The organism is Bradyrhizobium sp. LB13.1 (assembly GCF_054056815.1).
The window spans coordinates 4,217,054-4,447,739 of sequence record NZ_JBSRYQ010000001.1; the positions used below are offsets into that span (position 1 = coordinate 4,217,054).

The 230,686-nt window shown below is 61.5% G+C and carries 192 protein-coding genes, 3 tRNA genes and 29 pseudogenes (2 of these 224 cut by a window edge); 112 read left to right on the top strand and 112 right to left on the bottom strand.

The window, feature by feature from the left end; all coding sequences use genetic code 11:
- The 3 genes from ACVWYI_RS20025 to ACVWYI_RS20035 all read left to right on the top strand — a co-directional run.
- Nucleotides 1-82, top strand: partial view of a YidB family protein gene (locus tag ACVWYI_RS20025; RefSeq protein ID WP_231190556.1) — the 3' portion only. It extends 377 nt beyond the left edge of the window; the window shows 82 of its 459 coding nt (coding positions 378-459); the start codon falls outside the window, past its left edge; the stop codon is at nt 80-82.
- 25 nt (nt 83-107) lie between these two features.
- Entirely contained in the window at nt 108-371 is a 264-nt protein-coding gene (locus tag ACVWYI_RS20030) for a GlsB/YeaQ/YmgE family stress response membrane protein (RefSeq protein WP_247353812.1), read from the top strand.
- Nucleotides 372-436: 65 nt separating this feature from the next.
- A complete protein-coding gene (locus ACVWYI_RS20035; protein ID WP_456662973.1) occupies nt 437-775 on the top strand; it encodes a hypothetical protein in 339 nt (112 codons plus the stop codon).
- 942 nt (nt 776-1,717) lie between these two features.
- Here ACVWYI_RS20035 and ACVWYI_RS20040 read toward each other — a convergent pair.
- Nucleotides 1,718-1,981, bottom strand: a complete 264-nt coding sequence (locus ACVWYI_RS20040) for a hypothetical protein (RefSeq protein ID WP_456662974.1) — start codon at nt 1,979-1,981, stop codon at nt 1,718-1,720.
- 755 nt (nt 1,982-2,736) lie between these two features.
- Nucleotides 2,737-3,180: a GNAT family N-acetyltransferase gene (locus ACVWYI_RS20045; RefSeq protein WP_456662975.1), complete on the bottom strand. Its 444-nt coding sequence runs from the start codon at nt 3,178-3,180 to the stop codon at nt 2,737-2,739.
- Nucleotides 3,181-3,314: 134 nt separating this feature from the next.
- On the opposite strand from ACVWYI_RS20045, the gene ACVWYI_RS20050 reads away from it, so the two are divergent.
- The 3 genes from ACVWYI_RS20050 to ACVWYI_RS20060 are packed head-to-tail and all read left to right on the top strand — an operon-like array spanning nt 3,315 to nt 7,716.
- The gene (locus ACVWYI_RS20050) at nt 3,315-5,735 is read left to right on the top strand and encodes a condensation domain-containing protein (protein WP_456662976.1); all 2,421 of its coding nucleotides are present in this window, start codon (nt 3,315-3,317) and stop codon (nt 5,733-5,735) included.
- A complete protein-coding gene (locus ACVWYI_RS20055; protein WP_456662977.1) occupies nt 5,732-6,568 on the top strand; it encodes an ABC transporter permease in 837 nt (278 codons plus the stop codon). The genes ACVWYI_RS20050 and ACVWYI_RS20055 overlap by 4 nt, the downstream gene beginning before the upstream one ends.
- A 2-nt stretch (nt 6,569-6,570) precedes the next feature.
- Entirely contained in the window at nt 6,571-7,716 is a 1,146-nt protein-coding gene (locus tag ACVWYI_RS20060; RefSeq protein ID WP_456662978.1) for an ABC transporter ATP-binding protein, read from the top strand.
- Between the two features lie 481 nt (nt 7,717-8,197).
- On the opposite strand, the gene ACVWYI_RS20065 is transcribed toward ACVWYI_RS20060, so the two are convergent.
- From ACVWYI_RS20065 to ACVWYI_RS20085, 5 genes are all read right to left on the bottom strand, one after another.
- A complete protein-coding gene (locus ACVWYI_RS20065; protein ID WP_456662979.1) occupies nt 8,198-11,485 on the bottom strand; it encodes a non-ribosomal peptide synthetase in 3,288 nt (1,095 codons plus the stop codon).
- A 1,352-nt stretch (nt 11,486-12,837) separates the two neighbouring features.
- On the bottom strand, nt 12,838-13,080 hold the full coding sequence (locus ACVWYI_RS20070) for a hypothetical protein (RefSeq protein WP_456662980.1): 243 nt from the start codon (nt 13,078-13,080) through the stop codon (nt 12,838-12,840).
- Between the two features lie 480 nt (nt 13,081-13,560).
- Nucleotides 13,561-13,848: a hypothetical protein gene (locus ACVWYI_RS20075; protein WP_456662981.1), complete on the bottom strand. Its 288-nt coding sequence runs from the start codon at nt 13,846-13,848 to the stop codon at nt 13,561-13,563.
- A gap of 294 nt (nt 13,849-14,142) precedes the next feature.
- Nucleotides 14,143-14,268, bottom strand: coding sequence for a hypothetical protein (locus ACVWYI_RS20080; protein ID WP_456662982.1), 126 nt, complete (start codon nt 14,266-14,268; stop codon nt 14,143-14,145).
- Between the two features lie 60 nt (nt 14,269-14,328).
- Nucleotides 14,329-14,733, bottom strand: a complete 405-nt coding sequence (locus tag ACVWYI_RS20085) for a hypothetical protein (RefSeq protein WP_456662983.1) — start codon at nt 14,731-14,733, stop codon at nt 14,329-14,331.
- Between the two features lie 47 nt (nt 14,734-14,780).
- On the opposite strand from ACVWYI_RS20085, the gene ACVWYI_RS20090 reads away from it, so the two are divergent.
- Both ACVWYI_RS20090 and ACVWYI_RS20095 read left to right on the top strand, forming a co-directional pair.
- Nucleotides 14,781-15,971, top strand: a complete 1,191-nt coding sequence (locus ACVWYI_RS20090; RefSeq protein ID WP_456662984.1) for a sensor histidine kinase — start codon at nt 14,781-14,783, stop codon at nt 15,969-15,971.
- A 677-nt stretch (nt 15,972-16,648) separates the two neighbouring features.
- Complete coding sequence (locus ACVWYI_RS20095) at nt 16,649-17,359, top strand: family 16 glycoside hydrolase (RefSeq protein ID WP_456662985.1); 711 nt, start codon at nt 16,649-16,651, stop codon at nt 17,357-17,359.
- A gap of 315 nt (nt 17,360-17,674) precedes the next feature.
- Here ACVWYI_RS20095 and ACVWYI_RS20100 read toward each other — a convergent pair whose 3' ends face one another.
- The gene (locus tag ACVWYI_RS20100) at nt 17,675-17,866 is read right to left on the bottom strand and encodes a CsbD family protein (protein WP_456662986.1); all 192 of its coding nucleotides are present in this window, start codon (nt 17,864-17,866) and stop codon (nt 17,675-17,677) included.
- A 231-nt stretch (nt 17,867-18,097) separates the two neighbouring features.
- On the opposite strand from ACVWYI_RS20100, the gene ACVWYI_RS20105 reads away from it, so the two are divergent.
- On the top strand, nt 18,098-18,436 hold the full coding sequence (locus ACVWYI_RS20105) for a hypothetical protein (protein ID WP_456662987.1): 339 nt from the start codon (nt 18,098-18,100) through the stop codon (nt 18,434-18,436).
- Between the two features lie 217 nt (nt 18,437-18,653).
- Here ACVWYI_RS20105 and ACVWYI_RS20110 read toward each other — a convergent pair whose 3' ends face one another.
- The 3 genes and pseudogenes from ACVWYI_RS20110 to ACVWYI_RS20120 form a co-directional block, all read right to left on the bottom strand.
- Nucleotides 18,654-19,094, bottom strand: a complete 441-nt coding sequence (locus ACVWYI_RS20110) for a hypothetical protein (protein ID WP_456664554.1) — start codon at nt 19,092-19,094, stop codon at nt 18,654-18,656.
- Nucleotides 19,095-19,842: pseudogene (locus ACVWYI_RS20115) on the bottom strand (IS5 family transposase).
- A 713-nt stretch (nt 19,843-20,555) separates the two neighbouring features.
- A complete protein-coding gene (locus ACVWYI_RS20120) occupies nt 20,556-20,831 on the bottom strand; it encodes an ATP-dependent DNA ligase (RefSeq protein ID WP_456662988.1) in 276 nt (91 codons plus the stop codon).
- 187 nt (nt 20,832-21,018) lie between these two features.
- On the opposite strand from ACVWYI_RS20120, the gene ACVWYI_RS20125 reads away from it, so the two are divergent.
- From ACVWYI_RS20125 to ACVWYI_RS20135, 3 genes are all read left to right on the top strand, one after another.
- Nucleotides 21,019-22,395: an adenylate/guanylate cyclase domain-containing protein gene (locus ACVWYI_RS20125; RefSeq protein WP_456662989.1), complete on the top strand. Its 1,377-nt coding sequence runs from the start codon at nt 21,019-21,021 to the stop codon at nt 22,393-22,395.
- Between the two features lie 346 nt (nt 22,396-22,741).
- Nucleotides 22,742-23,158 carry a hypothetical protein gene (locus ACVWYI_RS20130; RefSeq protein ID WP_456662990.1) on the top strand — a complete coding sequence of 139 codons (417 nt, stop codon included), beginning with the start codon at nt 22,742-22,744 and terminating at the stop codon, nt 23,156-23,158.
- A gap of 58 nt (nt 23,159-23,216) precedes the next feature.
- A complete protein-coding gene (locus tag ACVWYI_RS20135; RefSeq protein WP_456662991.1) occupies nt 23,217-23,519 on the top strand; it encodes a hypothetical protein in 303 nt (100 codons plus the stop codon).
- 42 nt (nt 23,520-23,561) lie between these two features.
- Here the strand turns inward: ACVWYI_RS20135 and ACVWYI_RS20140 are convergent, their stop codons facing one another.
- The 4 genes from ACVWYI_RS20140 to ACVWYI_RS20155 all read right to left on the bottom strand — a co-directional run bounded on the left by ACVWYI_RS20140 (nt 23,562) and on the right by ACVWYI_RS20155 (nt 27,351).
- Complete coding sequence (locus tag ACVWYI_RS20140; protein WP_456662992.1) at nt 23,562-23,927, bottom strand: response regulator; 366 nt, start codon at nt 23,925-23,927, stop codon at nt 23,562-23,564.
- The gene (locus tag ACVWYI_RS20145) at nt 23,920-26,103 is read right to left on the bottom strand and encodes a PAS domain-containing sensor histidine kinase (RefSeq protein ID WP_456662993.1); all 2,184 of its coding nucleotides are present in this window, start codon (nt 26,101-26,103) and stop codon (nt 23,920-23,922) included. The genes ACVWYI_RS20140 and ACVWYI_RS20145 overlap by 8 nt, the downstream gene beginning before the upstream one ends.
- A gap of 770 nt (nt 26,104-26,873) precedes the next feature.
- The gene (locus tag ACVWYI_RS20150; protein WP_456662994.1) at nt 26,874-27,035 is read right to left on the bottom strand and encodes a hypothetical protein; all 162 of its coding nucleotides are present in this window, start codon (nt 27,033-27,035) and stop codon (nt 26,874-26,876) included.
- A gap of 70 nt (nt 27,036-27,105) precedes the next feature.
- Nucleotides 27,106-27,351 carry a DUF3551 domain-containing protein gene (locus tag ACVWYI_RS20155; protein ID WP_456662995.1) on the bottom strand — a complete coding sequence of 82 codons (246 nt, stop codon included), beginning with the start codon at nt 27,349-27,351 and terminating at the stop codon, nt 27,106-27,108.
- A 321-nt stretch (nt 27,352-27,672) separates the two neighbouring features.
- Here ACVWYI_RS20155 and ACVWYI_RS20160 point away from each other — a divergent pair, with 321 nt between their 5' ends.
- The gene (locus ACVWYI_RS20160; protein WP_456662996.1) at nt 27,673-27,879 is read left to right on the top strand and encodes a DUF6894 family protein; all 207 of its coding nucleotides are present in this window, start codon (nt 27,673-27,675) and stop codon (nt 27,877-27,879) included.
- On the opposite strand, the gene ACVWYI_RS20165 is transcribed toward ACVWYI_RS20160, so the two are convergent.
- The gene (locus tag ACVWYI_RS20165; protein ID WP_456662997.1) at nt 27,863-28,618 is read right to left on the bottom strand and encodes a Crp/Fnr family transcriptional regulator; all 756 of its coding nucleotides are present in this window, start codon (nt 28,616-28,618) and stop codon (nt 27,863-27,865) included. The genes ACVWYI_RS20160 and ACVWYI_RS20165 overlap by 17 nt on opposite strands.
- 130 nt (nt 28,619-28,748) lie before the next feature.
- The gene (locus ACVWYI_RS20170; protein WP_247338771.1) at nt 28,749-29,018 is read right to left on the bottom strand and encodes a DUF2934 domain-containing protein; all 270 of its coding nucleotides are present in this window, start codon (nt 29,016-29,018) and stop codon (nt 28,749-28,751) included.
- 209 nt (nt 29,019-29,227) lie between these two features.
- On the opposite strand from ACVWYI_RS20170, the gene ACVWYI_RS20175 reads away from it, so the two are divergent.
- Both ACVWYI_RS20175 and ACVWYI_RS20180 read left to right on the top strand, forming a co-directional pair.
- The gene (locus ACVWYI_RS20175; RefSeq protein ID WP_456662998.1) at nt 29,228-29,443 is read left to right on the top strand and encodes a hypothetical protein; all 216 of its coding nucleotides are present in this window, start codon (nt 29,228-29,230) and stop codon (nt 29,441-29,443) included.
- A 108-nt stretch (nt 29,444-29,551) separates the two neighbouring features.
- Nucleotides 29,552-29,905 carry a response regulator gene (locus tag ACVWYI_RS20180; protein ID WP_247351209.1) on the top strand — a complete coding sequence of 118 codons (354 nt, stop codon included), beginning with the start codon at nt 29,552-29,554 and terminating at the stop codon, nt 29,903-29,905.
- Between the two features lie 20 nt (nt 29,906-29,925).
- Here ACVWYI_RS20180 and ACVWYI_RS20185 read toward each other — a convergent pair whose 3' ends face one another.
- Nucleotides 29,926-30,270, bottom strand: coding sequence for a response regulator (locus ACVWYI_RS20185; protein WP_456662999.1), 345 nt, complete (start codon nt 30,268-30,270; stop codon nt 29,926-29,928).
- 754 nt (nt 30,271-31,024) lie between these two features.
- Here ACVWYI_RS20185 and ACVWYI_RS20190 point away from each other — a divergent pair.
- Nucleotides 31,025-31,204, top strand: coding sequence for a hypothetical protein (locus ACVWYI_RS20190; RefSeq protein WP_456663000.1), 180 nt, complete (start codon nt 31,025-31,027; stop codon nt 31,202-31,204).
- 1,475 nt (nt 31,205-32,679) lie between these two features.
- The gene (locus tag ACVWYI_RS20195) at nt 32,680-32,847 is read left to right on the top strand and encodes a hypothetical protein (RefSeq protein ID WP_247351205.1); all 168 of its coding nucleotides are present in this window, start codon (nt 32,680-32,682) and stop codon (nt 32,845-32,847) included.
- Nucleotides 32,848-32,913: 66 nt separating this feature from the next.
- Here ACVWYI_RS20195 and ACVWYI_RS20200 read toward each other — a convergent pair whose 3' ends face one another.
- The gene (locus ACVWYI_RS20200) at nt 32,914-33,777 is read right to left on the bottom strand and encodes a formate/nitrite transporter family protein (RefSeq protein ID WP_247351203.1); all 864 of its coding nucleotides are present in this window, start codon (nt 33,775-33,777) and stop codon (nt 32,914-32,916) included.
- A gap of 570 nt (nt 33,778-34,347) precedes the next feature.
- Here ACVWYI_RS20200 and ACVWYI_RS20205 point away from each other — a divergent pair.
- The gene (locus ACVWYI_RS20205; protein ID WP_456663001.1) at nt 34,348-35,097 is read left to right on the top strand and encodes a hypothetical protein; all 750 of its coding nucleotides are present in this window, start codon (nt 34,348-34,350) and stop codon (nt 35,095-35,097) included.
- 1,606 nt (nt 35,098-36,703) lie between these two features.
- Here the strand turns inward: ACVWYI_RS20205 and ACVWYI_RS20210 are convergent.
- Both ACVWYI_RS20210 and ACVWYI_RS20215 read right to left on the bottom strand, forming a co-directional pair.
- Entirely contained in the window at nt 36,704-36,967 is a 264-nt protein-coding gene (locus tag ACVWYI_RS20210) for a hypothetical protein (protein ID WP_456663002.1), read from the bottom strand.
- A 456-nt stretch (nt 36,968-37,423) separates the two neighbouring features.
- Nucleotides 37,424-37,597: a hypothetical protein gene (locus tag ACVWYI_RS20215; RefSeq protein ID WP_247351193.1), complete on the bottom strand. Its 174-nt coding sequence runs from the start codon at nt 37,595-37,597 to the stop codon at nt 37,424-37,426.
- Between the two features lie 1,080 nt (nt 37,598-38,677).
- On the opposite strand from ACVWYI_RS20215, the pseudogene ACVWYI_RS20220 reads away from it, so the two are divergent.
- A pseudogene (locus tag ACVWYI_RS20220) lies at nt 38,678-39,425 on the top strand (IS5 family transposase).
- Between the two features lie 78 nt (nt 39,426-39,503).
- Here the strand turns inward: ACVWYI_RS20220 and ACVWYI_RS20225 are convergent.
- A complete protein-coding gene (locus tag ACVWYI_RS20225) occupies nt 39,504-40,292 on the bottom strand; it encodes an outer membrane protein (RefSeq protein ID WP_247342418.1) in 789 nt (262 codons plus the stop codon).
- 76 nt (nt 40,293-40,368) lie between these two features.
- On the opposite strand from ACVWYI_RS20225, the gene ACVWYI_RS20230 reads away from it, so the two are divergent.
- Nucleotides 40,369-41,028, top strand: a complete 660-nt coding sequence (locus ACVWYI_RS20230; protein WP_247342416.1) for a helix-turn-helix domain-containing transcriptional regulator — start codon at nt 40,369-40,371, stop codon at nt 41,026-41,028.
- A gap of 608 nt (nt 41,029-41,636) precedes the next feature.
- On the opposite strand, the gene ACVWYI_RS20235 is transcribed toward ACVWYI_RS20230, so the two are convergent.
- Nucleotides 41,637-41,966, bottom strand: a complete 330-nt coding sequence (locus ACVWYI_RS20235; protein ID WP_247342414.1) for a PilZ domain-containing protein — start codon at nt 41,964-41,966, stop codon at nt 41,637-41,639.
- Between the two features lie 488 nt (nt 41,967-42,454).
- Between ACVWYI_RS20235 and ACVWYI_RS20240 the strand changes: the two genes are divergently transcribed.
- On the top strand, nt 42,455-42,658 hold the full coding sequence (locus ACVWYI_RS20240; protein ID WP_247342407.1) for a cold-shock protein: 204 nt from the start codon (nt 42,455-42,457) through the stop codon (nt 42,656-42,658).
- A gap of 209 nt (nt 42,659-42,867) precedes the next feature.
- Here ACVWYI_RS20240 and ACVWYI_RS20245 read toward each other — a convergent pair whose 3' ends face one another.
- Nucleotides 42,868-43,113, bottom strand: a complete 246-nt coding sequence (locus ACVWYI_RS20245) for a helix-turn-helix domain-containing transcriptional regulator (protein ID WP_346730933.1) — start codon at nt 43,111-43,113, stop codon at nt 42,868-42,870.
- 192 nt (nt 43,114-43,305) lie between these two features.
- A complete protein-coding gene (locus ACVWYI_RS20250) occupies nt 43,306-43,947 on the bottom strand; it encodes a hypothetical protein (protein WP_456663003.1) in 642 nt (213 codons plus the stop codon).
- Between the two features lie 178 nt (nt 43,948-44,125).
- Here ACVWYI_RS20250 and ACVWYI_RS20255 point away from each other — a divergent pair, with 178 nt between their 5' ends.
- Nucleotides 44,126-44,284, top strand: coding sequence for a hypothetical protein (locus ACVWYI_RS20255; RefSeq protein ID WP_247342409.1), 159 nt, complete (start codon nt 44,126-44,128; stop codon nt 44,282-44,284).
- Between the two features lie 1,047 nt (nt 44,285-45,331).
- A pseudogene (locus tag ACVWYI_RS20260) lies at nt 45,332-45,536 on the top strand (cold-shock protein).
- A gap of 82 nt (nt 45,537-45,618) precedes the next feature.
- Here the strand turns inward: ACVWYI_RS20260 and ACVWYI_RS20265 are convergent.
- Nucleotides 45,619-45,855, bottom strand: a complete 237-nt coding sequence (locus tag ACVWYI_RS20265) for a hypothetical protein (RefSeq protein ID WP_456663004.1) — start codon at nt 45,853-45,855, stop codon at nt 45,619-45,621.
- Between the two features lie 390 nt (nt 45,856-46,245).
- A complete protein-coding gene (locus ACVWYI_RS20270) occupies nt 46,246-46,428 on the bottom strand; it encodes a hypothetical protein (RefSeq protein WP_247342401.1) in 183 nt (60 codons plus the stop codon).
- A 281-nt stretch (nt 46,429-46,709) separates the two neighbouring features.
- Between ACVWYI_RS20270 and ACVWYI_RS20275 the strand changes: the two are divergent.
- A pseudogene (locus ACVWYI_RS20275) lies at nt 46,710-47,590 on the top strand (IS3 family transposase); the annotation flags it as partial.
- A 7-nt stretch (nt 47,591-47,597) separates the two neighbouring features.
- On the opposite strand, the gene ACVWYI_RS20280 reads toward ACVWYI_RS20275, so the two are convergent.
- Entirely contained in the window at nt 47,598-49,004 is a 1,407-nt protein-coding gene (locus tag ACVWYI_RS20280) for an IS30 family transposase (RefSeq protein WP_456663005.1), read from the bottom strand.
- 43 nt (nt 49,005-49,047) lie between these two features.
- Here ACVWYI_RS20280 and ACVWYI_RS20285 point away from each other — a divergent pair.
- Nucleotides 49,048-49,308, top strand: a pseudogene (locus tag ACVWYI_RS20285) (IS3 family transposase); the annotation flags it as partial.
- Here the strand turns inward: ACVWYI_RS20285 and ACVWYI_RS20290 are convergent.
- From ACVWYI_RS20290 to ACVWYI_RS20300, 3 genes are read right to left on the bottom strand one after another with little or no spacing between them, the layout of a single operon-like run.
- A complete protein-coding gene (locus tag ACVWYI_RS20290) occupies nt 49,261-50,853 on the bottom strand; it encodes a recombinase family protein (protein WP_456663006.1) in 1,593 nt (530 codons plus the stop codon). The pseudogene ACVWYI_RS20285 and the gene ACVWYI_RS20290 overlap by 48 nt on opposite strands.
- Nucleotides 50,807-51,349, bottom strand: a complete 543-nt coding sequence (locus ACVWYI_RS20295; protein ID WP_456663007.1) for a recombinase family protein — start codon at nt 51,347-51,349, stop codon at nt 50,807-50,809. Before ACVWYI_RS20295 ends, ACVWYI_RS20290 begins: the two co-directional genes overlap by 47 nt.
- The gene (locus tag ACVWYI_RS20300) at nt 51,339-51,509 is read right to left on the bottom strand and encodes a hypothetical protein (protein WP_247349117.1); all 171 of its coding nucleotides are present in this window, start codon (nt 51,507-51,509) and stop codon (nt 51,339-51,341) included. Before ACVWYI_RS20300 ends, ACVWYI_RS20295 begins: the two co-directional genes overlap by 11 nt.
- Nucleotides 51,510-51,936: 427 nt before the next feature.
- Here ACVWYI_RS20300 and ACVWYI_RS20305 point away from each other — a divergent pair.
- Nucleotides 51,937-52,014: pseudogene (locus ACVWYI_RS20305) on the top strand (IS3 family transposase); the annotation flags it as partial.
- 490 nt (nt 52,015-52,504) lie between these two features.
- On the opposite strand, the gene ACVWYI_RS20310 reads toward ACVWYI_RS20305, so the two are convergent.
- The 5 genes from ACVWYI_RS20310 to ACVWYI_RS20330 form a co-directional block, all read right to left on the bottom strand.
- Nucleotides 52,505-53,044 carry a hypothetical protein gene (locus ACVWYI_RS20310; RefSeq protein WP_456663008.1) on the bottom strand — a complete coding sequence of 180 codons (540 nt, stop codon included), beginning with the start codon at nt 53,042-53,044 and terminating at the stop codon, nt 52,505-52,507.
- 103 nt (nt 53,045-53,147) lie between these two features.
- Nucleotides 53,148-53,612: a hypothetical protein gene (locus ACVWYI_RS20315; protein WP_247353484.1), complete on the bottom strand. Its 465-nt coding sequence runs from the start codon at nt 53,610-53,612 to the stop codon at nt 53,148-53,150.
- 80 nt (nt 53,613-53,692) lie between these two features.
- Nucleotides 53,693-53,941, bottom strand: coding sequence for a hypothetical protein (locus tag ACVWYI_RS20320; protein WP_247353482.1), 249 nt, complete (start codon nt 53,939-53,941; stop codon nt 53,693-53,695).
- A gap of 9 nt (nt 53,942-53,950) precedes the next feature.
- A complete protein-coding gene (locus ACVWYI_RS20325) occupies nt 53,951-54,241 on the bottom strand; it encodes a hypothetical protein (protein ID WP_247353480.1) in 291 nt (96 codons plus the stop codon).
- Nucleotides 54,238-54,630 carry a hypothetical protein gene (locus ACVWYI_RS20330; protein ID WP_354106230.1) on the bottom strand — a complete coding sequence of 131 codons (393 nt, stop codon included), beginning with the start codon at nt 54,628-54,630 and terminating at the stop codon, nt 54,238-54,240. Before ACVWYI_RS20330 ends, ACVWYI_RS20325 begins: the two co-directional genes overlap by 4 nt.
- 88 nt (nt 54,631-54,718) lie before the next feature.
- On the opposite strand from ACVWYI_RS20330, the gene ACVWYI_RS20335 reads away from it, so the two are divergent.
- The 4 genes and pseudogenes from ACVWYI_RS20335 (at nt 54,719) to ACVWYI_RS20350 (ending at nt 56,653) form a co-directional block, all read left to right on the top strand.
- A complete protein-coding gene (locus ACVWYI_RS20335; RefSeq protein ID WP_456663009.1) occupies nt 54,719-55,033 on the top strand; it encodes a hypothetical protein in 315 nt (104 codons plus the stop codon).
- A 237-nt stretch (nt 55,034-55,270) separates the two neighbouring features.
- Nucleotides 55,271-55,531 (top strand): helix-turn-helix transcriptional regulator, encoded by a 261-nt coding sequence (locus tag ACVWYI_RS20340; RefSeq protein ID WP_247353475.1) that lies wholly within the window; start codon nt 55,271-55,273, stop codon nt 55,529-55,531.
- Nucleotides 55,532-55,650: 119 nt separating this feature from the next.
- Nucleotides 55,651-55,953 (top strand): annotated as a pseudogene (locus ACVWYI_RS20345) (phage integrase central domain-containing protein); the annotation flags it as partial.
- Between the two features lie 274 nt (nt 55,954-56,227).
- Nucleotides 56,228-56,653 (top strand): tyrosine-type recombinase/integrase, encoded by a 426-nt coding sequence (locus tag ACVWYI_RS20350; RefSeq protein ID WP_456664555.1) that lies wholly within the window; start codon nt 56,228-56,230, stop codon nt 56,651-56,653.
- Here ACVWYI_RS20350 and ACVWYI_RS20355 read toward each other — a convergent pair.
- A tRNA-Arg gene (locus tag ACVWYI_RS20355) sits at nt 56,612-56,688 on the bottom strand. The two genes, ACVWYI_RS20350 and ACVWYI_RS20355, sit on opposite strands and share 42 nt — an antisense overlap.
- 403 nt (nt 56,689-57,091) lie before the next feature.
- Here ACVWYI_RS20355 and ACVWYI_RS20360 point away from each other — a divergent pair.
- The 6 genes and pseudogenes from ACVWYI_RS20360 to ACVWYI_RS20385 all read left to right on the top strand — a co-directional run bounded on the left by ACVWYI_RS20360 (nt 57,092) and on the right by ACVWYI_RS20385 (nt 68,211).
- Nucleotides 57,092-62,297: pseudogene (locus ACVWYI_RS20360) on the top strand (alpha-2-macroglobulin family protein).
- Between the two features lie 35 nt (nt 62,298-62,332).
- Nucleotides 62,333-64,441, top strand: a complete 2,109-nt coding sequence (pbpC, locus tag ACVWYI_RS20365) for a penicillin-binding protein 1C (protein WP_456664556.1) — start codon at nt 62,333-62,335, stop codon at nt 64,439-64,441.
- A 50-nt stretch (nt 64,442-64,491) separates the two neighbouring features.
- Entirely contained in the window at nt 64,492-66,234 is a 1,743-nt protein-coding gene (locus tag ACVWYI_RS20370; protein WP_456663010.1) for an ArnT family glycosyltransferase, read from the top strand.
- 1 nt (nt 66,235) lies between these two features.
- Complete coding sequence (locus ACVWYI_RS20375; protein ID WP_456663011.1) at nt 66,236-67,081, top strand: phosphatase PAP2 family protein; 846 nt, start codon at nt 66,236-66,238, stop codon at nt 67,079-67,081.
- 63 nt (nt 67,082-67,144) lie between these two features.
- Nucleotides 67,145-67,876 carry a glycosyltransferase family 2 protein gene (locus tag ACVWYI_RS20380; protein ID WP_456663012.1) on the top strand — a complete coding sequence of 244 codons (732 nt, stop codon included), beginning with the start codon at nt 67,145-67,147 and terminating at the stop codon, nt 67,874-67,876.
- Complete coding sequence (locus tag ACVWYI_RS20385; protein ID WP_247353463.1) at nt 67,873-68,211, top strand: lipid-A-disaccharide synthase N-terminal domain-containing protein; 339 nt, start codon at nt 67,873-67,875, stop codon at nt 68,209-68,211. Before ACVWYI_RS20380 ends, ACVWYI_RS20385 begins: the two co-directional genes overlap by 4 nt.
- A 10-nt stretch (nt 68,212-68,221) precedes the next feature.
- Here the strand turns inward: ACVWYI_RS20385 and ACVWYI_RS20390 are convergent, their stop codons facing one another.
- Together ACVWYI_RS20390 and metC are read right to left on the bottom strand one after the other, a co-directional pair.
- Nucleotides 68,222-69,913, bottom strand: coding sequence for a Na/Pi cotransporter family protein (locus ACVWYI_RS20390; RefSeq protein WP_456663013.1), 1,692 nt, complete (start codon nt 69,911-69,913; stop codon nt 68,222-68,224).
- 178 nt (nt 69,914-70,091) lie between these two features.
- Entirely contained in the window at nt 70,092-71,276 is a 1,185-nt protein-coding gene (gene metC, locus ACVWYI_RS20395) for a cystathionine beta-lyase (protein ID WP_456663014.1), read from the bottom strand.
- Nucleotides 71,277-71,693: 417 nt separating this feature from the next.
- On the opposite strand from metC, the gene ACVWYI_RS20400 reads away from it, so the two are divergent.
- The 8 genes and pseudogenes from ACVWYI_RS20400 (at nt 71,694) to ACVWYI_RS20435 (ending at nt 83,933) form a co-directional block, all read left to right on the top strand.
- Entirely contained in the window at nt 71,694-72,704 is a 1,011-nt protein-coding gene (locus tag ACVWYI_RS20400; protein WP_456663015.1) for an amino acid ABC transporter substrate-binding protein, read from the top strand.
- Nucleotides 72,705-72,730: 26 nt separating this feature from the next.
- On the top strand, nt 72,731-73,936 hold the full coding sequence (locus ACVWYI_RS20405) for an amino acid ABC transporter permease (protein ID WP_354050621.1): 1,206 nt from the start codon (nt 72,731-72,733) through the stop codon (nt 73,934-73,936).
- Nucleotides 73,933-75,453, top strand: coding sequence for an amino acid ABC transporter permease (locus ACVWYI_RS20410; protein WP_456663016.1), 1,521 nt, complete (start codon nt 73,933-73,935; stop codon nt 75,451-75,453). Before ACVWYI_RS20405 ends, ACVWYI_RS20410 begins: the two co-directional genes overlap by 4 nt.
- A gap of 11 nt (nt 75,454-75,464) precedes the next feature.
- Nucleotides 75,465-76,202, top strand: coding sequence for an amino acid ABC transporter ATP-binding protein (locus ACVWYI_RS20415; protein ID WP_249811694.1), 738 nt, complete (start codon nt 75,465-75,467; stop codon nt 76,200-76,202).
- 100 nt (nt 76,203-76,302) lie between these two features.
- Nucleotides 76,303-78,519, top strand: coding sequence for an O-linked N-acetylglucosamine transferase family protein (locus ACVWYI_RS20420; RefSeq protein WP_456663017.1), 2,217 nt, complete (start codon nt 76,303-76,305; stop codon nt 78,517-78,519).
- Nucleotides 78,520-78,637: 118 nt separating this feature from the next.
- Nucleotides 78,638-80,881 (top strand): O-linked N-acetylglucosamine transferase family protein, encoded by a 2,244-nt coding sequence (locus ACVWYI_RS20425; protein ID WP_456663018.1) that lies wholly within the window; start codon nt 78,638-78,640, stop codon nt 80,879-80,881.
- Between the two features lie 137 nt (nt 80,882-81,018).
- Nucleotides 81,019-83,264 (top strand): annotated as a pseudogene (locus ACVWYI_RS20430) (O-linked N-acetylglucosamine transferase, SPINDLY family protein).
- Nucleotides 83,265-83,399: 135 nt separating this feature from the next.
- A complete protein-coding gene (locus ACVWYI_RS20435; RefSeq protein ID WP_456663019.1) occupies nt 83,400-83,933 on the top strand; it encodes a DUF805 domain-containing protein in 534 nt (177 codons plus the stop codon).
- Here the strand turns inward: ACVWYI_RS20435 and ACVWYI_RS20440 are convergent.
- Nucleotides 83,930-84,965 (bottom strand): annotated as a pseudogene (locus ACVWYI_RS20440) (cysteine synthase A). The gene ACVWYI_RS20435 and the pseudogene ACVWYI_RS20440 sit on opposite strands and share 4 nt — an antisense overlap.
- Nucleotides 84,966-85,700: 735 nt before the next feature.
- Between ACVWYI_RS20440 and ACVWYI_RS20445 the strand changes: the two are divergent.
- The 5 genes and pseudogenes from ACVWYI_RS20445 to ACVWYI_RS20465 all read left to right on the top strand — a co-directional run bounded on the left by ACVWYI_RS20445 (nt 85,701) and on the right by ACVWYI_RS20465 (nt 95,639).
- Nucleotides 85,701-87,186: pseudogene (locus ACVWYI_RS20445) on the top strand (efflux transporter outer membrane subunit).
- Nucleotides 87,176-88,572 (top strand): annotated as a pseudogene (locus ACVWYI_RS20450) (efflux RND transporter periplasmic adaptor subunit). Before ACVWYI_RS20445 ends, ACVWYI_RS20450 begins: the two co-directional pseudogenes overlap by 11 nt.
- A gap of 36 nt (nt 88,573-88,608) precedes the next feature.
- Nucleotides 88,609-91,758, top strand: coding sequence for an efflux RND transporter permease subunit (locus tag ACVWYI_RS20455; protein ID WP_456663020.1), 3,150 nt, complete (start codon nt 88,609-88,611; stop codon nt 91,756-91,758).
- Nucleotides 91,758-94,863: pseudogene (locus ACVWYI_RS20460) on the top strand (efflux RND transporter permease subunit). Before ACVWYI_RS20455 ends, ACVWYI_RS20460 begins: the two are co-directional and overlap by 1 nt.
- A 41-nt stretch (nt 94,864-94,904) precedes the next feature.
- Entirely contained in the window at nt 94,905-95,639 is a 735-nt protein-coding gene (locus tag ACVWYI_RS20465; protein ID WP_247445679.1) for a tRNA-uridine aminocarboxypropyltransferase, read from the top strand.
- A 312-nt stretch (nt 95,640-95,951) separates the two neighbouring features.
- Here the strand turns inward: ACVWYI_RS20465 and ACVWYI_RS20470 are convergent, their stop codons facing one another.
- Nucleotides 95,952-96,122 (bottom strand): hypothetical protein, encoded by a 171-nt coding sequence (locus ACVWYI_RS20470; RefSeq protein WP_456663021.1) that lies wholly within the window; start codon nt 96,120-96,122, stop codon nt 95,952-95,954.
- Between the two features lie 158 nt (nt 96,123-96,280).
- On the opposite strand from ACVWYI_RS20470, the gene ACVWYI_RS20475 reads away from it, so the two are divergent.
- Nucleotides 96,281-96,354 (top strand) — tRNA-Cys (locus ACVWYI_RS20475).
- Here the strand turns inward: ACVWYI_RS20475 and ACVWYI_RS20480 are convergent.
- Nucleotides 96,323-96,475 (bottom strand): hypothetical protein, encoded by a 153-nt coding sequence (locus ACVWYI_RS20480; RefSeq protein WP_247353429.1) that lies wholly within the window; start codon nt 96,473-96,475, stop codon nt 96,323-96,325. The genes ACVWYI_RS20475 and ACVWYI_RS20480 overlap by 32 nt on opposite strands.
- A 68-nt stretch (nt 96,476-96,543) precedes the next feature.
- Here ACVWYI_RS20480 and ACVWYI_RS20485 point away from each other — a divergent pair, with 68 nt between their 5' ends.
- Nucleotides 96,544-96,690 carry a hypothetical protein gene (locus tag ACVWYI_RS20485; RefSeq protein ID WP_354106216.1) on the top strand — a complete coding sequence of 49 codons (147 nt, stop codon included), beginning with the start codon at nt 96,544-96,546 and terminating at the stop codon, nt 96,688-96,690.
- 85 nt (nt 96,691-96,775) lie between these two features.
- On the opposite strand, the gene ACVWYI_RS20490 is transcribed toward ACVWYI_RS20485, so the two are convergent.
- A complete protein-coding gene (locus ACVWYI_RS20490) occupies nt 96,776-96,970 on the bottom strand; it encodes a hypothetical protein (protein ID WP_456663022.1) in 195 nt (64 codons plus the stop codon).
- A gap of 257 nt (nt 96,971-97,227) precedes the next feature.
- Between ACVWYI_RS20490 and ACVWYI_RS20495 the strand changes: the two genes are divergently transcribed.
- The 8 genes and pseudogenes from ACVWYI_RS20495 (at nt 97,228) to ACVWYI_RS20530 (ending at nt 105,525) form a co-directional block, all read left to right on the top strand.
- The gene (locus ACVWYI_RS20495) at nt 97,228-97,488 is read left to right on the top strand and encodes a hypothetical protein (RefSeq protein ID WP_456663023.1); all 261 of its coding nucleotides are present in this window, start codon (nt 97,228-97,230) and stop codon (nt 97,486-97,488) included.
- Between the two features lie 570 nt (nt 97,489-98,058).
- On the top strand, nt 98,059-98,427 hold the full coding sequence (locus ACVWYI_RS20500) for a hypothetical protein (RefSeq protein ID WP_247353421.1): 369 nt from the start codon (nt 98,059-98,061) through the stop codon (nt 98,425-98,427).
- A 133-nt stretch (nt 98,428-98,560) separates the two neighbouring features.
- Nucleotides 98,561-98,635: transfer RNA gene (locus ACVWYI_RS20505), tRNA-Asn, on the top strand.
- A 211-nt stretch (nt 98,636-98,846) separates the two neighbouring features.
- Complete coding sequence (locus ACVWYI_RS20510; protein WP_247353419.1) at nt 98,847-99,026, top strand: hypothetical protein; 180 nt, start codon at nt 98,847-98,849, stop codon at nt 99,024-99,026.
- A 134-nt stretch (nt 99,027-99,160) separates the two neighbouring features.
- Nucleotides 99,161-99,823, top strand: coding sequence for a protein-L-isoaspartate O-methyltransferase family protein (locus ACVWYI_RS20515; protein WP_456650054.1), 663 nt, complete (start codon nt 99,161-99,163; stop codon nt 99,821-99,823).
- Between the two features lie 214 nt (nt 99,824-100,037).
- A pseudogene (locus tag ACVWYI_RS20520) lies at nt 100,038-101,424 on the top strand (TolC family outer membrane protein).
- A gap of 305 nt (nt 101,425-101,729) precedes the next feature.
- Nucleotides 101,730-102,506 (top strand): PopZ family protein, encoded by a 777-nt coding sequence (locus tag ACVWYI_RS20525; protein ID WP_456650053.1) that lies wholly within the window; start codon nt 101,730-101,732, stop codon nt 102,504-102,506.
- Between the two features lie 141 nt (nt 102,507-102,647).
- Nucleotides 102,648-105,525, top strand: a pseudogene (locus ACVWYI_RS20530) (valine--tRNA ligase).
- 2 nt (nt 105,526-105,527) lie between these two features.
- Here ACVWYI_RS20530 and ACVWYI_RS20535 read toward each other — a convergent pair.
- Nucleotides 105,528-106,130, bottom strand: coding sequence for a DNA-3-methyladenine glycosylase (locus ACVWYI_RS20535; RefSeq protein WP_456663024.1), 603 nt, complete (start codon nt 106,128-106,130; stop codon nt 105,528-105,530).
- A gap of 130 nt (nt 106,131-106,260) precedes the next feature.
- On the opposite strand from ACVWYI_RS20535, the pseudogene lipA reads away from it, so the two are divergent.
- Nucleotides 106,261-107,220, top strand: a pseudogene (gene lipA / locus ACVWYI_RS20540) (lipoyl synthase).
- 6 nt (nt 107,221-107,226) lie between these two features.
- The gene (locus ACVWYI_RS20545) at nt 107,227-107,697 is read left to right on the top strand and encodes a type II toxin-antitoxin system RatA family toxin (protein WP_456663025.1); all 471 of its coding nucleotides are present in this window, start codon (nt 107,227-107,229) and stop codon (nt 107,695-107,697) included.
- 18 nt (nt 107,698-107,715) lie between these two features.
- Here ACVWYI_RS20545 and ACVWYI_RS20550 read toward each other — a convergent pair whose 3' ends face one another.
- The 6 genes and pseudogenes from ACVWYI_RS20550 to ACVWYI_RS20575 all read right to left on the bottom strand — a co-directional run bounded on the left by ACVWYI_RS20550 (nt 107,716) and on the right by ACVWYI_RS20575 (nt 112,856).
- Nucleotides 107,716-108,531: a c-type cytochrome gene (locus ACVWYI_RS20550; protein WP_456663026.1), complete on the bottom strand. Its 816-nt coding sequence runs from the start codon at nt 108,529-108,531 to the stop codon at nt 107,716-107,718.
- Nucleotides 108,531-110,154: pseudogene (locus tag ACVWYI_RS20555) on the bottom strand (b(o/a)3-type cytochrome-c oxidase subunit 1). Before ACVWYI_RS20555 ends, ACVWYI_RS20550 begins: the two are co-directional and overlap by 1 nt.
- Nucleotides 110,141-110,717, bottom strand: a pseudogene (locus ACVWYI_RS20560) (cytochrome C oxidase subunit II). Before ACVWYI_RS20560 ends, ACVWYI_RS20555 begins: the two co-directional pseudogenes overlap by 14 nt.
- Nucleotides 110,714-110,890, bottom strand: coding sequence for a hypothetical protein (locus tag ACVWYI_RS20565; RefSeq protein ID WP_354050583.1), 177 nt, complete (start codon nt 110,888-110,890; stop codon nt 110,714-110,716). Before ACVWYI_RS20565 ends, ACVWYI_RS20560 begins: the two are co-directional and overlap by 4 nt.
- A gap of 8 nt (nt 110,891-110,898) precedes the next feature.
- Nucleotides 110,899-112,140, bottom strand: coding sequence for a c-type cytochrome (locus ACVWYI_RS20570; protein WP_456663027.1), 1,242 nt, complete (start codon nt 112,138-112,140; stop codon nt 110,899-110,901).
- An 8-nt stretch (nt 112,141-112,148) separates the two neighbouring features.
- Nucleotides 112,149-112,856, bottom strand: coding sequence for a c-type cytochrome (locus tag ACVWYI_RS20575; protein ID WP_456663028.1), 708 nt, complete (start codon nt 112,854-112,856; stop codon nt 112,149-112,151).
- A gap of 889 nt (nt 112,857-113,745) precedes the next feature.
- Between ACVWYI_RS20575 and ACVWYI_RS20580 the strand changes: the two genes are divergently transcribed.
- Nucleotides 113,746-114,525, top strand: coding sequence for a mechanosensitive ion channel family protein (locus ACVWYI_RS20580; RefSeq protein WP_354050579.1), 780 nt, complete (start codon nt 113,746-113,748; stop codon nt 114,523-114,525).
- A gap of 6 nt (nt 114,526-114,531) precedes the next feature.
- Here the strand turns inward: ACVWYI_RS20580 and ACVWYI_RS20585 are convergent, their stop codons facing one another.
- Nucleotides 114,532-115,140, bottom strand: a complete 609-nt coding sequence (locus ACVWYI_RS20585; RefSeq protein ID WP_456663029.1) for a CinA family protein — start codon at nt 115,138-115,140, stop codon at nt 114,532-114,534.
- A 4-nt stretch (nt 115,141-115,144) separates the two neighbouring features.
- The gene (locus tag ACVWYI_RS20590) at nt 115,145-116,326 is read right to left on the bottom strand and encodes a bifunctional 2-C-methyl-D-erythritol 4-phosphate cytidylyltransferase/2-C-methyl-D-erythritol 2,4-cyclodiphosphate synthase (protein ID WP_456663030.1); all 1,182 of its coding nucleotides are present in this window, start codon (nt 116,324-116,326) and stop codon (nt 115,145-115,147) included.
- A gap of 281 nt (nt 116,327-116,607) precedes the next feature.
- Here ACVWYI_RS20590 and dusB point away from each other — a divergent pair, with 281 nt between their 5' ends.
- Genes dusB through ntrC form a run of 3 tightly spaced genes read left to right on the top strand, consistent with a single transcriptional unit; the run spans nt 116,608 to nt 120,233 of the window.
- The gene (gene dusB, locus ACVWYI_RS20595; protein ID WP_354106198.1) at nt 116,608-117,609 is read left to right on the top strand and encodes a tRNA dihydrouridine synthase DusB; all 1,002 of its coding nucleotides are present in this window, start codon (nt 116,608-116,610) and stop codon (nt 117,607-117,609) included.
- A complete protein-coding gene (locus ACVWYI_RS20600; RefSeq protein WP_247353395.1) occupies nt 117,606-118,781 on the top strand; it encodes a two-component system sensor histidine kinase NtrB in 1,176 nt (391 codons plus the stop codon). Before dusB ends, ACVWYI_RS20600 begins: the two co-directional genes overlap by 4 nt.
- 9 nt (nt 118,782-118,790) lie before the next feature.
- Complete coding sequence (gene ntrC, locus ACVWYI_RS20605; protein WP_007610301.1) at nt 118,791-120,233, top strand: nitrogen regulation protein NR(I); 1,443 nt, start codon at nt 118,791-118,793, stop codon at nt 120,231-120,233.
- 169 nt (nt 120,234-120,402) lie between these two features.
- Here the strand turns inward: ntrC and ACVWYI_RS20610 are convergent, their stop codons facing one another.
- The gene (locus ACVWYI_RS20610; RefSeq protein ID WP_247353393.1) at nt 120,403-120,549 is read right to left on the bottom strand and encodes a hypothetical protein; all 147 of its coding nucleotides are present in this window, start codon (nt 120,547-120,549) and stop codon (nt 120,403-120,405) included.
- Between the two features lie 183 nt (nt 120,550-120,732).
- Between ACVWYI_RS20610 and ACVWYI_RS20615 the strand changes: the two genes are divergently transcribed.
- The 4 genes and pseudogenes from ACVWYI_RS20615 to hflX all read left to right on the top strand — a co-directional run bounded on the left by ACVWYI_RS20615 (nt 120,733) and on the right by hflX (nt 126,390).
- A complete protein-coding gene (locus ACVWYI_RS20615; RefSeq protein ID WP_456663031.1) occupies nt 120,733-123,126 on the top strand; it encodes an ATP-binding protein in 2,394 nt (797 codons plus the stop codon).
- A 17-nt stretch (nt 123,127-123,143) separates the two neighbouring features.
- On the top strand, nt 123,144-124,514 hold the full coding sequence (gene ntrX, locus ACVWYI_RS20620; protein WP_247353389.1) for a nitrogen assimilation response regulator NtrX: 1,371 nt from the start codon (nt 123,144-123,146) through the stop codon (nt 124,512-124,514).
- A gap of 238 nt (nt 124,515-124,752) precedes the next feature.
- Nucleotides 124,753-124,998, top strand: coding sequence for an RNA chaperone Hfq (gene hfq, locus ACVWYI_RS20625; RefSeq protein ID WP_247353387.1), 246 nt, complete (start codon nt 124,753-124,755; stop codon nt 124,996-124,998).
- An 11-nt stretch (nt 124,999-125,009) separates the two neighbouring features.
- Nucleotides 125,010-126,390 (top strand): annotated as a pseudogene (gene hflX / locus ACVWYI_RS20630) (GTPase HflX).
- A 137-nt stretch (nt 126,391-126,527) separates the two neighbouring features.
- Here hflX and mazG read toward each other — a convergent pair.
- The gene (gene mazG / locus ACVWYI_RS20635) at nt 126,528-127,379 is read right to left on the bottom strand and encodes a nucleoside triphosphate pyrophosphohydrolase (protein ID WP_456663032.1); all 852 of its coding nucleotides are present in this window, start codon (nt 127,377-127,379) and stop codon (nt 126,528-126,530) included.
- 126 nt (nt 127,380-127,505) lie between these two features.
- On the opposite strand from mazG, the gene queC reads away from it, so the two are divergent.
- Nucleotides 127,506-128,219, top strand: coding sequence for a 7-cyano-7-deazaguanine synthase QueC (gene queC, locus ACVWYI_RS20640; protein ID WP_456663033.1), 714 nt, complete (start codon nt 127,506-127,508; stop codon nt 128,217-128,219).
- A 184-nt stretch (nt 128,220-128,403) separates the two neighbouring features.
- Here queC and ACVWYI_RS20645 read toward each other — a convergent pair whose 3' ends face one another.
- The 3 genes from ACVWYI_RS20645 to nthA are packed head-to-tail and all read right to left on the bottom strand — an operon-like array spanning nt 128,404 to nt 130,060.
- Complete coding sequence (locus tag ACVWYI_RS20645; protein ID WP_456663034.1) at nt 128,404-128,778, bottom strand: nitrile hydratase accessory protein; 375 nt, start codon at nt 128,776-128,778, stop codon at nt 128,404-128,406.
- A complete protein-coding gene (nthB, locus tag ACVWYI_RS20650) occupies nt 128,778-129,437 on the bottom strand; it encodes a nitrile hydratase subunit beta (RefSeq protein ID WP_456663035.1) in 660 nt (219 codons plus the stop codon). Before nthB ends, ACVWYI_RS20645 begins: the two co-directional genes overlap by 1 nt.
- Nucleotides 129,434-130,060 (bottom strand): nitrile hydratase subunit alpha, encoded by a 627-nt coding sequence (gene nthA / locus ACVWYI_RS20655; RefSeq protein ID WP_456663036.1) that lies wholly within the window; start codon nt 130,058-130,060, stop codon nt 129,434-129,436. Before nthA ends, nthB begins: the two co-directional genes overlap by 4 nt.
- Nucleotides 130,061-130,122: 62 nt before the next feature.
- Between nthA and ACVWYI_RS20660 the strand changes: the two genes are divergently transcribed.
- The 4 genes and pseudogenes from ACVWYI_RS20660 to ACVWYI_RS20675 all read left to right on the top strand — a co-directional run bounded on the left by ACVWYI_RS20660 (nt 130,123) and on the right by ACVWYI_RS20675 (nt 133,391).
- Complete coding sequence (locus ACVWYI_RS20660) at nt 130,123-130,881, top strand: hypothetical protein (RefSeq protein WP_456663037.1); 759 nt, start codon at nt 130,123-130,125, stop codon at nt 130,879-130,881.
- Between the two features lie 90 nt (nt 130,882-130,971).
- Nucleotides 130,972-131,094: pseudogene (locus ACVWYI_RS20665) on the top strand (enoyl-CoA hydratase/isomerase family protein); the annotation flags it as partial.
- Between the two features lie 489 nt (nt 131,095-131,583).
- Complete coding sequence (locus ACVWYI_RS20670; RefSeq protein ID WP_456663038.1) at nt 131,584-132,735, top strand: methionine ABC transporter ATP-binding protein; 1,152 nt, start codon at nt 131,584-131,586, stop codon at nt 132,733-132,735.
- Nucleotides 132,725-133,391: pseudogene (locus tag ACVWYI_RS20675) on the top strand (methionine ABC transporter permease). The gene ACVWYI_RS20670 and the pseudogene ACVWYI_RS20675 overlap by 11 nt, the downstream one beginning before the upstream one ends.
- Nucleotides 133,392-133,469: 78 nt before the next feature.
- Here ACVWYI_RS20675 and ACVWYI_RS20680 read toward each other — a convergent pair.
- Nucleotides 133,470-134,219, bottom strand: a complete 750-nt coding sequence (locus tag ACVWYI_RS20680; protein WP_456663039.1) for an SDR family NAD(P)-dependent oxidoreductase — start codon at nt 134,217-134,219, stop codon at nt 133,470-133,472.
- A gap of 117 nt (nt 134,220-134,336) precedes the next feature.
- On the opposite strand from ACVWYI_RS20680, the pseudogene ACVWYI_RS20685 reads away from it, so the two are divergent.
- Nucleotides 134,337-134,462: pseudogene (locus tag ACVWYI_RS20685) on the top strand (LysR family transcriptional regulator); the annotation flags it as partial.
- Nucleotides 134,463-134,596: 134 nt separating this feature from the next.
- On the opposite strand, the pseudogene ACVWYI_RS20690 reads toward ACVWYI_RS20685, so the two are convergent.
- Nucleotides 134,597-134,726, bottom strand: a pseudogene (locus ACVWYI_RS20690) (PepSY domain-containing protein); the annotation flags it as partial.
- A gap of 183 nt (nt 134,727-134,909) precedes the next feature.
- Between ACVWYI_RS20690 and ACVWYI_RS20695 the strand changes: the two are divergent.
- On the top strand, nt 134,910-135,605 hold the full coding sequence (locus ACVWYI_RS20695) for a hypothetical protein (RefSeq protein ID WP_456663040.1): 696 nt from the start codon (nt 134,910-134,912) through the stop codon (nt 135,603-135,605).
- 188 nt (nt 135,606-135,793) lie between these two features.
- On the opposite strand, the gene ACVWYI_RS20700 is transcribed toward ACVWYI_RS20695, so the two are convergent.
- The 3 genes from ACVWYI_RS20700 to ACVWYI_RS20710 all read right to left on the bottom strand — a co-directional run bounded on the left by ACVWYI_RS20700 (nt 135,794) and on the right by ACVWYI_RS20710 (nt 141,895).
- Nucleotides 135,794-139,276: an AAA family ATPase gene (locus ACVWYI_RS20700; protein WP_247445705.1), complete on the bottom strand. Its 3,483-nt coding sequence runs from the start codon at nt 139,274-139,276 to the stop codon at nt 135,794-135,796.
- On the bottom strand, nt 139,276-140,574 hold the full coding sequence (locus ACVWYI_RS20705) for a metallophosphoesterase family protein (RefSeq protein WP_456663041.1): 1,299 nt from the start codon (nt 140,572-140,574) through the stop codon (nt 139,276-139,278). Before ACVWYI_RS20705 ends, ACVWYI_RS20700 begins: the two co-directional genes overlap by 1 nt.
- 124 nt (nt 140,575-140,698) lie before the next feature.
- Nucleotides 140,699-141,895 carry a M24 family metallopeptidase gene (locus ACVWYI_RS20710; RefSeq protein ID WP_456663042.1) on the bottom strand — a complete coding sequence of 399 codons (1,197 nt, stop codon included), beginning with the start codon at nt 141,893-141,895 and terminating at the stop codon, nt 140,699-140,701.
- A gap of 454 nt (nt 141,896-142,349) precedes the next feature.
- On the opposite strand from ACVWYI_RS20710, the gene ACVWYI_RS20715 reads away from it, so the two are divergent.
- The 3 genes from ACVWYI_RS20715 to ACVWYI_RS20725 are packed head-to-tail and all read left to right on the top strand — an operon-like array spanning nt 142,350 to nt 146,947.
- Nucleotides 142,350-143,369, top strand: coding sequence for a TRAP transporter substrate-binding protein (locus tag ACVWYI_RS20715; RefSeq protein WP_354050506.1), 1,020 nt, complete (start codon nt 142,350-142,352; stop codon nt 143,367-143,369).
- A gap of 15 nt (nt 143,370-143,384) precedes the next feature.
- A complete protein-coding gene (locus ACVWYI_RS20720) occupies nt 143,385-145,274 on the top strand; it encodes a TRAP transporter large permease (protein ID WP_456663043.1) in 1,890 nt (629 codons plus the stop codon).
- A gap of 23 nt (nt 145,275-145,297) precedes the next feature.
- Nucleotides 145,298-146,947, top strand: a complete 1,650-nt coding sequence (locus ACVWYI_RS20725) for an acyl-CoA synthetase (RefSeq protein ID WP_456663044.1) — start codon at nt 145,298-145,300, stop codon at nt 146,945-146,947.
- 59 nt (nt 146,948-147,006) lie between these two features.
- On the opposite strand, the gene ACVWYI_RS20730 is transcribed toward ACVWYI_RS20725, so the two are convergent.
- The 9 genes and pseudogenes from ACVWYI_RS20730 to ACVWYI_RS20770 form a co-directional block, all read right to left on the bottom strand.
- A complete protein-coding gene (locus ACVWYI_RS20730; protein WP_247353354.1) occupies nt 147,007-147,984 on the bottom strand; it encodes a TRAP transporter substrate-binding protein in 978 nt (325 codons plus the stop codon).
- A 37-nt stretch (nt 147,985-148,021) separates the two neighbouring features.
- Nucleotides 148,022-149,335, bottom strand: a complete 1,314-nt coding sequence (locus ACVWYI_RS20735; RefSeq protein WP_456650033.1) for a TRAP transporter large permease — start codon at nt 149,333-149,335, stop codon at nt 148,022-148,024.
- 2 nt (nt 149,336-149,337) lie between these two features.
- The gene (locus tag ACVWYI_RS20740) at nt 149,338-149,931 is read right to left on the bottom strand and encodes a TRAP transporter small permease (protein WP_247353350.1); all 594 of its coding nucleotides are present in this window, start codon (nt 149,929-149,931) and stop codon (nt 149,338-149,340) included.
- A 165-nt stretch (nt 149,932-150,096) separates the two neighbouring features.
- Entirely contained in the window at nt 150,097-150,894 is a 798-nt protein-coding gene (locus ACVWYI_RS20745) for an MBL fold metallo-hydrolase (RefSeq protein WP_456663045.1), read from the bottom strand.
- A gap of 13 nt (nt 150,895-150,907) precedes the next feature.
- Nucleotides 150,908-151,684, bottom strand: a complete 777-nt coding sequence (locus tag ACVWYI_RS20750; protein ID WP_354106182.1) for a TatD family hydrolase — start codon at nt 151,682-151,684, stop codon at nt 150,908-150,910.
- A 13-nt stretch (nt 151,685-151,697) separates the two neighbouring features.
- Nucleotides 151,698-153,729 (bottom strand): annotated as a pseudogene (metG, locus tag ACVWYI_RS20755) (methionine--tRNA ligase).
- Nucleotides 153,730-153,776: 47 nt separating this feature from the next.
- Nucleotides 153,777-154,823: a DNA polymerase III subunit delta' gene (locus tag ACVWYI_RS20760; protein ID WP_456663046.1), complete on the bottom strand. Its 1,047-nt coding sequence runs from the start codon at nt 154,821-154,823 to the stop codon at nt 153,777-153,779.
- Nucleotides 154,820-155,506 (bottom strand): dTMP kinase, encoded by a 687-nt coding sequence (gene tmk / locus ACVWYI_RS20765; protein ID WP_247445720.1) that lies wholly within the window; start codon nt 155,504-155,506, stop codon nt 154,820-154,822. The genes ACVWYI_RS20760 and tmk overlap by 4 nt, the downstream gene beginning before the upstream one ends.
- Before the next feature lie 2 nt (nt 155,507-155,508).
- Nucleotides 155,509-156,771 carry a D-alanyl-D-alanine carboxypeptidase family protein gene (locus ACVWYI_RS20770; RefSeq protein WP_456663047.1) on the bottom strand — a complete coding sequence of 421 codons (1,263 nt, stop codon included), beginning with the start codon at nt 156,769-156,771 and terminating at the stop codon, nt 155,509-155,511.
- Between the two features lie 153 nt (nt 156,772-156,924).
- Here ACVWYI_RS20770 and ACVWYI_RS20775 point away from each other — a divergent pair, with 153 nt between their 5' ends.
- Nucleotides 156,925-157,878, top strand: coding sequence for an alpha/beta fold hydrolase (locus tag ACVWYI_RS20775; RefSeq protein ID WP_456663048.1), 954 nt, complete (start codon nt 156,925-156,927; stop codon nt 157,876-157,878).
- Here ACVWYI_RS20775 and ACVWYI_RS20780 read toward each other — a convergent pair.
- On the bottom strand, nt 157,875-158,792 hold the full coding sequence (locus tag ACVWYI_RS20780) for a septal ring lytic transglycosylase RlpA family protein (RefSeq protein ID WP_456663049.1): 918 nt from the start codon (nt 158,790-158,792) through the stop codon (nt 157,875-157,877). The two genes, ACVWYI_RS20775 and ACVWYI_RS20780, sit on opposite strands and share 4 nt — an antisense overlap.
- A 729-nt stretch (nt 158,793-159,521) precedes the next feature.
- Nucleotides 159,522-159,812: a hypothetical protein gene (locus ACVWYI_RS20785; protein WP_247445724.1), complete on the bottom strand. Its 291-nt coding sequence runs from the start codon at nt 159,810-159,812 to the stop codon at nt 159,522-159,524.
- A gap of 52 nt (nt 159,813-159,864) precedes the next feature.
- Here ACVWYI_RS20785 and ACVWYI_RS20790 point away from each other — a divergent pair.
- Nucleotides 159,865-159,981: pseudogene (locus tag ACVWYI_RS20790) on the top strand (YqhA family protein); the annotation flags it as partial.
- A gap of 15 nt (nt 159,982-159,996) precedes the next feature.
- Here the strand turns inward: ACVWYI_RS20790 and ACVWYI_RS20795 are convergent.
- Nucleotides 159,997-160,314, bottom strand: a complete 318-nt coding sequence (locus tag ACVWYI_RS20795; protein WP_247353333.1) for a DUF1476 domain-containing protein — start codon at nt 160,312-160,314, stop codon at nt 159,997-159,999.
- Nucleotides 160,315-160,572: 258 nt separating this feature from the next.
- On the opposite strand from ACVWYI_RS20795, the gene ACVWYI_RS20800 reads away from it, so the two are divergent.
- Nucleotides 160,573-160,797 carry a hypothetical protein gene (locus ACVWYI_RS20800; RefSeq protein WP_247353331.1) on the top strand — a complete coding sequence of 75 codons (225 nt, stop codon included), beginning with the start codon at nt 160,573-160,575 and terminating at the stop codon, nt 160,795-160,797.
- A gap of 48 nt (nt 160,798-160,845) precedes the next feature.
- On the opposite strand, the gene ACVWYI_RS20805 is transcribed toward ACVWYI_RS20800, so the two are convergent.
- From ACVWYI_RS20805 to ACVWYI_RS20815, 3 genes are all read right to left on the bottom strand, one after another.
- The gene (locus ACVWYI_RS20805) at nt 160,846-161,037 is read right to left on the bottom strand and encodes a hypothetical protein (protein ID WP_247353488.1); all 192 of its coding nucleotides are present in this window, start codon (nt 161,035-161,037) and stop codon (nt 160,846-160,848) included.
- Between the two features lie 278 nt (nt 161,038-161,315).
- Nucleotides 161,316-161,996, bottom strand: a complete 681-nt coding sequence (locus ACVWYI_RS20810) for an endonuclease/exonuclease/phosphatase family protein (protein WP_456663050.1) — start codon at nt 161,994-161,996, stop codon at nt 161,316-161,318.
- A complete protein-coding gene (locus ACVWYI_RS20815) occupies nt 161,996-164,029 on the bottom strand; it encodes a VTT domain-containing protein (protein ID WP_456663051.1) in 2,034 nt (677 codons plus the stop codon). Before ACVWYI_RS20815 ends, ACVWYI_RS20810 begins: the two co-directional genes overlap by 1 nt.
- A 273-nt stretch (nt 164,030-164,302) precedes the next feature.
- Between ACVWYI_RS20815 and ACVWYI_RS20820 the strand changes: the two genes are divergently transcribed.
- Entirely contained in the window at nt 164,303-164,755 is a 453-nt protein-coding gene (locus ACVWYI_RS20820; protein WP_247353326.1) for a hypothetical protein, read from the top strand.
- 144 nt (nt 164,756-164,899) lie between these two features.
- Here the strand turns inward: ACVWYI_RS20820 and ACVWYI_RS20825 are convergent, their stop codons facing one another.
- Nucleotides 164,900-165,643, bottom strand: coding sequence for a DUF7168 domain-containing protein (locus ACVWYI_RS20825; protein ID WP_456663052.1), 744 nt, complete (start codon nt 165,641-165,643; stop codon nt 164,900-164,902).
- 1,008 nt (nt 165,644-166,651) lie between these two features.
- Nucleotides 166,652-167,044 carry a hypothetical protein gene (locus ACVWYI_RS20830; RefSeq protein ID WP_456663053.1) on the bottom strand — a complete coding sequence of 131 codons (393 nt, stop codon included), beginning with the start codon at nt 167,042-167,044 and terminating at the stop codon, nt 166,652-166,654.
- 323 nt (nt 167,045-167,367) lie between these two features.
- On the opposite strand from ACVWYI_RS20830, the gene ACVWYI_RS20835 reads away from it, so the two are divergent.
- Nucleotides 167,368-168,513, top strand: a complete 1,146-nt coding sequence (locus ACVWYI_RS20835) for a sulfatase-like hydrolase/transferase (RefSeq protein WP_456663054.1) — start codon at nt 167,368-167,370, stop codon at nt 168,511-168,513.
- Nucleotides 168,437-168,883: a hypothetical protein gene (locus ACVWYI_RS20840; RefSeq protein ID WP_456663055.1), complete on the top strand. Its 447-nt coding sequence runs from the start codon at nt 168,437-168,439 to the stop codon at nt 168,881-168,883. Before ACVWYI_RS20835 ends, ACVWYI_RS20840 begins: the two co-directional genes overlap by 77 nt.
- A gap of 92 nt (nt 168,884-168,975) precedes the next feature.
- Here ACVWYI_RS20840 and ACVWYI_RS20845 read toward each other — a convergent pair whose 3' ends face one another.
- The 4 genes from ACVWYI_RS20845 to ACVWYI_RS20860 form a co-directional block, all read right to left on the bottom strand.
- The gene (locus ACVWYI_RS20845; RefSeq protein ID WP_456663056.1) at nt 168,976-170,142 is read right to left on the bottom strand and encodes an ATP-binding protein; all 1,167 of its coding nucleotides are present in this window, start codon (nt 170,140-170,142) and stop codon (nt 168,976-168,978) included.
- A 1,117-nt stretch (nt 170,143-171,259) separates the two neighbouring features.
- Nucleotides 171,260-171,793: a hypothetical protein gene (locus ACVWYI_RS20850; protein ID WP_456663057.1), complete on the bottom strand. Its 534-nt coding sequence runs from the start codon at nt 171,791-171,793 to the stop codon at nt 171,260-171,262.
- 49 nt (nt 171,794-171,842) lie between these two features.
- The gene (locus ACVWYI_RS20855) at nt 171,843-172,892 is read right to left on the bottom strand and encodes a hypothetical protein (protein ID WP_456663058.1); all 1,050 of its coding nucleotides are present in this window, start codon (nt 172,890-172,892) and stop codon (nt 171,843-171,845) included.
- A gap of 21 nt (nt 172,893-172,913) precedes the next feature.
- Nucleotides 172,914-174,119, bottom strand: a complete 1,206-nt coding sequence (locus ACVWYI_RS20860) for a CHAT domain-containing protein (RefSeq protein ID WP_456663059.1) — start codon at nt 174,117-174,119, stop codon at nt 172,914-172,916.
- A 199-nt stretch (nt 174,120-174,318) separates the two neighbouring features.
- Here ACVWYI_RS20860 and ACVWYI_RS20865 point away from each other — a divergent pair, with 199 nt between their 5' ends.
- The 5 genes and pseudogenes from ACVWYI_RS20865 to ACVWYI_RS20885 form a co-directional block, all read left to right on the top strand.
- Complete coding sequence (locus tag ACVWYI_RS20865; RefSeq protein WP_456663060.1) at nt 174,319-175,815, top strand: metallophosphoesterase family protein; 1,497 nt, start codon at nt 174,319-174,321, stop codon at nt 175,813-175,815.
- Entirely contained in the window at nt 175,812-177,665 is a 1,854-nt protein-coding gene (locus ACVWYI_RS20870) for a CHAT domain-containing protein (protein ID WP_456663061.1), read from the top strand. Before ACVWYI_RS20865 ends, ACVWYI_RS20870 begins: the two co-directional genes overlap by 4 nt.
- Nucleotides 177,666-178,391: 726 nt before the next feature.
- Entirely contained in the window at nt 178,392-178,826 is a 435-nt protein-coding gene (locus tag ACVWYI_RS20875) for a hypothetical protein (protein WP_456663062.1), read from the top strand.
- Between the two features lie 212 nt (nt 178,827-179,038).
- Nucleotides 179,039-179,770, top strand: a complete 732-nt coding sequence (locus ACVWYI_RS20880) for an alpha/beta fold hydrolase (RefSeq protein WP_456663063.1) — start codon at nt 179,039-179,041, stop codon at nt 179,768-179,770.
- 179 nt (nt 179,771-179,949) lie between these two features.
- Nucleotides 179,950-180,054, top strand: a pseudogene (locus tag ACVWYI_RS20885) (NUDIX hydrolase); the annotation flags it as partial.
- 43 nt (nt 180,055-180,097) lie between these two features.
- Here ACVWYI_RS20885 and ACVWYI_RS20890 read toward each other — a convergent pair.
- Both ACVWYI_RS20890 and ACVWYI_RS20895 read right to left on the bottom strand, forming a co-directional pair.
- Entirely contained in the window at nt 180,098-180,847 is a 750-nt protein-coding gene (locus tag ACVWYI_RS20890) for a hypothetical protein (protein ID WP_456663064.1), read from the bottom strand.
- Complete coding sequence (locus tag ACVWYI_RS20895; protein WP_456663065.1) at nt 180,795-181,067, bottom strand: hypothetical protein; 273 nt, start codon at nt 181,065-181,067, stop codon at nt 180,795-180,797. Before ACVWYI_RS20895 ends, ACVWYI_RS20890 begins: the two co-directional genes overlap by 53 nt.
- 267 nt (nt 181,068-181,334) lie before the next feature.
- Here ACVWYI_RS20895 and ACVWYI_RS20900 point away from each other — a divergent pair.
- Together ACVWYI_RS20900 and ACVWYI_RS20905 are read left to right on the top strand one after the other, a co-directional pair.
- Nucleotides 181,335-181,661 (top strand): annotated as a pseudogene (locus ACVWYI_RS20900) (IS110 family transposase); the annotation flags it as partial.
- Nucleotides 181,662-182,819: 1,158 nt separating this feature from the next.
- Nucleotides 182,820-183,587, top strand: coding sequence for a C13 family peptidase (locus tag ACVWYI_RS20905; RefSeq protein WP_456663066.1), 768 nt, complete (start codon nt 182,820-182,822; stop codon nt 183,585-183,587).
- A 245-nt stretch (nt 183,588-183,832) separates the two neighbouring features.
- Here ACVWYI_RS20905 and ACVWYI_RS20910 read toward each other — a convergent pair whose 3' ends face one another.
- Both ACVWYI_RS20910 and ACVWYI_RS20915 read right to left on the bottom strand, forming a co-directional pair.
- Nucleotides 183,833-186,547: a hypothetical protein gene (locus ACVWYI_RS20910; RefSeq protein WP_456663067.1), complete on the bottom strand. Its 2,715-nt coding sequence runs from the start codon at nt 186,545-186,547 to the stop codon at nt 183,833-183,835.
- Nucleotides 186,544-187,764, bottom strand: coding sequence for an SIR2 family protein (locus tag ACVWYI_RS20915; protein ID WP_456663068.1), 1,221 nt, complete (start codon nt 187,762-187,764; stop codon nt 186,544-186,546). The genes ACVWYI_RS20910 and ACVWYI_RS20915 overlap by 4 nt, the downstream gene beginning before the upstream one ends.
- 816 nt (nt 187,765-188,580) lie before the next feature.
- On the opposite strand from ACVWYI_RS20915, the gene ACVWYI_RS20920 reads away from it, so the two are divergent.
- The 5 genes and pseudogenes from ACVWYI_RS20920 (at nt 188,581) to ACVWYI_RS20940 (ending at nt 193,736) form a co-directional block, all read left to right on the top strand.
- On the top strand, nt 188,581-189,330 hold the full coding sequence (locus ACVWYI_RS20920) for a hypothetical protein (RefSeq protein ID WP_456663069.1): 750 nt from the start codon (nt 188,581-188,583) through the stop codon (nt 189,328-189,330).
- A 204-nt stretch (nt 189,331-189,534) separates the two neighbouring features.
- Nucleotides 189,535-189,789 (top strand): recombinase family protein, encoded by a 255-nt coding sequence (locus ACVWYI_RS20925; RefSeq protein ID WP_456663070.1) that lies wholly within the window; start codon nt 189,535-189,537, stop codon nt 189,787-189,789.
- Nucleotides 189,790-189,880: 91 nt separating this feature from the next.
- Nucleotides 189,881-191,371: pseudogene (istA, locus tag ACVWYI_RS20930) on the top strand (IS21 family transposase); the annotation flags it as partial.
- Nucleotides 191,372-191,379: 8 nt separating this feature from the next.
- Complete coding sequence (gene istB, locus ACVWYI_RS20935; RefSeq protein WP_456661642.1) at nt 191,380-192,243, top strand: IS21-like element helper ATPase IstB; 864 nt, start codon at nt 191,380-191,382, stop codon at nt 192,241-192,243.
- Nucleotides 192,244-192,650: 407 nt separating this feature from the next.
- Nucleotides 192,651-193,736 carry an IS5 family transposase gene (locus ACVWYI_RS20940; RefSeq protein WP_456661595.1) on the top strand — a complete coding sequence of 362 codons (1,086 nt, stop codon included), beginning with the start codon at nt 192,651-192,653 and terminating at the stop codon, nt 193,734-193,736.
- Nucleotides 193,737-194,028: 292 nt separating this feature from the next.
- On the opposite strand, the gene ACVWYI_RS20945 is transcribed toward ACVWYI_RS20940, so the two are convergent.
- Nucleotides 194,029-195,786, bottom strand: coding sequence for an adenylate/guanylate cyclase domain-containing protein (locus ACVWYI_RS20945; RefSeq protein ID WP_456663071.1), 1,758 nt, complete (start codon nt 195,784-195,786; stop codon nt 194,029-194,031).
- A gap of 531 nt (nt 195,787-196,317) precedes the next feature.
- Here ACVWYI_RS20945 and ACVWYI_RS20950 point away from each other — a divergent pair.
- From ACVWYI_RS20950 to ACVWYI_RS20970, 5 genes and pseudogenes are all read left to right on the top strand, one after another.
- The gene (locus tag ACVWYI_RS20950; RefSeq protein ID WP_456664557.1) at nt 196,318-196,770 is read left to right on the top strand and encodes an ester cyclase; all 453 of its coding nucleotides are present in this window, start codon (nt 196,318-196,320) and stop codon (nt 196,768-196,770) included.
- Nucleotides 196,771-197,969: 1,199 nt separating this feature from the next.
- Nucleotides 197,970-198,341 carry a hypothetical protein gene (locus tag ACVWYI_RS20955; RefSeq protein ID WP_456663072.1) on the top strand — a complete coding sequence of 124 codons (372 nt, stop codon included), beginning with the start codon at nt 197,970-197,972 and terminating at the stop codon, nt 198,339-198,341.
- 19 nt (nt 198,342-198,360) lie between these two features.
- Nucleotides 198,361-199,280 (top strand): annotated as a pseudogene (gene ligD / locus ACVWYI_RS20960) (non-homologous end-joining DNA ligase).
- Nucleotides 199,280-199,501, top strand: coding sequence for a hypothetical protein (locus ACVWYI_RS20965; protein ID WP_456663073.1), 222 nt, complete (start codon nt 199,280-199,282; stop codon nt 199,499-199,501). Before ligD ends, ACVWYI_RS20965 begins: the two are co-directional and overlap by 1 nt.
- A 2,714-nt stretch (nt 199,502-202,215) precedes the next feature.
- Nucleotides 202,216-203,402 (top strand): IS3 family transposase gene (locus ACVWYI_RS20970; RefSeq protein ID WP_456661117.1). Its coding sequence is split into 2 segments (ribosomal slippage): nt 202,216-202,468 and nt 202,468-203,402, totalling 1,188 coding nucleotides; the frame shifts between segments, so codons are not numbered across the junction.
- 320 nt (nt 203,403-203,722) lie between these two features.
- Here ACVWYI_RS20970 and ACVWYI_RS20975 read toward each other — a convergent pair.
- The 8 genes from ACVWYI_RS20975 to ACVWYI_RS21010 all read right to left on the bottom strand — a co-directional run bounded on the left by ACVWYI_RS20975 (nt 203,723) and on the right by ACVWYI_RS21010 (nt 211,871).
- On the bottom strand, nt 203,723-203,953 hold the full coding sequence (locus ACVWYI_RS20975) for a helix-turn-helix domain-containing protein (RefSeq protein ID WP_456663074.1): 231 nt from the start codon (nt 203,951-203,953) through the stop codon (nt 203,723-203,725).
- A 498-nt stretch (nt 203,954-204,451) separates the two neighbouring features.
- Nucleotides 204,452-206,242 (bottom strand): tetratricopeptide repeat protein, encoded by a 1,791-nt coding sequence (locus ACVWYI_RS20980; RefSeq protein ID WP_354053315.1) that lies wholly within the window; start codon nt 206,240-206,242, stop codon nt 204,452-204,454.
- A 376-nt stretch (nt 206,243-206,618) separates the two neighbouring features.
- Entirely contained in the window at nt 206,619-207,350 is a 732-nt protein-coding gene (locus tag ACVWYI_RS20985) for an NAD-dependent epimerase/dehydratase family protein (RefSeq protein WP_354053316.1), read from the bottom strand.
- Nucleotides 207,351-207,471: 121 nt separating this feature from the next.
- The gene (locus ACVWYI_RS20990; RefSeq protein ID WP_354053317.1) at nt 207,472-207,867 is read right to left on the bottom strand and encodes a cupin domain-containing protein; all 396 of its coding nucleotides are present in this window, start codon (nt 207,865-207,867) and stop codon (nt 207,472-207,474) included.
- A 268-nt stretch (nt 207,868-208,135) separates the two neighbouring features.
- Nucleotides 208,136-209,038: an alpha/beta fold hydrolase gene (locus tag ACVWYI_RS20995; RefSeq protein WP_354053318.1), complete on the bottom strand. Its 903-nt coding sequence runs from the start codon at nt 209,036-209,038 to the stop codon at nt 208,136-208,138.
- A 314-nt stretch (nt 209,039-209,352) separates the two neighbouring features.
- A complete protein-coding gene (locus ACVWYI_RS21000; RefSeq protein ID WP_354053319.1) occupies nt 209,353-210,519 on the bottom strand; it encodes an MFS transporter in 1,167 nt (388 codons plus the stop codon).
- 361 nt (nt 210,520-210,880) lie between these two features.
- The gene (locus ACVWYI_RS21005) at nt 210,881-211,207 is read right to left on the bottom strand and encodes a DUF3303 domain-containing protein (protein ID WP_354053320.1); all 327 of its coding nucleotides are present in this window, start codon (nt 211,205-211,207) and stop codon (nt 210,881-210,883) included.
- 256 nt (nt 211,208-211,463) lie between these two features.
- A complete protein-coding gene (locus tag ACVWYI_RS21010; protein WP_456663075.1) occupies nt 211,464-211,871 on the bottom strand; it encodes a hypothetical protein in 408 nt (135 codons plus the stop codon).
- A 740-nt stretch (nt 211,872-212,611) separates the two neighbouring features.
- Here ACVWYI_RS21010 and ACVWYI_RS21015 point away from each other — a divergent pair.
- The gene (locus tag ACVWYI_RS21015; RefSeq protein ID WP_456663076.1) at nt 212,612-212,944 is read left to right on the top strand and encodes a hypothetical protein; all 333 of its coding nucleotides are present in this window, start codon (nt 212,612-212,614) and stop codon (nt 212,942-212,944) included.
- 86 nt (nt 212,945-213,030) lie between these two features.
- On the top strand, nt 213,031-213,252 hold the full coding sequence (locus ACVWYI_RS21020; protein WP_354053322.1) for a hypothetical protein: 222 nt from the start codon (nt 213,031-213,033) through the stop codon (nt 213,250-213,252).
- A 168-nt stretch (nt 213,253-213,420) separates the two neighbouring features.
- On the opposite strand, the gene ACVWYI_RS21025 is transcribed toward ACVWYI_RS21020, so the two are convergent.
- Nucleotides 213,421-213,771 carry a tyrosine-type recombinase/integrase gene (locus tag ACVWYI_RS21025; protein WP_456663077.1) on the bottom strand — a complete coding sequence of 117 codons (351 nt, stop codon included), beginning with the start codon at nt 213,769-213,771 and terminating at the stop codon, nt 213,421-213,423.
- A gap of 172 nt (nt 213,772-213,943) precedes the next feature.
- Nucleotides 213,944-214,720: a tyrosine-type recombinase/integrase gene (locus tag ACVWYI_RS21030; RefSeq protein WP_456663078.1), complete on the bottom strand. Its 777-nt coding sequence runs from the start codon at nt 214,718-214,720 to the stop codon at nt 213,944-213,946.
- Between the two features lie 828 nt (nt 214,721-215,548).
- Between ACVWYI_RS21030 and ACVWYI_RS21035 the strand changes: the two genes are divergently transcribed.
- The 4 genes from ACVWYI_RS21035 to ACVWYI_RS21050 all read left to right on the top strand — a co-directional run bounded on the left by ACVWYI_RS21035 (nt 215,549) and on the right by ACVWYI_RS21050 (nt 217,427).
- Complete coding sequence (locus ACVWYI_RS21035) at nt 215,549-215,875, top strand: hypothetical protein (RefSeq protein ID WP_456663079.1); 327 nt, start codon at nt 215,549-215,551, stop codon at nt 215,873-215,875.
- An 11-nt stretch (nt 215,876-215,886) separates the two neighbouring features.
- A complete protein-coding gene (locus ACVWYI_RS21040) occupies nt 215,887-216,243 on the top strand; it encodes a Rap1a/Tai family immunity protein (protein WP_456663080.1) in 357 nt (118 codons plus the stop codon).
- Nucleotides 216,244-216,576: 333 nt separating this feature from the next.
- On the top strand, nt 216,577-216,906 hold the full coding sequence (locus ACVWYI_RS21045; RefSeq protein WP_456663081.1) for a hypothetical protein: 330 nt from the start codon (nt 216,577-216,579) through the stop codon (nt 216,904-216,906).
- Nucleotides 216,907-216,959: 53 nt separating this feature from the next.
- The gene (locus ACVWYI_RS21050; protein ID WP_456663082.1) at nt 216,960-217,427 is read left to right on the top strand and encodes a hypothetical protein; all 468 of its coding nucleotides are present in this window, start codon (nt 216,960-216,962) and stop codon (nt 217,425-217,427) included.
- 438 nt (nt 217,428-217,865) lie between these two features.
- On the opposite strand, the gene ACVWYI_RS21055 is transcribed toward ACVWYI_RS21050, so the two are convergent.
- Nucleotides 217,866-218,003: a hypothetical protein gene (locus ACVWYI_RS21055; RefSeq protein WP_456663083.1), complete on the bottom strand. Its 138-nt coding sequence runs from the start codon at nt 218,001-218,003 to the stop codon at nt 217,866-217,868.
- 20 nt (nt 218,004-218,023) lie between these two features.
- On the opposite strand from ACVWYI_RS21055, the gene ACVWYI_RS21060 reads away from it, so the two are divergent.
- The 4 genes from ACVWYI_RS21060 to ACVWYI_RS21075 all read left to right on the top strand — a co-directional run bounded on the left by ACVWYI_RS21060 (nt 218,024) and on the right by ACVWYI_RS21075 (nt 220,406).
- Nucleotides 218,024-218,347 carry a hypothetical protein gene (locus ACVWYI_RS21060; RefSeq protein WP_456663084.1) on the top strand — a complete coding sequence of 108 codons (324 nt, stop codon included), beginning with the start codon at nt 218,024-218,026 and terminating at the stop codon, nt 218,345-218,347.
- 325 nt (nt 218,348-218,672) lie between these two features.
- Nucleotides 218,673-219,737, top strand: a complete 1,065-nt coding sequence (locus ACVWYI_RS21065; RefSeq protein WP_456663085.1) for a 2OG-Fe(II) oxygenase — start codon at nt 218,673-218,675, stop codon at nt 219,735-219,737.
- A 219-nt stretch (nt 219,738-219,956) separates the two neighbouring features.
- Nucleotides 219,957-220,139: a hypothetical protein gene (locus ACVWYI_RS21070; RefSeq protein ID WP_456663086.1), complete on the top strand. Its 183-nt coding sequence runs from the start codon at nt 219,957-219,959 to the stop codon at nt 220,137-220,139.
- A gap of 117 nt (nt 220,140-220,256) precedes the next feature.
- Nucleotides 220,257-220,406 carry a hypothetical protein gene (locus ACVWYI_RS21075; RefSeq protein ID WP_456649875.1) on the top strand — a complete coding sequence of 50 codons (150 nt, stop codon included), beginning with the start codon at nt 220,257-220,259 and terminating at the stop codon, nt 220,404-220,406.
- A 187-nt stretch (nt 220,407-220,593) separates the two neighbouring features.
- Here ACVWYI_RS21075 and ACVWYI_RS21080 read toward each other — a convergent pair whose 3' ends face one another.
- The 13 genes from ACVWYI_RS21080 to ACVWYI_RS21140 form a co-directional block, all read right to left on the bottom strand.
- Nucleotides 220,594-222,456: a carbohydrate-binding protein gene (locus ACVWYI_RS21080; RefSeq protein ID WP_456663087.1), complete on the bottom strand. Its 1,863-nt coding sequence runs from the start codon at nt 222,454-222,456 to the stop codon at nt 220,594-220,596.
- 184 nt (nt 222,457-222,640) lie between these two features.
- A complete protein-coding gene (locus tag ACVWYI_RS21085; RefSeq protein WP_456663088.1) occupies nt 222,641-223,318 on the bottom strand; it encodes a hypothetical protein in 678 nt (225 codons plus the stop codon).
- Nucleotides 223,305-223,757 carry a hypothetical protein gene (locus ACVWYI_RS21090; RefSeq protein ID WP_456663089.1) on the bottom strand — a complete coding sequence of 151 codons (453 nt, stop codon included), beginning with the start codon at nt 223,755-223,757 and terminating at the stop codon, nt 223,305-223,307. Before ACVWYI_RS21090 ends, ACVWYI_RS21085 begins: the two co-directional genes overlap by 14 nt.
- Nucleotides 223,758-223,906: 149 nt before the next feature.
- Entirely contained in the window at nt 223,907-224,050 is a 144-nt protein-coding gene (locus tag ACVWYI_RS21095) for a hypothetical protein (protein ID WP_456663090.1), read from the bottom strand.
- 47 nt (nt 224,051-224,097) lie between these two features.
- Nucleotides 224,098-224,655 (bottom strand): HK97 family phage prohead protease, encoded by a 558-nt coding sequence (locus tag ACVWYI_RS21100; RefSeq protein ID WP_456663091.1) that lies wholly within the window; start codon nt 224,653-224,655, stop codon nt 224,098-224,100.
- Nucleotides 224,642-224,824: a hypothetical protein gene (locus ACVWYI_RS21105; RefSeq protein ID WP_456663092.1), complete on the bottom strand. Its 183-nt coding sequence runs from the start codon at nt 224,822-224,824 to the stop codon at nt 224,642-224,644. Before ACVWYI_RS21105 ends, ACVWYI_RS21100 begins: the two co-directional genes overlap by 14 nt.
- Nucleotides 224,817-225,392, bottom strand: coding sequence for a hypothetical protein (locus ACVWYI_RS21110; RefSeq protein ID WP_456663093.1), 576 nt, complete (start codon nt 225,390-225,392; stop codon nt 224,817-224,819). The genes ACVWYI_RS21105 and ACVWYI_RS21110 overlap by 8 nt, the downstream gene beginning before the upstream one ends.
- The gene (locus tag ACVWYI_RS21115) at nt 225,393-225,890 is read right to left on the bottom strand and encodes a hypothetical protein (protein WP_456663094.1); all 498 of its coding nucleotides are present in this window, start codon (nt 225,888-225,890) and stop codon (nt 225,393-225,395) included.
- Nucleotides 225,891-226,104: 214 nt separating this feature from the next.
- Nucleotides 226,105-227,034 carry a hypothetical protein gene (locus tag ACVWYI_RS21120; RefSeq protein ID WP_456663095.1) on the bottom strand — a complete coding sequence of 310 codons (930 nt, stop codon included), beginning with the start codon at nt 227,032-227,034 and terminating at the stop codon, nt 226,105-226,107.
- Nucleotides 227,035-227,369: 335 nt separating this feature from the next.
- Nucleotides 227,370-227,990, bottom strand: coding sequence for a hypothetical protein (locus ACVWYI_RS21125; protein WP_456663096.1), 621 nt, complete (start codon nt 227,988-227,990; stop codon nt 227,370-227,372).
- A gap of 947 nt (nt 227,991-228,937) precedes the next feature.
- Nucleotides 228,938-229,333: a hypothetical protein gene (locus tag ACVWYI_RS21130; protein WP_456663097.1), complete on the bottom strand. Its 396-nt coding sequence runs from the start codon at nt 229,331-229,333 to the stop codon at nt 228,938-228,940.
- A 62-nt stretch (nt 229,334-229,395) separates the two neighbouring features.
- Nucleotides 229,396-229,599 (bottom strand): helix-turn-helix transcriptional regulator, encoded by a 204-nt coding sequence (locus ACVWYI_RS21135; RefSeq protein ID WP_456663098.1) that lies wholly within the window; start codon nt 229,597-229,599, stop codon nt 229,396-229,398.
- 164 nt (nt 229,600-229,763) lie between these two features.
- Nucleotides 229,764-230,686: the 3' portion of a tyrosine-type recombinase/integrase gene (locus ACVWYI_RS21140; protein WP_456663099.1), read on the bottom strand. Its footprint extends 214 nt past the window's final position; the window shows 923 of its 1,137 coding nt (coding positions 215-1,137); its start codon lies beyond the right edge, outside the window; it ends in the stop codon at nt 229,764-229,766.

Consider the following 230,686-nt stretch of genomic DNA (forward strand, 5'->3'; position numbering starts at 1 on the left):
CGACCGATTGTCTCGCGAACTTCCGACAGCGGTGGACAAATACACGCCTGACGGACGTCTTCCGGCGCAATCGGCGGGATAACACTACTCAAGACTCGAGACGAGATATGAGCATCATCTGGACGATCGTCATCGGTTTCATCGCAGGCGTCATCGCGAAGTTCATCATGCCCGGCGACAATGAGCCCTCGGGTTTCATCCTCACGACGATCCTGGGAATAGTGGGCGCGTTCGTTGCGACCTATCTTGGCCAGTCTCTGGGCTGGTATCGGCCTGGAGAAGGCGCTGGGCTGGTGGGGGCGGTCGTGGGTGCCATCATCGTGCTTCTTGTCTACGGTTTTGTGGCCGGGCGCAGCCGCCGGGCGATCTAACCCACCATGACCGGAATTCTTCGCGTGAGCGAAGAATTCACGCGGTGCGAATGGCGATAAGCAAGATGAAATGGATGCTCGTTGTCCTGGTAGGAGGCATGACAGCGGTCAACACCGACCTGGTGTTCGACAAGTTCGCCGATTGCCTTGCCGCCGAGGAGCAGATGCGAAAACACTACACCGACGCCTTCGAGGTCTGGGACCGATGGGCCGCGGCCAATTTCGAGCGAAGACGCGAATACTCAAAGGTGCGCGACCTCCAGGCCAAACGCCTGCTCAGCAACATCGGCACGTGCGTTCCTCATGCAGGCGGCGACACCATAGGCCCTCAGCAGCCGAGCAATTCGACACCTTCTCAGCCTCCTCAAGCCGCACCCACGCCGCAGCCAAGTCCGAAAACGTGAGGTCTGAACTTCGGAGCACGGGCAGTCGCGAACGAATGTCGCAGGCCCTCCGAAGTGCGGGCCGTAATTGTATAGAAGCTGAACCTGTACCTTCGGGTCAGGTTTGAGAGTTCGCGGTGCGGCTAGACGCTCAGCGCGAGGTTCTTGCATCTGCACTCGGAGGTGTCGCTCGGGTTCGAATGCCGGGTCGGGCAAGTTGACGACAAAGGCCACCGCGCCTCGGAAAAAGCGCCGAGCAGCTTAGGGACGCAATGCGCTTTTTGGCTTCAGCTTCTGTCCTGCTACGCCGGAGCGAAAGCACCTAACTCAATTGCTCCGGGCGCGGGACCGAGCGTTGCTCTGCGAAGCGGCATTTGGCTTCAGGCGTGACTTTGGACGTGCTTCTGGCTCGATACCGTTCTGCTCGTCAAACTTGCGTATCCAGGATTGGACGTAGCGCGGGTCGTCCGGACAAAGCTGTTCAAGTAAACGAAGGTTCTGCGCTCTGAATTTCACTAGGGCTTTCGGCAAGTGTGCCTCCTCAAAACCCTGCCCACATCTAGGCTGCTGTGTCGGAAAAAGTGGTCAAGCCAAAAGGAGGCTTGAAAATTTCGGAGCGTTGATGCAGCGCCAAAAAGTGAAAACCCCGCTTGGGGGAGCGGGGCTTTCTGGTGGGGGTGAAGCTTAGGGAGGCTTCGGCTATATGACACGCCATTGCGGAAAAGGTTCAAAGCCCTAAAAAGCGAACCACGCCAATACCGCAATGATGGGGATGATTGCCACGCCCAAGAGCACCAAGGGTGCAGGTTCATTGCCCGAGATGAAGGTCCCGCAGCAGCGTCGACGCCACGCGGCTTTCTGGCGGCAGGGGATGCCGACAGCTCAGAGCCGCAATTCCGACCGAGTTGGACTTGTTCCTCATCGGTCTTGGGGCGCGGCCCAGACGCCGCTGCCTGGAGAGCCTCAGTATGGCGGCCAGCCCATCGGCGCGCTGGGGTCCGCGCTGTTGAGCTGCTCTCGGTATTCCCCGGCGGCCTTGAGAAGAGTCTCGCGAAGCTCGTCGTCCGCCGTCTGGGCGGCGAGGGCTTCGGCCCGATCGGCGTGGTGCTGGAGAGATTCTTTCGTCATACGCCCTTCTTCTTTTTCTTCTTTAGAACTTTCGCCAGCGCTCTGAGCGGCCCGCTCGGCAACACAAGCCTGCTGCTTGGATGTCTTCGCCGGCTTCATGAGCCCACAACTCTTCCAAAAAAGCGGAGCTCCTGGGGGCGTCGCTGGTAACGGCGCTCTGGGGCGCCGTCTCTGCTCCGTGTTCTGAAACACTCCAACGTTCGTCACGATGCCAACGCGAACCGATGCGACTAGCGCCAGTATTCGGAAAAAAGACAGGTTTGCTGTCCATTTAACTTTAAATTTTTCATTACGGATTTTTATGGAAAAGATCAGAGAATTATATCGCCAATTTATTTGATTCAATATATTGATATTTATTGGATGTGCGGAGCGCGCCGCGTATTCGGATTTACAAAAAGCTGAACGACAGAATTGGAAACTCAGGGCCAGCGCAGCCCCGACAGCCGAGCGCGACTCAAACAGCGGAATAGCTCAGCCTGTAAGAAGGAACGACATTAGGCTCGTCTAGATGCGAGCGTCGAACGGATGACTCGTTTGGATGCCGAACGAGCGGTCGGGCCACCATCGTCGTGCTTCTCCACTAGTCCCCTTGGTTCGCGGATTGAGAAGCCACGGCTGGCTTTTCGACAAACGGTCGGGCCGCGTATTCGCCAGCGCAGGCGGGCCGACTAGCATGGTCTGGCCACTACAACCACGTTCGAACGTAGCGTTGCTCGCGATGACGAATTGCTGCTCGCGGTGCTTCAGCGCGGACAGGAAGAACGAACAGTCTTGCGTGCTGACGAGGTGATCGAGTGAATCAGTGTGCGCCGCTGGGTAGTCGGGAGGGGTGCAAATAGCTGAAAATCCTCTCAACGGCTGAGCGGCTTGCGGTAGAAACGGAGCCGGGTATCCGTAGCTCCCGCCAATCGAACGTCGCTCACAAGTTCACCAAACGGCTCATATCCGTTCTTTTCAAAAAAACCGGGTGCCTGGAAGGCATAACTGCTGAGCCAGGTACCCACACATCCCTGCTCGCGCGCCGCATCTTCGACTGCCGTCAGAAGGCGAGAGCCGAGGCCGTGGCGACGATCGGATTCGGCGACATAGAGCAGTTCGACGAATAGCCAACCGTAAAGGATATTGCCCCAGACGCCGCTGGAAGCCTCGCCACTATCAGGATCTCTCAACATGATGGCTAAGTTTCGGTAGCCGCTCGGTTCACCACGAGCTAGATTGGCGCTGACGAGCCGCTGCAACAGGGCTGCGTGGTCGCGGGGATCGGGTGACCAGTCGAGGAAGAACTCGTGTTTCATGCGGTAGCTCACGCTTTCGATGCTGGCTTCTTCGCGGATGTGCCTTCGTCATGATTTAGTTCTAAACTTCTTAGGAGACACGCTACAGTTTTGCGAGTGAAAATCGTTCTGCCGCGGGCCTGAAAAAGGTGGGTATGAGAACTCCGTCCGAGAATAGAGCAGAAGCGTTGCTGCACGTCGAATCTGCATCTGCATCGCAGCGTCGGACATGGTTCATGGAGCTCGTCGCTCCGGGCGTTCCGCAACATCATCTGCCGTTTGCTCTGGAAGTTTTCGGCGACCTTGACCTTGCAGCGCTCCAGCTCGGCCTCGATTTGCTCGCTGAGCGCCATGAGGCTCTAAGGACGATATTCGTGGACGATGGCGGGGCGCTTCACCAAGTTACCAATGGCCCACGCGCAGCGGTCAAGCTCGTCGATGCACCTTCCGGGCCCGATCGCGACCTCAGGGCCATCCTTCGTGAGCAGGTTATTGCCCCGTTCGTCCTGGGCAAGGGGCCCCTGGTTCGCCTGGTTGCCATAAGGCGCGCGCCGAGGGTGCATGTCCTGGTGTTCGTCCTGCACCACATTATTGCCGACAACCTGTCGCTTGGCCTATTCGTGCGTGAGATGGCCGACATCTACGGAGCAATCAGCGCTCGTAGCGTGCCGACGCTTGCACCGCTGCCCTGGCAGTACGCCGATTTCGCGATCGCCGAAGCCCGTTGGCTGTCAAGCCCCATTTTCCGCGCTCGCCTGCAACGTTACGCGGAGAAACTCGGCCCGACGATGGCGCGCCTGGACCTCGGTTTCGAGCGAGCCCCCGTGTCCCGGCCGGCGGCCGCGAACCACCTCTTGTCCGTCGACCCTGTCGTGGCGGATCGCCTCAAACAGGTTGCGCAGCGGACCGGCGTGACGCTGTTCACGGTGCTGCTTGCCGCGCTCGAGACGGTGCTTGCCCCTTATGCCGACGGGCCAGATTTCGTCATCACAGTGCCCGTGGCCGGCCGCGGCAGCGATGGCGCGGAGGGCGTAATTGGTCCATTTGCTAATATCGTTGGGCTGAAGACGAACCTTCGTCCGGGCCAGACCATGGCTGAGCTTCTGGCCGACGTCGGACGCCAGCTTCTGGATACTATTGAGTATGAAAATGTGCCTTGGGATGCGCTGGTGCGCGCCTGCAATCCGTCGCGCTCTGCCGATGCGGCGCCGCTTAGCCAAGTCATGTTGTCTTCGATCGCCTTGCCCACCCCGTTTCAACGCTTTGGGCGCCTACCATGTCGACCGATCTGGCTTCCGTCTCCTGCGCCCTCGGCCGACCTTTTTGTAAGCGCATCGGAGACGCCAGACGGTGTACTTTGGCTTGGCTTCGACAGCCGGCCCGACAAACTGTCTCTTGGCACCGTCTCCCACCTGTCGGGAGCGCTCCGAACCGTGCTGGTCGAAATTGCCCATGGAGATATCGCGACGCTCATGGTGTATCCGAGACAGGGCAGAGGCGGCGCCGACCTGCCTCTCCGCCACGTTCGTGATCCAGTTGGCGCCGCCTCCGCCAACGGTCTTCCCTGCAATTTCTCGGAAACGCCGCAGGGTCGCGAAGGCCTCGAGAAACTCGTTGCCGAGCTGTGGCGGCGGGTTCTCGGCGTCTCGCCGAATCACATGCGCGAAGACTTCTTCGACGCCGGCGGCGACTCACTGTTGGCCGTGCGGCTGATGTCGCAGCTGTGCCGTCATCTCGATCGAGAGCTGCCGGTTGCCTTGTTCTTCAAGGATCCCACGGTCGCCGGCCTGGTGAATGGTCTCAGGGGAGACAATTCTGCGGGAGAATTGGATTACGCCATCGTTAAACTCGCAGACGGAGTTGATGGCCGGGTGGTGTTTGTAAGCACTGGGCAAGAGGGTCTCGATGAACTGGCAGCAGCGATGAGGCCAGGACCGTCGATATACAGATTGGATGCTTACTTCCTTCAGGAGCAGCGACTGCTTGCCGACCAGCCAATACTCGAGAGCGTGGAGGCGATCGCTACGGAATTCCGATATCGACTGAAAGCTATCCAGCCGCAAGGTCCTTATCTGCTGGCCGGCGGCTGCGAAGGCGGGGTGTTTTTTTACGAGTTGGCGCTTCAGCTCCAGCAGAGAGGTGACGAGGTCGCTCTCCTCGGCATGTTGGATACGCCTGTCCGCGGCTTCTGGGAGAACAAGCTAGCCTTTTTAGGCCCAATCCGGCAGGCCAAACGCCAATTTCTAGATTTTATCTTACGACGGCCAGGCAATCCGATGACGCCAGGGTATGAGCGGTTCCAATACATTTGGGCCATAATCTGGCAGGCCGTGCGCTCATACCATCCTGAACGCCTCTTTGACGGAGACGTTCACCAGTTCAAGGCGACAATCTCAATGCGTGGTTATGTCGATGTTGCGTCTGGCTGGGATCGCCGGATCACGGGTCGGGTTTGGGTTCATATGATGCCAGGTAACCATCTTTCTTGGATAACAAATCCGCGGAGCGGAGCCATAATCTGCACCGTATTGAATACAGTCACGCCCACTCCTGTTACACCCGGATCTACGCATTGACCGAGCGTGCTACCTATGTCGTCCGGGGCGCAACGCCGGTCTTGCGGCGTGTGCCCGCTGGTCTCGCTGAGCTTGCGGCGTATCGCGAGTTGCTCGGATACATGACAATCAACCGCCTCCAAGTACGCTATCGGAATAGTTGGTTGGGGTGGGCTTGGGCGGTCCTGCAGCCACTCGCATTCCTGGCATTTCTCTCGGTGGTCGGCTCCGCCGCCGGCGGACGTTCGACCGCAAGCGTCGCCTATCCGCTCTTCATTCTCGCCAGTCTGTCGCCGTGGGTATTCTTCGCGACGTCTCTGAGCACCTCGGCGGCGGGCGTGCTGAACAGCAGGTCGCTCATCGCCAAGGTGTATTTCCCTCGCGAGATCGTCCCCCTCTCTTACGTCTTCGCCGCGCTCGCCGACCTCGGGATCGCGACGGCGCTGACCATGGTGTCTCTCGCGTGCACCGGCCACGGCATTTCGGCGAGTGCAGTCGAACTGCTGCCGATCTGCCTGATCCTGATCATCTATGCGGCCGCTTTGTCGCTGCTGCTTTCCATAGCGCAGATCGGGTTTCGCGACATCGCGATCGGATTGCCTCTTCTGCTGCAGGGAATCATGTTCACGACGCCTGTGCTGTATCCTTTGGACGCCGTTCCTGAGTACTGGCGCGCAGTCTATGCGCTCAACCCCCTCGCACTGCTGGTCGAGGCCTTCCGAGGCGCGTTGGTCGGCAAGCAAATCATCAGCGCCGGGCAACTGCTCTACGCTGCCGTCCTTGGGCTGATTCTGCTCGGAGTAGCGTATTTCGTATTCAAGACGGCCGAACCGCACATGATCGACGAACTCTAGCCATGGCTGCTGTCGATATCGCCGTCCGCAACGTGTCAAAGTCCTATCGTGTTTACCGCGACGGCAGAAGCGGCTGCGGACTGTTCAGGTTCAGGAAAGCCGAGCGCTTTTGGGCACTGAAAGATGTGAGCTTTGACGTTCGGCGTGGCGAGGCGCTGGGGGTTGTCGGTCCTAATGGTTCGGGCAAGACGACCCTGATCAAACTGCTCGCCCGCATCACTGCGCCTGATCGTGGGGATATCACCATCGCCGGCCGGCTGATGTCCCTTGTGGAAGTGGGAGCCGGCTTCCACCCCGAACTTAGCGGCCGGGACAACGTCTTCCTGAACGCCGCGATCTTCGGCGTTCCGGTCGCCGACGTGCGAAAGCGCTTCGGCGGCATTCTGGAGTTCTCCGGGCTCGCCGATTTTATCGATGCGCCCGTCAAGACTTATTCATCTGGCATGTTCGTCAGGCTCGGCTTCGCCGTTGCCGCACACCTCGATGCGGATATTCTCCTTCTGGACGAAGTCCTGGCCGTTGGCGATTTGGCTTTCCAAGCCCGTTGCATGGACCGGATCGGAGAAATCCGACGCTCGGGACGCACGATCTTGCTCGTCTCCCACGATCTGGCGGCGGTGGAACGGCTCTGCGATAACGCCCTCCTGCTCACATCGGGTGAAGTTGCGGGCGAAGGCATCCCGCGCGACGTGATTGAGAAGTACCAGATCAGTGCGACAAAGCGTGTCCCAAATTCCAGCTTCAATCTAGATGGCGGCGCCGTGGCCCTGCATGGCGTAAGCTTCATCGGTCGTGACGGCGCTCGGCCCAGGACAGGGGACCCTCTGACTGTGCGCGTGGGCTACGAGGCGGGATTAGCCGTTGAAGACATCGTGTTCACTGTGAGCTTCGTCTGGCCCAGTGGCTATCTCTGCACCGAGCTTGTGTCGTGCTCTTCCACTCTCGTTGCAGGACCGGGATACGTTGTCTTCGATTGTCCGTTCCTTGCCATGCAACGGGGGCTTTATACGGTCGACCTCACAATCGCGACGGCCGCCGGTCGTGTTCTCGCCAGACGCGTGCGCGCTGCGCCCTTTCGCGTGGATCCGGGTCTAATCATACAAGGCGATTTCCACATGCCTCACACCAGCAAGCTGGAGCGGGATTAGAGCATGATCCGCAAAAACGAAAAGATCATGCTCAATCGAATATGTGGAGAGAGATGGCCAATTCATCCTAATCCCATCGCGCTCAGCGTCCAGAATCAGAAATTCGGCGGACTCCAAATCGACTCAGTGATAGAGGAGGCTCTAGATGTTGGGGAGGATTGGCGATGGGTCGACGCTTTATTCCCCTCGAACTCGATGAGTTAGAACGCGCTGAGTTGACGTCGCGCCGGAGCACAGCGCAGGGGTTGACGCTGCGCGGTCGGATCATCTCGGCCTGTGCTGACGGCGAGCAGAGCAAGGTTGTGGCGGCCCGTGTGGCTGTCGATCCTGCTGCGATCGCCAGTTCATTTTCCCGCTCCAGCCTTTTCAAAATGGGGTGCAATTCATTTTTGGCCCACCGGTGGGCGCGCATGCCGACCTGCCGGGGCGGTACGGCATGTGGAAGAACGTGCACCAACGCTTCAGCCTCTGGCGCAGCGGTTCAGCTCGTGCTCTGTCGTATGCTGCGTAACAGCGCATCGAGTTCCTCCGGCGAGAGATTGACAAGGCGGTCCTTCAGTTCGCCCAGCTCCTTCGACCGTGCCTGCGGCCTGATCTCCCTCAATGCTTCATCTTCGACGCGCGGCGCCGCTTCGACCGCCCTCGAGAACCCTGCCAGTGTTGGGTTGTCGAACAGCGCGCGGATTGGGATCTCGATGTGGAACCGGCGTCGCACGCGAACGATGACTTGCATCGCAAGCAGCGAATTGCCGCCTAGATCCAAGAAATCGTCAGCGGCGTCGATGTCATCCTCCTTCAGCACAGTGCGCCAGATCTGCGCCACCTCGGCATTCACCGAGACCATGTTGAGTTCGGCCTCATGCCGGGTCGGCGCATCGGCGCACGCTCTGAGCGCCATCTGATCCACCTTGCCGCTCGGCAAGAGAGGAAGCGCGTCAAGGACGAGCAGTTTGGCCGGGACTGCTGTCGGCGGCAGCCGCTCCTGAAGATAGGCGCGCAGCTCGGTCGGAACGGGAGCCTTGTGGTGCTCTTGTCCGACGACGAATGCCACCAGCCGCTGCCGGTCGGCATCGCCAACGATCACGGCCGCGGCGTCCTTCACCGAGGCGTAGGCACGGAGCGCCGCTACGACTTCGCCGAGTTCCAGCCTAACACCCCGCAGCTTCACCTGATTGTCCGTGCGGCCGAGATACATCACGGTGCCGTCCGCCCGCCAGACACCGCGATCGCCGGTATTGAACAGCAGCGGAGACGGCGCGCCCGCGATAGGATTGGCCTGAAACCGCTCGGCGGTGAGGTCCGGACTGCGCCAATAGCCCAGTGCGAGGCAAGCGCCACCTGCGTGGATAACGCCGGGCAGACCTACCGGTGCGGGCTGGCCCGTACGGTCGAGAATGTATACCTGTGTGTTCGCAATGGGCTTGCCGATTGGCACGGGCCTGTCGTCCGCGTCCTCGACCTCGTGGACCAGAACGTCGGCCGCCACCTCCGAAGATCCATAGAGATTGATAAGCTTTCGGCCGGGGCAAGCCAACTTGAAACGCGTCGCGAGATCCGGCGCGAGCACTTCGCCGCTCACTGACCACATGCTTAGAGCTGGCAGGCGCCTTCCCAATTCGGGTGCGTGATCCAGCAGCACGCGCAGCAGCGTCGGCACGAGCACAATTCGGGTGACGCCATGCTGCCCTAGCAGCGTGATGAATGCCTCGGGATCGAGGACGATCTCATCTGGGATGATGACCGTCGGTACGCCCGCCAGCAGCGGTCCAAGCAACTCCCAGATTGCGTCAACGAAGCCGATCGACGTCTTGCAGCAGGCGACCTCGCCGGCGGCGAACGGATAGACCTCATGCATCCAGTCGATGCGGTTCATCAAACCTCTGGTCGAGCCCATCACGCCCTTCGGCACCCCGGTCGATCCGGACGTGAAGAGGACATAGGCGAGGTCGGAGCCGGGCTCGGCTTCGATGGTCCTGATCTGTTCGCTCCAAATGGCTGCATCCGGGTCCATCGGTACGGCCGTGAGGTGCCCGGGCAGGCGCATCGCCAAGGTGCGAAGGGTGAGCGCGGTGCGGCAGCCGGCCAGGCCGACGAGCTGTACAAGACGCTTGTCCGGCTGCGCCGTATCTAGAGGAACCCAAGGCACCCCGGCGATGAAGCAGCCCAGCATGGCTGCGAAGGCCTCGACGGAGCGGGGCAGGAAAATCGCGACCGGCCCCTCGGCGCTGACGGAACGACTGCGCAGGACCGTTGCAACCTGGCCGGCGCGCCGAGCAAGCTCGCCAAAGCTGATCCGCTGGCCGTCGGCGATGAGCGCCACGTCGCCCGGCCGTTCTGCCGAAATCGTGGCAAAGACCTCTGCTAGCGTGCGTTGCGGGTATTCGCGTGCCGTGGAATTCCAACCAAACACCGCGCGATGCCACTCGTCTTTCTCAAGCAGCCCAATGCTGCTGATCAATCGCTCCGGCGCAGCCACCACATCCTCCAGGATGCGCGAAAAATGCTTGGCCATCCGCGCCATCATCGGCTGGTCGAACAACTCACAGTCATATTCGAAGGAGCAAGCAAGCCCGTCACCTTCCACAATCTCGAGCGTGAGATCCAGCTTGGCCACGCCGGGATCGACTTCCATTTCCTCTATCTCGAGTCCGGCTAGCCGCGGCATTCGATGTCGAAAGTTCTGGAGCACGAACATGATTTGGAAAATCGGTGAATGGTCTCGCGTCCGCGGGCATTTCGATTCTGCCACGACCCGCTCGAACGGAACCTCTTGGTGCTCAAAAGCCTCAAGCGAGGCTGAGCGATTGCGGGCCAGCAGCGCAAGGAAGCTGGGATCGCCCGACAGATCGCCGCGCAGCGCTAGCGTGTTCACGAAGCAGCCAATGAGTGGCGCGAGATCCTCCTGTCGACTTCCAGACACCGGTGTGCCGACTACGATATCGTCAGTGTCGGCCCAGCGTTGCAGCAGGATCTGGAACACGGAAAGAAGACCCATGAAAAGAGTTACGCCGTGTCGGCGGCACAGCGCGCGGAACGGCTCGACGAGATGCGGATCTATGTCGAGCGAGAGACGCCTGCCACGGTGGGCTTGCACGGCGGAGCGCGGGCGAACAGTCGGGAGGGTCACAAGAGGCGGGGCACCGGCAAGCTCCTTCCGCCAGAAAGCAATTTCTCTCTCGAATTCGGCTCGCGCGTACAGCCTTTCCTGCCGTTCAGCGAATTCTCCGTATTGAAACGGAAGATCCGGTAAGAGAGCTGGCTTGTGGCTTCGTCCCGCGTCATAGAGGCACGCGAGCTCATCGAAGAACGTCCCCATCGACGCCCCATCGATGATGACGTGGTGGAATACAAGCACAAGCAGGTGCTCTTCGTCGGCTAAGCGAACCAGCGCCGCTCGGAAGTGCGGCGGTACGGAGAGATCGAAGGCGGTCTGGCACATCCGAACCGCAAGCGCGTCCGCCTGCATGCGGCGCTCGCGCTCCGTTAGGGAGGTGAGGTCATGCTCCTCGAGGACAAACCGGAGCCCGGCATGCACGCGTTGCAGCACCCTCCCGTCCTGCTCGACGAGACCCGTTCGCAGAACCTCGTGCCGCGCGACGATCTCATCAAACGCATGCTCGAGTATTTGTTTGTGGACCACTCCCTTGAGCCGCAGCACTCTGGGCAGGTTGAACGCGGGTGTACCTGAATAGACTTCGTTCGCTAACCAGAATGCGTGTTGCTGGGCGGAGGCCGCTCGTGGCTCGTTCCCGATCAAAAGGTCATGCAAAAGATAGCTCCGTTCCCGGACAATCTCTGCCCATTCTATACAATGTAAGGGATTGGTTCCATGCGGATTGGCAATCTCTCAGCGCAAAACCTTGCGCAGGTGAGGCGTCCGGCAGGTGCGCGTCGTTTTCAGTTTGGACCCGGAGTCTCGCGGATATGCTCCGGACGTTAGAGCCTATTACACCGATACGGACTTGAGTTTGCTGCGTCTGCGAAGCAATGGAATTCTCATTGGCGTTACGAGATCCTCCCCGGAAGCTCCGAAAGCTCCGCGACGCAAGCAGATAATCTGCTGCTGCCCGTGGTTTTTCGGGCTTAAAGTTGGGGCACGACCTAAAGTCGGTTCACTTGTGCTCGCAGCGATTAAACGCCATGAGGAGGCTCCGACTTTAATGCTTCGCTTCCGGGTGTAACCTGCATCTAGGCGGAGTTTGCTTCGTCATGCTAGACGCCATTCTTATTTTGCTGGGGTTTTTCGTATAAAGTTGAGCATCACGATTTTAATGTGCATTTATTTTGCGTGAGGCGCCAATGGATGTTTCCAGCGAGCGGTTTGGGACTTATTTCCGAGGAAGAACTCGATATAACGTTGAAGATAAAGCGGCTGCGGGGGGGAGGAGGCGTTTCCATCCAGTTCCGGGCAGTGTCTCGGAGCAGCGCAGCGTAGACTCCCGGCCTCAAAGGATTGATCCTCCTGCGGGGCCGGCTTTTTGGCCGCCGCCGCCCCATGCGGCCAGTTCACGCTGGGGCTTCTCTGATCTAATGGGTCGCAACTAGAGCTGCCATACTGAATGCGACTACGCAGGCAGCAGCCAAGGACCAGAGCGCTATAGCGATCTCTTGGGCATGGTCGTGGCCTCCTGACCCTTACTGCCGTACGAGCTTAGAGCGCATACCGATCAGCATTGTGTAGGCAAGCCGACGCCAAATCAGGTTCATCAGGACTAGCATGTGGCATCCCCGTACTTGATGCGGTCAGCGTCGACCTGTCATGTTTCAAGAAGATTTCGCCGGGGGCGCGAAATGGCTTCGTGCCGAGGGTAGGAGGGCGGCCCGCCGGTCCAAGGTGGCGGGCAACTACTGACGTTTTAGAAGCCCGTGGGCAGCCAGCGCTTCCCCCACCGCCTTGGCGAGAACGTTGCACCGTTGATAGTCCCCGGCATCGCCTGCGGCCGTTCCATCGAGTTCTCGACATGTGCCACCATCGAAGAACCACTTAGTGGTTCCAACAGCAGCTATCTCACCCGACATTTCGGACACTGCACCTGCATGCCCCACATGTGCCTTACGGAGCGATGATTCTCTAGCAGGGACAATGTCGTATCGCGCGACCGCCTCGGTTGGCGGCCTCTTTCACGAACGTCGTTGGCCGATCACGTGATAGCGGGCAAGTTCCGCTCTTGCGATTGCCCGGGCCTGCTCCAGCGCTTCCGCCCCGGTCAACAGGTTCGGCGCGAGCCGCCGTCCTGCGACACCGTCCCAGTAGAAATAGACGCTCGGCCGACCATCGGCGAAGCAGACTTCATAGCTGCCGGTCTGGGGCACAGCTTCGTGCTTACGTATGCGGATGTCGCCATCGAAACGCCGCGGCTCCAAGAGTCAAATTATCAATCGCTTGGGTCTCGGAACGCCGGCGAGCTACCGTGCGTCGCGAGCTTGCGGCTTTGCTGCAAGACGCCATCCGGCAACGTCTGCGGTCTGGAGACAGCCTTCGCAGGTCAGATAACCTGTAAGCATGGTGCAACCGCGCGAGACGTTGCCCAGCGAAGCGTCTCTCCGGCAATTTGGGCAGATTAACGCGAGTCTTCGCACTGGCCAGCGCTGCAAAACGACCCCCAGCATTGCGTCCCTCCAGTCAGAGGAGCGCTTTCAGAAGTTGCGATGTGCGTCAAAAAGGATGTCGACCGGGAAACAGCCACCCTTGTGGCCGGCCCGCCTTGCACCAAGCCCGCAACAGCTCGAGCAGATGCGGAGACAGCATCACGGTATCGGTCTTTGCGGCCCGTGGGGTAGCAGAAGTCCTCGCCTCCGTTGCAGACCGCCGCCTGTGACCCGAAGCGGCTGCTCGGTTGTGTCCTAAGAGCCGCTCCTGCTGCTGTCAATTTCGGCCCGAATGGCTTTGCGAACATCGATTAGCAGCAAGTTCCGGGCTTCAAAGGGATCTGGGGCCTTCTCAACGAAAGATACCTTGGGCAACACCACAGCAAGTGCGAACACCATGGCAGATTGTTCTGCCACATGTTCCTCAGTGTCAGGCTCAGCGGTCAAAGCCATTTTCTTCATAATCTCCCAGATGCCGGGAGAGTAGCTTTCCAAGGCCGCAATCGCTTCCCGGATCTGCTCATCGGTATAGAACGTGCCCATGAAGACAACACCTGCCACCCAATCTAGCCGGTACTCTAATTGCTAACATGATGGACGCAATCTGGAAAACGTCGGCAATTTGCCCGTTCGAGACATGCCGGCTCGATCTGACCACGTCCGCTTATTCGGCTAGACCGGAAGTCATCGCCTCACGGGCAAACCGACGCGATTGACCCACAGCGGAAGTCGCTGACAAGAAAATGACTGCCAAATATAGGTTGCTGTAGGGGAACTTATTCTCGTTTGGGTTGTTGCCATGCTGATACCGCAAGCAGCGGATCGAAGTGAAAAAAGTCAGCAGCCCAAAATGGTCAAATCACTGTCAGCCCTGGCGATCTTCTCGCTCCTCGGAGCATCGGTAATCGCCTTGCCGATTTTTGCCCCCAAGGTGGAAGCGGGCGAGGTCATGCCGATGGCCAAGGCAGACCGGCTTGACGTCCGACCGTCTGCGGCGAACTGCTCGGCACAGGTCTGGCCAGATTACGACGCATCCTGTTTGCGCAAACCCCGCTTCTCGCACGGTGATCGTAGAAGCTCGTCTTGTGACCGCCCGCCGGTAGCGCCTCTCCCAATTGTTCCCGCGGCATCGAGATCAGCCACGCCCATAGCGCCGCGCTCCGCAAGGAAATCAGTGAGCGGCTCTGCATCAATCTCGATCTGAAGCCGGTTGCAATGCCGCCGCGTCTGGCGATGCTGATCGACAATGGCGATCAGCCGTTGAACGAAGTGCCTGCTTGTTCTCCGTGTCCTGTCATCCGGCCCGAAGGCGCGATTTAGCTCGCTATCCTTGCCCGAAAGGCGCAGCAACGGTGATGCCGAAAAGCGCGGCAGCCAGTGAGTATCGGGGCGGCTGCCGGATCGACGTTTGCATACAAATTCGGGCAACTTCGCCGTGGTCCGGGATCGGCTCTCCGGCGAGAGAGAGGCTATCCATGTCGACAGATTTACCTCCGGTGCCGAACGTTCTTGTTGTTGAGGACGAGATGATTTTGCGCATGCGCGCGGTCAACATCGTGGAGGACGCCGGGTTCTGCCCTGTCGAGGCCGTCAACGCCGACGAGGCCATCTCGATTCTCGAGTCCCGCGCGGATATCTCTTTGCTATTCACCGATATTCAAATGCCCGGCAGTATGGACGGCTTGAAGCTCGCCCACGCGGTGCACGATCGTTGGCCTTCCATCAAGATCATATTGGTTTCCGGTCAAGTGCAGCCATTCGACGAGGAAAGGCCGGCAAACAGCCGGTTCTTCGGCAAACCGTTGGGTGTCGAACAAATGATCACCGAGTTGCAGGGCATGGTGGGCGTTGGAGCGTTAAGGATTGTCCCGGACGCAACCGGATGGCCGGCGGAACAGGTGCGTCTAGCGCTGGAGCCGACTGGCTTGTCTCCCAGCTCACCGCAGGAGGTTGCCCTAGCGGCGGAGAACGACAGCCTACGCCTTTTGCTCGAACAAGCCGGAATCGATGCCGAGACCCTGCTCGTCCAGGCGGGCATCGACGCCAGAGAGCGAGAGGCGGCGGATAAATTGCAGAAGCTGATTCTTGGGGAACTTCACCATCGTATCAAGAATACTCTGGCGACCGTCAGCGCAATTGCCTCCCAGAGCTTCCGTTCCGCGCCCAGTATCGAGCACGGTCAAAAGGCAATGGACGGCCGGCTGATCGCGCTGGGACGGGCTCACGATCTGCTAATGCAGGTCAGTTGGGCAAGTGCCAGTCTCAATCACACCCTAAGCAGTGCGACGGAGCCTTATGATCGTCGGGAGAGCAGACGCTTTCATTTCAACGGACCCGATATCAGGATTACTTCTGTAGCCGTAATCGCGCTTGCGATGACGTTCAACGAACTGTGCACCAACACGACCAAATTCGGTGCCTTGTCCGTTCCCGCTGGACGCGTGGAGATTGCCTGGACCGTAGACGAGCTGAAACAGCGACTTCGCCTTGTCTGGACTGAACGAGGGGGTCCGGAGGTTGAGCCACCGACGCGCCGAAGCTTCGGCACCCGAATGATGGAGTCTCTCGGCCAACAATTGAACGGCCAGGTGCAGCTCGCATATCAGTCGGGTGGGTTCATCTACTCGCTGGATGTCCCACTTGGCTCAGTCGCGGCGGCGGCGTGAATATCGTCTTTTCCGCTTGTGACCAAAAGCAGACGCGCGCTGATTCAGTCATCAGCCGCCGCCAAACTTGGATGGATCATCGTAGGCAGGAGGATCGTCGTGATCGGTCCGGAGACCTCCCGGAACGGAATCGTCGCGATAGATGCGCACGCCGCCTGGAGTGATATAGCTCGGGGTGACCACCTGGCCAGGACGCGTGATGGCTTGTCGCGAGTTGTGATGCCACCTTGGCGCGGCGTTCGCAGAAGCACACGACGCGAACACAAGGCGTAATCCCAAGACAAAACGCATTGCATTTTCTCCAACCAAGCCCTGTTGTATGTGGTGCGCGCGCTGCTCCTTGCTTTCACATTCGAACGGTGGTTTTGGCTTATCGCGTTGGTTGGCACACCGCAGCGACATGTCCGGAGCACGAGTAGAGCGGAATTCGTCCCACTCGGGGACCGACCGCCGCCTTTGGCCCGTCGCCGACCTTCGCTTACAGGGCCGCTATGTCTGCCTTTAGGAGATAAGCCGACCCCAGCTCAAGTCGCTATGAAAGTCAGACTGTGACCCGGAACGGACTCTTCACGTCAAGACCACACGTCCGCTGGAAAATAGCGTAGCCTACTATTGCTGTTACGCAATCGTCCCCTACGTTTCTCGCACGTTAACCACCCAAAATCTTCAGGATGACCATGTTTGCCAGGATCGGCTTCGCCGTTGTCATAACATGCGCTACCGTAGCCTTTACCGTCCCGGAGGCTAATGCTGCGGATACCGAACTCTCACTCGCACTCGATAATGCCGCACAAGTTGTGCCTCGTAACGTCTCGGTGCGGGCGGTCGATTATCATGGAGGCCCGGCGCTCGAGGTTCGACGCCTCATCTCGGGGGCCGATCCGGACATCGACACCTTTGCCTTCGTGCCGGGCTTTGACTTCCATAACGGAACCATCGAGGTTGAGGTTGCCGGCAACCCATTGCCCGAGGCCCCCCCAGGCGCGCGCGGCTTCGTGGGAGTAGCGTTTCGGGTCCAGACGACTGACGGGTCTTTTGCCAGTGAAGGAATTTATTTGCGCCCGACCAACGGGCGTGCAGACGACCAAGTCCGGCGCAATCACTCAACGCAATATTTCGCATATCCAGGTTACGACTTCGCCCGCCTCCGTCGCGAGGCACCGGCGCAGTACGAGTCCTACGTCGACTTGATCCCGGGCGAATGGACCGCCATGCGCATTGAGGTACAAGGCACGACCGCCAAGTTATTTGTTGGGGAGGCTCCACAACCAGCTTTGATCGTCAACGATCTCAAGCGGGGAGCAGACGCGCACGGCAGCATTGGGCTTTATGTCGACAACGGTACGGATGGGCATTTCCGGAATCTGCGCATCCGGCGGACATCTTGATGATGTAATGATAGTTCCAGAGTCCGGGTATGGCCCTTCGGTGAAGTGGCAGCATCGTTCCACGAGGTCCGCTTATGCGCTTGCGCGGTTGATCGCGAAGACGGTCTTGAGCGAACAACTTGTTCTATCGCCGCTTAGCGTCCTGGCGTTTTCACACAGCCAAGGCCCTGAGCCGACATAGGACCGCTTCACTTACGTTCATGCGATTACGCGAGGCAAAGACCCCTGGGCTAGAGCGCTCCAAAGCTTGTCGTGGGCCCGACAGAAAAGAAAAGCCGCCTGAGGCGGCTAGTTTCAGACGTTCCCTTCTTCTACTTATTTCTTGAGGGCGTCAGCGGCGTCTCGCGCGGCGTCCTTCACGTCTCCCGCAGCGTTGTGGGCGGATCCCTTGGCCTTATCCATCTTGCCTTCGGCTTCCAGGTCCTTGTCCCCGGTAAGCTTGCCAGCCCCCTGTTTGACCGCGCCTTTTGCCTTGTCGGCGGCGCCCTTCACATGTTCACGGTCCATGATCGTTACCCTTCTTGTTCGAAACGAGCACAACGAAACCGTCGCGCGGTCGTTCCTGCGAGACGCGCAAATGCTCTTGCACAATAAGATTTAGCTGCAGCGGGGCACTAAAACACCGATCGCCTGTCTGTCAGTTTCTTCGCGAAATGTGTCAATGCTGCAGTCACAAGTTTTCACCAGTTTGGCGGAAATGTTCGAGGATGCGCACGTTGATGAAGCGACGGGGCCAAGATGGAGAAACAGCCATGCGATACATATCTGTGGCATTGCTTTGTCGCACTTCCAGCGTTATCAATACCTGCTGCCGCCCAGCAGCAAACGGAGGCGACGACTCAGTCCGGCGTTGCTCAAAACGTGCAAACTGAAGCTGACAAAGGCGTAAAAACCCGCAATTCCGGCTACGTTGGCAATCAGGACCGGCCTGGCGCGGCTTCTCATGCACCGGGAGAGACAACCAACGCGGTCGGGACGACAACAGGTAGCAGTGCGCCCGCCAATCAATCAAACATCAATAGTTCGCAGGCCGACTACAACGCTTCCTTGAAGGATGGCTCTGCGCCAAAGAAATAACAGCTTGCGACGAGCGGCTTGGAAAGAGAGATCGCCCGCGATCTGCCAGCGGCACAAGGAGTGAAACCCGCGAGAACGCTAAGCGGGTTTCTCTGTTTGCACAGGCATTGCCGCTTTAGGAGAAGTCGCCTCCTGGCCCAAATGCGAAGTGCACGATGTCCGCAATTTGGGTCGCCATCGGGGAAAAGCGGACGTCGCACACAATCCGCGTGCGGACTTACTGCGCTAGAAATCCGAATGCGACAACCAGTGCCACCATGCTCGCGAAAATCAGCAGTGCCGGGAGGGATTTTCGGATCATTGGTCTCGTCGAATGGCGCGCAGCCGATTGACCGGGTTGAGGTCTAGGCGGTCTCTGGGATCGCTCGACTTTGCCCTCTGTCGTTGGCGTCTGAGCCTTTGGTTCCGGCGCTGCGCCTACGCCTCCCATCTCGCTGTAATAAGCGCTGTAGACCTCGCGAACGGCTAGGGCCATGGACTCAGCCTCGCTCATTGTCTCGAGCCGAGTTCGATAGTTAGTCAGAAAGCCTTGGCCGCTCGACGGCAGGTCATCGAAACCACCGAGCTTGGCCATCATGAGCCAGGTGGCAAAATCTGCCTGAGCCTTCGTGCGCGCTTTCTTGGAGATACTGGCGTTGGAGCTAGGGTCTGTTGGGATTCATCTGGAGTTTATCGCGGCCGCGGCCAGATAGATCATTGAAGTGAAGCTCTGGTCGGTCTTGTCGGCGCGCATTGCGATGCGCTTGAATTCCTTGAGCTTGCCGAAGAAGTTCTCGATGAGATGCCGCCATTTGTACATCTCCTTGTCGATGGCGAGAGGCTGTGCACGGCGCGGATGCTGGGAGATGACGACTTTGGCGCCACGCGCTTCGAGTTCGGCGATGATGGCGTTGCTATCGAAGGCCTTATCAGCGATCAGCGCGTTGAAGGCCAATCCCTCGATGAGCGGCGGCACGCCCACCGTATCGAAACGCTGTCCCGGCAGGAGCACGAAGCGAGATTGCCGAGCGCATCGGTGAGCGCCAGAATTTTGGTGGTCATGCCGCCTTTCGAGCGGCCGATCGCCTGGCTTTGCGTCCCCCTTTTGCGCCCTGACCGTGGCGGTGGACCTTGACGATGGTGGCGTCGACCATGGCGTATTCCATGTCGGGATCGTCGGAGATGGCCTCGAACAGCCGCTTCCAGACATCCGCCTTCACCCAGTCGCGAAAGCGCGTGAATGTGCTATTCCAGTGGCCGAACATCGCCGGCAGATCCCGCCAGGGACTGCCGGTTCGGGCGATCCACAGAACGGCCTCGACAAACAGTCGGTTGTCCTTGCCGCTGCGGCCCGGATCTCCCGGCTTGCCAAGACAATGCGGCTCCATCTTCGCCCATTGGGCGTCAGTCAAAACGAATCGGTCCATCCCAAGCTTGAATCACAACCAAGCCCCGATGAGAATCCTGAATCCCAACAGACCCTAGAGGACATGGTGGTCCGATTGGTTTGAACCCGGCCGCGAAGCTGTTCATCGATACCATCCGCGCGGCGGAGGGAGGCAATTGGCAATCCAATCACAATACCGGGAGAGTTCAAACGCGAACCTTACCAACTAGTCGGCTCCTGGCCAAGTTGAACGGGACTGAGCAGGCTAACTAGGTAGGGCTCACCTCTGCAGATCCCCAACCGGAGTAGCTATCATAGCTGGTGGTCCAGTTCGACTCCAACTAGCACGCTCTGGATGCACGCTCTGCGACGCACCATACGAACAGTGAGCGTGGAAACAGCGTCTGCAGGCCGATGCTTTAACGTCTGCGGATATCCACTCCTCCTCACCATCGGTCGCAAGATACTGTGAAGGCAACACTTCTTGGCGGTTCAATGGAGCGGCGCACAAATAGCTACGGTGATTAGCCACGAAGCAGGGGTGCTAACTAGTTCTGCCATTACGGATGTTGCCTTGTCGGCACTCATCTCGGGGGCCTGACTTCCAATAACCCCGATTATCGAAAGTGAGGAGCGTGCCCGCCGGGGTCACGGGCGCGACGGCGGTCTCGAGCTCTCACTATCCCGCCGCAGGCCAGCATCGGGCCGCTGACGGCGGCTGCGGCGGGGTCTGAGCCCGGCGCGCGCGGCTTCCTATTTGTGGGTTTCCATCACGCCCGAAGTCGCCGGGTGGCTCCGGGGCTCGCCGTCGATCACGAATTGCTGCTCGCGGTTCTTGAGCGCGGCCTGCACAATCCATGGGAAGCGGGCGGTCCAGTTGTGGCCGTTCTTCGTGATCAGACGCACGGCTTTGCCCTGGCGCTCGATGCGCAGGCGGTAGCCGTCATACTTGATTTCGTGGATCCAGTCGGGATCGACGGAGACGGCTTTTGCTGCCGTGGGCAGGCAGAACTCGAACGCTTTCAGCATGGCAGACAGTTAGGCGAGGTTTGGAGTCTCCCGACCAACGGCACGTACTTATTAAGCGGCTGGCCCCACATGTCCGATTTACCGCCGACAGCGGCCGAAGGGTGGATGGTGTCTCCGAGGTCGGCAACGGGCCAACAAGCCACATCACGCGGACTCGCCGCGTTTTCCATGGTGCAACTTGTTTGCTATGGTTCAGATCAGATTTTGGGGATTCAGCCGGGCGAATCTGGCGAGCGAGCGGGGACCATCACATGCAGCCCGTCACGCAATCGCGAAAAGCGGCGATGTCCACATCGCCTACCAGTCGTTTGGCGGTGGACCGATCAATCTGGTTATGGTTCCGGGGTTCGTGTCGAATGTGGAGATTTATTGGGACGAGCCCGATCTCGCTCGCTTTTTGAATCGTTTGGGCAGCTACGCCCGCGTGGTTACCTTCGACAAGCGAGGCACCGGCATGTCAGATCGGGGTGCCGAGCTCCCCGGCCTTGACCAGCGCATGGACGATCTCCGAGCGGTCATGGATGCCGCGGGGATGGAACAGGCGGCGCTGCTCGGGATTTCCGAAGGCGCTCCGCTGTCCGTCTTATTTGCCGCAACCTACCCCGACCGATGCGGTGCGTTGGTACTCTACGGCAGCTTTTCGCGGTTTTCCTATTGGTTTCCGAGCGAGGAGGCGCTGGCGGCGTTCTTCGGCTACGTCGAGCAGGCATGGGGCACAGGCGGTAGCGTCCAAAAATTCGCACCCTCTCGCGCAAACGATGCCTCCTTCCAACGGTGGTGGGGACGCAACGAGCGGCTCGGTGCCAGCCCGGCAGCCGTGAAGGCTCTCATGAGTATGAATAGCCAGATCGATATTAGCGGTATTCTCCCGGCCGTTCGAGTTCCAACTATCGTGATTCACCGGACTGGGGACAAGACTGTCAGTGTGGAGGGCGGACGCGACGTGGCGGCGAATATTCCCGGTGCCCGCCTTTTTGAGCTTCCGGGAATCGACCACATTTTTTACGTCGGTGAGAACGCACCGGAAATCTCCGATGCGATCGAGGAATTTCTGACTGGGTCAAGGGCCCCGGTCCCCGTCGATCGGGTTCTCGCCACAGTTCTCTTCACTGACATCGTCGGCTCGTCCGAGAAAGCCGCTGAACTGGGCGATCAACGCTGGCGCGATCTTCTCGATAATCATCACGCCACGATCCGGCGCAATCTCGCGCGCTTTCGAGGTCATGAAGTGAAAACAACTGGGGACGGCTTTCTCGCCACCTTTGACGGTCCGGCGCGAGGCGTTCGCTGCGCCTGTGCTATTGCCGAAGAAATAAGGCCGCTCGGCATAGAGAACCGTGCCGGGCTCCATACAGGCGAGTGCGAAATGATCGGCGACGATGTTGGCGGCATCGCCGTTCACATAGGTGCGCGGGTTGCGGGGCTTGCCGACAGAGGCCAGGTTTTCGTTTCGAGCACAGTCAAGGATCTGGTAGCGGGCTCTGGATTGCGCTTCAACGACCGGGGCACGCAATCCCTCAAGGGTATTCCGGGCGAGTGGCGCATATTCGCAGCTGAACGTTAAGGCGATCGCCTATTTCCATCGAAATGGTCGGCTGGGGGTCACAAGCCGCCGATCAAGCAAACTTCCAAAGCTTCCGCTGTGGCTTGGTAAGCTGACATTAAGGTACAGCCGTAAGCTGCCAGCCATCAGTTCACGGAATGCCTCGCCTCAGGGGCTACACCGCGCAGGTCAACTAGGCGGCCAACCACCGCTTTTCTCACTTTGCCGCTGCCGCCGCACCACTCTTAGAATCATCCGCCGTGTGCGCAACGCTTTGCCCATGCCAAAAAATCCATGGGACATATCCCAAGGGTCCGCTCACGCCTGAAGGCAAAGAGGTATTCTCGTCCGACTCAGGGAGGCTCCCTTGGCTAAGAAAAAGTCGATAGTCGATAGGATTTCAGACACGGTGACAGAGATCGTGGACACTGCTTCGGCAGCAGCCGCGAAAGCGCTCAATCCGGACCGCGAAGCCGTTGCGGCAACCACCAACGAACAGGTCTACATGCCGGAAGCGACCGACGCTGCGGCCACGCCAGATCCACTGTTCACTCGCAAGAAGCGCGGTCCTGGCCCTATGAGAGCCAACAAGAGAGTTGCGGCAGCAAGGGCTAAGAAGACAGCGTCCCGTCCGAAGAAGGCTGCCGAGCAAGATGCCAAGCCACCGAAGAAGGCCGCAAAGCAAACCGCTCCCAAAAGATCAGCTAAGCGCGCGCCAACGAAAACTGCGAAGAAGTTGGCACCAAAAAAGCCTGCGAAGAAGGGTAAGAAGTCGAAGCGCTAGTTGCCCTTCGGGCCGTCTCGCCTTTAAATGTGATCCAGCGCTCCAGGCGGGAGATTTTTTGCTGAGTTATCGCCAGTTCGGAAACTTCCAGAACATTCCGGGCATCGAAATTTACGGCCCTGGGACTACTTTCGTGGGGAAGGAGCCTGTCGTGACGCCATCAGAAATTTACAAGGAGAACGCCGATAACTGCGCCATGCTCGCAGAAGGAGAGCCCTCCAGGGATAGCCCGGCTTACAAGCGGTACCGGCGCATGGAACAGGCGTGGCGGTCTTTGGCCGAAGAGCAGGAATGGCTGGATGGGGAAGTACCACCGGTTCGGACGAATCGTGCCGACGTGTCGAAAAAGCCGTCTGGTTAGGAGGTCTTTTTCTTCCGTGAAAAACTTGCATTTGCTGCGCTTCTACTTGAGCGCTAGAATCAACCGCAATTTCTCCTTCAATTGCTCGATAGAAAAGGGCTTGCCGATTGCGGGCGCATGGCTGAACTCCTCCTCCAGCGGAGGTCCGCCGTAGCCGGTGCTGAATAGGAAGGGAATTCTCCGGTCGCGCAGGATGCGGGCTACCGGGAAAACACGTTCACCTGCCAGGTTCACGTCAAGGAGCGCAAGATCGAACGATGCCGCGCTGGCAAGCTCGCACGCCTTTGGCACGTGAGCGGCCGAGGCGATCACCGTCAACCCCAATTCCTCGAGCATGTCTTCGATCATGAGGGCCACCAAGCCCTCATCTTCGACCAGGAGAACCCTGGCGCCCGATAACTCAGCCATTGGACGCGGCAGGCGCAACGGGAAACACCATGCGGCAGCGTGTACCCTCCGGCTCGAACACCAGGTCGAATTCCCCGGAGAGATCATGCTCTATGCAACGCTCCATCAGCCGCGTGCCGAACCCGCGCCGCTTTGGCGGGCTAACAGGTGGTCCGCCAACTTCGCGCCATTCGCATTCCAGCACGCCCTGTGAGCGCTCACTGGCACCGATCCGCCAGGTGAGCGAAGCTGATCCATTCGGCACCGACAGTGCGCCGTACTTCACCGCATTGGTCAAAAGCTCGTTGAGCACCATGGTGATGCTCAGGGCCATGCGCGCGTCTAGATCGACGTGTGGCCCGCCAGTCACCACCCGTCCGCCCGATACCGGAGCGATGACATCGTGGACTAGATTTTCGAAAGGCGCATCCTGCCAGTTTCGCTTCGTCAGCAAGTCATGTGCGCGGGCGAGAGCAAGCAGCCGTCCCATGAAGGTCGGCAGAAACTCCTGCAGATCGCCGGCATGACGGGCGGTCTGGTTCGCGAGGGACTGCACCGTGGCCAAGGTGTTTTTCACGCGGTGGTTTAGCTCGTCGATGAGAACTTTTTGAGCGTTCTCGGCGTTCTTCCGCTCGGTGATGTCCACCAGCATGTTGACGGCGCCGACCAAGTTACCGGCGGAGTCGCGCAGGGGAGTCGGATAGGGAATGAACGGCACGCGTCGTCCATCCGGACGCTCCGCCACCGCTTCGGCACCACGGACCGGCCGGTTTTCGCGGAGCGCGACGGCCATGGGGCATTCATTGTGCGGCAGCGGCGAGCCGTCCGGCCAATAGAGTTTCCAGGTCACACACCATTCGTCGCCCGGCTGCGGCGTTCTTCCCGCCATCTCGACCGCGGCTCGATTGTAGAAATTAATGCGGCCCTCGGCGTCGGTCGTGTAGATGGCCGCCGGCAACGCCTCGAGGAGATCGCGCATGCGCTGCTCGCCTTCGCGCAGTCGGTCCTCCAGCTGCTTGGTGGCGGTGACATCCTGTGCGACACGCACGCCGTAGCGGAAGCGTCCTTCCGAATCGCGCACCGAGGAACTGAAAATGTCGAGATGGCGCACGGACCCGTCGGGCCGCAGTGCACGCTTGCGAACCGTGTAGTTCTCGATGTCGCCGCGGACCTGCCGCGCGTACAGCTCGGCGTCCTCTGTCTGGTCATCGGGATGGGTGTAGTCGAACATAGTCATCCGCAACAGCTCGTCGCGCGGCCGGGCGGTGATGCGGCAGAGGGATTCGTTCACCCGCAAGAAGCGGCCGTTCTCGTCGGTCTCGGCGATGCCGACGCTGACGGCCTCATAAGTTGCCGCGAGCCGGGCTTCACTGGCTCGGTGTGCCTCTTCGGCAGCATGCAGTTCGCTGACGTCGGTGGTGAAGCAGCGCGTGTTGACGAACTTGCCGTCCACAAAACGGCTGTTCGACGTAATCAGGGCGTGCTTGACCGAGCCATCACGCGCCCGCAGCCGCGCAGGATACCGACCGAGGGGCTCGCCGCATGAAAGGCGCTGAAGGATGTCCCCGATCACCGGCGCGTCGACATGAAACTCGGCGACGTGGCGACCAATGTACTCCTCGGGCGTGTACCCGAGCAGATCCAATTCGGCGTTATTGGCGCGAAGGATGATCCCTTCTCCGCTGACGATGTGAAGGCCGACCGCGCCGTTGTCGAAAAAATCCTCCAGATCCTGCGTCTTCCGGCGGACTTCCTCCTCCACCTGCTTGCGTCCGGTGAGGTCCTGGAAGCAATTGATGGCACCTTGGATGCAGCCAGAATGATCGCGCAACGCCCGGATGTTGACCAGGGCCGAAAAGCGGGAGCCATCCGGCCGTGCCATTATGACTTCGGCATTGCGTGTGGGCGTTCCCAGACGAACCGCCGCGGCCATGGGACAGTCGGCATGGGCAAGCGGAGTTCCATCGACCAGGTAGAGCTGATGCGAACCGCAGAAGCGCTCCTTCCTGACGAGATCAGGTGTTCGCCCCCACAATCCCACGGCCTCGGCGTTGTAAGCGACGAGCACCCCCTCCGCGTCACAGAGATAGACTGCGCCGGGAATGGCATCGAGCGCGGCGTGACCGGCCGCGACTAGCGCCTCGAACTCCGTGGGCCGGTGGCGGGCGGAGAGCGGGAATTCTTCGACGTTCGACATGAGGCGCTCGGCTCTCGGGGGCGAGAGGAGCGACGGCCCGATGCGGGCCTCGCCTATTGGGAATGAACATGGGCGGACGCCCCTGCAGCCCGCCGAACACACCCTAACGTACGGCGCGCCATGTGGTTCCGCGGTAGGGGCGGCAAGTCACCGCCTAATCTCAGAAAAAGCGGCCCGCAAACTGTGAGGCGGCCTCAATCTACAGAGGGCAGTACGGCTACTCGGCGGGCGCGGTCCCATACTTGTATTGCGACGCCGTCCACATATTGCTTGGCTTCGACAATGGCAGCGTCATCGTCTTCGCACTCGACGATCACGGGGGGCCCTGAATGTGCCCTTCTTTATCAAAGAATTAGGTCCGCGGGTTGGGAAGTGCCGGGCATCGCATCCGAACAACGGCAGTCGGGGTGACGAACCGCGACTTGCGCGAACCTCAATGTCCTCTTGGCGTCACAAGCCAGCTAAGGTGCGAGACTTCCGCTTGGCGTCGGTAAGCCGACGTTCATGAGTACACGTCCTAGCTCCGCGGCTTCCGGCGCGGCTTTCCCGCCGGGTTCCTCAACAGCGGGCGCATGACGTCGATGCTGGTGATGCTGTTCTCAAATCCGGGCGGCAGCGGCATCTCGTCGGGCCCGGCATCGTTGCAGGCCGGGCAGGGGTCGCCGGCGCCGCCGCACCCGCAGGCCTTTGGCCCTTCCCAAGGGCGGTCGGGATGGTTCTCGCAAACCCAGTGAGTGCCGTCACAGCGAGCGCAGGTCACGTGTCCTCCATCAATGCGCCGCGGGCTCTTCCTCGATCTCCTCGCCGTGCAGATGGTCGAGCACATCGCCGAGGTCGCGCATGTCCAGCATCTTGCCGCAGATCGTGCAGCGGATGAAGTGGTCGCGCTCGCTTTGCGGCGCAGGGCCTTCCGGCTTGCCCTCCCGGAACATCAGGCGACTCCCCGCAGCGGCAGCGCGAGCCGTACGTCAAAGCGCCTAGTCGCGTTGGCGGCGACGAAGTCTACCTCCATCCGCGGCGACGGTCCTGCTGGCCATAGGCAGCTCGCGGGTTGATACCGCAGCCGACGTTCCGTCCGGACGCGGACGCCAAACACTGTGCGCGGGTTGAATAGCTGCAGTCCCCTGGATAGCCGACCCCTTTGCCTTGAACGCACCAGCGATAATTCTGGGCGTGAGCGGCAGGAACCGTGGATATGAGCAAGCTGGCTGAGACGAGAGCGGCCGATGTGATGGAGAATTTCAGCATGGTCTTTCCTTCGGTTGTTGCCGGTCAACCAAAGGCAGAGTGCTCCGTTCCTGAGGCCGAGCTCGGATGGCTTCGATCCCCGGAGGACGACGCTCCAGGATAAGTTCGGCCAACCTAACAGCATGCCTAGCGGGCGGAGAATGCGGCCGATCAAGGTACCGTTCCACTGTCTCGCTGATGACGGTTTTGCGGAGGGGGAGGGGCTGGGGCGGCGACGGCGTGCTTTAGGCGCGGTGCGAGGAATGGTGCTGTGAGCGTTCATGAACGAGAGTTCGCCCGTCCGAGCGCGGAACATCTGGATACCTTTCGGCGTTGCACGGAATGCTCAGGTACTACTTTCACTTCGAAGGAAGTCGTCCCCACGCGGACGAAACGGGCGAACTCCTCAAGCGCGACGATGCTGCATGGGAGGCGGCCCTTCGGCTCGTGCGCGATGTCGAGCAGCGCCCCGGTGAAGATTGGACGCTTCGCGTGGTCAATGAGACTGGGCCCGATTTCATCCTGACGATGACTACAAAGCGCTGCTAGTGACCGGGATCTTGTCGCCAAGCACCTCAAGGAAATGCTTCTTCACCCACCTGTTGCACTGGCACGATTTTCGATGAAGGAGGCCGATGTCCCGCACCGTCACGGTGCCACGGCCTGTATCCAAGATGCCTTCGGCTCTGAACCCTTGCAGGACGCGGCTCGCGTAGCTTCTTCCGACGCCCAGGATCACAGCTAGTTCTTCGTGGGTGAGCAGCACCTGCTCCGTGCCGGTGTGCTCGATCAGATCGATGATCCATTTCGCCGCGCGTTGCTCAATCGAATGCGCCGCGTTGCAAGCCGTCGATTGGCAAATCTGCGCCACGAGGCAGTCCACATAGCGAGCAAATAGTTGCCGAAGCGGATTGGACTGGCGTTCTGCCTCGTCCAGCCTACGGGCGGAGAGCCTGACAATCGGACCCCCGATCTTCACCCCGACGCGGCAGTAGGAAGCGACGCGGCCTGCCGCGACGACACCACCGGCGACTCCTTCGCGACCAATGAGCACTGCATCGATTTCGCGATCCTCGTCGACGGCGACAGCATACGTCAGCAGAGTCGGGCCGCATGGGAAGTACAGGCTCTCCACGATGTCGCCATGGTGGTACAGCGTTTGGCCGGATTGGACCTCTGACTGATCCAGATGGGGCTGGAGCGTCTTGAAGTCCTTTGCACTTACGGATTGAAGGAGACTGTTTTGCGGACGGCCGCCGTTGCCGTTTTCTTGTTTTTCGGAGGGCATGTGCTCGCTTCTGCTAAGAGAGGCGGCAACGGTCTACGTTCCCCCGTCGGAACTGACGGTCTGAAAGTGCACACAACTGGCCACTGCCTCCGCTTTTTTGCGAGCGGACCGCGCGGAGCGTCGTCGTGCCCTAATCTTGGCTCCCACGGTCGGGTCGGCTGAACTCCCGCTCAGCATCGAGCCAGAAATCCAGGTCGCGCCCCGAAGGGCGCCCGGCCCTTTCCCACAGCTGATAGGCACGTGCCGTGATCTGGGCCCGCCGGGAAGAAGAGGGCAATAGGTTGCGCCTCAGTTGATCAGCAAACTGCCGCAGCCTGCTCGCGGTGTTCTCGTCCTTGGTGTATGCGGCTGTCCGAGTAGCCAGTGCGATCTGATGCTCGAGTTTTTTCCTTTCGTCCATCGGATCGCTCCATTTCCTCCTTACCTAAGACGACTCCGGCTGAGCTCAATTGTTCGAGCCCTGGCTGTATAATGCGAGGGGTGCCAATTCTTCACGCCGTTGAGTTCACTTTTGCACAAAGCAGCTCCTTAACCTCGTCGTCACGCTGCGCTGTACCCACTGTAGAAAGGAGCTTAGCCTCGTTACGTTTCCTCGAAGGAGAGAAGGGCGTGGGCAAGTTTCCAGATCGAGTTCAAGCGAACATGGACGTGGTGTTGGAGCAAGTTTGTGCGGAATTGACGAACGGCGGCGATCACGAAAGCCGCAGATATGTTGCCGAGCAACTGATCGGAGCCGCGCGGCAAGGGAAGACCACTCTCGGTGAGCTGACGTCTGCTGGCCGCGGTGCGGTAGTCTATATCCGAAATAGGCCCAAGTCGGCTTAGCCTCGCCTGATCAACTCCTCCAGCGAGCTTCGGGCCTCAGAACCGGCTGCCCTTATGAGAGGTCGGGAAAAGACTCCCATTCACAAACCTGCCGGCGTACTGAGAAGCATGGCATCAGTACTGCTAGTTGAAGACGAAACGCTTCTCCGCATGATGATTGCGGATATGCTGACTGAGCTTGGTCACGAGGTTGCTGGGGAGGCCGGTGACCTAGGCTCTGGGCTGACCATGGCCATGAGCGCTGAATGCGACGCCGCTATTCTCGATCTGCAACTTGGCCGGGATAGCTCGGCAGCCATCGCAGAAGCTTTGCAGGTCCGCGGCATTCCCTTCGTCTTCGCGAGCGGCTATGGCGCCGATGGCGTACCGGAGCAATTCAAAGGTCGGCCAATTCTACAGAAGCCTTTCCTCTTAGACGCTCTCGATCGCTGCATGCGGACGCTGCTGGGCCCAAGGCTCTAACGCCGACTAGCTCCAGAGTATCAGCAGGCACCGGTGGTCTGCTGCATCACGCGATACAAGTCATCTTCGGAGAATGGCTTCCGGATCATCGGGAAACCGTCTCGCCGTCGCTCTCGTCCTGACAATTGCAGAACCTTCAGCGCCGGGCGGAGACGGGTCGCCCGCTCGGCCAACTCGTGGCCGTCCATGCTCGGCATATTGATGTCGGTGATCAGGATCGAGATGCGATCATGATGCTGCAACAGGTCCAAGGCTTCAGCCCCGCCGTTGGCGCGGATAACTTTGCAGCCAATTTCCTCTAACATGCTCGCGATTACATCGAGGACCGCCGGATCATCGTCGACTAGGAGAACTGTGTGGGGCATTAGGAACAAACGTCCGAAACCGATTGCGAGTTCCGGCTCCGGGCGGACGATGGGCTCGGAATATAGTTGTTATTCAGAATTGGAACTATAATCCTTGCACTTCAAGGATCAGTTGCTGAACCAAGCTGCGGCCTATCGGAAACTTGCCGCAAAGAGAGCCCGGGAATATGGGCTCCCGCCTCCAAGTCCACCCGAAGCAAACTGATTTGTCGTGCGCAGCGGCTCTGGCCTACCCGGGTGAAGCAGTGCAGGCTGACCTATGAAATAGCCGTTCATCGAATCATTGGCATGCTCATCTGCATGCTCATGCCGACCTCACCAGGCGCCATTATGAGACTCCCGCCGCCGCGGTGCGATGACTGCGGCATGCCGCAGTATTTAAAGCGGCGGTTTCTCGTTTGCACGGCCGGCGGACTGCCCGCGTCTGCCAGTGCGCGAATTGTGCAAAGGTCATTGGGACGACTAGGAACGGTCCCGCTCCATTGATCGAAAATCAAATAGGCCGGCCGTCCACCCCCCGGGTGTGACCGCACATACGAAGGCCGCAGCGGGAGGTTAAATCGCTGCGGCCCGCGCATGGTCAAAAACCCGGGTCAAATCGAAAAGTGAAACATGCAGCCAGCCCCGGTGACAAAATTCTGCCCTAGCTTTGCCCCGTTTGCAAACACAATTTCGGTGGAACCGAAATACATGTGATGGGCGTTCAGTTCCGAGAATGGGAACAATTTTGCGCGCGCGAATCGGAGCGTCGCGCGTGCGAAATCACAAACCTAAGCAGTGGATCGAGGACGAGGTACAGACGCTGATCAAAGTGATCAACGCGGGCTCGACCGCGATCGAAATCGCCACCGAGCTTGGAGGGTATATTGCTTCGGTGGCCGGAGACATCGGCCTTTTGCTGCGGAGCGAGAGGGGCGCTGCACAGAGACAGTAGGCAGCCCCGGTCGGCGCCACTTCTGCCGAGGTTCACGCTGGCGGGTCTATGTCTCTTCTAGTGGGGCGCAACCAGCGCTGCCATACTGAATGCGACTACGCAGGCAGCTGCCAAGGACCAGAGCGCTATAGCGATCTCTTTGGGCATGGTGGTGGCCTCCTGACGAAAGCCGCCTTCACCATTACTGCCGCACGAGCTTACAGCGCATACCGATCAGCATTGTGTAGGCAAGCCGGCGCCAAATCAGGTTCATCAGGACTAACATCTGGCATCCCCATATTTGATGCGGCCAAGCTTCGACCTCGTATGTTTCAAGAAGATTTCGCCGGGAGTGCGAAATGGCTTCGTGCCGAGGGTGGAGGGCAGCCCCGCCAGCCGTTCGTTGGCGGAGAGACCGGCCCCGGCTGCAGGGGGGCTTTTGGGGTAGGCCGGGGCCGCTCCACCATCTCGCCGGCGAGCCAGCGCCCAGTCAAATATCCGCCCGTGCTCGTCGTTCCATTTAGGACCGTCAATCCGCAAATTTCATTTTGTGTTGCGATAGCGGGCGAGCTCGGCCTTTGCCAGGGCCCGGGCGTGCTCGAGCGCTTCTGCTCCGGTCAACAGGTTCGGCGCGAGCCGCCGTCCAGGCGACAATGTCCCATTAGAAATAGACGCTCGGCCGACCATTAGAAATAGACGCTCGGCGACCATCGGCGAAGCAGACTTCGTAGCTGCCGGTTTGGGGCACAGCTTCGTGCTTGCGGAGGCGGACGGAGCGGCTGTCATCGGTCCGGATGAATGACCTCGCGATGGTTCTCAGCAATATCAAGCAATGCCGCGCGAGATGGTTCTCGGCTGATCGCCCGAGCCGGTTCACGCTGACGGGCCATTCGCACCAAAGAAACGGCCCCAGGCCGGGGGGAAGGACCCAGGGCTGGGGCCGCTCGGGCTAAGGACTGATAGCCGGATGCGTCTGAAACGCATGCAGATCATACTCGAGACGGACGGTGACGGTTCCTATTGATGCGACAGCACCTAAACGTCTGGGCCTATATCAATCGGTTGGCTCGCGCGAGCGACAAAGCTGCCGATCCGTGAAATCGACCGCCGTTAATCAGCGCCAAAACTCCAGTTCGGGTTCCTTTAGCTAGTGCGTGCGCGCCGGCGGCACGTAGCCTGACAGATGGTCGTATATGAAGGGTTGCTATGTGCCCCGCCCGTCTTTCGGGGATAAGGGCCGGCCTCACCTAGGAAGCACTACCTACCATCTACTCCGCCTCGGCGTCTCAAAAGGAACGCGCAGCCGCGTTTTTGCTTGTGAGCAGAGCATGTCGAGTCGTTGTGGTAGCGAAAATGGAAAAGTCAACCGCAGAGCAACTCACTGAACTCCAAGAACTGAGCAAAGTCGCCCGGGCTAACGACTGGTCGGAGGTCTTGAAATCTAAGGGTGAGTCCGAGACCCGCATTCGCGATCTGAAGGACAAGGGGAGGATGGAATGATGCCTGATAGACCGGTCAGCGGCCGCGAACCGAAGCGCTCGAAAGAAGACATGCAACGGGAGTTGGGCCCGCGTGGTGTGCCGGGCAAGGAAAGCCCGGCGAAGATGACACCCCAGAGAGAGAAGAAGACAGCGAAGGATGTTGATCCGGGCCATCCTGCTTAAGCTGCCGCCGAATGAACTTGAGGGACACTTTCGACCCGATCAGCCATGTTGTCTCGGTTGGGCGGATTAGTCTTGGGCCTGGTCAAGCTCTGCCGCGACTTGGCCGTAGTTCAACAGGGCTACCAATGTCGTTCCGCCCACGATGTTGCCGAGCAGCGTCGGCACGAAGAAATCATAGGCGTATTGGCCGAGCGAGGCCTCTTCGCGTTGCACCAGGAATGCGCACTCGACCGATCCGGCAATGATGTGCGCGAATTCGCCGAGCGCAACCACATAGGTCATGACCACAATGATGTGCGCGCGAAATCCCTTCGTGGCCGGCAGCAGCCACATCATCAGCGCGATCAGCCAGCCGGCAAAGACGGCGCGAACAAAAGTCTCCGGGAAGGGGCCTTGAACGGTGTGGCGACCAAGTTCAAGGAAAGCGTCAGTGACCTTGGGTTCGAAAATGTTGGTATGGGCAAGGCCAAAGCCTATCGCCCAGGTTCCCGCAACGTTTGACGCAAGCACTAAGCCCCACAGCTTCGCGACCTTGACGAGTGTGCAGAGATCCCGGTGGTGCAGCAGTGGCAGGATCGGCGTTAGCGTGTTCTCAGTGAAAAGCTGCTGCCGCCCCAGCACTACGACGAGGAATCCGACAGTGTAGCCGAGCGGAGCGACCAGCTGGCGTGTCGCCTCTTCGGAGATAGTGGCGTGCAACTTGCCTTGGACCACTAGCGACAACCCCATCGAAAGGCCCGCTGCAAGTCCGGACATTAGAACGGCCCACCAATGCCGCTCCAGCTCCTGCTCGCCCTCGGCCCGGATTGTCTCGTGGATCAGCGCAGCGCTCGGCCTGCTCTGGGACGCAATCTCCTCGGTCTGTCTCGGAGAGACGTCGTCGAGCTCCGAAGCTGCATTGAATGAGGCTGGGTCGTTCTGCTTATCCACGTTCGCCGCTCAGAAGTTGGTCTCAGCTCCAAAGCTCCCGACGACAATCCGTTCCTCGCAGCTGGTGGTGCGGAGCAAGCGACTGTGATTGCGCACATCTCTGGAAGCGGAAAAGTAGGTCCACATCGCCAGGAACAACTCGACTCGCGCCCGGTTCAGCTCCGGTGACTTTAGAGCTCTCTGACATCTTAAAATCGATCGGGCCGAATGCCTCGATCATTTTCGCTGCCTGGATATTCATGGGCTTTCTCCAGCAGCGCTATGATGCGGCTGTCTCGCGATATCGCGGGGCGATCAGCGACTATCGCAGTGCGGCAGATGAGCCGGACAGACGTGACAATGTGCAGGAGCAGATCCTCGTCTGTAAGCGGCGCTGCGAGCTGATGGGCTACGCTTGCTTCGCTGGACTCGCCTCCGCCATCCTCTTCCGAAGGCCTCGTTACGCTTGCGACGACCAAAGTCCATCCGAGCTGAATGAGGGCGAACTCTGTCGCTGCCACATCGCGCCGACTTCGGGACGACAGGAACGAAACTTCGCGAGAAAGCTTGGTCGCAAAAGGAGTGAACGATATGAAGCTCTCCCGCTTTGCACTGGCCTTGGCTGTCCTGATTCCCTGCACCGCGTTCGCGCAAGGCGGTGGCGGTGGCGGCGGTAGCGGTGGTGGCGGTGGTGGCGGATCCGCCGGCGGCGGCACAGGTGGCGCCGCCTCTTCGGGTGCCGCAGGTGCATCTTCAACATCTTCTGGAGCAGGAGCGGCAGGTGGCGCTGCAGCCGGAGCGAGCGGAAGTGCGTCGACCGCGGCAGGGCCTACGGGGAGCCCTGGACTGAATGGAAACACAGCGACCGGCAACACCAACGGTCCGACGACCGGCCAACTTCCCAACCAGCAGACCGGTAGCGGCAATGAGCTCAGCACGGGAGCGGCGCCGGGCACCAATACGGCTGGTACCGCGGCTCCGTCAGGCTCGCCGGGTGCCAACGTGCAGAACACCGCACCTGCGGGCGGCATCGGCAAGCCGACGACCACGAACCAACAGGACAGCGACGCCAAAATCGATCAGGAGAACACAAAAGGCCGACAAGACAGTGGGGAAGATTTGCAAAAATTGCTGAGGATATTTGCGTTGATGTTGATCGCCTTCGTCGCAGCAGTCGCTATCGTCCAGCCGGTTCAGGGGAAGGACAAGCCGCACCACCATCGCCGAGGCGCGCAAGCAATGGAGCAACCAGCCACGGCAAAGCCAACCGGCGACCAGCCGCGCGATCCGGCCGACATCGCGTTAGAAAAGAAGATCAAGAGCATCTGCCGAGGTTGTTAGTCTTGGCCGGTAGTCAAGTGGCGGAGCAGATCCGGCCGCATAGGCGGTTCACTTACCTCGATGCAAGCCTCACTCCGGTCAGAGACGTCAACCGATCGATGAGTGCGTCCTGAAAACCGGGATCCCGCCCCCCGGGGGGGCGTGCTGCGGAGACTGGCGTATCCAGATGGCGCCGGCGAAGACGAGGAATTACGTTCGGCCAGCATCCGGTCTCAGGTCATCCCTGGGGCCTTTTCGGCTAAACGGGCGTTTCTAAGAAGAACTTCGCGCTCGCTACCGGCTGGCAAGCGACAAGCCTGATCTTTGAGGTTTGTGGGCAGTTCGGCCAATCGTCCCTCAAGCGAGCTGGTAGCTGTCGCCGCTGGTCCCTCAGCTGACAGGCTCGTCGATGGCAAGCCATGCGAACGTAGGATGCCAGCTCTCGACCAAAGCCGCCATGTCACAAGTTTAGATGCGGCCCAATTCGGCTTTGGCATCAATATGGTGCCGCGACAGCGAGCGCATGTCACGTCCGATCCTTCGTGCTCCTGCCCGTGCCGATGCTCAGCACATCGCCGAGGTCGCGCATGTCCAGCATCGCTAGTAATTAACCGCAGCGGGATGCCATGTTGCGAAGTTCGGACATGAGGGCCGCTTCGCTACGGCTGAGTGCCGCGATCTCGTCCGGCCGGCTACCGGCCCCCGCATTGCCTTTCGCATTTCGTGCTCATCTCGGTTCCATTCAATAAAGGATAGCGAGACTGCGAAGGTCGGGTCTGCATAACAGGCCGACGGCAAGTATCCGCTATGGCGTTGTGCATATGGACGAACCGTGCGCAGGCATCAAAACTCAAGAATCGATGGCGAAGAGATTTAGCTGGTTCCGCCAGAAACGATTCAGCTGGAGGTGCTTGTATGTCTTTTGACCCGATGGCCGCTGCCATTGACTGGCTCGATGCCTACCGCGCGGGCGATATCAAAGCGAACGTGGGAATGTACGCTTAAGATGCCGTCATTTACCTGCGGCTGCGGCGCGACCGGCTCAGAAGCCCGATGCTCGTATTGGGTTGATCGCTTGAACGAACATCCGGCATCCCGGCTCGACAATATCCAGCCCTTTGACGAGGGAGCGCTCATTTCATACGTCGTGCGCGAAGGCTCGGTCAGCGCGGTTCTGAGGTTCAATCCGGCCGGCCAAATCTCCTCGCACGCCTGCGGCCCAAACTAGGCCGCTCCTAATGCCGCGGGCTTGTTTGAGGTGCTGTTTCCGAGGCCGGGGCGCCGGTGCTCTGTCAGCGAACACCGCCCGTCCCATCGTGCTTGCTCGGGCCGAGCCAATCGAAAGAGAGCAGGCAAGCTTCGATGACAACAAAGGCGGCTAAACCGCCGAGGCAACCGAAGAAGACGATAGAAAAGGTAGCGAGCAAGAGCGATGTCGGCGAGCACCTTGCCATTGCGCTCGTCTCGGGTCTGATCTGCTTTCAAGTAAGGCATTCGAGTCCTGCAGGAGGCTCGAAGCCTAGCTTCAAGGGGGCCAGACGTCCACTCCCTCAGGAGCGCGGGCTCTGTGATGGCATAGCTCTTTGGCGTGCTGCTCTGACGGCCAACTGATCGTGGCCCAACACGGCTAGACCGCCCCCAGGTGCTCAGTCCGAACCACCGGCATCTCCTTGCCCGCGTCGTACTGATCGCTTGCAATCTGCTCGATTGTGGCCCGATGCTTCTTGAAGATGCCGACTATGTCGTTTGGATTGATCCCGTCCGCGGCCGCAACGATCGCGCAAGGCAGCCCATTCGACTCTACAGATGATACGGTCATCACCAGCGAACATCGCGAATAGAAGAGCTTCAGGCTTCGACTGCGCGAACTCGCCGGATGGATCGCTGACAAGGGACGTCTCTGAGCTCCGTCTCAGGTGCGGGAAGGGTTGCTCCGGGCGAGCTCGTTTAAAGGGCTCTCGAAGAGCTGACCTATCAAATGATGTCGATCTATCAAATGATAATGTCTCGCGGTCAGTTCTTAATGTACTTTCGGTCCAGCATCGCAGGGCCAGAAGGGAGCGCGCCATGCAGACACGACGGCGGTTCAAACAAACCGAAACACTCGAAGAACGACTAGCGAAGGAAGCTGACAGGCTGAAGCATCAGGCACAGACCATGCCGCCTGGCCTGCAGCGAGATCATCTCATTCGGAAAGCGCGGCAAGCCGAAACCGCATCGCATATGAGTGATTGGCTGCGGTCTCCGGGTCTGCAGGCGCCAAAATAAAAAAGTCACCGCTCCTGAGCGAAAACATACGCCGCGAGGACTAGCGCGACGCTGGCGATGCCGACGAAGAATCGGACCATCACTTCTCCTTGCGAACACCCTTAAACTTCTTTGCGGACTTCTTGACTGCCATGAACTCGCCACTAGTCTTGTTGCGCTTGGTCGAGGTCTTGGTGAGCTTGTTCTTGAGCTGGGTACGCTTCTTCACCGCGCCCTTGCGTGCATTGTCGCCAGTCGGCTTATTAACTGCCATCCTATCCTCCGTTTGAGCAACAACCTTCGGATTTGTGGAACGTTCCTGACTCGGAACCAATTTACAATCTACTGGTTATCTCTGCAACACAGGAGGACACCATGGGCTTTGGAAGAGGCGCACTGCTTTGGATGCTGGGCATCCCGCTGCCGATTATTGTTATCCTCGCACTGTTCTGGCATCACTAAGGGCGGATGTACCCCTGATGCTAACAGAGGCCCTCGGTTCGCCCGGGGGCCTTTTAGTTTGACGGGGTGTCGAGCCCACGACGACATGCAAATCAACCTTTGAAGCGATGCCGTCGCCGGAACGGTGCCGATCGTCCGTGAGGCAGCGGCCGATATGGAGAGCCTACGGTGTCAGTTCGCGTGCCGATTAGTGCGGCCTATGATGTGAAGCACCCGGCTTGAGACAGCTAAGATCCGCGCCCATTGCTAAGCCCGATGCTGTTGCGCTTCGGAACCACCAAAACGACCGCCCGCTTGGGCACGCTGAAGACACGCTGCTGCGTTTGATTGCGGCAGGCAAAGTCAAAAGGAGTGTCCGTGGTGACCGCTCTGCTTATCAGGACACGGGTGCTACCACGTGGCAGGATTGAGAGAGGACAATGCTTACCACGTAGTTGAAGTTCGATGCATCGCCGTCGGCAACGACACCGCCGCCAAACGCCGCACAGCGGGAAGGCGTGAACGAATGTGTGTCACGGGCGTGTAAGGGGGTGGGTAGGGGTGTCCGCAGCTTCAACACCAATCGTTTCTCAGCGACCGCTCGCCCCCAGTTTCACGCGCGTCTGCAAATCAAATGTTGAGGGGTACCGCGTGGCGCCTCGTCTGCCGCCGGCCAATCGCCGGGCTGAACCGATCGAGGTCGCGCTCGGACTTCGGGCGCGGCTGATGAAAAGAAACCGAAGTTACTTGATCCAACCCAACGATATCCGACCTCTCAGAACCACCACCGCCTTGGCTCGCCTTCCGGTCGCGAGCGGCACGGTCACAGGAGCTGCTTGATCGAGGCGAGACGTTCGCTAGCGTCTGTTGGGACAGGATTCTCATCGGGGCTTGGTTGTGATTCAAGCTTGGGATGGACCGATTCGTTTTGACTGACGCCCAATGGGCGAAGATGGAGCCGCATTGTCTTGGCAAGCCGGGAGATCCGGGCCGCAGCGGCAAGCACAACCGACTGTTTGTCGAGGCCGTTCTGTGGATCGCCCGAACCGGCAGTCCCTGGCGGGATCTGCCGGCGATGTTCGGCCACTGGAATAGCACATTCACGCGCTTTCGCGACTGGGTGAAGGCGGATGTCTGGAAGCGGCTGTTCGAGGCCATCTCCGACGATCCCGACATGGAATACGCCATGGTCGACGCCACCATCGTCAAGGTCCACCGCCACGGTCAGGGCGCAAAAGGGGGACGCAAAGCCAGGCGATCGGCCGCTCGAAAGGCGGCATGACCACCAAAATTCTGGCGCTCACCGATGCGCTCGGCAATCTCGCTTCGTGCTCCTGCCGGGACAGCGTTTCGATACGGTGGGCGTGCCGCCGCTCATCGAGGGATTGGCCTTCAACGCGCTGATCGCTGATAAGGCCTTCGATAGCAACGCCATCATCGCCGAACTCGAAGCGCGTGGCGCCAAAGTCGTCATCTCCCAGCATCCGCGCCGTGCACAGCCTCTCGCCATCGACAAGGAGATGTACAAATGGCGGCATCTCATCGAGAACTTCTTCGGCAAGCTCAAGGAATTCAAGCGCATCGCAATGCGCGCCGACAAGACCGACCAGAGCTTCACTTCAATGATCTATCTGGCCGCGGCCGCGATAAACTCCAGATGAATCCCAACAGACCCTAGGAGACCAACGAAAAAGCCCCGGACAATGCCGGGGCTTTGACGTATGAAAGGTTAGACCAGATCAGTACCTGCCGATGCCCGGGCCGCTCCAGTTGAAGCGATAGACCAGCGAGGTCGAGATCGTCTGGTTCCAGCTGTTGGCGCGGATGTCGTGCCCGCCCACGAACGGGAGGTTGGTGACGTTGTCGAGCTCGCTCTGAGTCTTGCGCTCGTAGAAGGCCGAACGGTATTCGGTCTTCATGAACCAGCCGGGCGAGTTGATGCCGAAGAAGTTCAGGCTGTTCTCGACGCCGCCGCCGACAAACCAGCCGTTGCGGTTGTAGCCATTGAGATGGACGCCAGCATCAACACCGGCGAGGTCCATAAAGTTTGTGCGGCCGAAGTGAGCACCCGAGTAACCGCCGTTGACGTAGGTGAGGACGTTCGGGGCGGCGAGCCAACCGAGACGGACACCTGCGGCCCAGGAGGTTTCCAGCTTCTGGTTACCGGTGATGTCGAAAATCGGGTCCTGAATGGTGGAACGGATGCTGCCGAACTGACCGTCAGCGAACACACCGGCGACCCAAGTGCCGTTGAACTGCCAATCGTAGCCCGCGCCGACCGTGCCGAACCAGCCGGAACCGCCTTGACGCTGATCGATCGTCAGCGGGGTGCCCGTGGCGGTGTCATTAATGTGCTGGTCGGCATTCGAGAGGCCGCCACCGCCGCCGCCGAAGATGTAGAAGCCGGTCCAGTTGGCGACGGGCGCCGGCATCGGGGCCTTCACGTAGGGACGGGCAGCAAGGTCAGCGGCCGAGGCCGAACCGGTCATCGCGGCTAATGCAGTCAGAGCAAGCAAAGTCTTTTTCATTTCTAAGGTCCCCAATTTAATCGGCGTGCGGTTCGTTGACGGGCATCCTACCTAGAACCGACAGGAATGCTGTATCTTGGACGACACACTGAGCGATAAACGAAGGCAAATGGTGCCCGATAATAAAGCTCTCCTGGTCAGCTTATTTCGCGACAACCCCGACGCGATCGCCGCGTATCTGACTGATAAGTTTGCGGAAAACGACTTAGAGGCGGCGACGACAGGGCTGAGCCAGGTCATGCAGGCGCAGAATGTTCGGATGCTTGCACGGGACGCCGGTCTGAGACGGGACAGGTTGTACAGCACGTTCGGCGGCCGAATCGACCCTCAAATCAGCCGGATTTTGAAGCTCTATGACGCGCTGAATGTTCAGGCCGCGATCGCGCCTGCAGGCGGTGGTATGGATTTAGCGCTGCAGCCTGACAGTGCCGAACCGCTCACCAATCGGCTGACCAAGGCCTTCGTTGGCAACCATGCCGAGGAGGCCATTCTTGCGTTGAAAGAAGTCGTGTTGGGTCAGAATGTCTCAGCGCTGGCGCGAGCGTCGGGCATCCAGCGGAGAACGATTTACAAGACGTTCGGAGGCAAGGTGGATCCTCACTTGAGCCGGGTATTGGCACTTTTCGCAGCTTTGAGAGTACGGTTGGTCGTGGTTGCACTTCCACATAAGCCAAGAACATCGCGACCGAAGCTGGGCCGTCCGCCTAAGCTGCCTGCGGGCGGCTCCCGAGCGTAGTGCCTCGACGCGGAGCCGGTCCCAAATCACACGCCTGCCGTTTTCGCCTGCCGGGTCTGCGGTGGCTGCGGAGGCGGCACAGCCCCCGCTATCTATCGGGTCAAGGCGCTCGCTCTCGTCGGAGCAGAGGCGCGGTACGCGCGATGACGAAATTGCGCTGAGCCGGCCGGAATGCGGGAGCACTGCGGATGCGTCGCTCGACTTCTTCGACCTGAAGTCGAAGGTTTTCCAATTTTGAGAGTTCGGAAGAGAGTTCGTTGAATCGTTGGGCGAGAAGGGTCGCGCGAGAATTCTGCATGAATACCCCCAACACAAAATCCACTGAAAAAAACGCCTCAAAGTAAACAGTAACGGCGGGCGCACTCGCATCAAAGAATGTGAATGTTCGTGCTGCCAAGCCAAGGCCGGCGCCTATGAGGAATTCTAGTCCAATTCCCGACAGACGCTTTGTGAACTAGCGCACATTTGGCGCCGGAAAGGCGCGCACTATGACCAATGATAGGGCCGCCCGGCTGTACGCAAACCCGCCCGACCGCAGATCTACCGCGCGCCTTCAGTTAAAGGATACCAATGTCCAACGACCTCGTCGTTATTCCGACTGAGGAGCGTCAGCGCGCAATCGTTAGTCGCTCGTTACTCAACTGCCACGTTTGGGGGTCGCTGAAATAGTCCGCCGATTTCGGCGAGCGATGGCGCAGAAGGAACGAGACGCCGCAAAGAGTTCCTTTTCTCCACACGACGCGGCAGATAAAGATCGCGGAATGGCCGTTGAACGACAGTACAAATTCATTCGCAAACACGTAGTAGGGTGTGGAGATGCAGGCCCCAAGGGCGTTGATATCGCGCACCATACATGGATGTGTCCCACGAATTCCACCAAATGACAGCTGCGCCGCCCGGTTAATCGTTATGCGCTCCATTGCACGACGTTCGATCATGGCGAGATGCTCCAAGATGAGGAGGTAACTTTCGAATCGAAGCGATCGCTGCGATTGCGATTCGCCCTTTACGAAGTCAGTTTTCCGGTCCCGCCGAAGCCCGAAAAACGGCCATGACACGTTGAGCCGGTGGGGCCCACGCTAACAAGCAGTGTTGTTGTCCAATTAGAATTGATCGGAATTAGTGGTTAATTCGAGCACGCACTGGGTTGGAGGCAAGACTCTGCTCACGTCAATCGACGCCTACGCGGCGCGTGGTGCATCAATATGCGAATGACCACGCTGGCGCGGCGATCCAGCCAGAACACGACACCGATTGGAAGACGTTTCGCCGCGAGCTTAAAGGCAGGCGGAAGTGGTGGAGGTGAGGGGCATCGAAGGCGCGTCGGGTGTCGGGTGGTCCAAGGCGCGGGCGCGTCTCGCGACCAGCCTTTCTTTAGTCAAACTTCGAGCACTAGTTTTGGTTTTTTGAAAAATGGAGAAGTTAAGTGGCTATAGGCACCGTCAAATGGTTCAACCCGACGAAGGGATACGGGTTCATTCAACCGGATTCTGGCAGCAAGGATGTTTTTGTTCATATCTCCGCAGTTGAGAAGGCTGGTTACACCTCGCTCGCAGAGGGAGCTAAGGTCAGCTTCGACGTTGTGAACAATCGCGGAAAAGACTCGGCGGAAAATCTACGGATAGGTTGACGCAGCAGCCAGTCGCTACGAGTGGTCGCTAGTCATTGCTTGCTGTTGGCACTCGCCGCCCGCTCGACGGCCAGTTGATCAGTTCGGGTGCCGCGGGTGGTATTTTGAAGGACCAAACCTTTACCCGTGCTTTTTCGGAAGCCCTTTGTCCACGCGCGAGCGCCGAGACCACAACATGGGTCTCTTTAACGACAACGACGCTGATGGCATCAAAAGGTAGGCGATTGCTTGCGACGTCGCCGGGGGACTACCCTGATCTCCAATCCCATGGCCGTGAGCACACCAAGAACAGTCGAAAAGTTTGGAAGCCGTTCGTTCCCGAAGGCTCGATAAATGCTCGTTCGTTGCAGACCGGCTTCTCTTGCGACTTGTGAAATGTTGAAGTTGTCTAGCGCCTTCCCAATGGCCCTGCAGATCGTGCGAGCTTCGGCCGACTCGAATGCCTCTCCAGCAATTCGGCATAGTGTTCGGCCATGCGGGGGTCTGACGGGATATTTTCAAGCATTCCATCGTATAGTTCGGTCATCGGCTGCTCGTCTTGGTTCGTCACTGCGGATGGCGCGCCTCATGCGCGTGATGAAGGGCTTATACGGTGATGAAGCTCTGACACTAGTTCGAAGAGAGTGGTCAGTTCTCTAAGAGAATGATCAGTTACCGCCAACAGCGTCAAGCCCGCGATGATGGCCGGCGACGTCGCGCATTGCCTTTCGAGTGTCATATGTCACGGTGCCGTTGCTGTAGTCTGTCGTGGTGTACATCTGATGATGACCGAGGGAGTTTGGATGGCAACGCTCCGACAACCGGTTGTAGTGGTTCAACGCGCCGGGCAAAAGCTTGTCCAGCTTTTCGATGTGTGTGAGCACATTCACCGTTTTGAACTCAGGGAACTGCTTCAGCCATTCCTCGTCGCGGCTTGAAAAGATCCTGTTCATCGTCAGTTCGTCCAGGCCCTTCAGATCCCTGGCCTCGAGCAGCTGCGAAACGCGGATTTGAAAGTCGACAAGCAAGGCCACAGTTTCAACGAGTGCTCGGATGGACAGAAAGGCCGGTAGCGGCATCGCCGCATTCCATGAATGGGCCGTCCCTTCGGCAAGCGCCACGATCCTATAGAGGACCGCCTCGGCAAAAGTTTCGATTTTCCATGCGATCTTTGATCTGGCCAAGGAACCAACCACTACGATCGTCGATCGGCGCTGTCCCGCAAGCCTTACAATGTCGTCATTGATCGAAGTCAACGCCTCTGCGTCGGCCGACGCAGCATCCGGCGGAATCTTCGAAGCCCTTCGCAACCGCGTGCTCGAAGCTGAGCAAAGAAGGATTGGCACGCCGCACCGACGGCGGAGAGGATCAGTCAGAAGAACAGCTAAAGTTCGCGGGCGCCTCTAACCTTCCGCGCTCCACAGACGACTAGTTGCCAGCTTCCCCTTGTAGGCCCAAGCTATAGACAATTCGTGAGTCGGGGGATTCATGGAACGAAAGCCCTTTGAGAGCATGTCGGTTAAAGAGCTGTGGCGACTCCACACGCTCGTCAATGACGTTCTTGCCGTGAGGCTCGTGGCCAAGAAGGAAGAGCTGGAGCGACGGCTCGGGTTTCTCAACCGAGACGACAAGCCGCTCAATTCATAAGGTCGTCTGGATTGTCGCGGCCGCCATTCGCTCTGACTAGCCTCTGTGCTAACAGTTGCAGCCGCCGCGCCGATCGTGCGGAACGTCGCGGCGTCGGTCGCAGGAGCAGTCTCTGGCCGTTCCTGCGACCTTAACTTTCGAGGCTCCGGCGCTCAAATCCGCAATTGGATTCGGCAGCCGGGAGCATTTGGGGGCTGGAATGCGATCCGTGCCATGTTCCCCCTTTAACGACAATGGGTAGATCGGCGGACTCCGGTAGTTGTACCGACTCCATTTTCGGAACGGGGTGTTCTACTGTGAGAACACCGGCGAGATTTAAGTACCAAAACCGATTTCAAGGTGTCCGGGAATGCCGCAGTGGGGGCTGGAACCACGCTGCGGCTTTTCCCGTGGGCTAGGCGCAACCTGAGGCTGCCTGTTTTTGGTCACGGTCCCGAATAACCAGCCCGTCGATCCTCTTGGGCTTGCTCCTACGCTTAGCGGTCCGATAGGAGCGCGCGCGGGTTCGATCGTGTCGGTAACGGCGGTAGGGACGCCTTCTTACCCGTCCCGGCGGTGAATAACGCCAAGTCGCGACGGATGTTGTGAGGGATAGTTCCCTGGCTAACCAATCCATTGCGCGAAGGCGCGTCCGCTGGTTCGGCTTATTCGGTCTCGCTGTTTGCGGAAACGTTGCAACCGACCGTAGACGACCTGCTGCGTGCGACCTAACCGCTCGCCGAGCTCTGCCCTCATCCAGTAGCGCAAGCAGTTGCGCTTCTTCTTCAGGCGACCACGGACGTATCTCTTTGTCGATTGTTGGACATCGATTTCATGCCAGCAAAAGCGCTGCGAACCATCATCGTACAGCAAGATGGTAAATGATGAGTTCTGCCACCGATGGACTGGCGACGGGGGAGTTGAGGGCAGGCGGCGCTGAGGGAAGTGAGGGGCCTCGCCAAGACGCGGCGGGTCTTAGGATGAGCGGGCGCGGGCGCGTGTCGCGACCAGCCTTTCTTTAGTCAAACTTCGAGGACTAGTTTTGGTTTTTAAGAATGGAGAAGTTAAGTGGCTATAGGCACCGTCCAAATGGTTTAACCCGACGAAGGGGTACGGGTTCATTCAACCGGATTCGGGCAGCAAGGACGTCTTCGTTCACATCTCAGCGGTTGAGAAGGCTGGTTACACCTCGCTCGCAGAGGGAGCCAAGGTCAGCTTCGACGTGGTGAACAATCGCGGTAAAGACTCGGCGGAAAATCTAAGAATCGGCTGATACACCCAAGCGGGTTGGCGGCGTTTGCCACGTCCGGAAGGTCGGTAGGACGCCTCGGCACAACGAGACGCGTGGCTGATGATCAACAGTTGTCCACGCGCGATTTCCGAAACTCAACTGGGCCATCTATGAGTCGGCTCTTACGAGCGTTGACATCAGCGGCGCTAGCATCTTGATCGAGCAAACCATCGATCGCATCTGCCGCCAACTCGCCGGCCTGATCACTTTGTATCGTATAACCGTCGAGCCAATCCTGTTCTGTCGCTAAGGCGGACCAAGCCCGCGCCATCCGCTTGTAACGGAGTGCCGCCTTGCGCATTCGTCGACCCCTCAGCGAGTTGCAGGCAGTTCTCGGCATTTTCGCGAAATTTATCGGACGTTTTGACCATGGGAGACAACGGGCTTCCGGTGAGATCGTTCCGACGGATTACGTCGAACCGTCACCGTCCAAATCACATTCATTAGGGAAGTAAATTGTCCAACGACCTCGTCGTTCAGCTAGGCGCAAAGCTGGACCAATTCGCCAGCGTTTCGGGTCTGCGGTGGCTGCGAAGGCGCTTTCCACTTAGGGCGTCAGCGCAGCCGTCTGATCTTCTTTTTGCGCTTAGCAGTCGCCTTCTTAATCTGCTCTCGCAAGCGAAGGATTTCTGCCCATCGAGCCGCGGTCTCCGGGTCGACCGCACGCGCGGAGGTCGTTCGACGATGACGATTACCGCTGATGCCCCAGACCAATTCCCAAGTACAGCGCCTTCTGGCGTAGCGAGCCCTCGGTTCGCTTCGTCATCTTGGCTATTTTTACGACAGGCGTCCGTGCTTTGGAGTGCGCCTTCAGGTCCTTGATATCGTCACGCGTCCATTCGCGACGAACAGTCTTCTTTTTCTTCTTGGCCAAGGCGGGCGCTCCTTCAATCGTTGGGCGCGCGGTTTAACACACGGTGCGGTGTACGCAACCCGACATCCCCGTTCGTTTAGAAATACAAATGATCCAACTCAACAACCTCCCGCCTGACATGACCGAACACACCAAAACGAGTATCGTCGATTATGCGTCGATCACAGCAAGAACGCCATCAACGAAAGCCTGGCATTCAGCATGGGTCTTGAAGGTGCCTTTGAGCTGCACCCGGTTCCGAAGACACCAAGTTAGGTGTTTTATGGAGCAGGAGGTGCGTCATGGAGAGAAGGCAGTTTACGCGGGAGTTCAAGCTTGAGGCCGTGCGGCTGATCAAGCAGCGCGGCGTGTCGTATGCGCAGGCGTCCAAAGACCTTGGTATTCATCCGACACAGTTGCGCAGTTGGGTGAAGCAGCTTGCGGACGATCCGCAACATGCATTCCCTGGCCACGGTCAGATGAAGCCAGAGCAACTGGAGATCGCGCAGCTGAAGCGCGAGGTCATCAAGCTTAAAGCCGAACGGGACATCCTAAAAAAAGCCGCGGCCTACTTCGCGAAGGAATCGACGTGAAGTTCGGTTTCGTTGCGAAGCACCGAAGGATCTGGCCGGCGGAATGGTTGTGCGAGGCGCTCGGTGTCTCGCGGGGTGGCTTCTATGCCTGGCTGACACGGCCGCGCAGTGAACGCAGCCGGACCGAAGAAGAGCTTGGCGCGAAGGTTCGAGCCAGCTTCCTGGCCAGCGACCGGACCTATGGCGCCAGGCGGGTGTGGCACGACCTGCTGGCCGAAGGGATATCTTGCGGGCTGCACCGGATCGAACGATTGATGCGGCTGCAGGCCCTTAAAGCACGCCCACGACGGCGTCGACTGCCGCCCGATCTGGGTGAGCGGCAGATCGCCGCCGTCGCTCCCAACGTGCTCGACCGCTCCTTCGAAGCGCCCGCTCCCAATCGCAAATGGATCGCTGACTTCACCTATGTTTGGACGGCGGAGGGTTGGCTCTATGTGGCCGCAGTCGTTGATCTGTTCTCGCGGCGGGTGGTCGGCTGGTCAATGAGTACAGCAATGACGGCACAGCTCGTCACCGATGCCCTGGTGATGGCGATCTGGCGACGAGGCAAGCCGGACGCGCTGTTGCATCATTCCGATCGCGGCAGCCAAGGCGGATTCAAACGGTCGTCGCAACACCAGTTACTTTCACTGATAACAGAAGATCGTCAAGCGCCTCCGCCGGCGTTTTCCAGCCTAGTGTCTTCCGCGGTCGGGCATTGAGGGCCGCTGCCACAGCGGATATCTCCTCGGCGCTGTGGATGCTCAGGTCCGTGCCTTTCGGGAAGTACTGCCGCAGCAACCCGTTGGTGTTCTCGTTAGTGCCGCGCTGCCATGGGCTTTGCGGGTCGCAGAAGTAGACCTGGATACCCGCATCGATCTTGAGACGATCGTGCTGAGCCATTTCGGCTCCCTGATCCCAGGTTAGCGAACGGCGCAGCTCTTCGGGCAAAGTGATGATGGTGCGCGTGATCGCGTCGCGCACGGCTTCGGCCCCATGTCCCGCAAGGGCTGGTCCGTTTTTGACGCGCGGAGCTTCGCCATGCCCCGCCAACCGTGGAAGGTGCAAGAGCATCGTAAAGCGCGTCGTGCGCTCGACCAGCGTGCCGATTGCTGAGCTGCCAACACCGAGGATGAGGTCTCCCTCCCAATGTCCCGGCACTGCTCGATCGGCAGCTTCAGCAGGGCGCTCACTGATCATGATCTCCGGCGAGACAAAGCCCTTGCCTCGCCTGCGTACGCGCGCTCTGGGCATCCGTAACACACGCCCTGTTCGCAAGCAGGCCGTCAGCTCGCGGCGTAGCGCGCCACGGCCCTGAACGAAGAGGGCTTGATAGATAGCTTCGTGGCTGATGCGCATCGTCTTGTCGTCCGGGAAGTCGATCGGCAAGCGTCGGGCAATCTGCTCAGGGCTCCAGGCTTTGGCCCATCGCCGATCCTTGCGCGGGCCATGCCGCCGCCCCTTCCACGGAACGGCGGGACCAGGAACGGGCGCGCCGGTCGGGGCTACGACGCCGCCAGCAAGTCTTTCCTCCACATAAGTGCGCAAGGTTGCATTGAGCGCAAGCTTGGTCGGCTTAGGCCGGCGGGCGGATCGATCCGCATGCCATTGGGCAGTTATTGCCCGATACCCCAACCCGCCGCCGCGAGTGGCCGCGTTGCGCCGCAGTTCACGGGAGACTGTGGAAGCAGCCCGCCCCAGGCGACGTCCAATCTCCTGTATGGAATGGCCCTGCACCTTGAGAAGTGCGATCTCCTCGCGCTCATTCAACGAGAGATACCGCCCGGAGAGAGCCTTTGCCGAAGATCTGAACATCGCTGGTGGCATGCCGCCCGCCTTTCGGAATAATCTGCTTCCGACAGGTTGTGACAATCCGGCTTCGAGTGCAGCATCTTCGCTGCTTAACCCAGCGGCAATCGCCCGCCAAAATTTATTCTGTTCATCGCGCCCGGCAACAGAGGGCCGTCCTGGCGACGGCAATGGGGCTCGTCCTGACCGCGCCGATCTGCGCCTTACAACGTTCATCGCAACCTCCAAACTCCTGGTGTTGCGACGACCGTTTGAATCCGCCCAATACACCAGCGAACAGTTCCAGAGGCTGATGGCCGATCACGGCGTGGTCTGCTCGATGAGCCGGTCAGGCAATGTCTGGGACAACGCTGCAATGGAGAGCTTCTTCTCGTCCTTGAAGACCGAGCGAACAGCGCGCAAAGTGTACCGGTCACGCAACGAGGCCAAGGCCGACGTGTTCGACTACATCGAGCGCTTCTACAACCGCGCATCAGAACACCCATCTGTCTATGTTGTTGTAGAGAAGAGACTTTGCTGATTGGGATGCGATCCCGTGGGGTATCTTGGGTTCTGTCAGCGCTCGTTCGGCGATAGATTGAGCGGCAGTTGTTATCAGCGAGGCGCGGGCGAAGATCCACGGGCCGTCCGATAGCGGATGGAAGGCTTCGATTTCGCCGGCTTCAGCGGCCAGCCGGAGCGTCTTGGGCGCGATCTTCAGGAGCTTTGCGGCGTTGCTAAGGTTGAGCCAGGGTTCGATCCCGTCATCGGCGGGCTTGAACACCGGGAGGTGGTAGCTCGAGCGCATTGATGTGACGCGCTCGCGGGTCCAGCGATTGCCGTTGCCTGTCTTGAGGCCGTTTCGGTTGAGGAGGCCGGCAATCAGATCGTCGCTGGCGATCAGCACCAGTTGACGCACGGCTTGGATAATATCGGCAGAGGTGCTGTTGCGCTGTCCGCGCCGGCGCTTGGGCAAGCGCAACTCGCTGTGGGCACCACCCACCCAGTGGACGATGAGAACGATCTCGGAAGCCGCGTCGTCGATATCGGCCACGACCTCATGGACGAGGGTGCGTACAATGCGCTTCTTGAGGCGAGCATCCGTCGTCGGCGCATCCCAGACCGTTTTGAGGTTCGAGGCAAGAACGCTGAGCGAAGCTGGATCAGCAATGGGCGCGGACGTCACTGCATCATGCATGGCGATCTTGCCCTCGACCTCCGCCACGTGAGCGAGCGCCCTGTTCCAGCGCGCTTCCAGCTCACTCGCCACCAGCCGGTTCGCGGGGTCAGCGGCATCGTATTGCCGGAAAGCCCTGTCGGCGGCATAGCGCGCCGCCTCGAGGTCGCGATTGAGAGCATCGCGCACCTGATCGCGGCGTTCCCTGGCTCCCTTGGCGGCAGCGGTTGCAGCGGCGATAGCGCCTGGGCCGACAACGCCAAGCAGTGCTTCCTCTATTGCATCATCGACGCGCAATCCTCCGAAGGCGATGCAGTGAGGGCCGCCATTGTCCATCCAAGCGCGGCTGCAGCTGTAGCGCGGGATATGGTGCTTCATGCCTGAGTACCGGAGTGTGAGCTTGCGGCCGCAGCGCTTGCACCGGATCAGACCGGCCAGCAGCGCGTCTCCATGCTTGGGCGCGCCGTGATGCCGACCAGTGGGAACGTTGCTGCTGACCATCGCGCGGATCGCCTCGAACCTCTCCCAGCTCACATACCCGTCGTGGGTATTAGGCTTCAACGTCAACCATTCGTTCCGCGTCTTGCGGCGGATCTTCACGGTCACGCCCTCGGCGGGGTATCCCGCCGCCACAGCCGTCTTACCATAGGCATAGGCGCCGCCGTAGACCGGGTTCTCAATGATCCGGTGGATGGCGGAGTAACTCGGTCGCCGCCAGGCTGTGTCGCCGTTGGACTGTTTCACCGGCAGATCGAGATTGTACTCGTGGAGCCAGCAGAGCGCCTGTCGGGCACTGCCCAGTTCCTCGACCTTGTCGAACACCAACTGGATCGCTTCCTGGACGCGCTGATCCGGATCTTTCTCATAGCGGTCGCCGGCCTTCACGAAGCCGACGGGCGCCGCCCACAATCAACTCGCCCCGGCGCGCCTTCTCATAGCGGGCCGAGAGCGAGCGCTGGCGCAACAGATCCAGCTCGTACTCATTGAGGCTACCCTTGAGCCCGAGCAGCAGGCGGTCGTTGCCGTGCCTTGGCGCATAGATGGTCTCCTGATCGACCAGAACGGTGTCGACCACGCGGCACATCTCGATGAGTTGCTGCCAATCCCGGCTGTTGCGAGCGAACCGCGAGACCTCGCGGGCGCAAACTGCACCGACCTTACCGAGGCAAACCTCCGCTACCATCCGCTCAAAACCAGCGCGTTGGACCCCGCCGGCGGCTGAACGACCGAGATCATCATCGATCACTTCGATCTCAGACCAACCGAGCGCCGTCAGCCGGTCCCGCATGGCGTATTGCAACGCGCTGCTCTCGCGATTGTGCAACACCTGATGTGCCGAGGATTGACGCACGTAAAGAATCGCCTTGCGCTCCAGATGATGAGGCCTGACCTTGTCAGAGATCATGACCGACCTCCTTCGCGGGCGGCGTCGCTGTCATCGCAGCATGGTCGACGATCAACTGCGTCATCAGGCTTGTGAGGGCCGCCCGAGCTTCCGCCGGCAGCTCCAGCCATGCTGGTGCGCCGATGGCGCCGTTCGAAAGGCCGCTCCCGAACAGATCCATCTGCTGCTGCGGCCGCGGTTGTCGATTGTGTCGGTATCCGCTCCCTGGCATTGCCGTCTGCCGTGACATGGGTCTCTCCCCGATTCTGGTCGTGAGAGGCTCTGGATGCGCTAGAAAGCAGAGCAGCTGATGACGTTCGATCCATCAACGCCAGATCGAGAAGCGCTGAAAACGCTGCAAGTGCGGTTATGCTGACAAATGGCCGAGCTGCCAAAAGCTCCGCCTCAGGGCATGCCGTCCGGTCGAACATCCATGCTGGAACCTCCAGCCAACGATCTGCTTGCGATCCATCCAGCGTGCAGCGGAAGGCGACATCGCCAGCCTTGTCGACGGCCCCATTGAACGCAAACTCGGCAGCCAAACCAAGGATGATATCGATAAAGAACCTCGCGAAGAACGGTCCTGTGGGCGTTCTCAAACCTCGTTGTACAATCCGAAGCGAAGGCATTCGACGATCGGATATCTGAGCCCTATGGAGTTCGAACGGAAGGTCGGATTAGCTTAAGCCGGTGTCAACAGAACCGGGTGCAGCTCAATTCGGGCAAGACGACAGGAAGCGTCTTATAGAGGCACTCGACAGCAGAGAGTCTATTTGGATGGAATTGGCGTTCAAAGAAGTGGATGGAGACGTCAGATCAGCAGAACTGATCAAGACGACAGAGCCGCCCAAGGCTGCAGCATCCGTCGACGAGCCGTAAGTACAGCGGCCGGCGCGCGGGAGGAGGTCCTAGCTCAAAGCGAGTAGGTAGTAATAACTGGAAGCTTGCCCGGTTGAGCCTGCCGCTTCGCGTTCTCTAGCGCCTTCAGCAACTCGGTGGGTGACCGCCCCTCCAGCCATCTGGAGGTGATGACGGTCCCAGAGACCACGTAGTCCCCGCAAGTAGCACAGTGGAAACCATCGCCGTCATGAGTTTTCGGCAGCGGCTCAGCAGGTTTCCCACAGACTGCACAATGCATCGCTTTCACTCCATTTCAGGTTGGCGACGCCAAAACAGCTAAGTAGCCGGTTGCTTAGCTAGCTTCGACGAGGGCTTAGGCTCAACATAGTCGCCATTAAGCTGCGGAAATGGCTGCATGGCCTGGCAAATCTCCTCGAAGCCCACAATCCCGCCGTCTGAGGTATTGATGAAGGCGCCGCTGGTGGATGAGAAGACGGCAATGGTCCTTCGGATTCCGGTGTAGCCACCGTATGAATTTTTGGCGTTCGCCTCAATGCAGACGCACGATGTCGCTGTGGGGAATAGACCGTTTTGTGTGGGGCACGTCACTGGTCCGCCGACTTTTGCATCTCTGATTGAGTAGGGATCTTTCCACATCGTGGACCGGTTCGCCAAGACGGCTTTAGTGGCGACGTCGGCAGAAATAGTGCGCTGATATGCGACGGACGGGGCCGGATCGTTTTGCGTAACACAGCCGCCCAGCACGGCGCAAAGCGCCGCACTTCCTAAATAGCGCATGAAGATTCCCCGACCCGACAAACCATCCAAGCGCAACCGCCGGGCGAGCGCAAGCTGCAGTGCACCGGATCGCAACAATCTTTAGTTGGGGATACCAAGCACCGATCTCTTTACCGCCGCGACTCAGGAGCCGCCTTCCGCTGCGCAATCCAGCGCTTTGTGGAGGTGCTCGTTCGACCTGTCAGTCGCGAGTAAAGCCGGCGCAGAGCCAGCCGACTAGCCAAAACCCATAGAACAGAGCCGCTGCGGAGACGATCGACGCTACGGCACCAATTGTGAATGGCTCAATCGCATATTGCAACGGCGCCGGCTTCTCTTTCGCATAGAAGAGGACCGTAGGAAGGTCTTCATAATACAACGGGCCTGACGGGCAGCCGGTCGCATCAAAATCGATCTTCGTCTGATCATAGCTTTTCATCTTGATCGGCCAGTTGTTCCGCACTCTATCATTCATGCAGACGGCCTGCTCGTAGCGACCCTGTGCACTGTTTTGCTGGCCTATGGCGATCGGAATTGTGATCGCGAAGCCACCGACCAACACGATGACGCCGAGTACAATGCCGACGCGTTTGAAGCCTCTGATGAATCGCGCGCCTGCCGTGAGCGGGGGCTTAAGCGGTCGTGCGTAGGGGCGTAGATCAGTCATGGGGTTTCCATCAAATCGAACCGTAGGTCGAGGGCAAGGGGAGGTGCTTGATACGATTGGCCTAGTCGACGCGACTTGCGTCAGATGGCGCCCATCTTCACGCAGAGTGCGTGGGCGACCATGAATACTGGGAGCGCGATCAGGAACCATACGATGGCGTCTCCGTCGCGATCTGGCGCAAACTCCCGGTTCGCATCTGTCTCGCGGGTATGAGGAACTACAGAAAAGACCTGGCTTGGTCGGGTGCGCTTGGCTGCGCGACGCAACAGCTGTTTGAGGGTTGCTTCGGGCTTTGGCATCGTAGCTGCGCGGGTTTCTTGGTCAGACATCAGTTTTGGCTATCCATCTATCTCGACCAAATATACCGGTAGGCCAGCATCTGCCGATCTCGCCGCGGTCTGCTCTCGGTAAAGCTTCTTTTCGTCGGCATTGGACAGTCGCACGCCCAAGGTTGCGAGTTCGTCACAAAGAGGTTTGCCGGCCGACCAAGTCGAACTGAGCTTGTCGCGGATTCTTCGGTCGGCACAGATCGTCTCAGCATCCGAATATTTTCGAGCTGAGAAAGCAATGACCGGCTTTCGATCGACCTCGATTGTAAATACGGACAATGAAATCTTGTCCTCGATCATGCCTTTCCCTTGCCGCGGTCGACACGTTGCTCCCGGAACTCCGAAGGCCCCTTGATCAACCGCCGCTTCCGAGTGGCGTTTTCCTCGGCCGAAGCGGCAGGATCGCCGATTCGGTCAATCGTCTTTCCAGCAAGCTCTTTGGCGCGCTCGGCGGAGACTTTTCCGGTCGACGCCATCGCAGGGTTTGATAGGGACTTACCTAGGCCGATCTCAACCAGCCGGCGGATTGCCTCGGGACGTGATGGCTTTGGTGCAGGCCGCCCTTCAATCCAGCGGTCGACCCCCTGCATCTCGTTTGGCGGCATCCGCACCATCACAGGTACAGCGTCGACGCGCGGCCTTCCTAGGGGGCGTTTTTTTCTGATATTAGAAACTGTTGACTTTGCCATTCTTACCTGATATCAGAAAAGACAGGCCGGAGCAAGGTGGCTGCCTCGCTTTCGGCCCTGACCCCAGCGCGAAAGGATCTTCTGCGCCATGGCTGACACCACTATATCCAAACTGACCCGCCAACACCGCCGCATCGTTACACTCATGCACGGCGCACTGCCACAGCGCGTCGTTGAGATGCTGGACGACACCGCCAATGACGTGCTCGGCCAGCTTGCCGAAGCCGAGGCGACGACTTGGCTCGAATTCTCGGACAAGGTGGCCTGCTTAGTCGGCGGGCTGCCGCACGATCCGACGTCCGGCTGGCTGGTGCGCGTGCGGGACAGCTTCGCTGCTGACTTGCTGGCGCTGCCGGTGCGCTCGGCATGGGCGGAGAGCGAGTTGGCCGAGGCGGCGGAATAGATACCAATCGGCGGCCCGGCAGCTCAGCGCCACCCCATCAAGCCCACGCCAAGCCCGCTCCTGAAAGGGGCGGGCCATCCGCTTTCTCAAGCGCAAGTAACAAAGAGTTACAAATCGGTTGCAGCGTCGGTTTGTGCCGCATTTGTTCTAAAGCGACCGTGTATAAATAAAATGACTCGTGCGTCGGGCCTCAGCCGGCGAGGTAAGCAGAGCAATCTACTATTCAGGGACTCGCTCTTGCCCGTTCCAGCCAATGACAACAGCCGCGTACAGCCGCGCGGCTTACGCCGTGCCGATGCGGCGCGGTACCTCGGGATCTCTCCCAGCTATTTCGATACCCAGCGCAAGGCTGGCAACATTCCGGCGCCGAGGCAGATGCTCGGCGTAGTGTTATGGGACCGCAGCGACCTCGACCGCTTGTTCGATGGTGTTTCGGTCGGGAACGAAAACGACGACTATTGGGATAAGCAATGCGGCAGCGGAAACCCAAATACGTAAACGAGTATCTGGACAGGCACGGGCAGCCGCGCGTCTATCTGCGTCGGCCGGGCAGGTCGCAAGTTGCCTTGCCTGCGCCTCTTTACACCCCGGAATTCTGGACGGCCTATCGCGCTGCTATGAGCGCCGACGAGCCAACGCCGGAGGTGCGGCGTATCAAGGCCGGCACGATTGCTGCTGCTGTGCGGGGCTACTACGGGAGCGCCGAATTCAAGGCGCTGGCCGAGAGCACGCAAACCATTTATCGCAACGTCCTGAATCGTTTCGTCGACAAGCACGGCGAGGGGCCGATTGCTGGCATTCAGGCCAGGCACGTCAACAACCTCATCGACGAGATGGCCGACAGGCCGTCTGCCGCGAGCAATTTCCGGAAGCGTCTGAAGGCCGTTATGGATTACGCGGTGTCGGCCGGGATGCGCAGCGATAACCCGGTTGTTGTCGCCAAGCGCGTGAAGCTTAAGACCACGGGCCACAGAACGTGGACGGAGGGGGACATCACCGCATTCCGCAAGCGTCATGTTGGTACGCCGCTGCGGCTTGCCTTCGAGGTATTGCTTCACACCGGCCTGCGCCGCTCCGATGCCGTGCGGCTTGGCTGGAAGCACCTGACGAAGGACGGCTTCGTTATCACCACCAAGAAGAGCCAAGGCCACGTTGAGCTTTGCATCCCGGTGCACGCCGACTTGGCCCGCTACATTGCCGAGTGCCCGAAGGACGGTCCGGCCTTCATCGCAACCATGTACGGCCGCGCTCGAAGCGAGAAAGCGTTTTCCGCGTGGATTAGCGAAGCTGCGGCTGACGCTGACCTGCCTCCGGAAGTCGTCACCGCATGGAGTCCGCAAAGCTGCGTGCCGTCGTCTTGCAGAGGCTGGCTGCACAGCCCTCGAAATCATGTCCATCACAGGCCACACCGATATCCGCGAAATCGAGCGCTATTGCCGCGCCGCTGAGCGCAAGGGTTTGGCCGCGACGGCAATGACGAAGCTGCAAGCAGGATTCGATATCAAATTGCCTAACCCACCTAGGCAGTTAGGCAAAAGTGCCCGCAAATCATTGAAGTCACTGGTAGCAAAAGCCGACTGGCGATCCCGGCAGGAATCGAACCTGCAACCCTCAGAGTAGAAATCTGATGCTCTATCCAGTTGAGCTACGGGACCGTTTTTAGCCGCCCTGGTTTGGGGCCAGCTGTTCATCTACCATGCCATTATGAAAAATATCGTCTTTAGCCAAGCCTGAACCGAACCGTTTTCCTCGAAGCCGCGACAAAGCGGAACGGTGGGGTGTTAGGGGGCCGGGTTGAGCGGCAGCGGACTGGACGATGGATCACATCGCCGGGAACGCTGACTAGCTTCCGGGACACGGCCGCCGGTCGACTGGTCCGGTATTGCTGCGCCATCAGGACGGCGTGCGCGGCGGTATCTCGATCAGTCTCCTCTGGGCTTGCCTAGTCATGGCGAATACGACGATTTGTACCTTTGGTTCCATCGCCTTGAGTCCGTCACCTTTCCGCGCATTTCATGCGACAAGCGGCGTTCGTCCGCGATTTCCGGGAGTCCATCCATGATCGGTCTTGTTCGCGCCGTCACACTCTGCGCCACGCTGGCGTTCGGCCTTAGCGTAGCGCAGGCCGCCGATAAGGCCTTTAAGCGCGACGATCTCGCCGATTCCGCGATCAAGCTGGAGGCGCAGATCAAGGGCGAGGCGGGGCCGGTCGCCAAGACCGGCGCGAGCTTGCGCACCGACGCCGATGCTGCCTTCCGGCGCAACGACTATCGCACCGGCCTGTTGGTGCTCGGCCAGATCGCGGCGACCGCGCCGGAGGATGCCGGCAACTGGCTGCGCCTGGCAAAAGTCATCTTCCAGATCACGCCGAAGAGCTCGAGCGAGCAGACCTTCCTGCTGGAGCGCGCCTCGACCGCCGCCTACATCGCCTATCAGCGCACCGGTAATCCGGGCGAGGAGGCCGACGCGCTCGCCGTGCTCGGCAAGTCGCTGTCCGAACGAAAACTATGGCGGCCGTCGTTGGATGCGCTGCGGCTGTCGCTCGACATGCGCGAGGTCGCCGACGTCCGCGGCCAGTATGAGAAGATGCGCGACGAGCACGGTTTTCGGCTGCTCGACTACACCGTGGACTCGGACTCGGCGAGCCCGCGCGCCTGCTTCCAGTTCTCGGAGGAACTGGCGAAGCGAACCGATTTTGCGCCGTACCTCGCGCTGGCGGGCCAGGACAAGCCGGCACTGTCGGCCGAGGGCAAGCAGCTCTGCGTCGACGGGCTGAAGCACGGCGAACGCTACAACATCAATCTGCGCGCCGGCCTGCCGTCCACCGTGAAGGAGGGCCTGCCGAAATCGGCCGAGTTCAACGTCTATGTGCGCGACCGCAAACCGTTCGTGCGCTTCAACAGCCGCGCCTATGTGCTGCCGAGGACCGGCCAGCGCGGCATTCCCGTGGTCAGCGTCAACACGCCCGCGGTCAATATCAACGTGTTCCGGATCGGCGACCGCAATCTGATCAACACGGTGGTGGACAGCGACTTCCAGAAGACGCTGTCCAAGTATCAGCTCAGCGACCTCGGCGGTGAGCGCGGCGTCAAAGTCTGGACCGGCGAGCTCGCGACCGCGATGACGCTGAACCAGGACGTCACCACCGCGTTCCCGGTCGATCAGGCGCTCGGCGAACTCCAGCCCGGCGTCTACGTGATGACGGCCGCGGCCAAGGGGCCGGGCTCGGACGACGACTACCAACTCGCAACCCAATGGTTCATCGTTTCCGACCTCGGCGTCGCAGCCTATTCCGGCAATGACGGCATCCACGTGTTCGTGAATTCGCTGGCGTCCACCGACCCGGTCGGCAAAGCCGAGGTGCGGTTGGTCGCGCGCAACAACGAGATTTTGGCGACGCGCAAGACCGACGACAGCGGCCATGTGCTGTTTGAGGCCGGGCTTGCGCGCGGCGAGGGCGGCCTGTCGCCGGCGATGCTGACGGTCACGGGCGAGAAGGCCGACTATGCCTTTCTCAGCCTGAAGACCTCCGCCTTCGACCTGTCCGACCGCGGCGTTTCGGGCCGCGCGGTGCCTGCGGGCGCCGACGCCTTCGTCTATGCAGAGCGCGGCGTCTACCGCTCCAGCGAGACCGTCTATCTCACCGCTCTGCTCCGCGACGGGCAGGGCAATGCGGTCACCGGCGGGCCGATGACCCTGGTGATCGAGCGCCCTGATGGCGTCGAATTCCGCCGCGCTGTGGTGTCCGACCAGGGCGCCGGCGGCCGCACGCTGGCCGTGCCGCTCAACTCGGCCGTGCCGACCGGGACGTGGCGGGGTGCGCGCCTTCACCGACCCGAAGGGCTCCTCGGTCGGCGAGACCACCTTCATGGTCGAGGACTACGTTCCCGACAGGATCGAATTCGACTTGTCTGCCAAGGACAAGCTGATCAAAGCTAACGCTCCAGTGGAGCTTAAGGCGGACGGTCATTTCCTCTATGGCGCGCCGGCCTCGGGTCTGGCGCTCGAAGGCGACATGCTGGTCGCGCCCGCATCGGAACGTCCGGGCTTTGCCGGCTACCAGTTCGGCGTCGCCGACGAAGAGACCACCTCGAACGAGCGCACGCCGCTGGAGAACCTGCCCGAGGCCGACGCCAACGGCGTTGCAACCTTCCCGGTCACGCTCGACAAGCAGCCGGCCTCGACGCGTCCCCAGGAAGCGCAGATCTTCGTCCGCATGGTCGAGACCGGCGGCCGCGCCGTCGAGCGTAAGATCGTGCTGCCGGTCGCACCCGTGGCCGCCATGATCGGCATCAAGCCGCTGTTTGGCGACAAGAACGTCGCGGAGGGCGACAAGGCCGAGTTCGAAGTCGTGTTCGTCTCGCCCGCGGGCGAGAGGCTTCGCCGCGACGGCCTGCGCTACGAGCTCCTGAAGATGGAGTCGCGCTACCAATGGTATCGCCAGAGCAATTATTGGGAATACGAGCCGGTCAAGTCGACGTCGCGCGTCGCTGACGGTGACGTCACCGTTGCCGCCGACAAGCCGTCGCGGATTTCGCTGACGCCGCAGCCAGGCCGCTACCGGTTGGACGTGAAGTCGAACGACGCCGACGGCCCGGTGACCTCGGTGCAGTTCGACGTCGGCTGGTATTCCGACGGCAGCGCCGACACGCCGGACCTGCTGGAGACCTCGATCGACAAGCCGCAATACGCTTCGGGCGACACCATGACCGTGTCGGTCAACGTCCGCAGCGCCGGCAAGCTGACCGTCAACGTGCTCGGCGATCGCCTGCTGACGACGCAGACCATCGACGTCAAGGAGGGCACCGCGCAGGTGAAGGTCCCGGTCGGCAAGGACTGGGGCACCGGCGCCTATGTGGTGGCGACGCTGCGCCGTCCGCTCGATGCGGCCGCGCAGCGCATGCCGGGTCGCGCGATCGGCCTGAAATGGTTCGGCATCGACAAGCAGACCCGCACACTCCAGGTGAAGCTGACGCCGCCGGCGCTGATCCGGCCGAATGCCATGCTGAAGATCCCGGTCAAGCTCGACGGGCTCAATCCGGGTGAGGACGCCAAGATCGTCATCGCCGCGGTCGATGTCGGCATCCTCAATCTCACCAATTACAAGTCACCGGCGCCGGACGATTATTATCTCGGCCAGCGCCGCCTGAGCGCAGAGATCCGCGATCTCTATGGGCAACTCATCGACGGCATGTCGGGCACGCGCGGACAGATCAAGTCCGGCGGCGACGCCGGTTCCGCCGAGCTCCAGGGCTCGCCGCCCGCGCAAAAGCCGCTCGCGCTCTATTCGGGCATCGTCACCGTTGCCGCCGACGGCACAGCGGAAGTGAGCTTCGACATTCCGGAGTTCGCCGGCACCGCGCGCGTGATGGCGGTGGCGTGGACCGCGACCAAGCTGGGCCGCGCCAACATCGACATCGTGATCCGCGACCCTGTCGTGCTGACCACGACCCTGCCGCGCTTCCTGCTCAACGGCGACCACGGCACGGTCAATCTCGAGATCGACAATGTCGAAGGGCAGGCCGGCGACTACGTCATCGACGTCAAGACGGGCGGCCCGGTGAAGACGACCGGCAATCCCGCAACCACGGTGAAGCTCGCCGCCAAGCAGCGCAATTCGTTCACGCTCGCTGTCGACGCGACCGCGGCGGGGCAGGCGACGCTCGACGTCGACATCAAGGGACCGAATGGCCTGGCGCTGGCGCGCCACTATGCGCTCGACGTCAAGGCGGCGACCCAGGTGCTGGCGCGGCGCTCGATCCGGACGCTGGCGAAGGGCGAGAGCCTGACGCTGACCTCGGACATGTTCGCCGATCTCGTGCCGGGCACCGGCAGTGTCTCGGTCTCGGCGAGCCTGTCGACCGCGCTCGATGCGGCGACGATCCTCAAAGCGCTCGACCGCTATCCCTATGGCTGCTCGGAGCAGATCACCAGCCGCGCCATGCCGCTGCTCTATGTCAACGAGCTCGCTACGGGCGCGCATCTGGCCATGGATACCGAGGTCGACCAGCGCATCCGCGATGCCATCGAACGGCTGCTCGCGCGCCAGGGCTCGAACGGTTCGTTCGGCCTGTGGTCGGCCGGCGGCGACGACGCCTGGCTCGATGCCTACGTGACGGACTTCCTGACCCGGGCCCGCGAAAAGGGCTTTGTGGTGCCGGATGTCCTGTTCAAGACCGCACTCGACCGCATTCGCAATTCGGTCGTCAACGGCAACGAGCCGGAGAAGGACGGCGGCCGCGACCTCGCTTACGGTCTCTACGTGCTCGCGCGCAACGGTGCAGCGCCGATCGGCGATCTTCGCTATCTCGCTGACACCAAGCTCTCCAACCTCGCGACGCCAATCGCGAAGTCGCAGCTCGCGGCCGCGCTCGCGCTGGTCGGCGACCGCAGCCGCGCAGAACGGGTCTATGGCGCAGCCCTCGACAGCCTTGCGCCCAAGCCCGTGCTGGAATTCGGCCGCACCGATTACGGCTCGCAGCTCCGCGATGCAGCAGCGCTGGTGTCGCTTGCCAGCGAAGGCAACGCGCCGAAGGCGACGCTGACGCAGGCGGTGACGCGGGTTGAGACCGCGCGCGGGCTGACGCCCTACACCTCCACGCAGGAGAATGCGTGGCTGGTGCTGGCGGCGCGCGCGCTCGCCAAGGAGAACCTGTCGATGGAGGTCGATGGCCAGCCGGTCAAGACCGCGCTCTATCGCAGCTACAAGGCCACGACACTGGAAGGCAAGCCGTTGAAGATTACCAACACCGGTGACGCGCCGGTGCAGGCCGTGATCTCGGTGTCGGGCTCGCCGGTGACGCCCGAGCCTGCGGCATCGAACGGCTTCAAGATCGAGCGCAACTTCTTCACGCTCGAGGGCAAGCCGGCCGATATCAGCAAGGTCAAGCAGAACGACCGCTTCGCTGTTGTGCTGAAGATCACCGAGGCGAAGCCCGAGTACGGCCACATCATGGTGTCCGACTATCTGCCGGCCGGTCTCGAGATCGACAATCCAAAACTGGTGTCGTCGGGCGACAGCGGCACGCTGGGCTGGATCGAGGACGGCCAGGAGCCCGAGGATACCGAGTTCCGCGACGACCGCTTCACGGCGGCCGTCGATCGGGCCTCGGATTCCAAGGCGATCTTCACGGTGGCTTATGTCGTGCGTGTGGTCTCGCCCGGCAAATACGTGCTGCCGCAGGCCTATGTCGAGGACATGTACAATCCCTCGCGCTACGGTCGCACCGGGACGGGCGCCGTCGAGGTGCGGGCGGCGAAGTGAGTGATGGCGAGATGAGCGATGTGGTGAGAGACCATTTGGATGGCCGGGACAAGCCCGGCCCTGACGGAGCAAGGGGCGGGGGCCATCGCCTCCTCTCCGGCCTCGCGCTCACGCTCAGCCTCGCCGTCGTCGGCTTCGTCGCATGGGTCTACTCCCTCGGCCCGCTACCTTTCGACGAAGCCCGCCAGGTCTCCACCACCATCCTGGACCGCAACGGCAAGCTGCTGCGCGCCTATGCGATGGCGGACGGGCGCTGGCGGCTGCCGGTCGAGACGAAGGCGAACGTCGATCCGACTTATCTAAAGCTGCTGCTTGCCTATGAGGACCAGCGTTTTTACGCCCATGACGGCATCGACCCGCTGGCGCTCGGGCGGGCCGCATTACAACTCGCCACGCGCGGCCACATCGTCTCGGGTGGATCGACCATCTCGATGCAGCTCGCACGGCTGATGGAGCCGCGGCGGCAGCGCTCGCTCTACGCAAAGCTGCGGCAGATGGTTCGTGCGATCGAGATCGAGCGGAGCTTGAGCAAGGAGCAGATCCTCGATCTCTATCTCGCGCTCGCGCCTTACGGCGGCAACCTCGAAGGCATTCGCGCCGCCTCGATCGCCTATCTAGGCAAGGAGCCGAAGCGGCTGTCGCTGGCTGAGGCCGCGCTGCTGGTCGCGCTGCCGCAATCGCCGGAGACCCGCAGGCTCGATCGCTATCCCGATGCGGCGCGCAAAGCGCGTGACCGCGTGCTTGACCGTATGGTCGAGGAGCATCAGATCAGCCTCGACGACGCGACGCAGGCCAAGGCCGTTCCCGTGCCAAAGCTGCGCAAGCCGATGCCGATCCTGGCGCCGCACGCCTCCGATACGGCGCTGGCGACGGTCAAGGACACGCCCGTCATTAAGCTGACGCTCGATGCCAACCTGCAGAAGGTGCTGGAGCCGCTGGCGCGCGACCGCGCCATTGCGTTGGGGCCGAGCATCTCCGTCGGCATTATCGTGGTTGATAACGAGAGCGGTGACGTGCTCGCGCGCGTCGGCTCGGCGGATTATTTCGACGAGCGCCGGGCAGGGCAGGTCGACATGACCCGTGCCATCCGCTCGCCGGGCTCGACGCTGAAACCGTTCATCTATGGGCTCGCCTTCGAGGACGGTTTTGTTCATCCCGACAGTCTGATCGACGATCGGCCCGTGCGCTTCGGCTCCTACGCGCCGGAAAATTTCGATATGACGTTCCAGGGCACAGTGCCGGTGAAGAAGGCGCTGCAGATGTCGCTGAACGTGCCCGCGATCGTCCTGCTCGACCGCGTCGGCGCGAGCCGGCTGGCATCGCGGCTGCGCCAGGCCGGCGGCAATCTGGTGCTGCCCAAGGACGAGGCGCCGGGACTTGCCATGGGCCTTGGCGGTGTCGGCGTGACGCTGCAGGACCTCGCCCAGCTTTATGCGGGCTTCGCCCGGCTCGGCACCACCAAGCCGCTGCGCGAGGTCATGACCGACAGGGACGACCGCGAGCCGCTGCGGCTGCTCGATCAGGTCGCGGCCTGGCAGGTGGGCAATGTGCTGCTCGGCACCCCGCCACCGGAGAACGCCGCCCACAACCGCATCGCCTTCAAGACCGGCACCTCCTACGGCTACCGCGACGCCTGGTCGATGGGCTTCGACGGCCGCATGACCATCGGCGTCTGGGTGGGCCGGCCCGACGGCGCGCCGGTGCCGGGCCTGATCGGCAGGGTTGCCGCCGCGCCGATCGTGTTCGACGCCTTCGCCCGGACCGGCAAGACGCTGGTCCCGTTGCCGAAGCCACCGAAGGGAACCCTGGTCGCCAGCAACGCGAAGCTGCCGTTGCCGTTGCGGCGGTTCCGCCCGGTCGGTGATCTGGTACGGGCTGGGGGCGAACAGGCTCTGCACATCCAGTTCCCGCTGAACGGCTCGCGGATCGATGTCGATCGCTCGGGTGGCGAGGGCGGCGCTGCCATGCCGGTCAAGGTCGCGGGCGGCGTCCTGCCCATGACCGTCATGGTGAACGGAACGGCGCTCGGCGATATTGACGGACGGCGCCAGCGGCTGATCGACCCGCCCGGTCCGGGCTTTGCGCGGCTGACCGTCATCGACGCCACGGGCGCCGCGGACACAGTCGTCATTCGAATTCAATGACCCTGCCTCAAGCGGTTGTGGCAATAACGGTTTCAGCGTAAGCGGAACCAATGGCCGAGACCTACCCAACACCCCGTTTTGGAGCTCCCCGCGAGCCGAAATCCCCGGTGAATCCGGGTAGCCGGCTCGTGTCCATGTTCGACATCGCCACAGCCAGCCACGCCCGCGCGGTCGGCTTCCTTTTGGTTTGCGCGTTGCTGCTGTTCCTGCCGGGCTTCTTCACGATTCCACCGGTTGATCGCGACGAGGCGCGCTTTGCGCAAGCGACCAAGCAGATGGTCGAGAGCGGCGATTATGTCGACATCCGCTTCCAGGAAGACGTCCGCTACAAGAAGCCGGTCGGCATCTACTGGCTGCAATCGGCCGCGGTCGAGACGGCGTCGGCGCTCGGTCTGCCGCGGGCCGAATTGCGCATCTGGGTGTACCGGCTCCCCTCGCTGATCGGCGCGATCGGCGCCGTGCTCATGACCTACTGGACGGCGCTCGGCTTCGTCACGCGGCGCGCCGCGGTGCTTGCCGCGCTGCTGATGAGCGCCTCCGTGCTGCTCGGCGTCGAGGCGCGGCTCGCGAAAACCGACGCGATGCTGCTGTTCTGCGTGGTCGCCGCCATGGGCGCGATGGCGCGGGCCTATCTGTCGTGGCAGCGCGCCGAGGACGAGACGCATCCGCCCTGGAGCTGGCCCGCGATCTTCTGGACCGCGCTCGCCGTCGGCATCCTGATCAAGGGCCCGTTGATCCTGATGTTCGCAGGCCTGACCATCGTCGCGCTCGCGATCCAGGACCGCGATGCCTCCTGGCTATGGAAGCTGCGTCCGCTCTGGGGCCTGATGTGGATGCTGGTGCTGGTGCTGCCCTGGTTCGTCGCGATCTTCTGGCGCGCGGGCGATGCCTTCTTCGCCGATTCCGTCGGTGGCGACATGCTGAGCAAGTTAGGCGCCCAGGAATCCCACGGCGCGCCGCCGGGACTGTACCTGGTGCTGTTCTGGATCACGTTCTGGCCCGGAGCGCCGCTGGCGGCGATGGCGGCGCCCGCAGTCTGGCGCGCGCGGCGCGAGCCCGGCGCACAATTCTTGCTGGCCTGGCTGGTCCCGTCCTGGATCGTGTTCGAGGCGGTGCTGACCAAGCTGCCGCATTACGTGCTGCCGCTGTACCCTGCGATCGCGATCCTCACCGCCGGTGCGTTGGAGCGGCGCGTGCTGTCGTGGTCCTGGTTGATGCGCGGCTCGGCCTGGTGGTTCGCGATTCCGGTGGCCGGCTCGATCATCGCCGTTGTCGGCGCGGTGATGCTGACGCGCCAGCCGGCCTTCGTGGCCTGGCCGTTCATCGCGGCCTCGCTGATCTTCGGCCTGTTCGCCTGGTGGCTTCACGACAACAACCACGCCGAACGCTCGCTGCTCAACGCGCTGGTCGCAGCCCTGATGCTGGCGGTCGTGGTCTACGGCATCGTGCTGCCGTCGCTGACGCCGGTGTTTCCGAGCATCGAGGTCGCACGCGCACTTCGCAACGTCACCTGCGTCGGGCCGAAGGCGGCCGCGGCCGGCTATCACGAGCCGAGCCTCGTCTTCCTGACCGGCACGCAGACGCTGCTCACCGACGGTTCAGGCGCGGCGGATTTCCTGCGGCAGGGGAGCTGCCGTTTCGCGCTGGTCGAGCAACGTTCTGAGCGCGGCTTCGTGCAGCGCGCCGAGGCGATCGGGCTGCGTTACAAGGTTGGCACGCGCATCGACGGCTATAATTTCTCGCAAGGGCGCGCGATCTCGATCTCGATCTTCCGCTCGGAAGGCACCGAGTAGGATGCCGGCGCCAACCGACATCGCGCCGCGCCCGAGCTATCCCGCGCAATTGCTCGCGGCGTCGGGGCGCGCCCTGGCGCAACTCGTGCGTATGCCCTCGCATTCGCGCCGCGCCGAGGCCGCACGAAAGCTGGCGCGGCATTCGCTATGGCTCAGCGCGGCCGGCGCAGCCCTGGTCATCGTGCTGATGCTCGCGTTCGATCAGACCGAGATCCAGCTGATGCCGGCGCGTGGCGCGCCCGGCCTGTGGCCTATCCGCATCCTCACCGATTTCGGCAAGGACGAGTATGTGCTCTCGGTGCTCGGGGGGGCGCTGGTGGTCCTGGCGCTGGTTGCAGCGGGATGGCACGGTACCCGCCGCACGTTACTGCTCGGCCTCGGCACGCGGCTGCAGTTCATGTTTCTCTCTGTTGCCCTGTCCGTATTCGTCGCCGAGATTCTGAAATATCTCATCGGTCGCGGACGTCCGTTCGTCGGCGGCAAGGCCAATCCGTTCAATTTCATCCCGTTCGAGGGGACGGGGGCCTATGCCAGCCTGCCGTCGAGTCATGCGGTGACGGCGTTCGCGCTGGCGTTTGCGGTCTCGGCGCTGTGGCCGCGCCTGCGCGTGTTCATGTTCACTTACGCAATCGTGATCCTGCTGACGCGGCTGGTGCTGCTCGCGCATCACCCGAGTGACGTGGTGGCCGGCGCCCTGGTCGGCATGGTCGGCGCCATGGCGGTGCGCTACTGGTTCGCGGCCCGCAGGCTCGGCTTTGCCATCCGTTCTGACGGCACCATTGTGCCTCTTGCAGGGGCGGTCTCGGGTCGCCTCAAAAGGGTTGCCCACGGGGCATCCGCCCCATAAAAGCGGCTGCCTGCCGGGACCGCCGGTTCCCGAGCCAAGCCCATTCCAACCACGAGCTTCGATTTGTCGTCCCAGCCTTCGGTTTCCATCGTCGTCCCCGTGCGTAACGAAGCCGACAATATCGCACCGCTGATCGCGGAGATCGGCACGGCGCTCGATGGCCGCTGGGCCTATGAGATCATCTACGTCAATGACGGCTCGACGGATGCGACCGGCGACCGGCTCGCTGCCATCATGCAGCGGCGGGACAATCTGCGGCAGCTTCGTCATGCCAAATCGGGCGGTCAATCGGCGGCAGTGCGCAGCGGCGTGCGCGCCGCGCGCGGCGCCATCGTGGCGACGCTCGACGGCGACGGCCAGAACAATCCGGCTTTCCTGCCCGACCTGATCGCGGCGGTCGAGAAGGGTAGCAAGGTCGGACTGGCCGCGGGACAACGCGTCGGCCGCAAGGATACCGGCTTCAAGAAATTCCAGTCGCGCGTCGCCAACGGCGTTCGCAACGCGATCCTGAAGGACGGTACGCGCGACACCGGCTGCGGATTGAAGGCGTTCCGGCGCGAGGTGTTCCTGATGATGCCCTATTTCGACGGGCTGCATCGCTTCCTGCCGGCGCTGGTGCGCCGCGAGGGTTTTGAGATCGCCTATGTCGACGTGATCGACCGGCCGCGCCATTCCGGCGTGTCCAATTACGGTTTCTTCGACCGGCTGTGGATCGGCATCATGGATCTCGTGGGCGTGTGGTGGCTGATCCGCCGCAAGAAGCCGACGCCAGATGTGTCTGAGGTGCAAGCATGATCATCCAGTACGGTCAGGCGTTGAACAATTATCTCTACGACGTCTTCGTCGCCAAGTTCGATTTCTGGCTGGCGTTCGGCCTCGTCGCGCAGCTGTTCTTCACCGCGCGCTTTCTGGTGCAATGGATCGCGAGCGAGCGCGCCGGCAACAGCGTGGTGCCGATGGCGTTCTGGTTCTGCTCCATGGGCGGCGGGCTGATGACGCTGGTCTATGGCGTCGTCAAGCGCGAGCCGGTCATCATCCTCGGCCAGGCGCTCGCGACCATCATCTATATCCGCAACATCATGCTGATCATCAAGAACCGCGGCCGCGGCTCACAGACGCTGGAGCGCTGATCCGAGGCGACTAGCGCGGCAACGCCGACGCCGCACCTGCTGCGGGCAGGGCGGCGGTATCTGCCTCGTGCCTGCGATAAGGCTCGCCCGCCGCGTCGAGCACGGGATAGGCGACCGAGCAGATGTGCGAATGGATGCGGCGCAAATCGCGCAGCACGTCGAGATGCAGCGACGTGGTCTCGAGGGTCTCGGGGCGGCCCTCGCGCAGGCGGTCGAGGTGGCGCTCGACTGCGGCAAGCTCGGTGTTGCGCAGCGCCGTCTTCTCGACCAGCAGCTTGCGCGCCTCGTTGGCGTCGCCCGACATGAAGATGCCGAAGGCGATGCGCAGCGAGTCCATCGTGCGCTTGTGGAAGGCGGCGAGCTCCTCGGCACCCTCGGGCGAGAACTGAAAGCGGCGCTTGATCTTCTTGGTGGCGAGTTCGCTCAGACTCTTGTCGATGATGTCGCCGATATGTTCCAGATTGATGGCGAAGGAGATGATCTCCATCGCCCGCCGGCCCTCGCTCTCGTCGAGGCTGCCCCGCATCAATTTCGTCACGTAGAGCTTGATGGCTTCGTCGAGGCCGTCGACGACATTGTCCGACTTAGAGACCTGGTCGACCAGCGCGCGGTCGCCGGTCATCATCGCCGCCATCACCTTGCGCAGCATCACCTCGACGAAATCGCCCATGCGCAAGGCCTCACGCGCCGCGTCGGCGAGCGCCAGTGACGGCGTCTCCAGTGCCGATTCGTCGAGATAGCGCGGCCGGGCCGGATCGTCTTCCTTGACGCGATCGGGCAGCAGCCGGGTCAGGAGACGCGACATGGTGTCGAGCAGGCCGATGAAGATGACGGCTGTGCCGACGTTGAAGGCGATGTGGAAGGCCGCCGTCATCTTGGCGAGATCCGGCTGCCAGGCATGCATGTGCTCGGCGATCGTGCCGAGGAACGGCAGTACCAGTGCAATCCCGATCACGCGGTTGACGAGATTGCCGACCGGCAGGCGGTAGCTCGCGGCATCGTCGCGCCTAGCGCCTTCGAACACGGGGTTGATGGCGCTGCCAAGATTGGCCCCTAACACCAGGGCCAGCGCCGCATAGGGCGTGATGAACTGCGAATACGCCAGCGACATGATCAGCAGCACGCTGGCGACGCTCGAATGTACCGCCCAGGTCACGAGCGCGGCGATGACGATGCAAAGCACGGGATCGCCCGTGATCGCCGACATCATGGCACGAACACCCGGCGCGTTCTCCGCGGGCGCCAGCGTGTCGAGCAGGATGTGCAGCGACAGCAGCATCAGTCCGAGGCCGATGAGGACACGGCCGATATCCTTGATCCTCGACCGCGGGCCGGCGCGGAAGGCGACGAGCCCGAGCACGAACAGGACGGGTGCGACGGCCGCGATATTGAACGACAGCACCTGCACGATCAGCGTCGTGCCGACATTGGCCCCCAACATGATGGCGAGCGCGGCGGCGACGCTGACGAGGCCTTCGGCCGCAAACGAGCTGGTGATCAGCGCAGTTGCCGTGCTGCTCTGGAGCAGGGCGGTGAGGCCGAGACCGGCGGCAAACGCGCTGAAGCGGTTGCTGAGCGCCTTGCCCAGCAGTCGCCGCAGATCGGGGCCGAAGGCGCGCAAAATCCCGCTGTGGACCATGTGCAGGCCCCACAGCAGCAGCGCAACGCCGCCCATCAGATCGAGCAGAACCAACGTTCCCATACTCCGAGTCCGGATTAGAGTCGATCGGTGAGGCTAACGCCAAACGCCAGCGGATCAAACCCCTTGTTGGCGCATCAGCGTTAACGTTTGCGTCGGCTGCACGTTCCCCCGGCGCGGGTTGACGCGTCCGCCGGCGCGCGATTGCCGCGTCCCGAGGCGCGATGCCTTGTGAGCAGGCTCACATTGCTGCCTTGAGGGCAGCGAAGCCGCGATCGAGATCGGCCTTGAGGTCGTCGACGCTTTCGAGCCCGATGTGCAGACGCAGCGTCGGGCCGCCCGGCGACCATTTCGTGGCAGTGCGATAGGTGTCGCAATCGAAGGGAATCACCAGGCTCTCGAAACCGCCCCAGGAGAAGCCCATGCCGAAGAGCTTGAGCGTGTCGAGCATGGTGTCGACCGCCTTCTGCGGCGCCGGCTTCAAGACGATGCTGAACAGGCCAGACGCGCCGGTGAAATCGCGCTTCCAGATCGCATGGCCCGGATCGGTCTCTAACGCCGGATGCAGCACGCGGGCGACCTCGGGACGGCTCGCAAGCCAGCGCGCCATGTCGAGCCCGGAGCGATGATGCTGCGCCAGGCGCACCGACAGCGTGCGCAGGCCGCGCAGCGCCAGGAAGACGTCATCGGGGCCGGCGCAGACGCCGAGCAGGCGGATGCCTTCGGCGATCTGCGGCCAGGCCTTGGCATTGGCCGAGATGGTGCCGAACATGATGTCGGAATGGCCGCCGATATATTTGGTGGCGGCCTGCATGCTGATGTCGACGCCCTGCTCGAGCGAGCGGTGATAGAGCGGCGTCGCCCAGGTGTTATCGTCGATGACGAGCGCGCCGCGGGCATGTGCGACCTCTGCGATGGCACGGATGTCCGGCATCTCGAACGATTGCGAGCCGGGCGCCTCGACCAGCACCGCGCTTGTGTTGGGCTTGAACAGCTTGTCGATGCCGGCGCCGATCATCGGATCGAAGTAGGTGGTCTCGATGCCGAAGCGGGTGAGCATGCCGTTGCAGAAATTGCGCGAGGGCCGATAGACGTTGTCGCAGACCAGAATGTGGTCGCCGGCCTTCAGCACCGAGAGCAGCGTGGTGGAGATCGCCGACAGCCCGGACGGCACGATGCCGACCCCGGCGCATTGCGGCCCCTCCAGCGCCATCAGGGTCTCCTGGAACGCTCGGGTGGTCGGCGTGCCGTGCCGGCCGTACTGGAACTCGCCGCGATGAGCATGCAGATCCTCGGCGGTCGGATAGAGCACGGTCGAGCCGTGGAAGACCGGCGGGTTGACGAACCCCTTCTGCGCCTTGGTGTCGCGGCCGGAGGTGACCAGCCGGGTCTCGGCGTGTTGCTCGGAGGGGTGCGAGGAATCCATGCGTCTGCTTTCAAAACCGCGTTTCCGCTCGGCGCTCGGCGCCTGACGGGACGGCCGGGGGCCGCCCTCGTTAATAACAGAACACAGAAGAGTCCCGTCAACCCCTTGACCCGGCTCGCCAGTCGTTCTGAGATGCGTACGTGCTATTCAGTCGCTGCATGTTGAGGGGCCTGCCGCGAGCTTCGATCCATCGCCTGACCGGGCCTTGCGCCACAGCCATAACGGCGGGCGCCTTTCGGCGGGGATTAAGGTATGGGCCTCCCGGGATCGGCGAGTGATCGGCAAGGTTTTCCAGCATGATTCTTGGTTTTCCAGCATGACTCTTGCAAGGCTGGTCTTGATACGGCTAGCCCTGGCAGAGACGATCCCAAAGACAACGTTCCTGAACTTGAGACGACTTTGAAAGGCCTAAAGCCCATGAAACGCGTAACCCTGGCTCTCGCTCTCGCCGCCGGCCTGACTGCCCAAGCCGCCGATGCGCAAACGCTCAAGACCATCAAGGACCGGGGCATGCTGTCCTGCGGCGTCAGCCAGGGTCTGCCCGGCTTCTCCTCGCCCGACGACAAGGGCAATTGGACCGGGCTTGACGTCGACGTCTGCCGCGCGATCGCCGGGGCGATCTTCAACGATCCGACCAAGGTCAAGTACGTGCCGCTCTCCGCCAAGGACCGCTTCACGGCGCTGCAATCCGGCGAAGTCGACGTGCTGTCGCGCAACACCACCTGGACCATCTCGCGCGACACTTCGCTCGGCGCCAACTTCACCGGAGTGACCTATTATGACGGGCAGGGCTTCATGGTGAAGAAGTCGCTCAAGGTGAATTCTGCGCTCGAGCTCAACAGCGCCTCGGTCTGCGTCCAGACCGGCACCACCACCGAGCAGAATCTCGCCGACTACTTCAAGGCCAACAACATGAAGTACGAGGTGATCGCATTCGGCACCAACGACGAAACGGTCAAGGCCTATGAGGCCGGACGCTGCGACGTCTTCACCACCGACCAGTCGGGCCTGTACGCCAACCGCCTGAAGCTTGCCAATCCCGGCGATCACATGGTGCTTCCGGAAATCATCTCGAAGGAGCCGCTCGGACCGATGGTGCGCCACGGCGACGACCAATGGTTCGACATCGTGAAATGGACGCTGTTTGCCATGATCACCGCCGAAGAGCTCGGCGTGACCGCGAAGAACGTCGACGAGAAGGCGAAGCTGGAAAATCCGGAGATGAAGCGCGTCCTCGGCACCGACGGCAATTTCGGTGAGCAGCTCGGCCTGACCAAGGACTGGGTGGTGCGCATCGTGAAAGCCGTCGGCAATTACGGCGAAGTGTTCGACCGCAACGTCGGCGCGGGCTCGCCGCTCGCCATCAATCGGGGTCTCAACAATCTCTGGAACAAGGGCGGTCTCCAGTACGCGCCGCCGATCCGCTGATCCCGCTTGACCCGCTGGCAGCGGCGATGAGCACCGAGGCTCGCAAACCGCCGCCCCAGATCGCGCTGAAGATCAGGCGCGTGCTGGGCGGCAAGACCGGCTGGAACGGCATCGCCGTCCAGTTTGCCTTCGCCGCGGTCCTGGGCTGGATTGCCTATGAAATCGTCTCCAACGCCCGCGCCAACCTCGAGAACCAGCACATTGCCGCTGGCTTCGGCTTCCTCGGGAACAATGCCGGTTTCGATGTCAATCAGACACTGATCTCGTATACCGGCTCGGACACGTTCCTGCGCGTGTTCGTGGTCGGGCTTCTCAACACGCTCGTGGTCTCGGTGGTGGGCATCGTCTTTGCTACCCTGATCGGCTTCATCGTCGCGCTGTGCCGGCTGTCGCCCAACTGGCTCGTGGCGCGCGTCGGCGAGATCTATGTCGAGGTGATCCGCAACCTGCCGCTGCTATTCCAGATCCTGTTCTGGTACCTGGCGGTGCTCGCGGCCTTGCCCAATCCGCGGCAGAGCATTTCGCTGTTCGGCATCGCCTTCGTCAGCAATCGCGGCCTCGTCATTCCCCGCCCGATCGGCGAGAGCGGCTTCGAGGCGTTCCTGGCGGTGCTGGTATTCGGCATCGTGGCTTCGCTGGCGTTGCGCGTCTATGCGCGCCGGGCGCTGTTTCAGCGGGGACAGATGATCCGGATCTGGCCTTATGTGCTGGGACTGCTGTTCGGGCTGCCGCTCGTCACCATGCTGATATCAGGTCTGCCCTTCACCTTCGAGTTGCCGCAGCTCAAGGGCTTCAATTTCGCGGGCGGCTCGCGGATCATCCCCGAGTTCGTGGCGCTGACATTGGCCTTGTCGACCTATACCGCCGCCTTCATCGCCGAGATCGTGCGCGCGGGCATCCTTTCCGTCCACAGCGGACAGATGGAAGCGGGATCGTCGCTGGGCCTGAGCCGCGGCACCACGCTTCGCCTGGTCGTCGTGCCGCAGGCGATGCGCGTCATCGTTCCGCCGCTGACCAACCAGTACCTCAATCTCACCAAGAATTCGTCGCTGGCCGTCGCGATCGGCTATCCTGACCTCGTCTCCGTGTTCGCCGGCACGTCGCTGAGCCAGACCGGGCAGGCCATCGAGATCATCGCCATGACGATGGGCGTCTATCTCCTGATCTCGCTGATCACCAGCGCCATCATGAGCGTCTACGGTTGGCGCGTCAGCCGGAGTCTCGGCGCATGAGCGATATCGCCTCGCCCAGCTTCGTCCGCCAGGACCTTCTCGATGAGCGCCCCGCGCCGGTGAAGACCACGGGCTTCATCGGCCTCGTGCGGACGCGCCTGTTCAACTCGCCGACCAACGTCCTGCTTACGATCGTCGGCGCCTTGCTGCTCTGGTTCACCATCATTCCTTCCGTCAGGTTCCTGGTGGTCGATGCAGTCTGGACCGGCAAGGATCGCACGGCCTGCCTCGCAGAGAACGCCGGCTTTGCGGTCGGCGCCTGCTGGCCCTATATCCAGGCTAAGCTGCCGCAACTGATCTACGGCTTCTACCCCGAGGCCGAACGCTGGCGGGTCAACCTCACGCTCGTCCTGGCGGTGGTCCTGTTGTTGCCGTTGCTCATTCCGCGGCTGCCGTCGAAAGGCCTGAACGCCGGCCTGTTCTTCTTCGCGTTTCCAGTGGTTGCATTCTTTCTGCTGCACGGCGGCGGCATCAAGGGATTTGGCCTGAGTTCGACAGCCGACCTGCTGCAATTGTTCGACGACAGCATCATCGGCGCCGGGCAGGCTCTGCTCGGTCTCGGCAAGACGTCCGCTGCCGCGCCGCTGTTGTGGGTCGTCGGCAATTTCATCGTGCTTGTTGGTACTGCGATCTACTGGCTGATCTTTCCGCTGACCTGGCTGCGCGACCAGCTCCAGGGGACAGGCCAGTCGGTCTGGGTCGATTTCGCCATCACGGCCGCGATCGTCTCGCTGATCGCCTTCGTTCTCGGCGGCGGCGTTCGCACCGGCGTGCGGGCCCTGACATCCAGCATCGCGACCTTCGTCGCCATCGCGATCGTCATCGAGCTGATGGGGCTCGATCACGGCGGACTGCCGATCGTCACGACGAATTTGTGGGGCGGGCTTCTGGTGACGCTGGTGGTCTCCGTCACCGGCATCGTCACCTCGCTGCCGATCGGCATTGCGCTGGCGCTTGGGCGACGCTCGACCATTCCGCTGATCCGGATATTCTCGGTCGCCTTCATCGAGTTCTGGCGCGGCGTGCCGCTGATCACCGTGCTGTTCTTCGCCACCTACATGCTGCCGCTGTTCCTGCCCGGTAATTTCACGGTCGACGGCCTCGTCCGCGCGCTGATCGGCATCGCGCTGTTCACAGGCGCTTATCAGGCCGAGAACGTCCGCGGCGGGCTGGCCGCGATCCCGCGCGGGCAGGGCGAGGCGGCTGCGGCGCTGGGGCTGTCCTGGTGGAAGACGAGCTCGCTGATCGTGCTGCCGCAGGCGCTGCGCCACGTCATTCCGAACCTCGTCAACAGCTTCATTTCGCTGTTCAAGGACACTTCGCTGGTCTCGATCGTGGCGCTGTTCGATCTCCTGGGCTCGCTGCGGGCGTCGTTCTCGGACCCGAAATGGTCGTCGCCGTCGACCGCGTTCACCGGCTTTGCCTTCGCCGGGATCATCTACTTCATCTTCTGCTTTGGGATGTCGCGCTACTCGCTCTTCGTCGAACACCGCCTCAACGCTCACCGCCGCAACTGATCGAGCTCACCATGTCCGACTCCATCGTCAAGATTTCCGGCCTGAACAAATGGTACGGCGAGTTTCACGTACTGCGCGACATCGACCTCGAGGTCCGCAAGGGCGAGCGCATCGTGATCTGCGGCCCGTCAGGCTCGGGTAAGTCGACGCTGATCCGCTGTATCAACGCGCTGGAGGAATTCCAGGAGGGCGAGATCGTCGTTGACGGTATCGAGCTCGGGCCGAACCTCAAGCACGTCGACGCCGTGCGGCGCGAAGTCGGCATGGTGTTCCAAAGCTTCAACCTGTTCCCGCACCTGACCGTGCTGGACAATTGCACGCTGGCGCCGATCTGGGTGCGCAACATCCCCAAGAAGGACGCCGAGGAGGCGGCGATGAAGTTTCTGGAGCGGGTCAAGATCCCGCACCAGGCCAACAAGTTTCCGGGGCAGATGTCCGGCGGTCAGCAGCAACGCGTCGCGATCGCCCGCGCGCTGACGATGAACCCGAAGGTGATGCTGTTCGACGAGCCGACCTCGGCGCTGGACCCCGAAATGGTCAAGGAAGTGCTCGATACCATGGTCGACCTCGCCGAGGAGGGCATGACCATGCTGGTCGTCACGCACGAGATGGGCTTTGCCCGCGAAGTCGCCAACCGCGTGGTGTTCATGGACGCCGGCCAGATCATCGAGGCCAACACGCCCAACGAGTTCTTCGCGGCCCCGCAGCACGCCCGCACAAAACTGTTCCTGAGCCAGATCCTGCGCTGAGCACCTGCGATCCGGTGGCCTCGCCGGTCTAACTGCCCCGCCAGCCTGGCACCATGCGAATCGGCTAGCCTCTTTTCGGGCCATCCTCCGGAGAGAGACTTTGCAGAGCAGCGCCGGCGCGCGCGCATTCCAGAACGCGCGATTGCAGAAGAAGTTGAAGAAGCAGGCGGACGCGGTCATGTCCGTCGCGGTTCAGGCGCTCGGACAGGGCAGATATGCGGAGGTTGAGACGCTCTGCCGTCAGATTCTGACGGAGGTTCCGGATCATTTCGACGCCGCACACCTGCTCGGCCTGCGCGCGTATGATGGCGGGCGGCTCGACGAGGCGCAACAGCTGCTCGAGCGCGCGATTGCGCTCGATCCGCGTTCGCCCGATGCCCATGGCAATCTCGGGGCCGTGTATTTCAATCTCCAAAAATTTCAGGACGCCCGCGCATGCCAGGAGAAGGCCATTGCGCTGAAGCCGAATTCTCCGATCGCTCTGACCAATCTCGGCAATACGCTGCTGCACATCGGCCTCGGCGAGCAGGCGATCGAACTGCACGAACGCGCTATCAGGCTGAAGCCGGACTATGCCGATGCATTCTGCAATCGCGGCATGGCGGAGCTGATCAAGGGCCAGTTCGAGCGCGCCAAGGAGAGTTTCGATCGCGCTCTGGTGTTTCAGCCGCGTCATGCGGAGGCGATCGCGGGCAAGGGTATGGTGTGCATCGAGCTCCGGCATTACGAAGATGCGGCCGCCGCCATCGCAGCAGGGCTCGCGATCAAGCCGGATTCACCGAGGATTCTCGCGCAGCGCGGTCGGCTCAATCTCGATCTGTCGCGGCTGGAGCAGGCGCTCGCGGACTTCGACGCGGCGCTGGCGCTTTCGCCAAGGCTCGAGGTGGCCTTGCAGGGAAAGGCGCAAGTCAACATTTTCAAGGGCAACACGGCGGAGGCGATGGCGGCCGTCCAGACATTGCTCGAGGGAAATCCGCGGTCCGACATCGGAATTGCGCTTCTGGCTTCCTGCTATGCGAGCCAGGGAGAGATCGCGACGGCGCTCGAACATCTCGACGCTGGGCTGGCAATCGCGCCGGACTATGCGGACTTGGTCGGGCGCAAGATCTTCCTTCTGGACTATCTCCCAGGCGCCGATTTTGCGGTCCAGCAGGCCGCGCGAAAACATTGGTGGGACGCTATCGGCGCCAAACTGCCGCAACGGGCGTTGTCGCCTCGTAAGCTCGATCCGGACAAGCGGATCTCGATCGGATATGTCGCGTCCGAATTCAGGAACCACTCGGCAGCGTTCGCTCTGCTACCGGTGCTGCGCCATCATGATCACGCCAGGTTCAAGATCGTTTGCTACTCGTGTTCGCCGTTACGAGACGAGATAACCGACAAATTCAGATCGATGGCGGACGTATGGGTCGACGCCTGGCAGTTTTCGGACGACGAACTGGCCGATCGCATCCAGGCCGACGGGATCGACATTCTGATCGACGTGTCCGGGCATTCGACCGGCAACAGGCTCCATGTCTTCGCCCGCAAGCCGGCCCCCATCCAGGTCACGGGTTTCGGACATGCCACCGGTACCGGCCTTCAGACCATGGACCATGTGCTCGCGGATCCCATCTTCATTCCGCAATCGGCGCGTCATCTGCTGGCCGAAAAAGTTCATGATCTGCCGTGCCTGATCACGATCGATCCCATCCTGGATGTGCCGCCTTCGGAGCCTCCGATGCTCCGCAACGGCTATGTAACCTTCGGCGTGTTCAACCGCATCTACAAGATCTCGGACGAGGCCATCAGCGTGTGGTCGACAGTGATGCGCGAGGTGACGGGTTCGAAGATCATCATCAAGCATACCCTGCTTGACGATCCCTTGCTGCGCGGCAGACTGGTCGCGCGTTTCGTGGCGCGCGGCGTTGCCGTGGAGAACATCGTCTGCCTGGGCTCGACCTCGCGTCATGAGCATCTGCTGGCCTTTGCGAAGGTCGACATTTCGCTCGATACGTTCCCGCAAAACGGCGGCGTCAGCACCTGGGAATCGCTCTATGGGGGCGTTCCGGTCGTCGCCAAGCTCGGCAACGGGGCCTCGTCGCGTGCCAGCGGGTCGATCGTGGCTGCCGTCGGTCTCGAGGGCTGGGTCGCCGAGGACGACGATGGCTATGCGGCGATCGCATGCAAATATGCGGCGCAGCCCGCTCATCTGACGAAGTTGCGCGCCGAGTTGCCGGCTCGGATCGCGGCTTCGCGCGCCGGCAACGTCGAGCTCTACACGCGCGAGGTCGAAGCGGCTTACCGCCAGTTCTGGCGCGACTATTGTAGTTCCTGAACCAGATACTGCGCTGAGCCCCCGGGGAAATCCCGGGGGTATCACCGCGCCAGCCGACCGGCCGGCCGGGCTTGCGAATCAGTTAGACTCTTCCCGGGCCATCCTCCGGAGAGACACCTTGCAGAGCAGCGGCGCCGGCGCGCGCGCATTCCAGAATGCGCGATTGCAGAAGAAATTGATGAAGCAGGCGGACGCCGTCCTCTCCGCCGCTGCGGCCGCCTATGGCCAGGGCCGATATGCCGAGACCGAGACGCTCTGCAGTGAGATACTCAAAGCGCTTCCGGATCATGTCGATGCTACGCACCTGCTCGGCATGTGCGCGCATGACGGCCGGCGCCTGGAGGAGGCGCAAGAGCTGCTTGAGCGCGTGATTGCCATCGATCCCCGTTTGCACGATGCCCATAATAACCTCGCGACCGTGCATTTCGACCTCGGCAACTACGAGGAGGCGCAGCGGTGCCAGGAGAGGGCCATCGCGCTGAAACCGAATTTCGCGGTCGCGCTGACCAATCTCGGCAACACGCTGATGCATTTGGGGCTGTTCGGACAGGCAATCGATCTGCACGAGCGCGCAATCAAGGCCAAACCGGACTGTGCCGACGCGTTCTGCAATCGCGGCATGGTCGAGATGATGATTGGACAGTTCGCGCGCGCCAAGGACAGTTTCGATCGCGCCCTGCTGTTTCAGCCGCATCACGCGGAGGCAATCGTCGGCAAGGGCATGGTCAGCATGGAGTTTCGGCACCACGACGAGGCGGCGGCCAAGTTTGCCCTGGCGCTCGCGATCAAGCCCGGTTCGCCGAGAATCCTGGCCCAGCGCGGGCGGCTCCATTTCGAACTGTCGCGCCTGGACCAGGCGCTCGCGGATTTCGATGCGGCGCTTGCGATTTCGCCCAAGCTCGAACTGGCCCTCCGGGGCAAGGCACAGACCTGCCTCCTGCAGGGAAAGACCGCGCAGGCCATTGCGGCCGCCACGAGCTTGATCGAGCAAAATCCGCGCTCCGAGATCGGAGTGGCCCTGATGGGATTCGCTTATTCACACCAGGGCGAGATCGACACCGCGATCGAATATCTCGATGCTGCGCTGGCGATCAGACCGGACTATTCCGAAGCGATCAGGGGCAAGATCTTCTTGCAGGACTACCGCGCAGAGGCCGATTTCGTGGTCCAGCAGGCGGTGCGAAGAGATTGGTGGGACTTGATCGGCGCCAAGCTGCCGCGACGGGAACTGCCGAAGCGGCCGCTCGATCCCGAAAAGCGGATTGTGGTCGGCTATGTTGCCTCTGAATTCCAGCAACACTCGGCGGCGCTCACCTTGCTGCCGGTGTTGAATCATCATGATCACGCCCGATTTGAAATCATCTGCTATTACTGCTGGCCGGCACAGGATGAGTACACCGCCAAGTTCAAGTCACTGGCGGACGTCTGGGTCGACGCCTGGCAGCTGTCGGACGACGAACTGGCCGATCGTATTCAGGCGGACAATGTCGATATCCTGATCGACGTTTCGGGGCACACGACCGGTAACCGGCTCCCTGTTTTCGCGCGGAAGCCTGCCCCCATCCAGGTCACGGGCTTCGGACACGCGACAGGCACGGGCCTTCAGACCATGGACTATGTGCTCGCGGATCCCATTTTCATTCCGCCCTCGGTTCGGCATTTGTTTGCCGAGAAAATCCACGATCTGCCGTGCCTGATCACGATGGAGCCGGTCTCGGATCTGCAGCCCTCCGAGCTTCCGATGCTTCGCAACGGCTACGTTACCTTCGGTGTGTTTAACCGCATCTACAAGATATCGGATGCTGCGATCCGTGTCTGGTCGCGCGTGATGCGAGAGGTGCCGGGATCCAAGATCATCCTCAAGCACGGTCTGCTCGACGATCCCTTGCTGCGCGATAGCCTGATCGCGCGTTTCGTGGCACTGGGCATTGCCGAAGAGAATATTACCTGCATGGGCTCGACCTCGCGCAACGACCATCTGCTGGCCTTTGCCAAGGTCGATATTTCCCTCGATACGTTCCCGCAGAATGGCGGCATCAGCACCTGGGAATCGCTCTACAAGGGCGTTCCAGTCGTAGCCAAGCTCGGCAACGGGGCCTCCTCGCGCGCCGGCGCCTCCATCGTGGCTGCCGTCGGTCTCGGCGACTGGGTCGCAGAGGATGACGAGGGCTACGCCGAGATCGCCTGCAGATACGCGGCGCAGCCCTCTCATCTGGCGAAGCTGCGTGCCGAGTTGCCGGCCCAGATCGCAGCTTCGCCCGCCGGCAATGTCGAAATCTACACGCGGGAGGTCGAGGCGGGCTATCGCCAGTTCTGGCGCGACTATTGTGCCGCCGCCTCCGAAGGCGGCGACGTTGCGTAGGCAGCCCGCACGAAGCTGTTTCTGAGCCAGTTCCTGCGTGATAGCCGGAAATCCCGGATGTTGCCGGGCCGGTTGTCCGGCCGGTGACGCTTGCGAATCAGCTAGACTCTTCCCGGTCCATCCTCCGGAGAGATACCTTGCAGAGCAGCGGCGCCGGCGCGCGCGCATTCCAGAACGCGCGATTGCAGAAGAAATTGAAGAAGCAGGCGGACACCATCATCGCCGCTGCGGCGAGCGCCTATGGCCAGGGCCGATATGCGGAGACGGATGCTCTCTGCCGCCAGATCCTGCAAGCCGTGCCCGATCATTTCGACGCCACTCACCTGCTCGGCCTGTGCGTGCGTCATGGCGGGCGCATCGAGGAGGCGCGACAGCTGCTCGAGCGTGCGGTCGCGATCGATCCGCGTTCGCACGAGGCCTATAACAATCTCGCGACCGTGCACCTGGACCTCAAGCAATTTGATGCAGCCCGCGCATGTCAGGAGAAGGCGATCGCGCTGAAGCCGAATTTCGTGCTGGCCCTCACCAGCCTTGGCAATACCTTGCTCCACTTGAGCCTGCCCGAACAGGCCATCGAACTGTACGATCGCGCCATTGCGCTGAAGCCGGACTTTGCCGACGCGCTTTGCAACCGTGGCATTGCCGAGCTGGCGCTGCACCGGTTCGACCGCGCCAAGCAAAGTTTCGATCGCGCCTTGTTGTTTCAGCCCCGTCACGCGGAAGCGCTCGTCGGCAAAGGCACGGTCAGCATTGACCTCAAGCACTACGATGAGGCGGAAGCCGCGCTCGCAGCGGCGCTCACGATCAGGCCCAATTCGGCCAAGGCCCTGGCACACCGCGGACGGCTCAATCTCGAGCTGTCGCGGTCGGAACGGGCGGCCGCGGATTTTGATGCAGCACTTGCGCTTTCGCCCAAGCTCGAGGTGGCCTTGGAAGGGAAGGCGAAAGTCTCGCTCAACGCAGGGAATACGGCGCAGGCGATCCTGGCCTGCACGACCTTGCTCGAGGAAAATCCGCGCTCCGCGATCGCGATGACGCTGCTGAGCGCCTGTTTTGCACAACAGGGTGAGATCGCATCCGCGATCGAACATCTCGAGGCCGCGCTGGCAATGGCGCCTGATCATGCGGACCTGATCGCGCGGAAGATCTACTTTCTGGACTTTCTCTCCGATGCCGATTTCGCGGTCCAGCAGGCCGCGCGAAAACATTGGTGGGACGCGATCGGCGCCAGATTGCCGCAAAGGAAGCTCTCACCCCGGCAGCTCGATCCGGACAGAAGGATCGTAGTCGGATATGTTGCTGCCGAGTTCTGGTACCACTCGGCGGCGTTCGGCCTGCTGCCGGTGCTGCGCCATCATGATCACACCAGGTTCGAGATCGTTTGCTACTCGTGTTCGCCGTTACGAGACGAGATGACCGCCCAATTCAAGTCGACGGCGGACGTCTGGGTCGACGCCTGGCAGCTTTCACGGACGACGAGCTGGCCGATCGCATTCAAGCCGACAAGGTCGATATCCTGATCGATGTCTCGGGGCATTCGACCGGGAACAGGCTCCCTGTTTTCGCGCGGAAGCCGGCTCCCGTCCAGGTCACCGGTTTCGGACATGCGACCGGGACCGGGCTTCAGACCATGGACTATTTGCTTGCGGATCCGATTTTCATTCCGCCGTCCGCGCGCCATCTGCTGGCCGAAAAGGTTCATGATCTGCCGTGTCTGATCACGACCGATCCGATCCTGGACGTGCCGCCTTCGGAGCTTCCCATGCTCCGCAACGGCTATGTGACTTTCGGCGTGTTCAACCGCATCTACAAGATCTCGGACGAGGCCATCCGCGTGTGGTCGAAAGTGATGCGAGCGGTGACCGGATCGAGGATCATCATCAAGCATACTCTGCTCGACGATCCCTTGCTGCGCGACAGCCTGGTCGCGCGGTTCGTGGCACGGGGCATTGCCGAAGAAAATGTCATCTGCCTGGGCTCTACCCCGCGTCATGAGCATCTGCTGGCGTTTGCGAATGTCGACATATCGCTCGATACGTTCCCGCAAAACGGTGGCGTCAGCACCTGGGAGTCGCTCTACGCGGGCGTGCCCGTCGTGGCCAAGCTCGGCAACGGCGCCTCGTCGCGCGCCGGCGGCTCGATCGTGGCTGCCGTCGGTCTCGACGACTGGGTCGCAGAGGACGACGACGGCTATGCCGCAATCGCCTCCCGATACGCGACACAGCCGGCGCATCTGGCGAAGTTGCGCGCGGAGTTGCCGGCTCGGATCGCGAGTTCGCCCGCCGGCAATGTCGAAATCTACACGCAAAGGGTCGAGGCGGGTTATCGCAAGTTCTGGCATGACTATTGTGCCGCGGCTTCGAAGGTTGGCGAGGGCGCCTGACCCTGCCGTCCGCGGCGAAGCATCAAATCGCGCAGGCCAGCTTAGTCGTCCGGAAACCATGAGCTGGGGTACGGGCGCGCCGGTTCATGGCTCCGAAAGCTGTTTCTGTGCCTATGGCGCCAAAAAGGTGCGCCAATGCTCGGTTTCGTCTTCGGCTTGGACGCCCGGCTCGGGCGGCTGCATTTCTTCCTCGCCTCGGTCGCGCTTGCGATCGTGATGACGGCGATCTGTTTTGCGATCGCATTGGCCGTGCTGCGCAGCACCTCGCCCAGTGCGATCCGGCCGGAAGACCTCACCAGGAGCTGGGCGATCATCGCTGCGATCGTCTTCTTCGGAGTGGCGACCTTCACGCTGCAATCGATGCGCATCCGCGACATCGGCTGGGATCCGGTTTGCGTGGTGCCGGCCTGGTTCGCGCTCATGATCGTCGACCATGTCGTCGCGGGCCAGTTTCCGGCCTGGACGATCGGGCGGGAGCACCAGGCAACGGCAGTCGGCGCGCTCGTCAACCTCGTGCTGATGCTCGCGCTCATGTTCTGGCCGACCGGCCACAGCGAAAGCCCCTACGGCGCTCCCCTTCCGCCGCGCACGCGCGAGGTCACGCCCTCGCTATCGAACGAGCGTCTCGCGCGGGTGTCGCAGGGATCGTCGCGGTCGACCTGGGGCTAGACGAACGGCAGCTTGATGTTGCTGCGCTTCTCCAGCCATTCCGGCACCGGAAGGTTCTTGGCGCGCATGAAGTCCGCGTTGAACAGCTTCGACTGGTAACGGCTGCCGGAATCGCAGAGCACGGTGACGATCGTCTTGCCCGGTCCGAGCTGCTTTGCAAGACGCATCGCGCCGGCAATATTGATGCCGGTGGAGCCGCCGAGACACAGGCCTTCGTGCTGGAGTAGTTCGTAGATCACCGTCACCGCTTCGGCATCGGGAATGAGATAGGCGTCATCGACCTTCGCGCTTTCGACGATTGCGGTCGCCCGGTTGAGGCCGATGCCTTCGGTGATCGAGCCGCCCGGCGTCGCCTTGGCATCGCCCGTTCTGAAATACTCATACATGCCGGCGCCATGCGGATCAGCGCAGGCAATCCTGACGTCCTTGCTCTTCTCTTTCAGATAGCGGCTGATGCCGGCCAGCGTGCCGCCGCTGCCGACCGAGCAGACGAAACCGTCGACCTTGCCGCCGGTCTGGTCCCAGATCTCGGGGCCGGTGGACTCGTAATGCGCCTTCGCATTGTCGAGGTTGTTCCATTGGTCGGCGAACAGCACGCCATTAGGCTCGGTCTTTCGCAGTTCGTCGGCGAGACGGCGGCCGACGTGCTGGTAGTTGTTCGGATTGGAATAGGGCAGGGCCGGCGATTCCAGGAGCTCGGCGCCGCACAGCTTCAAAAAGTCCTTCTTCTCCTGGCTCTGCGTCTCCGGGATCACGATCAGCGTACGGTAGCCGCGGGCGCTCGCGACGACCGCGAGCCCGATGCCCGTGTTGCCGGCCGTCGCTTCCACCACGAGACCGCCCGGCTTGAGCTCGCCGCGTTTCTCCGCCTCCAGGATCATCCATTTGCCGGCGCGGTCCTTGACCGACTGGCCGGGAATTCATGAACTCGGCCTTGCCCAGGATGGTGCATCCGGTCAGTTCGGAAGCACGCTTGAGCTTGATCAGCGGGGTGTTGCCGATGGCTTCGACAACGTCGTTTTTGATGGTCATGTCAGGGGAAATCACTGGCAAAGGGGTTGATCAGGTTGACCAGAACCTAGTGCTTGGGAGGCAAAAGGGGAAGGCTTTTGCGCTGCGGCGAAACAAGCGGAAGTGCCCGCCGAAGCAGTGACATTTTTCCGTGCAGCGATCGCCGAGGATGAATGCTGGGCTACGTGGCGGGCTTCGGTAGGAGGATATGGCCGGTCTCTGCCTGGACATGGAAAATAACGGTCGTCGTCAGCACTCTCACGACCCATCCTCGCCTTTGGCCGGGACGCGCCGATGTCTGCGAACGTGGATAACGTGCGGAAGGCGGCAGACATATCTGCGCGACGTATGCCTATTCGTTTTCGACAATCGACTTCGTGCGACTGGTCCGGCCTGGCTTCTGGACTGCGTTGAAGCCGCATCGCGAGCGGTGCGGGCGGATTGAGGGGATTGGCATCGGTGTGGCGGCAATATCACATGAAATCTTGGTAAGCTTGAACGCGCTCCGGAATGGCTTGGAATTCAAGAAATACCTGCAGGACAGTGGCTTTTATATTTTCATAGTTTTGGAATCGTCGCATTTTGGCGGCCATCTCGCAACTGCGGGACTGTCCCGCTGTTCCGCGCCCGGCTAGGATGGGTGTCCGGTTCCGCAGAAAGCATCACCGCTGTGAACGAGTTATCCAGAGACCCCCGACTGTCCCGCCGCGAATCGGCTAATCCGTCGCGGCGGCGGCTCGATCTGCCCGGCGGGGGGTGGATGTGACACAGGATGTTCCTGCGATCGCCGTGTGGCGGTCTCCAGGTTCCGCGTCCCGGACGCGGCGCGCGACGCGCTGGCTTGCAGTGCTTTGCCTCGCCGCCGGTTCGGGCGCTTGCGTGCTGACGCAGGATCTACCGGATCCGGCGCTCGACGTTCCCACGCAGTACAAATACGCCGGCAAGGCCGATGCGCCGCCCACGCTGGATTGGTGGCGCGGCTTCCGCTCGGCGGAGCTGACGCAACTGATGGAGGAGGCGCACACCGTCAACCTCGACATCGCCGCCGCCGTCGCGCGCATCGTCCAGGCCGACGCCCAGGCGCGGCAGGCGGGCGCTGCACTGCTGCCGAGCCTGTCAGGGGGCGGGTCGGAGACCTATTCGCGCACCTCGGGCTCGTCGTCCTCCGGTCTCACCAATGGCGGCCGCGAGGTCGTCAACTACTCGGCCTCGCTCAGCGCGAGCTACCAGCTCGACTTCTGGGGCCAGAACCGCGATGCGCTGCAAACGGCCGAAGAGACCGCCAACGCCAACCGCTTCGACCGCGACGTCGTCGCGCTGACGACGCTGGCAGGGGTCGCCAATGCCTATTTCCAGGTGCTGGCCTCGCAGGACCGCCTTCGCACCGCCCAGCGCAACATTGCGAGCCGCCCAGCGCATCCTCGATGCCATCCGTGAGCGCCGCAAGGCCGGCACCGGCACCGATCTCGACGTCGCACAGCAGGAGAGCGTGCTCGCCAACCAGAAGGCGCTGGTGCCGCCGCTGCGGCAGACGCTGGACCAGAACGTCAACGCGCTCGCGGTGCTGGTGTCGCGGCCGCCGGAGAGCGTGCGTGTGCTCGGCGGCTCCCTGAACAACATCGCGATCCCGCGCGTCACGCCCGGCCTGCCGTCGGAGCTGCTGACGCAGCGGCCGGATATTCGACGTCAGGAGGCGCAGCTTGCCTCGGCCACCGCGAACATCGGCAATGCCCGTGCGCAGTTCTTTCCGACCATCCAGCTCACCGGCAATGGCGGCTATCAGAGTTCAGCGCTGGTGTCGCTGTTCCAGCCGCATGCAGCGTTCTTCCAGCTCGTCGGCAGCGCGGCGCAGCCGATCTTCGACGGCGGCAAGATCCTCGGCAATTTCGAATTTGCCAAGGCGCGGCAGGACGAATTGCTCCAGACCTACCGCAAGACCATCATCCAGTCGTTTGCCGATGTCGACAATGCGCTGTTCTCGATCAAGCAGACGACGATCAAGCTGCAATTGCAGCGTGATGTCCTGACCGCCTCACGCCGCGCGTTCGATCTCTCCGAGCAGCAATTGCGCGCCGGCACTGCCGACATCGTGACCGTGCTCAATACCCAACTGACCCTGTTTCAGGCGGAAGACGCGCTGTCGCAGGCGCAACTTGCCCGGCTTCTTGCTATCGTCAGCCTGTATCAGGCGCTCGGCGGCGGCTGGGAGCCGAGGATGGAGAAACCGGTCAATGCTCTTTAAGCCGGACACGAAGCAAGGCGCGAAAGAAGGGACGGCGAAAAGGTCGCGCGACCGCGGCTTCGTCATGACCCTGATCACGCTCGCGATCCTCGGCGGGCTTGGCTATCTCGGCTGGACCGCTACGCATCAGCAGCCGCAGGCGAACAACCGCAACCAGCGGCCCGATCTGCCGGTGCCGGTGCTGGCGGCGAGCCCGCGGGTCCAGGACGTTCCTGTCTATCTCGACGGCGTCGGGGCGATCCGCGCACTCAACACCGTGACCGTGCGCTCGCAGGTCGACGGCAAGCTGATCGCGGTCAACTTCACGGAAGGCCAGGAGGTCAAGAAGGGCGACGTGCTTGGCGAGATCGACCCGGCGCTCTATCAGGCGACGTATGACCAGGTCGTTGCCAAGAAGGCGCAGGACCAGGCCCAACTCGCCAACCAGCGTATCGACCTCACACGCTACGAGCAGTTGGCTGCGTCCAACGCCGGCTCCAAGCAGCAAGCCGACACCCAGCGCGCACTGGTCGCACAGACCGAGGCGCTGGTGAAGGCCGACCAGGCCGCGATCGACAATGCAGCGGCGACGCTGAGCTACACCAAGATCGTGGCGCCGCTCTCGGGTCGCGCCGGCCTGCGCCAGGTCGACCAGGGCAACATCATCCACGCCTCCGACACCACGGGGCCTCGTCGTCATCACGCAATTGCAGCCGATCGCGGTGTGGTTCAGCCTGCCGCAACAGCAGATCATGCGGGTCAACGCGGCTGCGTCGAAGGGCACGCTTGCGGTCGACGTATTCGGCAATGACGGCATCACCGTAATCGACACCGGCAAGCTCACAGGCATCGACAACCAGGTCGATCAGACCACCGGCACGCTCAAGCTCAAGGCCGAATTCCCCAACGCCAATTACCAGGTCTGGCCGGGCCAGTTCGTCAATGTCCGCCTCAAGGTCGAGACCTTGATGCAGGCACTGGTGGTGCCGACCTCGGCCGTGCAGCGCGGACCGATCGGCACCTTCAGCTATGTGATCAGCGAGGACAATGTCGTCTCGGCCAAGCCCGTGACGGTGACACAGCAGAACGAGCATGACGCCGTCATTGCGAGTGGCCTGTCGGCGACCGACAAGGTCGTCACCACAGGCTTTGCCAATCTGTCCGACGGCTCCAAGGTGGTCATCGGCCCGCGACGACCAGACCCCGTCGGCCGATCTCGCACCGCGCAAGCGCTCGCGCGGGCCGGATGGTCAGAAGAAGGATGGTGCAAAAGACGGCCAGAAGGACGGACAAGGCAAGGACGGCGAGTTTCGCGCCAAGCGGAAGAGCAGCGAAGGCGACCAGAAGGGCCAGACCGGACCGGCACCAGGGCCGGGAGCATCGGGAAGTGGAGCCAAGCAGCCATGATCCCGACAACAGCCGCCTGAGCGGCAGGCGTATCCCATGGGCGTCTCCGAACCCTTCATCCGACGGCCGATCGCGACCTCGCTGCTCGGCATCGCGCTTCTGATCGGCGGGCTGCTGGGCTATTTCGCGCTGCCGGTCTCTGCGTTGCCGCAGGTCGATTTCCCGACCGTGCAGGTGACGACGCAATTGCCCGGCGCGAGCCCCGACGTGATCGCCTCGCTGATCACCGCGCCGCTGGAGCGGCAGCTCGGCCAGATCCCGTCGCTGTCGGCGATGAACTCGACGAGTTCGTTCGGCGTCAGCCAGATATCGCTCCAGTTCGATCTCAACCGCGACATCGACGGCGCGACCCAGGATGTCCAGGCCGCGATCAATGCCGCGGCCGGCGTCTTGCCAAAAACGCTGCCTTATCCGCCGACCTACGCCAAGGTGAATCCGGCCGATGCGCCGGTGATGACTTTGGCGCTTCGCTCCGACACGATCTCGATGCGGGCGATGAGCGACATCGCCGACACGCTTTTGGCGCAACGTTTGAGCCAGATCTCCGGCGTCGGACGGGTCTCGGTGCTCGGCGGGCTGAAGCCGGCGGTTCGCATCCAGGCGGATCTGGCGCGGTTGGCTGCCTATGGCATCGCCATGGAGGATCTGCGCACCGCGATCGCCAATGCCAACGTCTCGGGGCCGAAAGGCTCGCTCGACGGCGCACAGCAATCCTACATCATCGCCGCCAACGACCAGATCGCCGCCGCCGACGCCTACAAGCCTGTGATCATCGCGTACCGCAACGGCTCGCCTGTCACCATCGCCGACGTCGCGCAGATCGTCGACGGGCTGGAAAACGACCGCACCGGCGGCTGGTACCAGGGTTCGCCTGCCGTCATCATCGACATCCAGCGTCAGCCCGGCGCCAATGTGATCGACGTCGTCAGCCAGATCCGCGCGGAAATCCCAAAGGTCCAGCGCGCTATTCCGGCCGGGGTGAACCTCACTATCGTCTCCGACCGCACCGTCACCATCCGTGCCTCGGTCCGCGACGTGCAGTTCACGTTGATCCTGAGCGTCGTGCTGGTGACGCTGGTGGTGCTGCTGTTCCTGCGCTCGCTACGCGCCACGCTGATCGCCGGCGTAGCGCTGCCGCTGTCGCTGATCACCAGCTTCGGCATCATGTATTTCGCCGGCTTCAGCCTCGACAATCTGTCGCTGATGGCGCTCACGATCGGCACCGGCTTCGTCGTCGACGATGCCATCGTGATGATCGAGAACATCGTCCGTCACATGGAGAACGGCGACGGCGCGATGGAGGCTTCGCTCAAGGGCGCCAGCGAAATCGGCTTCACCGTGATCTCGCTGACGGTGTCGTTGATCGCGGTGTTTATCCCGCTGTTGTTCATGTCGGGCCTTGTGGGTCGCATGTTCCGCGAATTCGCGCTGACGCTGACGATCGCGGTCGTGACCTCGGCCGTGGTCTCGCTGACGCTGACGCCGATGATGTGCTCGCGGCTGCTCAAGCACGCTCATGAGGAACTGGCGGTACCGGGACTGGCTGCGATCAGCCGCTTCATCGACCGGACCGTCGAGGGTTATCACCGGACGCTTCTGTGGGTGCTGGAACGTCAGCGCGCTACGCTGGTCGTGACTTTTGCTACGCTGGTGGCAACCCTGGTTCTCTACGTCGTCGCGCCGAAGGGCTTTTTGCCGCTGCAGGACACCGCCTCGATCACGGCGGTGACGGAAGCCGGTGCCGACGTGTCGTTCGCGGAGATGCAGAAGCGGCAGGGCGAGGCCGCCGACGCCATCAAGGCCGACCCTGATGTGACCGGCGTGGTCTCAGTCATTGGCGCCGGCTCGGTCAACCCGACCACCAATGTCGGGCGACTTGTCATGACGCTGAAACCTCGTGGCGAGCGGCGCGACGATGTCAGCGTGGTTATCGCCCGTCTGAAGGAGAGGGTATCAGGCATCCCCGGCATGACCGTCTATTTCCAGCCGGTGCAGGACGTGCAGATCTCGACCCAGTCGAGCCGCTCGCAATACCAGTACACGCTGACCGGCACCGACGCGGCGCTGGTGTCGGAATGGGCGCGCAAGCTGGTCGCCGAGATGCGGCGCGATCCGCTGTTCCGCGACGTCTCCTCGGAGGCGCAGGAAGGCGGATTGCGGGCGCAGCTCACTGTCGACCGCACCCGGGCCGGCCAGCTTGGCGTCAGCCTGCAGGGCATCACCGACACGCTCAACGACGCCTTCGCGCAGCGCCAGATCTCGACCATCTACGGCCAGGCCAACCAGTACCGCGTGGTATTGGAAGCGCTGCCGATGTATCAGCGCGATCCCTCGATCCTGTCGAAGCTTTATCTGCCGGGCGGGGCGAGCGCGACCGCCGGCGCGCCCAACGCGCAGGTGCCGCTGTCCGCCGTCGCGACGCTGACCCGGACCACTGCACCGCTGGCGATCTCGCACCAGGCGCAATTCCCGTCGATCTCGCTCAGCTTCAACCTCGCGCCGGGCGCGGCGCTCGGCGATGCCGTCGAGGCCGTGAAGACCATCGAGACCCGGATCGAGATGCCCAACAGCATCGTCGGCGTCTATGCCGGCGACGCCGCGGAATTCTCCAAGGCGCTTGCCGGTCAGCCCTGGCTGCTGCTCGCCGCGGTGATCACGATCTACATCGTGCTCGGCGTGCTCTATGAGAGCTACATCCACCCGATCACGATCCTGTCCACGCTGCCGTCAGCCGGCGTCGGCGCGATCCTGGCGCTGATGCTGTGCGGGCAGGACCTCTCGGTGATAGGCCTGATCGGCATCATCCTGTTGATGGGCATCGTCAAGAAGAACGCGATCATGATGATCGACTTCGCTCTGGAAGCGGAGCGCAACCAAGGCATGCCGCCGCGTGGGGCGATCGTGCAGGCTTGCTTGCTGCGCTTCCGCCCGATCATGATGACGACGCTGGCCGCGCTGTTCGGCGCGCTGCCGCTGGCGATCGAGAGCGGCACCGGCGCCGAGCTGCGCTTTCCGCTCGGCATCTCCATCATCGGCGGTTTGCTGCTGAGCCAGTTGCTGACGCTCTACACCACGCCGGTGATCTACCTCGCGCTCGACCGCATCAACCGCCGCCTCGAGCAGGCGCTGCCGCCGGCGGAATCCGGCGGCCCGCCCGTCGCGGGCGCGACCGAGGGGATGCAGTGATGGCATCGATCTCGGAGCCCTTCATCCGCCGCCCGGTTGCGACCACGCTGCTGTCGATCGGGTTGTTCCTGCTGGGTGGGGTCGCCTACGAGTTCCTTCCCGTCGCCTCGGTCCCGAACGTCGATTTCCCCGCCGTCTTCGTCTCGGCCAGCCGTCCGGGCGCCGACCCCTCCGTGATGGCCGCGACTGTTGCGTCGCCGCTGGAGCGCCGGCTCGGCGAGATCGCGGGCATCAACCAGATCACTTCGACGTCGTCGCTCGGCACCACCAACATCCAGCTCCAGTTCGATATCGGCCGCAACATCGACAAGGCCGCGCGCGACGTGCAGGCGGCGATCAACGCGTCGCTGGTCGACCTGCCGAGCGATTTGCCGACGTTGCCGCGCTTCCGCAAGGCCAACACTGCCGGCGCCCCCGTGTTCGTGCTGGCGCTGACCTCGAAGACGCTGTCGGCGAGCGCGATCTACGACGTCGCCGATACGGTGCTGGCGCAGCGCATCTCGCAGGTGCCGGGCGTCGGCGACGTCACGGTTTCCGGCGCCGATCAGCCGGCGGTGCGGGTGCAGCTCAACCCCGTCGCGCTGTCCAACGCCGCGCATCGCCACCGACGACGTGCGGACTGCGATCATCAATGCCAACCCGCTCGGTCCCGTCGGCATCTTCAACGGCGAGCGCCAGAGCGAGACGCTGTCGCTCAACAAGCAGATGCGAACGGCGAAAGAGTTCCGCGACATCGTCATCAAGAGCTCGAACGGCAATTTCGTCCGGCTGGCCGACGTCGCCGACATCGAAGACGGCGTCCGCAACGCCCGCTCCATCGCCTGGTTCAACAAGCAGCCGGCGGTGCTGATCCAGATCACCAAGCAGGGCGATGCCAACGTCATCGACACCGTCGACCGGGTGAAGGCGCTGATCCCCGAGCTGAAGCAATGGATCCCGGCCGGCGTCGATATCTCCACTTTGGTCGACCGCACCAGCACGATCCGCGCCAGCGTGCTCGACATGCAGTGGACCTTGCTCGCGACCGCCATCCTGGTGATGGTCGTCGTGTTCGTGTTCCTGCGGCGGCTGACACCGACGATCGCGGCTGGAATCTCCGTGCCGTTGGCGCTGGCCGGGACCTGCGCCGGCATGTGGGTCGCGGGCTTCTCGATCGACAATCTGTCGCTGATGGCGTTGGCGATCTCCGTCGGCTTCGTGGTCGATGACGCGATCGTCATGATCGAGAACATGTACCGCAATCTCGAGCACGGCATGCGGCCGCTCCAGGCGGCATTGGACGGGGCCCGGCAGATCGGCTTCACCGTTGTGTCGATCAGCCTGTCGCTGATCGCAGCCTTCACGCCACTGATCTTCATGGACGGCATCGTGGGCCGGCTGCTGCGCGAGTTCTCGCTGACGCTGACCTTCGCGATCCTGGTCTCGACCCTGGTGTCGCTCACGGTGACGCCGATGATCTGCGCGCATTACATTCGGGAGGCCACGTCCGGGACGGCGACCCTGTTCGACCGCATCATCGAAGGCTCGCTGTCGCGCATCGTCGCGTTCTATACCCGCACCCTGCGCACTGTTCTCGAATATCCGCTGCTGACGCTGCTGGTGTTCTTCGCCACCATCGGCCTCACAATCACGCTCTACATCAAGATCCCCAAGGGCTATTTCCCGACCGACGATTCCGGCTTCGTCATCGGCGCGACGCGCGCCTCGGCCGACATCTCCTTTCAGTCGATGCTGAGCCTGCAGCAGCGGCTCGCCGACATCGTGATGCAGGACCCGGCCGTGGCCGGCATCGGCTCGACCGTCGGCAGCGGCGGCGGGCCGGGCGGCGCGACGTCCAATCGCGGCATCATGTACATCAGCCTGAAGCCGCCGGAGGAGCGCGACCACGTCTCGACCCAGGTGGTGATCGACCGTCTCAGGCGCGCCCTGTACCCGGTGCCCGGCATCCGCCTCTTCATGTTCGCCGCCCAGGACGTGCGCGCCGGCGGCCGACAGAGCGATTCCGACTATCAGTACACGCTGACCAGCACCGATCTCGGCCTGTTGCAGAAGTGGGCTCCCATTGTGGCCAAGCGCATGGAGAGCGTCGAGGGCATCACCGATATCTCCAGCGACCGCGATCCCGGCGGACTTCAACTGACCCTGTCCATCGACCGCCAGAAGGCCTCGGCACTCGGCGTCCGTGTCCAGGACATCGACAACGCGCTCAACAACGCCTTCTCGCAGCGGCAGATCGGGATTATCTACACCCAGCGCAACCAGTACATGACCGTGCTGGAGATCGATCCGAAATTCCAGGTCGACCCATCCAACCTCGAACGCATCTATGTCGCCGGCGCGGGCGACGCGCAGGTGCCGCTGTCGACCGTGGTGCATGCGACGCGCGGGCTCGCCGCGCTCGCGGTCTATCATTCGCAGTCGTTCCCATCGACCACGGTGTCGTTCAACCTGCTGCCGGACGTGCAGATCCAGGCCGCAACGCAAAACATCCAGCGCGCGGTCGAGGAATTGCACATGCCGGAGGGCATCCGCGGCAGTTTTGACGGCAATGCCGGCGATTTCGCCAAGACCAGCGGCCGCCAGCCGCTCCTGATCCTCGGCGCGCTGGTGGCGATGTATATCGTGCTCGGCGTGCTCTACGAGAGCCTCGCCCATCCGCTCACGATCATCTCGACGCTGCCCTCGGCGGGCCTCGGCGCTCTTCTTGCACTTCAGATCACGAACACGCCGCTGACGGTGATCGCCTTCGTCGGCATCATCCTGTTGATCGGCATCGTCAAGAAGAACGGCATCATGATGGTGGATTTCGCGCTCGACGCCGAGCGCCAGCGCGGCCTGTCCTCGGCGGAGGCGATCTTCGAGGCCTGCCAGGCGCGCTTCCGCCCGATCCTGATGACGACCATGGCGGCATTGTTCGCCGGCATTCCGCTGGTGGTCGCGACCGGCCCCGGCACGGAGCTGCGCCGTCCGCTCGGCATCACCATCATCGGCGGGCTGTTCGTCTCCCAGATCCTGACACTCTACACCACGCCCGTGATCTACCTGCTGATCGACCGCCTGCGCCGGCGCTCCGAGCCGCGCCCGCTGGCCGCGCCGGCTGAATAGGCAGGTTGTTGAACCGCCGTGCAAAGCGTATAGCGGCGGCCATGTCGAACCTCACCGCCGCCACGCCGGCCGATCCGATCCCTGAATGCCCGCACTGCCAGAAGCCGATGCCGCTGTGCATCTGCGACAGCGTCACGCCGCTTAAGAACCGCCTTGGGCTCCTGATCCTGCAGCATCCGCAGGAGCAGGACAGGGCACTCGGAACCGCCCGGCTGCTTGCGAAGCATTTCGCCGATGCCACCTTGCGCGTCGGCCTGTCCTGGCCGAGCCTGTCCAAGGCGCTGGGGCAACCGATCGAGAACGCCTCGCACTGGGCCGTGCTCTATCTCGGCTCGGCGCACGCCGCCGATCTCGGGGCCGAGGGCGAAATCCTGGCGCTCAACCGCAAGGGCGAGGTCGCGGACAACCAGCGAGCGCTCCTCGGCAAGCTCGAAGGCGTGGTGCTGCTGGACGGCACCTGGAGCCAAGCCAAGGCACTGTGGTGGCGCAACCCCTGGATGCTGAAATGCCAGCGTGTCATCCTTAATCCGGCCGCCCCCTCGCGCTACGGGCGCCTGCGCAAGGAGCCGCGGAAGGACGGGCTGTCGACCATCGAGGCCGCCGCGACGATCTTCTCCGGTCTGGAGAAGCGCCCCGACATCGCCGAGACGCTCAATGCCAGTTTTGAACGGATGTTAACACGCTACCGCGAGGTCCAGACCGAGATGCCCGAATTGGCGCCAAAGCCGGTGGCCAAGGACCGGCGGCGCGGTGTCCGGCGGGGCAAGCGAGCCTGACTTCGGCCTGGATCATTCGTACGGTCGATTGCCCCGCGAGGGACGGACAGATAGAGACGATCGGCCAACAGGCCGCGATCTGCTATCCTGTCGCAGCGCCGGGAGCGGAAGGGGCCGTCGAATTCAGCTTGCAGCGAAGGAGATCCTTGCCCCGGGCGGCGCGGTTCGATCGTTGGGGCACGCTCGCCCTGATGGACATTTCGCTGCCAGCGTCGGTACGGTCTATGCGGCACTGTTCAAGCAGGACGTCACGAGCTTTCTGCCGCCCTTCGCCGTCGGCCTGATCGTCTGGACCCTGATTGCGACGACGCTTCAGGAAGGCTCAAACATTTTCGTGGCGTCGGGCCATCTGATCAAGGCGGTGCCGGCACCGACCTGCTTGAAGATGCGGCCGATCGTGAGCTCGTCCCAGATTACGTCGTAGTCATCCGGTGCGGTTTCGCCGCCGATGACGTTCCGGCGCATGGAGAGATCGTCGGTCATCGCCCTGCCAAATCACGCCGCCGCAGGCTGCGCAAGAACGAAGCGCGCACATGCATTTCAGAACTGCTGCGGAATTGGCATTTCAGAACTGTGCTCCAAGGCGGCCCGACGGCAGTTGCCTAACCCGTTGATCTCAGGTAACGATCCGCCCTCGTTGGGGCCACGTGGCGGAGTGGTTACGCGCCGGTCTGCAAAACCGTTTACTCGGGTTCGAGTCCCGACGTGGCCTCCATCACAACCTCTTGATATTTCAGCAAATATTCGATTGCGTCGCGGGTGCCATTGGTCGCGCGCAGGCGCTGCCGCTGGCCGCGGACACCGGGTTTGCCCGGGGCCTGGCGGAAATCCGCCATTCAGCCCCGCTGGCATAGTCTTCGCATCAGCGAAGTGATGCATTTCCCGTTCGAGCGCTGGAGAGCAGGTGAGCGAAATCGTCCGATTTGTCCCGAAATCCGAGCTGGAGCGGGCTCGCCTCATTCGCGAGGCCCGCGCGATCTACGACAGCATCTTTCCGTCGGCCGCAGCCGACCTAACGCCGCAGGACAACGGGGACCGCGTCAAGAGCTGATCGCGGCCGCGCCGGGTTGTCGGCGTAGGGACCATAGCAAAACGCCCGCTAAGCGCGGGCGCATCCGTTCACTGTGAAGATGGCCTCAGCAGGCCGCGTACCAGCCCTCGGGAAAGGGCAGGAGAGGCCAGGCGCCCTCGTTATCGTTGGCGGCCTTGAGCGTTGCGGCGTACGTCCACGAGCGGGGCACGAAATCCTCCTCCGACGCGAACGCCGGATCTTCATGGACCATGGCGTCCTGGACGGCATCCAGCAGCAAGTTGAATTCGGCTTCGCTCATCACACCCTCCGGACCGCGGATGGCGCACTGTCGCAAAGACGGTTTGTTTCCCGATTGAGCCGATCGTTCGCATTTTAACGATCCGGCGATCAGGTCCCGATTGGTTAGCGATTCATGAAAATCCCCGCGCGAACCTTAGGTTCCTGCCGAGCGCCGTCTGTGTGAAGGAGATCACATCCGCGGCGGTTTAATTCTCCTACCCCTGCGCAACCGGCCAATTCAGGCCGGGGCGGGCAGGGCAGAACGGGAGATGGGTCATGAAGGCGAGGTTCTTGCGGTTTGCGGGCGTGAAAAGCCGGGCGCATCGCGCCTCGACGCTCGGGCTGTTCCTGACTCTGTTTGCCTCTGCGGCGCACGCCCAGGGAACAGAGGAGCATCGGCGGGCCTGCACGCCCGACGTCTACCGGCTCTGCGCCGGCGAGATCCCCAACGTCCGCGCCATCACAGCCTGCCTGCGCCGCAACCGCGCCAGCCTGAGCGAAGCATGCCGCACCGTGTTCGGCCAGGCCGGCGGCTGAGCGGCCTGTGGGTTTGTGCGCAGCAAGTGGCTCGCGCGCGCTCACGAATCCAGCATAGTCGGCCTGTGGATATGCTGCGGATAGGCTGTGGAGCAACGGCGTGCCGCAAATGCCGCGCGTAGATGCGTCTGCAGCTCGTCATATCTTTGTTAAACGATCTCACCGGATAATTCGCCGATCGTGCAGATTGCTGCCGCCGTCAAGATTATTTGGTTCTCCCGAATTCGGAATTGCATGTCTCGCCATCCCGTGCGGGATGCGTAGCCTAGAGGGGCATATCGCTATCGTCACGAGCAACGGCGCCGCAGTGCCGGCGCCCACGCCGGAGAAAACAAACTCCGCCGATCTATGAATGCCGGTTCATTGCTGCGGAGAATTCGAATCGATAAGAACTGGCTCGTTGCGTGTCTCGCGTCGCGTAACGAGCCGGAGCGCGGATCGATAGATCGCGTCTTGAACCTTCCGATTGCGCCCCGGACCAATCCCTCAAGGCAACGCCATTGGTTGCCGCGGCGCCTGCGCCGATCGACGTCAGGCGCCGGAGCCCTGTTTCGATCGGGGGAATTTTATATGAAGTATTTTCTGTCTGCACTGATCGCGATCGGTCTATCGATTGCCGCCGCGCCGTCATTCGCGGCTGACGCCCGTAACGTCACCGTCGTCAACGAGACCGGCTATGCCATCAAATTCCTGGGCTTCAACGCCCCGGACGATGGCATGGACGAATGGGACAACGAGCTCGACAAGGTTTTGCAGAACCAGGCGAGCACCTATGTCGAGTTCGACGATGACGACGATGGTTGTGTCTGGAACGTCCGCGTCGACTGGCAGAACTATGACGAGACCGTGCTCTGGAAGAACGTCAACCTCTGCAAGTTCACGGCGCTTCGGCTGCGCTACGATTCCGGCACCAAGACCACCTCGTTCATTGCCGAGTAACTTGACCTGACATGGCCCGAGGAGGGGCCGCGTGCCCTTCCTCGCCGCAATGCGCAAGATCGCGAATTCGTCCTTTGCAAGCGCAAGCGGCTTTGTTATACGCAGCCGCGCGCGAACGACGAGTTCGCCCTTTTCCTCGGTAGCTCAGCGGTAGAGCATCCGACTGTTAATCGGATGGTCGCAGGTTCGAATCCTGCCCGGGGAGCCATTCCATCGCAAATTCAGTGGGTTATGTCCGCGCCTTCGCGCGATTCGTGATCGCGTTGCGACGATCGCTGAACACCGTTTCCTCGATCTCCGCGTGGAATCACGTTCAATCAGGTGTGTGCAATGGCACGGACGCGCCATCAGGGCGGCGCCAAATCGACTCAATTGGAACCGAGCTTCGCCAGTGCCGGATTTTTACGGAGCTGATTCCCATGCCAGACATCCAGGTCGACCGTTACCAAATGGCTCCCTCGATTCTGCCGGCAGACATCCCTGAACTCAGCGACGATGAATGCCTCGCCTGCCTGGCGCGTGCGGTCGAGACACACGATTCGGCGCGGCTGGACGAAGTCGCCGCATTGATCGGCCGGCTCGCGGTCACGATCGAATAAACCTCGCGTTAGACGTTGCGAGTTGCGGAAGGCCCGGTCTGCGGGGCCGACGGCCATGTTGCGTTTTTGCCGGGCATGTTCCAAAGATGCCGCAACTTTCGTCCGCGGCATCGTCCGCCTTGCAGGGTCCGCAAATGTCCGGTTTCTCCACCGCGCGCCTAAAAATGGTCGATGGCCAGGTGCGCACCAGTGATGTCACCGACCGTCGTGTTCTCGACGCCATGCTCATGATTCCGCGCGAGGCCTTCGTGCCGGTGGCCCGGCAGGCATTGTCCTACCTCGACCTCGATCTCGACGTCAGCGAGGGCGGCGCCAAGCGCTTCCTGATCAAGCCGCAGCTGACCGGCAAACTGCTCCAGGCCGCCGAGATCGGCGAGGGTGACAACGTGCTGGTCGTCGGTTGCGCCACGGGCTACCTCGCCGCGCTGACCACCAAGCTCGCCCGCCAGGTCACCGCGACGGAATGCGATTCGGCCTTGGCCGCGAAAGCCAAGGACACATTCGCCGCCCTCGGGCTTGCCAACGTCGCCTGCAAGGCTGCGGCCTGCAGCGAGGGCGATGCCGCTGCTGCTCCCTATGATGTTATCGTCCTCAACGGCGCCACCGAGGTGGCGCCGGCAGGGCTGCTCGGGCAGCTCAAGGAGGGGGGGCGACTGCTGGGGGTCTCTGCCGAATCCAGGCCGCCGCGCGCCATGATCGTGACCCATACCCACGGGGAATTTGGCCATCGGGCGCTGTTCGATGCCGCTGCCCCGGTCCTTCCGGGGCTGGAACGGGCCGCCGCCTTCGTCTTCTGACGGCCGTTTGGAGGCTTTGGCCTGTTAAAATCCCGTTCTGAATCAGAAGTGTGGCCGGGATGCTGCACGTGAAGAGTTTCCACCGGGAACTACCCTTGGGTAGTTCCGTCGCGCTTGACCGCGTCCTATGTTGCCACGGGGCAACGACTCCACTCGTAGACGGTAACCACGCTCGCGGGCACGAGCTTGGCGTTAGAATGAACGGAATTTTTGGATGCATGGGGTGAAGCTCTTCACCGGAGCTGCGGTTTCGGTCCTGTTGCTGGCGCTTGCCGGGCCGACGCCTGCCTTGGCGGATACGATCGAGGCTGCGCTGGTGCGCGCCTATCAGAACAATCCGCAGCTGAACGCACAGCGCGCCCAGGCGCGCTCGACCGACGAGAACGTGCCGCAGGCGCTGTCGGGCTACCGCCCCAAGGTCAATGTGACCCTCGGCACCGGTTATCAATATCAGGATACCCAACAATTGCAGAAGGGGGCGACGTTCAATGGCGTTCTTCAGCCCAACAGCGCCAGCCTGACCGTCAAACCAGACGCTCTACAACGGCAATCAGACTGCCAACAGGACGCGCGCGGCGGAGAGCCAGGTCTCGGGGTCCCGCGAGGCGTTGCGTGTGCTCGAGCAGACGGTCCTGCTGCAGGCCGCCACGAGCTACATGGACTTCCTGCGTGACTCGGCAACTCTCGAGGTTCAGCGCAGCAACGTTCGCGTGCTCGAACAGACGCTCAAGCAGACGCGCGATCGCTTCAATGTCGGCGAGGTGACGCGCACCGACGTGGCGCAATCCGAAGCGCAGCTGGCTGCCGGCAGGACCCAAGCCCTGACTGCCGAATCGAATCTCACGACGACGCGCGCGAATTTCCGCCGGATCATCGGAAACGATCCGACGAACCTTGCCCCGGGCTCGCCGGTCGATCGCTTCCTGCCCGCGAGCATCGCCTCCGCGGTCAATCTCAGCCTGGTGGAGAACCCCAGCGTCACGGCTGCGATGTACGGCATCGACGTCAACTATCTCCAGGTCAAGATCAACGAGGGTGCGCTGCTGCCGACGGTCACGGTCCAGGCTGGTGTCAGTACGGCGTACCAGCAGACCCTGTCGGTTTTTCGAACGAATACCGCGTCCGCCATCGCGACAGCTTCCATCCCGATCTATCAGGGCGGCGCGGAATATTCGCTGATCCGACAATCGAAAGAGAACCTGGCGCAGCAGCGCCTGAATCTCGAAACCACCCGCGATCAAACCCGCGCCAACGTTGTGCAGGCCTGGGGTCAGTTGGAAGCGGGCAAGGCGCAGGTGCAATCCGCGCAGGCGCAGGTCACGGCCTCCGAGATCGCGCTGAACGGCGTGCGCGAGGAAGCCAAGGCCGGCCAGCGCACCACGCTCGACGTGCTCAACGCGCAGCAGGCGCTTGTGAACGCGCGCGTTGCGCTCGTCACTGCCCAGCATGACCGCGTGGTGGCGTCCTATTCGGTGCTCAACGCGGTCGGTCGTCTCGCGCCTCAGGTGCTTGGCCTTGCGACCACGGTCTACGATCCCAGCGTGCACTACCAGCAGGTTCGCGATAGCTGGGCAGGCGTGCGCACGCCTGACGGACGCTAAAGTCCCGTAGTCATCCGGTCGGCCTCGCAAACAGCCGAGGCCGACCGGTGCTTTGCTTGCAATCATCAAAATCCCTGACATAGCCTTGCCAAGACGATGCGGGTCGATTCGCCCCGCACCTGATGTCGTGTGCGTAAAGCTTGAGTGCCACGGGCAGGGGCGCACCGCTGCACGTTGAGCCGTGAACTGGGGACAAGTCGGGCTGCCGCGTCGAAAACGGCGGGCCACCCATCCGGAACCGGCCAATCCTGTCGTGCTTGGTGTAAAACAACGCATGCGAGGGCGTTGATGATGTGGAGTCGGAAATGACGCAGCCTGCAAAGGTCACAGAACCCTCGATGGAGGAGATTCTGGCCTCGATCCGGCGCATCATTGCCGACGATGAGGCCAAGCCGCCGCAGGCTGATGCCGCCAAGCCCGAGAAAGCTGCCGCCCCCGCCGCGCCGCCGAAGCCGCAGGCGATCAACGACATTCCGCCATCCAAGGTCGCGCCGGCCAAACCGGCGGCCGAGAAGCCCGTACCGCCTCCGGCCGCAAAGCCGGCATCGGCGCCGCCCCCCGCCGCCGCCGCCGCGGATGCATCCAACAATCAGGACGATATCGACGCGCTGCTGGCGGGCCTCGACACGGCCACGGCTGCGCCAGAAATCCGCGCTCCCGAGCCGGAGCCCGAACCTGAGCCCGACGTGCTGGAATTGACCGACGATATGGCGATGGCGATGGAGCCGACGCCGCCTCCGCCGCCGCCGAGCTTCCGCAAGGTCGAGCCGCGCGACGACCTCGAATTCGCCGAATCGCCGCCGCCGCGTCCAACGCCGGCCTCCTATGCGCCCGTGGACTACGATGCGCCGCCAATGCCGCCCCAACAGCCGATCCTGGCGCAATCGACCGTCTCGGCGGTCGAATCCGCCTTCAATTCCCTGGCCCACACAGTGCTCAGCAGCAATGCGCGAACGCTGGAGGACCTGGTCAAGGAGATGCTGCGTCCGATGCTGAAGTCCTGGCTCGACGACAATTTGCCCGGTCTCGTAGAACGCATCGTGAAGGCCGAAATCGAGCGGGTATCGCGCGGCGGCAGGTAGATCGGGCCGCAGGGCCCTCGTAAAGCCCTGCTTGTGCGCCATATTCGGTCTCCCGACCGGACCGGAAAGCCCTGTTGCCGCCTGGCTTTCCTTTGAGCTTTCCGTTGACTTGGACCCCGCGCGCGGCTTTCTAGCAGCCCCATGATCGAGAAAAATTACCAACCCGCCGATATCGAAGCCCGCATGTCCGTCGTGTGGGAGGACAGCCTTGCCTTCAAGGCCGGCCGCCCCGACCGCCGTGACGCCGTGCCCTTTACCATCGTGATCCCGCCGCCGAACGTGACGGGCTCGCTGCACATGGGCCACGCCCTCAACAACACGCTCCAGGACATCCTGTGCCGCTTCGAGCGCATGCGTGGCCGTGACGTGCTGTGGCAGCCCGGCACCGACCATGCCGGCATCGCCACCCAGATGGTGGTCGAACGGCAGCTGATGGAGCGCCAGCAGCCCAGCCGCCGCGAGATCGGCCGCGAGAAGTTTCTGGAGCGGGTCTGGCAGTGGAAGGCCGAGAGCGGCGACACCATCATCAACCAGCTCAAGCGGCTCGGCGCCTCCTGCGACTGGTCGCGCGAACGCTTCACCATGGACGAGGGCCTGTCCAAGGCCGTGGTCAAGGTGTTCGTCGATCTGCACCGCGATGGCCTGATCTACAAGGACAAGCGGCTGGTGAACTGGGACACCAAGCTGCTCACCGCGATCTCCGATCTCGAAGTGCAGCAGACCGAGGTCAAGGGCAGCCTCTGGTACCTGCGCTATCCGATCGAGGGCAAGATTTTCAGCCCCGAAGATCCCTCGAGCTTCATCGTCGTTGCCACCACGCGCCCGGAGACCATGCTGGGCGACACCGGCGTGGCCGTGCATCCCGACGACGAGCGCTATCAGAAGCTCGTCGGCAAGCACATCGTCCTGCCGCTGGTCGGCCGCAAGGTGCAGATTGTAGCCGATGACTATTCCGATCCGGAGAAGGGCTCGGGCGCGGTCAAGGTGACGCCGGCGCATGACTTCAACGATTTTGACGTCGGCAATCGACACGGTCTGCGCCGCATCAGCGTGCTCGACAAGGAAGGCTGCCTCGATCTCCTCGACAACGAGGATTATCTGCGCGACCTGCCGGAAGGCGCCGCGCATTTCGCCGAAGAGTTTCACAAGGTCGATCGCTTCGCTGCGCGCAAGCGCATCGTCGAGCGGCTGGACTCGTTCGGCTTCGTCGAGCGGATCGAGCCGCACACCAACATGGTGCCGCATGGCGATCGCTCCGGCACCGTGATCGAGCCGTACCTGACCGACCAATGGTACGTCGACGCCAAGACACTCGCAAAACCCGCGATGGCGGCGGTGCGTTCGGGCGAAACCACCTTCGTGCCGAAGAACTGGGAAAAGACCTATTTCGAATGGATGGAGAACATCCAGCCCTGGTGCATCTCGCGCCAGTTGTGGTGGGGCCATCAGATCCCGGCCTGGTACGGCCCTGACGGCAAGGTGTTCGTCGCCGAGACCGAGGAAGAGGCCGTCAGCCACGCGCTGGGCTATTACGTCGAGCAGGAAGTCATCACGGTCGAGCAGGGCCGCGAGATGGCGCTCGACCGCAACAAGCGAGACGGCTTCATCACGCGCGACGAGGACGTGCTCGACACCTGGTTCTCCTCGGCGCTGTGGCCGTTTTCGACGCTCGGCTGGCCCGAAGACGCGCCGGAAGTGCAGCGCTACTATCCCACCAACGTGCTGGTGACCGGCTTCGACATCATCTTCTTCTGGGTCGCCCGCATGATGATGATGGGCCTGCACTTCATGAAGGAGGTGCCGTTCTCGACGATCTACATCCACGCCCTCGTCCGCGACGAGAAGTGGCGCCAAGATGTCGAAGTCGAAGGGCAACGTCATCGATCCGCTCAATTTGATCGACGAATATGGCGCGGACGCGCTTCGCTTCACGCTGGCCGCGATGGCCGCGCAGGGACGCGACATCAAGCTCGCCACCAGCCGTGTCGAGGGCTACCGCAATTTCGCGACAAAGCTCTGGAATGCGTCCCGCTTCGCGGAGATGAACCACTGCGCCGTGCCCGAGGGTTTCGAACCGGCGAAGGTCAAGGAGACGCTGAACCGCTGGATCGCGCATGAGAGCGCGCACACCACGCGCGAGGTGACCGAGGCGATCGAGGCCTATCGCTTCAACGATGCCGCAGGCAGCATCTACCGCTTCGTCTGGAACGTCTATTGCGACTGGTATGTCGAGCTCGCAAAACCCGTGCTGCTCGGTCTCGACGGCCCGGCCAAGGCCGAGACCCGCGCCATGGTGGCATGGGCGCGCGATGAGATCCTGAAACTGCTGCACCCGTTCATGCCCTTCATCACCGAGGAGTTGTGGGAGGTGACTGCCAAGCGCGACGGTCTGCTCGCGCTGGCACCATGGCCGCTGAAGCCGTCCGCACCGACGCCGGAGCAGCTTGCGATGCTTGCGGCAACGACGGGGCCGACCGATGCGCTCGTCTCTCCGGCCTGGGTGCTGCCGATCTTCGACCATGCCGACTTCACCGATCCCGCGGCCGAGGCTGAGATCGGCTGGGTGATCGACCTCGTCACCCAGATCCGTTCGGTGCGCGCCGAGATGAACATCGCGCCGGCGACTCTGACGGCGCTGGTGCTCGCAGGCGCGTCGACCGAGACGAAGGAGCGCGCGCCTCGCTGGAGCGACGTCATCAAACGCATGGCGCGCCTGTCCGACATCTCCTTCGCCGACCGCGCGCCCGACGGCGCGGTTCAGCTGCTGGTGCGCGGCGAGGTGGCCGCGCTGCCGCTCAAGGGCGTGATCGACGTCACCGCCGAACGTACGCGCCTCGACAAGGAGATCGCGAAAGCCGACGCCGACATCAAGCGCGCCGAGTCCAAGCTGACCAACGAGAAATTCGTCGCCAACGCGGCCGAGGAAGTCGTCGAGGAAGAGCGCGAGAAGCGGGAGGCCGCGCTCGCTCGCAGGGCCAAGCTGCTGGAGGCGCTGGAGCGGCTGAAGCTGGCCTCGTAGCCCTATTTCGGGAACGGCTTGCTCAGAAACTTCGATCCCCTGACGCCATAGCGCCAGGGCAGCTCGACGGCCTTGGTGATGCCGATCCGGATTCCGGCCACCACCTCCAAATCCCCCGTCCGCGCATGCAACGCGATCGGGGGACGGTCCAGCGGCAGGGCGTTGTGCGCGATGGTGATGCCGAGCGCTTCGGTCAGCTTGCCCGGGCCCGAGCACAGCGTGTGCACATCGACCGCATGGCGGCGGCGGCGCATCGTCGCCAAGCCGTGCGTGGGCTCCAGCGCGCGGATCAGCACGGCAGCGGCCGAGCCTTCGTCCTCGCAGACGAAGTTCACGCACCAATGGATGCCGTAGGAGCGGTAGACATAGGCAAAACCGGGCGGGCCGAACATCACCTGGTTCCGCGGCGTCGGTCCGTTGTAGGAATGCGCCGCCGGCTCGGTATGATGATAGGCCTCGACCTCGACGATGATCCCGCCGACGCCGTCGACCAGCATGGTCGCACCGATCAGGTCGCGCGCGACCTCGCGGACGTTGCGGTCGAAGAAGGCGCGCTTCAGCGGCTTGCCGAGCCGCGGTGTAGAGGCTTTCGAGGTTGGAGCCATTCGAGGTGAGAATCGCCTGAGAACAGAGCAGGATAATGCCCATATCTGCCATGTTCCCTGAAGCAGGGCGAGCCGGGTTGCGATGCCCGGCGAGACCGACTAGGTAGGACCTGAACAGACCGGACACCCCATGGTCGTTATTGTCGATACCATCTCGAACCCGCTGCGCCCGCGTCACCCCGAAAAGGTGAACCGGCCCGATTCCGCTTCGCCGCCGAAGCCCGGACTGGATCCGCGTGCGCGCGCCCAATACCCGTGGCTATGCCGACACCCGCAACATCGTACGCGCCAACGGCCTGCATACGGTGTGCGAGGAAGCGGGCTGCCCGAATATCGGCGAGTGCTGGGACAAGAAGCACGCGACCTTCATGATCATGGGTGACACCTGCACCCGCGCGTGCGCCTTCTGCAACGTCAAGACCGGCATGCCGAACGCGCTCGACGCGACCGAGCCGCAGAACGTCGGCGAGGCCGTGGCCAAGCTCGGCCTTGCCCATGTCGTCATCACCTCCGTCGACCGCGACGATCTCACTGATGGCGGCGCCGAGCATTTTGCCCAGACCATCCGCGCGATCCGCGCCGCGTGCCCCTCGACCACGATCGAGATCCTCACACCTGATTTCCTGCGCAAGGAGGGGGCGCTGGAGGTCGTCGTCGCGGCGAAGCCCGACGTGTTCAACCACAATCTCGAGACCGTGCCGTCGTGCTATCTCACGGTACGGCCGCCGGCGCGCGCTATTTCCATTCGATCCGGCTGCTGCAGCGGGTCAAGGAGCTCGATCCCACCATCTTCACCAAGTCCGGCATCATGGTCGGCCTCGGGGAAGAGCGCCACGAGGTGCAGCAGGTGATGGACGATCTGCGTTCCGCCGATGTCGATTTCCTGACCATCGGGCAATATCTCCAACCGACCCGCAAGCATCACGCCGTGATGCGCTACGTGCCGCCGGACGAGTTTTCGTCCTACGAGAAGGTCGCCTACACCAAGGGCTTCCTGATGGTCTCGGCGAGCCCGCTCACCCGTTCGTCGCATCATGCCGGCGAGGATTTTACGAAACTGAAGGCCGCACGGGCAGCAAGCGCCCGCTGAACCGCCATGCCCAAATTTTCGAGCAAGCGCCGTGTCGATCACAGCGCGTCCGAGATGTTTGATCTGGTCGCCGACGTCGAGCGCTACCCGGAATTCGTGCCGCTGTGCAGCGCGCTGAAGGTCCGTCAGCGCATCGCGAAACCCGACGGCACCGAGGTGCTGGTCGCCGACATGACGGTGTCGTTCAAGCTGGTCAAGGAGACCTTCACCAGCCGCGTGACGCTCGACCGCGCCAATTTAAAGATCCTGGTCGAATATCTGCAAGGTCCTTTCAGCAATCTGGAAAACCGCTGGACGTTCGAGCCCAAGGGTGAGGGCGTCTGCGATGTCGGTTTCTTCCTCGCCTACGAATTCAGGAGCCGCATGCTGGCGCTGCTGATGGGCTCGATGTTCGACGCCGCGTTCGCGCGGTTCTCCCTCGCGTTCGAGAAGCGTGCGGACGCGATCTACGGACGGCGGAAGCTGGCATCGTCGTAGGGGTACGAACTCCTCGCTTCAATCCACCGCCTTCACCACATCCGGCGGCTGCGAGGCGTAATACGCTGCGGCCTGCTCGATCTCCTGCGGCGTCATCGCACGCGCAATGTTGCGCATCTGCTGGCTGATGTCGTTGCGGCGCTCGCCGGACGCGAAGGCCTGGAGTTGCACTTTCAGATAGGCCTCGGACTGGCCTTCCAGCCACGGGCTGCCGGTCTTGTTGTCGAGGCTGCCATGGCAGGCGCCGCAGGGCGCGATGCCGCGCATCGGCGCACCGTAGATGACGATATTGGGTTTTGGGAGCTGCGGAGTCGGGTGATAGGCCGGCAGCCGCGGCAGATAGGCGTAATAGTTCGAGAGATCGGCGATCTCCTGGTCCGTCAGATTGACGGCAAACGGCGACATCACGGCATTGGTGCGCGCGCCGGAGCGGAAATCGTGCAGCTCCTTGTAGATCACGGCAGCATACTGGCCGGCGAGATTAGGCGAGTCCGCACGGCTGATGCCGGATGGGCCATGACAGATCGCGCAGCGCTGCGCCAGCGTGGCGCCGTGGCCGATCGCTTCCTGGCTCGGCCGTGACAGCGTGCGCGAGGTGAGCACGACCTCCGACAACGGCTTGGTCTGCCCCGGCGTCGTCACGCTGGCGGCGCGCTGCGGTACGCCCGCGGCGCTGCAGATCGCATCCCAGACGCTGGCGAACTGAACCCAGGGCTGTGCGAAGGGCAGCACGATAAAGCCGGTGACAACAGTCACGATCAGCATGCCGGCGACGACGCCGACGCCTGTCGTGAAGTGGCGATTGCGGAACGTGAAGACGTCGCGCGCACCCATCACTGCGCTCCCACATAGACGGCCGGCACCGACGTGCCTTCGGTCAGCGCCAGCGTCAGGATCGGGTAACCGTAATTGGTCAGGGTGAGCACGATCATCAGCGCCACCCACAGCGCGTGCGTGTTGAGCGCGACCGGGACCGTCGTGGACTGGTGCACGGCCAGCGCAAAGCGATATGGACCGGCATCGACCTGCGGCGCACGCATGCCGCGGGCCAGAATGACCAGGCACAGGATGCCCGACGCCAGCAGGATGAAGCCGCCAATCACGGAGAGGGTGACCGAGAGCGCCTGCGGCGCGATCGCGGGATCGCCGAAGTCGAAATAGGCCATGCGGCGCGGCATGCCCAAGATACCGACCCAGTGCCAGGGGAAAGTCGTGACGATCATGCCGATGAACCACAGCCATAGCTGGGTGCGGATCAGGCGGACGTCGATCAGCTCTCGCCCGGTCAGATGCGGCCACAGATCATAGGCGATCGCAAAATACATGATCACGATGGCGCCGCCGAAGATCAGGTGGAAATGGCCGGTGATCCACTGCGTGTTGTGGATCGACGCATCGAGCTGGTAGCTCATGTTGATGAGGCCGCCGGCACCGCCGAAACCGAGCATGACAAAGGAGAAGGCAAGCGCCAGCATCATCGGGTTGTCCCAGGGCAGGGCCCTGATCCAGCCGAACATGCCGCGGCCGCCACGCAGGCGCGCGGCGATCTCGACCGACGCGCAGATGGTGAACACGGTCAGCAGCGTCGGAAGCGCCACCAGCGCGGTGAAGGCCGAATGGATGAACTTGAAGCCGGCGCCGACCTGCGGATCGGCGAAGGTGTGGTGCATGCCGATCGGCATCGCGACCACCAGGAACAGGATGAAGGAGATCCGCGCCATGCTGTCGGAATAGACCCGGCCGCCGATCGCGCGCGGCACGATGGTGTAATAGGCGATGTAGGTCGGCATCAGCCAGAAATAGACGATGGCGTGCAGCGTCCAGGAGAAGAACACGCGGGCTAGACCGGCGTCGATGGTGGCCTTCAGCCCGGCCGCAACCGGAATGATCTGGAGCAATAGCTCGAGCGCAGCACCGATCGCGGTCCAGGCCCACAAGTAAGAGCCCGCGACGTTGGCGAACATCGCCAGCGGCACCGGCGCGCCGGGATGGGCCTTCCGCCAGACGCGCAGATTGATCGACATCAGCGCGACCCAGATCCACGAGCCGACCACGACCAGCACGACGCCGAGATAGTAGAACACGTTGCCAATCAGCGGCGGATAGAACGTATAGAGGACGGAGGCGCGGCCAAGCCCGACCGGGGACCATCGCCATGATCGCACCGACCACGATCAGCCAGAACCCGGCCCACGCCCAGCGGACGCCGACCAGCCGCTGCTCCAGCGCGGACTCGCTGATGGCATAGCCGAAACCCATCGCGACCAGGGTCGGGAAGACGTAGCCCATCACCGTGCCGTGCGCGGTCAGCGAGCGGTAATAGAGCTCGGGATTGGACAGCCAGGTGCCGATCGGGCTGCGGATGAACATCTGCCAGGCGCCGAGCGTCAGCGCGATGCCGAACACGGCGAAGGCCAGCCAAAAATGGGCGAGGATGAGCTTTCTATTGACCAACACAGCTCAGCCTCCCGCCACCCTTCGCGCGTTCAGCGAATTCGGTCTTGTCGATCACCTTGACCTTGCCCCACATGCCCTCGTGGCCGAAGGAGCAAAATTCCTGGCAGGGCATCAGATAGTCGCCGGCCTTGGTAAAGCGCATGAGCTGCTCGGAGATGTAGCCCGGCACCAGCATGGTGTTGACGTTTGGTGCCCTGGATCAGAATGCCGTGGACGACGTCCGCGCTGGTGGCGCGCAGCGTGATCGGCGTGTCCACGGGCACCAAGATGCAGGCCGGCGTGAATGAATATTGCTGCCCGATCGCGCGCACGGTCACATTGCCGTTCGCCTCGAGCACGCTGCCGAGATTGCTCTCGACGAATTCGCCTGAGAGGTGCAGTCGCGACGGATCGGTGGTCTCGACGCGCGGCTGCGGCATGGTCGCGCGATGGATGCCGGCGAACGCCGCCAGCAGCGCCATCATCACGATGATGATCACGGCGACGATGGTCCAGCGCCGCTCGACGCGGGCCGCGACCTCGGCGCTGGCGCTGCCGTTGCTGTGGGTTTGCTCTGCGTTCATTGCAGCGACCCGCGCGGCAGGAAGACGAACAGATAGAAGGCGAGCCACATCGCAACCACGCAGGCCGTGGCGATGCCGGCGATCACGATCGCACCCGACGGTCCCTGGGCAACGACCTCCTCGATGGCTTGTTCGGCGGCGGCTGGGCTGGTCGGCGGATCGGAATTGAACATGGCGGCCCTCAGTTCAGCGGTGCCGAGCGCAGCTCGTTGGCCTCGCGCGCCGAGACCGGCGTGCCGCGATTGCCCCAGGCGGTGCGGATGTAGGAGACGACGGCGGCGACCTCATTGTCGGAGAGGAGGCCGGCGAAGGGCGGCATGCCGTAGGGCATCGGATTGCCCTTGGTGCCCGGCGGATAGCCGCCATTGAGCACCATGCGGATCGGATTGACCGCCGACTGCATCTCGATCGACTGGTTATTGGCGAGCGGCGGCCAATGAGGCGGCTTGCCTTCGCCCTGCGCGCCATGACAGCTCGCGCAGTTCTTGTCGTAGACGGGTTTGCCGAGGCTGACCAAGAGGCTGCTCTCGGTGGTCGGCAGTGCCGAACTCGCGGCCGGCGGAGGCGAGGGCTCCGCGATGCCCTTGAGGTATACCGCCATTGCCCTGGTGTCCTCGTCGTTGAGGTATTGCAGGCTGTTATGCACGACCTCGGCCATCGGGCCGTAGACCACGCCCCGCATGGAGACACCGGTCTGGAGCAGATCGGTGATGTCCTTGATGCTCCAGTCGCCGAGCCCCGCCTCGCGGTTGTTGGTGAGAGACGGCGCGTACCAGTTCTGCATCGGGATCAAGCCGCCCTTGAAGGTGTCCGCTTGCGAGGTGCCGCCGAGCGCATTGATCGGCGAATGGCACATGGCGCAATGACCGAGACCCTCGACCAGATAGGCGCCGCGATTCCATTCCACCGACTTGGTCGCATTGGGCTTGAACTCGCCTTCGCGGAAGTACAGCGTACGCCACCCGAGAATGAGCTGGCGGTTGTCATAGGGGAAGCGCAGCTCGTGCGGCTTGTTCTTCTGGTTCACCGGCGCGATCGAACGCAGATAGGCGAAGATCGCGTCGCTGTCGGCACGCGTGACCTTGGTGTAGGAGGCGAACGGCATCGCCGGATAGATCAGCCCGCCATCCGGGAAACGGCCATTGTGCATGGTCTTGTAGAAGTCGTCGGCGCTCCACTTGCCGATACCGGTATCCGCGTCCGGCGTGATGTTGGAGGTGTAGATGGTGCCGAACGGGGTCGGCATGGCGTGGCCGCCGGCGAACAGGCGGCCTTCCGGCGCAGTATGGCAGGCGGTGCAGTCGCCGGCGCGGGCAAGATACTCGCCGCGTGCAACGACATCGCTGCTCTTGTCCTGCGCCTGCGCGACCGTGGTGAAGGTGGCGAGAGCGAGCAGCGTGATCCAGAATTTCGAGCCCATCATCCGCCTCGTCAGTTGGGCTGGCTACCGCAGCCGAACGGCAGCGCGTAGGTGCCTTTCGGCACGGGGACCGGGTTTGCAGGCGCCGGCCGCGTCGCGAGCCAGGCCGCGACGGCGGTGACGTCTGCCTCGGTCAGATGACCGGCGACGAGCTGCATGCAGTCGGGTGCCTTCGCGGTGCGGGTGCCGTAACGCCAGGCGCCGAGCTGGGCACTGACATAGGCCGCGCGCAAGCCGAGCAGGCCGGGGATACCCGGCTGCATGCCCGTGAGACCCGAGCCATGGCAGCTCACGCAGGCCGGAATGCCGCGGTCCGCATCGCCGCTGGTGGCGAGCATCTCGCCCTGGGCCAGGACGTCCTTGCTGACCTCACTCGGTGCCGGCTGCGGCAGCGGCGGGTGCTCGCTGGCAAAATATTCCGCCATTGCCTTCAGATAAGGATCGGGCAGAAACTCCAGCAGATAGTTCATCGGCGGATATTTGCGCCGGCCGCTGCGGAAGGCGAGCAGCTGGTTGTAGAGATAACCGGCCGGCTTGCCGGCAAGCCGCGGGAAATAAACGTCGCTGGTGCCTTCGCCCTTGTTGCCGTGACAGGGCGTGCACGCCTCCACCCGCGCCGCCATGGTATCCGGCGGCTGGTTGGCCGTTTGTGCGGCCGCGCCATGAATAGCGGCGAAGGCGGCAATGGCGATTGCCAGGGCAGTACCGCGAGCGAACACTCTCGCCGCCCTCCAGGAGGCTTGGCCGGGTTGATTCCCGGTCACAACGTAGCGCGGCATTATTGCGCCAATATAGCCGCGCGCAAGATGGCAGGGAGCGATGACGTTTGGTCGCGGATGCAGATTTGCGATCCCGATCGGTTTCGACAAAATTTGCGTGCATTTTGACAAGCAAACACAGGTTTGCAGTCTCGCGACGTTTCTCGCCCGAGGTTTGCTTTTTGCCGTGGCCCTCAGGTATCGGAGGGCACAGGGAAGACCGGGTGCCGGCTGGCACCCACGGTTCACTGTGCGAAGGTTGCGCTACAAGAATCTGCACAGCGGCATACAGGTGAAGCCCAACAACCGGCCTTCCCTGCGCAGTGGTTTTACGGCTTATGCCGAGCTCTCCCCGGGGAGCGATGCACTATTGCCCCCGTCGCCTTGCGGATGGCTGATGCGCGTGCCCGGTCGGGCAACCCACATCACCACAAGACTTGACGCACAGACCCCGGGCGTCAGGACGACACGGTTTTGCCGTACGCAGACCGCACCGGTCGTGTGCGCGACGCCCTCGCTCACGGTTTCCCGCCCTGCGAGGCCCTACGCGCCGATGCTGCCTGCGTCCACCACAACTCATCCCGCGTTTCGTGACGATCGCGATACGCCCCTCTGACAGGGATGAGGTGGCGGGACGATGCGACAAATCAGAATTTCTGTAAAGACGAATATTTTGAGGTGAGCCGATTGACCCGCTGATTGTGTGTTTTGCCCGTCGGGCACCACAACGGATCGTGGCCCGCGGATTGCGCTTCTCCGTCCGCGCTACGGGATTTGTGTTCCCTCCGCGGCAAGGGGATCATTTCGCGCCGCCACGAGTTCTCTTCGGATTGCCCCCGGGTGAGAGCTCATGACCATCAATTTCGACACGCTGAAAGCATCGCTGGTTCTGTACGGGCTGAATGCGATCTACGCGATCCTGCTGCTCGCTGTGGGCTGGTATCTGTCCGGCGCGATGCAGCGCTTCGTCACGCGCGTCCTCAACGTCGCGCATCGGGTCGATCCGCTCGTGACCTTGTTCGTCTCGAGCGTCACGCGCTACGGCGTGCTGGCTGTGGTCGGCATCGCCGTGCTTCAGCTGTTCGGCATCCAGACCGCGAGCCTCGTTGCCGTATTGGGCGCGACATCACTCGCCATTGGTCTCGCGTTACAGGGCACGCTCTCCAATCTCGCCGCCGGCGTGATGCTGCTGTTGTTCCGGCCCTTCCACATCGGTGATGACGTCGAGGTCGCCGGCAAGGCTGGAAAGGTGAAGTCGCTGTCGCTGTTCATGACGGAACTGGTTGCGCCTGACAACACGCAGATCCTGTTGCCGAACGGGCAGGTGTGGGGCGCAGCCATCGTCAACCACAGCGCCTATCCCGGCACCGGCGAGGTCAAGGTGGCGTTTCCGGTCCCGGCAGGCGCCGCCAATGCGCTAGCGGACCGGATCCTGAAGGAGTTGCGCAACGACTCCCGCATCGACGATCAGGCAGAGCCTGCCGTCCGCGTCTCCAAGGTCGTCGACGTCGCCAATCCGGCAGCGCCGATCCTGGAATTGACGGTCAGCGCAAAGGCGAAGCCGTCTGAAGCCGATGCGGTGAAGCAGTGCGTGCTCGACCATGCGAGTGCGCTGCTCGCGGCTGCGTGAGGGGTCTCACCCCCGCGGCGACCGCGGAGTCCTGCGCTTCGCGGCGTGCCGGCGCGGCGAGCGTGTCACGCGAGGGCGCAGGCGGGTTACCGCGGCTTCACGGCGCGGCTTGGCTTGAACTGGGCCGCGGGCGAGGTCCATCAGCATGCGCAGCGCCTCGACCACCGAGCGCTGGCGCACTGCGGTGCGGCCTATCGCACCGAAGCGATGCTCGCGGTGGACAATGCGGCCGTCGCGCGCGGCGACGGCGAAATGGACGAGGCCGACCGGCTTGCCGGGCGTGGCGCCGCCGGGGCCGGCAATGCCGGTGATGGCGACCGCGAGATCGACGGCGGCGCGTTCCAGCGCACCGACTGCCATTGCAGTCGCGGTCTCCTTGCTGACGGCGCCGAAATTGGTGAGCGTACTCGCCTCGACCCCCAGCATCGCGCGCTTGGCGTCGTTGGAATAAGTGACGAAGCCGCGATCGATGACGTCGGACGAGCCGGGGATATCGGTCAGTGCGCCGGCGACCAGGCCGCCGGTGCAGGACTCGGCCGTCGCGATCGTCAGCTTGCGCATCCGGCATAGATCGAGCAGCGAGCGGGAGAGGGCGCGTGCGTCGCTGCTGCCCATGACCTTACACGCTCCAGGGCAGGCGGATGGTGGCGCTCGCGGTGGCCGCGATGCCTTCTTCGCGGCCGGTAAAGCCGAGTCGCTCGCTGGTGGTCGCCTTCACCGCGACGCGCGAGATGTCGACGCCGGAAATTTCGGCGATACGCGCGCGCATGGTGTCGCGCAACGGGCCGATCTTCGGCCGCTCGCAGATCATCGTGACCTCGAGATTGGCGATGCGGCCGCCGCGCTGGGTAACGCGCTCGATGGCGTATTTCAGAAATTGGTCCGAGGAGGCGCCCTTCCATTTTGCGTCGCTGGGCGGAAAGTGCGAGCCGATGTCGCCGTCGGCGAGCGCGCCGAGGATGGCGTCGACCAGCGCATGCAGGCCGACATCACCGTCGGAATGGGCGAGGAAGCCTCTGGTGTGCGGCACGCGCACGCCGCAAATCATGAGATGGTCGCCGTCACCGAAAGCGTGCACGTCGTAGCCCGTGCCGGTCCTGATGTCGCCGAGCAGGCTGGCCAGCCGCGCTTCCTCGCGCACGAAATCCTCGGGGGTGGTGAGCTTCATATTGGCAACATCGCCTTCAAAGGTTGCGACCGTCAATCCCGCCCATTCGGCAATCGCGGCATCGTCGGTGAAATCGCTGCGCCCGTCCTTGGCCGCGCGACGATGCGCCTCGAGGATGACGTCAAAACGAAAGGACTGCGGCGTCTGCGCAATTCGCAACCGCGCGCGGTCCGGCGTGTCCTCGACATTGCCGTTCTCGTCGGTGACCTTGATGGTATCCGTGACGGGAACAACGGGGATCGCAGCGCCAGTGCGGCTGGCCGCATCGATCGCGCGCGAGATCACGCCTTCCGAGACGAAGGGCCGCGCGGCGTCGTGGATCAGGACGATGTCCGGCTTGTGCTTGGCGAGGGCTTCGAGACCGGCGAGCACCGAGGCCTGCCGCGTGGCCCCGCCATTCGTCGGCGCCTCGTGCTTTAACCCTGCGACCGCCGCGGTGAAGATGGCGCTGTCGTCGGGGTTCACCACCGGCTGCACCGCAAACACGTCCGCGTGGCGGCTGAAGGCTTCCATGGCGCGATAGATCACGGGCACACCGCCGATCTCGCGATATTGCTTGGGACCACCGGCGCCCGCGCGCAGGCCGCGTCCGGCCGCGACGAGAACGACTGCGGTGCGCTGTGATTTCGCCATAGGACTCAAATACTCAGTTGGTGATCACGAGAGTCGGGGAGAGGGGAGATGCCGCATGCCTCTAGCACGGCAGGCCCGCAAAAAAAGGGGTTTCCCCGGATTGTGGGATTCAGCATTTTGCTGCACTGCACTTGAAAGTTCTGCAGAACTGTCTAAACTGTAGGCATGACGCTTGACTGCACAAGAATTGTGCGCAAGATGGGTCATGGCAGGCGCGATGAGGCCCCTGCCAACGGAACGGAACTCCTGTGACCGGCTCAGCAGTATCAGACTCTAAGCTGTTGAAAATAGGCGATATTGAAGTCGCCACCCCGGTCTTCCTGGCACCGATGTCGGGGGTGACTGACTCGCCCGTCCGCCGGCTCGCCGCCGAGCTGGGGGCCGGTTTGGTCGTGTCCGAAATGACCGCCAGCGATGAGCTCGCCAACGGCCATCGGATGTCCCGGTTGCGCTGCGAAGCCACCGGGATCGGTCCGCACGTGGTCCAGCTCGCCGGTTGCGAGATGCATTGGATGGCGGAGGGCGCCCGGATTGCCGAAGCCGAAGGCGCCGACATCATCGACATCAACATGGGCTGTCCGGCCCGCCACGTCACCGGCGGCCAGTCCGGCTCGGCCCTGATGCGCGACCTCGACCATGCCGTCAGCCTGATCGAGGCGACGATCGCGGCGGTGAAGGTGCCGGTGACGCTGAAGATGCGGCTCGGCTGGGACGACCGCACCCGCAACGCACCGGAACTGGCGCGGCGCGCGCAGGCATCAGGCATCAAGCTGGTCACCGTGCACGGCCGCACCCGCTGCCAGTTCTACAAGGGCGAGGCCGATTGGGACGCGATCCGCGCCGTGCGCGATGCCATCTCCATTCCGCTCGTCGTCAATGGCGACATCACCACTTTCGAGAAGGCGCTCGCGGCGCTCGAAGCCTCCGGCGCCGACGCCGTGATGATCGGCCGCGGCGCGCAGGGCCAGCCCTGGCTGCCCGGTGAGATCGGCCGACGCCTGAAAGGCGGGGCGGCGGAAGCCACGCCGTCGCTCGAGACGCAGCTGCATTATGTCCGCACGCTCTATGAAGGCGTCTGCGCGCTCTATGGGCTGCGCGTTGGTCTGCGGCACGCGCGAAAACATCTCGGCTGGGCGCTCGACGTCGCGGCCGATGTGAGCCGTGCGCCGGCCGAGAAGCTGAAATCCTGGCGCCAGAAGATCCTCACCTCGGAGGATCCCCGGCTCGTCCATCAGTCACTGCAAGATGCCTTCGACGACTTCGCATGGAGCGCTGCTGCATGAGCTCAGCTGCTGAACATCGTCGGCCTGTTCCGTCCGACAACGACGCGATTTTGGATGCCTTGCCCAATCCCGTGCTCATGATCGGGCCGGACGGCAAGATCGTCGCCGCCAACATCGCAACGGAAGCCTTCTTCGATATCTCGACGCAGTTTCTGAAGCGGCAGTCGCTGAAAGAGCTGGTGCCGTTTGGCAGTCCTTTGCTGGCGCTGATCGATCAGGTGCGCTCGTCGAACGCGGCGGTCAACGAATACAAGGTCGATCTGGGCACGCCGCGCATGGGCGGAGACCGCCAGGTCGATCTGCACGTTGCTCCGCTCACGGAACGGCCCGGTCATATCGTGGTGATGCTGCAAGAGCGCTCCATCGCCGACAAGATGGACCGCCAGCTCACCCATCGCAGCGCCGCGCGCTCGGTGATCGCGCTCGCCGCGATGCTGGCGCACGAGATCAAAAACCCGCTCTCGGGCATCCGCGGCGCCGCGCAGCTTCTTGAGCAGCAGGCCTCTTCCGAAGACCGCATGCTGACGCGGCTGATCTGCGACGAGGCCGACCGCATCGTGACGCTGGTCGATCGCATGGAGGTGTTCGGCGACGAACGTCCCGTGGTGCGCGGTCCCGTCAACATCCATTCGGTGCTCGATCACGTCAAACGGCTGGCGCAATCCGGCTTTGCCCGCAACATCCGCTTCGTCGAGGATTACGATCCCTCGCTGCCGCCGGTGCTGGCGAACCAGGACCAGCTCATCCAGGTGTTCCTCAACCTCGTCAAGAACGCCGCCGAAGCGCTGATCGATGTTCCCGACGGCGAGATCCAGCTCACCACCGCGTTCCGTCCCGGCGTGCGCCTGTCAGTCCCCGGTCAAAAATCCCGTGTATCCCTGCCGCTGGAATTTTGCGTGAAGGACAACGGACCAGGCGTGCCGGACGATCTCCTGACCAACCTGTTCGATCCCTTCGTGACCACCAAGCAGACCGGCTCGGGCCTGGGCCTCGCGCTGGTCGCAAAGATCATCGGGGATCACGGGGGCATCATCGAATGCGAATCTCAGCCGCGCAAGACCACGTTCCGCGTGCTGATGCCGATGTATTCCACATCGGTGAAACATGCCGATCACAGCAGTCGCGACGGCTCTGCCGGGAAGTCGTCGTCTGCATCTCAGGGGGCAAAATGAGGATCAACAATGCCCGCAGGTAGCATTCTCGTAGCTGATGACGACACCGCCATCCGCACGGTTCTTAATCAGGCCCTGTCGCGGGCCGGATACGAAGTCAGGCTCACCGGCAATGCCGCGACGCTGTGGCGCTGGGTCAGCCAGGGAGAGGGCGATCTCGTCATCACCGACGTGGTGATGCCCGACGAGAACGCGTTCGACCTGTTGCCGCGGATCAAGAAGATGCGGCCGAATTTGCCTGTTATCGTCATGAGCGCACAGAACACCTTCATGACGGCGATCCGCGCCTCCGAGCGCGGCGCCTATGAATATCTGCCAAAGCCCTTCGACCTGAAGGAGCTGATCGCCATCGTCGGCCGTGCGCTGGCCGAGCCGAAGGAACGGGTCTCGACGCCGAACGAGGACGCCGAGATGGAGGCGATCCCGCTGGTCGGCCGCTCGCCGGCGATGCAGGAAATCTATCGCGTGCTGGCGCGCCTGATGCAGACCGACCTCACCGTGATGATCACGGGCGAGTCCGGCACCGGCAAGGAGCTGGTGGCGCGCGCGCTGCATGATTACGGCAAGCGCCGCAACGGCCCGTTCGTCGCGGTCAACATGGCGGCGATCCCGCGCGATCTCATCGAGTCCGAACTGTTCGGCCATGAGCGCGGCGCCTTCACCGGCGCCAACACTCGCGCCTCCGGCCGGTTCGAGCAGGCCGAAGGCGGCACGCTGTTCCTCGACGAGATCGGCGACATGCCGATGGAGGCGCAGACCCGCCTGCTGCGCGTGCTCCAGCAGGGCGAATACACCACCGTCGGCGGCCGCACCCCGATCAAGACCGACGTGCGCATTGTCGCTGCCTCCAATAAGGACCTGCGCGTCCTGATCCAGCAGGGCCTGTTCCGCGAAGATCTGTTCTTCCGCCTCAACGTCGTGCCGCTGCGGCTGCCACCCTTGCGCGAGCGCATCGAGGACCTGCCGGATCTCATCCGCCATTTCTTCGCGCTCGCCGAGAAGGACGGCCTGCCGCCGAAAAAGCTCGACACGCTGGCGCTGGAGCGGATGAAGCAGCACCGCTGGCCGGGCAACGTGCGCGAGCTCGAAAACCTGGCGCGGCGCCTCGCGGCGCTCTATCCGCAGGACGTGATCACCGGCTCCGTCATCGACGGCGAGTTGGCGCCACCCACGGTCAGCCCGGGTGCCGCAGTCCAGCATGGCGTCGACAATCTCGGCGGCGCGGTGGAGGCGTATCTCTCCTCGCACTTCCAGGGCTTCCCGAACGGCGTGCCGCCGCCGGGCCTCTATCACCGCATCCTCAAGGAGATCGAGGTGCCGCTGCTCACGGCCGCGCTCGCCGCCACCCGCGGCAACCAGATCCGCGCCGCCGATCTGCTCGGCCTCAACCGCAACACGCTGCGGAAGAAGATCCGGGATCTCGATATCCAGGTTTATCGAAGCGGGGGCTAGCCTTCCCGGAACGGACGGTGGCTCAGCTCCCCCTACCAAAGAGAGCTGAGCCTGTCCGGATCGCGCTGGCCGTTATGGCTGACGCGGTGGGCAGAAGTCCTGATTGGACTGAAATGTTCCGCTGGAACATTGAAAATGGTCATTCAGCCGCGGGACGCGGCCTCACACACTATCTGACAAGCCGGCCTGTCATCGGCATCATGCTGGCGACATTCGCCGGCGGCACCTGCAAACCGGGGCCGTTGACCAGGAGGTCAGCAGCTACAATCAGCAGCAGCACGGCCGACACCATCATTGCGAGATAGAACTTGTCCATGCCCGGTTAAGCCGCTGGGCCGGAAAACCGTTCCCGCAAGCGAGGTCTTGCGACAGCGGCCTGTGGATGCGCCGGTCGGTTGCGACCTGGACGCCGCGGAATTGTCGCAATTCGGCAACAATGTGGTACGAATACATCAGTATCCGCCCGCGGCGGATCCCGTTTTCAGCACCCATTGCCGGAATGACCAGCGCAGAGACCTCGGCCGCATCCTTTGACACGGCCCCAGCGGAAGAGCCCCGGCGTTGGTCGGCGCGACGCTGGCTGGCGCCATTCGCCGTGGCGCTGGCGCTGCTGTCGGCGTTCCTGACCTTCATGGTCCTGACCGGCCTCACGTCAATCGAGCCAACGCCGGCGGTTGTCCGCTCGTTCTATCTGATCAATGCGGGCACGATCCTGCTGCTGGTCGGCATCATCATCCGCGAGCTCTGGCAGCTGATCCTGGCGCGGCGGCGGGGCAGGGCGGCGGCGCGACTCCATGTCCAGATCGTCAGCCTGTTCTCGATCGTGGCGGTGCTGCCGGCGGTGCTGGTCGCCGTCGTCGCCAACGTCACCATCGAGCGCGGCCTCGACCGCCTGTTCTCCGGCCCGACCAAGGAGGTGATCCAGAACTCGCTGACGATCGCGCGGGCCTACATGCAGGACCATGCGCAGCTGATCCGCGGCGACATCCTCGGTATGGCCAACGACATCGCCCACGCCCGGCCGCTCTACGATCAGGATCGCCGCTCGTTTCGCGAGCTGCTGACGTCCAGCGCCGCCTCGCGCAACCTGCCGGGCGCGATGATCATCGACAAGAACACCAACATTCTCGAATCCGCCGACACCGGCATGCGGCTGGCCTATTCGCCGCCGGCGCCGGACTTCCTCAGCAACGTCAACGAATCCGAGCCCGAGATCGCGGTGCTGCCCGATGCGAGCTTCGTCGCCGCGGTGGTTCGCTTGCGTGCCTTCAGCGACACCTTCCTCTACGTCGCGCGGCCGCTCGATCCGAACGTCGTCAACCAGCTCAAGCAGACCGAGCTCAGCGTCGCCGAATACGCCCAGATCGAGTCGCGCCGGCTCGGCATCCAGGTCGCCTTCGCGCTGATGTTCGCGGTGATCGCGCTGACCATCCTGATGGCCTCGGTGATCATCGGCCTCAACTTCGCCAACTCGCTGGTCTCGCCGATCCGGCGGTTGATGAACGCGGCCCAGACGGTCTCGACCGGCGATCTCCATGTGAAAGTGCCGGTGCACCAATCGGAAGGCGACCTCGCCCAGTTGGGTGAGACTTTCAACAAGATGACGCAGGAGTTGCGCAGCCAGCGCGACGAGCTCGTCAACGCCAGCGATCTCATCGACAGCCGCCGCCGCTTCATCGAAGCCGTGCTGTCCTCCGCAAGCGCCGGGATTATCGGCGTCGATACCTCAGGCAGTGTCGGCATCCTCAACCGTTCCGCGGAAAAGCTGATCGGGCACTCCGAAGCCGAGACGCTCGGCCATCCGCTCTCCGACGTGCTGCCCGAGCTCGAAGAGATGATGAAGACGGCGCGGGAAGGGACCCAGCGCCTGGTGCAGGGCCAGATCACGATTACGCGTGACGGGCAGGAACGCAATCTGTCGGTCCGCGTCAGCGCCGAGAAGACCAGCCAGCCGCACGACAGCTACATCATCACGCTCGACGACATCACCGATCTAGTCTCGGCGCAGCGCACCTCGGCCTGGGGCGACGTCGCGCGCCGCATCGCCCACGAGATCAAGAACCCGCTGACGCCGATCCAGCTCTCCGCCGAGCGCATCCGCCGCAAATTCGGCAAGGACATCACCGAGGGCAAGGACAAGCAGATCTTCGAACAGTGCACCGACACCATCGTGCGCCAAGTCGACGATATCCGCCGCATGGTCGACGAGTTCTCGCGCTTTGCGCGGATGCCGAAGCCGGTGATGGAGGGCGAGGACGTCGTGGACACCGTGCGGCAGGCGGTGTTCCTGATGAAGGTCGCCCATCCGGAGATCGATATCGAGGCCGAGTTCAAGGAAGACCCGCTGCGCGCCCAGTTCGACCGGCGGCTGATCTCGCAGGCGGTCACCAACATCGTCAAGAACGCCACCGAGGCGATCGAGCAGGTCCCCCTGGAGGAGCTCGGCAAAGGCCGGATCGACGTCGTGGCGTCGCGCGAGGGCGAGGACGTGCTGATCGACGTCGTCGACAACGGCATCGGCCTGCCCAAGGTGGCGCGCTCGCGCCTCCTCGAGCCCTATGTGACAACACGCGCCAAGGGCACCGGCCTTGGGCTCGCGATCGTCGGCCGCGTGCTGGAAGACCATGGCGGGCGCATCGAACTGAAGGACGCCTCCGACTTCCGCGAGGGCCAGCGCGGCGCCTGGATGCGGATGCGTTTTGCGGTCTCCGGCACTCCCGCGAAAAGCGAGGGGGCCGAACCGGTGCCCGAGGCAACGACCAAGCCGGACATCAGGGAAACGGTCACGGAATCCGTCAAGGATATGGAAACAAAAGAGCCGGCCACTGAAACCAAAGAGCCGGCTGAAAAGACCAATGATTCAACGAAAACCGAAGCCTCAACAGGCAGCTGAGAAAACAGGCGCGACCCATGGCAAGTGAAATTCTGATTGTCGATGATGAGGCCGATATTCGGGATCTCGTTGCGGGCATCCTCGAAGACGAGGGGTTCGTGACCCGGACCGCGCGCGACAGCGATACGGCGCTCGCCGAGATCGCCAACCGCAGGCCGCATCTGGTGTTTCTCGACATCTGGCTGCAGGGCTCCAAGCTCGACGGCCTGCAGCTGCTGGAGCAGGTCAAGAAGGACAACCCCGATCTGCCGGTCGTGATGATCTCCGGCCACGGCAACATCGAGACCGCGGTCGCCGCGATCAAGCGCGGCGCCTACGATTTCATCGAGAAGCCGTTCAAGACCGACCGGCTGATCCTGGTCGCCACCAGAGCGCTGGAGAACTCGCGGCTCAAGCGCGAGGTCAAGGAACTGAAGCAGCTCGCGCCTAGTGCAAGCTCGCTGGTCGGCCGCTCGCCCAGCATGAACCAGCTGCGCCAGACCATCGAGCGTGCGGCCAAGGCCAACAGCCGCATCCTGATCGTCGGCCCCGCCGGTGCCGGCAAGGAACTGACCGCACGCACACTGCACACCGCCTCGGGCCGCGCCGAAGGCCCCTTCGTCGTCATCAACGCCGCCGCGATCACGCCCGAACGGATGGAGCACGAGCTGTTCGGCATCGAGCAGTCCAACGGCGAGCACGCGCGCAAGTCCGGCGCGCTCGAAGAGGCCCATGGCGGCACGCTGTTCATCGACGAGATCGCGGACATGCCGCGCGAGACCCAGAACAAGATCTTGCGCGTGCTGGTCGAGCAGTCGTTCCAGCGCGTCGGCGGCAACGGCAAGGTGCAGGTCGACGTGCGCATCATTTCCTCCACCGCGCGCAATCTGGAAGAGGAGATCGCGGGCGGCCATTTCCGCGAGGACCTCTATCATCGGCTCTCGGTGGTGCCGATCCGCGTGCCCGCGCTGTCGGAGCGGCGTGAGGACATTCCGGAATTGATCGACTATTTCATGGAGCAGATTTCGGCGGGCAGCGGCCTGCCCAAGCGCCAGATCGGGCAGGACGCGATGGCGGTGCTGCAGTCGCATGTCTGGCCCGGCAATGTGCGTCAGCTCCGCAACAACGTTGAGAGAGTCATGATTCTGGCCGCGGGCGGCCCGGAGGTCATCATCACCGCCGACATGCTGCCGCAGGACGTCGGCTCCATGGTTCCGGCGATGCCGACCAGCAACAATGGCGAGCACATCATGGGCCTGCCGCTGCGCGAAGCGCGCGAAGTGTTCGAGCGCGACTATTTGATTGCACAGATCAGCCGTTTTTCAGGAAATATTTCTCGCACGGCCGAGTTTGTTGGCATGGAACGCTCGGCGTTGCACCGGAAATTGAAGGCGCTCGGTGTCGGCTGACGCCGCGACGTGGCGGAGATAGGCGAGGAAAATCATCGATTTCCGTAGTTTTTCGGAGCCATACGGCGTGGGCTGGCGCGTGAAGCGGCTTGCCTAATAAGCCCACCTGTCCTCTAATCGCACCGCTGTTCCTTCCGAGGGGGATCTCATGAGGGACGGCAACCGGGAGAGGCTCCTAATTTCAGAAAGAGGGCCGCAACCGGCACAATAAAAAGAAACTCAAAGCGAGAAAAAAACAATGGCGGCAGACCGCGCACAAAACCTGCAGGACACCTTCCTTAATCACGTTCGCAAAACCAAAACGCCACTGACGATCTTTCTGGTCAACGGAGTGAAGCTCCAGGGCATCGTGACCTGGTTCGACAATTTCTGTTTGCTGCTTCGGCGCGACGGTCACTCGCAGCTCGTCTACAAGCACGCGATCTCGACCATCATGCCGGGCGCTCCGATCCAGTTGTTCGAAGGCGGCGAGGAGCCGGCTTGAGAGTGATCTGATTGGAACCCCGGAATTTCGACGGGGATGCCGACCGTCCGCGGTCGGCAGGGGCCAAGCAAACGGGGCGGGTGCTTGTCATCGGCCCCTACTTGCGGGTGCGCGCGGGTAGTGCCGACGCGCAATCGGAAAGCCATATCCTGCGTGACGCCCAGGCCCGGCTCGATGAAGCCGCCGGCCTCGCGCGCGCGATCGATCTCGTCGTTGCCGACGCCATCATCACGCCGGTCAACCAGATCAGGCCCGCGACTTACATCGGCAAGGGCAAGGTCGAGGAGATGGCCGGGCTGATCAAGAGCCTTGATGTCGAGCTCGTGGTAATGGATTGCGCGCTGGCGCCGATCCAGCAGCGCAATCTCGAGAAGGAATTGCAGGCCAAGGTGCTCGACCGCACGGGTCTCATTCTGGAGATCTTCGGCCGCCGCGCCAAGACCAAGGAAGGTTCGCTCCAGGTCGAGCTCGCGCATCTCAACTACCAGCGCTCGCGTCTCGTCCGCTCCTGGACCCATCTCGAGCGCCAGCGCGGCGGCTTTGGATTCATGGGCGGTCCCGGCGAGACGCAGATCGAAGCCGACCGCCGCCTGATCCAGGAGCGCATCTCCAAGCTCGAGGGCGACCTGAAGAAGGTGCAGGCGACGCGGCGTCTGCATCGTGCAGGACGCCAGCGTGTGCCGTATCGCGTGGTCGCGCTGGTCGGCTACACCAATGCCGGCAAGTCGACGCTGTTCAACCGCCTGACCCGCGCCGATGTGCAGGCGGCCGACATGCTGTTCGCCACGCTCGACCCGACCCTGCGCGCGCTCACCCTGCCGCACGGCGGCAAGGCGATGCTGTCCGATACCGTCGGCTTCATCTCCAATCTGCCGACGCAGCTCGTCGCTGCCTTCCGCGCCACGCTGGAAGAGGTGCTGGAGGCCGACGTCATCCTGCATGTGCGTGACATCTCGCACGACGACGCCGAGGCGCAGCAGAGCGACGTCGACGCCGTGCTGCGCCAGCTTGGCATCAATCCCGATGACTCAGGCCGCATCATTGAAGTCTGGAACAAGATCGACCGTTACGACGCCGAGCAGCGCGAAGAGCTTTTGAACGTCGCTGCGCGCAGGCCGGAAGACCACCCGGCGATGCTGGTCTCGGCCGTGTCAGGCGAGGGCGTCGACGCACTTCTTGCCGCTATCGAGGAACGGCTCGCCTCAAAACGCACCACGCTCGACCTTTCGATCGACGCGGCCGATGGCGCCGGCATCAGCTGGCTGCACCGCAATGCCGAGGTGTTGGTGAAGGAGCTGCACGACGGCCGCTTCGACATGACGGTGCGGGTGGACGAGACCAAGGCGGGATATCGTGGTGAACCGGTTCGACGCCGTGCCGCGCGTGGCGTGATCTCTCCCACGTCGTCCCGGAAAGGGCGCTCCAAGCGCGCGCAGATCCGCGGCCCTTATCCACAGGAAGCAATTTGGTGCGCGGCATTAGTCGCGTCGTATCTCGAACCAGGTGCGATCCCAAACACGACATTGGACTTAGCGGCGGGCTTCCTTGCGGCCCTCTGACGCCGGCTTCTCCTCGGCCTTCGCTGCATTCCACAGCGCGTCCATCTCCGCCAGCGAGGCCTGCTCCAGCGCTCGCCCCTGCGCTTCCAGCGCCCGTTCGATATAGGCAAAGCGCCGCTCGAACTTCGCGTTGGTCGCGCGCAGCGCGGCCTCCGGGTCGGCATCGACATGGCGGGCGAGGTTGACCAGCGCAAACATCAGGTCGCCGGTTTCCTCCGCGATCTCATGCTTGTCGTTGCGGTCGAGGGCGGCCTCGATTTCGTCGGCTTCCTCGCGGATTTTTGCCAGCACCGCGCGCGGGTCGTTCCAGTCGAAGCCGACAGTAGAGGCCTTGCGCTGAAGCTCCATGGCGCGCGTCAGCGCCGGTTGGCCGGCCTTCACGCCTGACAACAGCGATTTGTGCGAAATCTCTTCCGGTGGCCGGCGTGCGGCGCGCTCGGCCTTCTCCTCGGCCTTGATGCGGTCCCAGACTTCCTTGACGTGGGAGGAGGCGAGGTTGCCGTCCTTGTCTACGAAAACGTGAGGATGGCGCCGGATCATCTTGCGGGTGATGGCCTCGACGACATCTCCAAAAGCGAACGCATTCTGCTCCTCGGCCATCCGGGCGTGGAACACCACCTGCAACAGGAGGTCGCCGAGCTCTTCGCAGAGATCGTCGAGATCGCCGCGGCCGATGGCCTCGACCACCTCATAGGCTTCCTCGATCGTGTAGGGCGCGATGGTCGCAAAATTCTGATCGAGGTCCCAGCGGCAGCCGGTCACCGGCGTGCGCAGCGCCGCCATGATCTCGATCAGGCGTGAAATGTCGCGGGAAGGGGTCATTGCGGGGCAGTCTCCTGACTCTAAAGCCTTATGCCAAAAGCGAGCCGCCGTTCCCAGCGTAGCGCGACGGAACAGGCCGATTTCCACCGATTGGCGGGCCGCGCCCGCAATGCTAAAGCGCGGACCATGAGCGACGCATTTTCGACCGAAACCGCACTGGTGCTGTTTTCCGGCGGCCAGGATTCCACCACCTGCCTCGCCTGGGCGCTGAACCGCTTTGCGCACGTGGAAACGCTGGGGTTCGATTACGGCCAGCGCCACGCCATCGAGCTGGCCTGCCGCGACCAGCTGTTCGACGGCATCAAGGGCTTGCGCGCGGATTGGGCCGCAAAAATCGGCGAGAGCCACACGCTGTCGATCCCGACGCTGGCGGACGTGTCCGAGACGGCACTGACGCGCGATGTCGCGATTGCGATGGGTGCCGACGGCCTGCCCAACACCTTCGTGCCCGGCCGCAATCTGGTGTTTCTGACTTTCGCCGCGGCGCTGGCCTACCGGCGCGGCATCACCCACATCGTCGGCGGCATGTGCGAGACCGACTATTCCGGCTATCCCGACTGCCGCGACGACACCATCCGTGCCATGCAGGCCGCGTTGTCGCTGGGCATGGCCCGCAAGTTCGAGCTGCATACGCCGCTGATGTGGATCGACAAGGCGGCGACGTGGCAGCTCGCGCACGATCTCGGCGGCGAGGGGCTGGTTGACCTCATCCGCGAGCAGTCGCACACCTGCTATCTCGGCGAACGCGGCGCGCAGCATGATTGGGGATACGGCTGCGGCGAGTGCCCTGCATGCAGCCTGCGGGCGAAGGGTTGGCGGGAGTATGTGGCGGGAAGGTAGCGCGTCTCGCCTCTCTCGCGCCCCGGACGCAGCGCAGCGCTCCTTCATCGGTGCGCTGCAGAGCCGGGGCCCATCCATCATAGCTTATCGTGTTGCCATCTGGGTCCCGGCTCTGCGCCGCAACGCTTGCGCGTTGCAGCTTGTCCGGGACACGAAGTCCTCGCAATGACGGGTGTGGCGCGAGCTAGCCAAAATCTTCCTGCTTTAGCTCGATCGGCTTGCCGTGAGGCGTGCGATCCGCAGCGTGGTCCCAGGCATCGCGGTAGCGGTGCAGCGTCTCCAATGACGCGACGCCCTTGCGCGCGACGAGGCCTTCCAGCGTGGCGAGCCAGTGCAGATAGTAGGTCTCGCCGGTGTCAGGATCGCCGGCGCCCTGGGCGCGCTTGATTTCGGAGGCCAGGGCTGCGGCCCATTCGGGCCAGGTGAACACGCCGCGGTCATGCAGCGTCAACGCCATGGCGAAGGCGTGCGCCTCCCAGGGGGCGCGGAACACTGGGCCGTCGTCATCGCGCGGAATGCTTGGAATGGCCGCCGTCGCGGCGGCAGCCGTGCTGCTCATTATGCCGGGTCCAGATAGGGCTCGAAGGCGTCGATCGACACCTTCAAGGTCGGATCACCGTCCGCGCCCCAGAGATCGCGGCCCTCGAACACCACCGTGTAGAGCCATTGCGGATTCTCGCCGAGCTCCATCGCCGCCGAATCCGGAAACACGTGACAGCCGTGGTTCAGCTCGACGACACCGACATGGCCGCGCACGTAGCGCGGCAGCCGCGTGTGCGTTGCCGGATGAATGTTTTTCGCGCGCACGCGGTCGCCGATCCCAAATCTCTCCGGCGCCGGAGCAGGGCGGGCGAACTTGCCGCGCACCATGGTGCGCTCGACATTGTCGCGCTCCAGCCTGCCGTGCTTGAGCGCCTTTGCGGGTTGCATCGCGTGGCCGGCGGCGACCTCCTGCCGGGTGAGATAGCCCTTCTCGATCAGCATCTCCTCAAGCCCGAGGAACCATTTCTTGTAATAGGAGCTCGACAGGTACACATGCGGCGGCAGCGTCTCGCGATAGAAGCGCGAGGTGTCGATATTGAAGGCACCGGCCGCGCCCATCGCGCGCACCATCGCCAGCACCCGCGACTCCCATTCCGCATGGAACACCGGCTCGTTCGGCTCCGGCTCGACCTTGCCGAATCCGTCCATGCCGCCCATGTCGTGCACGCCGTTCATGACGGCGCTCCCGGCGTTTTGGGAAAGCCGGTGCCGATCATGGAATCACGCGTGACGAGTTCGGCGAGCTGTTCCTCGCTCCAGCCGTCCGTGCCGTCGGGGCGCATCGGCAGCACCAGGAAGCGCGTTTCGGCGGTGGAATCCCACACCCGGATCTCCATGTCCCTGGCGACCTGCACGCCGAAATCGGCGAGCACGCCGCGCGGGTCCTTCACCGCGCGGGAGCGGTAGGGCGCAGCCTTGTACCAGACCGGCGGCAGCCCCAGCATTTCCCAGGGGTAGCAGGAGCACAGCGTGCACACGACCATGTTGTGACGCTGCGGCGTGTTCTCGACCACGACGAGATGGTCGCCGACGCGGCTGACATGGCCGAGGGTGCCGATCGCCTTGGAGCCGTCTTCCAGCAGCGCCTGCTTGAACGCGGGATCAGTCCAGGCCTTGGCGACGACGCGCGCGCCGTTATGCGGGCCGATCCTGGTCTCATAGGCCTGGATGATGGCATCGAGCGCAGCCGGCTCGACGTAACCCTTCTCGGTCAAGATCGTCTCGAGCGCGCGCACGCGCAGCTCGGTCTCCGACAGCTCGGAATGGTCGTGATCGTGGTGATGATGATGTTCGCTCATGGGTCAAAGATAGTCCCAGAATCCGGGCGTTGTCGAGACGAAGACTCTGCTAACATCGCACCATGGGCTGGGCTGCGAGAACCGGAATAGCCGCCGCAATCGCAGCATTTGGCGCATTCGCGGCGCAGGGTGCGCGCGCCGCGAATGGCGCCTATGCGGTCGATGCCGCCGACATTTCCGAGGTCGGCTCCTGCAAAGTGGAAAGCTGGACGTCGGTCGCGACCAACACGGATTTTTCGGCGGTCGCCAATCCCTCCTGTGTCGTCGATCCCTTCAGGCCGATCGAGCTGAGCCTGCAGACCATCCGGGCCCGGAGCGATGGCGACTGGGGCACGACCGTCGCTCCAAAAGCCAAGACGAACTTCGTCCCGACTGGAATAGGCCGGTGGGGCTTGTCAGCGTATGGCGGCGGATCATTCGACGCGGCGAGCGGCGATGCCATGTCCGCCTTTGTCGTCATCCCCGCGACCTTCCGCCTGTCGGAGACCATGCGCATCAACGTCAATGGCGGCTGGCTGTGGGATCGCACGGTCGATCGTCATTACCTGACCTACGGCCTCGGCTTCGATTGGAAATTCACCGACACGTTGCAATGGACGATCGAGGCTTACGGGCAAGCTGGCGCCTCCGAGGTCGCAAGCGTCGTCCAGCCGCGTTTCCAGACCGGCGTCCGCTACCGGCCGAACGAGATATTCTCCGTCGACGTGATCTACGGCCGCAACATCACCGGCGAAAGCGGCAACTGGATCACCATCGGGACCACGGTCCGGTTTCCGGTCCGCGGCAGCGAGCCCGAGCACCACCGCACCGGGCATTTGTGAGCACCAAGAAAACCAAGAACAGGGGAGATTGCGTTGTCTGACTATGTGAAGATCGAGAAGGGCCTCGGGCCGGAGGGGCGGATTGCGGTGGTGCGGTTCGACCGCGGCGACGGCATCAACGCGCTGTCACCGGAGGCGCTGCGCCAGCTCACCGCGGCCGCGCGCAGTTTTGAGGATGACGCCGCAACCTCTGTCGTGGTGCTGACAGGCAGCGCGGACGCGTTCAGCGCCGGGTTCGACCTCAAGGATGCCGAAGGGCGCTCGCGCAAGGACATGGACCTCGGCACGCTGCGGCAGCATCTCAAGCTCGGACCGCGCTTGACTCGCCTTACGCGAGCGCCGATGTATTTCGGCAGCGGCTATATCGGGAAGGGCCAGTTCTGGGGTTTTGGGCTGATCTTCGGAGTGCTCTATTTCGCGGGGCTCCTGCTGATCGTCCTGCCCTGGTTGCAGGTCCATTGAGCCAGGCCGGAGTCCCCCGGCAGATGAATTTTCTTCGGTGGGGCGGGATTTGGAAAACTTTGTCCAATTCCCCGCAAATATGTGACATTGCAAGAGCGACCTGAAAGGGCGAAGGTGCGTGCTGCGGTGCAGCGCGCTCCACGCGAGCCCTCATCGCGGTTTCATTTTCCGTCGCTTGATGCGATCCGGTTCCCGGATGCCCCAGAGGCAAGCGGAACAATTGTGCATGAAGGCGCCTCCATGAACGCCCACCCATCGCTCGCGATCGGACGGCCGATCGAAGAGCTTGACGCGATCTCACGTGACGCGGTCTCACCTGCCGCGACTGCGCCTGACGCGATGGTTCGTCTCGAGGGCATCTCAAAGACCTATCCGGCCTATCGCGGCAAGCCCGGCGTCGATGCTCTGCAAAATATCGATTTCGCGATCCCACGCGGCTCGATCACAGGCGTCATCGGCCGCTCTGGCGCCGGCAAATCGAGCCTGGTCCGGCTCATCAACGGACTGGAGAGGCCGACCACCGGCCGCGTCGTCGTTGACGGCCGTGACATCTCGGTGCTTGCGGGCCGCGATTTGCGGCTGGCGCAGCGCTCGATCGGCATGATCTTCCAGCACTTCAATCTGCTGTCATCGCGCACCGCAGCCGCCAACATCGCGCTGCCGCTGGAGATCGCCGGCTGGGCCAAGGCCGACATCATCGCACGCGTCGCCGAGTTGCTTGCGCTGGTGGGCATCGCCGACAAGCACGACCGCTACCCGTCAGAACTCTCCGGCGGCCAGAAGCAGCGCGTCGGCATCGCGCGGGCCTTGGCAACGCGGCCGAGCGTGCTGCTGTCGGACGAGGCGACCTCGGCGCTCGATCCGCAGACCACGCGGGCGATCCTCGATCTGCTCGCCAACATCAATCGCGAGCTCGGGGTGACCATCGTGCTGATCACCCATGAAATGTCCGTGGTGCGTCAGCTCGCCAGGGACGTCGTGGTGCTCGACGCCGGCCACGTCGTCGAGAGCGGCCACGTCGCGGATATCTTCACCCATCCCGAACATCCGATCACGCAATCCTTCCTGGCTGAAGTCATCGGCGACAGCTTGCCGGTGTCGCTGGCGAGCCGGATCGTTTCGGAGCTGCCTGCGGGTGGACAGGCCGTGATCCGCATCCAGGTGCGTGGGGCAGGAGCCGGCGACACGCTGGTGGCGCGTCTCGCGCGCGAGCTCGGCCTCGACGTCTCGCTGCTGTCGGCCCGCATCGACGAGATCGGCGGCCAGCATGTGGGCTCGCTGACGTTGGGTATTCCGCTCGGCACTTCTCGCAGCGACGACGCGACGACGCGGACGCTGGCCTGGCTCTCACAATATCAATTCCCCGCGGAGCGTCTCGGCTATGTCGCCTGAACTCATCAACCTGATCATCCAGGCCACCGGCGAGAGCCTGTACATGGTCGGGCTCGCGGCGCTGATCGGCACCGTCATCGGCCTGCCGCTCGGCGTCTTTCTCGCGGACCAGCCGGAAAGGGGAGCTGTTCTCGGCGCCCGCCGTCAATCGCGTGCTCGGCATCGTCGTCAATGCGACGCGGTCCACGCCCTTCATCATCCTGGTCGTGGCCATCATCCCGTTCACGCGCCTCGTTGCCGGCACCTCGATCGGATCGACGGCCGCGATCGTGCCGTTGACGATCGCATCGGCGCCGTTCATCGCGCGCCTGGTCGAGGCCGCGATCCGCGAGGTCGATGGCGGCCTCATTGAAACGGCGTCCTCGTTCGGGGCCTCGCCGATCCAGATCGTGCTCAAGGTGCTGATCCCCGAAGCGTTGCCAGGTCTTCTGCTGGCGCTGACGCTCGCGGTGGTCAGCCTGCTCGGCTATTCCGCCATGGTCGGCGCCGTCGGAGGTGGCGGGCTCGGCGATCTCGGCATCCGCTACGGCTATCAGCGCTTCATGCCGGAGATGATGCTGGCCGTCGTCGTGGTGCTGATCGCGCTGGTGCAGCTCGTCCAGAGCGCCGGCGATTATCTCGCGCGCCGGGTCAACCGCCGGCTGCGGCATCGCTGACATCGGTTGGGGGCGGCCCTCACATCGGGTATTTGATGTGGTTCTGAATATTGATCTCCGTACCTGTCTTTGCTGAATTCAAACGTTGCTGACGCCGCCGTCGACGAGCATGTCGGAGCCTGTCATGAACGCGCTCTCGTCCGAGGCGAGGAAGACCGCCGCCGCCGCCAGCTCCTCGGGACGCCCGAGTCTCAGCATCGGAACGTAGTTGGCGTACATCTTGCGAATGGCGGCGGCCTCCTCGGGCGTCGACGCTTGGGAGTCCATGATGGGCGTGTCGACGGGGCCGGGGCTCAGCAGGTTCGCGCGGATGCCGTTGTCTTTGAACTCGGCCGCCCAGGTCCGCACATACGAACGCACCGCCGCCTTGGTAGCCGCATAGGTCGAGTGGTTCGCCAGGCCCATGGAGTGCATGGCCGAGGACACCAGGATGATCGATCCTCCGCCGCCCATCATCGGCAGCATCTTCTGCACCAGGAACAGAGGACCCTTGGCCATCAGGTTGAACGTGCGGTCGTAGTGCTCCTCCGTGATGTCGCGCAGCGGCACCTGCTCGGTGATGCCGGCATTGGACACGACCACGTCCACCTTGCCCTTCGTGCTTCGGACGGTGTCCGCAACGCGGTCGAGATCCGCAAGGCTGGATGCGTCGGCCTGGATCGCGGTGACGTTGCCGCCGATGAGCTTCACCGCCTTGTCGAGCGCTTCCCGGCGACGGCCGAAGATGAACGCGTGCGCGCCTTCCTTCACGAACCGCTGGGCGATGGCAAGCCCGATCCCGCTGTTGCCGCCGCTGATCACTGCGACCTTGCCTTCCAATCTCGACATGACACGTCCCTTGGCTTGCGTTCCCGGCTCGTCCGGAGAACCTCAACTAGGTCGGTTCGTGTCAGCCGTTCAGTGCGGAGCTACGCACAAGGGTGGTGCGTTTTTCGACCGGCCGGATTGTGGCTTTTCACCCAGGGCCAGGCGCGCAAGACCAAGCGCGTGCGGATGTTCACAGAGTTCATATCTCACCGGCTTGCCGGCTACGCGCCACTTCTCGCGGGACTGTCCAGCTCTCGCGACTGACGAGATGCGCGCGATATCGCGGCGACCGAGCCAATTGTTTCCCGGTATTGCCGGCGAGCGAGAGCGCGATCTGCTGGATGCTTTCCACATTGCGGATGAGCGCATACGTCGCACGCGCTGCGTACCTCTGGAGAGATTCTAATGCCCCAGCGGTCGCCCCCAGAATCCCGGGATGTGCATGGTGTAGTGCAGCTTGTAGAGCAACGAGACGAAGTTCTCCCGCGTCACCGGCCACACCGCGCCCCAATACCGCCGGCCGCGCTCTCGGTCACCGGAATCGTGATCTGGTGGCGCAAGCGCCGCGCCCGTATCCGCGTGCGCGAGACGGCTGCGATGCGCCTCGACCGGCAGCTCACGCCGGCGGAGTAGGGCACAGCCCCTCGCGGATGAACCTTCCCGGCCGGGACCGGCACAAAGACTGGAGATCGCACCCAGCCGGAACTTGCAATGAGATCGCTCGCCTTGCTCTGCCTGCTCGCCTTGGCCACGCCCGCTTATGCGGCGACGCCCGAGCAGCACTATCTCGACCTGCGCGATCGCTACATCGCTAAGTTCTCGAAGGCTCCGGAAAACGACGAGACCAGCAAGCAACACGATGCGGCGCTCAGGGAGCTGACAACTGTGCTGCGCGGCCTGGTGGGCCCCGTCGCGATCAAGGGACTGCCGGCCGACGGCAAGACGAACGCGGACACGCTCTTCAAGGGCGACACCGGCTTCGGCCATCTCGACGGGCTCGGCTTCGCCTCCGAAGGCGACAGGATGCAGGCCGTATATGCCGAGCTGCCGATCACGAAGCCCGCGGGAGTGAGCGCGGCGGTCACCGTGCTGGGCGTACGTGGCAATGGCGACCTGAAGGGACCGCCGCATGAAATCGACGTGGTCGCGATTCAGGGCGAGAAGGTCTTCTTCATCGCTGCAAGCGATGCGGTGAAGACGGCTGAGATCCCGGCCTGCGAGAAAGTCTGGAAGCAGATGATGGCCAGGCTCATCGACAAGAAGGATCCGCGCGGCGACATCACCCGCGAAGACAATGCGATGACCGCGTACACGATGTGCTTCGCCAAAGCGGCGCCAAGCCAGAGCTGGTTCGCGGCGGCCGTCAAGAAAGCGCAGAGCCAGTTGGATCTGCTGCCGCTGCGATAACTACTGTACCGTTGCTCCGCTGGTTCATCCGCCCGATGGCTTCCGGGCTCGCGCCAAGGGACGTATCCCCGGAATGAAGGAGCGCGCGGCGTGACGGCTTGGATCGTCGAATTGCCCGCATTTCCAATAGCCTGATCTGTTCCTTTGAAGACGGTAGCAACGATGACGCCGTGAGAGCGGTTGAGGCTCTAAGAAGCGATGCGCATCTCCGATCGGAGATCGTGAACGACCGCGGCCGGCGCGACCGTCTTGGCGATCTCACAGAGATGGCGATGATGGGTAAAGTACACGACCTGACCTTGCGCAGCCATTTCGGCCAGCAGCCGGAAGGCTTCTTCGGCGCGGAAATCGTCGAACGTCTCCATGATGTCATCCGCGAGGAAGGGGGCCGGTGCATGCGCCCGGGTGAACTCGTAATAGCCCGCGACGCGCAGCGCCAGATAGAGCTGAAACCGAGTTCCTTTGGAGAGATCGGAAGCAATCTTCGAGCTTCCGTCCACGCCCTTCGCAATCAGAAGCTCGCTGCCGTTCAATGGCTGGGTTACCAGCTCGGGATACCGGCCGCGGCTGATGAGCGAGAAGGCCTCCGACGCACGGGCCATCATCGAACTGCGATGCCGGTCCCGATAAGCCTGCAATGCGCCGTCGGCTGCGGCGATTCCGAACTTGAGCCGGAGGTAGGTCCGCGCCTTGTCCTCGATCGACAACAGCACCGTTCGCCGTGTCGCATCAATGAGCGCGACGGCGGCGTCGCCGCCGACCGCGGAGATGCTGTCGTCGGCCTTTGTCTTTGCGGCAAACAGATCGCGGATTCGCTCGTCTTCGTTGCCGAAACGTGATCTCCTTTCGGTCAATTCTGCTTCAAGCTCTGTTCGGTCCAGCGTGTCGAGGATGGCCTCGGCTTCCTCGAAAGTCTCGAGCCCAATGGCTTTGAGCATCTCATCGTGCGCTTCTGTCAGGTGCGCCATGAGTTCGGACCGGCGTGCGACGCGACGCAGGCACGTGTCGACCTCCGTCAATGAGCCGACCTTGAAGACATCCATCATCCGCTTCGCCTGCGCTTGAACTTGCGCAAATTCCTCGGCAAGCTGGCGAGCTTCGTCGTGTTCGGCCAAGAGAGCCGCCTCGGCATCTTGCCGGCGCTCCAGAGTCTTCGTCGCATCGGCGACGCCGCTCACCACGGCCTGATACAGCCCGAGAACATCGGACGACTTTGCTGTCAGCCCCATCTTCGCGGCGAGGGTTTCGACCTCCGTCCGGAAGTGGATCTGGTCGCGCTCCATCTTCGCGATCCGATCGGTCAGCCCGGCCATTTTCTCCAGCTTGGGCCCCAGCTCGGCCAGCGCTTCCAGCGTCTCTCTCACGGTCGCGATGGTCGGCCGGCTCTCGTTCTCCCCCAACCAGCATGCGGCGCAGGCCTGCCGCCACGCGGAGCTCCATGCGGATTCAGCGGCCAGCACCTCTCCGCGTTTCGTCTCGCGTGACGTCAAGTCGCGTCGATGCTCATCGAGGGCCGCCCGCAGCGCCTTGGCGACGGCTTCGCGGTCGAGAGCGGCCTGGCCAGCAGCCAACAACGCCTGGATGTCCGCGTCGTCCGAAAAGGCGACGCTCGCTCTATGCAGTGCTGTCGCGAGCCGTTCCCGCGCGGTCTCGACGTCGGTGCGCGCCTGCCGCGATTCACGCTCCGCGCCCATCCAGCGCGTGCGGAGCTCAATGGCCCGCTCGCGCTTCTGAAGCCAAAGCTTCAGTCCTGCAAGACCGATGGTCTCATCGAGCCCCCCGCCGATCGCACGAGCGGATGCGGCGATGCCCGCGGCGAGCGCTTCCCGCTGCTGTGAACTCGCCTGAAGCAACCGTCCCGCATGTTCGCGCTGGCTCCGGACGTTGGCACAATCCAGCAGCGCCTGATTGAGCTCCGCCACGCTGCCGACGTGGCTCAGGCGCTGCTCCGAGATGAGATCGAGCTTCCGCATCTCGGTTTCGAAGGCCGTGGCCGTCGTCGCATCCAGCCTGTCCTTATGGGTGGCCCAGGCAGCTTCGCGTGCCGACCTGATTTCACCGACCTCCAGGTCGCTGATGGCGCCCGCGATGGAGGCGAGCGCCTCGCTCCTGCGCTGGAGTTGTAGCGCCTCCGCGTCGAGGCGATCGACGTCCTTCTGCTGGAGAGCGATTTTCTGGGAGAGCTTCGCGTCGGTCGACGTCCACGCCTCCAGTTGGTCCGGGCGGGCGACCTGGACTGTGAGAAGCGCGTCTCTGCCGCCTGTCCAAGGATGCAATCCGGCGAGCGCGTCGTCAAATTCCTCGGATCGCTCCTGGCAGGTTCGATCCGCTGCCCGCAGGCGCGGGACGTCGTCGCTCTGGCGAGCCGTGCCGACGGCAAGGCTCAGGGCGTGCACCGCCGATTCATCAAGCGCGCGGCGGTCGTCCCCGAGCCTGGCCTCGGCGACGGACAGCCCGTCACGCGCCTTTGCAAGCTCCGTCTCAGCCCCGATGATCGCAGCTTCGATACCGGATCGCGTCTCCATCAGATCGTGGAGCGGGCCAGTCGTTTCGGTCGACAGAATCAAGCGCTTTGGCGCCGGGTCCGAGTCCCTGTTGATGCGGGCCAGGATTCGCGACACAGTCTGCTCGGCGAGGCCCAAGGCCAGCTTGCGTTCAGGCAGGTCTTTTTCCGCCGTGACGAAGCGCGCGCGCTCGTCCATGAGACCCTGGATGCGGCCTTGAAGGCTACAAGCTGCCTCGTTGACGATCGATTCCACGATCGTACGCTCCAGTCGCGCAATCTCGTCGTCGCTCGCCTGCGCCTGCGTCTGCAACTTCGTCTGCCGGGTCATCAGGTCGGGAAGGTCGGTCGCCCACACCGATGGCGCGTCCGGCAGAGCCGCAAGGGGCTCAAGCTCCGCGCGGAGCCTGCGAACCGCTTGGAGCCGGGGCAGGGCGTGCAGGAGCCGCCCGATCTGGTCAATCCGGGACTGCGTGTGTCCGCGCTGGCGGACTGCTTCGTCGTAGGCCGCGGCCGCCTCGTCCCGGTCGGTGACGAGCCGGGAGAACTCCGAGGCGAGCGTGTCGATTTTGTCGCGCTCGTCCTTTAGGATGGCAAGCTCCTTCTTGAAGTCGGACAGCACGCCCGTGCGCTTGCCGGCCCGAAAGAAGCCGTCCGCTTCCTCTCGTACGGACGAGAGCCGGGCGCTCAGATCCGAGAGGCCCGCGGTCGCGGAGAAGAGGAGGGTGCCGAGATCGCCCTTGCTGGCGAGGATGTTCTCGCCGCCGGTCTCTAGCGTTTCATCGTCGAGGCAGAACATGGTCTGATAAGCGTTCCGGTCGAGTCCTCCCAGCTCGCCGAGCAGCACAGCTTCGGGTATGGGCCGGTCCGCCTCGTCGAGCAGGCTGTTTTGAGGCTTCTTGATCCGCGAGACGTTGCGCATCCCAGTGGAATGCTCGATCTCGGCCTCGATCCGCATGGTCGGGTATGGGTGCAGAAAGTTGAGCTTGCTCTGCGTGTGGATGCCGTAAAGGAGGTCCATGACGGCCGACATTACCGTCGATTTGCCGGCCTCATTGGGCCCGTACACGATGTGCATGTCCGGGCCAACTGCGAGGCGAGCGCCGAAGTCAAGCACCGTATCCGTGAATTTGCCGTAACGCCTCAGGCCGAGCTTTCGGATGCGCATTAGCGTGCTCTGTCCGGACCGCCCGCCGTCAGGCGCGCGAGGACCTCTTCCGAGCCCTCCTTAGACAATTGCCCGATGAGCAACGCGAGACCGGTCTCATCCGGAGCAAGGACGCGCCGGCATTCCGGAGGTAGCTGATCAAGCAGATTGTCGACAATGATTTGCGCTTCCGCGCGGAACGCCTCGGACGCGACAATCTCGTTGGTCATGGTCCGGCGAAGCACCTCGACGGGATCGGCGCTGTCGGCGGGATCGGCGCTGTCGGCGGGATCGACGATGGCTGGTTTTCGACAATCGCTTTCGAGTTTCTCGATCCAGACATTGCCGATGGCTTCCGCGCGGCTCTCGACTTCGGCGTGGAGAACATCGGCGTCGCGTCGGATGGTCCAGGCCAGCGGCGTCGCGCCGGAGACGAACACGCGTGCGACGAGATGATCGGATTCCGAGCGATCGGAGGCTTCGCCGAGTGCGCTCTCGATGCGGGTGACGAGCTCGCGCCAATCCACGAGCCCGGATGCGTGGACGGCCACCCGTTCGAATTGGGCCATGCTGACGACGCGTTCGGCGAGCGACAACGACCCGTCGTCCAGGACGCTTACCAGCGTGACCGACTTTGATCCACTTTCCCCGACATCACGGCCTTGTGGTATGCCTGGCATCACAATAGCGCAGGCTCCCTCGGTCGTGGACCGCTTATGGATATGTCCGAGTGCCCAGTACTGGAAGCCGGAAGCGGCGAGATGGGCCGTGCTGCACGGCGCGTATACGTCGTGCCCCGGCGCACCGTCCAGGCTGGTGTGCATGAGCCCGATGTTGATCGCACCCTCAACAGGCGGCTTGTATTTGCCAAGCAGGCTTTCCGGGGCCTGTGGTTTCGCGAAGCTGAGCCCATGCACCAGGATCGGCCGCTCGCCACGATCCCGCAACATCTCGACGGTGTCGGCCCGTCCGCCAAAGACGGTCACGCTGTCCGGAAGCACGAGTTCCTTGGTGATCTTCGACAAGGCATCGTGATTTCCACGGATGATGAAGACCCGGACGCCGGCGGCATGCAAGCGGCGCAGCTGCTCGATCAGGAACCGCGCCGTCTTCATCGAGGTCTGATCGCCGTCGTAGAGGTCGCCGGCGAGTAGGAGCGCATCCACGCGTTCATCGAGACAGAGGTCGACGATCCGGACGAAGACCTGACGGCTAGCGTTGCCGATGAGCTCGGCGAGACCCGGATTTCGCAAAGCGAGAGAACGCAGCGGCGAGTCCAAGTGGATATCGGCTGCATGCACGAAACGGAAAGCCGACATGAACGCACCTCATCAGTCCATCGAATCAGCCGACCTTATAACATCCGGTCAGCTGCATCGTTGTGCCGACAGCGCGTTACCCGTTTTAGGTGTGAATGGAGTGTGGATATGACTCGGTCGGCGGCTAGCTCTTGCTGCCGCCGAGATTCCAGCCGCGGCCGCCTTCTCCAAAAATCTCGTAGCCCGTCGCCGTGACTGCAACCGTATCCTCAAGCTTGATAAACCCGCACTTAGGATGTTTCATCGTGGTCTCGATCGACACCACCATGCCTGTTTCGAGCGGCAGGCGGGCGTCGGGGTCGTCGTAGGGGATCGGGCCCTTGGCGGTCAGGCGAGGGGCCTCGTGGCTGACGAGGCCCATGCCGTGGGCCAAAAACTCCGTGCAGTCGCGCTGGCTGATCTGGGCAAGCTGCCGCTCGGCCGCGACGTAGATGTCGCCGCCCATGGCACCGGGCTGGACCGCGGCGAAGGCGGCGCGCTGGACCGCTTCGATCTCGGCCAGACAGTCCTTCAACTCGGCATCGGGATCACCGAGCACGGCCATGCGCGCGAGATCGCCGATATAGCCGTGATAATTGCCGCCGGAATCGAGCGACAGCACCTCGCCTTGCTCCCAACGCTGCGCTGACGGCGCCCGGTTGTGGCTGTTGCCGCAGGCGAGCAGGCAGTATTCGAAGGTCAGCCCGCGATTGGCCTCGGCGATGCGCAATGCATCCGACAATTGCTGCTTGGTCGTGCCCGAGCCGTGCCCGGCGATCACCTCCAGCATCGACGCGATGACGAGCTCGGACGCGGTCTTGAGCTTTGCGAGTTCCTCAGCAGACTTGACCGAGCGCAGCCGCTCCAGCACCAGCAGCGCGTCCTTGAGCTCGGCGCCGGGCAGGGCGTCCACAAGCGCCCGGCCCGCATCCATCGGCAAAAACGCCATCTCGACTCCGACCCGCTTCAAGGGCACGCCGGCGTCGCGGATCAGGCTTGCGGCCCGCGTGATCGCATCGATCGAGCCGTTGGACTCGGTCCGGACCTGTGCTACCCATGGCGGCGCAACGGCGCGCTGATGGGTCTCCAGCCTGTGCCCGACATAGACGGCGTGCTCCGGCGCGCCCTTGGGATAGACCAGGACCGGCAGATAACGGCTGACGCCCAGCGCATCCATGTAGTCGAAGAAGATCGCGCGCTCGGCACCCAGCAGGTACTGCACATTGTGCTTGGAGGTCGCGACCAGCACGTCGAGGCCGGCGCCCTCCATCAGACGGTCGAGCTTGGCGGCATCGAATGGAATGGCGCGCGAGCGGTCTGCGCGGGCGACGTTCTCCTGCATGACGAACCTCCCAATGTCTGGCGCGGCTTGTCTGGCTGCGTCCGGTGACTTGCCTGCCTAGCGTACAAGTCTGAGCCGGGAGCAGGGTTCTCGGTAGCCGTCGATTAGGCCGGGCTGATCTGCACACCCATATCCGTAATTCGCATAAGGTATATTATGGAATATCTTTATATACAATTAGATCAAACGCTTAGGCGCAATTCCTGCCACTACACCTTCGCTCCTCGTCTTTTCCGGCCCGGCGGTCGCATATCGTCCCAGCTCTCGACAGCTACTGTGCATGGGGTTGTTTTCGCAGTTTAGATTCCGGTCTATGCATCCGAAAGCCGATATTGCCGTGACGATGTCCGGCTGCAATAAGCGAGTCTTCGCGAGATCGCAGATGACCTTCTGACCCGACGTCCGTATGGTTTGCATCTCAGAACAACAACAAACCTTCCGAGGAAGCAGACCCATGAGCTTTTCCCGACGCACGCTTCTCAAGGCCTCCGCCGCGACCGCGGTCCTGGGCGGCATCGGTGCGCCCCATGTGGCCCGCGCCCAGAGCGCCGAGTTCACCTTCAAATACGCCAACAACCTGCCGGACACCCATCCGATGAACGTGCGCGCCAAGGAGATGGCGGCGGCGATCAAGGCCGAGACCAAGGGCAAGTTCGACCTGCAAATCTTCCCGAACAACCAGCTCGGGTCCGACACCGACATGCTGAGCCAGATCCGCTCCGGCGGCGTCGAGTTCTTCACGCTGTCGGGTCTGATCCTGTCGACCCTGGTGCCTGCGGCGTCCATCAACGGCATCGGCTTTGCGTTCCCGGACTACGATACGGTCTGGAAGGCCATGGACGGCGATCTCGGCGCCTTCGTCCGCGGCGAAATCAAGAAGTCCGGCCTCGAGGTCATGGACAAGATCTGGGACAACGGCTTCCGCCAGACCACGTCGTCAAGCAAGCCGATCACCGGTCCTGACGACCTCAAGGGCTTCAAGATCCGCGTGCCGGTATCGCCGCTGTGGACCTCGATGTTCAAGGCGTTCGATGCGGCGCCCGCCTCGATCAATTTCGCCGAGGTCTATTCCGCGCTCCAGACCAGGATCGTCGAGGGCCAGGAGAACCCGCTGGCGATCATCTCGACGGCCAAGCTCTACGAGGTGCAGAAATACTGCTCGCTGACCAACCACATGTGGGACGGCTTCTGGTTCCTGGCCAACCGCAAAGCCTGGAGCAGCTTGCCCGAGGATGTGCGCACCGTCGTCGCCAAGAACATCAATGCCGCAGCGGTCAAGGAACGCGAGGACACCGCCAAGCTCAATGCCAATCTCCAGCAGGAGCTCGCGGCCAAGGGCCTGACCTTCAACCAGCCCGCGGTCGCGCCGTTCCGCGACAAGCTGCGGTCCGCCGGCTTCTATGCCGAGTGGAAGGGCAAATATGGCGACCAGGCCTGGGACCTGCTGGAAAAGGCCGTCGGCAAGCTGTCGTAACGCGTTGGGGCCGTCATGGCTCATATCGAGGTCGGGGTGAGCGGCGTGGCGGGCGAGGCGACTGTTCAGTCCCCTCGCCGACCTTCGCTGCTGGCCTCGACGGAGCGCGCACTCGGCCTCCTCGTCGAAATCCCGGCGGCGATCCTGGTCGTCGCCGAGATCGCGATCCTGTTTGCCGGCGTGGTTGCGCGCTACGGCCTGCACCGGCCGCTGATCTGGTCCGACGAGCTCGCCTCGATCCTGTTCCTGTGGCTCGCGATGCTGGGCGCGGCCGTTGCGTTCCGCCGCTCCGAGCACATGCGCATGACGGCGATCGTCGCCAGCGCCAAGCCTGCGATGCGGGCCTGGCTCGATCTGGTGGCGACCTGCGCGGCGCTGGCCTTCCTGGCGCTGATCGTCTGGCCGTCCTGGGACTACGCCTACGAGGAAAGCTTCATCACCACGCCGGCGCTGCAGATCTCCAATATGTGGCGCGCCGCGGCGCTGCCGGCCGGCATCTGCCTGATGACGGTGTTCGCGCTGTTGCGGCTGCTGCGCGCAGCCGATTACCGCATGGTGCTGACGGCCGCGATCTCCGTTGCTGTCGTTGTCGGCCTGTTCTGGCTGGCGCAGCCTTATCTACGGCCGCTCGGCAATCTCAACCTCGTCATCTTCTTCGTCGGCGTCGCCGGCTTCTGCGTCTTTGCCGGCGTTCCGATCGCGTTCGGCTTCGGCCTCGCGATCTTCGGCTATCTGGCGCTGACCACGCGCACGCCGGTCATGGTGCTGGTCGGGCGGATGGACGAGGGCATGAGCCACCTCATCCTGCTCTCGGTGCCGCTGTTCGTATTTTTGGGGCTCCTGATCGAAATGACAGGCATGGCACGGGCCATGGTGGCGTTCCTGGCGAGCCTGCTCGGGCATGTCCGCGGCGGACTGCATTACGTCCTTGTCGGCGCCATGTACCTGGTCTCCGGCATCTCCGGCGCCAAGGCCGCCGACATGGCGGCGGTCGCGCCCGTGCTGTTCCCGGAGATGAAGCAGCGCGGCGCCAAGCCGGGCGATCTCGTTGCGCTGCTCGCGGCCACCGGCGCGCAGACCGAGACCATTCCGCCTAGCCTCGTGCTGATCACGATCGGCTCGGTCACGGGCGTCTCGATCGCCGCGCTGTTCACCGGCGGCCTCTTGCCCGGCGTGGTGCTCGCGATTACGCTGTGCATGCTGGTGTGGTGGCGCTACCGCCACGAGGACATGAGCCATGTCCGCCGCGCCACGGGTGGCGAGATCGGCAAGACCTTCATCATCGCCCTGCCCGCGCTCGCGCTGCCCTTCGTGATCCGCTACGCCGTGGTCGAGGGCATCGCCACCGCCACCGAAGTCTCCACCATCGGCATCGTCTATGGCGCCCTGGTCGGCCTGCTCGTCTACCGCCGCTTCGACTGGCGGCGGCTGTTTCCGATGCTGGTCGAAACCGCGGCGCTGTCGGGCGCGATCCTGCTGATCATCGGCACTGCGACCGGCATGGCCTGGGGCCTGACCCAGTCCGGTTTCTCGCGCTCGCTGGCGTCGGCCATGACCGGATTGCCCGGCGGCGCCGGCACCTTCATCGCCGTCTCGATCCTGGCCTTCACCATCCTCGGCAGCGTGCTGGAGGGCATCCCGGCGATCGTGCTGTTCGGGCCGCTGTTGTTTCCGATCGCGCGCGCCGTCGGCGTGCACGAGGTGCACTATGCGATGGTGATCATTCTCGCCATGGGTATCGGGCTATTCGCCCCGCCCTTCGGCGTCGGCTATTATGCCGCCTGCGCTATCGGACGCGTTGATCCGGCCGAAGGCATCCGGCCGATCTGGGGCTATCTGCTGGCGCTGCTGGTGGGATTGATCGTCGTCGCTGTCTTTCCGTGGATCTCGATCGGATTTCTGTAAGCCGGCGCGTGAGGGAGGTGTCGATGAGCGAGCGGCAGAACCAGTACAATATCGGCCTCGACAAGACGCCCGCCAACTACGTGCCGCTGAGCCCGTTGAGCTTCCTCGCACGCAGCGCCGCGGTCTATCCCGATCACGTCAGCACGGTCTACGAGGGGCGCAGCTTCACCTGGCGCGAGACGCATGAGCGCTGCAAGCGTTTTGCGTCCTGGCTCGCGAACAAGGGCATCGGCGCCGGCGACACCGTGGCGGCAATGCTGCCGAACATTCCGGCGATGAATGAGGCGCATTTCGCGGTGCCCATGACGGGTGCCGTGCTCAACGCGCTGAACATCCGCCTCGATGCGCCCTCGATCGCGTTTCAGCTCGACCATGGCGGCGCCAGGATCATCCTGGTCGATCCGGAGTTTTCGGGCGTGATCACCGATGCGCTCGCGCAAATGACCGGACCGAAGCCGTTCGTGATCGACGTCGACGACGCTGCGCTCACGGGCAGCAGGCGCATCGGCGAGATCGAGTATGAGTCCGCCGTCGCGCAAGGCGATCCTGACTTCGCGGCGATCCCGCCGGGCGACGAATGGGACGCCATCGCGCTAAGCTACACGTCGGGCACCACGGGCAATCCCAAGGGCGTCGTGACCCATCATCGCGGCGCATATCTGAATGCCGTCAGCAATATCCTCGCGGGCAATCTCGGCCAGCATCCGGTCTATCTCTGGACGCTGCCGATGTTCCACTGCAACGGGTGGTGTTTCCCCTGGACTATTGCTGCCGCCGCCGGCGTCAATGTCTGCTTGCGCAAGGTCGAGCCGACCAAAATCTTCGAGCTGATCAAGCAGCACGGCGTCACCCACATGTGCGGCGCGCCGATCGTCTATAACACGCTGATCAACGCGCCGGATGCACCGAAGGGAATTGCCGCGCGCCATGTCGTCGGTCTGATCGCCGGCGCCGCGCCGCCCGTCGCGGTACTCGAAGGCGCGGAAAACATCGGCATCAAGCTGACGCATGTCTACGGCCTGACAGAGGTCTACGGCCCCGCCTCCGTCTGCGCCGAGCAGCCCGGCTGGGACGAACTCCCCGCCTCCGAGCGCGCCAGCCTGAAACGGCGGCAGGGCGTGCCCTACCCGCTCGAGGAAGCCGTCACCGTCATCGACCCGCAGACCATGAGGCAAGTGCCGCGCGATGGCGAGACCATCGGCGAGGTCATGTTCCGCGGCAACATCGTGATGAAGGGCTACCTCAAGAACGAGAAGGCGACCAAGGACGCCTTCGAAGGCGGCTGGTTTCACACCGGCGACCTCGGCGTGCTCGACGCGCATGGGTATGTCATCATCAAGGATCGCTCGAAGGACATCATCATTTCCGGCGGCGAGAACATTTCCTCCGTCGAGGTCGAGGACATCCTCTACAAGCACCCCGCCGTGCTGTTCGCCGCCGTGGTCGCAAAGCCCGATCCGAAATGGGGCGAAGTGCCCTGCGCCTTCGTCGAACTGAAGGACGGCGCGAGCGCAAGCGAAGCCGATATCATCGCCTTCTGCCGCTCGCATATGAGCGGCTTCAAGACACCGAAGGCCGTGATGTTCGGGCCGATCCCGAAAACGTCGACGGGAAAGATCCAGAAATTCCTGCTGCGCAACGAAGCCGGATCGGCGAAGGCGATCTCGACCTGAGTCTGTTCGGGCTCAGACGCCCGCCGCCGGATGGCGACGGGCGAAAGGCCTCTCCGTCGCTACATCTTCTTGTAGGCGTCAATCAGCGCCTGGCCGTCGGGCCCTGCTTTCTTGAGCCAGTCGGCGGTGAGCTGCTCGCCGATCTTCTGGAAGCCGGCCTTGAGGGCCGGGCTCGGCGGCTCGACCGTCATGCCCTTCGCCTTGAGCTGGTCGATGTACCAGGTGCTCTTGTCCTCCCAGGCCTTCCAGCCGCGCGTTTCCGCGGTCGCGGCGGCCTTGAGAATGGCCTCCTGGGTCGGCTTGTCGAGCGCCTCGAACGCAGCCTTGTTGACGAAGGTGTAGTCCTTCGGGATCCAGGCCTGCACGTCATAGAAGTACTTCAGCGACTCCCATGCCTTCGCATCGTAGCCCGTGCCGCCGGACGACATGAAGGAGTTCACGACGCCGGTCGCAAGTGCCTGCGGCAGCTCGGCGGCCTGGATGGTGACGGACTGCGCGCCGACCAGCTCGCCAATGCGCGCGGTTCCAACGTTATAGGCCCGCCATTTCAGGCCCTTCATGTCTTCGATCGTCGCAAGCGGCTTGCTGACATAGACGCCCTGCGGCGCCCACGGCACGACGAACAGCAGCTTGAGACCCTGCGCATCGAGCTTCTTCGCAATCAGCGGCTTCGACGCTTGATACAGTTTCATCGCAGCCGGGAAGCTGGTCGCCAGAAACGGCACCACGTCGATCCCGAATACCGGATCCTCGTTCTCGTGGATCGACAGCAATACTTCACCCATCTGCGCCTGCCCGGTCATCACCGCGCGCTTGATATCGGGTGCCTTGAACAGCGAGGCGCCGGGATGAACCGTGATCTGGAGCTTGCCGGATGTCGCGGCATCGACGTCCTTGGCGAACGCGACCAGATTCTCCGAGTGTGGATTGTCGGCGGGATACGCTGCCGGCAGATTCCATTTGGTCTGAGCCAAAGCGGGTGTCGCAGCCAGCACGGCGCCGGCGATCAGGGACGCGCGGAATAAACGAGAGATCATCGGGCTTCTCCTCACAGTCAATTTGAAAGCGGTACGCTCAGTCTGGGAAGGCGAGCTTGGGCAAAAACATCACGATCTGCGGATATTCCGTGATGATGAACACGGCGGCGAGCAGCAGGACAAAGAAAGGGAATGCCGCCCGGGCGACGGTCAAGGTATCGCGCCCGCTCATGTTCTGGAGCACGAACAAGTTAAAACCGACCGGCGGCGTGATCTGAGCCATCTCGACGTGAATGATGAGGTAAACGCCGAACCAGACCAGGTCGAGGCCGGCCTGCTTGACCATCGGCAGCACGATCACGGCGGTCAGAACGATCATCGAGATGCCATCGATCAGGCATCCCAGGATGATGTACATGATGCTCAGATACAGCGCGAGCATGCCCGGCGTGAGCTGTTGGCCCTGGACCCAGGTGGCGAGTGCCGCCGGAATGCCCGTATAGGCCATCGCTGCGGTCGTGTAGGCAGCGCCTGCCAGGATCAGCATGATCATGCAGGTCAGGCGCGTCGCGCTCATGATGCTCTCGAGGAAGTTCTTGCGTGTGAGCGTGCGGCTCCACCAAGCCAACAGCAGCGCGCCGGAAACGCCCCAGGCGGCACATTCGGTTGCGGTCGCAAAGCCGAGTACGAGCGAGAGAAAGACCGCCAGGATCAGCAATAGGCAGGGTGCAAGCCTGGCCGACTCGCGCAGCTTCTGGCGAAACGACATCGGCGGGTCGCGCGGCGGAATCTTCTTCGGATTGAGCAGCGACCAGATGATGATGTAGCCGGAATAGAGCACCATCACGAGCACCCCCGGCAGAAAACCGCCCAGGAAGACCTGAAGCACGGAGACATTCGCCGTGACCGCATAGACCACCATCGGGATCGACGGCGGGATCAGCAGGCCCAGCGTGCCGGAGCCCGCCAGCGAGCCGAGACTGAGGCCCTTGTCGTAGCCACGCTTGTCGAGCTCGGGCAGCGCGATCTTGCCGATGGTCGCACAGGTCGCCGCCGACGAGCCCGACACCGCCGCGAAGATGCCGCAGCCGATCACGTTGACATGAGTCAGGCGCCCGGGCAGCCACTGAACCCAGGGCGACAGGCCCCGGAACATTTCTTCCGACAATTTGGTGCGGAAGAGGATCTCGCCCATCCAGATGAACAGCGGCAGCGCGGCCAGTGTCCACGACGAGCTGGCGCTCCAGGTCGTGGTGGCGAGCACCGCGCCGAGCGGCAAACTCGTCGTCAGCGCCATCGCCACGAAGCCGACGAGGCCGAGCGAGACCGCGATCCAGACGCCGCTTCCCAGCAGCAGGATCATGACGCCGAGCAGGACGAACGACAGCTCGATCATGCCGAGATTGGCCATCGTCAACCTCCGCCGCCCTGCGAGATGCGCTCGATGAATTCGTCCGGGGTCTCGTCCGGCGAGCCCTTCTCGTAGCTCGGCCGGTTGCCGCCGGCGACACCGACCATTTCATCAATGAGCGCGATCGACAGGATCACAAGACCGCCGGCAAATCCGAGCTGCGGAATCCAGAGCGGAAGCGCGACGACGCCCTGCGCCACGTCGTTGAAGCGCCAGGAATCGTAGGTCATCTGCACGGCATGCCAGGTGAAATAGAGAACGAAGGCGGTGGCAATGCCGAGCGCCACCACCTCCGCAACCTGCTTGGTGCGCCCGTGCAGACGCTCGAGCAGCAGGCCGACGCGGATCATCTCTCCGCGCTTGAAGGTGTGTGCGAGGCCGAGGAATGCCATCGCGGCCATGCACCAGGAGGCGAAATCATCGCCGGCGGGAATGTTGACCGCAAACTGGCGCCCGACCGACATGATCATCATGATTGCAAAGATCGCAACCATGAAGGTGCCGGCGGCGTAGCCCGCACCGAGATAAAGGAGATCCAGCGCGCGTCGCACCGGTCCCCGGCTCGTTACATCGTTGCCTGCCAACGCGATCCTCATCCTCACACGAGGCGATTCAAACGGTCCCGGCGATCGCACGTCCTGTGCCGGTCCTGCATGAATATCGCCCCTGCCCAGCGCCTGTCTTTCAGACGTTAGATCAACATGATGGCGTCCACGTAAGCAAGGAGTATGCCGGCCTGTGCCCGAATTTCCACCGCAGGTTCAGAGAGTCTCCAGCCGCAGCCCGTCATAGGCCGGCACCACACCCGCGGGCAGCGACTGCCGGATCACTTCGTAGTCGACGTCGGCGGTCATGTTGGTAATGACGGCGCGCTTCGGCTTGAAGCGGTCGATCCAGGACAACGCGTCGTTGATGCTGAAATGGCTGACATGGCTGGTGTAGCGCAGGCCATCGACGATCCAGAGGTCCAGATTTTCCAGTGCGCCCCAGCTCTCGGGCGGGATGTCGTTGAGGTCCGGCGTGTAGGCGGCATCGCCGATGCGGTAGCCGAGCGCGGGAATGTGGCCGTGCTGCACCAGGAAGGCGGTCATCGTCACCGCGCCGCCCTTCCCAAGGATGATCTGGCTTTCACCGGCCTCGATCGAATGCGCCGTCAGGATCGGCGGATAGTCGCTGCCCGCCGGCGAGACGAAGCAATAGGAGAACCGCGACATGATGTCGTTCGCAGTCGTCTGATTGAGATAGGTCGGAATCCGCCGGCGCATATGCATCACGACCGAACGCAGATCGTCCATGCCGTGGGTCTGGTCGGCGTGCTCGTGAGTCAGGAACACCGCGTCGATGTGGTCGACATCGGTCGAGAGTAATTGCTCGCGCAGGTCCGGCGAGGTGTCGATCACGATGCGCGTCGTGCCGTCGCCCGATGTCTGCTCGACCAGCAGCGAGCAGCGGCGACGGCGATTCTTGGGATTGTTGGGATCGCAGGCGCCCCAGCCGAGCGCCGGGCGCGGCACGCCGGCGGAGGAGCCGCAGCCCAGAATCGTCAGCGTCAGCGTCATGCGACTCCCAGTCCTAAGCTTTCACCTTTGAAAACAGGCGAAAGAAGTTTTCGCTTGTCTGGCGCGAGATCTCGTCAAACGACACGCCGCGGGTTTCGGCGAGCACTTTTGCGACCTCGACCACATAGGCCGGTTCGTTGCGCTTGCCCCGGAACTTGCCGGGCGCAAGGTAGGGCGAGTCTGTTTCAACCAGAATCCGGTCGGACGGCAGTTCGGCTGCGAGCGCGCGCAACGCCTCCGACTTCTTGAAGGTCAGGATGCCCGTGAAACCGACATAGAACCCGAGCGACACCGCCTTCAATGCCAGCTCGCGCCCGCCAGTGTAACAATGCAACACGGCGCGAAACGATCCCTTGGCGGCTTCCTCTTCCAGGATGCGGCCGCAATCCTCGTCCGCCTCGCGGGTGTGGATCACCAGCGGCAAGCCGGTGGCGCGGGCGGCGGCGATGTGGGCACGAAATCCCCTCGCCTGCGCCTCCGGCGAACCGTCGTCGTAGAAATAGTCGAGCCCGGCTTCGCCGAGTGCAACGACCTTCGGATGCTGCGTCAGTGCGATGAGCTCGTCCGGCGCGATGCCGTCTTCCTCATCCGTGTTGTGCGGATGGGTGCCGACCGAGCAATAGACGTCGTCATAGCGCTCGGCGATGGCGAGAAGCTGGTTCAGCTTTCGCACCCGCGTCGAGATCGTGACCATGCGGCCGATGCCGGCCGCTCGCGCGCGCGACACGATCCCGTCGAGATCTTCGGCAAAGTCCGGAAAATCCAGATGGCAGTGACTGTCGACCAGCATGGTGCGAACGCCTTCAGGCTGCCGGCTCGATGTAGCGTGGGAAGGCAGGCGTCGGCGCGGGCAGCGTCGAGCCTGGCGCGATGCGGCTGGCGCCGCCGAGCGCGGCAAAGCTGCGCTCTCCTTCGGGAATACCGAGGCTGTCGAGCAGCAATCCCGAGGCAGTCGGCATCACCGGCTGGGCCAGGATCGCGATCTGGCGCACGACTTCGGCGGTGACGTAGAGTACCGTCCTTTGCCTGACGGGATCGGTCTTGGCCAGCGCCCACGGCGCTTCGCCCGCGAAATAGCGGTTGGCTTCCGCCACCACGGCCCACACGGTGTTGAGCCAGTGATGGATCTGCTGACCCGCCATCGCTTCGCGCGACGCAGCGAGCATGCCGTCGGCTTGTGACAGAATCGCCTTGTCGTTGTCGCTGAACTCGCCGGGTTCCGGCAGCACCCCGCCGAGTTGCTTGGCAATCATCGACAGCGAGCGCTGCGCGAGGTTGCCGAGATCGTTGGCGAGATCGGCATTGATGCGCGCGACGATGGCCTCGTGATTGTAATTGCCGTCCTGTCCGAACGGCACCTCGCGCAGGAAGAAATAGCGCATCTGGTCGACGCCGTACTGGTCGGCGAGGTTGAAGGGGTCGACCACGTTGCCGATCGACTTCGACATCTTCTCACCCCTGTTGAACAGGAAGCCATGCGCATAGATCCGCTTCTGCACGGGAATGCCGGCCGACATCAGGAACGCGGGCCAGTACACCGCGTGGAAGCGGATGATGTCCTTGCCGATGATGTGCACGTCGGCCGGCCAGTAGCGCCAGTTCTTGTCGCTTTCGTCGGGGAAACCGACACCGGTGATGTAGTTGGTGAGCGCGTCGACCCAGACATACATCACGTGCTCTTCATCACCGGGCACCTTGACGCCCCAGTCGAACGTGGTGCGCGAGATCGAGAGATCGCGCAGGCCGCCTTTGACGAAGCTCACCACCTCGTTCTTGCGGGAGTCAGGCCCGATGAAATCGGGACGATCCGCGTAGAGTTTGAGCAGCTTGTCCTGATAGGACGACAGGCGGAAGAAGTAGCTCTTCTCCTCGACCCATTCGACCGGCGTGCCCTGCGGTCCGAGCCGCACGCCGTCATCGTTCAGGCGCGTCTCGTCCTCGGCGTAAATAGGCTTCGTCGCGCACGGAGTACCAGCCGGCATAGGTGTCGGCATAGATGTCGCCGTTCGCTTCCATGCGCCGCCAGATCTCCTGGCTGGAGCGATGATGCTGCGCCTCGGTGGTGCGGATGAAGCGGTCGAACGACACGTTCAGGCGTTCGTCCATCTCCTTGAAACGGGCGGCATTGCGGGTGGCGAGCTCCGAGGCGGACATTTTTTCACTGGCCGCTGTCTGAACCATCTTCTGGCCGTGCTCGTCGGTGCCGGTCAGGAAAAACACATCCTTGCCGTCGAGCCGGGCGAAGCGCGCCAGCGTGTCGGTGGCGATCGCCTCATAGGCGTGCCCGATATGCGGATGGCCGTTGGGATAGGCGATCGCGGTCGTGATGTAGAAGACGTTGTCGCGCGCGGGGGCGGCCACGGGCGTGGTGGCCTGCGGCGCTGCGATGGGCTTCGGTGCGCGCGCCGCCTTGGGTTTGGCAACTTTCGGCGGCGTGGCGATGGGAGCCAGTGCTGCGATCGCGGGAGAAGCAGTCACCCTCGCGCTCTTCATCACCTGCTTCGCTGAAGCCTTGTTTTTCGAAGGAGCCTTGTTTTTTGAAGGAATCTTGTTTTTCGAACTAGCCTTGGTTCTTGAAGGAGTCTTGGCTGGCTTTTGGGCTGCTTTCTTCACCGCCTTCTTGGCAACGGCCTGCTTCTTCGCAACCCTCTTGCCGGCTTTCTTTGCCGTCTTCGCAGCGCTCTTCTTCATGCCCTTCTTGGCGACCGTCTTTTTGGTCTTAGCGGCTTTCTTGACCTTCTTGGCAGCTTTGCGCGCGAGCGCCTTTACAACCTTCTTCGCGGCTTTCTTCTTACTGCTCTTGCCTTTAGCGGTTTTCTTAGCTCGCGCTGCCACGACGAATTCCTTTACCGGCTTCTCGAAATTTGGAAACGAACCTGCGCCTAGCGCGTTGCGTCCGCCAGCCAGCCGAACACCGAGAAAACCAAGGGCTTTCGCTCCAGATTGTAGGTTTCGGTGTCACGCGCGGCGCGGACGATCTTTTCCCATACCTCAGCTAGGCGCGCAAGGCGCGGCAGGTTCTGGTTGGCCTTGGCTTCGTCGGCGTGCAGGCGTTCCGCGATCCAGCGATCGATGCCGTCGATGAAGGCGGCAAGCGCAACCCGGTCGCTGGTGCCAAGCGAATCGCCGAGCGTGTGCAATTCGCGCGGATCGACCTGCGGCAGTCGTGCAAGCAGCGCGGCCGTTCGTTGCTGGAGCTTCAGGGCATCACCGCCGAGCAGCGTCAGCGCCCGCGCGACGCTGCCCTCGGAGGCCTCCGCCGCCTCGCGCAACGCCGGATCGTTCGGGTCGAGATCGGCGGTGGCGGCGGCTGCACCGATCACATCGTCCGTTGCGAGCGGGCGCAGGCGCAGCTTGCGGCAGCGCGACTGGATCGTTGCGAGGACGCGGGCCGGCGCGTGGCTCACCAGGAGGAACAGCGATTGCTGCGGCGGTTCCTCGAGAATTTTCAGCAGCGCGTTGGCGGCATTCGGATTGAGCTCGTCGACGGTGTCGACGATGCAGACGCGCCAGCCTTCGGCCGCCGCGGTCGAGCCGAAGAAGCCGATCGTCTCGCGAGTCTCGTCCACGGTGATCACGGTGCGCATCACGCCGCGGTCGTTGGCGGTGCGCTCCAATGTCAGCAAGCCACCATGCGAGCTCGCCGCAACCTGCCGCGCCACGGCGTTATCAGGATTGATGGCGAGATCTTCGGCGCGTTGCACGGAAGGCGCCAACGGCTGGCCGTGAGCGAGCACGAAGCGCGCCATCCGATACGCCAGCGTCGCCTTGCCGATGCCTTGTGGCCCGCCGATCAGCCAGGCATGCGGGATGCGCCCGCTGCGATAGGCGGCAAGCAGCGCGGTCTCAGCCTCGCGATGGCCGAACAGAAGACTCGTCTCGCGCGGATGAGGAATGGCGGATTCGCGCTCGGTCTGACGCGGGCTCATAGGGACACCACTGATGCCGGCGTCGGAAGCAGACGATCCCGCAGCGCGGTCCAGACGCGTCCGGCAACCGTATCGGGATCGGAATTGGCGTCGATCAGCACGCAGCGCGCGGGATCGTCCGCCGCGATCTTGCGATAGGCCTCGCGCAGCCCTTGATGGAAACCGAGTTTCTCGGCCTCGAACCTGTCGGGCGTGCCGCTGCCGCGGCGTGCGGCCGCGCGCTGCAAGCCGATCTCGACCGGCAGGTCGAGGATGATGGTGAGGTCCGGCTTGAGGTCGCCGATCGTGACCCGCTGCATCGCGTTGATCAGCGCCGTCGGCACGCGGCCGAGGCTGCCTTGATAGGCCCGCGTCGAGTCGGCGAAGCGGTCGCACAGCACCCAGGTGCCCTGGTTGAGCGCGGGCTGGATCACGGTGCGGACATGGTCGTCGCGGGCGGCCGCGAACAGCAGCGTCTCGGCCTCGGGTCCCAGCAGCTTGCCCATGCCGGACAGCACCAGATGGCGCATGATCTCGGCGCCCGGCGAGCCGCCCGGCTCGCGCGTGACGAGGATGCGCATCCTTGCCGCCTTGAGACGATCGGCGAGCTTCTTGATCTGGGTCGACTTGCCCGTCCCCTCGCCGCCTTCAAAGGTGACGAAGCGTCCGCGTCCGGACGGCCACTTTACCGCGCTTTCACTCATGATCAGAGCTTCTCGGCGCCCGCGCGGAACATGCCGATCACGAGCTCGCTGGCGCCGTCGATTGCACGCCGCATGGTCGAGCCGGTGCCGATCGCCTCAGCGGCATAGACCGGCGTCTCCACCGCGATATTGCCGCTGCGCCAGACCCTGATCACGCCGACCTTCTGGCCGGCCTCGATCGGCGCGCGCACCGGACCGCTATAGACGACACGCGCGATCAGCTTGTCGCCGCCGTTCTTGTGCACCATCACTTGCACGGGCGACTTGGCGACCAGTTTCACCGAGCGGCTCTCGCCGCCGAATACCTTGGCGTAGCCGACCGGCTGATCGGCCGCCATCAGTGTGCGGGTCTCGAAATTGCGGAAACCCCATTCCAGCATCTTCTTGGCCTCCGTGGCGCGATCTTCAGCGTCTTCCAGCCCGTTGATGACAACGATCAGCCGCGTGCCGTTCTGCACCGCCGAGCCGACCATGCCGTAGCCGCCTTCCTTGGTGTAGCCGGTCTTCAGACCGTCAGCGCCTTCCATGGAATTGAGCAGCGGATTGCGGTTGGGCTGGCGGATCTTGTTCCAAGTGTACTCCTTCTCGCCGAACAGTTGGTAGAATTCGGGGAAGTCGAGAATGATGTGCCGGGCGAGGATGCCGAGCTCGCGCACCGTCATCTTGTTGCCGGGGTCGGGCAAGCCGTTGGAATTGCCGAAGGTCGACTTCGTCAGGCCAAGCTCGCGGGCGCGCTTGGTCATGAAGTCGGCGGCAAAGATCCGCTCATTGCCGGCGATGCCTTCGGCCAGCGCGATGCAGGCGTCGTTGCCGCTCTGGATGATCGCGCCGTGCAGGAGGTCGTCGACGGAGACCTTGCTGTTGATGGCGGCGAACATGGTCGAGCCGCCGGAGGGCGCTCCACCCTTGCGCCAGGCGTTCTCGCTGATCCGGTACTCGTCGGTCAGCTTGACGTCGCCCTTCTTGATGGCGTTGAAGACGACTTCCGCCGTCATCAGCTTCATCATGCTGGAGGGCGCGCGCAGTTCGTCGGCGTTCTTCTCGAACAGCACACTGCCGCTGGAGGCTTCGATCAGGATCGCGGTCGGGGCGTCGCCGTCGAAGCCGGAATCTTCCGTCTTCTTGGCGCCCTGGACGCTCTGGTTGGCGGCGTAAAGCGCCCCGCCCCAGCCAATGGCCGCCACCACTGCCGCAGCGATCAGACCGCGCGCCAGCGCTCCGGCGCTGAACCGGGTGCGACCAAACGAAAAAAGACGAAATGCCATGGCCAAGCCCTGAGAGCGGCGTTTTTAACAGCTGGAATCGGTGCGAACAACACGAGGCCGGGCGCGTGTCCCGAGATTGCACGATTCTTGTCGCGCCCCTATCGTGGCACCTCAGATTTTCTGACCAAACCCCTGAAACAAGGCGGAAAAGCGATGTCCTCCACCCGCGTGATCAAGGCCAATGGGATCGACCTGTTCATCCGCGAAGCCGGTCAGGGTCCGCTGGTGGTGCTGTGCCATGGCTGGCCGGAACTCTCCTACTCCTGGCGCCATCAGATCGCGGCACTGGCGGAGGCCGGGTTTCACGTCGTCGCTCCCGACATGCGCGGCTATGGCCAGAGCTCAGCGCCGCCCGATGCGACGGCCTATTCGATCTTCGACACGGTCGGCGACGTCGTCGGTCTCGTGCAGGCACTCGGCGAGAGCAAGGCCATGGTGGTCGGCCACGACTGGGGTGCACCGGTGGCCTGGCACGCGGCGCTGTTCCGGCCGGACATCTTCACGGCGGTCGCAGGCCTGAGCGTGCCGCCACCGTTCCGCGGCCGCGGCAAGCCGCTCGACCTTCTGCGCCAGGGCGGCGTCACCAATTTCTACTGGCAGTATTTCCAGGCGCCCGGCGTTGCAGAGGCCGAGTTCGAGCACGACGTCGCGCGCACCATGCGCGTCGTGCTTGGCGGGCGCGGCCTTGCCGATCCCTCCGGGGCCATGTTCGTGCAGGAGGGTATGGGCTTTCTCGGCCATACGACCGCCGAAGAACCGCTGCCGGACTGGCTCAGCGTGGCGGACCTCGCCTTTTTCACCGAAGCCTTCCGCAAGTCCGGCTTTCGCGGCGGGCTGAACTGGTATCGCAACCTCGACCGCAATTGGGAGCTGACGGCGCCGTGGCAGAATGCGCAGATCCACCAGCCCTCGCTCTTCATTGCCGGTTCGAAAGACGCCGTCATCACCGGCCTGATCGGAGCCAAGCGCGTCAACGAGCTCGAGCGCGTGCTGCCCAATCTGACGCAAAAGCTGATCATCGAGGGCGCCGGCCATTGGGTCCAGCAGGAGCGGCCCGACGAGGTGAATGCGGCGCTGGTCAGGTTCTTGAAGGAAAGCGCGGCCTAGTAGAGGCCGCGGCCACTCAGGATGCTGCGCGCCTCGGCGGCACCGTCAGGCGCGCTCTCGGTGGCGTAGCGGCCGTCCCCGTCATAGGACACGGCGCGCGCGTTCTGGAGCGCCCGGCCCCGGTTGCGGCTCGAAGCCGACATTTCCGAGGTCGCACTGAGTGAAGCCATGTCGGCGGAGGTGTTGCCGAGATTGTAGGGTCGTCCCTCCGGCGTCGGAACCTCGCCGCGAATGGCGCCGCGGTTCGACGACGGCAGCTCAGGAACGAAGGGCCTCGCGAAGGCGACCCGGACCATCGAGGGTGACGGCGCCGGGATCCCGGTCCGCAGGGTGGCCATCAGCTGGCGGTCATCGGAGCCTTCGAGCGGCGCCCGGCCGACATATTCGACACGGACCTTGGCGACGCCATTGCCTTTGAATTCAAGGAGTTCAGCGGCTTTGTTCGAGACGTCGATGAGCCGGTTACCGTGATAGGGCCCGCGGTCATTGACGCGAACGATCAGCGACTTGCCGTTCGAGACGTTGGTGACCCGCGCATAGGACGGCATCGGCAGGGTCGGATGCGCCGCGGTCAGCGAGCCCATGTCGAATACCTCGCCGTTGGCGGTCAGGCGGCCGTGGAAATCGTCGCCGTACCAGGACGCCATGCCCTCGGCGCGGTAGTTGACGTCCTCCTCGGGCACATAGGTCCGGCCGCCCACCACATAGGGCTTGCCGACGCGGTAAGCGCCACCGCCCTTCGGGACCGGGTCACCCAAAGCCACGACCCGAGGGCTCGAGGACACGCCGTATTTCGGATCGACGCGGCTGGCGAATTTGTTTGAGGAGGCGCAATTGGCAAGCGCGAGGCAGGCCGCGGCCGCCGCAACAGCTCGCGCGGCCCGCAAAACCGAATCTGACCGTCGGATTCCCATTCGCCCCAAATACCATTTCGCCGGACGCGTACCCAACCCGCTTTGGCTACGGGGAAGCGCTGTCCGGTCCTTTAATCCGAGGCGGCCCACCACCGCGCCGGAAGTGGTAACGATAACGCAACCCGAACACGGCGGAAATGGGGAGCCCACAGCGTTCACGCCGGGATGGTAAACGGGGCGTTTGCTTCTCCCCGCTGAACCACGGGGCGCGGTCACCCTGCTCTGTGCCACCGCCGGACATTCTGTTGCGCCAAATCCTCACTCCAGCCCCATTGTCGCGCCGCTCACCGGAATTCTTTTGACTGTGCAAGGCCGCCCGCGTTTTCTCGCGTGCAGGGCGGAATGGAATTGGACGATGATCGAGACGGTTTCGGCACTGATGGGTTTGGTAAGCGCGGGGATATTCTTGGCCCATGCGTTTGAAGGTTACCGCACGAGGGCCTGAGGCACTCGCGCGGGCGGCAAGCATCACCTCTTTCAAGACGGCCCGTTCGGACAATCTTAATCGATCCGATCGAGCATCGAAGACAAGAGCGACAGGTGTCCCATGCGCAACCATGACCTCGTATCCGATAGCTTCCTGGCATTGACCGCCGGCGGTTTGGTCCTGCTCTGCTCGAGCCTCGTGGCATTGGCCTTCGGCTGAGCACCACCACCACTTTCCTTTTTGTAACCACGACTACACCGCGATGCAGCACGCGATCTGTTTTGGATTGCCCTGCTCCCGTTTTAGCGTAGCCCAAACAGCGAGCGGCGATAGAGGCTGTCGCGGGCCTCGTTCAGGCAAACGAAGCTGCCGTCATAACCCTGGCCGTACTGCTTCTGACGCCTGCCGTAGTAGACGCCTTTGCTGAAATCGAGCCAGACGACCTGGTCATGCGGGCAATGACGCTGCGCCTGCGCCTCGTAGCGAAACGGCGTCAGCGGCGTCGCCGACGCCTCAGCGCCGCTACAGCCAACCAGGATCGCAGCAGCGAGCGCGATCGCGCCGGGCCACTTGCCGAAGCCGCTCCAAGACACTTCCCGCCTCCCGCTCGGCACGGTAGCACGAAACGGCACGGTGCCCGGAAGCGAGCCGGAATGGCTCGGCCACGTCACTGCGAGCGTCCTCAAGATCAAGCTCGCCATGGCCGTCATCGGCATCTGCTCGATCGCGCTGCTGAGCACCTTCATCGAGGCCGGCAATCTCGAAGGCCGGCTTCTTTCACTTGTCAGCTTCAAGCTGCTGCAACGCCTGATGCAAGCATTCCTGAAGCCTGGCCGCGACCTGCTCGCGGGCTACGCCCCTGGCCGCAAGATCGCCTGACACCTTGTCGAGGATTTCGTCCATCGTCTGGCTTTCCAGATGGTCCGTCACCAACGCCGTCGCATAGCTGGTCGCGGCATCGCCGCTGAGGCCAAGCTGGCTTGCGGCCCAGAGCCCGAGCAGCTTGTTGGACCGGGCCGTGGCCTTGAACATGAGCTCCTCGTCGTGGACGAATTTGGTCTCAAAGCCCTGCTCGCGCTTGTCGAACGTGGTCATGATCAGCTCCATTCTCGCTTTGGCTGATGATCGGACTGGCTGGAAGCGAACGTCTCCGTGGTTCATGTCAGTTTCCGATCGTTGAAGCTTCCGGCGGAAGACAAATGCCGTCAAGCCCGCCCGGGCCGCGCCGCAGACCGGGCGCATGCACCGGCACGCACCAGCTCTACGCCAGCCAACCCGGCTAGGCAGAGATGTTTTAACCATTCATTAAGCAGACTCAGCGCCGCATGGCCCCGGGACATCGAGAGCTGACGCATGAACAAAGAGTTGCGGGAGTTTCGACGGCTTGAACGGGTCTGCCTGGAGCAGGCAGCCCTCTCCACCATGGACCTCGCGCGAAGCGGGTTGCTCAAGGTCGCGGACGATTGTCGCGTCGCAGCCGAAGCGATCGAGGCGCAATCGCCACGGAAACCTTTCGCAAGCGCCGTTCAAGCACTGAAGCAGGCGTTGAGCGTGACGCGCGTCCCCCACCGGCACTGAGGCCGGCGCTCGGGGCAGAGACGTCTTTGGCGTGGCGGCCGCGTTCGGTCAGCCCTTCGCCCCCGTCTGTTCACGTGCCAGCCGTTCGGCCCTCAGCCGTTCCTTGTTGGCATAAAACGCCTTCTGCGCCTCTTCATGATCACGCATGGCCTTTTCGGCCTCGATCCGGCGTGTGGCATCGCGCGCTTGGCGCTGTTCAGGGGTCAAGGGTTTGCGTCGGTAGGAAAGGTCTTCAGTCATGCCGCGATAACGCGCAAGCGGGAAAGAAGTTCCGCAAATCGAACCCGCGCGCGTCTCAGCCATTCCGGAAAAGCAGCTTTTCAAGGGCTTATCGAACGGCCTCACCCGCCGAAGGCCGCTCCGATAAAAGCTCGAAAACAACCCCATGCACAGTAGCCAACCCTTTGAAATGCAACGCTTTCCAATGTCCTGTTTTTGACCCTCGGCGCCGAACCGTTTGACGCGTCGGGCAAAACAGTGGCATTCTGCCATCTTCGGAAATCCTGAAGATGGCCGGATCATCTCCCGTCGGGGGAGATCTCGATGTCCGCAATCACCGGCAAATGGTCTGAATAGGCCCTCGCCTTTTCGTCGGTCCAAACTTTCCCGATCCGGCTGTCGGACGTTGCATAAATCCGGTCAAGCCGCAGAAGAGGTAAATGCGACGGGAAAGTTCGCAGCCGCGTACGGTTTGGGCAGACCTGCGCGAGCACGCGCCGCACCGATTTGACCCAAAACCAGTCGTTGAAATCCCCGAGGACGACGGTCCTTTCAGGTTTCACCAGGCTCACCAGCGCCTGAGCTTGCGCATGGCGCTCGTGGATACTCAAGCCGAGATGCGTGGCCACCACGCGTACATCGCCAAGCGGCGTCAGCAGCCCCGTCGCAATCGCTCTGCGCGGCTCCCGCTCACGATAGGACACGTCGACGATCTCCGGCGGGCCGGAGAATGGAAACCGGCTCAGGAGCGTCTGGCCGTATTCGCCATCCGCCGTGACGATCGACTTGGCGTGAACACGGTGATCGCCGACAACACTCGCCAGCTTCGCAAACGGATCGTCTGATCGCGATCGCGAATCCACCTCCTGAAGCGCGACGACATCGGGAGCCCATTTGCGAACGATGGAACAGATCCCCTCCAGATCGAACTTCGGATTGAGATTGAACGTGCCATGCACATTCCACGTCATGAAGCGCATCAGCGCCTCCCGGCGAGCCACGTCGCGACGAATTGCGCGCCTGCGCAGATCGCGACCCAGCTTAAGAACGCCAGTGCGAGGAGCAATATGTTGGTCCAGGACGCATTTCTGGCCAGATCTGCGATCTGAGCGCCCAGAACTGCCATGGCGAGAATCCCGGGCGTCATGCCGAGCAGGGTTCCGACCAGGAAGTCACGCAGAGGCAGCGTGCTCGCACCGGCCACGACGTTCACCACCGAGAACGGCGCTACGGGAATCATCCGGATGACAACGACAGCCAGGATTCCCTTGCCGACAACACGTTCCTGGATGCGCGCGGCACGTCGTCCGAGCAAACGCTGGAGGCGTTCGCGGCCGAGTGCCCGTCCGATCGCAAAAACGACAAAGGCGCTGAGCAAGACGCCCGTCATGGCGGTGACGAAGCCTAGCCATGGTCCGAGTGCGGCAGCAGTTGCCGCAATGAGCACGAGAACCGGAAACACGACCAAGCCGCCCACCACGAAAACCGCGATCGCGAATGGCGGCCCCCAGATGGACTGCGCGTAGGCAGACAGGAACGTCGAAATACGCCCCGCATCGGCAAAATCGCTCAAGGACGTGTACGACCAGGCCGTCGCCAGTCCAAAAAGCGCCACGGCAATCGACACGATCCCGATGATCGTCTTCGTGCTCCACATGCGAGATGCCGCTCGCTCCAGATGAAGAGGCCGCTCAGGGTCCGCCACCGGCTGAACCATCGTGGCCAGAGTACTGGTCAGGACCGAGGATTCCACATCCCGCAGCGTCTTCGCCCCATCGGCTCTCGAGATATCGTCCAGGAGCGCGAAAAGACGATCTTCGTTTTGCGCTACGGCCTGTTCGTCGAGACCGCAAAAATGGGCGATCAGGCGCCGGCGGACCGAAGCGATGAACTCCCGGTGCTGGTCGGAGGCCGATTCGAAGATCAGGTCACATTCGCTGTCGGCGCCCATCGAGCGATTGTTCAGGTTCGCCGAGCCGATTCTCAAGATCCGATCGTCCACGACCATCAGCTTGCTGTGCACCATCACGGCTGCTTCCGTATCCCCGCTGCTTGAGACGGGGTAGACGAAGCGGATGCGATCTGCGACGCCAGCCTCGCTGAAACAGTCGATGAAGGCACCACGGCCATTCTGCATGGCCTGGGATTCCAGCCACGAGGAATGCAGCTTGGGAGCGACGACCAGAATCCGAAGCGAAGGCACGCGCAACATCTGCTCCGCCAATTCACGCGCGATCTTGATGGCGCTGGTAAACTGGTTTTCGATATAGACGAAGCTCGTCGCCGACCGGATCGCTGCGATCAACGAGCGTTCGACCTCATTGATGCCTAGACCTGCAGGACCGATGACCTCGGTCCTGGCGATACCCACCGGCAAGTGCTCGGCCTCCACCGGCACATTCGCCGGCCACCGAATGCCCTTCGGCGCGTGCCGATCATCAGGCTGTTGACCTGCCGCTCGCCAGCGTTGCCCTGCGAGGTCGAACAGCCACGCAGCCGCATCCCCGTCGACCATGCATTGAACATCATGAAATGGCAGGTATGGCTTGCCGTGGGGATCACAGCGCGATGCGTGCTTGGCGCGATGGTCACTCGTGTCCCAGCGCCTGATCGTCAGATCGAGCCCGCCGACGAACGCCAGTGAACCATCGACGCAGACGATCTTCTGGTGTTGGGCCGAGCCAAACGGAAGCGTGGAATCCAGATGAAATCGGACGCGGCCATCTGTTGCGGTGGTGAATTTCGCCGCGGAGTTCCACTCCCTTTCCGCAGCGTAAAACGAGACGAAATCCCAGACGAGAACGTTGATCCGCAAGGCGGGACGGCGTTGAACCAGCGCGCGCAGGAATGGGCCGAGCTGTTCAGGCAAGCCATCATCCGCTCGCCCGGAATCTCCGACCAGCCTGGTCTCGCTATGGATATCCCATCCGATGATGTAGACGAGATCTCGCGCCTCCAGCAGCGCGTCCCGCAGGGCCGCGAAATAAGCGGCAGCATCGTTCAGAATCGCCACGCGACGCGCCTTGCACCGCCGCCAGACGGTGTCGCCGGGGATCAGGGTGGATGAACTCTGAAGCAGGTGGACCTCGCAATTCGCATTCGCGTCTAAACGCTCTGAACGCTCAAGGGGTTCCACGACTTCAGACCAGAGGCGCCTTCAGACCAGAGGCGACCGTTCAGCGCGTGCGGATCCCGGTGCCACAGTCGTCCATTGCCGCTATTTGGTTCGGACAGTCTTTGCGCCGGCGTCCCTCAAGATGTCTGCAATCTTCTCAGGGGCGTCGCCGTGAAAATCCACGGAGACTTCGATCAGACCTCCCAATTGTTGGTGCCCCTCCGGCGCGGGCGCCGCCTTGACGTCAGCACCGGCAGGATGTGTCCCTGCCGTGTTCGCGCCGCCGGCGGACTGGACGAAGACGTCGCTTCGCTGCACGCCGCATTCCTGCACGACATGCTCAACCGCAAGCTCAGCGCCGCGGCGCGAGTCGAATTCTCCAATGATCGTACTTTCCAAGCGCGTGCTCCGTGGCTGGACGAGAGTGCGAACAACAGGCCAGCAAGGACCAGGTTCCTGTGGCGAGAGCTGCACCTCACCTCGGGATCAGAACCGGACGATCCCGAACAGGACAAGCAGCGCGACAGTGATCACGCCGGAGATCAGCAGCGAGCCGAGACACCCCAGTCGGTTGGAGAAAATGAAGAACATGCGTTGCCCAGTGTGAAACTCCTGCCCGGCTAATTTCTCAAATTCGATCGCGTTCCGGATGCTCGTCGCTGCACTTTATTAGCAAGGCAGCATAAACGACAGACGGCAGCTGATGAGCCCGGAATGACATCGCCATGCTCTCGCCCCCGCCGAAGCCGCGCCCCTCCCCTGGTGCGTTCAGCTCCCTTTGGGAGTGGTCCTCGACGGCGACTCGCCAAGGCCGGGATTGATGGCGAGCGAGGCTCCGGCAGCGCCGCCGGCTTCATAGGCCGTCATCGACACCATCCGGCTGCTGCTGCGCTGGGTCCGGATCTTCAGGTCGAGCTTATCGAATTCTGCATCGACCACCGAGGTCTTGAGAACGACCAGCCCGCGGCCGGTGCTTTCATTGACCTGATCGCGACTGGCCTTGATCGCCAGCAGCCGGTCCGCGATTGACGCCACCATCCCGAGCGCGAAGGAGGCATTGGCCAGATGCCGCTCCTGGTGTCGGAACCTGCTGTAGTCGACCGAGGTCTTGAAGCGGCCAAGTTCGGCGCGCACGGCGCCGTCGATCAATTCGGCCAGATAATGCGCGACCTCGACATCCGCGCCGAGACCGAACAACACAAACCTGCTCTCGCCGGACGCGTTCTTCTCGCGCCAGACCCGACAATCGCAGAAATGAGCGATCGCGCCGATGCAGTCGTCCAGCGGAATTCGCTTCTTGCGATGGGTCTCGTAGACCCTCCGTTCGCACGGCGACGCACGCAGTTCGACATCGGAGAGCGACAGATCGTGGCGATCCAACAGTTCGGCGACCTTGGCGGCCGCAGACAGCGCCTCGTCCTCGGTGCAACCATTGGCGATCGTCTTGGCGCGCAACGCCTGAATACGGAGCTTCAGCTTGTCGAGCGCGGCCGGATTGAACGTCTGATTCACCGATCACCTGCCCGGGAAAGCCCAACCGACAGACCTCGGCCGGATAGTACTGGCGGAAGGGGCGGGTCTGCCTACCTACACGCCGAAGACATTGATCCGATTACGAAAATAACGGTCACCTAACGATGCACCGTAGCACTGATCCGTAGCAACGATTGCTGGCTTGATCAAGGTGCGGCGAAGAGCACGCGGGAGGCTACGCCAAGTCGATCAGGCTCAGAGCGCTCGTGAAGCGACAGGTGAGGACTTTTGTTCTTCAGTATCTGTCTAAACTCCGAAGTGCCGTATGTGATGACCTGCAGGAAGTTGCTCATCGACTTGCCCGACTGCTCCGCTCGCTGCTGAGCCTCCTCTATGTGGGTGGATCGTCGTGGCGTGTACTGGATCGCGAGATCGACATCTCCGAGATCAGCGTTCCCCCGACAAACGTTAATCGAAATGCCCCAGCAAAGGTTAGTCGCTTCTCCGTTGCTGGTTCATGGGCAGGCCCCGGACGCCTTGTCGGATGTACATAAGGCGTCCGGGGAATGTTTCGGTGGAGCGGCGGACGCGCCCTCCTCCCGGCGCATTGTCATCGCTTGTGATTTTAGCCCGCTCACCAAATTGTCTAACGATCGCGGTTTATATGGCTGTGGAAATCGTCACGCGATAACCTCGCCGCTCTCGACCGCACGATCGAAAATCGCAATGTCGGCGGGTCGGCCCCTATGCTGTCCTTCTTGCGCGACAAGAACGCACTTGATGATCTTGTGCGGCTTCTGCAACACGCCGAGTTCGCTCCCAGCTTGAAGCAGGACTGGCCGGCCCAGATCATCACAGCGTCGAACACGCAAGTCGCATCGTTCACGCCGGGCTAAGCTAGGGCGTGTACTCGTAAACGTCGGCTTCCGGTTATAAAGCGGAAGCTGCCGGTTGGGTCGATCATCGGCAGCTTATGACCGCGAACGGACATTTGATCTGCGGCGAGTTTGATTAGCTAAGCCGGGGCCAACCGCGAAATGTGGGCGGTTAATCTGAGCGCGCCGCGCGGTCAAGCCGACCTCGGCGGCGCAACTCGCCGTCGACGCGAGCGCTGATGGCTCTATTTTGGAGCGCCGGTCTGGCTACCCGAGCCCGTCGTCTGCTCACTTCCCGGTCGGCCCGGAGGATGCGCAGAAGCGCCCGGCTTGTCTTGATCGGCCACGTAACCGGATTCTCCACGGAGTTGCGCGTCTTGACCCCTTTGTCTGCCTCACGCTGCATCTGCTCATTGGGCTCGCTAGTCTTGAGCCCTTTGTCTACATCACCGTGCATCTCCTCCTTAGTTTGCTCACTAGGTGCGGCCTTTTGCTGTTGCGCCGCTGCTTGGAAGGCAATCGCGCTTCCGGCAACGACAATCATCGCGAGAGTTGCTGTTCGCATGCCTCTCCTCCAGTGCATTGCCCCGGTCAGCTAAACGCGCGAGTTTCCCAACGTTTCCTGGTTCCGATTGCCATTTTCAAAGGTACGTCCTTGCAATCAGATGGGATGGGCTCAATGCCGCCTATTGGCCCGTTGCCGCCGTTCGCTGACAGGGCCGTTATGTCTGCCGTCAGGAGATAAGCCGACCTAGGCTCAAGTCGGTTCGGAAGTCGGCTTGTGACCCTGAGCGGACAAATTAGCACTGCGCGTCCGTTCAGATATACTTGAGAAGGTTGAATGCGGCGGCTACGCTTCGGCCGGTATGGCTTATGGAGGCTATCGCAATGAAAATCACAGCCTTAAGGCGCTGCGCTTCAGCGGTGACGCTAGTTGCTTTGATGGGTTCGGCAACTGCCTTTGCGCAACAAAGCGATAGGCCGAACGTTGTTTTCATTCTCGCCGATAACGTCGGCTACGGCGATCTTGGGTCATATGGCGGTGGCGAGTTGCGCGGGGCTCCGACGCCGCGGCTTGATACACTGGCTCAGGAGGGATTGCGTCTCACGCAATTCCTAGTGGAACCAGCCTGTACCCCCTCCCGTGCGGCGCTCATGACCGGGCAATATTCCATCCGCAACGGTCTGTCGCTGATCGCCATTGAGGGCAGTCCTTATACGCTTCCCGCCAACGCCTTCACCATGGGCGAGTTGTTCAAAAGTGTTGGCTACGCCACCGCGATTTTCGGCAAATGGCACCTTGGAAGTGCGCCTCAGAGTTTGCCGACCGCGCACGGCTTTGATGAGTTCTACGGTATTCCGCCCGATATCAGCTGGGATGCAGCAACATATCCAGCGACAATCGCCCTCACGCACTCCAGCAATGAGCCGTACGAAGCGTTACTGAGAACGGGGCCGCAGATTGTTGAGGCGAAGGCAGGCGGCCCGTTGCAGACGGTGAAGCCATTTACGGAGGACGTGCGCGCCAACATCGACGATGAGTTGGTGGATAAATCAATCGATTTCATGCGGCGTCAGAAGGCCGCTGGGAAGCCCTTTCTCCTGTACTTGCCGTTCTCGATGGGGCACTTCCCGAACCTGCCTTCGCAACCGTTCAAGGGCAAGTCGCGGATCGGCAATTACGGCGACAAGATAATGGAAGGGGACTACCACGTCGGCCAGATCCTCGACACGCTGAAGGAACTTGGCGTCGACGACAATACCATCGTTGTCTTCGCCTCTGATAACGGCCCGCAAGGGCAAACTGCACGCGAACATGGCAACCAGGGGACGCCGGACATGGGAAATTCCGGTCCGTTTCGCGGGAGAGTTAGGCGAAGCGACGGAAGGAGCGATACGGACGGCAGCAATCATCCGTTGGCCCGGCAAGGTCAAGCCGAGCACAACCACATACGCCATGTTCTCGATCATGGATTTCCTGCCGACCTTCGCCCACATTGTCGGTGGCACCATGCCAACAGACCGAGCGATTGACGGCGTCGATCAAACCGACGTCTTGTTCGGCAGCACAGCCCTAGGGCGTCGCGAAAGCATGTTGAGCTTTATCGGCGGAGACCTCGTCGCCTCGCGTTGGAAGCAGTGGCGCATTTACTTCACTGACGTACATCCGACCGGCATTGGACCGCAGCGGCAGCCCGGTATGTTCTCCGCCAGCGCTCCGATGGCCGGCTACCCGAAGATTTACAACATTGAAATGGACCCACACGAGGATCTCATTGTAGCGGCAATGTTTGGCTGGGTATCGGGTCCAGCGCTCAAAACTGTCGATGAGTACATGGCAACGATCAAGAGATATCCAAATCCGCCCCCGCCGAACATCACGCAATTTCGCAGTGGTGGCTAACTGATATCCCACGTTGCTGCGCCGTAGCGAAATGTCCGCGTCTGGCCCTTTACGGACTCTCGACGTTGAGCCCGATATGTCTGGAAAGCGCGCTAGAGCGGACGAGTGGCGGAAACGTCATCCGCAATCTGCGTTGAGCCACTTGGAGAAATCGCGTCGCTCACCACCGCCGCTAACCAATCGTCAATTCGAACGCAATGCCATCGATCCAAGATAGCTAGGGAAGCGCCTCGTATTGAGCGATCACCGCCTTTGACCCAAACGCCCGCAGTGCTTCCAGAGGCGCCGCCAGGACGAAAGCCTCGATCGCTTCGATGCCTTTGCGGGTGATATACCGGCGCCGCAATTTCTTCTCCCAGATCGAATGAGTGTTGTCGTCCAGCACACCCAGATGACGCAGAATTTGAGATACTTGGCCCGGCGAAAAGGGAATTTCGATCCCGTAGATTTTTTGGACAATTTGGCTTCAGATGCTTGGCCACTTCCATCGGAAGATTTTTGTCCTCATCCTCTAAAGGGCGGTGGATAACCTGATTGAGGTCGACGTTGCCCAGAACGACAGAGGCCGGCGCGCCGTCCTCCTCAACGAACCGGCCCCGGTCAATGAACGACAGTCCCCTAGCGGTTTCCTTCGACAAATAGAGGTGCGACGAGCCTTCCTTCATGTCGACAATGCCGACGTTTTGAATGCCGATCTTCTCGACGACCTTCAGGTTCTCCATCATCGCCTTGATGCGGTTTCGCTCACGGTCAGCTAGCATCGTGGAAAGCTCGGTGTACCCAATCGGTCGGATTTGACCTCCGTAGCGATAATAAATTGTGCCCTCGCGGATCGACTCAGTGATGATCGGCTTGCCGTCCTTATCGGCTGATTTCTTGGACCTGTTGATCTTGGCGATGATCGGCCTATGGGGCGAGGCATTGGTGCCGATTGCCAGAAGGATCTTTCCTTTTATTTCGTAGGTACGCGTGGAAAAAACGATCTCGGGGGCAAAATCTTCCCGTAGGCGATCAGCCCACCGGGCTTCGTCGATCACCTCCTTGATGCCAACGATTTCTCGTGGCCGATCTCGAACGCCAAATATGATGATACCGCCGTCGGCGTTAGCAAAAGCCGCAAGCGCCTTCGTGTAGTCAGACATGTCTTTCTGGGCGAAGTCGACCTTGAATTCGCGGTGCTTACCCTCGCGCCCGGACACGGAAAGCGTGTCAACGTCAAACGTTAGAACATCCGCCAAATTTTCCGGCAGCTTGAGCAAGCAAATTCCCCCGCGCCGAGATACTCGACGCGCTCAAAAGTTGCAAGCATGTTTCACTACACTATACTTGTCCACAAGCGTGGCCAATTGGTGAGAGCCATTTGGTTAGTGAAACGGCCACCCCCTAGAAATAAAAGACTTTTTAGCCTTGACTGGCGGAAGGGGTGTCCTGTCAACCCTACTGCTATTCCTAACCTTTTTCGAACGCAACGTGTTCGATCTACGGTCCTAGCCACGGTCAAATTGGCAGCCTCACGACCGAAGTTTTGTGCCATCTCCCGCAGCGGGCCGGCCTCGCTGGGCACCCTCCTGTGCTCCGCCAGATTCAGGCAGATGCGCTCCATGCGCGCGAGCTCGTCGACGTCCCGATGATGTTGCCCCATGCGCGATCAGCGGCCGCGCGTCAAGAGTCCGCGTTGTCCACACCCACGACACGCAGTAGCTCGCGCGCGTTTGAAGGCCCAAGAGATCGATAATTTGCAAGGTACTTGGGATGCCGCTTTGATCGCGGCCTGCCTCGCCCTGTTCGACACAAATCGCATCCGCACGCCGATGGGCGGCCCCTGAAGATCACCTTTGGTGAGATGCGCCTCTCGGCTGCGTCGTTCATCGACCAGACTTGAAACAGCCGTCGAGCATCCAGTCAAAGCTGATGCGGTGGCGCCGGCAATACTCGGCAAGGTCCTTGACGGGGTCCGGCCAACCCTCGGCGGCGCATGAGCGTCCACTCGACCGCGGGCCATCGCAGGCGCCTGTTGATGTTGCGCGGGCTGCTGGCGCCGTCCGTGCTCAGCCGGCCGATCGGGCTTTTGCTGAGCCGTCTGGCGGTGTTGCGGCGGCGGGTGACGGCCCGGCGGCTGGGCCTCTGCTTTGCCTTCGCCACGAACGGCTTTAATCCATGCTCTAGATGCAAACGCGCTATCTTTGCTTGAGCCTGAGCGCTCGACCCGTTGCGTTGCATGTCTCAATGGCTGCTTCGATCGTTTTGGGATTCTCACCTAGCGCTTCGTTGCGACCGATATACCAATAGCGGGCCCAAGCAAATGGACTCCGCAGTGCGTCATCTTGAGCATACCCATTTCACTGTCCTGAGGGCTCTATGGCGTACCCCGCAATATCAAGTCGGGGCCCCCGCGCCATCTTGATCTTGGAGCCTGGGGGCATTGATCGATTTGCGGTGTTTGATGTGCGATAAGAAGTCCGCATCGCTCGGAACCTGCTCGGCAATTATTTCACCGGCCTGCAAATATGCGGCAGCGACTGAGGGAACAAAGAACCCGAGCACCAAGCCGAGAAGGAAAGTCAACCCCAGATAGATCTCTGGCAGCCACCCTGCTCGAAGGACTGGCGGCATGTACGAATAGATCACGACTTGGAAGAGAACCGCCGCCCCCGACAATGCCAGCGCCAGGATGAAGGCGTCGCGCCAGCGATTGCTCCGGTAGTCGTACGAGTGGGTCCGCGTCCGTGTGTCGATGAGTACGCTCACGAAAACCGTCATGAGTAAGAACGATAGCGAGTTCATCAGAATGAACGGTACCGGGTGCTCCGCAAAGGGCATTCCAGGAATCGGTTCGATTCCAACTCGAAGCCCGGTCCAGACTAGGATTCCGGTGAGGAACGAGAACAGGCCGAACACGGCGTAGGACATAATCGGCAGCTTGCGCGAAGGGCGCGCGAAATCCCAAGCCACTTTAGGATTAAATTGCCCAAGCAATCGCTGCGGTCTCGCAAATCGCGTGCGCGAGTGCGAAGGAGAACATGTTGATTCTCGGGAAGGGAGTACTTACCGAGACCCACGGAGAGATAATTAAGGGCCACAGCAAGAGTGCGAAGTCCAGACCGAATGCCACTATGAGTGGGAGGTATGGCAGCGAGTGCGGAAGTGAGACTACATAGCCGAACGATCGGATCAGCTTTTCTCGACCGCCCGGGCCGGGCACGCAGGACATCGCCGCTTCGGCCAGCAGAGTACGATATCCCCCAACAAGCCCCTCGCAATCTTCCGCCACGAACTGCGATACCACGCGGAGCTGCTTGCGCTGGACGCTACTCAAAGTCAGGAGCGCCTTGGCCGTTCGCCGCAGCACCTTCTGAAGCTCCACCTCAAGCTTCGCCATTGCGGCCCCGCGTGCCTGGACGAACCCTGAGAACATTGCGGACTTGGCGATCTCCCCAAAACAGGTTCGGAGGGACCACGCTTCTTCTAATCGCTGCACGGCGCTAAGGGAAATCATCGTTTTCAAGGTGCCCTTCGGCACCGAGTAGCGTTCGAGTTGGTTTTCCAGCTGTTCGTGCGTGCTCGGGCCCGGCTCGAACGGCGCAGTCGCCAAGATCGTCGTCAGGAGTTGGATCGATTTGGGGTACAACGCGAGCTCGTGCGCAAAGCGCCGGAGCGCCTCGAAAGGCCCGCGCGCGCCGGGAAGGTACGGAAACGTGACGATGATCAACGCGGATAAGACAAGCGATGTTTGCCGAATACCTTGCGGCTCACCTTCCTTGATACCGAAAATGCCGGTATGGCGGTTTATCAGCACCAACACGAACTGTACGATCCCGGTCGCCAGCAGGAAAGTTATGATGTTCGCGCCGATGTAAACCGCGGCTCCCAGAAAATAGTGCCGACGGGAAACCGCATAGCGCAGCTGTTGCGGTTGATACGGTAAATGAAAATCCCTAAATGCGGTGACAGCAATTAATGCGGCCCCGATCAATAGTGCCGGCAAGTTTATTGGTACAAATTCGGTCACTTCTCTGCTCCAATTCGTGACCTATTCATAGAAAATTGGTGTGTCGTCGCCTCCAAGAAACAGAACCGGTGCAACCCATTCCGGGAACATCCTCATTTTCAGATATGCCCGCGTGATCGCCATCGCAGTGCCGATGGAGTCCCCCTTAGTGATACATTCATAGAACTTTCGGCTAAACGCCTTCGCCATCGTGTCGCTAACTACGAATTGCATGGCAACGACAGCCGGAACTCCTCCCACTGCTAAATCCGAAGCAGTGCTCGAAAATAGATCGCCTGAGCTGGCGAAAGCTCCTTTACAGGAATTGAGCACGACCAGTTGCGGACCATTTGGACCGATCAAAATGTTCCGCAGCGTCTCTGAATACAATACAGCTGCTTTGGTGCCATCCTCTTCTTGGATAAGCAAATACCCCTGCCCTACATCGCAGTCGAACCCTCCGTGTCCGATAAAATGAAAGATGTTCCACGGCATCGGCGGACGAATTACCGCGTCCTCCAAATCGTCCTGCCGCCCGGAAACAGTCCAATGAAGGTTGACCTTGTTCTGTTCTTCCAACTCCTTTATCGCGCGGCGCATCTCGAGCTGCTCGCCCTCTGCGTCAATAGGACTGAGTGAGAAATTGACCATGTCGCTGGGGCGGGAGACCATTCCGAGTATGCGTAACTGCGGCTTGCGCTTGCGCGACAGTCTTACCGGATCTCGTCTTACAGCTCGAATGAATGGCGTCTGCCGCGAAAGCGAGAGAAATCCTTGCGTTTTTCGATCGTAAACTGATTCCCAAGGGACTTCGGTGAGCTGCGGAATTTGCTCGATTAGTAATCTGATCGGCAGCGCTTCTTCAGCCTCAAAGGACATCTCCATGCTTTCGCGGAACAGTCGGTCGATATCCGGCCTAAACAGGAAATCGAATATGCTGGTGCCGACCTCCTGCGTAATTCTCAGATCGGTTCTATGGGCTTCCGTCTTCGCGACGGCGTCGTCGTCGCGGACCGAAGCGTGGCGAGGTGGGGCAAGCATTCGCTCGCTGGCGTCATTGTCACTAAATTCAGCACGCCGCGTGACCGCAGCGCGGCTCATTTCCTTGTGAAACGGCCGGGCCCTCAGGGCTAGATCCTCGACAGGCAGAGGTCCCTCAGATTCCGCCTTCCCGGCTCGGGATTCGGCGAAAATCTGGCATTCAGCGTCTCCGGTTCTGATCACGCGGATTTTGAATACATCCGGCATGGAAAACCTATACGCGAACTATCCCGGGGTAGGGTTTCTAAACATATCTCTTCCCAACCGGGTTGCAACCGCTAAAGTATACGTCCGTTCGTAGAAACTTGCCAGTCCGCCTGTTCGGGTACGGCCGCGACTGTTGGCGCGATATTGCATCGCACCGTGACTTGTACGGGCTCTAAATGGATAGAGCGTTGTGACGTAAGTGATCCGCGTCCTCGGGCGCTTCGACGTCCACCTCCGATCGCACAGCGACCGTCTGATCAGCGAGGAGATCTACATGATAGCGCAGCTTCTTAATCGAGAGTTCGTCGTCCGCCAGATGGAAGCCATCGGGGAAGAGATGCGCCGCAACCTGTGTCCCCCCTCCGCTTCAAGCGAGTCGCCGCCGGTGAATGTAGCCGACTACGCTACAGCACTTGAGCATCTGGAAGTCAGCCTGGCACGAGAGAAACAACAATCGAGTGGGCAGCCTGGTTTTGAGTCCTCCCCGCCCGAACGGCGCAACGATTGGCCAGCTGAGCTAGACGACTTCGCCTTCATCAGCCGCGATCCAGTTGTTAGCATCATTCAAAGTGCGCTTGAATACAGATACAACGCACCTGATTACGCCTCGCAGGTCCTCGAGGAGGAGCCAGAAGATGACGGACGGCGTGTTCAGGGAGACTGTCCTGTCGTCACCGGCCGTCGACTGCTCCATTCCGAGCCCCGGCGCAACGCCGATAATCGGCGAGTCTTCGAAGCCTTTTCCGAGACCGATCCTAGTTGGGTCAGTTCATTGGTGGCAATGGGCATTCGAGGGCTACGGCAGCGGCATGCGTTTAACTCCAAGCCGCCCGAAGCCGTCGCAATGGGGCCAAATGCGCGTCTTGTTATTGTAGGCGACTGGGGCTCGGGCCTTCCGCGCGCGCAGAAAGTGGCAACGGCGATGCGTGTTTATATCGAGGAGGCTCTACGCGAACAACGCGACACCCACGTTGTGCACCTTGGTGATGTCTACTATTCCGGCTGGGAATACGAATACAAAAATCGTTTCCTCGAACAATGGCCTGTGCGGCCTAGCGAGGCGGGCCGCCTCACCTCCTGGTCCCTCAATGGCAATCATGACATGTATTCGGGCGGGCATGCATATTTCGACTTCTTGCTCGCGGATGTGCGCTTCCGCAAACAGGGGAGATCAAGCTTTTTTCGTCTGCACAACGACCTATGGCAAATCTTCGCGCTGGATACCGCTTGGGACGACAATGGCCTGAAGGACCCCCAAGCCGAGTGGATAAAGAGCGAGCTCGACCGAAATCCGCAGCGTGCGATTTTGCTCAGCCATCATCAACTTTTCAGCGCATACGAGGATACCCCCGCCGTGGGACGCACAATGCGAGAGAAGCTTGCCCCCGTACTCAACGCCGGCCGCATCCACGCGGCCTTCTGGGGCCACGAACACCGCTGCGTGCTATACGATGCTTTCCATAACGTCCAATACCCGCGGCTTATCGGCCACGGCGGCGTGCCAGTTTACATGGTACACAGAAAAAACGATCCGCTGGTCGCCCCGGCTTCTTATGAACTTCGCGAGTCCATTTCCAAGGGCTTTGAGAGCTGGGCAGTGTTTGGGTTCGCGATTCTGGATTTCGACGGTCCGCTCATCACGGTTCGCTACGTGAACGAGTTCGGGGAGGTGCACCACGAAGAACAAATCCGATGAGCGAGGACCGCGCTTCCCCCACGCACGTATCCCTCTTGCGTCAAGCGCTTGTCGGCTTCGCGCTTGGAGACTCCGAACGTTCGATCCAATACATTGAGTCGTTTCTCGCACTGGGCCCGCTGAGCGGTGAGGACGAAACCGCATGCGCGCAATACATTCAAGAAATCGAATGGCGTCTCGCTCGCGTGTCGGACATTCCGAGCCCTGCGCGCAACCTGCTGATCTCTCGCCTTCGCCTTTCGATTGCTAATACCTCAGCGTACCCCGACCTCCGATCGGCACCGGAGTTCGACAAAGGAGCACCACCACCCAGCGAAGAGGCACAACCCAGCGGCGACATTGTACGACGTACTCCGCACCTGCGTTTTGATGCTCCGCTACAGCCCGACGCAGTGTTCCAGGTGCAGGTCTACCTCGATACGCAAGCCGCGCGCGCTGGAGAAGACAGCGAAGACGTCGTGCTCCCAGTCGGTACCCAGGTACAAGTGCACCTCAGCGTCAGCAGTCATTTCATTGTGTTAAGCGACATTATGCGCACGATGACCCTGTACGCCGATAACGGGCCCGCGGAAGCTTGTTCTTTTGAGCTCAGGGTCAAGCCTCCGAACGCGCTACGTGTCGACGTACCACCGATGATCACCGCATTGTTCTTCCACAAGGGTCGTCCCAGTGGAAAGGTGACGCGGATGGCTACTATCGCCGGACTGGCCGCGGCCGCGCCGCCGGCTAGCCGGCCTGCTCGCGTCGAGTTGCAGCGCTGTCGCACGCCGGACCTGTGTATCGCAATCCGAGCGGCCGAGGCGAATGATGGAAGACAGTTCGAGTGCACTCTGTCCACGCCCCTGCTTGAAGCATATAAAGTGCCGGTCACCACAGCATGGAACTTGCCCGGTGTGGCCGAGCAGCTAGTGCGCGGCTATATGCAAGCCTTTACAAGGAAACAGCCGGCGCCCGGTGCGCTAATTGCCGAACTACGTGGGGCTGGCATTGCGCTATTTGATGCCGCCCCCAGATCGTTCAGGAATCTCTTCTGGAAACTCGTGGATGCCGGAAAGCTGCCGCGCGAGATTTCGATCGTATCGGAAGAACCTTACATCCCTTGGGAATTGATGATTCCCCGGCGGAAGCGCACTAACGGTGAGGTGGAGACGCGCAAGCCGCTCGGGGTCGAATTCCCGATCGGCCGTTGGATTCCACCCGACTTCGTCGCTGGACGCACACGAATTCCCTTCACCGACAGCTACGTCATCGCGCCGAAATACATGGGTACCCGCTTAGTGCTGGCATTTTCCGACTCTGAGCAGGCGCTGCTGACGCACGATTTTGCAGCCGAAGCGATCAACCCCGCCACGTTCGCACAGATTGCGGAAAAGCTCACGTCAACTGGACGGTCGCTCGTACATTTCGTTTGCCATGGTAAGGACGGTGCCGACGGCAGACAGGTCCTCCAACTTGACAACGGTGAGGAACTAAGTCCCTCGCAGCTGTTGGGAATCGAGGGATTGGAACGGACCTTTGCACATAAGCGGCCCTTCGTGTTCATCAATGCTTGCGAAGTTGGACGTGGAACGGCAGCTCTGGTCGGTCTCGGTGGTTTCGCCGCCTCGTTCATTGAGCTCGGTGCAAGCGCCGTAATCGCACCGTTGTGGAGTGTGAAAGATGGAATAGCCCATCAAGTCGCAGAGACGTTCTATAAGTCTGTAAAATCGGAGCCAAGCACCCCCTTCGCGGAGATAATACGGCGCCTGCGCACTAAGGCGTATGAGGGCGACTCCGCGGAGGACACATACGCGGCATATTGCTTTTACGGCGATCCGTGCGCGGCCTGTGAGGTCATCGTCGACATCTAGTGGAGGCGAAACAATTTCCGTCCACGGTAGGTCCCACAAAAATGGCCTACTTCCGGAAGGGCATTAACGATAGCCTATGCCGAAACTCGGGTGCCTGCACAACCCCAAGGCTATCGCGTCTGTTGACTGAACATTGAAACTTCGAGGAAGAATTACCGCATCGCGACATGCTCCGCTTGACAGGTTGGACCAACACCGATCCAGGTCTTCTCGCGGTCGTAAGCGGATAAGAACAATGCGTTGTTGTCACACCATGCTGCGCGTCTTGGCAGTTTTTTCGATGACCCGTAGGTTGGCACCGTAGGTGGGCGGTAGCGCACTCACTATCGAGCCGGAATTCGAACGAACCTTCAATGTGATAGTCGCTTGAATGTGGAGGAGTGGATATCCGCAGACGTTTAAGGATCGGCCTGCAGACGCTGTTTCCGCGCTCACTGTTCGTATGGTTCGTCGCAGAGCATGCATCCAGAGCGTGCAAATTGGAGTCGAACTGGACCACGAGTCAATGTTGGCTACTGCCGTTGGGGCATCAGCAGAGGTGAACCCTACCCTAGCTAGCCTGTTCAGTCCGCTTCAACCTGGGCCAGGAGCCGACTAGTTGGCGAGGTTCGCGTTTGAACTCTCCCGCGCCGTCGTTACTGTGAGTGGATTGCCAATTGCCTTTCCCGCCGCACGGATGGTGTCGATGAACAGCGTCGCGGCCGGGTTCAAAAGAATCGGACCACCATGTCCTCTAGCTCCAACGCCAGTATCGCCAAGAAAGCGCGCACGAAGGCTGAGGCGGATTTTGCCACCTGGCTCATGATGGCCAAGCTCGGTAGTTTCGATGACCTGCCGTCCAGCGCCCAAAGCTTTCTGACTAACTATCGAACTCGGCTCGAGGCAATGAGCGAGGCCGAGTCCGCGGCCCTCGCCGTTCGCGAGGTCTACAGCGCTTATTACAGCGAGATGGGAGGCGTAGGCACAGCGCCGGAACCAAAGGCTCGGACGCCAACGACAGAGGGCAAAGTCGTGCGGTCCCAAAGACCGCCTAGACCTCAACCCGGTCAATCGGCTGCGCGCCATTCGACGAGGCCAATGACCCGAAAATCCCTCCCGGCACTGCTGATTTTCGCGAGCATGGTGGCACTCGTTGTCGCATTCAGATTTCTAGCGCAGTAAGACCGCCCGCGGATTGTGTGCGACGTCCGCTTTTCCCCCGATAGCGACTAAATAGCGGACATCGTGCACTTCGCATTTGGGCCACAACCGGACTCTGACGAGGCAAGAAGGCATACAGCGCTGGGGTTATTGCTTGCTGCCACCTGCGTTGTGGTGAACTATGCCGGCGGCAAACCCAGTCCTCTCGGAAGCCTGCCTGAGGAGGAGGTTCGATGCGCATCATGGTCTCATTTCTATTTGCCGTGTGCATGAACACTCTATGGGCACAAGGGGTCAAGCCGAACTGGCCCATTCCACCGGAACTGAAATGGGAAGCCATCAATGGATATCCCATGGCATACCGGGACGCGGGCGAAGGCACAGCGGTCCTTTTGGTGCACGGGTCGACCAACGACTACCGCATTTGGGACGCGCAATTCGGCAAGTTCAGTGCAAATTACCGGGTGATTGCCGTCAACTTGAGGCATTTTTACCCGGAACGTTGGGATGGCACCGGCACCGACTTTTCCATCGAACAGCATGCTCAAGATGTTGTTGCGTTGATCACAAGATTGAAGCTCGGCAAGATACACCTCATCGGGCACTCGCGCGGTGGTGCCGTTGCAACCGAGGTAGCTAAATCGCACCCGGAAGTCGTTCGAACCCTCGTACTGCCGGATGCGAGCATCGAGATGCCGGTGGCCGAGACCGCCGAGGCCAAAGAAGCCGGAGAGTTCACCAAGAAGGTCATCAGGACTTTGCAGGAAAATTTGCAAACCGAGGATGCTGCCAAAGCTGCGGAGGTCTTCGTTGATGGATTGAACGGCGCCGGCACATGGCTAAAGCTTCCACAACCTGCCAAGGATATGTTTCTGGCAAACATCTACACGGCGTTGGGAGACAAAGACCGCCCGATCAGCACATGCGCCGACATCAAGAAATTTGATTTCCGGTGCTGCTCATGACTGGCGATAAGAGCCCAAAAAGATTCGAGTTCTTCTACAATGAAATGCGAAAGTGCAGGGAATTTCCTGCGACAGCGGTGATACCGAATGCGGCGCACGCTATGCAGAGACAGAATGCAGACGTCTTCAACCGAGTCACGTTGGAATTCCTGTCACAACATTGACTTCGCGCTGACCGGATAGGCGATCCGAAGGAGATTGATCGGGCAGTTTGGCGAAAGCCGAGCGGCATAAGGTTGACCCCGACCTCGCGCTACATTCGGGACAAGCTATTTCCCAAGTGAACTTGCTGTTACAGGGATTGTTTATCAGCCTTTAGCTGGCTGGCTAGTTTGATCGAGGCTTGTTGTATCTCATCGAAACTGCCCGACGCGCCATTTCTAGGCCGGTAGCATCGACCATCTGCTGAATATCGTCCGCAACATGCTTGTAGGCACTGCCTGATTCGACACCATCCGCTGGACCGACTCCATTCCAGTACATGCCCATTTTCTTGTTCAACTCTTTCAGCTCTACTGCCCAACCAGTTTGAATAGCGAGAGGATTTACCACCGGCTCATTCGCGAGCCCGGGATAATACTCCAGGGCGTTCCGTCCTATTTTGGTGACTATGAATGTCTTCGATATTTGGGCGCCGAATCTCTCGCCCTGCTTCTCTTCAGATTTCTTGAAATGCTTCTCACCTACTTTCACCCCTGCTCTTACGTCAAAGGTGAATACCTTTTGGATTGGAATCTTCGCGCCAAGTTCTGCACTGGTATAAACGTCTACGTAGTTCTCCGTACCTTCTGCATACGTGTTTTCGGCGTAAGTCGCCCACGTCTGCGTATGCGTTTCTGCGTCGAGGTCAAACTTGGTGCTTATCGGCACGACTATGCTCCTCATCGTCGGCAGCCATATACCTCGGCGCCGAGCCCAGTCCGTTCCGATCAACTCGTCCCAATGCTTGACCTCTAAATCGTCGACAACGTTCGTACCGGCTTCCTCCAGACTCGAAATGCGAAGGCGATAGTTATTGACGACCTCATAGTGATACGCCTGAACCACCTCGAAGGCTTGTAAGCCTCCGAATTTCACGGCCTATAAAGAACATGAATAGAAGTCTGGCATTGGGGGATAAACGGTCGATTGCCTCGACCGCTTTGGAAATCAGTTCATTCATGCTCGTAGCGCGATTGTCCAGAACGGGCTCGACTTTCGGCGGCGGCAGCACTTTGAAGGCTGCCGCAAACTCCAGCGCTTTCGTTTTCACATCCTGCAGCCGCGTATTTGTGTTCATTTTCGATATGTCGATCATGGCGTAACTCCTGCGGAGTTTTCGTGTCGACCTAGTAGTCGCGCGCCGCGGCTCCCCGGTTCAGGGAGTACCCTTGCGGAAAACGGACAGAAAAGCTGCCGCGTTTTGTACGGAAACATTGACCCGCCGAGTCGTCAATTGCGCACGCCATGAACTGGGGTCATCCTTTGTAGGGAACCCCTCTAGGTCTGCTAATGGGATGGACCGGCTGCTTCCTCCGCGGGAATAGTCTGGAACGACAACCCCGCAGCATCCGGAGAAACAGCCATGGACACAATCACCACACAGCCGCTGGCCTCGATCGGCATCGAATCGGGAAGGAAGTCTTCCACGTCGTACGCTTTGGCACGGACGGCAAGATCGCTTCCGTCGCAAGATCAAGCGACAGCTGCTCGTCGAGCCTTCAAGAAGCTGCCACCGTGTGTGGTCGGCATGGAGGCGTGCCTCAGTGCACACTTTGTCAGCCGGGCGCTTCGCCAGCTGGGTCACCAGCCGCGGATCATCCCCGCGATCTATGTCAAGCCGTTCGTAAAGGGACAGAAGAACGACTACAACGACGCCGAGGCAATTGCAGAGGCCGCTCTGCGGCCCTCCGGAACGCAGCCCCATGGCTGCATCGCAACAAGCTGGCGACAGCCTTGGCCAACAAACTAGCGCCGATCGCGTGGAGCATCCTGCGCAATGAGACGGCCTTCGACGCTCCCCGTCACCAGGTGATGGCGATCTGAGCCAAACCTCATCCGAGTTCGCGACAGAGAAAATGCAACGATCAATGGGCGCATCCAGAGCCTGGTGACCCAAATGGTTGCTTGCCAACCTGTCCGCTAATAAGACCAAAGATGCGTGCGTATTCCCATCAAGGCCACGGCCCGCGAGCCGATCAAACAGGCCGGATACATATCAGCGACTTCCGCTCGCACATTCTCTCTTGCGAAACGCAGCCGGTCCATACATGTGGGTCAAAAAGCCGACACTGGCGGAGCAGGCCGTGACCTCACGGCCGTAGCAAAGGCGCGCGGTGATCTCAGACAGCATGGCCTTCCTCATCGTCTCAGGCCCGTCCACTTCTTACATGCACGATCACTGGCAGCTTCTCCTCCAGTGCCTTTGCGAGCACGCCGCCGGTGGTCCGGTCCAGCTCTGCAGCAATCTTCATGAGTGGCATCGTGCCAGCCAAAGACCTAAGCTTTTCAACTTCTTCTGGTCCAATCCTGCTTCCAGCGCGCCATTTTCGTCCCAACGATGAAGCTTCCCAGAGATAGTATGGCTGAAATATTGCAGATTTCGCCTGATTCCAATGATTTCACCAGCGGCAAGGGGCTTTCCTTTTACGCCACATCGAATGGCACAAACTGCACTTGTCTGTGACGGGGCTCGTCTCAGTGTCATCGGTTCATCCGACCGTTGTGTCATTCCTCCAGAAGCTGCTCGGTACCGGGGGAGCGACGGCTCCGGCGCTCTATCAGCCCCCAGCCCCTGCGCCGGGGCCGTTCTTCTGAAAAGTTGGTCAGCCCAGGACCAGGACGAAAAGCGCCCGCTGGCGCGATGCCCGCTTCGGGTCAAAATGCGAAGAACTCAGCGTGAGCAAATCTGGTCCGCTCCGACCCACTAAGCGGACCTTAATCGGAGGTGCTGCCACTTCGCGTTTCCGGGCTCATGCGTGTGCCGTTCCGAAGGATGGAACTACACTGGCTTTTCACCATTTGTGTTGAGCCGTAGTTCTGTCGCGGCGATCTCGAAACGAGGTTCGCCATGACCTCCAGGTCCTCGATCAGTTGGCTCGGTGCGCAGCTCGTCGCTTTTTTTCTGACTATCTGGCCGCTAGTTTCGTCGGTACATGCTGTTGAGGACGCTGGAAAGGTTGGCGTGGTGTCCTTTGGCCTGTTCGGGGATCAAGGCGTGTTTAGATCCGAGGCGACCGGTGCAGCTGAGGTCGTAGCTGGCCGTTTTCAGACTGGCCCGATCGACGTGGAGTACAATTCCAAGAAGGGCGGAAATGCAACGATCGAAGCGCTGACCAGGTCGTTGCAGGCGGCAGCCAACCGCTTGGATGCTGAGAAAGACGTTCTCTTTTTGATTCTCACCTCGCATGGCTCTCCAGACGGCCTCGCAATCAAGGCGGGGCGGCACACAGAGACGCTCACGCCATCTCGTCTCGGCAACATGCTCGCGAAGACAGGTGTGCGACACAAGGTGGTTGTCATCTCGGCTTGTTATTCCGGGGTCTTCATCCCGCGTCTGGCGAATCCCAATGTGCTGGTCATCACCGCGGCCGATGCCAACCATCCGTCGTTTGGCTGTCAGGACAAGGCCAAGTGGACCTATTTCGGCGACGCTTTTTTCAACGTCGCGCTCCGGAAAGCCGTTAGTCTGAAGGATGCATTTCTGGAAGCGCGCTCACTCGTCCGGAAGCGAGAATTGCGGGAACACTTCGAGCCGTCGAATCCCCTCATGGCAGGCGGCGCAGACGTGCTGCCGTTGCTCGTCGGACGCCCTTGGACAACCGGCCGCGAGCCCTGAGGCTATTGCTCGCAGGCGTGCATAGTCGGGTCGAGCATGGCGTTCCTCGACGGGTCGCGATCAAGGATGAGCTTGATGCTAGATGAAGCCTCCCTGCCCTTTCAGACAAGTGGTTTGCGCGCGAAAGAAGCGTGACAACCGTGGCTTCCAACCGTAGCTTTCGTCGGCGCGCACAAAAATACGAGCGATTGTAACGAGGTTCGGCGGAGCGGTGATCTTCGATCCGCTTTATTGGCGGGAGCTTGTCAATGCCTTTCCAGTGCAGATAGACGCGCGTACCGCGTGTCGCGAACCAGTTTCGGGTTAGCACCCCGTATGGCGACCAAGGCGCGATCCAGATCGAGCGGATGCACAGCACGCTCCTCGCTGCCGATTGTCATGTCGAGGAGCTTCAGAAGCGCCGACGCGGCGTCCCCGATTGTTTTTCGCAAGTTTTTGCCATCGGCGTCACGCTCATAGAGCCCGTAGTCATGCAGCGACCAACAATCGAAGGGAATCAGGAAGCGTGCGATCGCATCGACGGCTTCAGCGAAAGCAGTACCTGATTTTGCAGGGAGCCTAGCAAGTTCTTTTGAAAGGCTCGGTGACGCCAGCGTTCTCTCCAGCGGCCAAATGGTTTCAAAGAATGGCACCACTACCTTTCTAAGACGGTCTTCGCGCGATGACCGACGGTCGTCGGCTTCGATAAAGACCCCAGCAATTCGTCCGCCAGCTGCACGAAGGCGGTCTGTTCCAAGCCTCAGCATCTGCTGCACGACCCTGTCCGGTATCGATGGCTCCCTGCCGTCGTTCTTATCGAGAAGAATGCGGTACACCACGCGTTCTCCTAGCCTCGCGCGGGTCTCTATCGGCAGCGCACTGGAATGCGCCACCTCGGCCATCCGCTCTCCAATTCTCAGCATTGTGTCGTAGCGAAGAACGGGATTTCGCGAGATGGCATCCCACACCTCAATTTCAGTTCCGTCGGCGTTGTTCAACGGATCCAAAAGGTTCTGGTCCGTCCATGCTTCGTCGGCGCGCCGCATGTATTCTAGCGACGACAGAAACCGATGAAGCACTTGCAGGCGGGTTGCGCCTGTCGTTCGCGCCGCGCTATCTCGCATGTCCCTGAGTGCACCACTCGCAAATGGATGCGGCACCTCATTCAAATTGGGGCACATGCGCAGAAAGGCCGTCATCATGACTCCGGCCGGTGTGTTCAGGGCGGCCGTAGCCAGGCGCTCGCCAAGGTCGGAGTCTCTCTCGCCCAAGAGGTCCGCGACCTCGTCGTCTTTCGAGAGTGTCCCGCGTTTGTTGGTGACATCGACCGCTGGCGGCCAAGCGCGAAGCCACAGCGCTGAAAACATCGGGTTGCCCTTTAAAATCACGGCCCAATCAGCAATCCAGCCCGACAAGCCATCAATCAAGATTTCTAGATAACGTTCCGGCACGGAGTTCAGGAGCGTCAAGATTACGAAAGCTCGCCCTCTTTCTAGTTCAGCCTGGATTTTGGCCTCTTCTGTTGAGGCGGACGCTTGGTTTGCAGGGCGCGTAAGACGTAAGACTTGGCCCCATACTCCAGGGCTGTTGGCGCTAAGCTCTGGCGAGGCGGAGAAAAGTTCAAGGATCTCTGAGAGATGGGATTCCAAGTACACTTGTGCCGCGCCGGCGTTTCCCCATCGCTCTTTGCTGAACGCGTTCTCCAAATTGCGAACTGCCGAATCCGAATCCAAGGCTTCGAACGTTTCTTCCTCCTCCTCCTGCATCCACCGTGTTGAAGACGTCCCTTCAAAGTCGAAATCGACGGTGGTTACATTTGGTAGTTCGTATTTTGCTGCAATACCCTCGATCCAAGCCTGGGAAATGTCACTGACTTGAGCCGGCGCTGCGAGAATTCTCTTCAACTCGATACCGGCGCGAATGTGCCGATAGCGCTCCAACTCCTTTGGCACGGGCTTATTAGTCCAGAGCGTTTTGGGGGGAAGGCGCTGAATCCTCGTTTCCAGTGCCAGTTTTGCAGCCTCATCCAGATCACTGAAGCGGCGAGCTCGAAGCTCGGCAAACTCCGGATATTCGGCGACTTTCCAAAATTGTTTGTCAGTAAGATCTGACAAGAATTTCGATAAGCATTCAGCGGAGGCCAAATCGGGGTTTCGTGCCAGCGCAGCCCACAGCCTCTTGAAAAGGGCCCACTTACTGGCCTTCCATCTAACAATCCGAAGCTTCGCGTTCTCGACGTCGATGCGTGCAAGAACCTCGATTACCTCGTACAGAAGCTTCGTCACGGGTGCAAAGCCATGTCGATAAGCATCAGGATCGTGGCCTGAGTCCTCCTCGCTGCCCGCGAAGCCCGAGACGTGGTAAACGCGCCGCACCTCCGAGTTCGTCAAGTCGATCCCTTCAGTCCAGCCAAGCCGCTGCGCAACGTGTAAACCATCTAACAGGGCCGCCTCTAGCCGATCTGCTAGTTCGTCTGCAAGAGCAACGTTGGTGATATCTTCAAGGCCGACGTCGCGAAGGGAAATAAGATTGCCGCTGGTCATGGAGATGGAAACCAAATCTCCGAGCTTACGAGGCACTTTCGGCAAAGCGGGGCCCCCATACAGGCTCCAATCCTCTCGTCTCTTTATGCGGGGCCATGGCCGAACAAGATCGACCACCTGACGCAAAACGTCGCCATCAATGCTCTTCTGCCGCGCGCGCGTTATCAGTTCATACCGTGTATCGGGACCCGTCAGCGGCATTGCAGACCATGATTCCAGAAGCCAAGACCAGGCGGAGCGAAACGGCTCCTTCATCTTGACGGCCGCACTTGTGATCAAATGCCGGATCGCGAGCCGCTCTTCGTCGTGTTCGCTACCTAGTTCCAGTGCCCATTCAATTGAGGAACGATCGTTCAATCGGTTCTGTAGGAACGCGATTGTTGTAGCTCTGATTTGTTGAGCCAGTTCGCGACCTCTAAGGGTATGGTCATCAGTCATCGTGGTCCCGCCACGTCTTCTCGCGTGATTTCATTTATATACCCGAGCCACCGCGCTGATGCTCCACCTCCGCGGAGCAAACCGGCGAACGATTCCCGTTCGGATGGTGTCGCTCTGCGCACAAGGTATCGAAAGAGTGATCGGTCAGCCTCGGATGCCGCCTCTAGGGTGGAACTTGTGATGCGCCTGATCTGCCGGCGCGACCAAGCGTCGTCAGCAGGCGATGGAATACTTTCCGCCCAATTCGTCATTAGTGATCGTAGCTGGCTGTGATTGTCGCGCTGATTATACGCGATTGGAACGATTCCTCTCGCCCGCCAATAGGCTATGTCGACGGCGTTGTCGTTCCCGACCGGAATGATTGCATACCGCGCCTTGATGTCGGCAAAATGCGTCTCATCTCCCGCGATCGCATTCATAAGGTAGCGCATCGGCGCGTCGCTAAGACTGTAACCCACGAGGACCAGATGGAATATGCGTGCCGCATCGTAGATGAACTCGGCCGCGATCCGCCGACGTAAATACACATCGCCGAAGTCTTGATCAGTCAGTACGAGATCGGAAGCGCCATCATCTTTTCCCAAGGCGCCATGAAGGTGGAAGATTCCCTCGAATTCTTTTCGCCGGCTGGGACGAGGCATTGCACCCAACGCATAAATCTTCGGCGATAGTTTCCTGCGCGAGGCAGCTGTTCCGAGGAGGGCGTCGAAATTCGTAGTAGCGATGAATGGGCGGCCGAAACGCTGTCCCAATCGTGCGAGCGATACGTGTAGTTCGTTTGTCTGTCGCGTGCGCGCCAGGATTTCCGAAACGGCTTTGCGCATCGAGCTCGCGCTGCTGGCGCCAGAATCGAGCCTGCGCTCAAGCATCCCCAGCACGACATCAAACTCATAGCCCGTGAAGGCCCGCAACTCGGCTTGCTGACCGGCATTCAAACCCGCGGTGTAGTCCCTCCAAGATGTTCGCGAGATGCTACCGGCATCACGGGCCTTCTGCTCGTCTTTGAAGATCGCATGCAGCTTTGCTGCAACTGCAGGATCGAGACGATCGTACACTTGAACGACAAGTTCGCGGAAGTCGGGCAGCGACGAAGGGGCTGGTCGAGATATTCCCGCTCCTGTAATGAACAGGACCTCACCCCGATCACGAGCCAGAAGGAGTTTCTCGGGGATGGGGGGAAGACCGTCCCCGAAGGTTACAACATCATCATCCGCCATTGAAGACTCACGAACTTTCTTACCGGCAACTCTATGGGGGCCGGCTCACTCGCTGGGACTATTGGTTGACACATGTAGCCGGCGGTTGCCGAACAAACCAAGCTGGTTGTCGGACTACCCACCCAAAACTCGCGGCTGGCCCGGACGGCCCAGCCATGTGCCCCTACCAGGATGTCGCAAGCCTGACTGATCGCTGGCCCAGTTTTCGAAATGTCCCTCCCGAGCTGGACTGTATTTTGCTGGATATTCAATGTCTTAGCTCAGACGTTTACAGGAGCCCCTTCCCTCGAACATCTTTTAGCTTCGCTCCTGCTCTTCTTTCGCGGCCCTTGAAATGTTTGAAAGCGTAGCTTCAGAGCCGACAGCCCGCTTTTCCAAGTAATCCATACAGAAATGAGAGCTAACCCAATGCGTCGAAACCCAGATGGAAGCTGTTGCCAATCTACGCACGTCATCGGCCGCAAACGTTGGTGCTAACAAGGACAGTGATCGCCGACAGCGCGCCGCAATCGGAGGATTCGTCAAGTCGGCGCGGCGTTCTGCGTGATCTATGAGAGGTCCGAGGCAGATCCCGCTCGCGGCGGGCCGTGGTCCATCATTGCCGCCGATCACCCGCCGTAACTAAGATCCGAAGGGCGAAGCTTCGGCCTCGCCTACCCCTTTATTCTCCACCTCGCCGGCCGCGCCGCGTCCCGCTCTGGGAGACAGTTCGCGTGCTTGGCGGCCAGCTTAGGACGTGGCCTGCTGTGCTATAGAAGTATCGCTGCGGTCTATGTTGGTAGAAGATGTCTTTCCTCGAATTCCTGTAGGATCAGAATGCCCGTTGATGTTTCCTGCTGGCATTTTGAGTACCTACACGACACACCGCGCGACCGTGCGCTTCGGGCACACGATCCGTCACTCGTGCCGGACGCGGAGTCCTACGACTTCCCCGACGTTGACGCCCTGCTGAAGCATCTGGACGACCCAGGCAACGACGACCGCGCCCGATTTCAGCAGAGCATCGCGGAGCGGCTTGTACAGGACCCAGAGGTCGCCGCGATTAAAGCCCTCTACACGCCGCTCAAGGATCTGAGACACTTTCCGGCCTACCGTCGCAGCCAATACGATAGGTACCATGCGGCGGCCCGGCAGCTTGCAGATGGGACGGCCTCGGAAAAGGATCGGAAGCTCATCGATGGGCTCGACGCCGAGATCGCCGCCTCTAGGATATCGCTGGACCATGGTCAGATATTGTTTCATGGGCGATGCAACGACCTGCTCGTGACGCAGCATCCCTACCCGAGCTACGTATCTGCGACACTCGATCCCATCGTTGCCCTCAACAGCGCCTTTAGGCGGGCGGGCATTGATTGCGTCAATGGTCGCCCGGTGGTTCTGGTCCTCAAGTTATGCGTACCTCCGCGCGCGCTGTGGGGCCACGTCGGAAGGTCTCAAGAATGGGAACTCCTCCTGCCGCGTGGCATCGATTGGAAAGAGACCGAGCGCCGGTCGGGAGAAACCTTCGACACCATACACGCAACAGCGGTTAGCCATGGCCTCACGTCCAGTAGCTTGGCACCGTAGCTTTTTATTTTGCAGTTCGGCATCCCGCTGCAAAGATTAGCTCAATCACGCCCTTGGCTGCTTTGGGTTGGAGGAGCCCCGTTCCGCCGAGGTCCGCTGCGCCAGCCCCCTCGCCTCCACCCTGAATACAACGCCTACGCCATTGAGCCGCTGCGGACGCGCAGGATTTCTCAAGAAATCCGTACATACACTTGGATTAAGTCTATGGCAGGAAAAACAAAACGCTCCGCGGTCGCTTATATTCGAACTTCGTCGGCCGCCAACGTCGGAGCCGGTAAAGACAGCGACAAGCGGCAGCGCGCTGCGATTGAGGGTTTTGTAAAACGTGCAGGGTTCGAGCTGTCGGGCGAGTTCAATGACGCGGCGGTGTCGGAGGCTGATCCCATTGAGAGTCGGACGGGCTTTGCCGCCCTGCTGGATCGGATCGAGGGCAACGTGTCATTCGGCCTGCAATATTGACCCCCTAAGCCGGGGGATCGGCGTCCAAAATTGACCCCCTACAGGTTGGTCTGTTGCGCTGCCTGCTTCGTAACAAAGCAGGTGGTGGGGGATGCTGATCGTGGAGACGATTGCCCGGATCCGGCGCGAGCACTTCATCAAGGGCAAGACGATCAAGGAGATCGCCCGTGACCTGAAGGTGTCGCGGAACACGGTCCGGAAGGTGCTGAGGTCGGGAGAGACCTCATTCGAGTACGAGCGGCAGGTGCAGCCGCGGCCAAAGCTCGGACAATGGGCAGTCGAACTTGACGGGCTGCTTGCGTCGAACGTGACTAAATCCGCTCGTGAACAGTTGACGTTGATCCGGATCTTCGAAGAGCTGCGCGGCCGCGGCTATGACGGCGGTTACGATGCGGTGCGGCGTTACGCCAGGCGCTGGAGCAAAGAACGCGGGCAATCGACCGCAGCCGCTTATGTTCCGCTGAGCTTTGCCCCAGGCGAAGCCTACCAGTTCGACTGGAGCCACGAGGTGGTCTTGCTGAGCGGCACCACGGTGATGGTGAAGGCCGCCCATGTCCGGCTCTGTCACAGCCGCATGCTGTTCGTGCGAGCCTATCCGCGGGAGACGCAGGAGATGGTGTTCGACGCCCACGACCGGGCGTTCGCCCTGTTCAAAGGCACCTGCACTCGCGGCATCTACGACAACATGAAGACCGCGGTAGAGACGATCTTCGTCGGTAAAGGGCGTCTCTACAACCGCCGCTTCTTGCAGATGTGCAGCCACTATCTGGTCGATCCGGTCGCCTGCACGCCAGCGTCGGGCTGGGAGAAGGGGCAGGTCGAGAACCAGGTCGGGCTGGTCAGGGAACGCTTCTTCACGCCGCGGCTGCGGTTCAAAAACCTCGACGAGTTAAACGCCTGGCTGCTCGACAAATGCATCGCCTACGCCAAGGCTCATCGCCATCCGGAGTTGGTTGATCAGACGATCTGGGACGTGTTCGAAGCCGAACGCCCCAAGCTCGTTCCCTATGCCGGCCGCTTCGACGGCTTCCATGCCGTGACGGCGTCGGTCTCGAAGACCTGCCTGGTGCGCTTCGACAACAACAAGTACTCGGTCGCAGCCAGCGCAGTCGGACGACCGGTCGAGGTTCAAGCCTATGCCGATCGCATCGTGATCCGTCAGGATGGACGCATCGTTGCCGAGCACCCGCGATCCTTTAGTCGCGGCGATACCGTCTACGACCCCTGGCATTATGTGCCGGTGCTCGTCCGCAAACCCGGCGCCCTGCGCAACGGTGCTCCCTTCAAGGACTGGGTGCTGCCGGCCGCGATCGAGCGGATCCGGCGCAAGCTTGCCAGCACCGACGATGGCAATCGGCAGATGGTCGACATCCTCAACGCGGTGCTGACTGACGGTCTCCCCGCGGTGGAAGCGGCCTGTGCCGAAGCGCTCAGTCACAGCGTCCATTCCGCAGATGTCGTTCTCAATATCCTGGCCCGGCAACGTGAACTCGCCCCACCGGCCAACATCATGACGCCGGCCGCACTGACGCTCCGTCATGCACCGATCGCCGATTGTGCCCGCTACGACAACCTCCGGAGGACCATCTGATGGAACGAACCCAAATCTTCGACCTCATGGGCGAACTCAAGCTCTATGGCATGAAGGCGGCCTTCGACGAGATCATGGCGATCGCTGTCAAACGCCAGCACGAACCTCAGCGCATTGTCGGCGACCTGCTCAACGCCGAGATCAATGAGAAGCAAGCCAGGTCGATCAAATACCAGCTCACCATTGCCAAGCTGCCACTTGCCAAGGACATCGCCGACTTCCAGTTCGATGGCACGCCAATCAATCAGACTCTCGTCAATGACCTCGCCGGCGGCGGCTTCATCGCCCAGCAACGCAACGTCGTACTGGTTGGCGGCACCGGCACAGGCAAAACCCACCTGGCCATTGCCATCGCCAGAAGCTGCATCCGCGATGGCGCTAGAGGACGCTTCTACAACGTCGTCGACCTCGTCAACCGGCTCGAGACCGAGACCCGCAACGGACGGCAAGGACGGCTCGCCGAGCATCTGACCCGGATGGACTTCATCGTGCTGGATGAACTCGGCTATTTGCCCTTCGCCCAGTCGGGTGGCCAGCTTCTGTTCCACCTCGTCAGCCGGCTCTATGAGCGCGCCTCCGTCATCGTGACGACAAATCTCGCCTTCGGCGAATGGCCGAGCGTGTTCGGCGACGCCAAGATGACCACCGCGCTGCTCGACCGGTTGACCCATCACTGTGACATCGTCGAGACCGGCAACGACAGCTGGCGGTTCAAAAGCCGAGACGACGATCACGCCACCCGCGCTCGTCTCGCCTCCGCTATCCCGGCCAGCTCCGACGAGACGAGCGCTACCAGCAAACATCGCCGCGCAAAGGGGTCAAAATTGGACGCCGATGAGGGGTCAAAGTTGCAAGCCGATTGACATACATTTTGCGTACCGGCGGCTTATTCTCGCGATTTTTGGCAAGGCCAAAACGCCACCCAGTTATGGGAGCCCTCATCCAACGTTTCGCATCTTGCGCTATCTCTTTGCTAACGTTGCTGCCGCATGGAGCACCCGCGAAGCAATGTAAGCGCGGCCCATTTGGACTAATTGAACGTGTGGTTATTGCCTGGATGTCTCAGCTGTATCGTGAGTTGCACGAGCAAGAGGAGAGGCTAGCGGATTGGAGGATTGGAAGAGACAGCAGGTGCTCCTTACATTTTGATTTTGTATTCGGGAAGCCTCGCGATTAGCGCACGGGTTCGTCTAGCAGTCTGCTGAAAAACCCCTCGCCAGGAAGGGGACTTGATGATTCACTTTATCATCTCGAATCGGCGGAGACGATCATGCGCGGCAGGTTTACGGATCAGGGCGGCCTGTTTTCGTACATCGCGCCGGATAAACGTGTGCCAGCGAACCATCCGCTGCGGAAGGTCCGGGAACTTGTCCGGGATGTTTTGAATGATTTGAACCGCAGCCTTGGAAAGCTATACGCCAGCGAGGGACGTCCTTCGATCCCTCCGGAGCAATTGCTGAGCGCCTTGCTGCTGCAGGTGTTCTACGGCATCCGCTCGGAACGCCAGCTGATGGAGCAACTGGACTACAATCTTTTGTATCGCTGGTTCGTGGGACTGTCGCCGGACGATCCGGTCTGGGACCCGACCACCTTTACCAAGAACCGGGAGCGGCTGCAGAACGGCGATGTGTTCACGAAGTTCATGACCAGGCTTCTGAACCATTCTCAGGTCAAGCCGCTATTGTCGGACGAGCATTTTTCGGTGGACGGAACGCTGATCGAAGCCTGGGCTTCGCAGAAGAGTTTTCGCCCCAAGGACGGCAGCGGCGACGATGATGACGGCGCCAACTTCCATGGCCAGAAACGCAAGAACGACACCCATGCGAGCACCAGTGACCCGGACAGCAGGCTTTATCGCAAGGCGGCCGGACGGGAGGCCAAGCTTTGCTATATGGGCCACGCCACCATGGAGAACCGGCATGGGCTGGCGGTGGCCGGCAGGGTCACGCATGCCAATGGCACCGCCGAACGCCGGGCTGCGGAGGTCATGCTGAAGGCGAGACGCAAAGCCGCAGGTCGCCGCATCACGGCTGGTGAGGACAAGGCATACGATACGGCCGATCATGTCGCCAACCTTCGCGCCATCGGCGTGACGCCGCATGTGACACAGAACCAGGCCATCACCAAAACCGGCAAGAACCGTAACAGCGCGATCGACGAACGAACCACGCGGCATCCGGGATACGGCATGTCGCAATCGCGCCGGGCGATGGTCGAGTGCATTTTCGGATGGGGCAAGCAGCATGGCACCATGCGCAAGACCAAACATCGGGGCATCGCTCGCGTCGCCGCCGACTTCCTGCTTAATCTGATCGCCTATAACCTGATCCGAATTCCCAAACTGCTCGCCGCATAGCCACCCCGCGCCGGGGCACACTCAATAACAAGCTCGAAATTACATCCAACTCTACCGCGCCGCTCCAAAAACGACCGGCGGAAAAATGAAAATTCTCCATTTCAAGGTTTTTCAGCAGACTGCTAGACGCGAAGTCCGCTTCTGGCCCATCGCTTCCATTGACGCGGCGTCGGTGCATGTCCGCTCAAGAGGGCAGACCGGAAGTTGCAGCCGGGCGCCAGTTCGGCGGCTTGTGACCCGTTTCGGACGTGCGCCTATCGGGGCCGTTTCGTTCGCAGTCGAGGCAGCAACGTCATTCCGGAAGGCCTGCTTTGCGAAGACCCTTGGCGAACATGGCGAAGTCCTCTGTTCGGCGGAATGGCGCTAGATCTCTGAGAGTGGAGGCTCGCAAGTCAGGGTTAAGTTCGAGCGCCCGTGCTATGGCTTTCTGTGCTGGCTCAAGCTGTCCGGCAAGCGCCTTGCTGGCAGCGGAAATGCAGATCGTCAGCAGAAATTTGGGATTGTCGCGCATTGCCTGTTCGGCGCATAACGATGCCACGTCACATCGGCTCGCGAGAAAATGAGCATATGCCATGGCTCCCTGCATGCCATACATGGACGGATCGAGCGGACTCAGGCGCATGGCACGCGCAACATGCTCAAGTGCCAGGTCCGACTCACCTCTCCAAACTCTCAGCCAGGCACTAAGCGTCCAAGCTTCGGCTAAGTTGGGACTGACCGTCAGTCCCCGATCCATGAGCGCCGCGGCGTCGTCGAACTCCTGGGCTACAAAGGCGAGTGCATACCCACCCCTAGACAGCGCGACAGGGTCATCTCCACCGAGATGCACGGCTTTCCGGGCCAGCCGCGTAGCTTCGGCACTCTCTTGCTCAGGCTCGATCATCCAGCCACGCGCCTTGCGCTGCACGTAGCACCACGCGGCCATGCCATAGGCGCACGCCAAGCCACGGTCGAGCTCGATCGCCCTGCAAAACAGCGCAAGCGCCTCGCGGTTCGCTTCCATTGTCGTGCGGCGAAGTTTCACCAGTCCGCGCAGGTAATAGTCGTACGCAGTCAGATTTTCGGTTGGTTTGCGGTTGGCACGTCTGATCTCCTCAACCTGCAGCTTCGGGGCGATAGCGCTAATGACGCTGGCGGTTACATGGTCCTGTAGATCGAACATATCTTCGAGCGCACCCTCGAAACGGTCCGTCCAGAGATGTGCTCCATTTTCGGCATCGATCAGCTGACCGGCGATACGAATGCGGTTTCCAGCTTTGCGCACGCTGCCTTCCAGCACGTAGCGCACTCCTAGCTCCCTTCCGACCTGCTTCACGTCCACATGCCGGCCTTTGTACGTGAAACTCGAATTGCGCGCGATCACAAACAGCCAACGAAGGGCAGAGAGCGCCATCGTGATATCCTCCACGACGCCATCTGCGAAATACTCCTGCTCTGGATCTGCACTCAGGTTCTGGAAAGATAGTACGGCAATCGAGGGTTTGTCAGGGAGCGCCAACGTGGGCCTTTGGTTTGCTGCCGCAAGATTTCTCACTCTGAAAACGCGGACCGGACGTCCAATGTTCTTGAGGTTCTGCTCGCCGGCATCATCAAACACAACATCAAGTTTATCGCGGAGTTGTCGGTGGGCATCATCCGACACACAAATGCCACCGGGCTCCGCAATCGCTTCGAGACGCGCTGCTACGTTGACACCGTCGCCGAATATGTCCCCATTATCCTGGATAACATCGCCAACATTGATACCGATCCGGAACTCAATTCGATTGTTCGCTGGTACGTCCGAATTGCGTTCCGCCATGCCACGCTGAACATCGACCGCACAGCGCATTGCGTCCACAACGCTATTGAACTCGGCCAAAAGGCCATCGCCGGTGTTCTTGACGATGTGCCCGCGATAGGCGGCAATCGTTGGATCAATCAAGACCCGCAAATGCTCCCTCAGCCGGACGTGCGTGCCTTCCTCGTCCATGCCCGTTAAACGACTATAACCGGCGACATCGGCCGCGAATATGGCTGTTAGCCGTCGCAAGAGGTGTTCGCGGCTCAAGGGATTCTCCCGCCGTGAAGCGTCACCGGTCTGAACCGGCACCTTTTGAAATGTTAGCGAGAATCGGCGTCAAATGCCACAGCCATCAACAAGGTTAGCTCAGAGGCGGCGAGCTGATCGAGAGAGGCGGGCGACGTCCGCTCCTGGCCCATCGGCGAAAGTGGCGGTCCCTCCGCGAGGTTCACTCACTGAGGCATAGCGGACGAGAATTGCTCAGTTTGATTTCTTCGCCTTGTGACCCGAAGCCGACCTGTGTTGGCGCAGCGGCCGGTCGGAAATCGGGTGGATCGATCTGCGTGAAATCCTATCGTGGGCGGGCGCACATAGGAGCACGACATGCACAAGTTTCACTCTATCGCAGCTCTTTGTGGAGATGGCCTCCGACCAGAACTGCGAGAGCTGTTCGAACGGCTGGCGATTGATCCTCAGTCTGGGCTGCACATCCGTCCCGACGGCATGGTCCAAGCCGGCCCCGATCCCGTCTGCAAGGCGTCCACTCGAACTGAAAACACAAACAGAGGAATTAGCTACATGTCGAAGGAAAGTGACAACAAGGCGATCGTGGGTCGCTGGTTTACAGACTTTTGGGGCGCGATCTGCAACCTGAATATCGTGGACGAACTCGCAGCGCCGGACATGCTGTTGCAATATTCGCTTCACGAACCTCGTCGTGGCCGCGACGACATTAAAGCCTTCATGACTGACTTTCGAAAGGCGTTTCCGGACCTCAACTTCTGGGGTGCGGCTGACCTGATCGCGGAAGGCGATTACGTTGTTGGACGCTGGGAAGGTGGTGGCACGCACACCGGGCCCGCCTTCCGCGACTTTTTGGCGGGATCACTGCCTGCCAACACAGGGCGCAACATGAAGTTCACGGGTACGACCGTCCTGAAGCTCAAGGATGGCAAGATTGTCGAGGAGATCGGCCTCGACGATGGTGTGGCGGCCTTGACACAGCTTGGACTTATCAAGGCTGCCGCATAGGCGTATTTCTAATGTGACGAACAGCGGGCTGGCCTTCGCCAGAGGGCCGGCCCTAGGTCCGCTTCTGGCCCTTCTGCGACCTCGGGAAACGTCCGCTTTTCTACCGCTATTGGAGGTAGAGCGGGACCTTCACGCGGCCAGCCGCGTAATGAGTACACGGCCTAGTTGATATCCTTATCAGCACCTACGACACAGTACCTCGTCGCCGCTATCGTCGTAGATGCCACAGGCTAGCGCAAGCAGGATGGGCTGGTCGATTGGGTGTCGATCGGTCCTGCGTGAGCGGACTTGAGCTTGGCAGTCGGAACGACCGTAGTGACGCACTGGCATGTCGCCCAAGCCCGACGGCGCGAGCTTGCAGGAAATTTTCGCTGAAGGGACGAGGAGGACTCGAAGATCGAAGGGAAGCTGACTACCTGCCATCTGGGCGTGAACCTGGACAAACGATAAGCACCGATCTGAGCCGCCCTGATCGGCATCACCCACTGTGCTGGCGGGGGTTTTTCGTGGTCAGAAAATTTGAGCCCGAGTATTACATCCAGCTATGCGCGAAGAGGTATGCTCAAATTACGAAGAACATTGCGGCAAGCTCATCAGCTGACGAGATCACCCAGTTGAAATGTACGCTCACGATCATCAGAGATGGCGCTCTCGAAGAGGCCGAAGCTGAACGTCGATACCGAATGTGGAAACTCCCAGACGTCTGGAGGGTCATCATTGATGGAGGAAGCATACCGGAGAAGCCTATCCCGAGGGCGGACGCACTTCGCCTGATCGATTTTTTCGCTGTACCTCCGACAGGCACACTAGGCTTGCTATCGAGCTCGCAGATGCAACATCTTGCCGACCAGTGCGAGGGATGGGCGTGCACACCGAATTTGCACGATTATGAAGCGGCCCGCCTGAATGGTAAGGCGGTGGGATTGCGCCTGCTGGCAGAGTACCTAGGACCCTTTCACCGACCTCATGAGCCACCTGAGTCACTTCATGGGCTTTTGGCAGGAAAAAACTGAGGACTGGCCGTGCTTCTCGCGGGTCGCTTAAGCTGGGTTTTCGCTGGGCGAGGCTGCCCGGTGGGGGCGCGCTCTTCCGGACCTGGCTCACTGTGACCGCTTGGCTGGCCCCGACCGCGGAAGGGGCGCAGCGCCGGAACGATCGGCCAGCCGGGCCATTGCTCCTCTATTAATTGGAGTTGCGTCATGCGTCATTCGCCGTCGATCGTGCCGCTGGATCGTCTCGACCGGGAAATCTACTTGGTCCTGGAGGATTTCCGCGCCCGCGCCGGCTGCTCCTGGCGTGAGACCGACGAGCAGGACACTGATCTCGAGACCATCATGAGCGACCTACTCTCGGGTCAGTACGCCTATCCGGTCCGGATCGTTGCCGTCAACGCGATCGAGGGTTGGTCTCGTGATGCGACCAGCGAGATCGCCGAGCGCGCCCTCGAGCGCGGCGTCGAGATCGGCCCCGCGCTGCGGGCCTTCATCGAGGCAAACGCGATCCGTCCCGTTGCCGTCCAACTGACGCTGCCTCTGAAAGGAGTTGCTCGACCTGGAACTCTGATTTCGTGACCTGGCGCGGAGTGTGTCAGTGGCGTCCCAGCGCAAGAAGATCGTGTCGATCGGGGTCAAGACGCCCTACCCCGGCTTCATCGAGCCTCTGCTCGCCGAGCAGGTCGAGCGGGTGCCACAAGGCGCCCGTTGGCTCCACGAAATCAAGTATGACGGGTACCGAGCCCAGCTCCACATCACTGGCGAGAGCGTCAAGGTCTTCACGCGACGCGGGTACGACTGGACCAGGCAGTTTCGGAAGGTCGCGCAGGATGCCATCCTGATTAGGGCCAACTCCGCCATCATCGACGGCGAAATCGTCGTGCCCGCTGAAGGCGGCAAGACCGACTTCTCGCAGCTTCAGAACAGTCTCAGAGGCAGCGCCCAGAACATCATCATGATGGCATTTGATCTGCTGTACCTCAAAGGCCGGGAGCTTCGCCAGGAGCCGCTGGAGGCGCGTAAGAAGGCTCTTCAGGCGCTGATCGAGGATACGCCCATCCAATACAGCGAGCACTTCGAGATCGGTGGCGCCGAGCTGTACCGGCGCGCCTGCCAAGCCGGGCTGGAGGGCATCGTTTCCAAGATCGCGGACTCGCCCTATGTCGGCGGGCGTGGAAACTACTGGGTCAAAACCACCTGCGCTCACCGAGAGACCCTCGCCATCGCCGGCTTCGCGCTCGACGGCAACAAGTGGGACGGCATCTTTCTTGGACGGCGCAAGGGCGGGGACCTGATCTATGCCGGAAAGGTTGACCACGGCTTCGACAAGTCGACGGAGGCGAGTTGCGGAAGCGGCTGAAGCCGCTGATCAGGAAGACGCAGCCCTATGCCAAGCGCGTCGCGCACAAGGGTATCTGGGTGGAGCCGACGCTGCTTGCCGAGGTCGAGTATCGGGGCAAGTCGGCCGAGGGGAAGGTCCGGCATCCGTTCTTCAAGGGCCTGCGGGAGGACTTGTGATGGCCTGGCTGAAGCCCGCGGAGCAAATCGAGCAGAGCTACGACCTCGCCATGATGGCATTGGCCGACTATCTCACGCGCGAGCGAGACGCGGAGGAGACCATCGACCGGCTCATCGGTATTCTCGATCGGGACAGCCTGCGGGAGGCGATCACCGAGGTTTTGGTCGACGCGCGGGTGCACCCGAGGCCAAGAACGGATGCACCGAAGGCTGACCGATGAACTGCGTCGCTTGCGAAGACACTGGTTGGGTATGCGAAGACCACCCCGACCGCCCTTGGGATGGTCCGCACGCCTGCGGCTGCGGCGCAGCGGGTGACCCTTGTCCCAGGTGCAATCTTTCCTCTGAAGCCAAGCCGCCGCGCCCACCTGCGGGCTTTCAGTTCAGCTTTGGATTATTGACGGATTTGGTCCGGTTCTTCCGCAAGACGGGATAGGCAGCGGGGACAGCGCGTCCGGACCGGCCTTGCTCTACCGAGCTTCACCACCGCCGGGACACGACACGCCGGCAGGCGACGTGAGACACCTGCGACGACTGTCTCATCCCGCTGACTCACGGCGTGTCAGCCGCGCATAAACGTCGAGATGACCACAGACGGGCTTGAGGCGAGCGTTCTTGCCCGAGTGTTACGAAACGGACCACGCCATTCGCCCGCCATGCGCGGCAGTCGCAATGCACTTGACATATTTGCTGTGCTGTTGGCATGCGGCGCACTGCTTCCAGCACTCCTCGTTGTGCTCCCCTTCCGCCGTCGACGAGGAAGAGGCGGACCAGTAGGCAAGAACGGGGGCTCAGCTGATGCGGTACGCTGTTGGAGGCTTGGCTCGCGGCGCTACTTCGTACAGAAGCCCAAGTGTCTCACCTTTGAGCTTCAGTGTCTCACGCTAAGCAATTCTGATACCGATGCTTTCCGCAAAGTGGGTGAGACACCCGAAACCCTGTGTCAGCGCGCTGACTCACTGTCTCACTCCTGCGGTGACGAGCTGGCACAGGCCATAGGCGAGCTGTTGAGGTCGTCCTGGTGCTGTCGCTGTGGCTCCCCCGCCCCGGGCCAAGGATTGCGGAGATCGGAGACCAGTTCTTCTCGCGGTATCGTCGCTGAACGGCCATGTTGCCGATGCGGCCGCCTCTCGTATGCGCCATGTCGTCTGTATGCTTGTGGCATGCTCCAGGCATTGCTTGTGGCATGCTCCGGGCATCAGATTCCGCCGGGTCGCTCAAAGGCGCCCTGTTCATCTCAATGCCGAGTCAGGCGATGTCTCGCGCGCCACGCCGTGGCCTGCTTGCAGGCCGGCCTGCCGGCCCACGGCTGAGCATCCGTTATAACGTCCGTTGCAGCGCCCGTTAGAACTGTCGTCGAATGAGCCTCGTAAACTCGCGAACAACTCTCCGGCGTTCAACTGTCTAATGAGACAGTGAGTCAGCCCGGCAATCGGCTTCTCACAGGCTCGATCGGCCTGATATCGCCCTTTGCATTGCCGCCGAAACCACACCTTGCGCCTGTCACACGCCTGCGGTGCAGCATAGCTTCTGATCGCGGCCAGGACGCTCCACGCGAGCCTCAGCGTCGCTCCTGCCGGGGATCAGGCGCCCGTGCGACGGGCTTGTTGATGTCCGGCGAGCGATCTTCGGAGCCCACCGTATCGCCTGGGGCATCTCGGACCCACCACGCTCGTGGTGTTGTCGACGCCACTGGCCCAGCCATTCGTCGCGATCAGCTTCGCCGCGCGCCGGATCAGCTCATGGCCTTGCAATGTCTCATCCCCTGTCTCGCAGGCCCGAACTGCCCGTAAGTTACGGAAATCCAAAGTCGGATCACTCGTCGGCATTGCGCCGACTGTCTCATGAGACAGGGTTGAGTCAGCGCGGTGACTCAGTGTCTCTCACGCGCTCCCTTTCAGCACCCTGGAGTGGTTGTTCGATCTGCGCGGTCGCCTTGAACCCGGGCGAGCGGTTGATTTGCCAAATGGGATCTCGTCCCTCGGCAGCTCTCAAGGCTTGCGGGACTTTTGCTCGTCTCAGAGCACTCGTAAACGGCGGTTCAGATCCCGGAGCGGGCATAGCTTCGCCTTTTAGGGCGAAGCCGTGTCCCCGTAAACGGTCGGACGAGTCCTATCGAGACATAGATGGATCTAAGCAACCTTTTTGTGAGGGAGGCCGGGGTCATGCTGTCGGCCTTTAACGCTCGCCTTGACGCGGGAACACTGCACCACCGATCCATCAGCAGACAGCTCTCCAGCAGGTCGGCGCCAGCCGTTGCCTGCTCCTGCGAGAGGGTGACCCCTCGCTTTTAGCGTTGCCACACGGTGTCCCGCAGCAGCCCTGGCTAGGCTCGCGGACCGCGCCCGATCGACGGGATGGGCCTATGGCCTCCCGCAATCGCCCATGGTTGAACAGACTGCCTTGGTGCACTCAGGCAAGCGGCCAGCGTTCACAAGTGGCGATCGCGCGAGATCGATCAGCGCGTAAGCGCCGCTTGAGACTCCTCCGGAGGCTGCTCTTCTGAAGAACGCACAAGCACGACCTGCGCGCAGTCAGAGGCAATCGGCGGCTGAGCGACCGTGACGCCCGTGACGCCGACGGTATCGTCACGGTCGGGGTCACGGCCGTTCCGCAGCTTGTCGCGACGGCGACGTTGGCGTTCCGAGGCGGTGCCGTCTTTAGACGAGCTGCTGCCGCTACGCGCTTGGGCTCCACTCGGGACCAGCCTAAACGGCAGCTCGGCCAGTTCAATTCTCCGACGGGCGATCACTTCTGCATATGGGGGAAGAAAGACGATCCACTTATCATGCTCGGGATACGGAACCCCTTCCCGCACAACAATGTTGCCGTGGGCGTTTTTATAGACAGCGATCGCCCCTTGCTCTGGGACTGACCTGCCCCTGCCGATTTCCTCCAGTTGAAGTTAGAGTCCGGCCTTCTGAAGGACGGACAAATGAAGCGAGCCAGGTTTACGGAAGAGCAGATTATAGGCGTGCTGCGCGAGCATGAGGCCGGTGCGAAGACGGCCGATTTGGCACGCAAGCACGGCGTCTCGGAAGCGACGCTTTACAACTGGAAGTCCAAATTCGGCGGTATGGACGTCTCGGAGGCCAAGCGGCTACGGCAGCTTGAGGACGAGAACGCCAAGCTGAAGAAGCTATTGGCCGAGCAGATGCTGGATGCGGCGGCGCTGCGTGAGCTTCTTTCAAAAAAATGGTAGGGCCCGCCGCCAAGCGCGAAGCTGTCGCGCATCTGCAGGCCGAATTGGGACTGTCAGAACGGCGGGCCTGCATCATCGTCAGCGCCGACCGCAAGATGATCCGTTATCGGTCGAGCCGGCCGCCCGATGCCGAACTGCGGGTCCAACTGCGCGAACTGGCCAACGCCCGCCGGCGCTTCGGCTATCGGCGGTTATTCGTGCTGCTGCGTCAGCATGGCGAGCCGTCCGGGCTGAACCGTATCTACCGCCTTTATCGGGAGGAAGGCCTCAGCGTGCGTAAGCGCCGGGCTCGCCGCCGCGCGGTCGGCACCCGGGCGCCGATCCTGCTCGAGGCCCGGCCGAATGCCCGTTGGTCGCTGGATTTTGTCCATGACCAGTTTGCCAATGGGCGCCGGTTCCGGATCCTCAACATCGTCGATGACGTGACCCGGGAATGCCTGGCGGCGATCCCCGATACTTCGATCCCGGGACGGCGGGTGGCGCGCGAGCTGACGGCGTTGATTGGTCGCCGCGGCAAGCCTGGCATGATCGTCTCGGACAACGGCACCGAGTTCACCTGCAACGCCATTCTGACTTGGTCAGAGGACAACCAGATTGCCTGGCACTTTATCGCGCCAGGCAAACCGATGCAGAACGGCTTCTGTGAAAGCTTCAACGGCCGGATGCGAGACGAGCTTCTCAACGAAACCCTGTTCTTCGGCCTTGATCACGCCCGAACCAGGATTGCGGCGTGGGCCCATGACTACAATAGCCACCGCCCGCATTCGTCGCTGGGCTATCTGACACCCGCGGCCTATTCCGCCAACCTCACCGCAACGTGCGACCGGCTGCGCAACCCCGACCAGCTCCGCCGATCGCACGTTGCTCACCCCGCGCCAAACGGCGTAACATCCGCCGAGACTCTAATCGCCAATGGATGAAAGTTCAGCGGCAGGTCAGGACGATGATATCAACGTCATCCCAATCGAAATCCTCGCTCATGAGTGCCCCCGCATCGCGGAGACTCTTGAACGAAATTCTTCGTTCGGATTCGGAATTCGCGGCTGCCCAAGTATCGACCAGAACCGGCGGCTCCCGATTTGCCCTCGTGGGGCGTCTTCCTCTATCGGGCGGGGCCGGCTCGTTTGGGGGTTTCGCGAACTCCCTTTTGGGAAAACGAGCATTTTGCAGGAGCGAACTGTCGTTTCCCGCGAGCGCAGGTCGGACTAACACAGCAGTTGCGCTGGTTGAGCAGCGCGTTTCAGCGGGACGCATGGTGCACTCCGCGGCCGCGGCGGTTAGCTTCCTCCTCCAATCGCCGCAGCACGTAAGCATCAATGCTGCGCCAAGTGATCTTTCGAGAAGATCCTTCGAGATAACTCTCCAACGCTCCCGAATTTAGAAGCTCGTATATCTTCGCGCGCCCGATCTTGAGCGCCGTCATGGTTTCGTTCACGGTCGCGACAACTGCGCGATCGTTTTCACCTCTCATCGCTGTCATCCGCTTTGTACCCACTTGTTCGTAGCGGATACGAATGAACAGCAGGGACCGCGATAAACATAGCCGAGAAATGATGCGGCTCTGCAGTATCCCCGTTAAACACTGAGAAGTTCGGAAAATCCTCAGGACCAAATCAATAAGACTGCTATAAGCCCTTGAATTTAATGCAGAATAAAAATTTCGCCTAATTCGAATGACCTTGAAGCCTCGATAAGTCCGTGATCGTCCTCGGTTTTTTCGAAGGTCTCTTCGAGGGTAACTACACCGCCAAATGCGTTCCTCCAATGGGTCAGGGGATACTCCATCCCCCAAATCGCCTTGATAGCGTTCGTTCTTTTGCGGCTCAGCTTGAAAGCTACGGTTGAAATCTACGACCTGGGTCGCCAAGCAGCGTCCCGCGTCGAGGGGCGCCGGAATGTCGGCTGTCCAGCCGGGAGCGGACTAAGGTCTCAAAACGCCGGGATGCCCGCTTGTGACCCGTCTCCGACATCACCCCTCTGGCACCCCGGCCATGCGCATGCCCTCACAGAAGCGCTCGCGTCCAGCGAGGTAAGTCGGATTGTCGCTCGGCACGTTGGCGCGGAAGCGGGAGATGGTGAAAGTCGGGTCGAGCGCAAGCCCTGCTTGGGCAGCGGATCGCGCCTCATCAAGCTGACCGAGGTGCGCTAGCGCGGTGGCAAGATAGATGTGCGCGCGTGGATGATTTCGGTTGATCTCGACCGAGCGACGGAACCGTGCGACCGCCTCCTGATCGGCGCCGAGCTGCAGCTTGGCGAAGCCCGCGAACATCATCCAAACAAAAGCCTCCGTATCACGAGGACTGAGGCGGAGTGCCTCTTGGACATGGGCCTCAGTCTCCTCGCCGCGACCGAGAAGATACTTGGCGCGACCAATGTAGGCGTGCGCATTAGCTAGGTTTCGGTCCAGCGCCAATGCCTGCTCGCATTCAGCAATGCCTTGGGCCGCGCGGTTTGTGAACATTTTGATGTTTCCGAGAAGCCAGTGGGCGCGTGCGTGCTGGGGGGCCAGGGACAGAGCCTTGATCAAGGCCGTCTCAGCCGCTGCGAGACGCGCGGCCCGCTCAACGGTCAAAGCCATGCCAACAGCTGCCGCATCAACAACTGCCAATCCGACCAGCGCTTCGACATTTTTGGGTTCGAGCGCCAAGGCGCGTTCAAAAAAGCTGCGCGATTGCGCAAGATACTCGGAAGTCCTTCCCTTGTTTAAGCAAGCCATGCCCTGGAAAATCAAATCCATCGCATCGGGATGCAGCGAACGCTCCGCCCGCCGCGCCTCAGCTTCAACAAGTTGAGTATTTAGCGTGTTGGCGAGCCTCGATACGATTTCGTCCTGCATATCGAATAGATCAGCGACTGGCTTATCGAACCGTTCGGCCCACAGGTGTTTGCCAGTCTCGGCGTCGATCAGCTGAACATTCACGCGAAGCCGGTTGCCACCACGCTGCACCGAGCCCTCCAGTACGTAGCGGACGCTTAACTCGCGCCCGATCTGCTTGAGATCAACCGCTTTGCCTTTGAACGTAAATGCGGTGTGTCGGCCAATCACGAATGAGCCATTGATGCGCGACAAGTCTGTGGTCAGGCTCTCGGTCACGCCGTCAACGAAATAGTCTTGCTCGGGATCGCCACCAATATTCGCAAACGGCAGCACCACCATGGACAGACGCGGCGCTGAAAGCGAGCTTGGCGTCGTGCCGCCGACCTTTGTCACCGGGCTAAGTCCCTCTCGGGCCACGGCATAGGCTCGGATCGGACGAGCAATATTCTTGAGGTTCTGCTCGCCCAGATCGGTGAACTCAATCCCAACCTTGCCTCGGACTTGATCGTAGGCAGAAGACGAGATGCAGATGCCGCCGGGTTCTGCGATGCTCTCAAGTCTCGCCGCGACGTTGACGCCATCTCCAAAGATGTCATGGGGCTCGACAATTACGTCGCCGATATTGACGCCCACGCGCAAAGCAATGCGTCTGTCTTCCGCGTCACCAATTGTAAGTTCCTTGATGCGGGTTTGAAACTGAACAGCAGCCCGAACCGCTTGGACCGCACTCGGAAAGTCTGCCAAGAACCCGTCTCCGGTGTTCTTCACCACGCGGCCACCGTGCTCGGCGATACTCGGTTCAACAGCGTCCGCTAGGAGTGCCGTCAGTTTGGCATGCGTCGTTTCTTCGTCATGGTGCATGAGCCGCGAATAGCCAGCCACGTCGGCGGCCAATATCCCCGACAACCTGCGCTCGACCCGGACCGGCCGCTCTTCTGCCATGGCACGCTATCCAACCCATAGCACACTGTATGACGGATCAGACGGCAGTGCCAAGCACGCCTTGACGGGATGCCAGGCGTTGATGTCGGCTATTGGCCCATCGCTTCCGTTGACGCGCGTCGCTGCATGTCCGCTCAAGAGGGCAGACAGGAAGTTTGCAGTCGAGCCCCAGTTCGGCGGCTTGTGACCCAAAACCGCTTGTGACCCAAAGCCGTCCATGCGCCGCATTTTTGCGACGCCTGATCGCTCCTGTTCGCCGGTCGGTCATGGCGGAATGACGCCTCTTTGATGCAATCGGAAGGCACCTTGGGAGCAAGCGACGTGCGTCACGTCGCGGGTGCCGAGGCATCGCTACAGCCCGGCGCCGTACTAGTCGTCAGGCCGGAAGACGAAAGTCGGGAGTCCAACCCAGGGCTGCGTGCGCCTTTTCGGTCGCAACATGTCTATTGGACTGCGCGATGTTATAGACGCCTGGGTCACCGTGATCGATGGCGAGCATAGCGGCATAGGCCGCCGCATCCACATGAACGGGCGAAGAATTCGATGGCTGGTCCGAAGCGGTTCCGGGGCCATAAAGCTGGCCGTAGCGAAGAACGAGGCCCTCGAGCGGCGGCGATTTCAAAGTCAGATCTTCGAGCGCAATCAGTCCCTGCACATTGATACCGCTCTCTCCTTCGGCTCCCATATCGAGCGGGTCCGTCTCCGCGTGCGGCTCGGCCCCGGGAGCGTAGGCCCACGCGATGCTTTGCGCCACCAACCGGTACGCACCCGCCGAGATCGCGGCCTCGACGAGGTTCCGCGTCCCTTCGCTCCGGATGCGGGCCGTGCGAACGATCGCCGCGCCCATCTCACGTGGATTAAGATCCTTCGGGAGGTCGGTAAGCTGATGGATCACGACATTCGGGCGCGCCGATGCGACGGCGCATGACAACGCCGGCGCGTCGAAGACGTCGACGATGACGGGGTCCGCCCCGAGTGAGCGCAGCGCGTTGGCATTCGCCTGCGATCTGGTGCTGCCACAGACGTAATGGCCAGCTCTGTGCAGGAGCGGCGTCAGGCGCCTGCCGATGGCTCCAGACGCCCCTGCAAGGAAGATCCTGTAACCCATCACCATTGCTCCTTCGTCACCATGTGCTTCAACACGCCACACGCCGCCAAGGCGAGATCGGAAGTAATCGGCGGACTCAAGGCGGACATGCAGATTTCCACCTCGGCCACAACCGGCGCTTCTACTGGATCGGATCAAGGAAAGGCGTGTCCGGATCGCTGACATAGAAGGTGATAACCCGCATCGGGTCAGTTGTACTGCGATTATAACCGGTCATCTTCACGTGCGGCGGCTCTATCATGGCATCGCCCGCCTTAATCGTAACCGGCGCACGTCCCTCCAACTCAAGCGTAAAAGCTCCCTCCAATATGTACAAGGTCACGGGGAAACGGTGGGTATGGAGAACAGTCTTGTCGCCCGGTTTCAGGGTCGCAGTCAGCACCCGGATCTCCTGTTTTTCGCCCTTGGGCATACCGGAGACAAACTCGCTCATTTTCGTCACCTCTTGCGCAGAAGCGCTGGTCAAGCTGAGCAATATCGCGGCCAAAACAAAGGTGAGTGTCGACGATCGATGCATGACGCTTGCTCCTGCTGATTTGGTTCTCCCGCTAACTCCGCTTTCAAGATCGCTCTACAAAAAGGCTTTTGTTGGAGACTCCTCGATGGCACCACACTAGGTCGGGATATGAATGCGAGTCGGCTTATGGCCCGTTGCCGACCTCCGCTTACACAGCCGCTATGTCTGCCTTCAGGAGATAAGCCGACCCCAGGTCAAGTCGGCGCGGAAGTCAGCCTGTGACCCGAAGCCGCCATTGTTCGATTGAGCACAGCCGATCAACGCGAAATCAATGCTGTGACAGGAACTCCAACGTGACCTGATTGAAGACGACCGGATTCCGTGTCTGCATACCGTGTCCTGCATTCGGTATCACGACCGTTGCAGGAAACTCCCGGCACTTCCGCATTTCGTTGTAAAAAAACTCGAACTTGCTTGGACTTTTATCTCCCGTCATGAGCAGGACCGGAAAATCAAATTTCTTGACGTCGGCGCATGTGCTGATCGGGCGGCCTTTGTCACCCAGCGCCGAGTAAATGTTGACCAACACAATCTCTTTCGCAGGTTCGGGAAACTTTGCCCATGTGCCTGGGCTGCTTAACATATCAATGAAAACCTCCGCAGCTTTGGCTGGATCTCCGGTTTTCAAGTTTTCCTGCAAAGTTCCGATAAGCTTTTTTGAGAAATCTCCGGCTGCTTTGCCCTCGGCAGTCTCAGGCACCGGCATCTCAATGCTGCCGTCCGGTAGCACGAGCGTCCGAATGACTTCAGCGTGCGATTTCGCTAGCTCGACTGCAACCGCGCCACCCCGCGAATGTCCGATGAGATGCACCTTCCCGAGGTTTAATTTCTTGATCAATGCAGCGACATCCTGGGCGTGCTGTTCGATTGAAAAATCGGTGCCAGTGCCATCCCAGCGTTCTGGGTAAGAGTGTCTTAGGCTGACGGCAACCACCCGGTAAGAAGCGCTAAAAACGCTGAACTGAGCGTTCCAAACCCGGTAGTCGCTTGTCGAGCCGTGCACCAGCACGATGGATGTACCTTGACCCACGTCCCGGTAGGCCATGGGATATCCGTTGACGGCTTCCCATTTGAGTTCCGATGGAATGGGCCAGTTGGGCTTGACCTCTTGTGCCCAAAGCTGCGTGCTCATGCACACAACAAAGAGATACGACACCACGACGCGGCGCATTTGAAATCCCTCCTCAGGTAGTCTCTGAGAGGATCAGGCTTGCCTCAAGCATAGTTCTCCTAATGGGGCATAGTAGCAAGCGATAAGCTCAACTAGGCATAAATTTCTCAACTCAGCAGAGTCCGGTTGTGGCCCATCAGCGAAGTGGCGACGCCCTCACTATGGTCAGCTTAGTGGGCGCAGCGAACGAGATTTGCGTACGCTGAGTTTTCGTTTTTTGACCCCAAGCGGAAATTACGCAACATACCGATGAGGTGATGCAATAGCCCGCCTGCGCAATGTTGACGGGCGGTCCGTCCCGCAATGTTCTGGCGTCACGCAGGCTTGGTTGTGAACGCCGGAATGCGATTGCCAAGCCAAAGAAGCAGCGGGCAGGCGAGGATCATCGCGGCGCCGAAATCAAGAGCAGACGCTGCGCTACCGGCCCATTTGCCGATCGCGCCGGCGGCGGCGGGTCCGAGCATCATGCAGACGTAGAAGACGGTAAAGAATAAACCCATGCCGATCGCACGTGTTCCCGGCTGCAGCACCTTCGCCGGCAGACTCATGATTGGACCTGCCGGCAGCCCGGAAATAGCGCCAAGCGCCATGACTGTCGCTATCACTGCGCCGCTGCGCGGCAATATCAATAACAGCGAACCGAAGGCGACACAGCTGACTACGATAATTTGCTGCGGACGCCGAAATCGGTCAGCAAGGAAGCCTCCGAGGGGAACGGTCACGGCCGAGATCCATAAGACTATGCTGATGGCCGAACCTGCGGCCGCAATCGACCACCCGTGCTCGACTAGCATCGATGGTCCGAAGCTAAAGATCACTGCGAATCCAATGTTGAATAAGCCCCAGATCAGTCCCGCCGTGACGAGCGCCACGGCGACACCACGGCCGAGGTGCTGACTTGCCGGTTGGGACTGCACAGTATTCGGTGGCGCGCGGTAGCAGATCCCGAGCAGCAGCATGCAGCTGCTGATGAAGGCGGCTACGCCGAGGTGCACAGCGCTGACGCCAAGGCGTGTGCCGAGCAGCGGCAGCAGCAGCAGCGACAGCGCGATGCCAACCGGCCAAGAATTGATAAAGATCGCCATTGCGGTTGCGGTTTCCTTTCCGGCGAACCAATCTGTCAACATCTTCGTGAGCACGACGCTCATCATCGCGGCACCGGCGCCGGCCACAAGTCGGCCTGTGATCTGCAACGGCCACGACGGCGCCAATGCCATCAGCACGCCACCGGCGAGCATGAGGGCAAGCGCGCCGAGTACGGTTGCCTTGTCGCCGAACCGCTGACCGAAGGCGCCACCGGGCAGTGCCAGTGCAATTCCGGGGGCATGGTAAAGGCCGATCAGGATGCCGACGTCAGCAATGCTGAATACAAGTTCGCGTGACAGCAACGGCGCGACTGCACCAAGGCTCGAAAACTGTACGGCCATGGTGGCACGCACAAGGAAGAGAACGGTGAGAATGCCCCAGCGGTTATTCAACATGGCGCCCCTCGAGCAAGAACAGCTTGCGCGGTTCTCGGATTAAATCAAGACGCAGTTGTACGCCTGTGGGTTCATCGGGATAATCAACGGCGCGAACATTGGCTGGCAACTAGGGTCGGCAAGAAAATTGCGGGCGGCCCGCTGCCGCTACAGGTCTGCTTGTGGCCCGTCAGAAAGTAGCGGCGGACCTCACTGAGGTCCGCTCGCGAGGCATGCCGGACTAGATTTTGCTCATGTTGAGCTCTTCGCATTTGACCCAAAATTCAGACCTCGGCCTCCCACCCTTCATGTTTCAGTAGTCTTGAATTGAGACGCCCCGACCAATTGTCGTGGCGCTTGTCGATTTCATATCGTCCGCCAACTACCCTTTAGACGCTTGTCTCGCCCATTCGAGTGAACTTGCGTTTATCGGCACCGACTCGCCGATGTCGACGACCGGAACGACATCAATGTCATTCCAGAAAGTGTACTTTGCCACGAAGGCCGTGATGGCTTTTGGGTCGTTGGCTTCGACCAAAACATAGCCGCCTCGTCCCGCCAGGTTCGCCACGAACGCGTGTATCGTCAGCCCCTTCTCTTCATCCGGCTTCCACTTGCTGAACGCAGCAAGAAGCGATTGCGACCCTGCGAAGTTTTGGTCAAAGGAAAGACCGGCAGTGCGGACTGTATATTCGAGCATGTATTTCATGAAACACCTCCTTCAAAACTGGACAGTGAGCCACGCGCCCCATCTAATCTTAAGTGCGAGCGGTCGCGCAAGTGTTAGCAGCGGCGAGAGCGGCCTCAATGGTGAGAAGTTGTCCGGTCATGGCCCATCGCGTCGGTTAGCGCAGCGACATATCCAGAAATTCGACGCAACCCGGAAGGCACGTCAGAGGGCAAGCCGACGCGATCGGCGCCGTCGCGTGCGCCATTCGCTCCTACATTACTTGCGAGAACGAGCCTTAAGCCTTCAGGTCGGTGATCCTCATGATCGCGACCACGTTCCCATCATTGAACGCCTGCTCCTTTGTGTCCTTGTTGCAGGTCCAAACAAAATTCTTCTTGCCGGTAAAAGTCTTTTCGTCCTGCTCAAGCCGAAGCTCTCCTTCGGTGATATGGCAGACCATGGCATTCATCATCGGGGGCCCCATGGTCTTCGATCCCGGCTCCATGATGATGTCGCGCATTGAGACGGTCTTAAAACCCGGGATCAGCGATGGTGTGTCGCCATCATACTGGCGCACCACCACACCCGGCCATGGAGTTGTGTCCTTGTAGCCCGTAGTTTGAGCTGCGGCGGGCCTTATCGTGGCCGCCGTAGCCGCTGCCAACCCGAATGCCAATGCCGACCTTCGATCGATTGTGCTCATCACTTTTCTCCTCTGCAACAAGCCGCCGCAAAAGCTGCGCGCGTGGGGAACGTGAAATCGTGGTGTGAAACCGAAAAGGGGGCGGCCTCTTAGGGTAGCGTACCTGCCGATAGCGCTAGTACTGCTCGTTCGTCCCGAACGGTGACTTCGGCACATCCCGCTCGAGGGCAACCACATTCTACGAGACTGGATGCACCCCTAGAAATGGGTGTTCGCCCGGAGAGGCATAATGCCTCAGCTTGCTTAGAGTCCGAAGGTCGTACTCGCTGTCGGCAACTTCACACTGCACCCAACTGAATACGCAAGTCAGTGTCGCTGACTGGTCCTACGGCTGGTCGCAGGGCATACTTCGCGGAAGGCCCTGAGAGAGGAATATAATCGGCTGCCTTTGGCAGATGTACACGCACGATGAGGCATGATTTCCAAACCCATCCAATGATGCCGCTACGGGGCAAACTTGACGCTCGTCTCTAGCGATGTCGGCACGTGCCCCGAAGTTGCCTCCTGCGCCGATACCCTGGATCTACCCGCGGTGAGTGCACCAACTATTGAGACGTGATACTCTGTGTCCCGTCGTCCTCAGGCTTCGATGAGGATTGAATGAAGCGCGGGAGTTCATAGCGGGCACCGCGGTGTTGCTCGTTTCGCCACGGCGTTTGAGGGCCCAACGCTCGCCTCGCCGAATCGGTCTCTTGGGCGGATTCCTAGATTCTCAGGGTCGCGACGCGTGGCGCAGTGGCTTGCGCGAGAAGGGCTGGATCGAGGGCAAGAACCTGCTCGTTGAATATCGCTTTGCCGAAACCCCGGATCGCATGGCAACCCTAACTGCGGAGTTGGTGGCGCTAACTCCCGATCGGGTAATTGCCCTCGGGCCGTCACCAGCCCTTGCCCTTAAATCGGCAACTGCCACCGTTCCGATTGTGGCGTGGTTGTCGCCGATCCCGTGGGGCTCGGCCTCGTCCAAAGCCTCTCGCGTCCAGGCGGTAACATCACCGGTCTTGCGAGCTGGGTGCCGGGAGATTGGACCGCCAAATAAATACAACTCCTCCAGGAACTGGTTGCTGGCGCGCTAAAAATTGCGCTCTTGGTCAATCCGGGCAACCCCATGCACAGGCTGATGGTAGCCGAGGAGGCACCAAGCGCAGCGCGGAAGCTGGGCGTGGCTCTGCCGATAGTTGAGGCGACCACCGACGAGGAACTTGATATCGCCTTTGCGTCGGCCGCCGCCCAGCACGCCGATGCAATAATTGTTTTGGGCGATGTTCTGATCATTCGCCAAGCCCCACGAGTTATCGCGCTCGCGGCCAACATCATCTGCCCGCGATGCATTTCTTCCGACAATTCGCGGATGGCGGCTTGGTCGTCTATCGGCCTTGGCTGATCCGCGTCCATGAACGCCGGGCACTCGATTACTTCCGCTGATGGCCACCCTTAGCCGACCGTTTGCCGAGCGCCTTCCCATATCGGCTTCTTGGACCAGACCGGACGCCATGGAGATTGGACGCAACGCTTTTGCCTCCTGTTGCCCTAAGTCCGGCCGCTCGACGCCCTACCCTGTCCTCCAGTCATCCAATTGGGTTACCTTGGTGCCGCTCAGGAACACGGCCCAATCTTTCATTAACGCCCGGCGCTTTTCTAACTTTTGGCCTCGCTGATAGGCTGCGGTGGTCTCGCTCTTGTACTTGTGGGCCAGCGCAGCCTCACGTACGCCGTCCGGATGGTCGGTGCATTCCTCGGCCCAAGTTGCGAAGGTCGACCTGAAGCCGTGAACCGTTACATGCCCGTAGCCGATACGATCAAGTACCGCGAGCATCGCGTTTTCGGAGAATGACCCCCCTTCGGGATTGGTGAAGATCAGTTCGCCTTGGTGGCCGTCTCGCATCTCGTCGAGGACCGCCAACGCGGGATCGGATCCTGGTCCATCTTCATTCGCTCGCCGGGGATTTTCCAGGTCGAGCTCGGGCGATCGATCTCCGCCCAATGCGCTTCGACCGCCTCGTTCGTGCGGCAAGACGTGAAGATTAGGAAGCGTAGCATGGCGGCAGCTGTCCCCGACGCACCGGCAAGTAGCTTCATGAACGCAGGCGCCTCGGCGTACGGCAAGGCTGGATGATGGCGGACGACCCGCTTGGGGCGCTTTGGAAGCTTTTCGCGCAACTGCCTCGTAAGCTCGGCCGGATTGCGGAAGTCTGGATCGTCGATATCAACGTTCTTTGCAACAATCGTTTCAATCTGCCGCGGACCCGGTTCGCAGTCTCGCGCTTCTCCACCCAGATCGACTTGAGTAGATCGTGGATGTGGCTCGGCTTGATCTCCGGGATGGTGAGCTTGCCGATGGTGGGATAGACGTAACGCTTGAGGGAGGACGGCCACTGATCGCGATGCTTCCCGCTCCAGGTCGACCAATTCGTCCGGATGTAGGCTTCCGCGCATTCCTCGAACGTCGGCAACACAACCTTGGCCTCGACGGCTTTCGCATCTTCGCGCGCCGTTCGCCTCTCCTGCACTATGTCCACGCCGGCGGTGCTGCGATCGCCCTTCACGCGCAGCCGCGCTGCATCCCGTGCCAGCCGCGCATCCTTTAGCGACACGTCCTTTAAGGAACCGAGGCCGTGCCAGCGCTCCTTGCCATCTTTCCAATATCTGTATGACCAGCTCTTCGATGTTGGTCCGGTAATGATCAAGTAGAGCCCATCGCCATCGGCGTATTTGCCGGGCTTGGTTTGGCGTTCTACGTCGAGCGGTTTGAGCCTTCCAGCCATTGTTCCTCCGGGAAAAACCGTCCTCCGAACCCACGGGCAAAAACCACGGTCAGCGACCCGATTAGGAGGAACACCGGCGAACTGCAAAGTACAGTCTTTCGGTGCAAGCCACTGATTTTGCTGTGGAGTTCGAACAACTGCGAACAGAGGAGAACAATATACTGGCGGAAGGGGTGTCCGCCTAACATGATTTGAATTGCTAAGGTTTTCGTCGTCTTATAATTTGACCCACGATACTACCCACGATCCGGAGCTTACCGTAGAAAAAGCCCGCGCCGTTGCTGACGCGGGCTCCGGCGGGTGGCTTGTCAAGGATTGCTACTGAGCGGTGCCGAGCAGGATGGCCTCGTCATCCGACGTCCGCGTCGCCCACGCTGTCCGCGCGTGTTCGAGCCGGAGCGAACCATCCAAATCGTGATGCGCGGCCCACGCGTGGAGGTTGCCCGTCGAAGACTCCCCAACAAGCCAGTGGAGACCGCCCTTATAAACAACGGGGTCGCAGCCCTTGGCTCTCAGGCCTGCGTAGTAGGTGTGGGCACAGAAAGGCGTGGATGGGTCGATACTGGCGCTAGCATTAAGATTGAGATCAGACATTCATATCCCCTGTCGAACCGGCTCATTCGACCGGCCCCGAAACTGTGTTAACACGGATTCCATGAAGCGCCAACCCGTGATAACACGAAAAAAACGAGGCCCGCCCGCAACCGGCAAGGGTACGCTGGTTGGCGTTCGCCTTCAGCCGGACGATCTATCGGCCGTCGACAATTGGATTGCAGAGCAAGACCACGCACCTACCCGGCCGGAGGCTATTCGGACGCTGATGCGGCGGGCGCTCAAGATCAAGCCGAAAGCCTAGTTGCCCGCTCCATCGCCCTCGATCTATGGTAGCGCATTGGTTCTGGGGGATTTTCATCAATGTGGGTATTTCGAGCGCGCCAGCGCTGGGATGAGATTTATCAGATCAACCAGCGTACACGCGGGATGCGATTTGTTTTGGCCATGCTGTTTTGGGTCTGGGGCATCGCAGGTTTCGCCGTCATCATTGTTGACGCAGCAGACACAATGTCAAAGCTGCAGACCGGAGTTGGCGTTGGGCAATCATCTTTCCTGGCCGCTCTCGCCGTCGTCTGGATCGGCGGTATGGTCTTTTTCGGCCTTGGCTCTCTGCTCGCCGGAAGCGACATGGAGGTCGTGCAACGAGCCGCCGAGGACGAGTACGGCGATGTGCGGGTTACTAGGTAGGAGGCCACGAAATGAGGATTGCGATCCTGTCCGCCGCTCTCGCGTTCGCTCCCGTTTCGTCCGTACTCGCGAACGAAGCCGATTTCAATAGCGGCAACTACATGCTTCAACATTGCGAACACTACATATTCAAGCATGGACAATTCGACGTTTGGGACGGCGAGTGCGGCGGCGCGATCGGAACGCTCACTTTCCTGGGCAATGCGCTTCCCGAAGGCTTCAAAACCTGCCCTCCTAAGGGCCACACTAAAGAGCAGGCTGCTCGAATTGTCGTTAGTTACATGCAAAACAATCCGCAGATCCTCAATGAACCTTTTCGAATCCTGGCGATGACCGCCCTCAGTCGGGCATGGCCCTGCAAACTATGAATTTGAAGATCTTACGGCTTGCCTAACTAGGAGACCAGAACGATGACTACTGAGAACATCAACGTGACCTTCAAATGCCCAAAGTGCGGCTGCACCGAAATTTACCCTGCCCGATAACCACACTGATGACTCGCACGCCACCTGCAAAGAATGTGGTGTCGACTTCGGCCCCTATGATGAAATCAAGAAGCGGGCCGTTGATTTGGTGAAGAGCGACGTAAACAGGAAGATCAAAGAGGCGTTCGCGGGCGTCTAAGGGATTCAAGATCAGTTAGCCCATTCCCGCCATCACAAATTCCTCTCCGACTTGGAGCGGCTAGGGTAGCTTGAGCAATGCGCATCAAAGGCTGGGCTAGAATTGGTATTGTGCTTTCGGCCATATGGGCGATAGGCGGCGGGCTCTACCAAAACAACGAAGAACTATCTCGCTCAAACAGTTTCTTCCAATTTGCCTATGAAGTCTGTCAACGCGGCAAGGATGCGGGTACCACAGCGAAGGATTTCGACTGCTTCAAACAATCCTGGGAGGACGCTAAGCCATTTAGAGACCCTCGCCTGGGCGATGTTTTGTTTATGGCCTTTGCGCCCCTTCCCGTGTTTTGGCTGTTCGCATTTTTAGTTATCCTCATATTTCGCTGGATACGCAGAGGCTTTGCCGCCTAGCAGCCAGGTTGCGGATAGTGCAAGATGCGCGCTGGGAATAGCCGGGGGTAGTGATGGGATTCGGTGACTGGATCGGAATCATTTCGCTCGGGCTAGCTGTCCCACTCGGGATTGCCACCAACCTGCTCACCCCTCATCTAGTTTCTTATCTTGACCGACGCAGGCTTATAAAATGGACGCGAAGCAAAGGGCAGGAGCTGAGAGTCTACCGCCAGGTTAAAGCGTTCAGAGACGGTACCAGAGACAAGTATCCCTTTTACATAATGATGGGCGCGCTCTGCGTCTGTTTCGAATTGGCAGCTTCTACGCTTGCACTAACGGCTTTCATAACCTTCCCGCACCCCCATTTTGACATTACGGCTCTGGAGCCCGCACGTTTCGTTATTGGCCTTCTTAGCGGCGCTTTCTTTGCACTTGGCGCGGTATTTCTCGTTACCATTTCCGCTACAGAACGACGCATCGATAACTTCGATGAATATACGGCGGAAGTCCGCGAGAAGTGGGGAGATGACGCTGTCTAGTTAGGAGGTTGGCTAGATAACCGCGTCAATCGCCTTCACCGGCAACGCAGCGTCGTGCTGGGCCAGCGCGGCCCTCACCTCCACCGCTTCCGCCCGCCCCTAAACCCTGTGCCGCGCGATCTCAGCACCGGAGGCGTCGACCACGATTACGACCGTGCCCGCACCGCGGTCGTAATCGGGATCGCTGGCGATATCCCCCGCAACACATATTGGACCGCCAGCTCAGCAGAGCCAAACATCTCCCCTGCATCGTCCGCCTGTGTCTCTCCCTTGTGGAGAATCGGGAAGTAGTAACGTCGCATCGCCGCCCTCGTCTTTCAGCGCGGCGATCATGCCCACATCTTGGAGCGGCCGGCACCCGTCGGAAAAGACAGGGTTGGTCAAACGGCAGCGTTAGCATCGCGCCTCCCTACAACACGCGTCGCGACTTGGCGTTATTCACCGCGGCAACAACTCGGCCCGGAAGTTGCGCGCGTTCTGCTGGGCCATCGCCGCCTTAATCAGCGCAACGGTTTTCTCGCTGGCATCGCCTTGTATGTTGATCGAGCCGCCGTGAACGGTAACGCCGCCGCCCACTGGGCTATTAAGGTTGACCGGTGAGCCTTCCTGGCCTTGGCTGCCACCGCAATGATTGCGTGGATCGCCGCAATGGGCTGGGCCAGCTGGCGGCTGATGACCTGGTTGTTCTGACGAAGATGGTGCCCTCTGCCATGGAAGACTTTGACGGCCTTTCCGATCAGTTCATTCTACGGATGTACGAGTTCATCCGTCACGAAGTCCACGCCGACGTGTCGGCGGGTACGCGCCTTGTCGGCCCCGCCGCAAGGTGCCGGGCGGACCGCTTGTTCAAAGAGATCAGCCGCCGCGGTCTGTTCTGCAAGCCAATTGATTGGCCAGAGGAAAAGCACGACACTTGTTAACTAGGACCTGTACTCATAAACGTCGGCTTATCAACGCAGAGCGGAAGTCGCCCACCTTGGGCGTGATCGGCGGCTTGTGACCCATAGCCGAACCTGTAAATCCGCTGTGGAAGCTCTGATTTCGACCGCAAAAAGTATGTTGGCGCCAACATAGAAAGTCCTGCCTCTATTCGGCTGTTTCGACCCAAAGCGGGAAGATCTGACGTCTAGAAGCGACGGCGTTTGCGCGCGAGGCTAAGTGTCCCCCAAGCAGCACAATGTGGTCAAGAGTCTGTCAAAGTTCTGAGAGAATACGCGGCCAAATCCCCAATAGAGACTAGCGATCATGACCATCTCACCCCTTAGCGTCGGCGAACCGGCTCCCTGGTTTTCTGGAACGATACGAAGGAATGGTGAAGCCGCGGGCACCTTTGATGAATTAGCTGGTCGACACATCATACTGTTCTTCTTTGGCTCCGCCGCAACGCCCGAGATGATCGAGTTTCTGGCTGAGGTCGGCCGTGATAATAACCTACTCGACGGGACACGAGCCTTGTTTCTCGGCATAAGCAACGACCCTGAGGACGAGAAACAAGGACGCCTAAAAGATCACTATCGTGGGCAGTTGTTTTTTCTGGATGCCAATGGCGTTGTGGCGAAGCTATACGGATTGGCCGAACCTACCGTGACGCCAGTGGCCTTCCTATTGGGTCCAACAATGCAGATCATCGAGGTGGTTCCGTGGACTGAATCGGCCGCATTCCACAAACGGATCATGTCAAGTCTGAGCAATCGTCTCGCGAATCCGCCTCGCGCCCAGAATGCGCCAGTGCTGGTGGTTCCGCAGGTCTTTGACCGGAGCTTTTGTCGCGAACTTGTTGAGCTTTATCAATCGGAGGGCGGGCGCGAAATCGGTTCAATAGAAAAGGACGGAGAAATCGTCGAACGATTTGATCCAAACTTCAGGAAACGTCGCGACTACTACATCTCGGATCAACAGCGTATCGATCAAACCAAAGCGCTGCTGGCGCGTCGTCTACTGCCGATGGTCTTTCGAGCCTTTCAATTCCAAACGACACGCGTAGAGCGCTACCTTATTGGCTGTTACGATGCGCAGTCTGGCGGTTATTTTCGGCCGCACCGTGATAATACGGCAGCGATCGTGGCTCACCGACGTTTCGCCGTGACGATCAATCTCAATGAGGACTACGAAGGCGGCCATCTTCGCTTTCCCGAATTCGGAGATCAAGTTCGCTGCGCTACACCAGGCGACGCCATTGTATTTTCCTGCTCGCTGTTGCACGAAGTAACGCCAGTAACGCGCGGCCGTCGTTATGCATTTCTGTCCTTCTTCTACGATGAGCGTTCGCAACAGCTTCGCGAGCAGTATGCGAAGATGGGCGCCCGTTAGAGGATAGACGTCTAGGTTGGCGCCTCTCCATTCGCGAATGTCGCCTGTTGGCCCATCTGTGACCTCGGAGACCATTCGCTCTTCGGCCGCTGACATTGGTATCCTAATCACAACATAATCAGGACAATTGAGACGCGAGGTTACATCTGCGGTCGCCCTGGGTTTGCGTACCGCGCGCTATGTGTTAGACGGCGCTCCTACCAATGAAGGAGCGCCGTCTTGGCTAAGAAAACGAAGAAGACTGTTCGCCGCGAGTGGACAAATGGCGATATCAAGGACCTCAAGGCGCACTCGAAGGCTCGGACACCAGTCGTAAAGATAGCCAAGATGACCAAGCGCACCGAGGGCGCACTCCGTCAGAAGGCTATCGTGCTGGGAATTGGTCTGGGCCATCAGCGGTAATCGTCATCGTCGAACGACCTCCGCGCGTGCGGTTCCAGAATTAACCTGGCGCGCGCCCATCAAGCTTAACGACGGAATGATCGCGCGAGCGCCGGTTGCAGCCGCTAGGCTGCAAACATGGCGAAGCGCAACCGTCAAAAAGGCAAGCCGACATGGGCACCATTCGACCCGGAGATCGCGGCTCGATGGGCAGAAATCCTTCGCTTGCGAGGACAGATTAAGAAGGCGACTGCTAAGCGCAAAAAGAAGATCAGACGGCTGCACTGACGCCCTGAGTGGAAAGCGCCTCCGCAGCCACCGCAGACCCGACACGCTAGCGAATTGATCCAGCTTTGCGCCGAGTTGAACGACTAAATCATTTGCCAATTTACTTCCCTAATGAATGTGACATGGACGGTGACGGTTCTGGTTGTGCCGAACCCGTTGGATCGGATGTTTTGAAACTCTCTCCGATTTACATCCTAGCTAGAACACTCAATGCGTTTTGAGACGCTACGTTGATGTTGTTGGCGTTGGTGCTATCGCCCTGTTCGTTGGCTGAGAACACGTGCAAACCCAATAGCGGCGGAACCGAGTACGCGGCTGCTCCACCGACCTGAGTAGTATTCGGTCCGCCGGCAAGAACCCCTTGGCCGATAAAGGCATTAGTCGCATCCACACCAATACCCGAAACCGCGGCCGCCCCGTTCGCAACCAGACCAATGCGTGATGCACACGAAATCTGCGTCCCATCCTCAGCCAACCCGAACACAGCCGATATTTGATTGCCCGCGGATGCTCTCGCTTGCCTGACGGTTGCGCTGGAGTAGGTATAAGGAGCCCCGTTGTCGTTCGACGCCGCGGAAGCTGTCACGCGGTTGTAGGCGTTCCAGACGCCGAGAAACCCTGCGACGCCGCCCGATGCCGATCCGCCCACGATCCAGTCGAGTTGCGATGATGCGTTGCTGCGCGTGGTGCCAACATACGTTCCGCGCGATGCGGCCGGCCCATTGGTGATGCTGGCATTGTTGAGCAAGATGCCATTGACCTTCACCAGCGCCGTGCCGGCTGAACGGGTCGTGTCGTTCGTCCAGTCGGGGCCATGTGACAGGCGCTGCGTACCACCGTCATCCCATACGAACCAATCGTTAACCTTGCTGGCGCCGATCGCCGCCGGGTTCTTGGTCGTGTCGGTCGTCGCAATCGACAGTTCTGCGAACGTCGACATCGTAAATTTGGTGCCGTCATAGAGCGGCAACTGATTGCCGGCATAGAGCGCATAAAACAACATCGTCTTGGCGCTCTGCGTCGTCGTCATGACCGGCGTTGCCGTTGCAAGGGTCAATCGCCCCTGAGGCGGCGACAGAACGCCCAAATTGCCGCGCGAGGATTGCGCACTCGCCACGTCCGAAAGATTGTTCGCGCTCGACAGATCGCCAGCGCCGGGTTGGCCGACAACGTTGAGATTCCAACTCGCCCAAGTCGCGGAATTGTTGGTTTTATCGACAGTGATTGTTAGGGTCGTGCCGCTATAGGTCGCAACGCCTTCCATCCAATAGTTCACCGGATCGCCGGTATAACTAGCCCGCACTCGCGCACCATTGGTGTAAGCAAGCCCCGCCTGGGTCGTGAACGCCTTGGAGCCCGTACCGATCGCCAGTGATGTGATCGATGTGCCGCCGTAGCCGGCGCCATTAGTGCCATTGGTTCCAGCCGCGCCAGTCGATCCGGTGGCGCCAGTATCACCCTTGCTCGCCAGCAATTGCCAATAGGTCACGTTCGGCGGGGTGTGATTGGTGTGGGCGAGTACGCACACGTAGCTCGACCCGCTCAGCGTCACGACGTCGCCTGCCGCGTAGGCGGTGGCGCCAGACCACGCCCCGAGAAGCTGGAACGCTTTGTAAATACCAAGAAAGGTCCAGACACCAGCGACCTTCGCCCACGTCTTGCCGGTGGTCGGCTGGAACGCATACTGGCCGTCGTCTCCGAGCGAGGGGTCTGGCGTGGTCTGGCTGGTATTTACAAAGACAAAGAATCCGCTCGTATCAAGCGCTGAAACAAGTTTGGCGACGGACTCCGCGTAGGTCACGCCGACGATGCGCTGTTGCGACACTTTCCAGATGGCATATGCCGCTCCGGTCACCGTCGAGCCCGGCCAGGGCGTAATGGACAGATGCATCTCATCGGTGATGTCCGTGATCGGAACGCAAAAATGGCCGCTCTGGAAAAGATCCCCTGGCTTAACGTTGGTCAACCAAAGCGCGCTTGATGCGGTAACGATCGTTCCGTCCGCGCTAACGGAAACGGTGCCGGTGGAGTATGAAGAGAGAGCAGTCATTTGGAATTCCTTGATTCAATCAGAGCCCGCGCCTTTGCGATCGGAAGCCACTCGCCGTTTAGTTTCCACCAGATCTTGCCGGAGGAAGGCTGGAACGCGAGCCATCCGCGTGCATCCGGCGGTGGCGCGGTCATGTCAGGCGGGAGGTTGTTGGGATTTATTTTCACTGCTGGCTCGCGAGTCATCAGCGCGAGACCAATTTCGCCCCGACAACATCATTCGGCCAGCGGTGAATGATCCGCGTGCTAATGCCGTTGGTGGTGATTGTCGTCAGTTGCGCGAAGCCACCCACCCAACACGGAGTCCGGCCCTCAGCGAAGTCCCGGCTAGCGATATCACGCTGCGTTTTCAGCGCCGCAATTGCGTGGCTCTCAAGGTTTCGAGGCGCAGCGGCCAATGCAACCCGGATCTCCTGCTCATCCGCCTCGGTGTTGCACGGGCACGGGTTAAACCCGCGCGGCATGTCAATCACCCGCCATGATTCGAGGTGCTCGCCGCCGGCCTGCAGCGTCGTGATCCGGAAACCGGAGGGACCATGCTGTTCCGAAATTCCCGCGACCGATACCTCGAACGGGCTTGCTGCGCCCATTGCGGCCATCCGATCATTCAGCTCCATCAGCGTCGGCCCGATAGCGCCCTTGAACTCGTCAAAGCCGCTTGCAGTCATCGTCGATAGAGCCAGCGACACGGCCTGGAAAACAACAAACTGCTCAGCGCGGACCGTTGCGGCTGCTTTGAACTGCGGCAATAGAATCGCCTTATTGCAAATCGCAGTGATCGTTTGATCTGCTGTATTCCAAACAAGCCCGTCCGAGATGAGATGCGAGCCGTCAGAGCCAACGACAAGGTTAGATGCCGACATTGTAAAAATCCTCAAATTGAAAATTGACCATGCGTACTGCGCTGACCGGCAGCGAGCCGCCAATTGCGAGGCCCGCACCGATCGCGGTGCCTACACCTGCAGAAAGCGAGAGAGCGCTTGCAATCGCACCACCCAATGGACCAGCAAACGCGGCCACCGCGACCAACGCCACCAAGCCAATGACCTGCTTGGCGCCGCCGTTGCCGCCGCCACCGAGCGGATAGGAAACCAAGCGCACAGAGTCGCTGGCTCGGATGCGCCGACGTCGCCAGTCCTTGCGCAGCACCGCCTCGCCATTGATCTCAAGGATAGTCGGCAGGCCCTTGCGGAACTGCCAGCCATACTTGCGGTCTCGCGTTGCCCAACCAGAGCGCCGCAGGAAAGCGGTCACGGTCTCGCGCGGCAGCGGCATCTCGCGAGCAACCTCAAGGCCCGGCATGACGAGATGCAGGACGGGGTTGCGCGCGCGGAGATGCGGTAGGCGTGGCCTAGCCATGGAATGGACCCATATTTTGAATTGCAGATGCGCGCGGTTTGGAAAAACGCCGGTAGCCAGCGGCCATGGTGAAAGAGATAATTGGTACCCCCCTATTCCCATTGCATGGGCGCAGGCGCGACGCGGCGCACGTCACGCACGCGCATCGCGGTCGTCATGCCCCTATCGTCCTCGAATAGCACGACGAGGCGCGGGCAATCGTCATCGCCAGCCACGCCGACAACGGTACATGGCACCCATTCTCGACCGCACTGAATCTCAGCGGCGAATGGTGCTATCGGGATCACAGCATGCCCCTAATCCGCATGGCTTCCCGCCGCGCTGCTATTCGCCGTTGGGCGTGTGCGTTGTTGTTGGCGCGCTGCGACACCCACGCTGCGGTTTTGTCGTAGGCGGGATTGGCCAAGATGGATATTTCCCTGAGATCAATTCGCAGGAGCGTGCGAATAGGCAAATCGCTATCGTCGCTCCATGACTCCTCGCGCACAGAAAAACCAAAACTGCAGCCGCGAACGTCGCGGCGCTTGACCGTTCCAAATATCTCCTGGCCGGAGGGCGTCGTCAGATCGGCGTCAAGCTCAAAAGCCAGCCCAATTCCGTTCTCGCTAAGCCGTAGCGACCCCGCCGATTGGCGTCCCAGGACCCGCGACCAATCATGGGCAACCAAGGCGAGTACATCGCCTTGCTTCAGTGTTTCAGAGAAAGCTCCGGGCGCAATCTTCTCAACGAAGAGCCCGGAGATGACCGCCGGTTCATTGAAAACCGCGGCATAGCCTTTTATCAGACCCTCGCCGGCTTCTGGTGCATCTGCGTTTCGTGTCTCGAAGTCAGCCTTTAGCAACCTTCGCCTCCGCCGCCTCAAGCCGGGCGATCCGCTTTTTATGTTTGGAGTTCTTTCGCAGTACGCGAGCGATGGCGAGCGGATCGGGGTCCGTCACGTTAAGCGGCTTGCCTCGGTAGAGGATTTTGCGACTTGGCTTCGCGTCGCGCCTATCTGCACGCTCAAACATTCCCGGCCCCCTTGCTTAGAGCCACCAACTGTCCATCGGTATGGTCGCCAAGAAATCCGATCGAGAGCGGGCCAAGCGACGTCCAAGAGACGTCCTCGGCCTCGAATTGCCATTTCAAATCGAGATATGCCATCCGGGCCTCATGCAGCGCTGATGCGGCCTTGGCTACCGCGGCACATCGGCGCCGATACTCGTCACGACATTGCGCAACCACAAGCCCGCTCGCCGCCGATTTGGCCTCCGTGATGCGTCGCCGCTGGATCTCAGTGGCGGCCTCGACATCGCCAGCCTGCCTGCGCAATTCCACAACGTTTTTGCGCAGTCCATGTGCTGAATCTGGCGCGTCGCCCAGAAGCGCGGCCACGCTGTCCGATAGCCGTTCGCCAGGCGCCGCGCGAGCGTCGCGAAGCTGCTTGTCGGCAGCATTGATTTCATCGCGCAGCACGGATTGCCGATTATGTAGCTCGGCAGATTTGGCCAACAGCGCCGCATACGTCTGGTCGGCTTCCGCCAAACTCGGGACGCGGAACTGTTCTGCAGCCGCGGTCTTTCTCAAAATTGAAGCCATTTAGGCAGTAACCTTTCCAAAGAGATCATCCAAAATATTCGCAATTGCTGACACCGGAATCGTCGTGGCCGTTCGGTGCCCGTCGCGCTTCCAGTGCGCGGCATTCTCGCCGGTCTGTCGAAAGCGGCGCATGGTGCCGCCGGGCCGCTCGATCACAACCTCTGGCCAAGAGCGGATAAATGTCAGAAATGACAATCTAGCGGTGGAATTGCCGCCGCGGGCGCACTCGACTTCCACCGCAATTGCCTCTGCAGCGGTGCGTGGAACGGAGTCGGGCGCATTGTCTGGAATGTCTGAGCCGGCGGGTGAGAGAGCCTCATAAACAGAGACTGATTTGTCTGCCAAACGAAGCTTAGGCGAAGTCGCAATACCAACGATCAGTCTGAGGGTGTCGTCTTCGTCCAAATCGGGTGCGCGGGCAGGCCCACCAGAAGGAATTGCGCCAGACTCGCTTAAGCGGCGCGCAACAGTGTTTGGCTCGCGCTGGATCGAACCCAAGGGAATCGATCGCTGCGAGCACGTCGGCGAGTTTCGCCACGTTCTCTTCTCCTTTATAAAAAATGTCGGCTGTGTTCGCAAAGTTCCGAGCCGGTACATCCGCGGCAATCGGAAAAAGACACCGGCCGAAGCCGGAGCCAAGGTGAGCACGTCGGCAGCGCTAGGCTGCTGCCTTCTATATAGATACGGATTGGCGCGGCGGTTTAGGGGCCGCTTACGCCACCTTCTGCAAAATATTTTCACCAACCAACGCGCGCAGTGCTGCGAATGCCTCGTTGACGAGAAACACGCCGCGACGTTCAGCATGCTTGCCGCTGTAGCCACGGCTCTCGCCTATCGCACGGGCGGTTGCGTCGCCAATCGCCAGATCAAGGATCTCGGCGTGGGGGCCAAGTGCCGCCCGTAGGGTTGTTTCCTCGGCGTTCCGCTCAAGCTGTTGGTCCATGAAGCACTCAATTGGCGCACCACTCCGGCCCGTTGAATGGCTCGACCCGGCAAGGAAGCCGGCGTTCTTCGCGATCGGCGCACCGGTCTGCACCAACCAACGCAGGTCACGCGGCGGCGGCGGTTTCCGGCTGCCCTTCTCCGCGCGAAGGCGCTCGATTGGTTTTAGCGGAACGCCGCGCGCCGTGCGGCCATAGCGGACAAGGCGGCCCTTGCGGAATACGAGATCGCCGATCCGGCTGGTGGTGCATGGCCGACTGACCTGCCGAACGTCGCGACGCTTGCCGTTCTGAACCGTGCAGACCACCGACACGCGCCCGGCGCCCTCGATGGCGCGCAGCATTTCATCAACCGAGGGGCGGCACTCCAGATCCTGTTCGCCTGGAGAGAATCCCATGTTCGCGGGCTCCTCGCCCTCATCAACGATGATCTCCGGCTCCGCGAAGACGTCCGGTGCCGGTGCAGATTGCAGATCGCGCCAATACTTCCATAACGGCACCGCGTCGGGCGCTACCCGGCCGATGCGCTCCAGCGTCGGTAGCTTTAGAAGGGGCTCGGGCTTGCGCTGCGGGCGCTGCACATAGGCGCGGCGGGCTGCCAGGCTGATGAAGCCGTCGGCGGTGACCAGGCCATTGTCGTTGGCTGGCGTGGGCTGCCATGCTGACAGAGCCGAGCGGTAATCTTGGTGTGCTGCGGGCATGTGCCCTCCGTTGACGTGCTGGCGGCCGGCTGCGCGGCCCTCTGGTGCTCTCGGCGCTAGGCCGATAAATCAAAAACAATCAAAAAAGTTACGCGTGGCTGGACCACTGGTTTGTTTGGTACCGGGGTCCAAGGGATGAGGACCACCCCAGGGGTAGGTCGAGGCTCTGCGCCGATTCCTCCTAACTACCGGTTGGGCACTCGCAGACGCGACGCCGCAGGTTTTCATTTTGTGTCACTGGCAAAATAATCCCGATATCTGCGGGATTTAGCGCGTGACTTGGCGGCCGGTTTCCGAGGACAAACGCCCAAGAGATTAGACCCACCCCTGCCCCGTCATGCAGCCTCCCTGTTAGGTGGGGCGGCAAACGTGCCGCGAGCTATCATGAAGGACGTACCGTGCAACTCGGCCGGGTCACCAATGGTGTCGACCCCGCAGGCGTAGGCAAGCCGCCGAAGGTGCTCCTGCCCCGCGTCCTGAATAGGAGCGTTGCTCCCCTCAACCAGGACGGCAACGCGCCCGTGGTCAGTCTGGAGAGCCATCCAGGTATCGCCGCCCCTTCTTTTCACCGCGGTTGACACCACGGTAAGCGGCACGCTGCGTGGCACACTGATTTCAATGGCTGCCCCGCTGAGTTTGCGGTCATGCTCGGCGGCCTCGGCTGCGTCAACGGTACTGGAGCGGCGCCTCCCCATGTCATCCTCCTCGGCTAGCTCTGGTGGCTCAGCCTTCGGTCTCACGCTGCGGTCGGCTTCGTCATATTTTTCAGCGGCCAGCCATTTTTCCAGCGGCATACGGCGCCGGCCTGGCTTTGCGCTTGCAGCCCACGCAGTAGCTCGGCTGACGATGTGGTTGACGTCGGGGCTGCTGATGGCTTCGAAGGCGAGCCTACTAGCCTGCTTATCGCCAAGCTTGCCGTAGGCTTTCCAGACGCGGTTGAAATCTATTCCCGCCACGGCCGGCGCCTCAGCGTCCGGCCCGCTGGCGGATACTCCATACATACCTGTCCTCGGGTCTGTCCCCGAGTCAGGTATGTGAGTCTTCGGCCCACATGCTGGGCCACTTGAGGCATGAACTGGCCCACCTGCTGGGCCAGTAGTGGCCCGCGTAGTGGGCCGGTTCTGTGAATCATCAAACCGGCCCGCCTGCTGGGCCAGTTCTGGAAACCGCCCTTGCTCCGCCAAATCGAGCACATTGAAGACGGGGATGTATCGGCTGGCGCTCTTGTTGCGCCCTCTACCCCGATAGGTGCGCACCACCCAACCTGTTTCCAGTAGCAATATGATTGCACGCGAAACCGCCGAACGTGACGGGCATTCTGCGCCATCAGGCGCGCGCTTCTTCATAACCGTGGCAACGTGTCGTTGCGAGAGCAAGGCATCGCCGTGTTCGTGGTGATACCAATTGATCAGAAATCGGTAGACCAGCCTTGACGTTTCCGACAGGCGAGGATCGAAGTCTACCAGCTGGGACATTCTCCCAACTGCCACTGGGCCAGTAGGGTCGCCGATCTTGTGCGTCCAATACGCGGGCGAGTCCGCGATCTTAGGCTGCGATGGATTCATCGGCCGGAAGCTCCATGAGGGCCGCGAAGGCCAGATCAGAAATTGCGCGATTGAATTGTTCACCGAACGCAGCAGTGCGCTCGCTGAAGGCGTTGGGCGCGACGGTCCAACAACGGCCGTTACCGCGCTGACGAAGGCCCAAATTGTACAAGCGCAAATGGTTGTTTAGTTCGAGGTCGAAACGCGCAATTGTGCTGCCGCCAGGAGGTGCCGGGCGGAGAGATAATATTCGCAATGTGGGATTCCCCTCTTAGGGGTTGCTCCTTCGGAGCGATGCTCTCGGCTAAGGGCCGATCGAGCGTTAGTGTTGGTGGGAAAAATTCTCCCACCAACAAGGTTTAGGCAGCCTCTGCGTCCGGCAGACGTAGGCGCTGCTCCTCTGGGAACATCTCAATCATTGTTTCCATCTTTGCCATTGCGTCTTCTAACTGCTCAATACCAAATCCGCCGGCTAGCTGGTCATCACGCGCCTCACTGAGAAGGCGAGCGGCCTTCTCCCGAAGTTGCAGAAATCGTAATGCACCACCGATACCCAAATCCGTCACGGTGTCGGATTCCAAATTCGACTCGGCAATCTGCATGAGCCGCTGCGCCTTCCGTTCCGGCACGCAGGCGCGCTTCAGGAACGGCAACCATTCGCCATGCCTGCAGTCCCCCTTCGCTGCCACCAGCAGGTGACCCGCTTCCAGGGCTTTCCCAACCGCGTCTTTATGTGCGGCATCGCTGGCAGCCATCAGATCGCGTACCGTCTCAGCGCGGTCGGCTAAGGCGTTGCTATCGAGTGTGGGCGCGCTGCTCACGCCGCCACCGCCTTGCGGGTGTTATCGTTCGCGACCTGCAGGCTGTCGCGCCATGCTTGCAGATGGTCCGCGTCCCACCTGACGCATCCAGGACCGAGTTGGAGAGGTTTGGGAAAAGTGTTTTCGCTGATTTTGCGGTAGACGGTCGAGCGCCCCAGGCCGGTGGCCTTGGTGACGTCGGTGAGTTTTAAGAGAAGCATGTCTGGGAAATCCCGCTTGACATTGCTTTGGGGCCGTCTATCATGAGGCTGCCGAACTAGACCCCATTCGTCCGCAGGGTTGATACTATGCCCTCGCCCGGCTGATTTGGCAAGTCGAATCCCGTACATTCCCATACTATTTTTAGGATTGATTAAGACTGTTGCTATCCAGCAACGGATGCCGCGCAGTACCGCGCCCAGCCCGCCATCAATTTGCGACGCTTCGTCAGCGCGGTGCGGCGCCGATAGGCTTGCTCGGTTTCATTGCCGACCTTGTGCGCTATCGCGGCCTCTGCCACTTCCCACGCAGCCTCGGTCTCATCGCCGGCCCAGTCTCGGAAAGTCGACCGCATACCGTGTGTGGATGATGGCGAGTCGGTGTGGCGCCTTATGCACTTGGTCAGGCTGACGTCTGAAACGGGCTGGAATGGCAACTGAGCCAGGGCCAGCGGCGTCAGCGGCGCGTAGTGCTCGCGTTCCGCCTTGGTGCGCCCGGCTGGGATTGTCCAGATGTCGTCCTTCACCTCGATATCCGAATTCATGTGGCGGGCCTCGCTGTATCGGCAGCCAGTCAGTACTATCCATCGCAACATGCGCGCGGCGTCGCTGGCATCGGCGGCAAGGGATTTCCAGAACCTCGGCATTTCCTCATACGGTAGGCTCGGGTGGTGCTTTACCGAACGCTTGCGGTTCTGCTTGGGCAGCAGGTGGCGAATAATGCCCAGAAGTGCTGGATTGTCGCCCGTGCTGAGGTCCTTTGCCTTGGCGGCGTCGAGGATCTTCTCTATGCGCCCACGGAGGCGCGCGGCCGTTTCTTTCTTTGTCATCCAAATCGGCGCGAGCACCTTCACGATGTCGTCTTTGGTGACGTCTGGGATGGGCGTGGCTCCGATCACGGGATAGGCGTAATCGCGGAGGGTGTTTTCCCATTGCTGCGCGTGCTTCGGATTTCGCCAGCCTGGCTTGTGCGTGGTGACATACTGCTTGGCGAATTCTTCGAACGTTATCGCCTTGGCGGCCTCAACCCGCACAGCGGCCCGCCTGGCGCTCCGTTCCTCGATCGGGTCTCTGCCAGCCACCAGTAGCT

Bases quoted from the DNA above. Each gene is read 5' to 3' on its own strand.
- ACVWYI_RS21010 (WP_456663075.1), bottom strand. From the start codon at position 211,871: ATGAGCACAATCGATCGAAGGTCGGCATTGGCATTCGGGTTGGCAGCG.
- ACVWYI_RS20975 (WP_456663074.1), bottom strand. From the start codon at position 203,953: ATGAGAGGTGAAAACGATCGCGCAGTTGTCGCGACCGTGAACGAAACC.
- ACVWYI_RS20465 (WP_247445679.1), top strand. From the start codon at position 94,905: ATGTCGAACCTCACCGCCGCCACGCCGGCCGATCCGATCCCTGAATGC.
- ACVWYI_RS20895 (WP_456663065.1), bottom strand. From the start codon at position 181,067: ATGATCGACATATCGAAAATGAACACAAATACGCGGCTGCAGGATGTG.
- ACVWYI_RS20660 (WP_456663037.1), top strand. From the start codon at position 130,123: ATGGGCTGGGCTGCGAGAACCGGAATAGCCGCCGCAATCGCAGCATTT.
- ACVWYI_RS20850 (WP_456663057.1), bottom strand. From the start codon at position 171,793: ATGTCCTACGCCGTGTTCGGCCTGTTCTCGTTCCTCACCGGAATCCTA.
- ACVWYI_RS20330 (WP_354106230.1), bottom strand. From the start codon at position 54,630: ATGGCAAAGTCAACAGTTTCTAATATCAGAAAAAAACGCCCCCTAGGA.
- ACVWYI_RS20035 (WP_456662973.1), top strand. From the start codon at position 437: ATGAAATGGATGCTCGTTGTCCTGGTAGGAGGCATGACAGCGGTCAAC.
- ACVWYI_RS20120 (WP_456662988.1), bottom strand. From the start codon at position 20,831: ATGCTGAAAGCGTTCGAGTTCTGCCTGCCCACGGCAGCAAAAGCCGTC.
- ACVWYI_RS20740 (WP_247353350.1), bottom strand. From the start codon at position 149,931: ATGAGGATCGCGTTGGCAGGCAACGATGTAACGAGCCGGGGACCGGTG.
- ACVWYI_RS20225 (WP_247342418.1), bottom strand. From the start codon at position 40,292: ATGAAAAAGACTTTGCTTGCTCTGACTGCATTAGCCGCGATGACCGGT.
- ACVWYI_RS20835 (WP_456663054.1), top strand. From the start codon at position 167,368: ATGAAAATCACAGCCTTAAGGCGCTGCGCTTCAGCGGTGACGCTAGTT.
- ACVWYI_RS20105 (WP_456662987.1), top strand. From the start codon at position 18,098: ATGGAGAAACAGCCATGCGATACATATCTGTGGCATTGCTTTGTCGCA.
- ACVWYI_RS20300 (WP_247349117.1), bottom strand. From the start codon at position 51,509: ATGGATCTGTTCGGGAGCGGCCTTTCGAACGGCGCCATCGGCGCACCA.
- nthA (WP_456663036.1), bottom strand. From the start codon at position 130,060: ATGAGCGAACATCATCATCACCACGATCACGACCATTCCGAGCTGTCG.
- ACVWYI_RS20570 (WP_456663027.1), bottom strand. From the start codon at position 112,140: ATGATGGGCTCGAAATTCTGGATCACGCTGCTCGCTCTCGCCACCTTC.
- ACVWYI_RS20370 (WP_456663010.1), top strand. From the start codon at position 64,492: ATGGCCGAGACCTACCCAACACCCCGTTTTGGAGCTCCCCGCGAGCCG.
- ACVWYI_RS20150 (WP_456662994.1), bottom strand. From the start codon at position 27,035: ATGTTCCGGGAGGGCAAGCCGGAAGGCCCTGCGCCGCAAAGCGAGCGC.
- ACVWYI_RS20600 (WP_247353395.1), top strand. From the start codon at position 117,606: ATGAGCTCAGCTGCTGAACATCGTCGGCCTGTTCCGTCCGACAACGAC.
- ACVWYI_RS20860 (WP_456663059.1), bottom strand. From the start codon at position 174,119: ATGCCGGATGTATTCAAAATCCGCGTGATCAGAACCGGAGACGCTGAA.
- ACVWYI_RS20030 (WP_247353812.1), top strand. From the start codon at position 108: ATGAGCATCATCTGGACGATCGTCATCGGTTTCATCGCAGGCGTCATC.
- ACVWYI_RS20800 (WP_247353331.1), top strand. From the start codon at position 160,573: ATGAACAAAGAGTTGCGGGAGTTTCGACGGCTTGAACGGGTCTGCCTG.
- ACVWYI_RS20495 (WP_456663023.1), top strand. From the start codon at position 97,228: ATGAAGGCGAGGTTCTTGCGGTTTGCGGGCGTGAAAAGCCGGGCGCAT.
- ACVWYI_RS20165 (WP_456662997.1), bottom strand. From the start codon at position 28,618: ATGCCCTCCGAAAAACAAGAAAACGGCAACGGCGGCCGTCCGCAAAAC.
- ACVWYI_RS20905 (WP_456663066.1), top strand. From the start codon at position 182,820: ATGACCTCCAGGTCCTCGATCAGTTGGCTCGGTGCGCAGCTCGTCGCT.
- mazG (WP_456663032.1), bottom strand. From the start codon at position 127,379: ATGACCCCTTCCCGCGACATTTCACGCCTGATCGAGATCATGGCGGCG.
- ACVWYI_RS20125 (WP_456662989.1), top strand. From the start codon at position 21,019: ATGGTTCAGATCAGATTTTGGGGATTCAGCCGGGCGAATCTGGCGAGC.
- ACVWYI_RS20335 (WP_456663009.1), top strand. From the start codon at position 54,719: ATGGCTGACACCACTATATCCAAACTGACCCGCCAACACCGCCGCATC.
- ACVWYI_RS20915 (WP_456663068.1), bottom strand. From the start codon at position 187,764: ATGGCGGATGATGATGTTGTAACCTTCGGGGACGGTCTTCCCCCCATC.
- ACVWYI_RS20100 (WP_456662986.1), bottom strand. From the start codon at position 17,866: ATGGACCGTGAACATGTGAAGGGCGCCGCCGACAAGGCAAAAGGCGCG.
- ACVWYI_RS20405 (WP_354050621.1), top strand. From the start codon at position 72,731: ATGAGCACCGAGGCTCGCAAACCGCCGCCCCAGATCGCGCTGAAGATC.
- ACVWYI_RS20295 (WP_456663007.1), bottom strand. From the start codon at position 51,349: ATGATCTCTGACAAGGTCAGGCCTCATCATCTGGAGCGCAAGGCGATT.
- ACVWYI_RS20385 (WP_247353463.1), top strand. From the start codon at position 67,873: ATGATCATCCAGTACGGTCAGGCGTTGAACAATTATCTCTACGACGTC.
- ACVWYI_RS20735 (WP_456650033.1), bottom strand. From the start codon at position 149,335: ATGGCCAATCTCGGCATGATCGAGCTGTCGTTCGTCCTGCTCGGCGTC.
- ACVWYI_RS20645 (WP_456663034.1), bottom strand. From the start codon at position 128,778: ATGAGCAGCACGGCTGCCGCCGCGACGGCGGCCATTCCAAGCATTCCG.
- ACVWYI_RS20095 (WP_456662985.1), top strand. From the start codon at position 16,649: ATGTTTGCCAGGATCGGCTTCGCCGTTGTCATAACATGCGCTACCGTA.
- ACVWYI_RS20615 (WP_456663031.1), top strand. From the start codon at position 120,733: ATGACCAGCGCAGAGACCTCGGCCGCATCCTTTGACACGGCCCCAGCG.
- ACVWYI_RS20180 (WP_247351209.1), top strand. From the start codon at position 29,552: ATGGCATCAGTACTGCTAGTTGAAGACGAAACGCTTCTCCGCATGATG.
- ACVWYI_RS20075 (WP_456662981.1), bottom strand. From the start codon at position 13,848: ATGGGCACGTTCTATACCGATGAGCAGATCCGGGAAGCGATTGCGGCC.
- ACVWYI_RS20730 (WP_247353354.1), bottom strand. From the start codon at position 147,984: ATGATCTCTCGTTTATTCCGCGCGTCCCTGATCGCCGGCGCCGTGCTG.
- ACVWYI_RS20500 (WP_247353421.1), top strand. From the start codon at position 98,059: ATGAAGTATTTTCTGTCTGCACTGATCGCGATCGGTCTATCGATTGCC.
- ACVWYI_RS20060 (WP_456662978.1), top strand. From the start codon at position 6,571: ATGGCTGCTGTCGATATCGCCGTCCGCAACGTGTCAAAGTCCTATCGT.
- ACVWYI_RS20875 (WP_456663062.1), top strand. From the start codon at position 178,392: ATGTCCTCTAGCTCCAACGCCAGTATCGCCAAGAAAGCGCGCACGAAG.
- ntrX (WP_247353389.1), top strand. From the start codon at position 123,144: ATGGCAAGTGAAATTCTGATTGTCGATGATGAGGCCGATATTCGGGAT.
- ACVWYI_RS20715 (WP_354050506.1), top strand. From the start codon at position 142,350: ATGAGCTTTTCCCGACGCACGCTTCTCAAGGCCTCCGCCGCGACCGCG.
- ACVWYI_RS20545 (WP_456663025.1), top strand. From the start codon at position 107,227: ATGCCCAAATTTTCGAGCAAGCGCCGTGTCGATCACAGCGCGTCCGAG.
- ACVWYI_RS21085 (WP_456663088.1), bottom strand. From the start codon at position 223,318: ATGTCGGCATCTAACCTTGTCGTTGGCTCTGACGGCTCGCATCTCATC.
- ACVWYI_RS20925 (WP_456663070.1), top strand. From the start codon at position 189,535: ATGGCAGGAAAAACAAAACGCTCCGCGGTCGCTTATATTCGAACTTCG.
- ACVWYI_RS20145 (WP_456662993.1), bottom strand. From the start codon at position 26,103: ATGTCGAACGTCGAAGAATTCCCGCTCTCCGCCCGCCACCGGCCCACG.
- ACVWYI_RS20170 (WP_247338771.1), bottom strand. From the start codon at position 29,018: ATGGACGAAAGGAAAAAACTCGAGCATCAGATCGCACTGGCTACTCGG.
- ACVWYI_RS20910 (WP_456663067.1), bottom strand. From the start codon at position 186,547: ATGACTGATGACCATACCCTTAGAGGTCGCGAACTGGCTCAACAAATC.
- ACVWYI_RS20045 (WP_456662975.1), bottom strand. From the start codon at position 3,180: ATGAAACACGAGTTCTTCCTCGACTGGTCACCCGATCCCCGCGACCAC.
- ACVWYI_RS21065 (WP_456663085.1), top strand. From the start codon at position 218,673: ATGACCATCTCACCCCTTAGCGTCGGCGAACCGGCTCCCTGGTTTTCT.
- ACVWYI_RS20775 (WP_456663048.1), top strand. From the start codon at position 156,925: ATGTCCTCCACCCGCGTGATCAAGGCCAATGGGATCGACCTGTTCATC.
- ACVWYI_RS20830 (WP_456663053.1), bottom strand. From the start codon at position 167,044: ATGCGAACAGCAACTCTCGCGATGATTGTCGTTGCCGGAAGCGCGATT.
- tmk (WP_247445720.1), bottom strand. From the start codon at position 155,506: ATGAGTGAAAGCGCGGTAAAGTGGCCGTCCGGACGCGGACGCTTCGTC.
- ACVWYI_RS20525 (WP_456650053.1), top strand. From the start codon at position 101,730: ATGACGCAGCCTGCAAAGGTCACAGAACCCTCGATGGAGGAGATTCTG.
- ACVWYI_RS20695 (WP_456663040.1), top strand. From the start codon at position 134,910: ATGAGATCGCTCGCCTTGCTCTGCCTGCTCGCCTTGGCCACGCCCGCT.
- ACVWYI_RS20050 (WP_456662976.1), top strand. From the start codon at position 3,315: ATGAGAACTCCGTCCGAGAATAGAGCAGAAGCGTTGCTGCACGTCGAA.
- ACVWYI_RS20490 (WP_456663022.1), bottom strand. From the start codon at position 96,970: ATGAGCGAAGCCGAATTCAACTTGCTGCTGGATGCCGTCCAGGACGCC.
- metC (WP_456663014.1), bottom strand. From the start codon at position 71,276: ATGGATTCCTCGCACCCCTCCGAGCAACACGCCGAGACCCGGCTGGTC.
- ACVWYI_RS20280 (WP_456663005.1), bottom strand. From the start codon at position 49,004: ATGAACGTTGTAAGGCGCAGATCGGCGCGGTCAGGACGAGCCCCATTG.
- ACVWYI_RS20995 (WP_354053318.1), bottom strand. From the start codon at position 209,038: ATGCGCCGCGTCGTGGTGTCGTATCTCTTTGTTGTGTGCATGAGCACG.
- ACVWYI_RS20315 (WP_247353484.1), bottom strand. From the start codon at position 53,612: ATGACTGATCTACGCCCCTACGCACGACCGCTTAAGCCCCCGCTCACG.
- ACVWYI_RS20455 (WP_456663020.1), top strand. From the start codon at position 88,609: ATGGGCGTCTCCGAACCCTTCATCCGACGGCCGATCGCGACCTCGCTG.
- ACVWYI_RS20805 (WP_247353488.1), bottom strand. From the start codon at position 161,037: ATGACTGAAGACCTTTCCTACCGACGCAAACCCTTGACCCCTGAACAG.
- ACVWYI_RS20980 (WP_354053315.1), bottom strand. From the start codon at position 206,242: ATGGCAGAAGAGCGGCCGGTCCGGGTCGAGCGCAGGTTGTCGGGGATA.
- ACVWYI_RS20410 (WP_456663016.1), top strand. From the start codon at position 73,933: ATGAGCGATATCGCCTCGCCCAGCTTCGTCCGCCAGGACCTTCTCGAT.
- ACVWYI_RS20760 (WP_456663046.1), bottom strand. From the start codon at position 154,823: ATGAGCCCGCGTCAGACCGAGCGCGAATCCGCCATTCCTCATCCGCGC.
- ACVWYI_RS20965 (WP_456663073.1), top strand. From the start codon at position 199,280: ATGGCCTGGCTGAAGCCCGCGGAGCAAATCGAGCAGAGCTACGACCTC.
- ACVWYI_RS20515 (WP_456650054.1), top strand. From the start codon at position 99,161: ATGTCCGGTTTCTCCACCGCGCGCCTAAAAATGGTCGATGGCCAGGTG.
- ACVWYI_RS20325 (WP_247353480.1), bottom strand. From the start codon at position 54,241: ATGATCGAGGACAAGATTTCATTGTCCGTATTTACAATCGAGGTCGAT.
- istB (WP_456661642.1), top strand. From the start codon at position 191,380: ATGGAACGAACCCAAATCTTCGACCTCATGGGCGAACTCAAGCTCTAT.
- ACVWYI_RS20185 (WP_456662999.1), bottom strand. From the start codon at position 30,270: ATGCCCCACACAGTTCTCCTAGTCGACGATGATCCGGCGGTCCTCGAT.
- ACVWYI_RS20480 (WP_247353429.1), bottom strand. From the start codon at position 96,475: ATGGCGGATTTCCGCCAGGCCCCGGGCAAACCCGGTGTCCGCGGCCAG.
- ACVWYI_RS20195 (WP_247351205.1), top strand. From the start codon at position 32,680: ATGATGCCTGATAGACCGGTCAGCGGCCGCGAACCGAAGCGCTCGAAA.
- ACVWYI_RS20155 (WP_456662995.1), bottom strand. From the start codon at position 27,351: ATGCTGAAATTCTCCATCACATCGGCCGCTCTCGTCTCAGCCAGCTTG.
- ACVWYI_RS20770 (WP_456663047.1), bottom strand. From the start codon at position 156,771: ATGGCATTTCGTCTTTTTTCGTTTGGTCGCACCCGGTTCAGCGCCGGA.
- ACVWYI_RS20510 (WP_247353419.1), top strand. From the start codon at position 98,847: ATGCCAGACATCCAGGTCGACCGTTACCAAATGGCTCCCTCGATTCTG.
- ACVWYI_RS20590 (WP_456663030.1), bottom strand. From the start codon at position 116,326: ATGGCGAAATCACAGCGCACCGCAGTCGTTCTCGTCGCGGCCGGACGC.
- ACVWYI_RS20610 (WP_247353393.1), bottom strand. From the start codon at position 120,549: ATGGACAAGTTCTATCTCGCAATGATGGTGTCGGCCGTGCTGCTGCTG.
- ACVWYI_RS20725 (WP_456663044.1), top strand. From the start codon at position 145,298: ATGAGCGAGCGGCAGAACCAGTACAATATCGGCCTCGACAAGACGCCC.
- ACVWYI_RS20390 (WP_456663013.1), bottom strand. From the start codon at position 69,913: ATGGGAACGTTGGTTCTGCTCGATCTGATGGGCGGCGTTGCGCTGCTG.
- ACVWYI_RS20670 (WP_456663038.1), top strand. From the start codon at position 131,584: ATGAACGCCCACCCATCGCTCGCGATCGGACGGCCGATCGAAGAGCTT.
- ACVWYI_RS20435 (WP_456663019.1), top strand. From the start codon at position 83,400: ATGCTCGGTTTCGTCTTCGGCTTGGACGCCCGGCTCGGGCGGCTGCAT.
- ACVWYI_RS21135 (WP_456663098.1), bottom strand. From the start codon at position 229,599: ATGCTTCTCTTAAAACTCACCGACGTCACCAAGGCCACCGGCCTGGGG.
- ACVWYI_RS20205 (WP_456663001.1), top strand. From the start codon at position 34,348: ATGAAGCTCTCCCGCTTTGCACTGGCCTTGGCTGTCCTGATTCCCTGC.
- ACVWYI_RS20535 (WP_456663024.1), bottom strand. From the start codon at position 106,130: ATGGCTCCAACCTCGAAAGCCTCTACACCGCGGCTCGGCAAGCCGCTG.
- ACVWYI_RS20040 (WP_456662974.1), bottom strand. From the start codon at position 1,981: ATGAAGCCGGCGAAGACATCCAAGCAGCAGGCTTGTGTTGCCGAGCGG.
- ACVWYI_RS21035 (WP_456663079.1), top strand. From the start codon at position 215,549: ATGTGGGTATTTCGAGCGCGCCAGCGCTGGGATGAGATTTATCAGATC.
- ACVWYI_RS20955 (WP_456663072.1), top strand. From the start codon at position 197,970: ATGCGTCATTCGCCGTCGATCGTGCCGCTGGATCGTCTCGACCGGGAA.
- ACVWYI_RS20700 (WP_247445705.1), bottom strand. From the start codon at position 139,276: ATGCGCATCCGAAAGCTCGGCCTGAGGCGTTACGGCAAATTCACGGAT.
- ACVWYI_RS20090 (WP_456662984.1), top strand. From the start codon at position 14,781: ATGTCGACAGATTTACCTCCGGTGCCGAACGTTCTTGTTGTTGAGGAC.
- queC (WP_456663033.1), top strand. From the start codon at position 127,506: ATGAGCGACGCATTTTCGACCGAAACCGCACTGGTGCTGTTTTCCGGC.
- ACVWYI_RS20680 (WP_456663039.1), bottom strand. From the start codon at position 134,219: ATGTCGAGATTGGAAGGCAAGGTCGCAGTGATCAGCGGCGGCAACAGC.
- ACVWYI_RS20550 (WP_456663026.1), bottom strand. From the start codon at position 108,531: ATGGGTGCGCGCGACGTCTTCACGTTCCGCAATCGCCACTTCACGACA.
- ACVWYI_RS20470 (WP_456663021.1), bottom strand. From the start codon at position 96,122: ATGACCGACGATCTCTCCATGCGCCGGAACGTCATCGGCGGCGAAACC.
- ACVWYI_RS21040 (WP_456663080.1), top strand. From the start codon at position 215,887: ATGAGGATTGCGATCCTGTCCGCCGCTCTCGCGTTCGCTCCCGTTTCG.
- ACVWYI_RS20950 (WP_456664557.1), top strand. From the start codon at position 196,318: ATGTCGAAGGAAAGTGACAACAAGGCGATCGTGGGTCGCTGGTTTACA.
- ACVWYI_RS20880 (WP_456663063.1), top strand. From the start codon at position 179,039: ATGCGCATCATGGTCTCATTTCTATTTGCCGTGTGCATGAACACTCTA.
- ACVWYI_RS20415 (WP_249811694.1), top strand. From the start codon at position 75,465: ATGTCCGACTCCATCGTCAAGATTTCCGGCCTGAACAAATGGTACGGC.
- nthB (WP_456663035.1), bottom strand. From the start codon at position 129,437: ATGAACGGCGTGCACGACATGGGCGGCATGGACGGATTCGGCAAGGTC.
- ACVWYI_RS21000 (WP_354053319.1), bottom strand. From the start codon at position 210,519: ATGTTGAATAACCGCTGGGGCATTCTCACCGTTCTCTTCCTTGTGCGT.
- ACVWYI_RS20320 (WP_247353482.1), bottom strand. From the start codon at position 53,941: ATGTCTGACCAAGAAACCCGCGCAGCTACGATGCCAAAGCCCGAAGCA.
- ACVWYI_RS20810 (WP_456663050.1), bottom strand. From the start codon at position 161,996: ATGCGCTTCATGACGTGGAATGTGCATGGCACGTTCAATCTCAATCCG.
- ACVWYI_RS20920 (WP_456663069.1), top strand. From the start codon at position 188,581: ATGCCCGTTGATGTTTCCTGCTGGCATTTTGAGTACCTACACGACACA.
- ACVWYI_RS20580 (WP_354050579.1), top strand. From the start codon at position 113,746: ATGACCATCAATTTCGACACGCTGAAAGCATCGCTGGTTCTGTACGGG.
- ACVWYI_RS21005 (WP_354053320.1), bottom strand. From the start codon at position 211,207: ATGAAATACATGCTCGAATATACAGTCCGCACTGCCGGTCTTTCCTTT.
- ACVWYI_RS21080 (WP_456663087.1), bottom strand. From the start codon at position 222,456: ATGACTGCTCTCTCTTCATACTCCACCGGCACCGTTTCCGTTAGCGCG.
- ACVWYI_RS21110 (WP_456663093.1), bottom strand. From the start codon at position 225,392: ATGGCTTCAATTTTGAGAAAGACCGCGGCTGCAGAACAGTTCCGCGTC.
- ACVWYI_RS20265 (WP_456663004.1), bottom strand. From the start codon at position 45,855: ATGCGCAAGGCGGCACTCCGTTACAAGCGGATGGCGCGGGCTTGGTCC.
- ACVWYI_RS20780 (WP_456663049.1), bottom strand. From the start codon at position 158,792: ATGGGAATCCGACGGTCAGATTCGGTTTTGCGGGCCGCGCGAGCTGTT.
- ACVWYI_RS20990 (WP_354053317.1), bottom strand. From the start codon at position 207,867: ATGCATCGATCGTCGACACTCACCTTTGTTTTGGCCGCGATATTGCTC.
- ACVWYI_RS20940 (WP_456661595.1), top strand. From the start codon at position 192,651: ATGCGCGGCAGGTTTACGGATCAGGGCGGCCTGTTTTCGTACATCGCG.
- ACVWYI_RS20140 (WP_456662992.1), bottom strand. From the start codon at position 23,927: ATGGCTGAGTTATCGGGCGCCAGGGTTCTCCTGGTCGAAGATGAGGGC.
- ACVWYI_RS21105 (WP_456663092.1), bottom strand. From the start codon at position 224,824: ATGTTTGAGCGTGCAGATAGGCGCGACGCGAAGCCAAGTCGCAAAATC.
- ACVWYI_RS21045 (WP_456663081.1), top strand. From the start codon at position 216,577: ATGCGCATCAAAGGCTGGGCTAGAATTGGTATTGTGCTTTCGGCCATA.
- ACVWYI_RS21050 (WP_456663082.1), top strand. From the start codon at position 216,960: ATGGGATTCGGTGACTGGATCGGAATCATTTCGCTCGGGCTAGCTGTC.
- ACVWYI_RS20375 (WP_456663011.1), top strand. From the start codon at position 66,236: ATGCCGGCGCCAACCGACATCGCGCCGCGCCCGAGCTATCCCGCGCAA.
- ACVWYI_RS20400 (WP_456663015.1), top strand. From the start codon at position 71,694: ATGAAACGCGTAACCCTGGCTCTCGCTCTCGCCGCCGGCCTGACTGCC.
- ACVWYI_RS20985 (WP_354053316.1), bottom strand. From the start codon at position 207,350: ATGGGTTACAGGATCTTCCTTGCAGGGGCGTCTGGAGCCATCGGCAGG.
- ACVWYI_RS20160 (WP_456662996.1), top strand. From the start codon at position 27,673: ATGCTCAGGTACTACTTTCACTTCGAAGGAAGTCGTCCCCACGCGGAC.
- ACVWYI_RS21120 (WP_456663095.1), bottom strand. From the start codon at position 227,034: ATGCCCGCAGCACACCAAGATTACCGCTCGGCTCTGTCAGCATGGCAG.
- ACVWYI_RS20215 (WP_247351193.1), bottom strand. From the start codon at position 37,597: ATGGCAGTTAATAAGCCGACTGGCGACAATGCACGCAAGGGCGCGGTG.
- ACVWYI_RS21130 (WP_456663097.1), bottom strand. From the start codon at position 229,333: ATGGCTGCCAGCGATGCCGCACATAAAGACGCGGTTGGGAAAGCCCTG.
- ACVWYI_RS20235 (WP_247342414.1), bottom strand. From the start codon at position 41,966: ATGATCGAACGTCGTGCAATGGAGCGCATAACGATTAACCGGGCGGCG.
- ACVWYI_RS20720 (WP_456663043.1), top strand. From the start codon at position 143,385: ATGGCTCATATCGAGGTCGGGGTGAGCGGCGTGGCGGGCGAGGCGACT.
- ACVWYI_RS20870 (WP_456663061.1), top strand. From the start codon at position 175,812: ATGAGCGAGGACCGCGCTTCCCCCACGCACGTATCCCTCTTGCGTCAA.
- ACVWYI_RS21075 (WP_456649875.1), top strand. From the start codon at position 220,257: ATGGCGAAGCGCAACCGTCAAAAAGGCAAGCCGACATGGGCACCATTC.
- hfq (WP_247353387.1), top strand. From the start codon at position 124,753: ATGGCGGCAGACCGCGCACAAAACCTGCAGGACACCTTCCTTAATCAC.
- ACVWYI_RS20795 (WP_247353333.1), bottom strand. From the start codon at position 160,314: ATGACCACGTTCGACAAGCGCGAGCAGGGCTTTGAGACCAAATTCGTC.
- ntrC (WP_007610301.1), top strand. From the start codon at position 118,791: ATGCCCGCAGGTAGCATTCTCGTAGCTGATGACGACACCGCCATCCGC.
- ACVWYI_RS20840 (WP_456663055.1), top strand. From the start codon at position 168,437: ATGTTCTCGATCATGGATTTCCTGCCGACCTTCGCCCACATTGTCGGT.
- ACVWYI_RS21090 (WP_456663089.1), bottom strand. From the start codon at position 223,757: ATGCCGGGCCTTGAGGTTGCTCGCGAGATGCCGCTGCCGCGCGAGACC.
- ACVWYI_RS20705 (WP_456663041.1), bottom strand. From the start codon at position 140,574: ATGTCGGCTTTCCGTTTCGTGCATGCAGCCGATATCCACTTGGACTCG.
- ACVWYI_RS20710 (WP_456663042.1), bottom strand. From the start codon at position 141,895: ATGCAGGAGAACGTCGCCCGCGCAGACCGCTCGCGCGCCATTCCATTC.
- ACVWYI_RS20745 (WP_456663045.1), bottom strand. From the start codon at position 150,894: ATGACGCTGACGCTGACGATTCTGGGCTGCGGCTCCTCCGCCGGCGTG.
- ACVWYI_RS20255 (WP_247342409.1), top strand. From the start codon at position 44,126: ATGGAACGAAAGCCCTTTGAGAGCATGTCGGTTAAAGAGCTGTGGCGA.
- ACVWYI_RS20750 (WP_354106182.1), bottom strand. From the start codon at position 151,684: ATGCTGGTCGACAGTCACTGCCATCTGGATTTTCCGGACTTTGCCGAA.
- ACVWYI_RS20585 (WP_456663029.1), bottom strand. From the start codon at position 115,140: ATGGGCAGCAGCGACGCACGCGCCCTCTCCCGCTCGCTGCTCGATCTA.
- ACVWYI_RS20565 (WP_354050583.1), bottom strand. From the start codon at position 110,890: ATGTTCAATTCCGATCCGCCGACCAGCCCAGCCGCCGCCGAACAAGCC.